Below are 230,686 nucleotides of genomic sequence, written 5' to 3'. Positions count from 1 at the left end.
CGGATTTCGTACCTGTTTAATTTGCAGGGGCCGAGCATGCCGGTGGATACGATGTGTTCTTCCTCGTTGACTGCGATTCATGAAGCGTGTGAGCATCTGTACCGCGGAGAATGCGAGCTGGCTATGGCAGGAGGAGTGAACCTGTATCTGCATCCGCTGAGTTATGTCGGACTATGTGCGAATCAGATGCTGTCCGTAGACGGACAGTGCAAGAGCTTCGGAAAGGGAGGCAACGGCTTTGTCCCAGGAGAAGGTGTGGGGGTCGTGCTATTGAAGCCGTTGTCGAAGGCGATAGCAGATGGGGACCCGATCCATGCGGTCATCCGGGGAACGAGCATCAACCATGGAGGCAAGACCAACGGGTATACCGTGCCTAACCCGATTGCTCAAGGGGAGCTGATCCGGTCGGCTCTGGAACGAGCCGGGGCACATGCCCGGACCATCAGCTATATCGAAGCTCACGGAACCGGCACAGAATTGGGAGATCCCATTGAAGTGACCGGTTTGACCCAGGCCTTCAGAAAGGACACGGCAGACAAGGGATTTTGCGCCGTGGGCTCTGTGAAGTCCAACATCGGACATTTGGAGGCGGCAGCGGGCATCGCAGGGATTGGGAAAATTGTCCTGCAGATGAAAAACCGGACGCTGGTTCCCAGTCTGCATGCCCAGGAACTGAATCCGAACATTCCTTTTGAGCAGACGCCGTTTGTTGTCCAGCAGGAGCTGGAGGAATGGAAGCGGCCGGTGGTTGAGCTCGATGGAGAGACACGGGAATACCCGAGAATGGCGGGGATTTCATCGTTTGGAGCAGGAGGCGCCAATGCCCATGTCATCATTGAAGAGTACGTTTCAGAAGAGAAGGCGCCCATCCGTGTGACAGCTCACCATCCCGTGATCATCGTATTGTCGGCCAAAAATGAGGATCGGCTGAAACAGCAGGTCGAGAGATTGCTGTCCGTGATCGGGAAAGGAGAGGTCACAGAAAGCAATCTGGCTGATGCAGCCTACACGCTCCAGGTAGGACGTGAAGCGATGGAAGAACGCCTGGCGGTAATTGCCGAGTCGATGCCAGCACTGGTGGAGAAGCTGGAAGGATTCCTGGAAGGTCACGACGGGATATCCGAGCTGTACCGAGGACAGGTCAAGCGAAACAAAGAGGCACTGTCCGCACTGCTAGAAGATGAAGATATGGAAAAAATGATCGCTGCTTGGATAGGAAAACGGAAATACGCGAAGATAGTAGATCTTTGGGTAAAGGGACTGGCGATGGATTGGAGCATGCTTTATGGAGATGTCAAGCCGCAGAGAATGAGTCTGCCAGCCTATCCTTTTGCAAAGGAGCGGTATTGGATCACGGATATTAAAACCAAGCAGGCTTCCTTTGAATCTACCAAATCTGTACAGCCAACGAATATATTTATCGATCAAAAAGCATCTACGGTAGCGGCAAATATTTCGCAAATGAATGGAAAAGAAAGCGACGATCCAAATTCCGAAGCTATTCCTTCGTATATCCAGAATATTCAGAGCCACATTTCCACCAGTGTCAAAATGAAGAAGATGCCAGATATTTCTTATCTAGCGGCTGAATACGAAAGAATTCCTTCGACTATGGTCGACAACCAAGCTTACTCGGAACAGGATGGGGCGACGCGAGGGACTAATCGGATGAGGAGGCTTACAGATGAAGGAAATGAATGATGTCTTATGCAAATTGCTATGGGGGTATTTGCAGTTGATGGGATTATGCCCTTATGCACATATGAATAAGAAAGCTATGATTGATGATTTTAAAACTAAAACAGCATTGCTGAGTTTATACGATCGCTGGCTTGAAGAAAGCATAGAGGTATTGGCACGGAATCATTATTTTTATCGTAAAGGAGACTCTTATAGCGTAACGGATACCGCTTCGGTTGATGTGCAGGCTGTATGGAAGGAATGGGAATTGAAGAAAAGTGAATGGCTGAAAAATCCGGATCTCTCGGCCTGGGTTGTACTCGTAGAATCAACATTGCGTAAGTTGCCGGAAATTTTGACCGGAAACATACCTGCCACCGACATTGTTTTTCCTCAGTCCTCCATGAAGCTGGTGGAAGGCATATATAAAAATAGTCCTGCAGCAGATTACTTTAATGAAGTGCTGGGGGATATTGTGGTTTCCTACTTGAATGAACGGCTTAAGCATGACCCGACAGGGTCGATTCGAATCATTGAAATTGGTGCAGGCACCGGAGGAACCAGTGCTATGCTCTTCCATAAGCTTCGACCTTATCAGGAACATATTCATGAATACTGCTATACCGATAAATCCAGAGCATTTTTATTGCATGCACAAAAAGAGTATGGCCCGCAAAATCCTTACCTGACTTATAAAATTTTTAATGTGGAAGAGTCGGCTGTGGGACAAGATATCGAAACGGGCGGTTATGATATTGCGATTGCCACCAATGTCCTGCACGCCACGAGGAACATTCGGCATACGTTATGCAATGTCAAAGCAGCGCTGCGAAAAAACGGCCTGATTCTTATCAATGAAATCAGTGGCAACTCGCTGTTAAACCACTTAACCTTTGGCTTGTTGGAGGGATGGTGGCTTTATAATGACCCTGAACTGCGTATTCCGGGCTCTCCCGGTTTATACCCTGAACGTTGGCAGGAGGTATTGGAAAACGAGGGATTCCGGTCCGTCTTTTTCCCTGCTCAGGAAGCGCATGAAGTAGGCCAACAAATTATTGTGGCTGAAAGTGATGGTATGCTTCGGCATCAACAGGAGCTTGAACATGACAAGCTTCCATTGAAACAGCGTGACACAGGGATTCAACCAGCTACTGATGTAACCGATGAAATGGCTGAAGAGCATGTCAGGGAGCTTATTGTAGAGAAGTTGGCAGAGGCCTTGAATGTGGACTTTTCAATGATTGATGTCCATGAGTCATTCGCAGATTATGGCTTGGACTCTATTCTTGGCGTCAACTTTGTACAGGATGTCAATCAGGGACTGGGCATTCATTTGCAGACTACAGACATCTTTGATTACAGTTCGGTAAAACAACTGACGGTATACATTTTAAGCCAATTTGGCGATACCGTTTTACAGGCTTTGGGACACAATGCTGATTCAATAGAGGATAGAAAAGATGCAAGCCGTGAAATCCAAGCGACTGAGGATAAGGATAAAGATTATATGTTTAATCCGGTTCAAACGGCACGTGCATCCATTGAGCCAGAGAGACCTAAACAGGAGAATAAAGGGAAGGATTTAGCGCAAAGAGAGCCGATTGCGATTATTGGAATGAGCGGGCGATTTGCCGGGTCTGACAATGTAGATGAGCTTTGGAATCACCTTAAGAATGGCGACGATTTAGTAAAAGAGGTGACTCGGTGGGATCTTTCAAAATATCAGGAAAAAAATGCGAGCTACTGCAATTATGGAAGCTTTTTGGAGGATATTGATAAGTTCGATCCGCTTTTTTTCAATATTTCGGGGCTGGAAGCGACTTACATGGACCCACAACAGAGGTTGTTTCTGGAGGAAGCATGGCATGCTCTAGAGGATGCGGGCTATGCGGGCACAGGAATGGAGGGATGCCGATGCGGAGTTTATGTAGGCTGTGCCGAAGGAGACTACCAGCGATTGCTGGGTGAAGACCTGCCTCCGCAAGCACTATGGGGCCATATGGGTTCCGTGATTCCCGCCAGAATCTCCTACTACTTGAATCTTCACGGACCAGCTATAGCTGTAGATACAGCTTGTTCCAGTTCGTTAGTTGCTGCCCATCTTGCTTGCCAAAGCTTATGGTCCGGGGAAACGGATATGGCTTTAGCTGGTGGGGTGTATATTCATACTACCCCTCGCTGCTATTTATATGGTGATAGGGCAGGAATGCTGTCTCACACAGGGCACTGTTATACCTTTGATGACAGGGCAGACGGTATGGTTCCGGGAGAGGCTGTTGGCGCGGTTGTGCTCAAACGGCTTGACGAAGCAGTTGCCGATGGTGACCACATCTATGGGGTGATTTTAGGTTCAGCGATCAATCAGGACGGCACCACGAATGGACTTACTGCACCAAGCCAGAAGTCTCAGGAGCGACTGGAGCAATATGTGTACGATACTTTTCATATTCATCCAGAGCAAATCCAATTGGTGGAAGCACATGGGACAGGTACCAAATTGGGAGACCCAATTGAATATCAGGCATTGACGCGAACATTTAGAAAGTATACGGACAAGAAGGAATATTGCGCGATCGGGTCCATTAAAACGAATATCGGCCATACGCAAATTGCGGCAGGAATTACAGGAGTAATTAAGCTGTTATTGTCATTAAAACATGAGCAGATTCCGCCTTCACTTCATTTCCAATCAGGCAATTCCAATATTCAGTTTGCGGATAGCCCTTTTTATGTCAATACGCAACTGCAGAATTGGTTGATTGAGCCTGAAGCCAGACGTTGTGCTGCGGTTAGCTCCTTTGGTGCCAGTGGAACTAATGCCCACATGGTCATCGAAGAGGCTCCACATACAAAACGAAGACATTCCGAAAAGCCGGCTTATTTCATTCCGCTGTCCGCCCGGACTTCACAACAATTACGCCGCCAGGTGGAGCAACTGATTGCATATTGCGAACAGGAGCCTGAGGCAGACTGCGGTAACATGAGCTATACATTATTGCTTGGGAGAAAGCACTGCAATCATCGGTTTGCATGTGTTGCCCGCAATCAAGGTGAGCTTGTCATGTCCCTTAAAAGGTGGCTGGAAAAAGGCAGTTCTTCTCAAGTTTATTATTCTGAACTACACGAAAAAGACCAACGCATTCAATCGTCCTTGAAAAGATATGGAAATGAATGTATCCAAAACTGTAAAAATGCAGGTGATGCCCGCGAGTATTTGGAGTTTTTAACTACGATTGCGGATTTATATGTTCAGGGATATCCGTTAGACTTTGAGCGTTTGTTTTCAAATGAACAGTACTCCAGAATTCCGCTACCAACTTATCCTTTTGCAAAAGAGCGGTATTGGGCGCCTGGGAATGAAGCTCAAATGGCTAAGAGAATAGGTATAGAAAGTGAAATCGAATTAACGGTTTCTAGAGCAGAGGAAAAGCCAGTGGCTACAGCTAGCCATACCCTGATGTTTGAGCCAGCCTGGAAGGAGCAGAACGTACCGCCGGAGGTCAAAGCCCCTGCTTATGACCGCCGTATCATCTTGCTGTGCGAGCCGGACGAGACTTTGCCTGAACAGCTTGAAGCGAGAGTGAACGGAGCGGCGCAGGTCTTGGCCTTCTCATCCGGGAAAAGCCGGGTGGATGAGCGGTTTCAGGCCTATGCAGTTCAGACCTTTGAGAGCATCCAAAGCATTCTTAAAGACAAGCCTGCTGGAAGGGTGCTGGTTCAGCTTGTCGTGGCGGCGGCTGGAGAAGGGCAGCTCTTTTCGGGACTTTCGGGTCTGCTGAAGACCGCCCGGCTGGAAAATCCGAAACTCATCGGCCAATTGATCGAAGTGGAACAGGGAGAATCTGAGGAAAGCCTGCGGGCGAAGCTGGAGGAAAACAGCCGCAGTCCGGTGGATGGATGGATTCGCTATGAAGGTGGTCAACGGAAAACCGCTTGCTGGAGCAGGTTCGAGCCATCTCGGCCGGATGAGAAGTTGCCATGGAAAGACGGTGGCGTTTATCTTATTACCGGCGGCTTTGGCGGCCTGGGGCTGCTTGTTGCAGAAGAGCTGGTTCAGCATACCCGAGCAGCGACTGTGATCCTGACAGGCCGGTCGTCGCTGGATGGAAACAAACAGACGCGGCTAAAGGAGCTGGAGTCCTTAGGGGCCAAAGTGGTGTATAAGCAGGGGGATATCACCGACAGGAACACGGTGACTGGCTTGCTGGAAAGCATCCAGGAGGAATTTGGGCGTGTCCACGGTATTATTCACTGTGCAGGGGTGATTCACGATAACTTCATTCTCAAGAAAAGCAGGGAAGAATTTATCGAGGTGCTGGGACCGAAGGTCCAAGGGCTGGCCCATCTGGATGAGGCAAGCAGCGGTCAGGATCTGGACTTCTTCGTGCTCTTTTCCTCCATCTCGGGCAGCCTGGGCAATCCAGGACAGGCCGATTATGCCACCGCCAACGCCTTTATGGACGCGTATGCGGCATACCGAAATACCCTGGTGGAGACCCAGCAACGGCAGGGACGGACGCTATCCATCCGCTGGCCGCTATGGAAAGAGGGCGGGATGCGGATCGATGCGGACACGGAAAAGCTCATGAGACAAAATATGGGCATTACGGCTCTACAGACCGAGTCGGGCATTCAGGCGTTGTACCAATGCCTGTCCTCAAGCAAAGAGCAGGTGATGGTCCTAGAAGGAGAGCCTGAAAAAATCGAGGCCTATCTGACGAAATCCGTTCCGCATATCAGTATCCGTGCGATACAGGCATCTGCGCCAAAGCTGGATGCGGCCTTACTTTACGATAAAACTTTGTTTCATCTCAAGGCGCTGTTGGGAGAGGTGACCCGGCTGAGCGTTGGTAGCATTGAAGCTCATGAACCGCTAGAGCGCTATGGCATTGATTCCATCATGATTACCCAACTGAATGCCAAGCTGGCAGGATCTTTTGGCGAGCTGTCCAAGACGCTGTTTTATGAGTACCAGACCTTGCGTGCCTTGGCAGAACATTTAGTGGCGGAATACGCACCGGAGTGCATGCAGTGGGTCGGAATGAGTCCAGACATGCAGCTGGTGGAGGAAACGACTGCGGCAACCCAGTGTGCCGAAGAAGAAAGCGCGCCAGTTGCGGAACAAACGATTGCGGAAGAGGCGACAGCGAAGCTTACCCGAAGCTACGTGAAGCCAGTTCGAAGCTATGTGCAGTCTGGCGCAGAGGAAACACGTGAACCGATCGCCATCATTGGTATGGCAGGCAAGTATCCAGGTTCGAAGGACATGAACGAATATTGGGAAAATCTCAAAGCAGGGAAGGATTGTATCGGCGAAATCCCGCAGGAACGCTGGTCGCTGGAAGGATTCTTCCAGCCTGACAAAGAAGAAGCGGCTGCGCATGGCAAAAGTTACAGCAAGTGGGGCGGTTTTATCGAAGGCTTTGCGGAATTCGATCCACTGTTTTTTAATATTGCACCGCGGGAAGCACTTAGTATGGACCCTCAGGAAAGGCTGTTCATTGAAGCCTGCTGGGAAGCGATGGAGGATGCAGGCTACACCAGAGAACAGCTTGCAGTAAGACATAACAGCCGGGTAGGTGTATTTGCGGGAATTACCAAAACAGGATTTGATCTGTACGGTCTTGATCTATGGAGAAAGGGAGCGCAAATATTCCCTCATACTTCTTTTAGCTCGGTAGCCAACCGAATTTCGTACCTGTTCAATTTGCAGGGCCCGAGCATGCCGGTGGATACGATGTGTTCGTCTTCGTTGACTGCGATTCATGAAGCGTGTGAGCATCTGTACCGCGGAGAATGCGAGCTGGCTATGGCAGGAGGAGTGAACCTGTATCTGCATCCGCTGAGCTATGTCGGACTTTGCGCCAACCAGATGCTGTCCATAGACGGGCAGTGCAAGAGCTTCGGAAAGGGAGGCAACGGGTTTGTCCCAGGAGAAGGCGTGGGGGTCGTCTTATTGAAGCCGCTGTCCAAGGCGATAGCAGATGGAGACCCGATCCATGCGCTCATCCGCGGAACGAGTATCAACCATGGAGGCAAGACTAACGGGTATACCGTGCCTAACCCGACTGCTCAAGGGGAGCTGATCCGGTCAGCACTAGAGCGAGCCGGGGTACATGCCCGGACCATCAGCTATATTGAAGCTCACGGAACCGGTACAGAACTGGGAGATCCTATTGAAGTAACCGGTCTGACCCAGGCCTTCAAGATGGATACGGCGGATAAGGGATTTTGCGCCGTGGGCTCTGTAAAATCCAACATCGGACATTTGGAGGCGGCAGCGGGCATCGCAGGGATTGGGAAAATTGTCCTGCAGATGAAAAACCGGACGCTGGTTCCCAGCCTGCACGCCCAGGAATTGAATCCGAACATTCCTTTTGAGCAGACGCCGTTTATCGTCCAGCAGGAGCTGGAGGAATGGAAGCGGCCGGTGGTTGAGCTCAATGGAGAGACACGGGAATACCCAAGGATGGCGGGGATTTCATCGTTTGGAGCAGGAGGCGCCAATGCTCACGTCATCATCGAAGAGTACATTCCGGAAGAGAAGGTGCCCATCCGTGTGACAGCTCACAACCCCGTTATTATTGTGTTGTCGGCCAAAAATGAGGAACGGCTGAAACAGCAGGTCGAGAGATTGCTGTCCGTGATCGGGAAAGGAGAGGTCACAGAAAGCAATCTGGCTGATGCAGCCTACACACTCCAGGTAGGACGTGAAGCGATGGAAGAACGCCTGGCGGTAATTGCCGAATCGATGCCAGCACTGGTGGAAAAACTGGAAGGATTTCTAGAAGGCCACGATGGGATATCCGAACTGTACCGAGGACAGGTCAAGCGAAATAAAGAGGCACTGTCCGCACTGATAGAAGATGAAGATATGGAAAAAACGATCACTGCCTGGATCGGGAAACGGAAATATGCGAAGATTGTGGATCTTTGGGTGAAGGGACTGGCGATGGACTGGAGCATGCTTTATGGAGATGCCAAGCCGCAGAGAATAAGCTTGCCAGCCTATCCTTTTGCAAAGGAGCGATATTGGATCACGGATATTACGATCCCATCTGTAGAAAGAATCCCTATGGAATCTCAGGAAAAAGCAGTTCTTGTTCAGTCTCAAGTAATGCAGTCTGCTCCTCCTGAAGCTTTAATGCGATCCAGTTTTTCCAGTAGTTCTGAAAAACCAAGCGGGATTTCCTTACGGAATTTGTCGGACAGTCAGCCGCAGCTTAGTAAGTCTGCCAACCAGCAGGGGTCTCCGATTATTTTAACTTCTCCGGAAGGGGTAATGCCTACATCAGAAAAGGACAAAAAGACGGAAGAACAGACGCCTGTGGCTCCTGCCCTATCCATTTCGTCAGAAATATTGCAGGAGGAGCTGACAACAAGTCTGGCGCAAGCTTTATATATAGATCGGGACGAGATCGATGAGGATAAAAACTTTGTTGATCTTGGATTGGACTCCATTATAGGCGTAGAGTGGATTCGAAACATTAATAAACACTACCACACATCCATAACAGCGACAAAAGTCTACGATTATCCGACCATACGGGAGTTCAGTAAATTTTTAGAAAAGGAATTGGGCGATCGTGTGGCCGAATTAATCATGCCGTCTTCTGCTGCGTCTATTCCAGATCAGGCACCTGCGAAGCATTTACCGCCGCTCGTATCATTGGAAATGGATAAGCAGGCAGAGACTTCACTTCAGATCCATTTGATGCCGATATCGCCTGAAAAGCAGCCGCAATTCGGCACAACTCCGTCTGGTGTCTCTACAGAGCAATTACAGGAAGAACTGACGGCAAGCCTAGCTGAAGCCTTATACATGGAACAGAGCGAGATTGAGGCAGATAGAAACTTTATAGACATCGGATTGGATTCCATTATAGGCGTAGAATGGATTCGAAATATGAATAAGCGTTACGGCACATCCATTGCAGCTACCAAGGTCTACGACTATCCGACTATTCTGCAATTTACCGAGTTTTTGGCACAAGAAATCAATAAGCATGGGGGTAAGAAAAGCTTCGTTCAGCAGCCCTTGGACACAGTCACAGGCACGGACAAACCTATAGCAGAAGTCCATTTGCCGCGAACAGACACGATCCAATGCTCTCCAGCGCAGTTGCCTAAAGCGGAAACGGTGCCATTGCGTCGGGTAAAAGCAGAAGAGGAATCAGTGTCAGCAACTTCGGAAAATCAAGATGCAATTGCAATTGTCGGGATTTCCGGAAGATATCCTGGTGCCGAAGATGTACAGCAATATTGGAAAAATCTCGCTCAAGGCCAAAACTCCATTGTTGAAATCCCGAAGAACCGCTGGGACGTAGACCCGTTGTATGATCCGCGTCCGGCACAAGAGGGGAAAGTAAATTGCAAGTGGCTGGGTGCCCTGGAGGATATAGAATATTTTGACCCGTTATTTTTTAATATATCTCCTACCGAGGCGGAAGGGATGGACCCGCAGCAGCGCATCTTTTTGCAAGAAGCCTATAAAGCCTTTGAGGATGCAGGTTATAGCGGCTCGCAGTTGGGAAATAAAAAATGCGGCGTTTATCTTGGCATTTTAAATAATGAGTATAGTATGATGCGCTACAAGAATGAAGCACAGTTCAGCAATACTACCGGGAATAGCAACGCTATTGCAGCGGCTCGTATTTCCTATTTTCTTAATCTGAAAGGACCTGCCATATCTGTGGATACGGCATGCTCCTCATCGCTGGTGGCTACTCACCTTGCTTGCCAGGCTTTATCAAATAAAGAGATTGAAATGGCGCTGGTCGGCGGTGTGTCCTTATACCTGACCCCGGAATCCTATATAGGTATGTCTGCATCGGGAATGTTATCACCAGATGGTCAGTGTAAGACATTTGACAACAGTGCCAACGGCTTTGTTCCAGGCGAAGGAGCAGGGGTGCTGGTTCTGAAGCGGCTAAAGGATGCGGAAGCTGACCGGGATCACATCTATGGGGTTATTATCGGAACTGGGATCAATCAGGATGGAAAAACCAACGGAATTACCGCGCCAAGCGCAAACAGCCAAATAGAGCTTGAGCAGGAGATATACAATAAGTATCAGATTGAACCCGAAAGTATTAGCTATGTTGAAATGCATGGGACAGGCACTAAGCTGGGCGATCCTATTGAATTGGAGGCTTTATCCACAGCTTTCAAAGAAAAAACAGATCAGAAGAAGTTCTGTGCTATAGGCTCGGTAAAGAGTAATATCGGGCATACTTCGGCAGCAGCAGGCGTAGCAAGTATACAAAAAGTGCTATTATGCATGAAGCATAAGAAACTGGTACCGACACTGAATTTCAAAAACCCGAATGAACATTTTGATTTTGATGGTTCTCCATTTTATGTAAACACACAATTAAAGGACTGGGAACCTTCTCGCGGGAACAAAAGACGTGCCGCTGTGAGCTCTTTTGGTTTTAGCGGTACCAATGCCCATCTTATTATTGAAGAATATCGTCCTGAGGTTGGAAAATTACCAGCAGACGACGAACCGCATAGTCCCGTTCTTTTCGTATTGTCTGCCAAAAATGAGAAGCAATTAGTAACCTATGCCGAAAACATGAGAAACTTTATTGCATCTCAGCCAAATCTTAATTTGGCAGATATGGGGTATACGCTACAGGTGAGCCGTGAGCCGCTGAACCATCGTCTGGCTTTTGTGGCAGATTCAAAAGAGAATCTGCTAAAAGCGCTGGATGGATTGATTCATCATCATCTGCCAGCTGGAGTCCTGACGGCTCAGGTGAAAAAGGGCAAAGACGGGATCGGGCTCTTTGAGGCAGATGAAGATGCCAAATCCTTGCTTGAAACCTGGATCAAGAAGAAAAAATTAGAAAAAATTGCGGAGCTGTGGGTACAGGGTCTAACGATGGATTGGAACAAGCTGTATGGGGACATCAAGCCTCGCCGGATTAGTCTACCCACCTATCCTTTTGCAAAAGAACGGTGCTGGGCGCCCGAGCTAGACAATAAGGCAGGCAAAGGCACGACTTCTGTCATTGCGGCTGCACTTCATCCTTTGCTGCACCAAAACACTTCCGATTTTTCGGAACAGCGGTTCAGCTCGACTTTTACAGGTCAGGAGTTTTTCCTGAAGGATCATGTGGTAAATGGTCGCAAGGTGCTATCTGGGGCCGCATCCCTTGAAATGGCGCGGGCGGCAGTGGAGCAGTCACTAGGGACAGATGAGGGCGACCTGGTCGGAATGTGCCTTAAAAACGTGGTTTGGGCACGGCCTATTACCCTAGAGGATGGCCCAATACAGTTGCATATCGGGCTTTTCCAGAATGAAGATCAAGAGATTTCATATGAGATTTATGGAAATAACGGAGCTGATGATACAGAGCTTATGATATATAGCTACGGCAGTGCAGTACGGAGATCAGCGGTGGAGGTTCCTGCATTGAATATTAAAGATTTGCAGGATACATGCAGCAGAAGCTTCCATCCGGCAGCATTGTATAACCTTTTCAGAGAGCTGGGGATTGATTATGGTCCTGGGCATCAGGGGATTGAGATGGTATATGCCGGAGATGGCCAAGTGCTGGCGAAGCTATCCTTGCCCTCCTCAGTCTCTGACAATCAAGGCCAATTTGTCCTGCATCCAAGCATGATTGATTCAGCTTTCCAGGCATCCATAGGCTTGACGCTGGGCTCTCGCGAGATTAAGCCCGCTCTGCCGTATGCCATTCAGGAAGTTGAAATTATAAAACATTGCAGTTCCACCATGTGGGCGCTGATTCGATACAGTGCAGATGGTACAGCAGGAGATAAGGCACAGAAACTAGATATTGACCTGAGCGACGAAACCGGAGAGATCTGCGTGAGGATAAAGGGTTATTCATCAAGAATTCTGGATATAGACTCTATTCCCACAGACGCGCAGTCCAATTCTGGTACCTTGATGCTTGAACCCGTGTGGAAAGAGCAGGGAGTTAGCATAGAGGGTGATTTACCTGTATATGATCGCCATGTCGTGATCCTTTGCCAGCCGTCCGGGATTTCCTGTGAACAAGTAGAAGCTCAAATAAGCGGCGCACAATGTATATTATTGCAACCTGATCAAAACAGAATCGGGGAACAGTTCCAGCGTTACGCCGTTCAGGTACTTGAGCTGATGCAAAGAATTTTTAGCGAAAAAAACCATGGCAAGGTGTTAATCCAAATTGTCACTAACGACCAAGAGGAGCAGCAGCTTGTATCAGGGCTCTCGGGTCTTTTAAAAACCTCCAGAATAGAACATCCAAAACTGGTGGGGCAGTTGATAGAACTTGAACAGGATGAGGCCCCGAGTACAATCATAGATATTTTAAAAGAAAACAGCTGGAGTCCTGAAGACATCCAGATCCGGTATGGGAAAGGCAAACGGTGGATTTACGGTTGGAACGAGGTTCCGTTTTCTCCGGAAATGGCAGACATCCCGTGGAAGGAGAACGGAGTATACCTCATTACCGGTGGTGCTGGTGGCTTGGGACTTATTTTTGCCAAAGAGATTGTAAATAAAGTTCATAATGTTGCGTTGATTTTAACGGGGCGTTCCGTGCTGGATGAGGGCAAGCGGGCAGAGATAAAGAAATTGGAGTCATTAGGAGCACGAATAGCATATAAGCAGGCCGATGTGTCCCGGGAGCAGGCGGTGGCTGATTTAATTCGGGAAATTGAGGCAGAATTCGGAAGCTTGAATGGCATCATTCACAGCGCAGGAGTAATTCGTGACAACCGTATACTCAAAAAAAATAGCGGGGAAATGCTGGAGGTTCTCGCTCCCAAAGTATTAGGGGTAGTGAACTTGGATCAGGCGAGCAAGAACCTGCCTCTTGACTTCTTCATTCTGTTTTCGTCGGTAGCCGGAGGACTGGGCAATCAGGGACAGGCGGACTATTCTACCGCTAATGCCTTTATGGATGCTTACGCCAGATACCGGAACGCTTTGACAGGATCGCAGCAGCGCCAGGGCCAAACGATATCTATCAATTGGCCACTATGGAAAGAAGGCGGGATGCATATTGATGAGGAGACGGAGAAGCTGGTAAAACAGCACACAGGCATGGGAAGTATTTCAACTTCTTCCGGCATTCAGGCCTTGTACCGTGCCATGCTTACGGGTGCTGATCAGGTTATGGTGATGGAAGGCAATCTCGAAAAAATGAAAAGAGCAGTAGGTTTAATAGCAATTCGGGAAACCAGACAGCTTGAAAAGGTGGCGGATACTTCAGCAACTATTTCAGCAATTTCTACTGAAAGTAATGCCGCACCGGACCTGCTGGACAAGGTGCAGACCGCCATGATGCAGGCGGTATCGAAATTGCTGAAAGTCAAACTTGAAGATATTGATGCCTATGTCGAACTGAGTGAGTATGGCTTTGATTCCATCTTGCTCACGCAATTTGCCAACAACATCAATCACTTGTACCGACTTGAGCTGACACCTGCCGTATTCTTTGAATACACTACACTTCATGACTTCTGCAGGTATTTAGTGGACGAATATGCCACCTTGCTTGGTGAGCAGTTTGTCGTCCAGACCCGGACTGAGCCTTCTGTGCAGAATGAAGAGGAGGATAGGGAAGACTGCATCCGCAGTAGACGCCAGCGTTTTCGATTTGCAAACAAGAATGTGCTAGCTATGCCGCAACAGACCCAGGCGGGTTCTGAACCTATTGCAATTGTAGGCATAAGCGGTGTCTTTCCCATGGCCCGGGATGTAGATGAGTTTTGGAAAAATCTTGAGGAAGGCAGGGATTGTATCACTGAAATACCTGAGGATCGCTGGGATTGGAAGGCATATTACGGTGACCCTGCGGATGAGAGCAATAAAACAAACATCAAGTGGGGCGGGTTTATTGACGGGATATATGAGTTTGACCCTTTATTTTTTGGAATTTCACCGAGGGAAGCCGCACTCATGGACCCGCAGCAGCGCCTGTTGATGACTTATATTTGGAAGGCGATTGAAGATGCTGGGATTCAAGCAGCAGGGCTATCTGGAACCCGTACAGGCATCTTTACAGGAACCGCAAATAGCGGCTATAGCGGAATGATCTATCAGGGAAATGTGGGTGTCGAGGCATACTCCTCCAGTGGAATGGCGCCGTCGGTGGGACCCAATCGTATGAGCTATTTCCTTAATATTCATGGTCCGAGCGAGCCTGTCGAAACAGCTTGCTCCAGTTCACTGGTGGCCATTCACCGGGCAGTAAAGGCTATAGAAGATGGAAGCTGCGAAATGGCAATTGCAGGTGGTGTCAATGTAATTATCACACCTGAGCTTCATATCAGCTTCAATAAAGCAGGGATGCTGTGTGAGGATGGCCGATGCAAAACCTTCTCTGATCAAGCCAACGGTTACGTGCGCGGTGAAGGGGCGGGCATGCTTTTCCTGAAAAAGCTGAAGGATGCAGAAAAGGCCGGAGACCATATTTACGGCATAATTCGGGGCACAGCCGTTAATCACGGAGGCCGGGCGAATTCTCTGACAGCCCCCAATCCGAGGGCACAGGCGAATTTACTGGTAAATGCATATACAAAAGCTGGTATCGACCCAAGGACAGTCTCTTACATTGAGGCCCATGGAACAGGCACCGAATTAGGCGATCCAATTGAAATTAACGGACTGAAAGCAGCCTTTAAAGAGCTTTATGAGACTATAAAGGGACCTAGGATCAAAGATCCTCATTGTGGTCTAGGTTCGGTGAAGACCAATATCGGACATCTGGAATTGGCTGCTGGGATCGCCGGTGTCATCAAAGTGCTGCTTCAGTTGAAGCATAAAAAGCTTGTTAAAAGCCTTCATTGCCATGCCATTAATCCCTATATCAAACTTGAAGACAGTCCTTTCTATATCGTCCAGGAGACGAGTGAATGGAAGCAGCAGCAAGATGCTTCTGGGCACAATATTCCTCGGAGAGCAGGTGTCAGCTCTTTTGGATTCGGCGGCGTCAATGCTCATTTGATCATCGAGGAATATGTTCCGGAAAATCAGGAGAAAGATCCAGTTACCTTCAGTGCCCAAAAGCCGGCTATTGTTGTACTGTCAGCCAAGACTGAAGGACAGCTGCAAGATCAGGCACGGCAATTGTTGTCTGCAATCCGGGAGCGCCAGTTCACAGACGGCAGTCTGGGAGATATAGCATATACCCTGCAGATGGGGCGCGAAGCGATGGAAGAACGTTTGGCCTTCACTGCAGTTTCGCTCTTCGAGCTTGAAGAGAAGCTAAAGGGATTTGTGGAAGGCCGGAATGGTATTCATAGTTTATATGTGGGGCAGGCAAAACGCTATAGAGAAGAAAATAGAGACCGGGGAACACGAGAGGAAGTAGGCACGACGATTGAGGCGTTGGTTAGTGAAAACGACTACGCCCAAATCGCACATCTTTGGGTAAAAGGCGCGGTTTTTGACTGGGAAGTGCTATACGGAAAGAATAAGCCGAACCGTATTAGCCTGCCTACCTATCCTTTTGCCAAAGAACGATATTGCGTAACCGATACCAATAACCTGAGTGGAGCAAACGATGTTGGGCTAAAGCAGGAGAAGTCAGCCATCATTCATCCTTTGCTTCAGCGCAATACGTCCGATATTTATGGACTTCAGTTCAGCTCCACATTTACGGGAAGAGAATTTTTCCTCGCTGACCATGTGATCAAGGGACAGAAGCTTTTGCCTGGAGTGGCCTTCCTTGAAATGGCGCGAGCGGCAGTAGAGCAAGTCGCTACATCTTTGGAAGAAAGTCGGATTTGTGTTCGTTTAAAGGATGTATTATGGCTCCGGCCTGTGGTAGCTGGGGAGCGGCCGATTGCTATAAATATCGGGCTCTACCCGCAAGACGGAGAAATTGCCTATGAAATCTACAGCAAGTCTGAATCAGTGGATACAGAGTTAGTTGTGCATAGCGAAGGCAGCGCAGCAATTGCTCCGTTGGCTGAGATTCCTGCCATAGATATTGAAGCACTGCTGGAGCAGTGCAATCTGGGTACCTATTCATCCCAGCAGTGTTATGAGGCGTTTGCAGCCATGCAGGTTTCCTATGGGCCAGGGCATCAAGCAATTGAAAAGATCTACACTGGCGTGGACCAGGTACTTGCCAAATTGTCCTTGCCTACCTCTGTTTACCAGACCATGGGACAGTTTGTGATGCATCCTAGCTTGATGGATTCCGCTTTGCAGGCGTCCATAGGCCTGATGATGGACACATACGGCGCTGCCATGTCTGACGGTAAAGCTTCTATAAAGTCAAAGCCGGCTTTACCGTTTGCTGTGGAAGAGCTTGAGGTGTTTAGTGGCTGCACATCAGAGATGTGGGCTTGGGTCCGTAATCGTGAAGGCAGCAGACAGGATGGTCCAGTGCAAAAGCTGGATATTGATTTGTGCGACATGCAGGGGAATGTTTGTGTAAGCATGAAGGGCTTCTCATCACGAATTGCAGAAGGAGGAACAGGGGAATCAGATGAATGGACGATACCTGAGACTTTGATGCTTGAGCCTGTATGGGAGGAACAAGCCCTTGTCCCGGGAGGAACAGCACCTGAATATCGGCAGCATTTGGTCATTTTATGTGAACCAGCTCATATTTCCGGGGAAATGATTGAATCACAGATGAACGGGGTGCATTGTCTTATCCTGCAATCCGACGAGGAAAGCATGGATGCACGCTTTAGAACTTATGCAGCACAAGTGTTTGAGCAAATTCAACAGGTGCTTAAAACCCAATCCAAACACAAAACATTGATTCAACTTGTCATTCCGGTACAGGATCACAGACAGGTATTCTCTGGACTTTACGGACTCTTACAAACAGCACAGCTTGAGAATCCCACACTAGTGGGCCAACTGATCGAAGTGGATATGGAGGAAGATGCAGCAGGTATTATAAATATCCTGCAAGAAAATAGCCGCAACTTCATGAGTTCACATATCCGCTACCAGTGGGGCAGACGATATGCTGCCGCATGGACGGAAATCAAATCCTCGCAGGAAGTGAACCGTATTCCTTGGAAGGACAAAGGGGTTTATTTGATTACTGGCGGAACCGGCAGCCTTGGTTTGATTCTGGCTGAAGAAATGGCACGACAGGCTAAAGATGTCGCGTTAATTCTCGTCGGACGATCTATGCTCCGTGGTCACACCAAAGCAAGGGTTGAGGAAATAGAGGCTCTAGGAGCAAGAGTCGTATTTCGACAGGCCGATGTCGCCGATAAAAGAGCGGTTGAGGATTTGATCCGGGATATTCAGGAAGAGTTTGGGAAGCTGGACGGAATTGTTCACGGCGCTGGGGTGACCAGCGATAATTTCATTATAAAAAAAACAGGGGAGGAATTGCAGAAAGTATTGGCGCCAAAAGTTACAGGATTGATGAATCTGGATCAGGCCTGCAAGGATCTTCCGCTAGACTTTTTTGTCCTGTATTCATCTGTTGCCGGCAGCCTTGGGAATATAGGACAGGCTGACTATGCTGCTGCCAATGCCTTTATGGATGCCTATGCCAGATATCGCAATACGCTTGTAGAACAGAAGCAACGTCAGGGGCAGACGCTTTCTATCAACTGGCCGCTGTGGAAAGAAGGCGGAATGCGTATTGATAGAGAAACGGAACAAATCATGGAGGAAATGGGGATGTTTGCTATGGAGACCGATACAGGAATGAGGGCTTTGTACCAAAGTCTGGCTTCCGGAAAAGATCAAGTCATGGTATTGGAAGGGCGTGCCAATCAGCTCAGAGAAACGCTCTTGCAGCAGCCATCCCTGAATCAGGCTGAAGATGCCTCCTCTATGATTATGGAGAGCAGAAAGGAGTCAGGAATCGGACAAGATCTTCTTGCCGAAAAAGCGGCAAATTATTTAAAGCAACTGCTTGCTGCATCGATCAGACTGCCGGCAAGGCAAATTGAAGTCGATGCCCCTATGGAGAAGTATGGAATTGACTCTATTATGATCAGACAGCTGACACGTGAACTGGAGAAAACATTCGGAACACTACCCAAAACGTTGTTTTTTGAATACCAAAGTATTCGGGAGCTGACCCAATATTTTCTTGAAGTTCACCAGAAGCAGCTGATTCAACTGCTTGGAATGGAGGAAGAGGTTAACGCCGTCCAAGCGTTTACGTCTTCTACTGTGAAGGATAGCCCAGGAAGGCCACTTTCCAGTAGCCGAAGAGAAGCTCGTGAAATGCCGGCTCAGACACAATTACTGGATCAGAAAAAATTCCAACCGCAGCCGGAAACAGTAGGCGGTACGGGGGATATTGCCATTATCGGCTTGTCGGGCATGTATCCTGAGGCGGAGAATGTTGGGGAATTCTGGAACAATCTGCGCAATGGAAAGGACTGCATTACGGAAATTCCCAAAGAGCGTTGGGATCACAGCATACACTTTGACGAGGAAGCGGACAAATCCGGAAAAGCTTACAGCAAGTGGGGTGGCTTTATCAAAGGCGTGGATCAATTTGATCCGAAGTTTTTCAACATCTCTCCTAGAGAAGCAGAAATCATCGATCCACAGGAGCGCTTGTTCCTAAAATGCGTCTATGAAACGATCGAGGATGCAGGTTATACACGAGAAGGGCTTGGTTTGGAAAGGAATGTAGGCGTTTTTGTCGGAGTTATGTATGAAGAATACCAGCTTTATGGGGCGCAGGAGCAGGCTAGAGGCAAAATGATTGCCGTACCAGGGAATCCGGCCTCCATTGCAAACCGAGTTTCTTATTTCTGTAATTTCCACGGGCCAAGCATGGCCGTGGATACGATGTGCTCATCCTCATTGACGACCATTCATCTAGCCTGCCAGAGCTTACAGCAAGATGAGTGTGAGCTTGCCATTGCTGGCGGTGTCAATGTCTCCATTCATCCGAACAAATACCTGATGCTTGGGCAGGGAAGATTCGTATCAAGCAAGGGTCGGTGCGAAAGCTTCGGAGAAGGTGGAGATGGGTATGTGCCGGGTGAAGGCGTAGGGGCCGTATTGCTCAAACCGCTGACCAAAGCAATTGCAGACGGCGATCACATATACGGGGTCATCAAGGGAACCGCTGTGAATCACGGCGGGAAGACCAATGGCTTTTCGGTTCCGAACCCCAAGGCGCAGGCCAGTGTGATTGGGAGGGTATTTAAGAAAGCCGGAATAAACCCCAGAACAATCAGTTACATTGAAGCACACGGCACGGGGACATCTTTAGGTGATCCTATTGAAATCGCTGGATTGCAAAAGGTTTTCCGGGAATATACGGAAGACACGCAGTTCTGCGCCATTGGATCGGCAAAATCTAATATAGGGCATTGTGAGAGTGCGGCAGGGATTGCTGGAGTGACTAAGGTGCTCCTTCAGCTCAAATACGGACAAATCGCACCTTCGCTGCATTCAAACATACTCAACCCGAACATCGACTTTAGCAATAGCCCTTTTATAGTTCAGCAGGAGCTTGAAGAGTGGAAAAGACCGATCGTCACTATAAATGGAAAGACCGTTGAATACCCGAGAATTGCAGGTATTTCTTCTTTCGGCGCCGGAGGCTCCAACGCACATGTGCTTATTGAGGAATACATCCCTAAGATGCAGGAGACTAGACAAGCTGCCGTGATATTGCAAAACCCGGCCATGGTCGTGCTGTCGGCCAAAAATCAAGAGCGTTTGTACGAGCAGGTACAAAGATTGCTTTCTGCACTCAGAGCACCGGAATACGCAGAAGCCAGTTTGGAGGATATAGCATTTACCCTTCAGGTAGGACGGGAAGCTATGGAAGAACGGTTAGTAGTCTTAGCTAAGTCTACGAGGGAGCTTGAAGGAAAGCTGGAGAGCTTCCTGGCGGGGAATGAGGATATCGACGGACTCTATTCGGGTCAGGTAAAGAAAAATAAAGATATTCTGACTGTTCTTGAAGCAGACGAGGACATGGAACAGTTGGTGGATGTCTGGATAAGCAAGGGCAAGTATACAAAGCTGGCAGAGCTTTGGGTTCAGGGCTTGTTGTTCGATTGGAACAGGCTTTACGGAAAGGTCAGACCTCGTCGGATGAGTCTGCCAACCTATCCATTTGCTCAGGAGAGCTATTGGATCTCTACGTTCGGAAGCCAGTCCAAGGAGACCAAGATGGAACCTCTTGAAGTTGATATCCCGGCACAAAAGCCTGTTTTCAGTCCTCCTGCTGTCGATGATAATGTGCAGGTACAGACATTGGCGAAAGTACCTGAAAAACCGCAGGGTATTTTGCTGCGCTCAGTTTCTGACATCGAGAAGGTAGCCGATACACCGAAAAAGGCAGCCAAGCCCGCAGAAGTGAAGCCGGCTCCGCCGCAACCTAAACCTATCATTTCCTCACCGCAACTGGCTGTCAAGGATGAGGTCAAGCGATCTGCTAATGGGCCTGCGGCTGTACGGGTTGATGCCTTGGAGAAGGAACTAATTGAAAGTCTTGCAAAATCCTTGAGTATGGACGAAAAGGACATCGGCCGGGACGATAAATTTATCGACATGGGACTGGATTCTATTATAGGCGTAGAGTGGGTACAGGACGTGAACAAACGGTTTGGAACTTCTATTTCAGCAACCAGAGTGTATGACTATCCTAACATTAAAGAATTTTCCAGATATTTAGCAAAGGAATTAAGCAAATCGGCGGAAGCCTCAAATCAAGTGCCTGTAGAGTCAACTTCTACGCAGCCCATGCAAGCGTTGATCCAGAAGGTGCTGCAAGGTGAATTAAATGTTGAGCAGGCCGATCAGTTGTTCAAGCAATTACACTCGTAAATTGCCGACACGATATTCGTCCTATTTCATACAGCTAGGAGGGCATTTTTATGGATCCAAAAGATATTTTTCGTGCGGTACAAACAGGGGAAATAAATTCTGAAGATGCCGAAAAACAATTGCTCCAATTTATGGGCGGGCTCTCGGATGAATCTTTGGAAGAATCATTGGCAGCTCGATCAGAGGAATCATCATTAGAGGAATTGTCTCTTTCGCTACAGCCATTGGACAGTTTTCACGGACCGGAAAAGGAGAGCAATGGCGAAACGGAAGTGCCGCCTGTGGTTCAACTGCAGGAATTTGAGCATGGCATTGTCCTGTTAACAATGAAGGATACAGTGCACAAAAATACATTTTCCAATGAACTGATTATAGGCCTGAATCAGGCGTTCGAAACGGTGCAGGCTAACGAAAATTATAAAGTTGTGATTCTGACGGGGTACGACACCTACTTTGCCACAGGAGGTACACAGGAGGGACTGCTAGCAATTCATGAGGGAAAGGCGAAATATAGCGATACCAATGTTTACAAGATTGCACTGGATTGCAAGCTACCGGTCATTGCCGCTATGCAGGGACATGGGATTGGCGCAGGCTGGTGCATGGGGATGTTTTGCGATTTTATCGTGATGAGTAGAGAAAGCATCTACACCACTAATTTTATGAAATACGGCTTTACTCCTGGTGCGGGCTCAACTCTCATTTTTCCTGAAAAATTCGGAGTTAGCATGGCGCAGGAAATTTTATTCACAGGTACTAGATATAGCGGTTCAGAACTGGAGTCCAAAGGGACTCCTTTTCCTGTTCTGCCGAGAAACGAAGTGGTACCGTACGCTATGCAGCTGGCAAGAAAATTGTCCGAATCGCCAAGAGAATCATTGATTGAGCTGAAAAACCATATGGCTCAGCCGATAAGAGAAAAGCTGGCGGCTACGATTGAAAAAGAAATAAAAATGCAGGACAAAACGTTTGTGAATCAGCAAGAGGTCAAGGAACGGATTCAAACGGCCTACGGACAGCTGCCGAATAGCGATGATACGCACAAACCGCTCAAGCAGGCTGATCTGAAAAAAAACGTGTCCCGTATACCGCATGGTCAGGAGAAGGATTCGATCGCAATTATTGGCATGGCGGGGCAGTTCCCCAAATCCAAAACATTGACTGAATTCTGGGATAACTTGGCTCAGGGCAGGGATTGTATATCGGAAATTCCTTCAACACGCTGGTCCATTGATGATTATTATGATACTGATCCCAAGGTTGAGGGGAAAACCTATAGCAAGTGGATGGGTGTGCTAGAGGATATAGATCGATTTGACCCGTTGTTCTTTAATATATCTCCTGCGGAAGCAGAGATGATGGACCCTCAACAGCGTCTATTTCTGGAAAGTAGCTGGAAATGCATTGAAGATGCAGGTTTAAATCCTGCCTCACTGTCGGGGAGCCGTTGCGGTGTTTTTGTAGGTTGTGCAGCTAGTGATTATGGAAGGTCCATGAGCGGACAGGGGTTGAACGCGCAGGTTCTTATGGGAGGAGCGCCTTCCATTTTATCGGCCCGGATTTCGTATTTACTGAATTTGAAGGGCCCTTCTCTGGCGATTGATACCGCATGCTCTTCCTCTCTGGTAGCTATTGCTGAAGCTTGCAACAGCCTTGTTTTAGAAACAAGCGATCTTGCTTTAGCGGGCGGAGTAATGGTTATGGCAGGACCGGGGATGCATGTTATGACCAGCAAAGCAGGAATGTTGTCCAAGGATGGACGATGCTTTACTTTTGATGCCCGTGCAAACGGGTTTGTCCCCGGAGAAGGGGTTGGCGTTGTTTTATTAAAACGGCTCTCTGATGCAATCAGGGACAAGGACTCCATCCATGGGGTTATCCGGGGCTGGGGAATGAATCAGGATGGGAAAACCAACGGCATTACCGCTCCAAGTGTAAATTCACAGATTTCGCTCGAAAGAGAGGTTTACCAGCGGTTTAATATTAATCCTGAAACTATCTCTCTGGTAGAGGCCCATGGGACAGGCACCAAGCTGGGCGATCCTATCGAAGTGGAAGGACTTACCGAATCTTTCCGATCCTATACGAGCAAAAAGGGCTATTGCGCGCTGGGATCGCTGAAAAGCAATATGGGACATATGCTGACTGCGGCCGGAGTGGCCGGGGTAATGAAAGTACTCCTGGCTATGAAACACCAGCAATTGCCGCCAACGATCAATTTTGAAGCCTTAAATGAACATATTTCTTTGGAGGAAAGCCCGTTTTACATTAACACCGGGCTACAAAAGTGGGAGTCCAAACCGGGGACACCCCGGCGTGCAAGCGTAAGTGCTTTTGGGTTTAGCGGCACTAACGCACATATGGTTATTGAAGAATATGTGCCTGTAGCCTCTGAGATGAAGCTGGACCCAGTCGATCAAGACAACCCAGTGCTATTTGTACTGTCTGCCAAAAGCGAACAAGCCTTGAAAGCCTATGCAGCTGACATGATGGACTTTGTTAAATTGCACGAAAATGCTAATTTGTCGGACCTGACTTATACCCTTCAAGTGGGCAGAGATGCCATGAACTGGCGTCTCGCGTTTTTGACAGATTCAAGAGGAAATCTGATCGATGAGCTGGAGCATTTTGTGAATGGAAACTCATCGGATAAGGTGTTAACTGGACAGGTAGACGATGCTAGAGACGGAATTGAACTTTTTGATTCTGACGAAGACACCGGGACCCTCGTTCGGGCCTGGCTTCAGAATAGAAGACTTGATAAGGTGGCCAAATTATGGGCCAATGGCGCAAGTATTGAATGGGATGCACTTTATGGAGAAATTAAGCCTCAGCGAATCAGTCTACCGACCTATCCTTTCGAGAGGGAACGCTATTGGTTGTCTGAGACAGACATGGGGCAGGAGAATATAAACCCGGCTATGGCCGCCCAAATTCACCCTTTGCTGCATCAAAATACTTCCGATCTCTCTGGGCAGCGCTACGACTCCACCTTTACAGGCCGGGAATTTTTCCTAGCGGATCACCGAATCCTAGGCCAACCGACATTACCCGGGGTGGCTTACCTTGAAATGGTGCGAGCGGCCGTAGAAGAAGCAGCGGGGGATGTTATGGAGGGTGGGACCCGTATTCGACTGAAAAATGTAGTATGGGCTCAGCCCATCGTTGTAGCTAACAAACCAGTCAGGGTGCACACCAGCCTATATCCTCAGGAAGATGGAGCGATTGCGTTTGAAATATACAGCAGAGTGGAAGAAGACGCCGAAGGTATTATACACAGCCAGGGGATAGCTGTGTTGGAGAGAAGCGGTGAGTCGCAGTATCTGGACCTGAATGTCTTACAGGCAGAATGTATCCGCAGTTCACTAGCTTCAAGCCAATGCTATGAAGCTTTCAGAGCTATGGGAATAGACTATGGCCCGGGACAGAGAGGAATAGAGACCATCTTTCAGGGAAAGGATTACGTGCTGGCAAAGCTGTCCCTTCCATCCAATGTATCTCATACCCAAAGTGAATTTGTATTGCATCCGGCTTTGATGGATTCAGCCTTGCAGGCCACAATCGGCTTGGTGATGGATCGGGAAGAACATGTGCCTGAGGGCAAGCTCTCAGTACCCTTTGCCTTGCAGGAACTGAAAATATTCGAAAAATGCACTTCTGTGATGTGGGCCCGGATTTCCAGACAAGCGAATGAGGAGACACTAAATGGATTGAGCATGGTACATATCGATCTCTGTGACGAGACCGGAAAGATTTGTGTGCAGCTCAAAGGGCTCTCATCCAGAGAGCTGGAAGAAGGAGTAGGGCAAGCAGACTTCGTTGAGCATGTGGGCACACTCATGCTGGAGCCGGTCTGGGAGGAGAAGGAAGTCCCCGCAGGAGAGAACGCGTTCGACGATATACGGCACATTGTGATCCTGTGCGAATTTGAAGGTATCGCCGGGGAGGATATTGCAGCTCGCATGGACGGTACTCGCTGCATTGTTTTACAGTCCTCAAGTACTGACTTGGATGCGCGGTTTGAAGACTACACTATTCAGATATTTGAAGAATTGCAAACTATGATGCTGGACATACACAAACCAAAAACTTTGCTGCAAATTGCAGTCCCTGCCCGAAATGATCAACAGGTCTATTCCGGGTTCTTTGCCATGCTGCAAACCGCCCAAAAAGAAAACCCGAGTATCATGGGTCAACTGCTAGAGCTTGATGCCAAAGATGGCCCTAAGGGGATTATTGCAAAATTACAAGAGAACCGATACAGCCAGTACAGCGAACGGATACGATATCATGGCGACAAGCGACAGGCTTTAAAGTGGCAAGAAATTGAAACCTTGTGTGAAGATCCAGTCCGGCCATGGAAAGATGGAGGGATCTATCTCATCACTGGCGGTCTAGGCGGTCTGGGACTGATTTTTGCCAGAGACATCGTGTGCAATGTGAAAAACTCCACCGTCGTACTGGCAGGACGATCACCTCTGTCAGCGGATAAACAGTCCTTGTTAAGTGAATTGGAAGCGCGGGAAGGTCATATAGAGTACAGACAGGTGGACGTGGGTCAAAAGGAAGCGGTCACCGAGTTAATTCATGGCATCGTCGAGCAATTTGGCGGTCTTAACGGTATTTTACACACAGCAGGAGTGATACGGGACAACTTCATCATCAAAAAGACGATAGAAGAAGTTAGAGAAGTGCTGACTCCCAAAGTCTCAGGGTTGATCCATCTGGATCAGGCCAGCAGAGCCCTGCCTCTCGATTTCTTTATCCTGTTTTCTTCCGGCGCCGGAAGTCTTGGTAATGTAGGACAGATTGATTACTCTGCTGCCAATGGTTTTATGGATGCTTATGCTTCTTATCGAAATGCCTTGGTGGCAGGCAAGCAGCGCCATGGGCACACGCTGTCGATCAACTGGCCGTTGTGGAAAGACGGGGGCATGCATGTCGATGGGGAAACGGAAAAGGCGATGCAAGGTCTGGGCATGATCGCCATGGAAACAGAGAATGGAATAAAGGCTTTGTATCAAGGCTTATCTTCCGGTAAAAGCCAGGTCATGGTTATCGAAGGGTATCCTCAAACGATTAAGGCGGCCATGCTGGGACAGTCTTCAGGAACAGAAATTTCAGACCGTTCCGGATTGGAAGACGGGGAAGCCGCTGTTATCGGCGAAGAATGGCTAAAAGAAAAAGCTGAAGACTATTTGAAAACATTGCTTTCGGCTGTAATCAAGCTGCCAGCTGAAAGTATAAATGTAAACGCGCCTATGGACAGGTATGGGATTGATTCCATATTGGTCATGCAGCTCACGAATGAATTGGAAAAAACGTTTGGCTCACTGCCGAAGACATTATTTTTTGAATACCATAATCTCCGCTCATTAACTGGCTATTTCCTGGAATCGCATCGCGGCCGGCTGGTAGACGTTTTAAAAGCGCAGGAGAAAAATACGGCTCCTCACAAAGTAGCGAACGAACCTGCAAAAGCAGCAATAGAGCCTTTGGTTTCGTTAGCTGCGGGTCGCAAACGTACATGGCCTCTCCCGACAGGTACGCAGCCCCGTCAGGAAAAGAAGGGCTTGGACATTGCCATTATCGGGGTATCGGGAAGATATCCGGGGGCAGCAGGTATCGACGAGTTCTGGAAAAATCTAAGGGATGGGAAGGATTCCATCACTGAGATTCCCAAGGAGCGTTGGGACCACAGCCTGTACTTTAATGAAACTAAAGGTAAGCCCGGGAAAACCTACAGCAAGTGGGGAGGGTTTATCGACGGAGTGGACTGGTTTGACCCGTTGTTTTTCAACATTTCGCCAAGAGAAGCGGAAACGATGGACCCTCAGGAGCGCCTATTCCTAGAATGCGTATATGAAACCATAGAGGATGCGGGCTATACGCGCGAAACTCTTGGTGCAGACCGGGGACTTGGCGGCATGGAAGGCAATGTTGGCGTTTATGTCGGAGTGATGTATCACGAATATCAGCTTTATGGAGCCCAGGAACAAGCCAAAGGGAATATGCTCGGGCTTCTCGGGAATGCTTCGGCGGTTGCCAACCGTGTATCGTATTTTTGTAATTTTCATGGACCAAGTATCGCTGTGGATACCATGTGCTCTTCGTCACTGACAGCAATCCATATGGCTTGTCACGGGTTGCAGCATGGAGAATGTGAACTGGCGGTTGCAGGGGGAGTTAACGTTTCTGTACATCCCAACAAATATCTACTACTCGGACAGGGAAGCTTTGCATCAAGCAATGGGCGGTGTGAAAGCTTCGGACAGGGTGACGGATATGTGCCAGGAGAAGGGGTCGGGGCTTTGCTGCTCAAGCCGCTGGCCAAAGCTATAGCAGATGGAGACCGGGTATATGGCATCATAAAAGGTACTGCAGTGAATCACGGAGGTAAGACCAATGGATATACCGTACCCAACCCCAACGCACAGGCTAGCGTGATTGGGCAGGCCATTCAGGAGGCTGGAATCAACCCTAGAACCATTAGCTATATAGAGGCGCATGGGACAGGAACTCCTCTGGGTGATCCGATTGAAATTGCGGGCTTACAAAAGGTGTTCCGGGAATATACCAGAGACAAGCAGTTCTGTTCAATCGGGTCTGCCAAGTCTAATATCGGACATTGTGAGAGCGCAGCTGGTATTGCCGCGGTGACAAAGGTACTGTTGCAGTTGAAAAATAAACAATTGGTGCCTTCGCTGCATTCAAGCAAGTTAAATCCCAATATCGATTTTAGTGATAGCCCTTTTAAAGTTCAGCAGGAATTAGAGGAATGGAAAAGACCTGTCGTATCCATCGATGGCGAAATCAGGGAATACCCAAGGCTGGCAGGAGTCTCGGCCTTCGGGGCAGGCGGATCTAACGCGCATGTGGTAATCGAAGAATACATTCCAGCAGAGACTGCTCAGCTGCAAGCTACTCCTGCGTCGCTTAATCCTGCCATGATTGTGCTATCGGCCAAGAACAAGGAAAGACTGAACGAGCAGGCCCAAAGATTGCTATCTGCCATCAGAGAGCTGAATGACCCGCGTATAGGTCTCGCAGATATCGCCTACACGTTGCAGATCGGACGAGAAGCGATGGAAGAACGGCTTGCGATCATTGCCACTTCCATCCAAGAGCTGGATTGGAAATTGGAAAGCTTCCTGCTGGAAAAGGAAGGTATAGAAGAGCTGTATAGAGGACAGGTAAAGCGCAACAAAGGAGTATTGGTCACTCAGGAAATCGATGAGGATATGGCTAAAATGGTGGGTGCATGGGTGAGCAAAGGTAAATATGGAAAACTCGCCGAGCTTTGGGTGACGGGATTGCTGTTGGACTGGAACAGGCTTTATGGGGAAGTGAAGCCTCGCAGGATTAGTTTGCCAACCTATCCTTTTGCCAGAGAAAGCTATTGGGTGCCCGTAAACCAGGTAAAGATCGATGGCATGACAGCCGCTCTCGGTCAGTCTACATTTTTGTCACCTTTACTGCATCACAACACTTCAAACTTCTTGAAGCAGCGGTTCAGCTCAACGTTTACAGGCGAGGAGTTTTTCCTCAGGGATCATACGGTAAAAGGCCAACGGGTTCTACCAGGGGTCGCTTATCTTGAGATGGTACGGGCGGCTGTGGAACGCTCTATAGGAGATGAGGACAACTGCGCAACAGGAGTCCGGTTGAAAAATGTAAACTGGATTCGGCCAATTGTGGTGGAAGATCGGCCATTCTCAGTACACACCGGACTATTCTTGGAAGACGCCGGAAAAATCAGCTTTGAAGTGTATAGTGAGCAAGAAGGAAGCAATATCGGACATACCGTGCACAGCCAGGGCAATGCGGTGCAGTTTAAGGTGGAACAAAAGCTAGTGCTTAACCTTGAGGCATTACAGGCAGAATTTGATCCACACGGATTTGAGGGGGCGCGCTGCTACGATTTCTTCCAAAAAATCGGGATGGATTACGGCCCAGCCTTCAAATGTGTGGAGAAAGTGTACACACGTCCGGGCAAGGTACTGGTCAAGCTGGCACTGCCCTCCATGCTCTCTGATTCGGCTGACAGCTTTGTTCTTCACCCTAGCTTAATGGATGCGGCTTTGCATGCATCGATCGGATTAATCATGGGGCAAGATGGAGGGCTGCCGGACAGCACGGTACCCAATACCCCTTCTATGCCATTCGCTCTTCAAGAGGTCGAAATCCATGGGGGATGCACCCAGAATATGTGGTCGTTGATTCAATACAGCGAGGGCAGCAAGAGAGAGGACAAGGTACAGAAGCTCAATATCGACTTATGTGATGAGGAAGGGAACGTTTGTGTCAGAATAACGGGACTATCCACCCGGGCGCTGGACGGAGATATCCGCACTGAGCATGCACAAGGTGTAGTCGCAGGAGATCATGCCGCCGATCTGCTTGTAGGAGCCGTTATGCTCATCCCCAAATGGGACCCGGTTGCGCTTAAAAAAGATACAGCTTTCCCATCGTCGATAGACCGAATGGTCATTGCAGGTGGTACAGACAAAGATAGACAGGCTATCCGGGAATACTATCCGAAGGCGCATTTTTTGGAGCTACAGGCGCAGGATTCCATAGAAACGGTTGCCTCAAAGGTCGAAGAATATGGAGCAGTTGACCACATTTTGTGGATCGCACCTTGTAGTTCCGTCGAATCGGTCACTGCTGAATCCTTGATTGAGGAACAGAAGCCAGGAGTCTTACTCTTCTTTAGATTGGTCAAGGCGCTACTCCTACTGGGGTATGGAACGAAAAAGCTAGGCTGGACAACTATAACCACCCAGGCTCAGTCGATCGATCAGGACGATACAGTCCACCCGGCCCACGCAAGTTTCCATGGGTTGGTAGGCACGATGGCCAAAGAATATCCGAACTGGAAGGTTCGTATTATAGACCTGCAATCCGACTATGACTGGCCGTTATCCGAACTATTTACGCTGCCTTCAGACCGTCAGGGACGGATGTGGGTTTTCAGAGGCGGACAGTGGTACCGACAGCAGCTAATTCCGTTCAAGCAGACTCCAGGCGCAAAAGGACAGACACTGTACAAAACCGGAGGCGTCTATGTGGTTATCGGTGGTGCAGGCAACATCGGAGTGGCCTGGAGCAAGTATATGGCCTCGACTTATCAGGCCCAGATGGTGTGGATAGGCAGAAGGCCAAAGGATGCATCCATCCAGGCTAAATTGGACGAATTTAAAGGCCACGGGCCTGTTCCATGCTATATTACGGCAGATGCAGCAGATGAAAGGTCGCTGCAGGGAGCATATGAGGAGATAAAGCAGCGTTACTCCAAGATCAACGGCGTAGTTCACTCTGCCATTGCCTTTTTGGAGAAGGGATTGGAAGACTTGACGGAGGAAGGGCTCCGGTCCGGGCTTTCGGCAAAGGTCGATGTCAGTGTACGCATGGCTCAGGTCTTCCAAAATGAACCGCTGGATTTCGTGTTGTTTTTCTCTTCCATTATTGCCTATGTAAAAAATCCAGGACAAAGCAGCTATGCTGCTGGATGTACCTTTAAGGATTCATTTGCGCAGCGGCTCTCACAGGAATGGCGTTGTCCGGTGAAAGTCATGAACTGGGGATACTGGGGGAACGACGAGAACAATGCTTCCCAAGACAGGCAGCAAGAGGTGGAAAATTACTCAAGACTAGCGCAGATCGGTGTTGGACTTATTGAGCCTCAAGAGGGGATGGAGGCACTTGAGACGTTGCTTGCTTCCCCGCTGAATCAAGTAGGGCTGATGAAAACAACAAAACATCTAGATTTGGAAGGGACTAATCCGGCGGAAGCCATTGACCTGTACCCGCACAACACGGATCCCGATCTTCGGGATATACAAGAAAGTATTGCTGCAGTGATCAAATCAAAAGTCCAGTTTGCCGAGGACTATGCGGCAGAGGATGCTGGCAGCCTGCAGGAAAGGGAATTGGAACACCTATTGTGCAAACTAATGCAGGAGCAACTTTTGTCTATGGGGCTGACAGGGACAGATCGTCAGTCTGTCGACGAGTTTAAACATAAGCATGGGTTGCCTGAGTTATATGGAAAATGGCTAGGTGAGAGCGTGAAGATTTTGGCACGACTGAATGAAGCCCTTACAGATGGAAATGCTTCCAGCCCGGCTTATGAAGAGGATGTCTGGCGGGAATGGGAAGAGCACAAGCATACATGGCTGAAATATCCGCAGATGCGAGCAAGGGTACATTTGGCTGAGACAACGCTGCGGGCTTTGCCTGAAATTATCACCGGTCAATGTCCTGCCACGGAAATCATGTTCCCTAATTCCTCGATGGAATTAGTGGAAGGGGTTTATAAGAATAGCTTGGTAGCTGACTATTTTAATGAAGTTCTTTCCGATACGATCGCCGCCTATGTTCAGCAGAGAATTATGAACAACTCCGCTGCAGAAATCAGAATTCTCGAAATCGGAGCAGGCACCGGAGGAACCAGCAGCACCGTATTTCTCAAATTACGGCCATATTGCAAACACATTCAGGAATATTGTTATACCGATATTTCAAAGGCCTTTTTGATGCACGCAGAAAAAGAGTATGGGCCAGACAATCCGTATCTTAGTTATCGAATATTTAATGTGGAAGAACCTATTGCTGGACAAGGTATTGATGCGGGTAAATATGATATTGTCATTGCTGCCAATGTACTTCATACGGCAAAAGATATTCGCCAGGCATTGCGCAATGCGAAAGCGGTTTTGAAAAGCAACGGCCTGCTTCTGTTAAATGAACTCATGGGCAGCAGCGTGTTTACCCATCTTACCTTCGGATTGCTGGATGGCTGGTGGGCTTATGAGGATTCGGAATTGCGTATTCCCGGCTGCCCTGGGCTGTATCCTCACGTATGGAAAAGCGTATTGGCCAAAGAAGGCTTTCACACAGCGTTCTTCCCAGCGCAGGAGGCGCATGATTGGGGCCAGCAGATCGTTGCAGCCCAAAGCGATGGCTTGGTTCGGCAAAAGCGACAGCCAAAGCAGAAAACCATATCGATAGAGAATAGGACTGTTGAAGCAGGATCAATGAAACAATCAGCTCAGCCCAAAAGAGAGGCAGTACAGGCAGAATCAGAAAATGTGCTGCGCAGCAAAAGTACGGCCTACTTTAAAAATTTACTTGGCGAAACACTAAAAATGGAACCGGGAAGCATCGACTCTACGGTTGCCCTGGAAGAGTACGGGATCGACTCGATATTGGTTGTGCAAATCACCAATGTTTTGCGTGAGGTCATCGAGGATTTTGCCAGCACCCTGTTTTTTGAGTACAACACCATAGATGATCTGGTAGCGTACCTGCTTCAAACGCAAATGGATTCGTTGAAGAAGCTGGTAGGTATGAAGGAGACAGAGATGAGCGAAGAAACTTCCAGAGTGGAAGAGGTACCTGCTCCACAGGTAATCGATATGGCCCCAATGAGCTTTGTACGGGAAGGACGCTTCCTTAAGCCGTCTGTCAGCAAAGGTGAGAAGCCAAAGGAGCACTCCTCTAATATCAGAGATATTGCGATTGTGGGCTTGTCAGGGCGCTATCCAGGAGCTCGTAATGTAGAGGAATATTGGAACAACCTAAAAGAGGGTAAAAACTGCATCACTGAAATTCCGAAAGACCGTTGGGATTGGAAGACCTACTTTGACGAAGAAAAAGGAAAACGAGGCACCATCTATACGAAATCAGGCGGTTTTATCGATGGAATCGATTTATTTGATCCGCTATTTTTCAAGATTTCTCCTGCAGAAGCTGAAACTATGGACCCGCAGGAACGGCTCTTTCTGGAAGCCGCATACGCAAGTATTGAGGATGCCGGATATACCCCTGCCAATCTTTGTGAGAGTCGAAAAGTGGGCGTATTTGCGGGCGTAATGAATGGGAATTACGGTTTGGGACCTCAATACAATTCCATTTCCAATCGGATATCCTATCATTTGGATTTCCAAGGTCCAAGTATGACCATCGATACCGCTTGTTCTTCCTCATTGACGGCGATCCATCTAGCTTTGGAAAGTCTGTATAGCGGTATCAGCGAGTGCGCTATTGTCGGGGGGGTCAATTTGATCGTAGACCCAATCCACTATATTAAGCTGTCAGCAATGACGATGCTTTCCAAAAATGGCGAATGTAAGTCGTTTGGAGACCAAGCGGATGGATTCGTTGATGGGGAGGGCGTTGGCGCTATCGTGTTAAAGCCGCTGGAGAAAGCTATTGCAGACGGTGACCATATTTATGGTGTCATCAAAGGGAGCATGCTCAATGCTTCAGGTAAAACCAGTGGTTATACAGTACCTAGCCCTCAAGCTCAATCTCAGCTGATCGAGGCGGCGCTCCAGCGTTCGAATGTTGATGCAAGAACCATCAGTTATATTGAAGCCCATGGAACCGGCACGGCTTTGGGAGATCCTATTGAAATTGCAGGATTGACCAGGGCTTTTGAGAAATTCACACAAGACAAGCAGTTCTGCGCCATAGGGTCGGTCAAATCCAATATTGGTCACACTGAGAGCGCAGCAGGCATTGCAGGAGTAACTAAAATATTGTTGCAGCTTAAGCATCGCCAGTTAGTACCATCTTTACATTCTAGGAAGTTGAATCCTGAAATTCATTTCACCAATACTCCTTTTGTCGTTCAGCAGAGCCTAGAAGAATGGAAGAGACCGGTAATTACAACGGATGGAATCACTGAAGAGTATCCGAGACGGGCTGGAATATCGTCTTTCGGTGCAGGAGGGGCCAACGCTCATATCGTGATTGAAGAGTATATTCCCGAGGCCCAGGAGCCATCAGGAATAGAATCTGCTTCTCAGGGACCTGCCATGATCGTGCTATCAGCCAAGAGTGAGGAGCAGCTTAAGGAAAAAGGACGACAGCTGCTTGAGGCTCTTCAAGGTCAGTTATCCTCTGTTAGCATATTGGATATTGCCTATACGCTCCAGGTGGGACGCGAACCGATGGAGGAGCGTCTAGCCATGCTTGTGGATTCGATCACAGATCTTGAGGAGAAATTAAAGGAATTTGTGGCCGGACGCCACCACATGCTCAACCTGTATAGAGGCCAGGTGAAGCGCAACAAAGAAGCGTTGTCCATTTTTACGGGGGACGAAGACCTGCAGCAACTGATTGAACATTGGATTTCCAAAAGGAAATATACAAAGCTTCTGGAGCTGTGGGCCAAAGGGCTAAATTTGGATTGGAACAAACTTTATACTGGCAAGGTACCTCGCCGTATCAGCTTGCCAACCTATCCATTTGCAAAAGAGCATTACTGGACTTCTGAAAGCAAGGATCAATTAAAAGCCCATGCATTACTGCCGCAAAATGAAAGCAATGTAGATTTTGATGATCAATTGTGCGGCAGACTCTTGGATGAAATGATGAACGACGCCATGTCTGTTGATGAGGCCGCCAATGAAATCTTCAATATATTCATACGTAAATGAGAAGTTTCTACATGCTGGGAGGCAATCGAAGATGAAGGACTTTTTTCAAACTATTCTGGGCGAGGTAAAAAGCGGACGGATGCAGAAAGAGGAGGCTCTCCTCAGAATACGCCAAATTCAAGCTCAAATGGCTTCATACGGACCCCTGCAAAGCAAAGCAGGGACCGAGGCGGGAACCCTGGCGGATACAGGAGTGCTTATGCTTGAGCCTTCATGGAAAGAGCAAGCTGCACTCCAAAAAGCGGCTCTTCATGAATGTAGCCAGCATCTGGTGGTGCTTTGTGAACTTGATCATATCTCGGAGCGAAGTATTGAAGCGCTCATGAAAGGAACCCGATGCATCAAGCTCCATGCCGGTCAAACCGGCATGGATGAACGCTTTCAGGGCTATGCCCTTCAACTGCTTGCGGAAGTGCAAATGCTCCTCAAAGAGAACTTGAGGGGCAGCGTACTGATACAGATTGCTGCTTCCTCACAAAGCGGACAGCAGCTCTTTGCTGGGCTTTTTGGATTGCTGCAAACAGCCGAAAAGGAAAACCCAAAAATCGTAGGGCAATTCGTTGAATTGGAAGCTACAGGTTTGGAAGAGATCGTTGAGAAATTAAAAGAGAACAGCCAATACCCCAAAGACAAAAGGATACAGTATGAGAACGGTAAACGGCTGGTTCTCAGCTGGAATGAAATGAAGACCCCTGAAACTCCGGGAAGAGTCCCCTGGAAGGATCGGGGGATTTATTTGATTACGGGCGGTGCAGGAGGTTTAGGGCTTGTTTTTGCGAGAGATATCGCCCGGCGAGTCCAAGAAGCTACGCTAGTCCTGGTAGGGCGTTCAATATTTGACGAAGGCAAGCAGGCCATATTGGAGGGATTGAAAGCACTGGGAGCCCGCGTAGAGTACAAACGAGCGGACGTATCCCGAAAGAAAGAGGTCTCGCAACTGGTCCTAAAGATCCGAGAGGAGCATGGGGGGCTTGATGGAATCCTCCATAGTGCAGGGGTGATACAGGATCGTTTTATTATTCATAAGACGCAGGAAGAGTTCAAGGAAGTAATGGCGCCCAAAGTAGCCGGATTGGTCAACCTGGATCAGGCGACGAAGGAGCTAGACCTTGATTTCTTCATTTTCTTCTCATCCATCGCAGGGATTATGGGTAACCCTGGTCAGGCCGATTATGCCGCAGCAAATGCGTTTATGGATGCCTATGCCTTATATCGAAACAGCCTCGTCTCTTCTAAGGAGCGCAAAGGGCAGACGCTGTCTGTCAATTGGCCTCTCTGGAAGGATGGAGGAATGCATGCGGATGCTGAAACAGAAAGGGTTTGGCAAAGTATTGGCATGGTGGCCATGCAAACTTCAAACGGCGTTAAGGCTTTATATGATAGTCTGGCCTCTGGCCAGAAGCAGGTGCTGGTGATAGAGGGGGATTTGTCCAGATTGCGGAAGCATCTATTGGAGCCTCAGCCACAGGAAAACGTGTACGTTGAAGAGACAGCTTCCTCACCGATAAATCCTGAGCTGCTTCTGGAAAAAACCTTGCACCAGCTTAAAGTGTTGTTTGGAGAAGTGACTAAGCTGAGCGTTGAAAAGATTGATGTCAGTGAGCCTTTGGAGAGCTACGGCATAGACTCCATCATGATTACAAGGCTCAATCAAAAGCTTCAGGGAGTTTTTGGTGAAATCTCGATGACCCTGTTTTTTGAATATCAGACGTTGGAAGCAGTAGCGGAATATTTTATTGCTGACTACTATGAGGAATGCGTACGGTGGACAGGACTTGGAAGACGGCTGGAGCCGGAAGAAAACTTCATCCCCGCATCTTTGCATACTGATAGCGAATTATCATTGCCGACTCTACCAAAGGAAGAAAACCATCATGCCAGTAGGACAGTTATAGACACAGGCAGTGTAAAACACGAACAAATAGCCATTATTGGCATGAGCGGACGATTTCCACAAGCAAAAAATATGGAGGAATACTGGAGCAATTTACAACAGGGCAAAGATTGTATTACAGAAATCCCCGCAGATCGCTGGAAGAGGGAAGGATTTTACTCTCCTAACATAAAGGAAGCTGTGGAGAAGGGCAAAAGCTATAGCAAATCTGGGGGATTTGTGGAGGATTTTGCAGATTTTGATCCTCTTTTCTTCAATATATCTCCTCGGGAAGCTATGAGTATGGACCCTCAAGAGCGGATATTCCTGGAAGAATGTTGGAAGACCTTCGAGGATGCTGGATACAGCAGAGATCAGCTTGCAGCGCAATATAATGGGCGAATTGGCGTCTTTGCAGGCATTACCGCAACAGGCTTCAATTTATACGGACCCAAGCTGTGGGAGCAAGGCAAACCAATCTTTCCTCGCACATCTTTCAGTTCGGTAGCAAATCGAATATCGTATCTCTTGAATCTGAAGGGACCTAGCTTTTCGGTCGATACCATGTGCTCATCGTCATTAACTGCAATCCATGAGGCCTGTGAGCATATCCATAACGGAGAATGCGAGATTGCTATTGCAGGGGGAGTTAACTTATATCTTCATCCTTCCAACTATGTTTTTCTAAGCACAATGCGAATGCTATCGCCAGAGGGACGGTGCAAGAGCTTTGGTGAAGGAGGAAATGGATTTGTCCCTGGTGAAGGTGCGGGTGTTGTGCTGCTCAAACCTTTATCTCGTGCCATTGCCGATAAGGACCATATTTATGCGGTTATTCGGGCAACTAGTATCAATCATGGCGGAAAAACAAACGGGTATACCGTGCCTAATCCGGTAGCACAGGCAGAATTGATCCGAGAAACCTTGGATAAAGCAGGCGTCAATGCTCGAACAGTCAGTTATATTGAAGCTCACGGTACAGGGACAGAACTCGGTGATCCTATTGAAATTACCGGACTTACCCAGGCTTTCAAGAAGGATACACAGGATACAGGGTTCTGTGCGATTGGCTCGGTAAAATCAAACATAGGCCATTTAGAGGCGGCCGCAGGGATTGCAGGAATCGCTAAAATTATTCTGCAAATGAAAAACCGAAAAATTGTCCCAAGCCTGCATGCCAAAGAATTGAACCCCAATATAAACTTTGCAAAAACGCCATTTACAGTTCAGCAGGGACTTGCTGAATGGAAACGTCCGATTTTTGAGAAAAACGGCGAGCAACGGGAATACCCTAGAATTGCAGGCATATCTTCCTTCGGAGCCGGAGGGTCTAATGCCCATATCGTTCTAGAAGAATACATTCCGGCAGAACAGGCTGTCTCTACTCCGCAAAAGCCGGTTGTCATTATATTGTCGGCCAAAAGTGATGAAGCATTGAAAGAGCAGGCTGTTCAGTTGACTGCTGCAATTGATAAAAATGTCTTCACAGATAACGACCTGGTGAATGCGGCTTACACCTTGCAAATGGGGCGTGAGGCGATGGATGAGCGTCTTGCCGTGGTCGTTCAGTCAGTAGAGGAACTTAGGAACAAACTGCGGGAATTCAATGGGGGAAGACGGGATATTGCACAGCTTTATCGGGGACAGGCCAAGCGGGACAAAGAGAACTTGGATGTAGTTAAGCAGGAAGAAGCGCTGGATGAATCCTTTGATGTCTGGAATCTAGCAGAGAAATACGGCAGACTTTCGGAATTGTGGGTCAAGGGTGTGCACGTTGACTGGAACAGACTCTACAGTGATATCCAACCTTTCCGCATCAGTTTGCCCACATATCCCTTTGCTAGGGAACGCTACTGGATATCAGTAGATGAAGAAAAGCCCGCTGGTGTCGCTCCAGCATATCTGCACCCCTTGCTGCATCACAACACCTCCGTTCTTTCTGAGCAAAGATTTAGCTCAACCTTTAACGGTCAGGAGTTTTATCTGAATAGCTCCGGCGTTGACGGAAGACTCGTCCTGTCAGATGGAGCATGTCTTGAAATGGCACGGGCAGCGGTTGAACAGTCGTTAACAGTACAGGAGAAGGGTCAGGCAGGCATCACACTCACAGACATGGTATGGACACATGCTCCTGTCATAGGAGATCGGCCGGAAATACATATAGGACTCTTTCCGGGAGATCAAGGTAGAATTGATTTCAAGATTTACAGCACACGAGCCGAAGCAGGCGATCCTGTCATATACAGCGAGGGAAGTGCCGAGCTGGGGGCTTTAAGTAGAACGGAAACATTAGATATTCAGGCTTTGCAGATGGAGTGCATTGATCATATTTCACATGGGGGAGACGATGAAGCACTGCGGACGATTGAAGTTAACTACGGTTCGGAATTCCAGTCCGCTGAGCAAGTTTATATAGGTCAGGACTTGGTACTGGCCAAGCTATCACTGCCTTCCGGTATGGCGAATACTGGGGGCCTATTTGTTGTGCACCCCTTCATAACAAGTGCTGCCCTGCAAATGCCCTTATACCTGCTTTCAAATAATGAAAATATTATGCGGTTCACCGGCATTGACTCTCGGAAAAAAATACTGCCGACTGCGATAGATAGGCTTCAAATATTTCGGGAGTGTCCGAGCGACTTGTGGGCGTTGGTACGGCATGAAAGAGGAAACCAGATTGATCATAGGGCGCACAAGTATGACATTGATTTGTGCGACGAGGCAGGCAGAATCTGTGTGCGCATGAAAGGGGTCTCCTACAAGGAAGCGGAGACTTGTGAGCAACCGCTCGGTGCAATGATGCTGCAGCCATTCTGGAAAGAACAGGCGGTTGGGGAGGAAACCATAACAACCGACTACGAACGACATGTGGTCATACTTTGTGAGACAGATGCCATAGCTGCGTTACATGTCGAGGCTTCCTTGACAGGCGTGGAATGTATCACCCTACAAGCCCGCATGGAGGAGGTCGACCGACGCTTTGAAACATATGCCGTTCAGGTCTTTGAGAAAATACAAGGTATCCTGATTAACAAGCCTAAAGGCAAAGTGTTGGTACAAATTGTAACGATGTCTGGAAATGAAAAGCTACTTTTCTCCGGGCTGTGCGGCTTACTCAAAACAGCTCATAAGGAGAATCCAAAGTTCTATGGGCAACTGATTGAAGTAGGGGAAATAGAGAAAAATGAAAGACTCATTGAAATATTAAGATCGAGCAGTCGGCGTCCAGAGGACAGCCGCATCCGGTTTGTAGAAGGCAAACGTTGGATTCCTGCCTGGAACAAGGTCGAAATGCCGTCGATACCACAAATTCCATGGAAAGATCATGGAGTTTATCTGGTTACTGGAGGTGCCAAAGGCCTGGGTCTTATTTTTGCCAAAGAAATTGCGCGTCAGACCAGGGAAGCAACCCTGATTCTGACTGGGCGGTCCCTGCTGACCGAGGACAAGCTGGCGCCATTGGAAGAATTGAAGCGTTTGGGCGCCAAGGTGGAATATAGACAGGTGGATGTTACGCAGAAGGAAGCGGTGGTTGGCCTGATTGAGGACATCCAAACGGCATACGGCGGAATTAACGGCATTCTGCACAGTGCTGGAATTATCAAAGATAACTATATCATCAAAAAGACGAGCGCAGAATTTAGGGAAGTACTGGCGCCAAAGGTGGCCGGCCTAGCCCATTTGGATCAGGCCAGTAAGGACATGCCCCTAGATTTCTTTATCCTTTTTTCATCAGCTGCGGGAGTGGGCGGAAATGCGGGTCAGTCTGACTATGCTACCGCGAATGCGTTCATGGATGCATATGCTTGGTATCGTAATACCTTGGTATCCTCCTGGGAGCGTATGGGCAAAACGCTGTCGATCAATTGGCCGCTATGGAAAGAAGGCGGAATGCGGCCTGACCAGGAGACGGAGAAGGCCTTGCAGAATGTAGGTATGTTTGCGATGAGGACAGAGACTGGTATTAGTGCATTGTATCAAAGCATAGCCTGCATATCGAATCAAGCGATGGTGGTAGAAGGAGACATTGAGCTGATCAGCAGAATGATGATTATGGAAGGACAGCTTGAAGAAAGCGGAGAAGCAGCCCGAGATCAGAGACTCGGATCAGAGGACGACAACGTTCTCTTCTCAGCAAATAAGGTAGTGTCCGTCCAAGATGAACATCTGCTGCGTGAAAAGACGACCCATTACTTGAAGACTTTGCTGTCTTCGTCAATCGAACTGCCTGCATATCGAATTGAAGAGGATACGCCGTTGGAAAATTACGGGGTGGATTCTATTAAGTCTATGGAACTGACTGACCAGTTGGAGAAGACGTTCGATCAGGTGTCGAAGACGATATTTTTTGAATATCCGAATATTCGGAGCTTAACCGAGTATTTTTTGGAATCTCATCGAGACGAATTAATCGCTCTGTTTGGTCTGGAGCAGGCAGTAACTGTAGGTGTAAAAGCCGCCACCGCCACGGCAGCAATGGGTACAGAACTTCGACCAGGAGAAGAACAGCTGCGTGATCAGGTGACAAGTTATCTAAAAGGCTTGCTTTCTTCATCTACCGGACTGCCGGAACAACGCATTGAAGAGGATAAAAACCTAAAAAACTATGGGGTTGACTCCATAAAGTCTATGGAAATAACCGATCAGCTGGAAGAAACGTTTGGATCACTGTCCAGAACCTTACTGTTTGAATATCCGAATATCCGAAGCTTAACCGAATATTTTCTGGAATCTCACCGAGACGAATTAAGCACTTTGTTTGGTCTGGATCAGGTAGCGACTGTAAGTGCAATAGCTGACACGGTTTCTATAGCCAATGAGACAAAATCCCTGTCTAGAGAAGGGCGGCTGCGTGATCAGACGACAGGGTATCTAAAGGGCTTACTTTCCTCGTCCATCGGACTGCCGGAACAACGCATTGAAGAGGATAAAAACCTAGAGAACTATGGAGTTGACTCCATAAAGTCTATGGAAATAACCGATCAACTGGAAGAAACGTTTGGATCACTGTCCAGAACCTTACTGTTTGAATATCCAAATATCCAGAGTTTAACGGATTACTTCCTGGAATCACACTGGGATGAATTGAACGCTTTGTTTGGTGCTGAACAAGAGCTAGTTGCGGGAGCCAGCACGAAATCCATTGGCATCGTAGAACATGCAAAAGCTCCCTCTCCAATATTTCGGCACTCACCCATTTCGTCAGTGCGAGTAGAGCCTAAGGAGGCGGTCACAGGAAAAGGAGCGATGGACATTGCTGTCATCGGGGTGTCCGGAAAATATCCTGGAGCGGAAAATATTCAAGAATTCTGGAGAAATCTCCAAGAGGGTAAGGACTGCATTACCGAAGTTCCCACAGATCGCTGGGATCACGATCTTTACTTTGATAAAGAAAGAAATAAACCGGGAAAAACCTACTGCAAATGGGGGGGCTTCCTAAACCGAATAAATCCGTTGGATTCTTCTTTCTTTCACCTGACCCCTCATGAGGTGAGTTTGATGGACCCAATGGAACAGCTTTTCCTGGAAATGATATGGAGCCTGCTGGAAAGTGCGGGATATACGCGAGAGGTGCTACAGAAAAAACACCAGTCCAAGGTGGGGGTCTACGTCGGTGCTACGTATCATAAATACTGCGACTGTGATACAAATACGGATGCCCCTCGGATCACATCCTTTGGTTCTGTTGCTGTCGCCAACCCCATGTCGCATTATTTCAATTTCCAGGGTCCGAGCATATCCATTGATACGATGAGCTCTTCCTCTGCTGTGGCTGTCCATATGGCATGTGAAAGCCTGATCAGAGGAGAGTGCCAAATCGCAGTAGCTGGCGGGGGGAATCTGTTGACAAGCCCAAAAAAATATATCGAATCCAGCCAGAACAATTTGATCGGAAGCCATGAAGATAGTCGAAGCTTTGCGGATGGAGACGGATATCTTCCGGCGGAGGGAGTTGGGGCAGTTCTCTTAAAGCCGCTTCATAAGGCAGAACAGGATGGAGACTGTATTTTAGCAGTCATCAAATCTACGGCAACTAATCATGGAGGACACAGCAATGGGTATACGATCCCTAATCCCAATGCACAGGCACAACTTGTTGAAGAGAACTTTTTGAAAGCCGGCATTCACCCCCGGACAGTCAGCTATGTAGAGGCAGCAGCCAATGGATCTACATTGGGAGACCCAATTGAGCTAGTCGCCTTGAAAAAATCATTCCAGAAATTTACGGACGAGCAGCACTTTTGTGCCATAGGATCGGTTAAATCCAATATAGGCCATGCAGAAGCAGCCTCGGGGATATCGCAGCTAACCAAGACCATATTGCAATTGTGGCATCGAAAACTGGTTCCCACCATTAAAGCGGAGAAGCTGAATCCCAATCTTACTTTCAGCAATACTCCATTTTATCTGCAGCGGGAGCTTCAGGAATGGAAGCGGCCTGTAATAGAGCTGGAAGGAGAAGCGCGGGAATTTCCGTTGCGGGCAACAGTAAGCTCCTTCGGTGCTGGGGGATCTAACGTCCATTTTATTCTGGAAGAATACATTCCTTCGCCAAAAGAAGCTGTTCAGTTGAAAGGGGCAGATCAGACAGAAGTAGTGGTTCTCTCGGACGTAAACTGGGAGCGATTGAAGGCTCTTGCGAGTCAATTGCTTGAATATGTGGAGCAGCAGAACGAGCTTTGCTTACATGATGTGGCTTTCACACTTCAGACAGGCCGCGAAGCGATGAAGTGCCGAACGGCAATCGTAGCGAGCTCGCGAGAGGAACTGCTCACTGGTCTGAGAGAGCTTATCGAATCCGTCGGCAAAGGCAACGAGCCAGAGGGAGCGTCTATTCCGATATTTATTGGGGAAGGCGGAGAAGATTCGAATACAAGTGCACTCCTTTTAGGAAAAGTAGGCGAGAAAGTTTCCCAAATTCTTTTAGAGGAGAGGAACCTGGAAAATATTGCAATGTATTGGACCCAGGGAGGCAGAATTACGTGGGAGGCGCTCCATGAGGGACAAGCTGTTCGCAGAATTCCCTTACCGACCTCTCCGTTCTGAGCACAAATTGGGGAACTGGGCACTGTCTGACGAAAAATACGAATAATCCGGAGGTACAAATGAGGGAGTTCAAAGATAAGGTAGCTGTGATTACGGGAGCTGCCAGCGGAATTGGCCGAGCTATTGCAGACCGATGTGTCAAAGAAGGAATGAAGGTCGTTTTGGCGGATATTGAAGAGGGGGCTCTTCTAAGGACTGAACGAGAATTGAAAGCAATGGGTGCAGCTACCCTCTCCGTTGTGACCGATATTTCCAAAGAAGCTGATATTCGTTTATTAGCACAAAAAACAGTTCAGACCTTTGGCGCTGTGCATCTTTTGTTCAATAATGCAGGCGTGGATGCTGGCACAGGCCGCTTATTATGGGAGAATACTGTGGCAGATTGGCAGTGGGTAATCAACGTAAACATTTGGGGAATTCTGTTTGCCACCGAAATTTTTGTTCCTATTATGGTGAAACAAAAAACTCCATGCCATATTGTAAATACAGCATCTATTGCCGGTCTGCTGTCCGGTCCTGGAAATGGAATATACAGCGCGTCAAAGCATGCCGTTTTAAGCCTGTCTGAAACGTTATATCAGGAGCTCAGATTGATCGGTTCTAATGTGGGAGTGTCGGTTGTATGTCCGGGATTCGTTCGTACTCAAATCATGGATGCAGAGCGGAACCGCCCGACAGAGCTGCGTAAGCCAGATGGGAGCGGCAATCTTCCACCTGAAAGACAAGTTATTACCGAATTGGCTCGCAAGGCTGTCCAAAATGGAATACTTCCGGAGGATGTGGCCAATCAGATTTTTGAGGGCATCCGAAAAGGGCAGCTATATATCATCACAGAACCGAAATTCAAACCTGCAATCAGGCAGCATATGGAGAATGTTCTTAACGAAAGCAATCCTACGGCATCCCAAATGCAATTAGTGCGCAATTTGTTGTGAACTTTGAATGATAGAGGAACTGCTTAGGAGAGTCTGATCAATACGTTGTGGGGGTTACTCGGATGGACAGATCAGTGGTTTTTATGTTTTCAGGCCAGGGTTCGCAATACTACGGCATGGGAAAGGAATTATATATGTCCAACCCGGTTTTCCGAACATGGATGACCAGGTTGGATGAGATTCATACGGATATTACAGGCAGCTCTGTATTAAAAACGCTGTACGATGATACGCGTCGCAGGGGAGAAGAATTTGATACCTTGCTATATACTCACCCTGCAATTTTCATGGTTGAATATGCGCTCACACAGGTGTTATTGGAAAAGGGAATTTATCCTGATTATGTTTTAGGCTCTAGTCTGGGTGAGTCTGTTTCTGTTGCTGTGGCTGACTGCATGAGCTATGAGGATACGCTTCAATGTATTATCAAGCAAGCACAGTTGGTGAAGGCCTATTGTCCGAAAGGGGGCATGCTGGCCGTCATTGGCAATCCCGGTCTGTACGACGAAGCACCCATATTGAATACCAACTCAGAACTGGCATCCATCAACTTTGACTCACATTTTGTCATTTCAGGCAGCTGCGAGGGTCTGACAGAGATTGAACATTATTTGAAAGCAAATGAAATGATCTATCAAAGGTTGCCAGTACATTATGCTTTTCATGCTTCCTTAATGGACCCTATTGCATTGGAATATACGGCGTTCTTAAAGCTCAAGACCCTAAGAAGTCCTAAAATAAATATGGTTTCATCTATGTACGGCGGGAAGACGACATGGCTTGACAACCGTTTTCTTTGGGACGTCACTAGGAAGCCTATCCAATTTCAGAGCGCTCTAAAGTGTCTGGGAGATAGTGACGGGGTTGTTTATATTGATCTCGGTCCCTCGGGCACGCTTGCTAATTTTGTAAAGTATAATTTTGGTCCCAAGAAAAAGGCAAGTGTTTGTTCCATTCTCTCCCCTTTTCAACAGGATATAAAAAATTTGGATCGTCTGTTCGAAATATTTGACTAATATGCATCCATTACTAACAAGGAGGAAATCAATGATCGCATATCTGTTCCCTGGACAAGGAGCTCAAGTGAAAGGTATGGGCGAAGGACTGTTTGATGAATTTCCAGAATTGGTTGCCCAAGCGGATGCAGTTCTTGGTTATTCTATTCAGAAGCTGTGCCTTGAGGACCCTGCCAACCAGCTCGGACAAACGGATTTTACCCAGCCAGCACTATTTGTCGTAAACGCTTTAAGCTACCTAAAAAAAATACGAGAGACCGGAATAAAACCCGACTATGTTGCAGGACATAGCTTGGGTGAATATAATGCTTTATTTGCCGCGGAAGCGTTTGACTTTGAAACCGGTTTGAAGCTGGTCCAAAAAAGAGGAGAGCTGATGGCTCGGGCTACTGGTGGCGGAATGGCGGCAGTTTTAGGCTTGAAAGAAGAAGTGTTTCGGGAAGTAATGGAAAAAAATAAATTAGTAGAGCTCGATGTTGCCAACTATAATTCGCCCAGCCAGATTGTCATTTCAGGGCCAAAGGAACTGATTGAGCAGGCGAAACCGATTTTTGAGGATGCTGGAGCCAGAAATTATGTGGTTTTGAATGTAAGTGGAGCATTTCACTCCAGATATATGGAAAATGCCAAACAGAAATTTGAGGCCTATGCGGCGCCATTCGAATTCTCGAACATCAAAATACCCGTTATTTCAAATGTCCATGCCAGACCCTACAAGCAGCAGGACTTAAGAAGCACGCTGATCAACCAGATTGTAAGCCCGGTCAAATGGTCGGAAAGTATACGCTATCTGATGGGTAAAAGTGTAACCCAGTTTATCCAGATCGGGCCTGGAAATGTCGTGGCAGGATTGGTTAATGCCATACAACGAGAAGCAGAGCCATTGATCGTGACGGAGGTTGAAGACCGGAGCGAGCAGGTACAGGAGGGGATGTCGAAGGATACGTTGAGAAATGATGAAGCGATATCCGAAAAGCGACAGGCTCCCAGAACAAAATCCGGTCATGACGTACTGGAATCCAGCAAACGATTTACGGCGGAGTCTCTTGGGCATAGCGAATTTAAACAAGATTACGGCATTAAGTATGCGTATCTTATAGGCTCTATGTACAAGGGCATCTCTTCAAAAGAGATGGTCGTAAAAGCAGGAAAGGCAGGAATGATGGGATTTTTTGGAGCTGGGGGAGTGAAGATGGATGCTCTGGAGGAAACCATAAAGTATATTCAAAAGGAATTGAACCATGGCGAAGCCTATGGAATGAATCTTATTCATGTGCCAGACCACCCAGACATAGAAAATAACATCGTTGATTTGTACATAAAATACGGTGTTAGAAATATTGAAGCCTCTGCGTTTATGAGTATCACGCCTTCTTTGGTTAGGTACAGGCTGAAGGGACTGAGACGGAATGCAAAGGGAAACGTAACGCTACAGAACAGAATTATAGCGAAAGTATCCAGACCCGAGGTTGTTGAAGCCTTCCTGAGTCCTGCGCCTCAGAATATTATAAATAAGCTGCTGGCGGAAAATAGGATCAGCCGGGAAGAGGCGATGATGGGAATGGAAATTCCCATGGTTGATGATTTATGCGTCGAGGCTGATTCAGGCGGGCATACCGACCATGCAGTTGCATATGTATTGGTTCCGCTAATGCTTCAGATGAGGGATGAAGCGATTCGAAAGTATAAATACAATAAAAGCATAAGGGTAGGGGCAGCGGGGGGAATAGGGACTCCACAAGCTGCAGCGGCAGCGTTTATATTAGGTGCTGATTTTATCATGACGGGTTCTATCAATCAGTGTACGGTTGAAGCAGGGACGAGTGATGAAGTAAAAGATTTGCTCCAGCAATTAAACATTCAGGATACGGACTACGCTCCAGCAGGGGATATGTTTGAAATGGGGGCAAAAGTTCAGGTTATGAAAAAAGGAGTGTTTTTCCCGGCCAGGGCGAATAAATTATATGATCTTTACCGGAATTATAATTCCATAGATGAAATTGATAGAGAAACCAAACATTATATTGAAGAAAAATATTTTAAGAAGAGTATCGAACAAATCTATGAAGATATTAAAGCTTATTACCCGGCTGAAATCATTGAAAAAGCTGAAAGAATCCCAAAACGTAAGATGGCCTTGATATTTAGATGGTACTTTACTTATTCTACCCGACTTGCCATTAATGGGGACAAAAACAACAGGGTCGATTATCAAGTACACTGCGGACCAGCCCTTGGTGCTTTTAATCAATGGGTTAAGGGGACAGCCCTTGAGGATTGGAAGAATAGACATGTTGACGATATAGGACAAAAAATAATGGTTGAGACTGCAGAACACCTGAATGAAAGATTTAAAGCTTTAACTGCTAGTCTACTTACAATCTAGTTGGATTCAAGCAATGGCGAGAAGCTACGAGAAGCTAATAGTGAAGTGCAGTACGTTCTAGCTGAATAATCCCATGGCCGGATACATGCAGGATAGAGTGACAATCTCTGCAATCAGACCATGGGTTACATCATTAAAACCATTTAGATACTAGGGTAAAAGAAAGAGGGTGTTTTCGTGCATAGGTATAGAACTCATAACTGTGGAGAACTGGATCAAACGCATGTCGGGGAAATCGTGAGAATTGCAGGTTGGATTAAAAATATTCGTAACCTTGGCGGGATTGTTTTTATTGACCTTAGGGACCATTATGGGGTTACGCAAATCGTTGTCTCTGATTCTAATGAATTAAAGGATTTTGTATCCAAGATCAGCAGGGAATCAACCATCTCTGTCATAGGAGCTGTATGTCACAGATCCGAAAGTACGATCAGTCCCCATATGAAAACTGGATATATTGAGGTCGTTGCCAAGGAGATAGAAGTGTTAGGAAAGGTCATGAATCCATTGCCTTTTGAAGTATCTTCAGCACATGAAGCTCGGGAAGATATAAGATTAAAGTATCGTTTTCTGGATCTGCGCAATGAAAAACTGCATGATAATATTGTACTTCGTTCTAGAGTAATTCAAAGTATCCGAAAAAAGATGATTGATTTGGATTTTTTAGAGATTCAGACACCGATTCTGACAAGTTCATCTCCAGAGGGCGCCAGAGACTATTTAGTTCCTAGTAGAGTGCATCCAGGCCAATTTTATGCCTTGCCTCAGGCACCTCAGCAATTTAAACAACTATTAATGGTCTCCGGCTTTGATAAATATTTTCAAATTGCACCGTGCTTTAGAGATGAAGATGCAAGGGCAGACAGATCGCCTGGCGAGTTTTATCAGCTGGATTTGGAAATGGCATTTGCTACACAGGAAGATGTTTTTAATGTAGTTGAAAATATGCTGTATGAAGTTTTTTCCGAATTTACAAATTATAAAATTTCAAAGCCTTTTAGTAGAATTCCCTATCAAGAAGCCATGCTCAAATATGGGAGCGATAAACCTGACTTAAGAAATCCATTAATTATCCATGATGTTACAGAGCTTTTTACAGAGACTGATTTTAAAGTGTTTAAAAATAAAACGATAAGAGTTATTGCAACTCCTGGTTGTGGAGGGCGGCCAAGAAGCTTTTACGATGATATAGTGAACTTTGCTATGGAGGCTGGAGCGAAGGGCCTTTCATGGATTAAGTTCAATGATGATATGTCTCTCAGCGGCTCAATTGCAAAATTTATTCCGGAGAAGGTAAAAAACGAATTAATGAATGTAACGCAAGCTGGTCCGGGATATGCACTGTTTTTTGCTGCCGATGAGCTTAAAAATGTCGAAAAAATAGCTGGTGCTGTCCGAAATCAATTAGGCAAACGGCTGGATTTATTGGAAAAGGATACGTTTAAGTTTTGCTGGATTGTTGATTTCCCCATGTTTGAATTGGATCCTGATACCCATAAAATAGAGTTCAGTCATAACCCGTTTTCGATGCCGCAAGGTGGTATGGATGCGCTGCTGAATATGAATCCTCTGGATATCCTGGCGTACCAATATGATATTGTATGTAATGGGATTGAGCTGTCCTCGGGTGCTGTCCGTAACCACGATACAGAGATTATGGTAAAAGCCTTTGAGATCGCGGGTTATACATATGAAGAGATCAAGAGTAGATTTCCTGCACTCTTTAATGCTTTTCAATTTGGGCCACCTCCTCACGCAGGTATAGCACCTGGAATTGATAGGATTGTGATGATCCTTGCAAATGAATCGAATATTCGAGAGGTTATTGCTTTTCCGATGAATAGCAAAGCACAGGACGTATTAATGGGAGCTCCTTCGGAGGTTACTGACAAACAATTGAGAGATGTTCATATCAAATTGGCAAATGCTCAGCCACAAACAGAATAAACGGATTTAACAAGATACTGCAAGCAAAGCTGAATCCAGCACGCAATTAAATCCGATGGAGTGAGCTATAAACTCTCCCTGCTAGAAGCAGAGGAGAGTTTTTTTATTTAGCTTAGATCGTTCACTTTAGGTTAGTAGCGTCTGCTGCAACCTTTCTAGCTTGAACCACGTCAAGAAGTTGTTAATGGCCAAGCGGCCTAATTCAACTACAAGGTGGAACTTAACATGCGCATGAGAAAAAATGCAATCGCAGCCCTTGCGACTGTAGCTCTGCTGTCCTTCTCGATTGGAGGTCATTTGTCTGCGGCAGATAGTCAATTCAGGGATTTGGACCATGTAAACGGCAAAGAAAAAATCATCTCCCTTAAAGAGCGGGGATTGCTTAAAGGTGCCTCAGACATGCAGTTTCTCCCCTCATCTAAAGTGACCGTTGCCCAAGGCATTCAGTTGATCTCGGGTGGACTTCAGCTCAGTTTGGCTGCCATTGATTTGAACCAGGCGCCACAGGCGAGTGGATTGTTTACCCAGGTTAAAGATACCGCATGGTACGCTGAAGCTTTTATTAACGCGTATTATAATGGCGTAGACATTCCAAAAGATATCAATCCTGCCAAAGCTCTGACCAAGGAAGAGTTCACCCACATGTTGATTCAGGGCATGGAAAAAGCAGGTGCTCTTCCCTTGATTAAAATCGCACCTGCAAATATTGCGGATGACAGCGAACTGGAGCCTTCTTACCAAGGTAGCATTCAACGCTCACTAGTGTACAAGGTCAATGTCCTGGATGGGAAGGGAAATTTTCATCCCAAAAGTGCGATTACACGTGCCGAGGCTGCTGTTATGTTATACAATGCATTGGAATACCTGAATGCACATCCAAAGTCGTAACCAATACAGCAACAAAGCGCTTTTCTTCTGAGGAATTTAAGCTTTCAGTTACTTGACATCAATACCGTGAATGCTATAATAAGGAAATCGAATTTAGACCCCGCGGTAGTTGACTATCGTAAGAATACTTTTCTGGTCCTTCGGCATAGAACACAAGTAACGAATAAATAAGCTGGCTCCGGATGAGGGGTCAGCTTTATTTGTTTGGACAAAAGTTTACAGCTTTCACAGATTTACATATTGAGAGGAGACAGCGGTATGTTTGGGAATGACTGGGATGATGTACTACGAGAAGAGGTCGAAAAGCCTTACTTTAATGAATTAAGGTATACGTTAGCTCGAGAGTACAAGTTACATAAGGTATATCCTCCAAAAGAAGACTTGTTTTCAGCACTCAAATTAACGCCATATCATCTGACCAAAGCGGTTATATTGGGACAGGACCCATATCATGGAGAGGGACAAGCTCACGGCTTGAGCTTTTCTGTTAGACCTGGTGTGCGTACACCGCCGTCTCTACAAAATATATATAAGGAGTTACGCGATGATGTCGGCACTCCCATTCCGAATCAGGGATACCTCGTTCCTTGGGCTGAGCAAGGTGTGCTGCTGCTGAACAACGTGTTGACCGTGCGTGAAGGACAACCGCAATCTCATCAGGGAATAGGTTGGGAACGTTTCACGGATGCTGTCATTGAAGCGATTAATGAACGTGAACAGCCGGTAGTGTTCATTTTGTGGGGGAGTCATGCTCAGAAAAAGGCCAGTTTTGTGAATACCAGCAAGCATTTGGTGCTGAAATCTGTCCATCCGAGTCCATTGGCGGCTCACAGAGGTTTTTTTGGCAGCAAGCCTTTTTCACGTACCAATGCATTTTTGCAGGAGCATGGAATGGAACCGATTCAGTGGGAGATTCCTAACCGCTAGCACGGGAGGTGAGGACATGCGTCAATGGAAGGGACGTCAGGTCATTTTATATCACGGCAACAACGGTCATACCCAGAAGGTGCGCGGCACACTTGAAAAATGGGATGATATACGAAAATGCGTTATTTTGGGCCCGAAAATGCTGGCTATTCCTTTTGAAAATATTACGCATATTACCATGCTTCCTCCGGGACGTGAGCGTAAAAGCCGCCATCCAGCTAGGCTGAACACTTTCGGTTATGTAATGAACGTTCCGTTACAGTTTGATAATGCCATTCATTTTCAGTCGGCGGTGACGATTTGGAGAGATGATCAACTGATTGCTTACAATGTAAAGCTGGTTAGTCACTCGGCAGACCATGTGACTCTTGAGGATGGACAAACCTTATCCAAGGAAGAGCATTTATTTGTAGTGAGGTCACTGCGTGGAGAACTTTAACTGTAATAATTCACCTTTTTTTGATGAAGGGTTCAATTTAGTTAGCTGCTTACCGATAAAAGATATTGGGATTGTTAATAATATCCTGTTTTATAGAATGAAACCAAGGGAGAGAAACGAATGGAGCGTATGAAACGTATGAGCAAACGGAGTACCTTCTTACTTGCTTTGCTGATGTTTGTATTCGCAGCATGGCCAGCAGGTTTGATCCGGGCTGAGGAGAAAACGACCTCCACAGTACAGTGGGACAATCAAAATCCAACCACAGTTAATCTGGGTGGAAGCCCCGCTCAATTAAAAGTGTGGTCTGTGACGCAGACTGGTAAAACGGATGTAACCGAAAGAGCTGAATGGATCTCCGGAGATTCAAGTATTTTAAAGGTAGAAAAGGGACTCATTACTCCAGTGTCCAAAGGGCAGATTAAGATTGTTGCCACATATGATCAGAAAACAGTAAGTACGACGATTACGGTAAAATCGCCTTACAGCAAGCTGCAATTCAATCCGACGGGTCCTCTGAATCTGACCATTGGCGGAGAATCGAAGCAACTGACTGCTCAAGGTGTGCTTAGCGGAGGCGGCACGGAAAATGTGTCTGGCGTGGAATGGACATCTACGAATGAAGCTGTTGCTACCGTAGAAAATGGACTTGTACGTCCTCTTGCCAAAGGCGTGACTTACATTAAAGCCACCAAAGATGGACTTAATGCACAATTGATCGTGTATGTGCGTTCTTCATCCCAGGCATTGGTACTGAGTGCATCTGGCTCCAAATCGGTCTATCTGGGTAGCTCCCCGTTTCAGGTTACTGCAACCGATGTGAATCTGACTGGCGGTAAAACAGATGTGACCAACACAGCAGAATGGACTTCCTCTAATTCATTGGTTGCTACGGTGGAGCAAGGTAAAATCACATCGATGGATGTAGGGAATTCGACGATTACAGCCTCCTATCATGGTTTGAGTAAGACTCTGAAGATTAATGTACTTCCAACTGTTGAAAAACTGGTCTCAAGCAAAGCCAGTCTGACTCTCGAAACTGGAAGCAAAACTTCTCTTCCAAGTATATCTGCTTATTTGGTCAATGGAGCCAAAAAAGCAGTTCAATCCGATGTAAAATGGAGCTTAAGCAGTGAGAGTGCAGTCAAGATTGCAAATGGTAAGCTGGTTGCAGTAAACCCAGGTAGTGCGACATTGACAGCGACAGTAGGTGCGCTCAAGCTGGACATTCCAGTGACCGTACAATATAAAGTTCTCAAGCTGACGGCTTCTGAGAAAAAGTATGTATTGGTTGCAGGCCAAGAAACAAGTATTCCGACCGTAAAAGCACATATGGCTGGTGGTGGAGTACTGGATGTTACCAACCAGGTAAGCTGGGTAGCTACAACAGCCGCAGTGACTGTAGGAAATGGAAAAGTAAAAGCGGTGAGTGGTGGCAACTCGGGAATCAAGGCAATGTATATGAATAAATACGTGAAAGTGCCTGTCATTGTGGAGGGAGCCATTTCTACATTGACACCAAGCTTTTCGAATGCTGAGATGAATTTGAAGGGAAGTAAGTCCATCAAAGTCGTCGGCAATTATACAGATGGTAAAAAAGTTACCCTGAGCAGTAAAGTGAAATGGACAACATCAAATGCTTCTGTAGTGGTCGTAAAAGGGTCTTCCATTAAAGCTGTTGGAATTGGAACAGCAACCATTACGGGTACGTACCAGGATAAGTCGTTTAACGTGGAGATAAAGGTTACACCTAAGTTGCTTAAGCTGGTATTGAGCAATAAAAACCTGAAGCTGCCTAAAGGCTCGTCTCAAGTGCTTAGCGTAAGTGCTGTTTATGATTCAGGCGCGACTGCAAATGTGACCAATTCAGCGGTATGGACATCCTCCAAACCGTCGATCGTACAGGTTACAGCTGGTCAGGTGAAGGCATTGGATAGCGGAAGCTCCAGTATTAAAGTAGTCTATGGTGGTAAGAAGGTAACGACATCTGCCAAAGTTTTAAAATAGTCAACGCACATTACCACACCTGGCGTATGTCAAATAAACCCCCGGTCCAAAGACCGGGGGTTTATTTTTAGCTTATTCTACGCCGTCCTGATAATGATTTTTCCAGTGCTTATCGCCTTTATGTGCGAAATCTTCAACTGTTTTCTCCAGCGTAGCTACCAGTTGGGCTTTAATCTCAGCAATTGTGTCGCGAAATAATCTTTCTTCCGTACCATTGATTTTTTCACCATATAAAGCTTGAGCGGCTACAAATTGACGATGTTGTTCTACAAAACTGTCAATCGAATGCAGTGCATGCTCCACGTATTGTGAAATGCTATGATGCTCGTTAGGCAGTTGTAATTTTAATTCCTTAACTCTGTTTAATAATGCCATGATGATCACCTCGTGCGTTTTCTTATGTCAATAATTATACATCATTTTCGGAAAATTTTCATTAAATTTCGATTAAATTGTGACTTTTATTATGTCATGATTGCATTTTCATTGGTGATCAGGCATAATTTCGGAATTTTGCGCTTTTCCCTTGGTATCGTGATTTCAAAATTTGAAATATATGATACAAAGACAATGTAAGAGCGAGCTGCGACAGCTGTCTTTCTGACATGTTATAATGGGGAAAAAGCCCAGTCGGAAAGGTTGTCAGTATGGTATGAAGCTTTTTAAAGGTTTATTTTGGGGAATTCTGATCAGTCTTCTCCTGTGGTGCGCCTTGTTTGGGCTTGTCCGCTGGATGACTCATTAAGTGCTTCCTGTATCTTATACAATAACTCTTGCGACTGTATCCACGTCATTAACGGAAATCGTATATACGTGTTCGTCATCGTAGAGCTTGAATTGCTGAGTTTCTTGGTCAGATAGGAGCTTAGGCCAGCCAATTACGGTATTTCCATTCAGTAACCGGATTACAACAGCTTGCATTTGGCTCACGGCCAGTTGGATCTCATCGTTCATTCGTACAACCTCCTCTCTATACTATTTGTCGTCGGATATTTAATCTTTTTTTATAGTCGGTAAGGGGTTACAAAAAATAAAATCTGGGGATTGCCTTAGCTGAAGGTCATTTACTGGAATAGCTTGAAAGGAAGAGGGAAATTGAAGAAAAAGTTACTAAGTTTTATAGCCTTAGTGCTGCTAGCTGTGGGCGCTTACTGGGTTGAAGGAGACAATCTTTTTACAAAAATAACAGGAGAGAACCCGCCTTCATCAGCTCAGGTAACGCTGCAATTTCCGTCAGGTCGTTATCCTGAAACGGCGCAGCATATTAAGGAAGCCATTCAAGCGGGAAAATCACCAGTATGCACAATTGACCGGGAAGGAGCCGAGCAAAATCGTAAGCATTCGCTTGCGGGTGTTCCTACTCGTAAAGGGTTTGATCGTGATGAATGGCCGATGGCTATGTGCTCAGAAGGGGGCAAGGGTGCAAATGTCAAATACATAGCTCCTAAGGATAACCGTGGGGCAGGATCATGGGTCAGTCACCAGTTAGATCAGTATGAGGATGGAACTCGTGTAAAATTCGTTATTAAATAGTTTTTGATTTCGTGTTTTTACCTTTTAGCTCCTTAGATGTTTCCTGTTTGGCTTTAATCAGCGCCAGAAAATCAAAAAAATCACCTAGTGTATTGAAGCCGGCAGCTAAAATGGCCAGGTCTTCAGCAGATAGTTGGTCTAACCATTCCATTTGCTTAGCGTCAAACATATTATCACCGCCAACCCTTAATAATGTATAGTATGTAGTGGCGGCAACGAAGGTCAGGGCTCTGGCATACCTTTTAAGTATGCCTGTTTTTTGTGCAGAGGATGTGTGAAACTCATGTTTAAATTTAATTTTTATACTAAAATCGTGTCCATCGTTATCGTATTGCTGATACCTGTGCTGCTTCTGTATGTCTACTCTAATCAGACAACGACAGGTGTATTACGTGAGGAACTGAATCAATCCAATTATAATCAGCTGACTTTTTTTCAAAACCAGGTGAATACGAATATTGAAATGATTTCCTCCTGGCCGCATCTGCTGATTCATGATCCTGATGTAGCCAGTTTTCAAGCGATTTTTTTAAAGGACAAGACTCTCAATCTGGATGGAATTAACCTGGTCAAGCGGATTCAAACCAAGCTTGGGCTTCAGGAAAGCTCTTCTAACTGGAGAACAGGGCTGAGTATATATTCCCCTTCACTTGGACGAGTTGTATCGGAGAATGGAGCCAGTTATTATGATCAGAAGGTATTAAATCAATCGATTACAAACGGCTGGCAGGTATCTAAGAAAAGAGTGTACGGTAAGGATCAATTTATATTTTCATTGTATACCTTATCCCCGTTTTCCTCTCTAGCTAAACCGGAAACCGCTAACACGATTATTAAAGTGGAATTCGATAGCAGCAATATTCAGGACATGCTTGACCGCTTTAAAGGCGATGGACGAAAGGAGCCTTTTTATTATAAAAAAGGCGTAGGAGTGATTTATAATCGCTCTGCAAATGAAGAATTGTCAAGCCAGCTGATTGCGAAACTGGAGAAATTGGGATTACATGAAGTTGATAATTTGACCGTGAAAATTGGAGAAGAGAGTTACCTTGTTCACGCCGTTCTTTCGCAAACGACAGGCTGGTATTTGATTGACTACATGCCTTTGTCCGATATGATGTCTCCGATTTACTCATCTAACCGACTATTTTATATAACCGTTGTTGGCTCACTACTGGTAGGCATCATTGGTGCTTATCTCCTTCATTCACAGGTACAAGTCCCGATTCTCCAGCTTGTGCGGGCATTTCGGAGATTAAAGGATGGAGACTACGCTGTTCGTTTGAGTCCTAAGGGCAGTCACGAGTTTGCATTTCTGTCACGTCAATTCAACCTGATGGTCGAACAGATTCAGGAGCTGTTTGAGAAAGTTTACGTTGAGAAGCTGCATGTGAAGGAAGCACGTCTAAAGCAGCTCCAGTCTCAAATCAATCCCCATTTTTTTTATAATTGTTTTTCCTTTATCACGAGTATGGCAAAGCTACGCAATCATGAGGCAGTCGTGGCCATGGCTCATAATTTATCCAAATATTATCGCTATACGACAAGACAGGAAAGAGATTTGGTTCCTTTATCAGATGAAGTCGAGTTTGTGCAATATTATTTGAAAATTCAGCAGATGCGTATGCCACGGTTAACGTTCACTATTGATATTTCTTCACAGGCCAATCATCTGCTGGTTCCACCGCTTGTATTGCAACCCCTGGTGGAAAATGCGGTGTTGCACGGAATAGAACCTCAGGCGGAGGAGGGTATAATCCGTATTATGACTGAGTGTGTCGGCTCATCCATGTACTTGATTGTAGATGATAACGGGCTCGGTTTGAATGATGAAGGTATAACGTCCCTTACATTAGCACTAGAGAAACCTGTAGAAGAAAAAAGTGGTTATGGTTTATGGAATGTGCATCAACGAATGCGATTACATTTTGGTGAAAACGCCGGGCTGGAATTCTCGTTGTCTCCGTTGGGAGGGTTGAGAGTGATATTAAAATGGCCACTGTCAATTGAAGAAGGGCAGGAAGACGGTTTGATCCATTCTTCGTCAAATTCAAGAAATAGTAAATTGGAGGATACTGATGGTTCAGATATTACTAGTGGATGATGAAAGCTATGTTACTGAAAGCCTGGCGACTACTATACCGTGGGAGACGTTGGGAATCGAGAAGGTTCATCAAGCAGCTTCTGCCTTGGCAGCAATAGATGTGCTGGAAGCATACGACATTGATATTCTGGTTACGGATATTCGTATGCCCGGCATGACGGGATTGGAGTTGATTGTTGAAGTAAACGAGCGTTGGCCGCATATCCGTAGTTTATTACTGACAGGCTATGCTGATTTTGAATACGCTAAAAAAGCGCTCCAGCTTAAGGCTTTTGATTACATTTTAAAGCCGGTGGATGATGAAGAGTTTATCAAATGTGTGTCAGCTGCCATGGATTCGCTAAAGGAAGAATGGGAAGCATTCGACAAGGTTCATCAATTACAATACAGTCGTAGGAACGATTACGGTGTGCTGCGCACTCATTTGATGCACGATTTGTTACTCGGGCGTGATTTAACTTTACAAAAAATAAAGGACAAAATGTCCGAGTATGAAATCAAGCTACGCACAGAACATCCTGCCAGTATGCTGCTTATTCAGCTGGGCAAGCAATTTTCTGACATGGATTATCACTCAGTGTCCTTAATTGAGTATGCGATTGGGAATATTGCAGAAGAAGTGTTTGCTCCTGATTTTCATGTTTGGCATTGCAAAGCGCCACATGATTGCCTAATCGTATTAATAGAAGGGAATTGGCATTTGTTTCCTGAACGGACTGTGGATGAGCAGAATCATTTTTTGCGAGCAGCGATTGAAACCTTTCGGAGAAATGTGAGCAATTACTTGAAAGGGGAAATTTACGTCACATTAACCAATTGGTTTAATTTCCCAGATGAGCTGCCTAAGCTATATCAGACAGCGATTAGATCCGTATATTGGAACCAACAGGAGGAGACGAATCCACTCCTATTCATAGAAGAGCAGACAGAACAGTCACACAACTCAGTGAAGTCGCTGGAGGGGCTTTATACGCACCCTACGCTTACTCATCTGCTAGAGTCCAGGCAATGGGAAGAGGCCGAAGCAAAAGTAAGCCGTGTATTTGGCAAAATGGAAGAGGCGGGATATACACGCGAGCATTTATATGAACTGTTTATTTCGGTAACGAGCGCCTTTATGTATACAGCTCACAAACAAGGACGTTTCATTACACAGATGGACCAAGTAGGCTTTGATCCGTTACATGCGCAGAAATTGGTTCATTCGTTCCCACACCTCAAAGAGTGGATATTTTCCATGATGAACAAGCTTAAAGCCGAGTGGTCTGCAAGCGAGCAAAGCGCCAAAAGCTATGTGGTCAAGCAGGTCCAGGAGCTGATCACCCAGGATAAAGGACAGGAGCTGTCTGTTAAGACGATTGCCGACCAAGTTTATCTTCATCCCGTCTATTTGTCTAAAATCTATAAAGCTGAAACTGGAGAAGGTCTGGGAGATTATATTATCCGAATGAGAATGGAACGGGCTCTTTATTTGCTCAAATATTCCAACAAAAAAATATATGAAATAACCACTGAACTCGGCTATCAGAATCCCCAATATTTCAGCAAGATGTTCAAAAAGCATTATGGAATGACTCCGCATGAATTTCGGGACCAGTAAAGACAAATGAGTAAAGATCAGTTGGGAAAGGTGCAGAAATATTTATTTTGTGACATAGGCTGCTAAGAAAAGCCCTCTTATAATAAAAGAGTAGAAAATGATTTTTAGAGGGGGAACAAGATGCGAGTTCATTCGAAAAAAAAGCTATTGTCGTTGCTCGCCGCAACTATGGTATTAGGGGTTGGCCTTGTGGGCTGCTCAGGTGCAGGAAATGATGGGAATGCGGACAGCACAGCTAAAACTGAAAACGTATACAAAGAAAAATACAACCCAGAAGTTACAATATCCACGGTATGGGGTGTAGATCCCGCCTTAAAATTTAAAAATGGCGAATCTATCGAAAATAACGTTGCGACAAAATGGGCCAAAGAGAAATTTGGTATTAATGTAAAATCACTCTGGTCTGTCACGGATACAAATGGTGCTTTTGCGACCAAGCTGCGGTTGGCGATGTCCTCCGGTCAGGAGATGCCTGATGTCGTTGTACTGGGGACAGAGAATGAGCAGCTGGCCCAGGATATGATCGATTCCGGTATGTTCGCTGAAGTTGGCCCATTATTTGATAAGTATGCTTCGGACTCTTGGAAGCAGGCCATGAGTCAGGATACGAACGTATGGAATCAGTATAGCCGAGATGGTAAAAAAATGGGTATCCCTGTGCTTGATTTCGCTTATAACCATGATTATGTATTGTGGGTACGACAAGATTGGTTGGATAAGCTGGGGATGAAGGCTCCGGAGACGATAGATGATCTGGAAAAAGTGATGGATGCCTTTAAAAACAAAAATCCAGACGGACTGGCTCCGGACAAAGTGACCTCGCTCAGCATCGGTTTCAAAACATCCATGAACACATGGATGGGTGATCCGTCCTGGATTTTCGGAGCTTTTGGCACACTACCCCAACAGTGGAACAAAGGTGCAAACGGTAGCTTGGAATATGGCTCTGTTCAGCCTGGCATGAAACCGGGTCTGCAAAAGCTGAGCGAGTGGCTCAAAAAAGGATATATTCCTCAGGAAGCAGCATTGTGGGATGAAAATAAAACGGCAGAACCTACAGTTGCAGGGACAGCCGGGATGATTCCAGGACCATATTGGATGAGCGGTTGGCCGCTCCAGGATACGGTTAAAAATGCGCCGAGTGCTGTATGGAAGCCGATCAAGATTCCAGCGGGACCTGACAACAAAGCTATGCGCCATGGAACGCAGTACACCAATGGTGTCGTACTCATCAACAAACAAATGCAGCATCCTGAAGCTTTCTTCACGTATCAAAATTACTTGTTTGACCATTATGCAAATGCCAAACCGGACGGTGACTTGTCGAATGGGCTGTTTAAGGGCTACGATTATGATTTAGATGCCAATGGAAAGCTGATGTCTATTGATAAAATACCAGGCGGTTATGTAAACTCTATTCGTTATTTGCTGGTTCGTGATGGTGCACGTATCCCTGATGCCCAAATGAAGGCTTTGTTAAGCTTGGCTGACGGTGCAGAACCGAAAACCAGACTGGAGAAAGATGTAATGGTGAATTACGGGAAAGACACTCCCGCAGCGGCCAAAGTGCTTATGGAACAAAAGGATATCTCTATGAAAGATCAGTTCACAGGACCAACTACACCAACCATGAAGGCTAAAAAGGATTACCTGGATAAGATTGAAAGCCAGACCTTCAATGAAATTATTTATGGCAAACAGCCGATTTCTGCTTTTGATACCTTTGTACAGACGTGGAAAGCCGCTGGTGGCGAACAAATTACAAATGAAGTAAACGAATGGTATAAGAGCGTAGAAAAGTAAAAGTTGTCGATGTTGTAAAACAAATTAGGAGGGCTGTCCCAAGGTGGACAGCCTTTTTACTTAAGCTTCACACGGATTAATTAAAATGATTGCTTTTGTGCCATGTATGTTGGTTTTTTGAACTGTTGAGACTGCGAAAACGCTTTTATAATTGAGGTATACCATGAGAGTTACAGGAGGAACTGCAATGAGAAGTCTGCAACGTACGTGGCCATTTCATATCATGCTGCTGCCAGCCATCATTTTCTTAATTGTATTCAGCTACATTCCGATGGGCGGCATCGTGATGGCCTTTCAAAATTACAAGCCTTGGCTAGGCATAACTGGTTCCGAATGGGTTGGACTGGATAATTTCCGCTTTTTGTTTCAACGGGAGGACAGTCTTCAGGTCGTATGGAACACGCTGATTATTGCTGTGTTAAAGATGTTTTTCAATCTGTTGGTTCCGTTTGTTTTTGCTATACTGCTGAATGAAATTCGCAAGGTCGGACTTCAGCGCTCCATTCAGACATTGGTGTATCTGCCACATTTTTTGTCATGGGTTATCTTGGGCGGAATTCTGATTGATCTGTTGGCTACTGATGGATTTATGAATCGGATTCTTGGAAGTATAGGAATCCAGCCTATCTTCTTTCTGGGAGATAACAACTGGTTTCGTTTTACCGTCATTGTATCGGACATATGGAAAGAGTTTGGCTACAATACCATCGTATTCCTCGCTGCACTGGCGGGTATCAATCCTTCGTTGTATGAGGCTTCTGAAATGGATGGAGCGAGCCGATGGAGACAGACACTGCACATTACTGTACCTTCATTGATTCCGATGGTGGTCGTTGTTGGAACGCTCGCCCTTGGTAATGTTCTGAATGCCGGTTTTGACCAGATTTTCAACCTTTATAATCCGTTGGTATACCAAAAAGGCGATATTATTGACACATTCGTCTATCGGACAGCATTGATCAATGGGGAGATGGGCTTTGCTACCGCCATTGGGTTGTTCAAATCCGTTATCAGTATGATTCTCATTCTGATATCTTATCGGCTTGCTTACAAATGGGCAGGTTACCGCATATTCTGATTCCACGAGGCTGAAAGAGGGAGAGTCATGTATCATAAAACAACGCCATACCGCATTTTCAATGTGTTCAATATTTGCTTACTAGTGATTTTGTCTATCATGTGTATCGTTCCATTGATTCATGTGTTGGCAGTATCATTTAGTGCTAAATCAGCAGCAGATGCCAATCTGGTTGGCCTGTGGCCAGTGCAGTTTTCATTAGAAGCCTATAAGAAGACGATGAATAACCCGATTTTTCTCCACTCCATCTGGATTTCTGTCTGTCGGACTGTATTGGGAACCGGCTTGACGCTACTTATTACCTTTTTAGCTGCTTATCCGCTTTCGAAGGAAACAACGGTGTTCCGCAGTCGCAACATTTATTCATGGCTGTTTGTATTTAGTATGATTTTTAACGGTGGTCTGGTTCCATTCTATATGGTTATTCAAAAGATCCATCTTATGGACAGCTTCTGGGTACTTGTTTTGCCAGGAGCGGTCAATACATTTCTGGTCATTCTTATGCTGAACTTTTTTAGAGGAATTCCCAAAGAGATGGAAGAGGCCGCATTGATCGACGGAGCAGGGCATTTTCGGACATTGTTTAGTATTTTCTTACCAATATCCATGCCTTCCATTGCAACGATTGCGCTGTTCAGTATGGTATTTCATTGGAACTCATGGTTTGACGGTCTGCTCTATTTGAGCAATGCAAAGGATTATCCGCTGGCGACGTTCCTGCAAACTGTAATTATACAGAAGGACATGAGTTCCATGAGCATGAGTCCCAAAGAGATGGAATTACTGTCACAAACGACGGTTAATGCAGCACAAATTTTCATTGGTGCAGCGCCTATTCTTGTTGTATATCCTTTTTTACAAAAGTATTTTGTTAAAGGTATGACACTAGGTTCCGTCAAAGAGTAATAGAACTAATACAAGGAGATGATTTGTAATGACCTATTCAAACATAACCAAGTACCCACCCATTAGTGAGCGAGTTCCACGTATGCTGCATGGAGCGGACTATAACCCGGAGCAATGGCAGCAATATCCCGAGGTATTAGCGGAGGATATCCGCTTGATGAAACTAGCCAAATGTAACGTGATGTCTGTCGGCATTTTCTCATGGGTTTCATTAGAGCCTGAGGAGGGCGTATTTACGTTTGAATGGCTGGATCGTATTCTGGATTCGTTTGCTGAAAACGGAATTTATGCGTTTTTGGCTACTCCTAGCGGAGCAAGACCAGCCTGGATGTCGCAAAAATATCCCGAGGTGCTGCGAGTGGGGGCTAACCGTGTCCGTAACTTACATGGGTTTAGACACAACCACTGTTATACGTTGCCTGTTTACCGGGAAAAAGTACGTATCATGAATACGAAGCTGGCTGAGCGTTACGCTAATCATCCTGCTGTTATTGGCTGGCACATTTCCAATGAATTTGGTGGAGACTGCCACTGTGATCACTGTCAGGAGGCATTTCGCGCTTGGGTGCAGGATAAATATGGTACGTTAGATAAACTTAATCATGCATGGTGGACGACATTTTGGAGTCATACAGTTACGGACTGGAGCCAAGTTGAATCTCCGGCACCTCATGGTGAAACGCAGGTTCATGCCATGAATTTGGACTGGAGACGATTTGTAACCGAACAGACCGCAGATTTTATCAAACATGAGATTGTGCCGCTCAAGGCTGCGAATCCGGACATTCCAGTCACAACCAATTTAATGGAGTTTTTTGAAGGATTGAATTACTGGAAGTTTGCTGATCTGCTCGATGTTATATCCTGGGACAGTTATCCGACGTGGCATGACCGTGAAGGGGATGACAGCCGTCAGGCTGCGAGAGTGGCTATGATGCACGATATTATTCGCTCCATTAAAGGTGGGAAACCCTGGATGCTCATGGAAAGTACGCCAAGCTTAACGAACTGGCAAGACGTTAGCAAGCTGAAGCGACCAGGTATGCATCTGCTATCGTCTTTACAGGCTGTGGCGCACGGTTCAGACACCGTTCAATATTTTCAGTGGCGGAAAAGCCGCGGTTCAAGTGAAAAGCTGCATGGTGCAGTCGTCGATCATGTCGGACACGAGCATACTCGGGTATTCGGGGATGTGACAGATGTCGGCCATGCACTGGAAAAACTGGAAGAGGTTATCGGTACATCCGTACCGGCTGAGGCCGCAGTCATTTTTGACTGGGAGAACCGTTGGGGAATCAACGATTCACAGGGACCGCGGAACAAAGGCGTGAAATATGAGGAGACAGCTGAAGCACATTATTTGGCATTGTGGGAGCAGGGAGTGCCAGTAGATGTCATTCATATGGATGCAGATTTCTCCAAATATAAGCTTTTGGTAGCTCCGATGTTGTATATGGTTCGCAGCGGTGTAGGAGAGCGCATACAGAAGTTTGTTGAAAACGGGGGCATATTCGTAGCAACCTATTGGTCCGGCATCGTGGATGAACATGATTTATGCTTTCTTGGAGGCTTTCCAGGACCGCTTCGTAAGACGCTGGGGATCTGGTCGGAAGAGATTGATGGATTGCATGATCATGATCGTAATTACATTATACCGGTTGAAGGCAATGAGCTGGATCTACAAGGGGAATATGAAGCTGTAGAATTGTGTGATCTCATTCATACGGAGGATGCAGAGGTACTGGCTGAGTACGGAGCAGACTTTTATGCAGGCCGTCCGGCTTTGACGGTGAACCGTTTGGGACAGGGAAAAGCTTATTACATTGCTTCACGCAACACTGGACTATTCCATAGTCATTTTTACAAAAGTTTAATTGACGATGCAGGTCTCAGTAAAGCACTCGATGTGCAGTTGCCACATGGGGTGAATACAGCGATTCGTACTGATGGAGTTCATGACTATATTTTTGTAATGAATTTTACGCATGAGCCGCAAAAGCTTACACTGGATGGACGAACTTATTCGGATATGCTTGAAAATCATGTGATAGCAGATAGCAGCGTTCAACTGGGTGCCTATGCTGTTAAGGTTTTAAAGGCAGAGCGCAATAATTAGAACACGTTATACATGTGATCGCCGCCGTTTCCCGAGTGAGGGAGCAAGTGGATTGGCCAGAGGCAATGTGAGTATATAATTTAGATAGGGGATGACTTATGAAAACAGGTAAACGTACTATGGTATTTGCGATGTTGATCTTGTTATCCAGCTTTTTGTACCCATTGGGCTCTGTGGGAGTGAGTGCGGCTTCGGCCGCCCCTGCTTTCGCCAAAGGAGCAGATATAAGCTGGGTTGCAGGGATGGAAGCCCAAGGTATGACCTGGAAGGATAAAAAAGGGGTTCGCCGGGACGTGCTGCAAATTTTACGGGACGATTATCAGATCAATTCGGTTCGTATTCGCGTCTGGGTAAATCCTGACATGAAGGATTATGCAAGCGGATACATGAATGCTGAGAAGGCGGCAGAACTTGCGCAGCGAGCCCAAAAGTTAGGCATGAGCGTTATGCTGACCCTGCATTATAGCGATTCCTGGGCTGATCCAGGCCAGCAGAATAAGCCTTACGCATGGCGCAATTTTACATTTACGCAACTTATGGATGCGGTCTGGTCCCATACTGTCTATGTAATGAACACGATGAAGAGCAAGGGTGTGACACCGGATTGGGTGCAAATCGGCAATGAGACGAACAATGGAATGCTCTGGGATGATGGCAAAGCCTCGGTGAATATGAAAAACTATGCGTGGCTCATCAATACAGGGAATAACGCTGTTAAATCCGTAAGCAGCAGTACCAAGACGATCGTGCATTTAGCTAATGGGGATAACAGTTCCGTTTTAAACTGGAACATTGGTGGACTGATTGAAAACGGAGCTCAGTTCGACCTTATTGGCCTGTCTTTATATCCGTCTTCCTCTGACTGGCAGGGTAAGGTGGATCAGACGATTACCAATGCCAATAGTCTCATTGCAAAATATGGTAAAGGCATTGTCATCAGTGAAATCGGAATGGAGTATAATGAACCTGCTGCTTCCAAGGCATTTATTTCTGCAATCAAAACGAAGGTTCGGAGTATCGGAGGGGGCAAAGGCGTGGGCGTATTTTATTGGGAGCCGGCTGCAACCCCAGGTTATAATCAAGGTTATAACAAAGGTGCTTGGCAGGCTGACGGCAAGCCAACCTCAGCGTTGGAAGGCTTTTTAAACTAAAGAAGTATGTAAGAACATATCAAAGAACCTCTAATGCGCATTTTATGCAGATTAGAGGTTCTTTGTTGTTATGAGGATTGGATAGTTATAGTTTTAGACTTCACGGTTTACCTTGAAGAATGAAATAAGCTCTTCCAGCTCCCCGGACATCAATGTAAGCTTGTCCGAAGCTTGGACAATTGAAGCCATAGACTCGGTTTGTTCCCCAATGGTTTGTTCAATTTGTTTGCTGCTGTTGACTGTTTTGCTGACTGTGGAAGACAACTCGTCCGAGGTAGCTGACATTTCCTGCGTGCTGGCCGAGATTTGCTCAGTTGCACTGGATACCTCCTGGATTTGTGACGACACTTTATTGGACGCTTCTAAAATTTCAGAGAACATTTCGCCTGTCTGCTTCGTAACTTCCAGTCCGACGTGAACTTCTTTTGTACCCAGGCTAATGCCTTTTACAGTTTGTTCAATCTCTTTTTGAATTTCTTCAATAAGCTCTGCAATTTGTTTGGCGGACTCTTGAGATTGCTCAGCCAAATTACGCACTTCTCCCGCTACGACTGCAAAACCCTTGCCTTCTTCACCCACTCTGGCAGCTTCGATCGAAGCGTTGAGAGCAAGCAGATTCGTTTGGCTGGCAATGCCGGTAATGATGCTTACAATATTACTGATTTCGTTAGAACGGTTCTGCAGTGCATTAACCGAATCAACTGTACTGCCCATTGTAGTGGAGATAGAGTCCATTTGAGTGGATAGCTTTTGTGCTACCTGATTGCCTTCAACGGAGCGTTTTTCCATGGAATAAGCTTGATCCGCTACAGAAGAGGAGCTTTCAGCAATGGTTTGGATTACTGTAGACATTTCATTCATAGCCCTGGAGCTTTCAAGTGCTGCGTGATCCTGAGCTTCAAGTCCCTGAGTTATTTCCCGAATATTGCTGTTAATGATGTTTGTATTCGTACTATTTTTCTCGCTAATGCTTAACAATTCCTGAGCTGATCCTGTTACTTCTTGCGTCGTATCCTGTACTTTCACCATCGTATCGTTAAGGCGCTTGAGCATTGAATTAAATTTTTGATTGATAATACCAAGATCGTCTAGGCCTGTCTTGATTTTTACATTCAGATTACCCTCGCTGACTTCTTCAATCCCCTTCATCAAGGAACGAATCGGGGAGAGCGTGCGTTTTACCAGCAAGTATTGAATTGTCAAGAAGATAGCAAGAAACAGAATGAGCAGTGAAACACCATATACAAGCAACTTATGAAGACCCGTAGGTACAGAGCTCGCATCTACGTCAAAGTAAATTGCACTTGTGACTTTACCGCTTGCATCTGTAATCGGATAAACAATAGTAGTCCATGTGCCATATTCGTCCGTATAAAAGCTGCTCAATGCTGATTCATTGGATTGAAGCATTTTATTTACGGCGTCTGCATTTTCGTCAGGCAACGTGTACATATCCCCAATATTCATCTTCGAGTTTTGGAAAGCTTGAACCAAATTAGTGGGAACGCCAATAATGGAGGTTTGATTTCCTTCTTTTAGTTCTGTCCCAAATATGTAAGCTTGGGCGACATTAGGATAAAATGTGTGAATGGAATCTAGAAATTTGCGTATTTCTTGTTGAGCAGAACCGTTATAATCTTTTTCGCTTAATGCTTGTTGTACTTTTGTTTTGTCAACATCTTCTGCCCATTTTTTGGTCAGCACTTTTACCTGATCTTGCAGTTGCGTGGTGAGAATGTTCTTTTGAAGTATATAGCTAGATGTGATAAGAATAGCACCTATTAATACGATGTTAAGAAAAGATATTAATAGATTTTTACCAAAAAAGGACATAGTGCTCCACTTCAAGTTTTTCACAAGTTTCTTCTCCTTTAAATTTTAATTTAATGCTACAGTACAGCTATCCCTTATATATTTCGTCAATTTCCTTTATAAATGTTAGCGAATTATTACAATTGGGATATACTTACTGATGGATAGTGAAAAAATAATGATAAGAACCAACAAAAGGTATGGAAGCTTACCAAAAATAAAAAGCGGCAACCCACATGGAATAAATGTAGGTTGCCGCTTGCTAGCAAAACGGGATATCATACTGGTTTTCAGCTCAAATATGACTAAGTCACTTTATTGTTTGGACAATATTTAAAAAATAAGATAAATGAGAGCGAACGAATGCCCTTAACCATTATATATAACAGTCTTTCGCTGAACGTTGAAAGCTTTCTGTCATTATACAAGTAGTGAAATGAGCAGAGGGAGCGAAATGAGCGATAATACTGAGCTTATAACAAATGCAGATGCCGCTTCTGTTTCCAGTGATTCATAGCGGGTCGCGATCATAGCGGCTACAGCAGATCCGGGAAATGCGACAAGCAGTACGGCTTTAGTTACATCCTCTGGGGACAGTCCGATCAGAACAGCAATACCGAGCATAACCATAGGCATCACGATCGCTTTCAGTACAGCGATACTAAGTGCTTTTGGACTGAACGTAATCTTTTTAATTCCAATAGTTACCCCGATGGCAAATAGAGCCGTACCAGCAGTAATATTGCCGATTTGATCAAACATAGATTGCAAAAGCTTCGGAGCTTGGAATCCGCATAAAGTCAATACAACACCAATCAAGGGTACGCAAGCCAGCGGCTCGCTGAGTCCATGAAGGACAGATTTTATAGTGACTGTAAATAAATTGCCTTTAGTGTCGTCAGATTCTGTTGATTTACGCTGGCCGACCGTTCCCAAAATACTTGCAAGCGGATCAAGAATCGCATTAACGACGATGCCGGTAATCGCAATAGGAATGGCGACCGCCGCACTTCCGAACAAGCTTCCCAAAACCGGAATCCCCATGAATGCGAAAGAAGGCTGTGTTGAATTCAATGCGAACATGGAGGATTCTGTCAGACCTTTTTTTGCAATTAAGCGATATAAGATGAGCAATACAATGTAAAAGCCGATCACTCCAAGCAGCAATGCAACAAGAAAGGGCCACTTTTGGATTAACGTCTCTCTTGGTGTCGTCGTAATACCAATAAACAAGTGTGCAGGTAAAGCGAATTTGGTTACCAGTGTATTTAATCCCTTAGATGAAGCTGGGTTAAAAGCCTTAAAAAAACCTGCAAAATAACCAATTAAAATGACAAAGAAAATAGGAATTAAGATAATAAAGATATGACCTGTAGCCATGATGTCGCCTCCAATAAAGATGTCCGCCAAAAATGGCGGACATCAGTTAAATAATCACTTTGCTTACAGCAAGTATAAATTTTGATGTTGTTCGCTATTTTTAAACCAGAACGGCTTCCTGTCCATACTGTTTGATGGGTTTATATTTGCATTCCCACATGGATTCCCGAACCGCTTGTACGATATCATCCGGCTGATGACGCGCAACTCCATCTTGAACGGCTGCCTTGGCGACTGCCACTGCTACAGCTTCAGATACTTCTCGCAGTTCGTTGATTTTTGGCAGCAGGGAAGCACCAGGCTGTGACAAATCAACCATTTGAGCTACTGCATGGGCAGCTGCTGCAAACATGCTATCTGTTATAATTTTGGATTTTACTACGATTGCTCCAAGACCAAGGCCTGGGAATACGAAAGCATTATTGGATTGTCCAATTTCAAACTTAATATTGTTGTAGATTACTGGTTCAAAAGGACTTCCTGTTGCAATAAGGGCTTTTCCTTCCGTCCAGTGGATCAGGTCTTCAGGAGTTGCCTCTGCCAGAGGAGTCGGATTGGACATTGGCATAATAATAGGGCGTTCTGTATGCTTGGCCATCTCTTTCACGATTTCCTCACTAAATGCTCCAGCAACACCGGAAGTTCCGATCATAATCGTCGGTTTCACACGGCGAATGACTTCAAGCAGAGGGATTTTGCCATCTTCAGCATGCTCCCAGTCACGGCATTCGGCAGCATCACGCACATAAGGTACCTGGAATGGCAAAAGTCCTTCCGTTTCATTGGTAAGCAGACCACGGTAATCATATGCCCAGAAGTTACGTCTTGCTTCAGTTTCTGACAATCCTTCCAGCATCATAGCCGCACTAATTTGGTCTGCATTGCCGATTCCGGCAGCTCCTGGACCAAACACTAGAACCCGATGCTTGCTCAGTGGGATTCCGGACAATTGGACACCAGACATCACACCTGCGAGTGTAACCGCGCCAGTACCTTGAATGTCATCATTAAACGTTAAAATATTATTTCCGTACTTATTAATAATATTCCGAGCATTGACGTTACCTAGATCTTCCCAGTGCAGCAGTGCGTTCGGGAAAGAAGAAAGTGCAGCTTGAACATAAGTATCAATAAATTGATCATATTGTTCTCCACGTACACGCTTATGACGATTCCCCATGTATAAAGGATCTTCTAACAGCTTTTCGTTGTTTGTACCTGCATCAAGCACAACGGCCAGCACCCGGCTAGGATCAATTCCAGCAGCAGCTGTATATACAGCAAGCTTACCGATAGAGATGTTAATACCGCCAACTCCCCAGTCCCCGATTCCCAAAATACTTTCGGAATCTGTGGCTACAATCAGGTCGATATCATCAGGGCCCAAGTTCAAATTTTTAAAAGCTTCTTTGATGCCAGCAAGGTTATCAATAGATAGATACATACCACCTGGTTTATGATATTCATGACTGTATTCCTGAATAGCCTGACCGACTGTTGGTGTATAAACAATCGGAAGCATCTCGCTCAGGTGCTCGGAAAGCAAACGATAATAAAGGACGGTATTCCGATTAAAAAGATCATTTAATGCAACGTTTTTACGCAAATTATCTGGTTGGCTTTGAAATTGCTCGTATACCCGTTGAACCTGTTCCTCAATAGTTAATATGGTAGGAGGAAGGAGGCCGTCAAGTCCAAGTTGCTGACGCTCTTCCAGCGTAAAAGCCACTCCTTTGTTCAGCAGTGGGTTGGCAAGAAGATCCTTTCCGGTTAATTTGGTTTCGATAGTTCCATCTTCCGTAACATGAAAAGCACGCATTTCCAATTCCCTCTTTCCTGAAAAATACATTTGGTTAACCCTTGAACAATTCGTGAACAAGTATACGCCTTATTTTAAACCAAGTGAACAAGTATGTTGTGTGAAAAATGGTTATATAAGTGTTTACATAAGAAAAAATATGAAAATGAAAGCGATTTTCAATGATTTTCAACTGAAAAATTCATTAAATTTTCATAATGTTTTCGGTAAATATTCATTAAATGTGACTTTTTTCATGGAATTTATAATTTGATTAAATATGTATGAGGAAATAGCTTAACTTCATTTTCTATAAACGAAGTTAAGCTATTTTTGATTATAAGGGATAATTGAGGCTTAAAATCTAACGGCTTCATTAGCAACTGGAGCAGAACGTCGCATCCAGCTGTTGCGCCATTTCAATTGCATGATGATCACGAGGACAAGAGCACAGAATGTGATCAGGCTTAGGCAGATGAAGCCTGGCATGTAAGAACCCGTTAATTTGTACAGATGTCCCAGAATCAGGGGAAGAAAGTACCCGCCTATGCCGCCAGCAGCACCGACGATGCCGGTCATGAGCCCGATTTCGTTGCCGAATCGCTGCGGCACGAGCTGGAATACGGAGCCGTTGCCAGCACCAAGGCACATCATACCTACGAACAGCAGGACTACGACCACGGCAAGGGGTGGTAAAAATGCAATACTGGCGAGCATAATCCCGGCCCCGGCATACAAGTACATTAACATGCGTGAACCACCAATCCGGTCAGACAAAAAACCGCCTACAGGACGAAAGAAACTTCCGGCAATGACACAAACGGTTGCAAAATCAGCAGCATGGACCGCGGAGAGACCGTATTGGGTATTGAAGAAAATGGTCAAATAATTAGAAAGGCCAACGAACCCGCCGAACGTCACGCAATAAAAGGCACAGAACACCCAGGCATCCCTCTGTTTGAGCACCGAAGCATATTGCGAGAGACTTTTTGGTGCTGGGCGATGAGGGCTGTTGCGGGCAAAAATACTAAACAGAACAAAAACGATGAAAATCGGGATGATGGCTAAGCCAAAAACGACCTCCCAACTGCCAAAATGTTGGGCAATGCGGTTGGCAAACAAAGTTGCGAGGACGGTCCCACTGTTGCCGGCACCGGCAATTCCCATGGCCAGCCCTTGATGCTCTTTGGGGTACCATTGGCCAGCCAACGGCAGTGCAGCTGCAAATGAGGCTCCGGCCACACCCAGAAGCAGGGCGACAGCGTATAACTGCTCCAGCGAATCAACCCACAGCCAGCCAAGCAGGAGAGGGATGATTGTGACAAGCATACCGATCTGTCCCGTGAGCTTCGGACCGAAATAATCTGACATGAATCCAAGCACGAGTCGCAGCAGGGAACCACTAAGTATTGGGAGAGCGACAAGGTTGGCTTTTTGTACAGGGTCCATTGGATAGTCATTAGCAATGACAACGACCAACGGTCCGATCATTCCCCATATCATAAAGCTAATATCAAAATACAGAAAGGAGCCCAATAGGGTGGGCTTGTGCCCGCTGTGCCAGAAACTTTTTTTCTTCATTCTCGATCTCTCCTCTTCTTATTGTGGTTTGTAGAGCTCAGTCCTCAATCTTCTGTTGAACATAAAAAAACCGCAAATCGTCCCGACATCGTATCTGGGAAACGCTTTGCGGCTTCATTGCCGTGTTTGACACACCTCATTGTGCATCGCTTTGATATGATCACATCGTAGTGATTTTAATTCAAATTATAAAAAGACATTCTATCTATGTCAATATACATAACATTAAAATTATAATAAATTTAAAATAAGGTTTAAATACAGGTTTCATGTATTAAATATTGACATGACGCTCACAATTCAGTAATCTTAAGTACATATCGGTACAACGATGTGCCGACATTTACGGCAACGGTGCCCTTTTCCATCGAATGGAGAAGGGCTTTTTCTGTCTTATTTTAGTACGGAGAATGGGGCTGGATTTATTATGATAAAAAGACTGGTCGTCATCGGTAATGGTATGGCAGGCATCAAATGTGTGGAGGAAATTATCAGTCTGGAGCCGGAGCGGTTCCAAATCACAATATTTGGTGCTGAACCGCGGCCCGGATACAACCGTGTGCTCCTGTCCAAAATGCTTCAGGAGGAGAGTACGTTCCAACATATCGTTACCCATAGCTGGGACTGGTACGAAGAAAATGGGGTAAAGTTGCAAGCTGGTGAACGTGTGTGTCGTATTGATGTGGCAACTGGTATGGTGGAAACGGAATCCGGTATTCAAGAGCCCTATGACATTCTCGTACTGGCAACTGGCTCATTGCCTTTCATGCCACCCATTCCCGGAGTTAGAAAAGAGGGAGTAATTGCTTTTCGTGATGTAAATGACTGTGAAACCATGGCGAGATATGCTAAGACGTACCGCAAGGCCACTGTCATCGGAGGAGGGTTATTGGGGCTTGAGGCTGCTCAAGGCTTGCTGAATCTGGGGATGGAAACTGACGTTGTTCATAATGCGCAGTATCTGATGAATCGTCAGCTTGACCGTACTGCGGCTGTACTTTTACAACGACGGTTGGAGCAACAGGGCATGCGGTTTCATTTGGCGAAAGATACAGTCAACATTATAGGTCGCAACCGGGCACGAGGATTGGTGTTTGCAGACGGGAACAGATTGGAAACGGACTTGGTTGTGCTGGCGGTTGGTATCCGGCCGAATATCGCTTTGGCTCAGGACAGTGGTCTGACAGTAAACCGTGCTATTGTCGTGGACGATTATATGCGCACGAGTATTCCTGGTATTTACGCAGTTGGCGAATGTGCTGAGCACCGCGGGATTTCATATGGGCTGGTAGCGCCGCTATATGAGCAGGCCAAAGTGCTGGCAAAGGTGATTTGTGGTCGTGAAACGGCTCCCTATGAAGGGACGGTCCCGTATGCACAGCTCAAGGTGGCGGGAATTCATGTGTTTTCGGCAGGAAACATTCGTGAAGAGGGCAGCGAGATCGCGATCATGGAATATAACGGTATGCAGGAGATTTACAAAAAAGTGATGATGCGCGCCGGCAATATCACTGGAGCAATTTTGTTTGGGGATACGGCGGAAAGCACCTCGCTGCTTGGAATGGTACGGCGCGGCGCGCCAACTACAGAGCTTACATCCCAGAATAATAGCAAAAGCAAAGCGGAGGATGCTGCGGAAGCATTGCCCGAAGGAGAGACGGTATGCGCATGCAATGGTGTGAGCAAGGGGGATATTTTGCGAGCGATTGCCACGGATAAGTTGAAAACAGTTGAAGAGGTGAAGAGCCGTACCAAAGCGTCCGGTTCCTGCGGAGGCTGCCGGCCGCTAGTGGCTGCACTGGTCAAAAATGGTTTGTCCCGAGCGACAGCTTCTGGACCTGTGGTAACTCCGACTGCTCAAGAAGTTGTTTCTGTGTGTGGTTGTACGCATTATGATCATGATTCGCTTAAGACAGCGATGGTGGACGCAGTTTGTCGAACTCCAGAGGAAGTAGTATCCCGTCTTGGTTGGACCAGACAGCAGGGGTGTGAATTATGTCGTCCAGCTGTACTTTATTATCTGGAATCTCTAGGTTTGCGGAACGGATCTGCAACAAATCAACTGGGAATAGACGTTGCGGTTCAGTCCACCGTACCGTACGAAGGGGAAGTGGGTTCTGTGGGCCTGAGTTTTACAAATTTGAATGCTGGACGTCGGGATTGTGTTGATCCTGCCCCGATCGATCAGGCTTGTGGTGGAGTGATCTGGCTAAGAGAGCGGCTGGCGGCAGTATGGGGCAGTCTTTCATTACCGTCACCAGTTGCGGTTGCTGTCAGTCCGGGTTCAGAGTATCCCGGTGGCGTGCTTGTCCATGACATTGGAATATCCCGATCACCAGCAGGTTGGGAGGTTTATGCCGGTGGGCATGCAGGGCACCCGGTTCGTCAGGGGTTGCTGCTTGGATTGGAGGAGAATCCAGAAGAAGTAGTGCTGATGGCTGTAACCTGCTTGCAAATATACAGGCATAGTGCTAGGTATGGGGAGAAAATGTGGGAATGGATTGAACGGACTGGCGTTCTGGCGCTGCGGGAAAGTGTGCTCGACGCTACTCTGCGAAGTGAACTGACCGGTAGCCTGCGGTCCACCATGCTGACAGGTTAACGAATTGTGGGAGTTGTAGTGATAGATTCGTGTGCGAGGACAGTAACATTGCAGCGAATGGAGAGAGAAGGTGACTTTTATGTGTCAGTCAGGAGAAAACAAACTGGAAGCCGGTCAATTCGTCCTCCCTGTGGTGGAGACACAATGCCCATTTTGCAGCGTGCAATGTAAGATGACCGTTAGTACGGAAACGGAGACACTCGCGGGTATCATTCGAACGGTGTATAAAGCGGAAGGCAAACCTAACGCAGCCTCACAAGGCAGGTTATGCATCAAGGGTATGAATGCGCATCAGCATGCAACTCATGCAGAAAGGCTGACACAGCCCTTACTGCGCAAAGAGGGCAAGCTTGTTCCCGTTCAATGGGGGGAAGCAATGGATGCTGTAGGTAGCAGTTTCTCTTCGCTGCTGTCCACGCAGGGCCCTGACGGAATCGGCATTTACGGCGGAGGCTCGCTATCGAATGAAACGGCTTATTTACTCGGGAAATTTGCGCGGGTGGCTATTGGTACGCGCTATATCGATTATAACGGGCGCTTTTGCATGTCGGCAGCAGCATCTGCTGGCAGCAAAGTGTTTGGTATTGACCGCGGACTGACCTGCAGGCTGGCTGATATTCCGTTGGCTCGTTGTATTGTGCTTGCAGGTACGAATATCGCTGAATGTCAGCCGACGTTAATGCCTTATTTTCACCAAGCGAAGGAAAATGGTGCGTTTGTCATCGTAATTGACCCGCGCGCGACACCCACAGCGGCAATAGCCGATCTGCACCTGCAAATCAGACCGGGTACGGATGCTGTACTGGCCAATGCCATGCTAAAGGTCATCGTGGATGAGGGATTGGTAAATGAAGAATTTATCCGCAAGCGGACCAACGGGTATGAACAGTTGTTGACTCATTTGAATGGGGTGGATCTGAACGAATCGGCTGCGCTGTGCGGAGTTGAGGCAGAGATGATCCGGCAGGCAGCGCGTGCCTTTGGCAGTGTGGAAACGGGTATCGTTTTTACTGCCAGGGGTGTCGAACAGCAGACGGATGGGCACATGGCAGTGCGTGCATTTCTTAATCTTGTGCTGGCCACCGGAAAGATTGGAAGAGAAGGGTGTGGGTATGGGGCCATCACAGGTCAGGGAAACGGGCAAGGGGGACGAGAGCACGGTCAAAAGGCTGACCAGCTTCCTGGCTACAGATCGATTGAGAATGAAGAAGATCGAGCCTATGTTGCGTCCATGTGGGGAGTTGAACCAAGCAGTTTACCGGGAAAAGGAGTGTCGGCCTATGAAATGATGGAACTGGTTCATCGGAGAGAAATCCAAGCTCTGTTCGTGATGGGCTCTAATCCTGTTGTATCTAACCCGAATGCCCGGTTGGTCGAGGAGGCGCTGAAAAAGCTGGATTTGTTGATTGTGGCGGATATGTTTCTCACTGAAACGGCGCGAATGGCCGACGTTGTTTTGCCTGTGACGTCTTATTTGGAGAATACGGGGACGATGACTAATCTAGAAGGCCGCGTTTTGCTGCGGGAAGCGGTGCGGATTGCACCGGGCGAAGCTAGAGATGACTGGAGCATTTTATGCCAGATAGCTTCAAGACTGAACAAGGGTGGATATTTCGCGTACAAGGATACAGAGGATATCTTTGAAGAACTGCGCCTCGCTAGCCGGGGAGGGGTTGCTGATTATTACGGGATCACTTATGACAGGCTGCGTCGCGAGGAAGGAGTATATTGGCCATGCCCATCTACGGATGAAGCTGGTATGGATACGATGTTTCGGGAAAGCTTTGCTCTTTCCGACCGAAGGGCTGTTTTTACAGTGGTTGAAAGCTGTGTAGCAGGAGAGGAAATATCCGAGGAATACCCGCTTACTTTGACGAATGGCCGCGTGCTGGCTCACTATTTGACCGGCGCACAAACACGCAGAAGTCCTTCGCTGGCCGCGCGTGAGATTGAGAATTATGTAGAAATTCATCCGCGTACAGCACAGCGCTGGTATATCAAGGACGGGGAGTGGGTAGAAATAGTATCCCAGCGCGGTAGCTTTTCTGTCCGCAGCCGGATCAGGCCACATATTCGCGAAGATACGCTTTTCGTACCTATGCATTGGGGCGGGGCGCAAAATGTAAATCGGGTGACCCGCCCCGACCTTGATCCGTTCTGCCGGATGCCTGGCTTTAAAACGGCTGCTGTACGCATCCGTCCCCTTCGTCTAGCTGTATCTGCGACCAGTGGACATAATGGGGAGTGGTCTCAATTCTAGAGCACGACTGTATGAGACTGATATTATAAATACGAACGGGTTTCGGATGTGCCGACTCCCGTTTTTATTTCTTTTCTCAACATAACTTCACGCCAACGGCAGTACAAATCCCAGGCTTCCCCGTTTTCAAGCAGTGGTTTGCAGGTATATAAGCCTTCCTCAATGGAGTCTACTCGCCCTGCAACGAACAGTCGGACCGCGCCGTTGAGCAACACTTGGTTCGAGAAGGCAGTAGGAGCTGTACCTTGCAGCACTTCCTCTGATATGCGCAGTTGTTCAGCGGGGGTCCAGTTGTGTTCTGGTACTACCGAATCCAGCCCGTACATTTCGGGATCTATAACCTGGAGTGACACTTCACCGTTAGCAAACAGGTAAGTCCGGGTCGGTCGATCAATGAACAGGTCCTCCGATCCTTCGCTCCCCTGAATGATCAAAGCCCTGCGATAATTCAGATTCTGCATAACTTTCGCCGTCTTGTCGAATACGGTGTTGTGGAAAACGCCGAATACAATGTACGGGGAAGAACCGTAATCAACTAGTTTCTCGGCTGTGTTCAGTACTGTGCGAAGCCCCAACTCTTCGCGAATAGGCCGCAGATCTCGCAGGGGCGTGCACCATTGTTCGGAAACGACGAAAAGCACGCCTGTCTGCTTCGCAGCATGAATGGCGGTTTCGTGTGTTATGTCCGCAGTTGCTACCCCCATCTCCTGCAACAAAAGTGGGAGTGTAACCCCCCATTTGGGAGGGAGAGGTGCACTGCCATGCATCGTTACAGGTATTCCGTAGGAGGAAAGCAGAAAGGCAGTTGCGAAGGTGGCAATAAATGATGACTTTCTACCGTCGTACGGACCAGCGAAATCAATACCTTCCTCCATGGGAAAGTGGTGGGAATATTTACGACAGACATTAACGAATGCTTCTAGCTCGTCAACACTCTCCATTTTGATGCGTTCCGCGGCAAAGAAGGCTCCGATTTGAGCAGGGGTTGCCGACCGGGTCATAATCAGTTCGGCGGCAGCTTCGGCTTCGGCGTAGTTCAGATCACGGGCGCCTCTTTTGCCGCGCCCAACTTCTTTTAATATTTCAATGATATTCATGTTCAGGCCCCTTTCAGATTTATGCTTTTAGCATTTGCTGTGCTTTCACAATGGAGATGGCCACATCAACGATTCGTTTGCGTTCATTCATCGCTTTTTTACGCAGTAGATCATATGCCTCCGCTTCCGGGATGCCGTTTACTTCGCCAAGTATCCCCTTCGCCATATCAATCCATTTGCGTTCTTCCAGCCGAGCGGTCAGTTGTTTGCGTTCACTTTGCCAATGCTGGCGTTCAAAAAAGTGTTTGGCGCTAAAATGAAGAGCCCAATTCAGCTCATGAGCTGCCATGGAAGGGGTTAGAATACCGTCGACAATCACATCTGCTTCGCAAGCCTCCGTCGATGACAGCGCTGATATCGGGCTGCACCACCAGAGCAACGGAATTGCTTTGGTTTGCTCTAACCTGCTGCTCCACATGCTGATTGTACCGACAGGTATGTTAAGTACTGCCGCATCTGCATTATGGATGAGCTGTTTGATTTCAGATTCATTGCGGCAGGGCAAAGGTAGGTATCCGTTGGATTCTAAAAGGTGCTCAGGTCCTGCCTGCCATGAGGGAATGGCGTTTGCCTGCTCGGGTGCAGGGTCAGGGTGTAAGTGGATTACCAACAAGGAACGCAAGCGGGCTCCTCCTCTCTTTAACTCAAGGGTAAATAAGCATGAGGATTGTATGTCTTGATAAGAAATGTGACATAGAACTTTGCGAGATGGTTTTACTTTTCCATCATAATGAAGTGGAAACAGACTTTTAAACCATTTTGGCGTGTTTTGGACTGAAAATCAATCCTAATTTTGCAGAAGAGTGATATTTTATACGTCATGGATATGTTACTTAGTGATAAAATATAATTTTTTATAAGATAATGCGTAAGGAATATTGACATGTGATTTGAATCGTTATATATTGGCTACAGTACTTTAAATTCATACTCTGATGGATACAACGGCGTATTCGATGAAACGGCAATGGAGCCTGTTTTTACATGTGGAGGGATGTTTTTCATCCCCGTATGTGAAGCAGGCTTTTTATGTTTTAAGGATAGAAATGGAGAGGGAGTGACCTAATGAACTACATCCAAAAATTAGTGCTGGTCGGCAACGGAATGGCGGGGATACGCACTCTCGAACATTTGCTGAAGATCGCACCAGGTGCTTATGAGATTACGGTATTTGGGGCCGAGCCCCATCCCAACTATAATCGGATCATGCTGTCCTCTGTTCTGGCTGGAGGAGCAGGTTTGCAGGATATTATCATCAACGATTGGAGTTGGTATGAAAAGAATAATATCCGATTGTATACCGATGATCCTGTCACAGCTATCGATACGGAAAATCGGCAGGTGACTTCACGATCCGGTGTATGCGTCTCTTATGATTTACTGTTGTTGGCAACAGGTTCTAAAGCCTTCATTCTGCCGCTTCCAGGAGCCGACAAGGATGGTGTGATTGGTTTCCGGGATATCCGTGACTGCGAGACGATGATAGAGACGGCGAAGACGCACAAAAAAGCAGCCGTTATCGGCGGCGGATTGCTTGGGCTAGAGGCAGCCAGGGGGCTGCTTAATTTGGGGATGGACGTTACAGTTATTCATATCAATGGATATATTATGGACCGACAGCTGGATGAGGCAGCTTCCTTTATGTTACGGCGCGAGCTGGAGGAACAGGGAATGACTTTTCTGGTCAATAAGCGGACGGCGGCTATCACCGGGCGTCGTCGCGTGGAAGGGCTGAAATTTGCTGATGGCAGCGAACTGGAAGCGGATTTGATCGTTATGGCGGTAGGTATCAAACCAGATATTGAACTGGCGGTTTCGGCGGGAATTCCCGTAAACCGCGGCATCATCGTAAATGATAACATGGAAACGAACATTCCTGGCATATACGCCGTTGGAGAATGTGCAGAACACCGGGGAATCACTTACGGTCTGGTTGCCCCATTATATGAGCAGGGGGGTATCCTGGCTCAGCGACTCGCGGGAATGGAGACTCCCGGCTACAGTGGTTCCGTTACTTCGACAAGGTTGAAGGTATCGGGCGTCGATGTGTTTTCAGCAGGCAATTACAAGGATGAGCCAGAAACGCGATCTCTGCGGTATCAGGATGATATTGGTGGCGTCTACAAAAAAATCGTCATCAAGGAAGAAAAACTGCTCGGAGCCGTTCTGTTTGGGGATACATCTGATGGAGCCATGTTGTTTTCTCTGATCAAAAGTGGTGATTCGGTGGTTGGTCGAGAGAAAGAGTTGTTACTTGGTTTTAACCCTGGCCAACCAGAAGGTAGTGGCACCATGATGCTGGAGCAGATGCCTGAGGATGAAATTGTATGCGGATGTAATGGTGTATCCAAGGGTGACATTGGAGAGGCGGTTGCGGCAGGCTACAGGAGTCTTGGGGAGATTAAGGCCTGTACGAAGGCATCGGCATCATGCGGCGGCTGTAAGCCAATAGTGGAGGGGCTCTTACAGCTGTACGCAGGTGCAGAAACCGGAGAACCGATTAAAGAAGGGATATGTGGTTGTACAACGCTTGATCGGGAAGCGATTATTGATGGTATCCGGGAAATGGGGCTGAAGAGCGTCAAAGAAGTGATGAACGTGCTGGGCTGGAACGAACCTGAAGGATGTACCAAATGCCGGCCAGCCCTCAACTATTATCTAGGTATGCTGTGGCCACTGGATTATGAGGATGAGAAGGAATCCAGATTCACGAATGAAAGGTACCATGCCAATATCCAGAAGGATGGTACCTACTCTGTGGTGCCCCGCATTTATGGAGGAGTTACTTCACCTGCCGACCTGAAGAAGATTGCCGCTGTCGCGGAGAAATACAACGTGCCTTTGGTTAAATTTACGGGTGGCCAACGTCTCGACTTGCTTGGTGTGAAAAAGGAAGATCTACCGGGAATCTGGTCTGAATTGGATATGCCGTCAGGGTATGCATATGGAAAGACATTGCGAACGGTCAAGACGTGCGTTGGTAACACCTTTTGTCGCTTCGGCACACAGGATGCTATGGGTATGGGCATCCGGTTGGAAAAGGCATTCGAGCGTCTGAATGCACCATCCAAAGTCAAACTGGCTGTGTCGGGCTGTCCGCGTAACTGCGCAGAAGCGACGATTAAGGATTTGGGCGTTGTCGCTATTGATGGTGGCTGGGGGATCTACATTGGAGGTAATGGCGGTATTAAGGTGCGGGCAGCAGAACTGCTGTGTACTGTAAAAACCGAGGATGAAGTGATGGAATGGACTGGTGCCTATTTACAGTATTACCGTGAGCAGGCGAATTGGAACGAGCGAACAGCTCATTGGGTAGAACGGGTAGGCGTAGACTCGATCAAACAGGTACTAGCAAATGCGGAGATGAGGCAGCGACTGGTAAGCAGAATTGAGGAGACGTTAAGTACAACGACGGATCCGTGGCACGAAATCATTCATAACGAAGAGCTGCGCAAAAATTTTGTGCAGCTGCCAGAGCTTAAGGCAGTAATGGAATAGGGGGATGACCAAATGGAGAGCAATACGATAACCAGCAGAATCAGGATTGCAGATCTGAACGAAATTGACCAACGTGGAGCAAGAACAGTTCGCATTCAAAACACAGAGATAGCCGTATTCCGCCTTAGTGACGGCAGCGTGCGTGCGCTTGAGAACCGTTGTCCGCACAAAGGGGGACGGTTATCTGAAGGAATGATCTGTGGATCGGTAGTCCATTGTCCGCTCCATGACTGGAAAGTCGACCTATCCACCGGCCAGGTGCGAGATCCGGATACTGGATGTGTGACCACTTACCCGACGGAGATTGATAGTGAGAGTGGAGCTGTTTTTATTATAATCTAGAGGCTTTGAGTTTATTGTGCTTGGGGTGCTGGGCTTAGTTGTTCTTCTATATAATAGAAGAGATATGTATTGCCCAACGATTCTCTAGAATTCAATCTTACTGAATAAAGAGATATTACAGCTTAAGTGTAGTGGTAAAGTATATAAAAAAGTCAACCTTATTTCAGGTTGGCTTTTTTATGCTCAAATCTTGAACAATGGACAGTTTCTCTTTTTAGCAAAATTCGCTGTATCTCCAAATAAAAAAAGCCTTGAATATCAAGGCTTTAGACGAATAGGACGGATGGGGATCGAACCCATGACCCTTACCCTGTCAAGATAATGCTCTCCCGCTGAGCTACCGTCCTGTAGTTACTAGATAATATCATGTATTAACCATATATGTAAAGTGAAAAAATACAAATCAGCCTGTACTTCATAACCATTTATATATATAATTCAAATTTAGCGAGTTTACATTTGAAATTAGAGATGGAGGAACAGATGATGGCCGCAGAAATTATAACTGTAACCACAGAAGAGCAACTGCAGAAGGCAATATTAATCCGGACCAAAGTGTTTGTCGAAGAGCAAAAGGTTCCTCTAGATCTTGAAATTGATCATTATGACAAGCTGGGAGATACCGCCCATCATTTACTAATTTGTGAACATGGGGAAATGGTGGCTACTGGTCGGTTGACATATTATGATGAGGATACAGCTAAAATGCAACGTATTGCCGTTCTCAAGGAGCATCGTGCAGCAGGTTATGGACGCGTATTACTGCTAGCACTGGAGGAACGTGCACGTGAACTGGGGCTGAGATACTCGTTGCTAGATGCTCAATGTCAAGTTGAGAAGTTTTACGAAAAGCTAGGCTATGAAACGATCTCTGATGAACCTTTTGACGATGCGGGAATACCGCACGTACGTATGCGTAAAAAGTTGTAATTGAGGCACGGGGTGTATACAAAGCTGTACAATGCGCATGCTAGTAAAAGTTCCTCCACTATACTATGGATAAGGAGCGATGCAGCATGGCGAATACAGAACGAGAACAAATTACGGCAGTACGTAAAAACGGGGATGGCGATCTTACGTCATTTCAGACATCTACTGGACGGATTTTGGATTATAGCCAAGCGTTGAACGAGATTGAAGCAGGCTCCATTGCAGGCGTCAACGTGTTCAAGGCCAAGGATGGAAGCAAACGAATTCGAGGGGATGCCGATGGAGATCCTTCTAATAACCTGGATCAACTGCCGTTGTTCTGACCTTGACTCGCAACATTAACGTCCAAGCTTATCATTGTATACAAAAAATATGCAGCAAGCCGCCCGGCTATCCTTTGTAGGAAAGCCGGGCGGCTTTTTGTTAATTGTTTAAGCTCTCATTAGCTCGGCTACTCTGCACGTTCCAAATCTGCTAGCGGATAAACTCGCTGCTGCTCCAGAAAGGACATAATCCCTGCCTTATCTCTAAATTGTTCCATATCATCACTATAGTGCATCAGATGAATTTGCTCTTGCAGAGGTGTTGGCAAGCTTAGCAGCTCATCTAACGTTGTATGTACTTCTCCAGCGCCTTGTAACTGAACCTCATGTAAAATGCTCCGGCATCCTCGTTCATGCACCAGATGATGAAGTAAATCGGGATCAAAAACCATGTCCGCACTATAAAAAAGACGATCATTTATGAACAAAGAGTAACTGTGTTTACCAGGAATATGCTGTGTAGGGATCAGCTCTACCTGGATACCGGGTACTAATGTGGTGGATACGCCAGGCGTTATGACATTTACCTCAAATACATCCTCAAGCTTGTCAATCATACCTTGCTGGGACATGCCGCCCTTGAGCGTATGCTCCCATAAAGGGTGGATTAATGGTTCGGCGATATAAAGTAGAGGTTTGCGACGATGGAGGATATTCATTTGAAAACCAAATTCCTCTAAGCCTCCGACATGATCTGCGTGAATATGTGTGATTAAAATAGCGTCAATATCAGGCAAAGGGACACCCATCTGGTGTAATGCCAGCGATGCGGTTGTACCGCAATCGATCAGCAGCTTGCCTTCCCCGCTATCCAGCAGCGCGTTGTTGTTGTAATAATGCTTGGCAAAGGCGCTGCCTGTACCAAGCATCTGTATCGTTAGGCCCATTATGGATTCACCCTCCAGACGATGTGTTATAAGACATTCTACAATCGTATTTTAACATCTAGGCTGCGAGAACTAAAGATTTGGCTCCTCATGTAAAAACTTTGGACAATTTGTGAAACACAGCGCAACTTGTGCGGCTGAGCTAGGTATAAATGTACGACAGATGGTTTTTAACAGATAACGATGGAGGGATATGTAGTATGAAATGGAGAAAAGTGATGGCCCTAGTGATGGCCTTTTCAATAATGGGAGGGACCGTCATTTCGGCGGAGTCCGCCAAGGACCAAGTGCAGTTGATTATTAACGGAGAAGTGTCAAAAGATGGCGCAGTTGTCATTGATGGGAAAACTTATGTGCCTATCCGTGATTTTAATGGGCTTGTAAATTTTGATCCCTCTGGTGGAAAAGTTGTTTTCGACCAGCCAAACGTGCATATGTTCCTGTTCAAGGGGGATACTGTGTTTGGTAACGTGAATAAAGGTAACAAAGTGAAGTTTAATGTTTTCAGTCAAATTGATACCCTGAAAACAGATATTTCCGGAGTGAAAGTAGCAATTACCGACCCTTCGGGCAATGTAAAGGATATTCAGTCCCAAGATATCAAAGGAGCGCAAAAGGATAACTTCTGGTTCCGTACAAACGACTTTACGTATGATTTCAAAACAGCAGGAAACTATCGGGTCGGTTTCTACATTAAAGAAAGTAAAGATGGCAGTTATACCCTCGTGTCCGAAAAAGTCATTACAGCGATAAATTAGGCATACCACAAATTGACCTGCACTCTTGATCATGTTACGATACGAGGGAAAATAAAACAATTTGAAGGTAGGTATTTCCATGAGTGATCACAAACATGAACACGGTGAAGCCTGCAACCACGATCATGACCACGAACATGAAGAAATGGTTCTTACGCTAACTGATGAAAATGGCAAAGATGTAGAAATGGTGCTGGTAGAGACCTTTGACGTAGAAGATCACGTGTATGCTCTTTTGCTTGAGCGAGGCAATCCCGAAGCGGATGGTATCATTCTTCGTATGGAAGAAGAAAACGAAGAAATGGTGCTTTACAATATTGAGGACGAAGATGAGTGGAAGCGTGTAGAAGCTGCATATAGCGAGCTTGTTGCCCAATACGAATAGGATTGGATACAGTAGCTGTTCTTGCTCATCACACAATAGAAAAGCCCCCAAATGGGGGCTTTTTTTGTTGACTATCAACATTTTTTGCAAGCAGGTGTTAACAGATCATGTTTAAGAAATAGCGTCAGTTTCAACGATAACCTTCACCTGATGTACCGTTCGATCCTCAGGTCCTTTAACAGGCAGGCCTACTTCCACATGATCTACAATATAATCAATATTGTCCTGTGAAATAACTTCTCCCGGCAATAGGATCGGGATGCCCGGTGGGTATACATAAATGAATTCTGCAATGATACGGCCAGCAGATTCCTTGAAGGGCACGATTTCTGTATCTCCGTAAAAAGCGTCTCTCGGAATGAGGGAGAGCTGCGGTATATCCGGTATCTTTACAACCAGCTCATGCTGCTGACCTGTGGAATAGTGCAGTGCAGCCAGCTCTCGCAAAGCTTTTAATAAAATGTCAATTTCCTCTTTGGTATCACCAGGGGTCACCAAACAGAGAATATTATACATATCGCTAAGCTCAACCTCGATATTGTAGTGATCTCTCAGCCAATTTTCCACATCATAACCGGTAAGGCCTAAATGGCGAATATGAACTGTAACTTTGGTCGGATCATAATCATAGGTAGCTTCTGTGCCAAGAATTTCGCTGCCAAAGCAATATAGCCCTTCGATTTTGTTGACCTCTGCGCGGCAATATTCAGCTAATTCCAGAGCACGTTGTGCTATTTCATGGCCGTTAAGGGCCAGGTTGCGTCGGGATGTGTCCAACGAAGCCAGCAGGATATACGAAGTGGACGTCGTTGTCAGCATGCTGAAAATAGTTTGTACACGCTGCGGATTAACGAATCCGTTTTTTGTATTGACATTCAGTATCGAGCTTTGAGTCAAGGAACCACCCAGTTTGTGGACGCTTGTAGCTGACATGTCTGCCCCCGCCTCCATAGCGGACATCGGCAAATCAGCGTGAAAATGAATCAGTACTCCGTGAGCCTCATCGACCAGGACCGGCACATTATAGCTGTGAGCGAGATCTACAATTTCCTTCAAATCGGCGCACACACCGTAATATGTCGGGTTGATGACAAGGACGCCCTTGGCGTCAGGGTGACGTTCCAATGCCCGGCGTACGGACTTAGTTGTAACCCCGTGGTGAATACCGAGATTTTCATCACTGACCGGAGAAATGAATACCGGCTTCGCACCAGCGAAGATAATGGCAGACATTATGGATTTGTGTATATTTCGGGGTACAATAATTTTATCACCTGGCATGCAAATGGACATAATCATGGTGATAATAGCTCCACTTGTTCCCTGTACACTGTAATAAGTATAATCAGCTCCGAAGGCTTCTGCTGCAAGCTTTTGAGCTTCTTCAATTACGCCTGATGGCTGATGCAGATCGTCCAATGGAGCGATGTTAATCATATCTATGGAAAAAGCATTATCCCCCATAAATTCGCGAAATTCCCGATCTGCGCCCACTCCCTTTTTATGACCTGGGATGTGAAATTGAACCGGGTTGCTCTGAGCATGCTTTTTCAAAGCAGTAAAAAGCGGGGTGTTGCTTTGATTCATTAGTGTTGTCACAACCTTTCATGCAGGATTTCGACAATCCTGTGCAATTGATAATAGAACAAAATTGAGTATAGCAGTTTGAAGTAGGAATGCAAGCGATTGAGGGCGCATTTATTTGCGAAAGAGCGGAGTAGGCGGAGAACCCCGAATGTACAGACAATAAACGAAGGCGGAGGATGTGGGATAAATGAAGCAAATAAGACGAAAAAAAGCTTCGCAGCGGCTGTGGACTCCTTTTTTCGCTAAATTATGGATACTGGTGTTTCTGGTCGAATTCATGAAGGGATCTCTTCTGGTATCCATCCTGCCGGTATATATGGGAGAAACGTTAGGGCTGTCGGCCGGAATTATCGGTTTAGCCTTTTCGCTTCAGTATTTTGGAGACAATGCATTCCGGGCACCGGCGGGCTGGATGGCTGAACGGCTCGGTTATCGTGGAACGATGTCAACCGCGTTGTTGTTTACCCTTGTAGCGATCATTATGCTAAGCACCCTGACAGAACCTGTCTGGCTCGTCATCGCGTGTCTGCTGCTAGGACTGGGGACATCTCCGCTCTGGCCTTGTGTGATGACTGGAACGACCGAAATGTCTGGTCCTAATAACAATAACGGTGCAGCGATGGGGACACTGGAAATTGCGTCCATGGGCGGAACGGGCTTCGGTCCACTCATTATGAATTTCGCCATATCCCATTACGGACACTCTTACGGTATGGTGTTCATGATTTTGATAGGATGCAGTATTGTATTACTGCTGGTTGCTCTTATGCTGCCTGGAACGAACAGGTCTGCTGGCAAAGACGACCTCGAACAGAGCGCTCTCATATCTTCTGGTGGGAACTCCAAGCAGAAGCGGCAAGTGTTGAGAGGTATCAAGGAGACGATCAACACGCTCAAAACAAAGCTTAATGTAAATCCGTTAATTTATCCTGCGCTGTTTTTGCAGTCCTTTGTCATCGGCTTGATCAGCCCTGTGCTAACGCTGTACGCGCGCACGGATCTCGGAATTTCACCGAACCTGTATAGCGTGCTTCTGATTGCCGGTGGTGGGGTGACTGTGCTGGCATTGATCCCTTGTGGCAAGCTGGTGGATCGCCTTGGAACCAAGTACTTTTTGCACATCGGTTTTTTGCTTGCCGGGACCACGCTATTTTTCTTTTCAACAGTACAGACCATTCCACTTGTGTTTGTATCTGTAGCCATTATTGGCTTGGGATATGCGCTCATTTTGCCTGCATGGAACACGTTTCTTGCCCAACTGATTCCGGAAAGCGAGCGTGCAACAGTATGGGGCTTTTTTTTAACACTCCAAGGATCTGGCATGGTTATTGGCCCGCTCGTTTCAGGAGTGCTATGGGACCGTGCTGGACACACAGCTCCCTTTATCATCAGTGGGATCGTGATGCTGCTCATGTTTGGCTGCCATCTGGCTTTGGCGCGCAATCCACGGAGAAAAACCGTTGTTAAGACTTGAACGGTACTCTTAGTAGCGGATCAGGGACGCATTTATCTGAAACTAGTCCTTTGGAAAAGACATCCGGTACAGTGGCAGTAAATGCTCAAAGGTAGAACGCACCGTCTGCAGTAACGCAGCTCCGTCACTGGCAAGAGGGTCATTACGATCAATACGGAGCCCACACATGACCTCGGCTTTTTTCACCTGCTGTAGCTTGTTAATAATGGTTTGAAACTCTTCCGTGTCCATTTGCTGCTGTTCTGTACCTTTTGGATCCATATGATCCATGGACCAGTAGAAATGACCTGGTATGTTAGAGCGCACATCGCTCAGGTTGGCTTCAAGCGCCTGGGCAAACGTGATTTTATTCGGACTTTCATAAATGACTGCGAATATGACGAATATATGGGAAGCGAACATACCTACCTCAAAATGCGGCAACGCCTTATACCCGCGTTTATTTGCCGCCCAAGCTACCCATGTATCGATCGGGGGATTGACCTTGCGTCGTGCATGCTTGGCCACGTGAACGTGCATAGGCTCCCCGCATAAGTCCGTCAGGAAGGGGGCTAACTCCTCGCCAATCGCCTCCAACTTGGGCCGAACCTGCTGAATCAGCACCTCCATGCGAGGCTCCAATCCTGGTATTTCAAAGACATCAAAGTCCTTTGCAGTAAATCCACTGAATGTCATTCCTATTCCTCCTGTATCTAGGCTAAGCCATATCGTGTGACGTAATATGTCCGATTATAGCATAATGTCAGCGGGCTTGGCCGACTTTAGGCCGGGCTCGGTACAAGCATATAAGGCAAAAGTAGGATTGTGCGTTGTTACTCATAAAAATAGGTCAAATAACCAAGTACCCTTACATAAAATGAAGTATAAAATAGAGCAAGGGAAGATCAAGCGGGAAAGCCGCAGGCTTGCTGTAGCCGGACTTCTTGAATCGGACTTGAAAAAGGAGGGAATGCCGTGAACAAGGGCTGTGAGGTAGAATATTGCAATCTAGAGCTCCGGTTTAGCCGTCGGCATATCCATAATCTGATCAAGGATTTGATATCGGAAGGGTATTCGCTGTACTGGAGCGAGGATGAGTCGTATCTGGTTTTGTCGGTGAGAACCGGGCGCAAGCTGGTGAAGCTCCGTTTTCAACTATTGCGCACAGGACACTACAAGCTGGCTGGAGATTATGTAATCCGCGATGCCAAGCTGGCTGAGTGGTTGGAGAAGCTGATTGGAAGCACCCGAGGTCATGCCATTGTCAAAAGAGTCAAGGATCATCATATTTTGGTGGAAAATATTTTGTTCGGCGAGGTCATTCGTCTGGTCGAGGTTACTGGCTTTAAGCAGCGTGTTATTTATCAGAAGGGACCGGTGCTGTCCGCTCAGGAAATGGAAGATATGTACGCTTCCAATGAAGGGGAAACCCGGCTGCTGCTGCTTAAGGTGGAAGTAGACGATGAATTGGAGAAGCTGTTCAAGGCGATGACGGAGAAAGATACGATCAAAATCGAGAATAGCCATAAACGCCTGCAAACGCTATCTCACCAACTGCTGATGATGGAAGCGTAGTACATCGGAACACCTCATGCAAAATGAGGTGTTTTGATCTGCGATCAGACAGGGGTTCACTTCTGACACTAAAAACGTTAAAATAGAAGTGCACGTGTTCCGATTCACATAAAGTGTAATGCGGTAAAGCGGCGATATAGAATACAAAATATGTTGCAAAGGATGAGGAACCAGATGGCAAAACAGCAAATTGGTGTGATCGGCCTGGCGGTAATGGGTAAAAACTTGGCCCTTAATATTGAGAGCAGAGGCTTCACCGTTTCGGTTTTTAACCGCTCTCCAGAAAAAACGCACGATCTTATCAAAGAAGCAGAAGGTAAAAAACTGACGGGTACTTTCTCCATTGAAGAATTTGTGAACTCACTGGAATCACCCCGTAAAATCCTGATCATGGTTCAAGCTGGTAAAGCTACAGATGCCACGATTGAACAGCTTGTGCCTCATCTGGACAAGGGCGACATTATTATAGACGGAGGCAATGCCTACTTCCCTGATACACAGCGCCGCAGCAAGGAGCTGGAGGAAAAAGGACTTCGCTTTATTGGTACAGGCGTATCCGGTGGTGAAGAAGGTGCCTTGAATGGTCCTGCCATTATGCCAGGTGGACAAGAAAGTGCCTACAAACTGGTAGAGCCGATTCTGACTGCAATCTCTGCTAAAGTGGACGGCGACCCATGCTGTACATATATCGGTCCCGATGGTGCTGGTCACTATGTAAAAATGGTGCATAACGGTATCGAGTACGGCGACATGCAATTGATTGGTGAAGCATATCACTTGCTGAAATCAGTTCTGAATGTGAGTGCAGAAGAGCTTCATGAAATCTTTACAGAATGGAATAAAGGTGAATTGGACAGCTACCTGATCGAAATTACAGCTGACATCTTCTCCCAATATGATGCTGAAACAGGCAAGCCTATGGTAGATGTGATCTTGGACGCTGCAGGTCAAAAAGGGACTGGTAAATGGACAAGCCAAAGCGCGCTGGATCTGGGTGTGCCATTGTCCATGATTACTGAGTCCGTATTCTCCCGTTTCTTGTCTGCTATGAAAGACGAGCGTATTGCGGCAAGCAAAGTGCTGAGCGGTCCTAAAGCTGAATCCTTCAGCGGCGACAAAAAAGAATTTATCGAAAGCGTACGTAAAGCACTGTTCGCAAGTAAAATTGTGTCTTATGCTCAAGGTTTTGCTCAAATGCGTGCAGCTTCCGATGAATATGATTGGGATTTGAAATACGGAAAAATTGCAATGATCTTCCGCGGTGGTTGCATTATCCGTTCGCAATTCCTGCAAAACATCAAGGATGCGTATGACCGTGATCCTGCTCTGAAAAACCTGTTGCTGGACTCTTATTTCAAAAATGTAGTAGAATCGTATCAAGATGCATGGCGTCAAGTGATTTCCGTGGCTGTATCTCAAGGTATTCCAGTGCCTGGCTTCTCCAGCGCGCTTGCTTACTATGACAGCTATCGCACTGAGCGTTTGCCAGCAAATCTGTTGCAAGCGCAACGTGACTACTTTGGTGCACATACGTTCAAGCGTGTGGACAAAGAAGGCGTATTCCATCATCAATGGTTCTAATGAACTGACGAATATGTAAGGATGTAGTATGTAACACAACGGAAGCTTTTTTGCCCTTGGGGTAGAAGAAGCTTCCGTTTTTTTATTTGGTATTTTAGATACGAATTTGGATGTGCTAAAGGATTGTGTAATCTTTTGACGCTATGGTATGATAGAAGCATAATAGTTTAATGCTTTACCGCGTCTAAGCCTGAGCCTAAATAAAAGAGACGGAAAGTTTCCGTCTCTTTTATAGACTAGCTGTTTTACTGCTCCTGTGACCATTGCAGCATGCCACCAGTCATGTTGGTGCATCCCTCGTAACCTAGCTGCTGCAAATATTCGCAGGCACGTTCACTGCGATAACCGCTCCGGCAAATAAAGATAATTTCACCGGTGCGTTCAATTTCCTCAAGGCGGCCCGGAATCTGTCCGAGCGGAATGTGTTTGGCACCTTCAATCATACCTTCCGCTACTTCTTCCGCCTCACGGACGTCGATCAATTGCAATTGCTCTCCTGCTTGCAGGCGTGCGCGAAGCTCAGAAGGTTCAATCAGAGCGATTTGCGTCATGGCTGGACCTCTTTTCTAATGTAAATGGGTACTACTTGTATTGTTGGCGTGTGAGAAACGTCACACTCTCTATGTATGATAGCGAAGCGATCTCTAAGCTGTCAATTAGCCTAAATCTAAAAATTAAATAAAGATTAGTCAACCAGGTTGCTAAACCTCGACAGACCTAGATGAATATTCCTTATTTTTTAGGTGGAGAAATGAACGTTACAACTTGTATAATTAACGTAAACTAGGATGGTTTGAATCGAAAAGGAGCATGTATAATATGGATGTTATCGTTAGACCTACCCCTTCCTTGCAAGGAGAGATTGGGGCTTTGTCCTCCAAAAACTACACGACTCGTTATCTGCTTACGGCTGCACTAGCCGATGGACAAAGTACTATTTATTATCCAGCTCATAGTGAGGACAGTGACGCTATGCGTCGTTGTATCACCGATCTGGGAGCAGTGCTGGAAGAGGATGATGAAAAAATAGTGATTACAGGTTTTGGTAGCCATCCTCAAGCTGTGAAGGAACTGAACGTAGGCAATGCAGGAGCGGTGCTCCGTTTTTTGATGGGAATTGCGTCCCTATGTCCGGATGTTACATTTGTGAATACATATCCCGACTCATTAGGGAAAAGGCCCCATGACGATCTAATTGATGCATTGGGCCAACTAGGTGTTAAAGTAGATCATCGTGAAGGCAAGTTGCCAATACGTATTCAGGGTGGTCAGGCGAAGGGCGGTAAAATTCAGGTGTCCGGCTCGGTTAGCTCACAGTATTTAAGCGCTCTGTTGTTCCTTACACCTTTACTGGAGGAAGATAGTGAAATTGAAGTACTGCATGATTTGAAATCCAAAGTGGTCATTGGGCAGACTCTAGAGGTATTGCAAGAGGCTGGTATTACCATTCATGCAAGTGATGACTACATGTCTTTCCGCGTCCCGGGTCGGCAATCCTATCAGCCACGTACGTATACTGTACAGGGGGATTATCCAGGGAGTGCTGCGGTGCTGGCGGCGGCTGCAGTAACGAATTCCGATGTTACCATCCATCGTCTTAAAGAGCAGAGCAAACAGGGAGAACGCGCTATTGTAGATGTACTGCGTATGATGGAAGTACCACTGACACATGAGAACGATACCGTTGTTGTAAAGGGGAACGGCCGATTGAAGGCCATCGAGTTTGATGGTGATGCCGCGACAGATGCTGTACTTGCCATGGTAGCTGCGGCTGTATTTGCCGAAGGTACATCTCGTTTTTATAACGTGGAAAATTTACGGTATAAGGAATGTGACCGAATTACGGATTATTTGAATGAGTTGAGCAAGGCTGGGGCTCGGGTAGAAGAACGTCAAGCGGAAATCATTGTGCATGGTAGACCGGAGGGTGTCGAAGGTGGAGTGGAAATTAACGCGCATTATGATCACCGTGTCATTATGGCATTGACGGTTGTAGGTTTGCGCGCGCAGAAGCCGCTAGTGATCAAGGATGCGCATCATGTCGCCAAATCGTATCCACAGTATTTCGACCATCTGACGACGCTTGGTGCTTCCGTAGAATGGGTAAAATAAAGGTAAGTTAAGATACAGACAGGAGGAGATAGAATGGCTTTTGAAAATCCGTCCAGAGAAGAGATTAAGAATATTTTGGAACAAGTAGGCAATATTGCGGTTGTAGGTTTGTCTGATAAATCAGACCGCACCTCATACATGGTTTCTTATGCTATGCAGAAGCGGGGATACCGGATTATTCCGGTTAATCCTACGGCCGCAGGGCAAACAATTCTTGGAGAGACTTGCTATGCCAGTCTTGCTGAAGTACCAGAGCCCGTTGAATTGGTTAATGTATTCCGTCGTAGCGAATACTGCGCAGAGGTTGCGCGTGAAGCCGCTGCTATTGGAGCTAAGATATTGTGGCTGCAACAGGGAATTATAAGCCAGGAAGCCGCTGACATTGCGCAGGAACATGGAATGACGGTTATTATGGATCGTTGCATTAAGGTGGAGGATTCAGTGACCCAAGCTGTTCGTAAAGGATAACCACACCTTTGACCCATGCTATATGCACATGAAGAAAACCTTCTTCCCTTGTTTCATAGGGTTGAAGGTTTTTGGTGTGAAATCAGAATCATGATACAGTATATTATACTTTCAGGAATCCATATAATGTATATATGCTTGGAATATGATAATGGTCTAGTTAAATTCATAGGGTTATCGTTGAGTAATAAGTTATATGACCTGTAAAAGCGTAAATAAATATTTTTGGCTGACGGAACCATGGCTTTGACAAAAGTATTTATTCGGCTTACCATCAGGGATAGAAGGGAGAGGAATGCCATGAATTGGCTCGGATCCTTACAACAGCTTGGTCGTGCTGTCATGCTCCCGACGATGGTGCTACCGGCAGCTGCAATATTGCTAAGTCTCGGCAGCCTTCCTTGGGCCACGTGGGGATTTCCTATGGTGTCCGATATGGCAAATGCGGCGGGACACGGGATTTTTTATTTTTTGCCGTATTTGTTTGCGGTTGGTGTTGCACTGGGTATGTCGAATCAAGCAGGTCAGGCGGGACTGGCTGCATTGGCTGGTATGGCTATATATGATCAGGTCACATTGAGATTTGGAAACGGACTCATTCAGCCAGCGACGCTTATTGGTATCATTTTGGGGATCATTTCAGGGTTGGCCTATAATCGCTTCAAAAGCATTAAGTTGCCTGAAGTGCTTCAGTTTTTTGGGGGAACCCGATTTGTTCTGCTGCTTATTGGTCTGTTCTCTGCTGTATTTGCAGGGCTCATGTTGATTATTGCTCCGCTGATTCAACGAGGACTGGAATTTATTGTTGGCCTGGAATCGAGCTTGGGCGGTTTTGGACTGCTTATTTACGGCATTCTATACCGGCTGTTGGCAGCTTTTGGTCTTCACCATCTGCTTAACAATATATTTTGGTTTCAACTGGGTACATACAAAACTCCGTCTGGCAACGTTGTGCAGGGGGATCTACCCCGGTTTTTTGCTGGCGATCCGACAGCGGGCTATTTCATGTCTGGGTTGTTTCCCATTATGATGTTTGCGATCCCTGCGATTGCGTTAGCGATCATTCAGGAAGCTCGTGAAGATTTGAAGCCAAAGGTGCAAAAAACGTTTCTGACGGCCGCATTGGTCTGTTTTTTTACCGGAGTGTCGGAACAGATTGAGTTTGCCTTTTTGTTTGCTGCTCCTTATTTGTTCCTCGTTCATGCGGTTATGTCCGGTCTGGCCATGTGGATTACCTTTGAGCTGGACATTCATCATGGCTTTTCATATTCTGCGGGTTTTATAGATTATGTCCTTAATTTCCATCTATCACATAACGCCTGGTTGTTAATTCCAGTCGGAGTGGCATACGGGCTTGTGTATTATGTACTGTTTCGATGGGCAATCCGTCGCTTCCGGATTCCAACTCCTGGACGTGAGGAAGGCTCGGTTCTGGAGGATTGGGCCGGTAATATTCCTTACAGTGCTCCACTTATTTTGGAAGCACTCGGTGGGAAAGAGAATATTGTGCAGGTAGAGGCCTGCATCACCCGTTTACGGCTGACTGTCCATAATGACAGGCTGATTGATACCGGAGCGATGAAGGCATTGGGATCGGCCGGGCTTATTAATCTGGGCGGAGGTAATTTACAAGTCGTATTTGGAACCTATTCAGAACTGATTCGTGAGGAAATTGCAAAGCTGATGGAGCGTGATCTCCCTCAAATTTTGTTCAATGCTCCTGTACATGGAAAAATGCTACCGATTCATGAAGTGCCTGACAAAATTTTTGCAACGAAGCTGGTTGGGGACGGTGTTGCTTTTGTTCCTGAACGCGGTGAACTTGTGTCTCCGGTGTATGGTACTGTGATGCACTTGTATCCGACCATGCACGCTTTAGGCATCTCCACACGAGAAGGACTTGAGGTTCTGCTTCACATCGGGATTGATACTTCACAGCTAAAAGGGAATTTTACTGCTATGGTAGAAGCAGGCGATACGGTGGAACCGGGGCAATTGCTGATCAAATTTGATTTGCAGGCGCTACGAGAGCAAGCTCCATCGCTGGTGACTCCTATGGTCATCACGAATCCGGATCGCGTCAAGTCGTGGAGCTTTGCTCCGTTTAAAACAGTGAAAAAAGGTCAGGCCTCGGTAATGTCCGTTGTGCTGCATGACAGGAATGTTGGAGGGGTAGAAACATGATAGAAGGCATCGGCGCCGCAGCAGGTGTGGCCATCGGGAAGGCATTTGTCCTGCCGAGCTGGGAATGGGATTTACCTGATCAAAAAATGGATACGGTAGATCTAGCGAAGGAATTTGAACGTTTGTATGAAGGGATACGTACATCTAAAAGTGAAATCCAGTTTATTAAGGATGAGTTCCGAGAGATGGTGGGAGCGGAGGAATCCAGCATTTTTGATGCTCATCTAGCGATATTGGAAGATCCGGAGTTCATGAATGAAATTAGCGGCATTATTCAGCGTCAGTATAAGGCGGCCGAGGTGGCTGTGAAAGAAGCTATTGATCATTTTGTGACAATGTTTGATTTGCTGGATGATGAATATATGAAGGAGCGGGCAATCGACATCAAGGATGTGGGGAACCGACTGCTCAAGCATTTGCTGGGTGCACCGGAAGTGACTCTTCCCAAGGACACTCAGCCCTATATCCTGGTAGCCAAAGAGCTCTCACCATCCCAATCGGCACACTTGAATCCCAGCTATGTGTTAGGGATTGTGACTATGAATGGTGGTAAAACATCGCATTCCGCGATTATGGCCCGTGCGCTTGGCATTCCACTCGTTTCTGGATTGGAGAGCAATATGAATTTGCCCGTTCAAACTGGAGATATGATGGTTGTGGACGGAGACCTGGGTAGAGTGTATGTGAATCCGGAAAAATCCGTAACAGACCACTATATCATTTTGCGTGACGAGCAGCGACGTAGAAAAGAGCAGCTTCAGGTACTCGCTTCGGTAGAAGCTGTGACCAAGGATGGAACCACGCTGAGACTGGCGGCCAATATTAGCTCCGTTAAAGAACTGGAGGCTGCTTTGAAGCATGGAGCTCAAGGTGTGGGGCTGTTCCGCACGGAATTTTTATATATGGATCGTAAATCTGCTCCTAATGAAGAGGAGCAGTATCAAGTATATCGACTAATAGCGGAAAAGGCAGGCGATCACTCCGTAGTCATCCGTACATTGGATATCGGCGGCGATAAGCCGTTGGATTATCTTGAGCTCCCAGAGGAAGAAAATCCTTTTCTAGGTTATCGTGCTATACGGATTAGTCTGGATTGGAAGGAAATGTTTAAAACTCAGTTGACTGCAATTTTGCGAGCCAGTGCAACGGGGAATATCAAGGTCATGTATCCGATGATCTCATCCGTGGAGGAAGTCCGTCAGGCAGATGCTCTTTTGAAAGAAGCTATGGCGGATTTGGATGCAAGAGGGCTTGCCTATAATCCTAAAATTCAGCGAGGGATTATGATTGAGGTTCCAGCTGCAGCGATGATCGCGGATCTATTAGCAGCTGAAACCGACTTTTTTAGTATCGGAACGAATGATCTAGTTCAGTATGTGCTGGCTGTAGACCGTATGAATGAGCAGATTGCGCATATGTACCATCCATACCACCCGGCTGTACTTCGAATGCTGCGCATGACTGCACAAGCGGCACTTCAAGCCGGAATTGATGTGAGTGTCTGCGGTGAGATGGCTGGAGATGAACGATCCGTTCCACTTTGGCTAGAACTGGGAATACATCAGCTCAGTATGTCCCCCCAATCTTTGTTGCGGGTCAAGCATCGTGTGCTGAATACGACTGCATCTGAAGCAATGGCAATCGCTCGTGCTTGCTTTGGCATGTCCACTGGTGTAGCGATCGAAGACAAGCTGACTGCAGCTAATATCAGCTGTACCCCGGCCGGACCCGGGCGGCCGTAATATTTAATATCCGCAATGCTTAGATAGCTCGGACGAAAAAGCACCTTCAAAACCATGAATAAAGTGGTTTTGAAGGTGCTTTTTCGATATAGCCATAGATAAGGTTACTCAAGTCCTGAATGTGCGGACTACATATCTTATTTCCGAGCGCTATTAGCTAATACATCGCAGAACGCTTTTCCGTAAGGTGGAAGATCGGGCGGTCGACGAGCGGATACAATGTGTCCGTCTGTCACAACAGCTTCATCCTTCCAGATTGCTCCTGCATTTTCCATATCATCACGGATACCTGGCGTGGAGGTGACTGTGACACCATCCAATATTTTAGCAGAAATCAGTACCCAGCCTGCATGACAGATTTGTCCGATGGGTTTATGTGCGGCATGAAACTCCTGTACAAGTTGAATAACCTTGGGGTAGCGGCGCAGTTTATCGGGCGCCCAACCACCTGGGACAAGAATACCGTCATAATCGCTACTATTGAGTTCTTCAAAGGCATATTCTGCTTCAGCAGGTACGCCGTATTTTCCAATATATTTTTTCCCCTTTTCAGCACCGGCTAAATGTACCTCTGCGCCTTCTTCACGAACACGATACACCGGGTACCATAATTCCAGATCCTCGAATTCCTCATCTACGAGGGCAATGACCTTTTTTCCGGTAAGTCTTGACATCTAACCATCCTTTCATGGGTCACATATGACACCTTTGTTTTGTAATCTGTACTTTTACATCTTAAGAAAAAGTAAGCCCGAAGTCCATTCCTTCGCAGATTCTCAGGTTAGGAGTCGCTCTTTTACAACAATCGCCGTCATTTTTTGACCCTCTAATGCCTTGGTAATTTGTTCATTGCTGCAATCTGTGGAAGGATTTGAGACCCCAAAGTCGAAATAAAAAAAGGTATGATAGATTTTATAGAGTTAACAAATATTTTATAGACTAGTAGATAGATATATCTGGATGCTGAAGAGATCCTTATATAGTTTGATCCTATGTAATGAGGTGGTAAAAGTGCAAAAGCAATGCCAATGCGGTGAACCGATGGGACTGGAATTGCGAAAGGTAATATATGCGAGTAAGGTTGAAATTTTGCATGTTCCTGTATTTTCATGCCCGTCATGCTTTTCCAGTGAGGTTCTGCAACATGTGACGAAGGACATTAAGGAACTTTTACAAAGTCTAGGGAGCAAACCTGCGCCCCGGCGAATATCTTTTGCTCGCAACAATGAACTGGCAGAAATTATTCGCAAGCTTGTACTGGAGGAAGCGGACAATCCCAATGTCGATTGGCAATCTGCTTTGGAGGAGCGAATGGAGCTTCGAATTAATCTCTTGCTGGATCTTTATCGCTATGCGAGAAGCCTAGGAGATGAAGACTGGATGAATGATGTAGAGAAAAGATTGGTTCAATTATCCGGTTTTACCAGTAAATCGGTGTTCACGAATACAAAAAACTAAAAAATATGAAAATTTTCATGGTCACCATTGGATTTTACATGTTCTTTTTGTTACGATGAGAATAGGCCATACGACAAGACACAGAAAGGAATGTATATCCAATGGCGACGATGACGAAAATGACTACTATTCAACAATTAAATACGGCTCTGGAAGCGTCATCAGACAAACCGTTACTCCTCTTTAAGCACAGCACACGTTGTCCGATAAGTGCAGGCGCATACCAGGAAGTGGAGTCTTATTTGGAAGGTGTTCCCGACGAAAATATTGAATACGGTATCATTTACGTAGTAGAAGATCGGCCGGTGTCCAATGCGGCTTCGGACAAGCTTCAGGTGAAACATGAATCGCCGCAAGCCATTTTAGTCAAGGACGGGGAGGCTGTCTGGCATACATCCCATTCGAATATTACAGTCCGTGCGCTCCACGATCATCTCACATAGATAGAATGAGTGCTGTCGTTGCATAAAGTAGTATTTTGTCGTATCATGGTTCTAATTAGTTGATCTAGGATTCGGTTGAAAATTTATTGGCAATGGAGAGAAGGAATGTGACGGTAACGATCTATGATGTAGCTCGCGAAGCTGGGGTCTCAATGGCGACGGTGTCCCGCGTAGTTAACAATAATCCTAATGTAAAACCTCAAACTCGCAAGAAGGTGTACGAAGCGATTGAACAATTGGGATATCGCCCAAATGCGGTAGCTAGAGGTCTGGCCAGCAAGAAGACAACGACTGTTGGCGTTGTTATTCCGGATATATCGAACTCAATTTTTGCAGAAATTGCGCGCGGTATTGAGGATATTGCAAATATGTATCACTATAACATCATTTTATGTAATGCCGACAAACGGAAAGAAAAAGAGATCCGTGTTATCAATACGTTACTTGAAAAGCAAGTCGACGGGCTTCTGTTCATGGGCGGCACAGTAACGGACGAGCATATTCAAGCGTTCCACACAGCTGCTGTCCCTATTGTTCTATGTGCAACGAGTGATGAAAAAGGTAGCTATCCTTCGGTCGATATTGACCATGAAGCCGCTGCTTTCGATGCGGTTAACACATTGATCCGCCATGGACACCGTCAAATCGCAATGATCAGTGGTACGCTTCAAGACCCTGCAAATGGTTATGCACGTTTCCAAGGTTACAAGAGAGCATTGGAAACAGCCGGAATTGATTATCAGGAAGATCTCGTGCGAATCGGGAATTACCGCTATGAATCCGGTGTTGAAGCCATGAAATACTTCCTCGGTCTGAAGAAGAAACCAAGTGCTATTTTTGCCGCTACAGATGAAATGGCAATTGGTGCGATTCATAGCATTCAGGATGAGGGATTGAAAGTACCTGATGATTTTTCGGTCATCAGTGTTGACAATATTCGCATGGCCTCCATGGTTCGTCCTCAGCTGACAACCGTCGCACAACCGATGTACGATTTGGGTGCGGTGGCAATGCGTTTGCTAACCAAGCTGATGAAGAAGGAAAACGTGGAGAACTCTCGCGTTATTTTGCCGCACGAAACTATTTTACGGTTATCAGTTAATTATTTAGACTAGCGGCAGTGCTGAATTAGGATATACCTTCGATGAAAGCTCCTTTGACGGAGCTTTTTTCGTAGATACATATTCTCTTGTGAAATCATCATCAAACTAAGAAACGAGGGATGCGTAATGAGCCGACTTTATGGATTAATGGGTGCTATGGATGAAGAAATTGAATTGCTGCTCTCGGCGATGACGGAAGCAAGTAAGACGACCAAGGCGGGAATCACATACACTACAGGAATGATTCACGGACAAAGGGTGGTTGTCTGCAAGTCCGGTGTGGGCAAAGTCAATGCTGCGGTAACAACACAAATCCTGATTGATCATTTTGGCGTAGAACAAATTATATTCACGGGAGTGGCAGGGGCGGTACACCCGGATTTAAACATTGGGGATATTGTCATTTCATCAACATGTATGCAGCATGACATGGATGTAACGCCTTTGGGTTATGCCAGAGGGGTCATTCCTTATCAGGACACCTCAGAGTTCGCGGCCGATCCCGAACTTGTCCGTCTGGCTGAACAAGCCTGCAAATCGTTTGGAGATCGATATATTGTCGGAAAAGTACTTTCCGGCGATCAATTTGTCGCAAGCCGTGAGATAGTAACAGCATTGCATCAAGAAATGGACGGTGCTTGTACCGAGATGGAAGGCGCCGCAGTGGCTCAGACAGCTCATATGAATGCTGTGCCTTATGTTGTCCTACGATCTATGTCAGATAAGGCTGATGGATCGGCTCACGTGAATTATGCTGAGTTTACAGTGGAAGCTTCACATCGTTCACACCGTATTGTGGAGTTCATGCTCAAGCATTTGGATTAAGGGTGTAATTTTTTTAATACATGAATCTTCGGACAAACCGGATGCGGTCAAACTGTTCTCGTGATTCGAGGGGTACATCATCTCCCATTCGTACCATCAGACAGTTCGCAGGATGTGAGCATATTTCAGGATCATCCGTGGCGTACCATACCATATTTACGGTTTTCATTAGGCGTTCCATCATGCGGCGGTATTCCCATACGGAAAGACCGCTGCCTTTTAAATCCCAGTGCCAGTAATATTCGGTTGTAAAAATAATATAGGATTCGAGCTGTCCGTCTTCAAAGGCAATCCGAATCATTCGGCTACCTAGGCCCAATCCGCGATAGTCATCGGCTACCTCGACAGCTCCGAGTTCCAGTAAATTCTTCATGCCAGCTTCCGACCAGCGTTCCATCTCATCTGGATAGTGAAAAGTAACGTATCCCAGAAGGGTTTCTCCGTCATGGGCAATGATAATTCTGCCTTCTGGCAGTTCTGAAATTTCCACCAGCGCCTCGAATTGCTCCTTTGGTTTACGAAAGGCGTCCAATTGCGTATGCATTTGAAATGAACGCAATCGATCAGCGGATACCGGTCCTTCTACATGGATGGTTTGTCCGTTGTGATCCAGCGTGTCCAAGTGGTACAATTTTAAATGCTGCATGGGTGCGACCTCCTTGTTTGCCATCAGTAGCTCTTCATATCCCCTACTTATAACAAAAAAACAAATAAATGAAAAGGATGGTCGTCACATCCTTACCTATGATATACTGATTTAGACACGAATTGTTCACAATTAAGGCTTTAAATCAAACCACAAATCAAAAGAAATAATTTGCACCATTAATTTTGTAAGCGTTATTTTGTTCTGTGTAATTCTCATTATTCCATTGTGAGGAGGCTGAACGCATGAAGATTGAAGAACTCCAGGCTGTAGTTCCCACATCCAACATGGGCTCTTATGAACAAGCTTACAACAACTTTCAGTGGGAAGATGTAGAACGTCATTTTACGTGGTATGAAACAGGCAAAGTGAATATGGCACATGAAGCGATTGATCGACATGTAGAGGAAGGTCGGGGGGATAAAGCAGCACTTTTGTATTGTGATGCAAACCGTCATGAAACCTACACCTTTTCTCAGCTCCGTGCCAGCTCGAACAGGTTCGGAAATGTGCTGCGCAAATACGGTATTGGTAAAGGGGAACGGGTGTTTATATTCATGCCGCGTTCACCTGAACTGGTCATTAGTATGCTTGGGGTTTTAAAGGTAGGCGCTGTTGTCGGTCCACTGTTTGAGGCGTTTATGGAAACGGCGGTTAAAGATCGCTTGGAGGATAGCGGGGCGGTGGCATTAGTAACCACACCTGCGCTTCTTTCACGGGTAAAACGTGAGGAGCTTCCTGCATTGCGTCATATTTTTGTGGTCGGTGATATGGACGAACGGGAGCAGGGAATTATTGATTTCGAAACGGAAATGCTCACATCCTCAGAAGAGCTTGAGCCCGAATGGCTGAGTCGTGAAGATGGATTAATTATTCACTATACATCAGGCTCAACGGGCAAGCCCAAAGGCGTGTATCATGTACAAAATGCAATGATTCAGCATTACTATACGGGTAAAACGGTGCTGGATCTGCGGGAAGATGATGTATATTGGTGTACTGCGGACCCTGGCTGGGTTACGGGAACGTCATATGGCATTTTTGCTCCTTGGCTAAATGGAGCAACAAATGTCATCCGTGGAGGCCGTTTCAGCCCAGAGGACTGGTACCGTACGATTGAACGTCACGAAGTGACTATTTGGTATAGTGCTCCTACGGCGTTTCGGATGTTGATGAGCGCAGGGGAGCAGGTAGTTTCCAACTATGATCTCAGCAGCTTGCGGCATGTATTATCCGTTGGGGAGCCACTGAATCCCGAGGTAGTGAGATGGGGGTGGCAAGTATACACACAGCGTATTCATGATACTTGGTGGATGACGGAAACAGGAGGACAGTTGATCTGTAATTACCCAGAGCTGCCGATTAAGCCAGGTTCGATGGGAAAGCCACTTCCAGGTATTCAAGCTGCTATTTTGGACGACAGAGGCCAGGTGTTGCCTCCTAATAGGATGGGACATTTGGCGATTCGTACACCATGGCCATCCATGATGAACCGTATATGGAACAACCCAAATAAGTTTCAGGAATATTTCCGCTTTCCCGGTTGGTATGTATCCGGTGATTCAGCTTACATGGATGAGGACGGATATTTCTGGTTTCAGGGAAGAATTGATGATGTTATTAACTCCTCCGGAGAGCGCATCGGACCTTTTGAGGTGGAGAGCAAGCTTCTGGAGCATCCTGCTGTAGCGGAAGCTGGAGTCATTGGGAAACCAGATACTGTTCGAGGAGAGATCATTAAAGCATTTGTCGCCCTGCGTGATGGCTATACCGCGTCGGAAGCGTTACAACAGGACATTTACCGCTTCGTCAAGGAAGGGCTGTCTGCTCATGCTGCTCCGCGTGAAATTGAATTTAAGGAAAAGTTACCCAAAACCCGTTCCGGCAAAATTATGAGACGTGTGCTGAAAGCCTGGGAGCTTAACCTTCCTACAGGTGACCTGTCTACCATTGAGGATTGAATTGATGCATGTTTGCACTAAAAAGGGAGTCTCCATAGCCATTATAGCTATGAAGACTCCCTTTTTTATTAGGGTGAACTCATTCATCTCACCCAAACTATTGCTTCTTGTTTTTGTCTTGAACTATGGACGAACGGCTCCAGAAGGAGCCGATTCCCCCATGGTATTCATGGAAGTAACACGGAACCAGCCTTTGGGCTTGCGGCCTGGTTTATACTCAAAGTTGGTGTTTGCGGTAGAGCCTATGTTTTTAAAAGGCTCCGCACCGCTTTCACTGTAATATACGTTATAGCCTGTTATAGCGTCCGCAGGCTTTCCTGCACTCCATTGGAGCACTACGGACGTGCCTGCCGCTTTAGCTTGGGGCTGTCCAGGAGCAGTAGGAACTTCTGTAGGCTGCGCACCTGTTCCATCTCCCTCGCCCGGAATATCTGGTGACTCAGAATCTGCAGGTGGCACTACAGGCACTGTACTTGCTTTGGTACTTGGCCCAGATTCATGTCCTCCCACATCAACGGCAGTCACATAGTAACTTGCACTGCCTCCATCAGGGCTGTCAGAGAATACCTTGGAGCCATCAGCCATGACAACCTTGCCAAGCCGTTGGAAGCTGCCTCCATCTGTAGAACGATATAGACGGTAACCTACAACATCACTGTTTCCGCTTGGGCTAAAGCTAATTATGGCCTTGCCGTCACTATAGCTTACGCTGACGCTAGTTGGAGCGTTAGGAGCTGCCCCATCGTCCCTGCGTGGATCAATCTGAGTAGGAGCTTCTTTATCTGCATCTTGAGGCAGATAGTAGGACAACGAATTGTGCCGTCTCATCACTGTAAAGGCTTGCTGAAGCTCTTTAATCAATTCTGAGATTGGCTTTTCCCGTTTTCTAACGGTCCGTTCATACAACATATCATCTGGCGTACCATCACGTGGAATGTAATTTACACCCTGATAGGTAATATATTTCGCACGGGTAACGCCATTTTCACTGTTTTTGGGTAAATATTTACTGTTATAAATGTCTGAACCATAAGCGGATGCTGTCCGGCTTACAATACCGTCAGGTCTCTCGAAACTATCCGTTTGGAATAACTGAGAATCTTTAGCCGTTACTTCATTCATGATTAGAGCCCATAGACGACGAGCCCGCTCTTTTTGTGCTTTCGTTTCAAGCTTATTGACAGGTTGCTTGTAACCAACCCACACTCCCAGCGTGACGTCAGGTGTAAAGCCCTCGAACCACACATCGGTGTAGGATTGCGTAGTGCCTGTCTTACCGGCAATCGGAATCTTGCCGGATTGATTAAAGTTACGTTTCACCAGTTTGCCTGTGCCTTCCGATACGGCTGTACGTAACATATCCGTCATCAGGTAGGCGGTTTGTGGTGTGAAGGCTTGCACAGGATTAGGCTGATGCTTGTATACAATATTGCCTTGCGAATCCACGATCTTTTCGATCATGTAGGCATCATTAAACACACCGCCATTTGGGATGGCTCCATATGCATTGGTGAGCTCCTCAACGGTTACCCCGTGGGCCAAGCCACCGAGTACACCGGTTTGGGCGTTGTTATCGCTTGGTTCCAAGGTGGTGATACCCAGTTTTTTAGCAAAAGCCCAAGCTTTATTGATCCCTACCTTTTCGTTAAACAGCTTGAGTGCTATCGTATTTAGCGATTGATTCAGTGCATAACGCGCTGTGACCAATCCTTGGTAGCGGTTGTTGGAATTTTTCGGGATGTGATATCCATTACTGCCATCCTTCAAAATAATAGGAGCATCATCCACAATCGTGCCAGGCTGTACGAGACCGCTATCCAAAGCAGGCAGGTAAGCAGCAATCGGTTTCATGGCTGAACCCGGCTGGCGTACCATCTGGGTAGCATAGTTCATTTGCTCTTTTTGGAAGTCCCGACCTTCCATCATGCCGAGAATGGCACCGGTTTTATGCTGAATCAGAATGGCTGCCGCTTGCTCGTCACCTTTGGTTTTGCTAGTAGCAGAAAAGTTGTCCTTATTTTCTGCAATTTGACGCATAGATTTGTACACGCTCTTATCAATGGTGGTATATACCATATAGCCGCCTGTGCGAAGCTGCTGTTCGGCTTCTTTGAGCAAGTCGTTATCATCCTTGGTTTTGGTATCTGCACTGGCATTAGCCGCTTGACTCGGATTGGTGACAGACATGAGTGCCTGCGCAGCTTGCCGCTCTGTTTCCATCATAAGATATGGATAGGTGTTATAAGCCTTAACAGTGCGTGGTGCGAGAGATTTTTTAATATCAAAAGCCATCGCTTCATCATATTGTGCTTTATTGATTTTGTTCTCCTCCAGCATTCGGCTGAGCACCAGGTGCTGGCGGTTGATCGCTCTTTTAAAACCAGCTTCATTAAATTCGCCTTTACCGTTGTAAGCAGAATAAGAAGAAGGGAGTTGTGGCAAACCTGCCAGATAGGCAGCTTGGGCTACATTAAGCTTGCCCAAATCATTCTCATTAAAAATACCTTTGGCCGCTGCTTTAATACCAAAGACGTTGTAACCGCTTGATCCGTTACCGAAAGGTACCTTATTGAGATAGGCTGTAATTATTTGCTGCTTGCTCAGGAAGCGCTCAAGGCGCAGAGATAGCAAAATTTCTTTGACCTTGCGGTCATCCGTACGATCAAGATTTAAAAAGACACGACGTGCAAGCTGCTGGGTAAGAGTACTCCCTCCAGTTTGTACGGATTCATGTAGTGCCTTTTGCTTCACAGCACGCAGCGTTCCCGACAAATCGACACCTTTATGCTCGTAAAAATGGTTATCTTCAATGGCAATGACTGCGTCAATGACGAGCTGAGGAATCTCCTTAAATGTAACAGGTCTTCGATCTTCCTCGGTCCGAAGCTGCCCGATGGGAGAGCCATCATTGAAATAAGCGAAGCCTGTAATTGCATTTTTATCTACTTCCTGTAGAATCGTAGATCTGGAACGCACGGGCTCGTTTTTTACAATAGAAGCAATATAGCCGGCGGCGGTTCCTCCTGCGAATAGTGCTCCCATAAAACCGATGATGACGACCCACTTTATGACACGGCCGAGCCTTCGCATGGTTCTCCGTAAGCGGGAAGGCTTTGGCTCTGATACATTGTTTTTTTCTTCAACCATTAAGTCTTCCTCCTTTATAACAGCCATTATTATAGCATAAAATTACAAAATGAACCCATATGCTAAAAAGCCTGTCTTTTGGTGTCGTTGACTACATAAAAACAGTGTGTTATAAATAGGTCAAAGTAAATATCGTGAAAAGCAGAGAAAGACTTCAGTAGAAGGCGGAATCACGTTGTGCAGAGAGCCGATGGGTGGTGTGAATCGGTAGCGTCCCTCCTTTGAATTACCGTCTGGAGCTGTCTGGATGAATGGAAGGCTTTTGCAGGTTTGCGAAGCTCCCATAGTAATCCGGTACCGGGTGTAGACCCGTTATAGGAATGAAGTGAAAGAAACGTTTGTTTTTGCATACGTTTCTTTAATTAGGGTGGTAACGCGAGCAGCTCCTTCTCGTCCCTTGGGATGAAAGGGGCTTTTTGGTTTGTTTAAATAGTAATTTTTGGATGAAAAATAGGAGGGATTCAGGATGAAGTGGGAAGAATTGAAGCCTGAGCAACAGGCAGAGGTAGAACGACAACTAGAAGTGATACGTCGTGGAGTAGCGGAAATTGTACCTGAAGATGAGCTGAGGCGTAAGGTTATTAAATCGGTTGTTAGCGGCGAGCCACTCAAAATTAAGCTGGGCTTGGATCCGTCTGCGCCCGACATTCACATCGGACATACGGTTGTTATGCACAAACTGCGCCAGTTTCAGGAATTAGGGCACCAAGTGCAACTGATTATCGGAGATTTTACAGGCAGAATTGGTGATCCGACAGGTAAATCGGAGACCCGCAAGCAACTGACTGAGGAAGATGTACAGCGCAATGCACAAACATACAAGGAACAAATCTTTAAGATTCTCGATCCTGAAAAGACAAAGGTATACTACAATTCCGAATGGTTAGGACCGATGTCTTTTGCGGATGTGGTAACCCTGTCTGCCAAAGTAACGGTTGCCCGTATGTTGGAGCGGGATGATTTTACAAAAAGATACCAAAACGGCTTGCCGATCAGCATCCATGAGTTCTTTTACCCGCTGATGCAGGGCATGGACTCCGTGGCTCTCCAAAGCGATATAGAATTGGGAGGGACAGATCAAAAGTTTAATCTGCTGATGGGCAGAACCCTGCAAAAGGAATACGGAGTAGAGCCGCAGGCAACTATTACATTGCCACTGCTTGAGGGGCTTGATGGCGTTCAGAAGATGAGCAAAAGTTTGGGGAACTATATTGGTGTGGATGAGGAGCCAAACGAAATTTACGGTAAATCGATGTCCGTTCCTGACGAGTTGATGCTGAAATATTTTGAGCTTGCAACGGATATTACCAATGAGGAGCTGGCAGAGCTGGCGAAAGGTGTTAAAGAGGGTTCTGTGCATCCACGTGATGCCAAAATGAAACTGGCAGGAACATTAGTCCGCATGTACCACGGTGAAGAAGCGGCGGAAGCAGCCAAGCAGCATTTTGTGACCGTATTCCAACAACGTGCGCTTCCTGATGATATTGAAGAATTCACCTTGACAGCAGATCAGCTAGAAGGAGGCGGCATTCGTGTGATACAGTTGCTGACTCATCTAGGCTTTGCAGCATCTAACGGTGAGGCCAAGCGTAGTATTCAGCAGGGTTCGGTTAAAATTAATGAAGAGAAGTGGACCGATGTGAACGAAGCATACAAGCCGCAAGAAGGCGACATTGTACAGGTGGGTAAACGGAAATTTGCTAAAATCAAGCTTGGATAATTAAAATACATTCACTAGCAGCGTTGAGATTAATTTTACATCTCAGTGCTGCTTTTTTTATTTCTGCCAAGTGAAAAGCCGTGGTAAACTTAGCACAAATAATCAAACAAGTAGGTAAAGAGTTATACATAATGAATATGTGGGTTACCCAATGTGGATGTAGGCTAGATAAATTACAAGTGCGGGGAAGGATTATATGGACTACTTTAAACGAATTCAGTGTGCGATTGAGTTTATTGAATTGAATCTCCGGGAGGATTTAAAAATTGCCGAGGTTGCTTCACAGGCATACTTTTCAGCTTTTCATTTCCAGCGGGTTTTTCAGGCCATTTCGGGTTTTACAGTGCAACAATATATAAGAAGGAGAAGATTGTCCGAGGCGGCTAAACGGCTAAAGCAATCCAATCAAAAGGTATTGGACATTGCTATTGAGTATCAGTACAACTCGCAAGAAGCTTTTACTCGTGCTTTTGAAAAAAGTTTTGGGATCACCCCTGGGAAATATCGTAACTGTGACATTGAGCTTTCTGGTCAAAGCAAAATCAATTTTTTGGATTACCAAAAAAACGCAACGGAGGAATTAGAGATGAACAAGCCTGTAATATTGCAACTCGAAACGACCAAAATTGTAGGATATGAATATAAAACAAATCTGAATAATGAGCAGCACTATAAAGAAATCCCAGGATTTTATGAACACTTTGGCGCACATGAATATTTTATGTGTATTCCGAATAAAATCGCTCCGGGAATGTCATATGGGATTGCCTGTCGATTTGAAGATAACGGTGCATTTTCATTTGTGGTCGGTGAGGAAGTTGAAAAAGAGTCAAAAGAACTGGCAGAGGGTTTCATATATATGGAGATTCCAGCAGGCAAGTATGCTGAGTTTGACGCTTCAGGTTCAAAAGGACGAGTTCAGAATATACGAGATTTTATCTATGGCACATGGCTTCCTAATTCTAATTTTGAACGGAGGGAGGGGCCTGATTTTGAAATTACAGACGTGATGAATTCCTATCCTGATCATTTGAATATGAAAGTGTACATCCCCATTGAATAAAAATCTCAGGCTTAATATGTGGGGAATATAAAAAGCACCCGAATGAATTCGGGTGCTTTTTGGTGCTAATGCAAGGATTAGCGGTTGTAGAACTCGACGATTTGTTTTTCATCGATATCTTGGGACAATTCAGCACGCTCAGGCAAACGAATGTATTTACCTTCCAGAGCTGCGTCATTGTACTCCAGGTAAGCTACCAAGTGGTTACGGTTTTCCAAAGCTTCTTTGATGGAAGACAGGGAACGACTTCTTTCACGAAGACCGATCACGTCGCCAGGGCTTACTTGGTAAGAAGCGATGTCAACTTTTTTGCCGTTCACAGTAACGTGACCATGAGCTACCAATTGACGTGCGCCTGCACGGGAATTAGCAAAGCCAAGACGGAATACAAGGTTGTCCAGGCGGCTTTCCAGCAAGAACATAAAGTTTTCACCAGCGATACCGTGCATGTGTTGAGCTTTGTTGAACAGGGTACGGAATTGTTTTTCACCCAAACCGTACATGTGGCGCAGCTTTTGTTTTTCTTGAAGCTGCATACCGTAGTTACTGATTTTTCTCCGTTGGTTTGCACCATGTTGTCCCGGAGGGAAAGGGCGTTTCAATTCTTTACCTGTGCCGCTCAGGGAAATACCGAGACGACGGCTCAATTTAAATTTAGGACCAGTGTAACGTGCCATTATAGAGTTAACTCCTTCATAATTAAAATTTGAGTTGGGGCTCTCTTTGCGCTCCAATTTGTTCGGCGCTACCTAGAAGGTGAGACGCACTACTGACAGAAAAGTTCAGCCGCTGTCCTGTCAGCAACAAATAAGATGAGGGTGACACAAACTGTTACGCCCAAAATTTAAGATCCGCACAGTAGATAGTTCTGCCGTACAGTCTTTTTCAATAATATATATTATATGGTATAGTGGGTCAATGTCAAGTAGAGAAAAAGAATGAAAACGTCAAAATTTGTCGATAGGGCTTAAGAACTAAAAAGGTGGGACGAATTTCTGGAAAATGGATGCAAATTTCTAAAGTTGAGAGTAAAATAGATCATATTATGAGCTATAGTGGTGTATAGCCGCTGTCTTGGTACAGCTAATTTTGCTGTGAAGGAGCGCCTTAATATGTCGGAATTTTCAACAACGGATCAGCAAACGCTTGACAGTAAAACAGTGCAGGCTAGCGGTGCTCCGCTGTTTGATGATAAAGGATATACGTCTTTTGCCTGGCTCCAGAACATGGATATGACACCCTATGATTACCCCTATATTAATCAGCTTCTCGTCCAAGGATATCGGAATTGGTTACAGCAGAGCAATGGTATATCCTGGATCAGTGAAGAGTATACTGCTGTCTTTAATTTTACAGGTGTTCGGGTTGCTGGTAGGGAAGAGGATGATGACGAGGATTTAGAGTTGGTCGAGCGTTGTTGCATATCTAGAGAGATGGAAGTGAGCCAGCGTAAACTTCGAGATGGGAGCCTTGCATTTGTATACATGGTTCCCATACTATGCCGCAATTACAAGAGAGAGCCTTTCGCCGCTCTTCGTTTTACACGGCCTGCTCAACATTTTGTCTCGAATCAGGACGCATTGTTAGTGGCTTCTTTGCATTTTAGATCCTGCTTTTACTCGAAGTTTGAGTATATATTTATGGAAGATATCCTAGGGATGCAGAATCGGAGTGAACGTGAAGGCAGACGCCGCTCTATTTTATTTCAGATTGTAAAACGGATGCATGACAAGATTGATGTAGAAGGCGTGCTGGATGAAGTATTTGGAAGTATCGCCTATTTGTTTCCCCATGTGGATATCACGTTGTATATGAGTCAGGATCGGCACAGTCGAAATCATCAGGTCAAGCCTTTGTTGCTACATGAACGGGACGAGGATGTATGTGTCCGTGCATTTATGAAAGGGCAAATGGCTGTGAATGAGCCTGCCAGTCCACAAGATGAAATAACTGAAATCGGTATCCCGTTACGTGGCAAACAGGGCGTATATGGTGTTTTCCATATGATTCTTCCGGCAGGTGCGGATAGTATGGAAAAAGTGGACGTAGAGCTGATTGCGATGATGGCAGATACAGCTGGCACCGCATTTGAAAATGCGAAGCTGCTGGAGCAATCGAATGTACTTATCCATGAATTACGGCTCATTAATGAGTTGGTTCAGCGTTTGAATCAGAGCCTGAAATTAAATGAAATATTTGAGTTTGCCGTGCAGGAATTATTAAAAATGTTCATTGCCGACTTTTGTTGTATTGTGCAGCTGGATCAGGATGGAAGTTGTTTTAGGGTGATGTCAAGCAATGTGGATAGTTTAAAGCTGGAGAGTTACCCTCGTGAAGGTGGATTTGCTGGACTGATATGCAAAACAGGAGAACCCGTGATTGTGTCTGACTATAGAAAGGATGGGAAGATATCCTCTCGGTTTATGGATACGACGGACTCTCAGTCTTTGATGGCTGTGCCTATGAAGAACAGGGGGACTCCTAGAGGGGTTATATTATTGTCGAGCAAGCTTCCACATTTTTTTTCTTACGATAATTACAAGATGCTGCAAATGCTAGCTCCTCATATCGGACTGGCCGTAACCAATGCTATGCTACATGCCGAGGTGCGGCGTCTGGCTAATATGGACATGTTAACAGGTTTATATGTACGTCATTATGTAGACCGAATTATTCAGGAACATCAGGAAAAGGATTTCTGTGGCTCTCTTATTTTGGTTGATATTGATCAATTCAAGCAGGTGAATGATACGTATGGCCATCAGACGGGTGACGAAATTCTGAAAAGCGTCAGCAATATTGTTCGCTCGGCGACCCGTGATGAGGATGTATGTGCCAGATGGGGCGGAGAGGAGCTTGCCATTTATTTGCCGCAGTTGGGGGTTCAACAGGCACTGGGATATGCAGAAAAAATACGTAGCCGTGTACAGCATGAAACTAATCCTCAGGTGACTGTTTCTTGCGGGATTGCCGAATGGAACTGGCTGGACGAGCAAATCAGCATCGAATCTTTATTTTATAGGGCTGATATGGCCTTGTATGAAGCGAAAAATGAAGGACGTAATCGTATAGTTATTGATCATGTAGGCGATATGTAGAGAATATTCCTTAGGGAATGTTCTCTTTTTGTTTTGCATAACCGATTGTAGACAGGTAATCCTAAGCATAGCTATAACCTGGATGTTCTGAAACAGAATTTTTATCATGATTTATAGTCATGTTTAGGATAGGACGGATGATGGTATGCAGTGGAGAAAGCAATGGGTAATGCGGGGCTGTATGTTTCTGATTATATGTGTGTTAAGCGGTTGTGCACTGGATCGGCAATATACTCCTGAGCAGATTTTTAGAAGAGCTGTTGCAGGAATGGCTGGCAGAGAGAGGATAACGTTTATCGGACAGACTAGAATCAGAACTGACGGCCTGCCTACGACTAAACAGTTTGAATATCGCGGGAAGCTAAAAAATCACGATGAACTGATTATGCACTGGGGATCTGCAGAGGCTTTGCGTAAGCAAGGCGACTATGTAGCACTGAAAGAAGATAAGTCCGAGCCTGGTGTTACACATGAACGGTTTCTTCGTCAAAATGGAAAATGGATTGCGCTGGCATCTGGGGATACTTCTATGGTTCAAAATGGCATGTTAAATCGCTTCAATCCGATTCAGGAGCTTGAGGAATTAAACACACTGAATAAGAGCATTCGTATGGAAAAGGGAGCTGCCCGGGGAACTTGGGTGGTGAGGATTGAACCAGAACCTGCCTCGGCAAAGCGTTGGTTGAAAGAACGTTTAATGGAAGAAATGAATACGTTAAATCCTCAAATCAGGATTTTAAAAACGCAGCAAACAGAAACGAACCAAGAGCTGCAACAAAAGCTAAGCCAAGTATGGAAGGAAAGTTGTGAGGATATGAACAACCAGCTGGAGCACTCCGATGTGCGGACTGTGTACCATTTAACTATAGATCGCCAAACGGGTTTGCCCTTAAAGCTGTCATCGGAATGCCGAATTTCCCGACAGGTTGCGAATGAAGAGCTGCACCAAGAGGCTCTGATAACCAGAGTTGCTTTTGAGGACTACAAGTAACGGAGCGGGCATGATACAATGGAATTTGAATTAACCGTTGTTCAAAAAGAGCGAAATAAAGAAGGAGAGACACTACATGAAAGATCCTAGAATACTTAAGCTGGCGGAAAATCTGGTAGGTTACTCTGTTGAAGTGCAGCCTGGAGAAAATGTATTGATTGAAATGATTGGTACAGAGCGTGACTTGCTTAACGCCATCATTCATGAAGTTGGTAAAAAAGGCGGAAATGTTTTTGTTCAGCTTACAGATCGTAAGGTGCAGAGCGCTATGCTTCGTAATGCGACAAAGGAAATGCTGGAAACTTGGGCTGAAATTGACCTCAACCGGATGAAACAAATGCACTGTTACATCGGAATTCGTGCAGGCGAAAATGTAAATGATCTGTCAGATGTACCGGAAGATAAAATGAAAATGTATAATTCCATTTATCAGCATGCGGTACATAGCGAACAACGAGTGAAACACACAAAATGGGTAGTGCTGCGTTATCCGAATGACAGCATGGCTCAACTGGCCAATATTAGCACTGAAGCATTCGAAGATTTTTATTTCGATGTATGTAACCTGGATTACGCGAAAATGGACAAGGCTCAAGATGCATTGGCAGACCTGATGAACCGGACAGACAAAGTACGGATCAGCGGTCCAGGTACTGATCTGAGCTTCTCTATCAAGCAAATTGGAGCCATTAAGTGTTCGGGTCAATGCAATATTCCGGATGGCGAAGTATATAGCGCGCCTGTACGTGATTCAGTTAACGGAACCATTAGCTATAATGCACAAACCCTATATAATGGAATTACCTTTGAGAATGTTAAATTCCGTTTTGAAAATGGTAAAATCGTGGAAGCGACAAGCAACGATACCAAGCGGTTAAATGATATTCTCGATTCCGATGAGGGAGCACGCTATATTGGCGAGTTTGCCATCGGGTTTAACCCACACATTTTACACCCAATGAAGGATATTCTGTTTGACGAGAAGATTGCAGGTAGCTTGCACTTTACACCAGGTCAAGCTTATGAAACGGCGGATAACGGTAACCGTTCTTCGATTCATTGGGATTTGGTATTGATTCAGCGTCCGGAATATGGTGGCGGTGAAATTTATTTTGATGATGTTTTAATCCGTAAGGACGGTATTTTTGTGCTGCCTGAGCTGGAGCCGTTAAATCCTGAAAACTTGAAATAACGATATCTGTTCTTGCTGAGAAAGCGATTTCAATGTATCATAATGAATGAGCATTGATATATGAAAATCCAGTAAAGCGAGGGATCTCACTATGTCCAACAATAATGCGGCGGTTGTTGAAATTGCACAGACGGCGAGCAAATTCACTTCTTCCATCGTCCTTCATTCCGAAAATAAGTATATTGATGTGAAAAGTATACTGGGCTTGTTTACGACCTTGGTCAGCAGTCACAGTTATGAGCTGCATGTTCACGGGCCTGATGCCGAGGAAGCCAAAAAAGCGATTATTGAGGTGTTCCAGAAGCACGGGCTGCACATTTCAGTAGCCACCTAACTTATTGAGGAAGCAAAAGCATCCCTACCTGTAACTGTAGGGATGCTTTTTTTGTCAGGTTCTTGTATTAGCCTGCAATTTGGTCTAATATTAAGGTTAGGACGTCTTGTGCGACATTGAGACATAGGGGGGAAGAATCCATGACTTCATCTGATTTGCAGGAACAATTGAATATCAAGGCCATTAATCTGCTTCAGGAAGATGCAGATAAAATAAAGAAGCTTATTGAAGTACAGATGGAGAATCTGGCAACCCGTTATTGCCCTCTCTATGAGGAAGTGCTGGATACTCAGATGTACGGATTTTCCAAGGAAGTGGATTTTGCGGTTCGCGCCGGACTTCTTCCGGAAATGGTAGGTAAACAGCTGGTCAGTGAGCTGGAACGCAATCTGGCTATTCTATATGAGGCCATGAATAATAAGGCTAATTAGGAAGACGGTTGAATTGATGAGAGCATGCGAAGTTTGAGAGCATGCTTTTTTTGATGCCGTTTTTTAAAAAGAGGATGAGAGGTTGCTTTTTAGCGTTCACCTTTGCCCTTGAATTTTAACAGCTTACAGGATTATATCGTCTTAAAAATTCAAGGGCAATAGTGATCAGGAGATTAAATAAAACGCGAAGCAATCACTACAATTTAATCTACATTTTAAAACTTTGGAAGCTACACAAGGAAGAAGGATACACCTAACAATACATACACTACCAGCAGCATAAGTCCCTCATACCAGTTGGTTGATCCGTCCTGGGTGATGGATTTGGCGATAAATACAGCGACGGCAATGGCTACCAATTCAATGGTTGTGAAAACAATATTCATCGTGTTTCCCATAAAGTAACTGACAAAAATCAGCACAGGGGCAACGAATAGGGCAATTTGCAAACTGCTGCCGACAGCAATTTCAACAGATGCACCGATTTTGTTCTTCATAGCCAGTAAAATGGCAGCGCTATGTTCGGCCGCATTACCAATAATAGCGACAAGAAATGCACCCACGAACAATTCGCTGAGTCCAAATTGAGTCGTAAATACTTCCAGTGTACCTACCAGCCATTCGCTGACAAAAGCGACCATAACGGTAGCGAGTACCAAATAGGCAATGGATTTATTTCTAGACCATACAGGGGCATGCTCATGCGGCAATTCTTCATCTTTTTGTTCGGTCACGTCAGCTAAATAGTCCTTATGCGTAATCATAGAAAAAATAAGCCAAGCAATATACGCGACAATAAGCGTGCCTGCAACGATAAGACTGAGTGTATCTGACTCGCTATCCGTGATCACATGCGTGTTCAGAAAGACAGCTGGAACGAACAAGGCAATAACAGCCACAATCATCAGGGAGCCACTTAATCCAGCTAGCGATATATTGAAATTTTGTACTTTATATTTCAAACCGCCAGCGAACAGACTCGCTCCGAGCACCAGCAGCAGATTGCCGATGATCGAACCGGTAAGACTGGCCTTTACCATATCGTAAAGACCTTCTTTGACGAGGAAAATGGCGATGATCAGTTCGGCTGCGTTACCAAAGGTGGCATTTAAGAATCCACCTAAACGTTGACCAGCATAATGAGCAACACTTTCAGTCGCTCTACCGAGAAAACCGGCTACGAATACAACAGAAATCGCACAAATAACAAATTGGGCTATGGCATTCCAATGTGTGTAATGAGCGACTGTACTAAGAGCAAATGTCGCTATAAGCAAAGCGGGAGATAACCATTTTTTCAATGAAGAGCACCTCGATATCAATAGTTGTGTACAAGTTTGGTGAATACTGTCACTTGTATGGATTTTCTAAATTAATATACCCAAAATGATATAGGTTGTAAACGAACGATGTTTTTATACGTAAGGTTTGCATTTGGAGTGGCTGAGGCTTTACAATACAAATAAAGGATGGATGAAGGGGGACATAGGTCATGGCAGAGCAAATTCAACAACTGGAAGCAGGAAACATCAAGATTTCCAACGATGTCGTAGGAAAAATTGCCGGGATGGCCGCATTAGAGACACCAGGCATTGCTGCAATGTCAGGCGGCTTATCGGAAGGCTGGGCCAAAAGGCTGAGCGGTAAAAATGTACAAAAGGGCGTATCAGTGGAGGTTGGACAACTGGAAGCTGCCATTGATCTACGTATTATCGTGCTCTACGAAACACCTATTCATGAGGTGTCCCGAATTCTTCAGCAAAATGTGCGAGAAGCCGTCGAAAGTATGACGGGATTGCGGGTCGTGGAAGTGAACGTAAAAGTGGAAGGTGTCGCCTTCAAGGACGATGCAGTGTAATAGACTCATCACATGCTAAATGGACATTTTTCACCAATGGTATAGATGCCGGGAATTCCCTGCGACAATCCGAATAAGAACACGAAAACTGGTGGTTATAAAACGCCAGTTTTCGTTTTGTGAATCTGCTGGATAACATTTTGCAGACGGACCTGTAGTTATATACATATACAAAAAAAGAACTTCCAATGCCACCGTGGTTAGTGGCCATATGGAAGTTCTTTTTTTAGCGGTAACGGTTGGTTCTACGAGTTTGAAAGCGAGTAGGGACTTCATTACGGACAGTTACCCCTGTAGTGCGTTCTTGCACTGCTTGTTTGGTGTTCTCACGAGAAATACTGAGCATGATGCCCATGGAGAACATCATAACAAGCAGGGAGGAACCACCAAAGCTAATAAACGGAAGGGTTACGCCAGTGATTGGAATGGTTTGGGTTACTCCGCCGATATTAATGAAGGCCTGAATGGCGATCAAACCCATGATGCCAGTGCCCACCAACGTTCCGAACGGGTCATGGCAACGCAGAGCAATGAGCATGCCTCGCCAAATGAAATACAAATATAGCATTAGGAAAATGGCTGTTCCGATAAATCCAAACTCTTCACCAATGACAGAAAAGATAAAATCATTAAATGAATTGGGCAAATAATGAAGCTTGATAATGCCTTTACCAAATCCTGATCCGTTTAAGCCGCCTTCGCCAATAGCTTGCAAAGACTGCACCAGATTGTATCCCGTTCCTTGTCTATACTTCTCAGGATCAAGAAAGGCTTGAAAGCGTCCGATTTTATAATCTTGCTTGGCAGCAGTAGCTTGTCCATTTGCGCTTTCGGAATCTCCTCCAAACAATGACCCAATACCAAATACGATGGAAGCGCCTAGCACGAGCAGGATGATTGATGCGGTAATGTGTTTGACGCTGGCTCCCCCGGCATAAATAATCAGGCCACTGGTGGCTACCAAAATAAAGCAGGAGCCTAAATCTGGTTGAAGCATGATGAGTCCTGCGACAGAGCCTACAATGACAGTTACAGGTATGTAGCCAGTCCGCAAATCTCTAAATCGATCTCCTTTTTTGACAATCAGCGCGGATAAGTAAAGAATGATGGAGATTTTTGCAAGTTCCGTTGGCTGGAAGCCAATACTACCAAATCTGAGCCAGCTTTTTGCACCATTCAGAGAGCCTGTAAAAAGAACGATGATTAGCAGTAATATGGTTATGAAAAATAAAGGCACAAAAAGCTTTTTATATTTTTCCATCTTAATATTCATAGCTACCAACATAATGAAGAGTCCAAGTACAGCAAATGCGGCTTGGCGCTTCACAAAATATAAAGAGTCAAAATTGTATTCTTTATTCAGCAGAGCTACGCTGGAGCTGGAGCTAAATACCATGATTACACCGAATCCAACCAGCAATAAAGTGAGGATCAGCAATTGGAAATCCGGTGTCCCTCTTCTTCGAGTCTCCGGCTTCGTATTTCTCATATCAGCTTCCCCCGGTATTCGCCGCAAGGTACATTCCTCGCAGACGTTTATCATTTTATCGTTTATCCATTTTATCATAGTATGTTTGATAGGCTTCTGCAACCATCTGGAGCAACAGATATCACAACAATTCCATATCTGCTACAATAGGATAAAAATAAAGACTTGAGAGAAACGGCGCATACGTGGTAAAGCTGTATGATTTATCGGAAACTTGCCCGATGTTTTAAAAGGAGAGGTGGAACATAATGACACAACAGGCGATGGACCAAACCTGGTTCGATCAATTACAAGAAAACATGGTAGAGTGGCGTAGACATTTACATAAGAATCCCGAAATTTCTTTTCAGGAAAGTAAAACTGCCGCTTTTGTAGCGGATAAGCTAGAAAGCTGGGGATTAGATGTTCGTCGACAGGTAGGGGGACACGGTGTTGTAGGTACCATTCGTGGTGCCAAACCTGGACCTGTTGTTATGTTGCGCGCCGATATGGACGCTCTTCCTATTCAGGATGAAAAGGAGTGTGAATATCGCTCCAGCGTGGATGGGGCCATGCATGCTTGCGGACATGACGGGCATACGTCCGTATTGCTTGGGACAGCTTACTATTACAGTCTGAACCGCGATGAGCTGGAAGGAGAAATCCGATTTTTGTTCCAACCTGCGGAGGAATTGTTGCCTGGAGGTGCAGTCAATGTAATCAAAGATGGTGTACTGGAAGGTGTGGATGTTATTTATGGCATCCATTTATGGACACCATTCTCGGTCGGGACCGCTGCGAGTTGTGCAGGGCCGTTGATGGCGGCGGCCGACGATTTTTATATTGAAATTGCAGGTAAGGGTGGGCATGGTGGTATGCCCCAATCTACAAATGATAGTGTGGTGGCAGGCTCAGCTCTTGTTATGCAACTGCAGAGTATCGTAAGCCGTTCAGTCGACCCGTTAAGGCCTGCTGTGTTGACGGTGGGAACCATCGAAGGGGGCTCTGCGCAAAATATAATTGCGGAAACCTGTCGCTTGAGTGGAACCATTCGTACGTTTGATGAGCAGACCCGGACGGTCATGAAGGAGCGACTGCATGAGGTAACTGAGCTTACAGCAGCAACATATGGGACATCAGCAAAGATTCGTTACATTATGGGATACCCGCCAGTTGTTAATGATGCCCGAGAAGCAGCTCGCTTTTTTAAGGAAGCCAAGCCTGTGTTCGGCGAGGGGAATGTACAGGAAGCGCCGAAGTTGATGCCAGCAGAAGATTTTGCGTATTATTTGGAACGTGTACCAGGTTGTTTTATGTTCATAGGGGCGGGTAATCCGGCCAAAGGAGCAATTTATCCGCACCACCATCCAAAATTTGATTTTGATGAGGATGCCATGATCAACGCAGTTCGTCTGTTTATTTCCATGTCTACCGGGTATGCTGCTGAATGCAAAGAAGGGGCAATTAACGGCTAATACGAGCTAAATTGGGAACGGTCCAATCTGGAGTATGAGCTGAATGAAATGGGGTACCCTACTCTTGAAAAGGAGGGAGTACCCATGAAAAAGGTTCAGGAAGTTATGACTAAAAAATGTGTAACGGTTACCCCGCAGGACAATATTTACGAAATAGCGGTCAAAATGAAAGACAATGATACTGGCTTTATCCCAGTTGTGGAAAGCGAAGGCAGTGATAAGTTGATCGGTGTAGTAACAGACCGTGACCTTGTAATTCGCGGTTACGCAGCTAAAAATTCTGGTTCTGGTTCGGTGGATACGGTAATGACAACAGGTATTCGTACAGCCAGTGCTGACATGTCAGTGGACCAAGCAGCTGAACTGATGGCAGAGCAGCAAATCCGTCGTTTGCCCGTGACGGAAGGAGATCGTCTGATCGGGATTGTTTCGATCGGGGATTTGGCTGTTCGAAATATTTTTGCAGACAATGCTGGAGAGGCGCTTAGCCAAATTTCCGAGCAGGTTCACTAGAAGGATAATAAAGTAGGCACCAGTTTGGGACGGTTTTAATCCCGAGCTTCTGATCAGGAGTTCAACCCGAGTGTGGGTTGGACTCCTTGCTATTCCGGTTGATCTGCGAATAAACGGATAAGCTATTATTATAGAACTTTTGAGTGTCAGGAGGTAGTCATGAATCCAGATCATCCTTGTATTGTACAACGTGATTTTACCGTTTTGCTGGAAATGGGTTTGCCTGATTCGGAATGGGCTCGTTCACAGTTGCAGATTTATGCGGAGCTGGTGAAAAGTCCGTCCGCTTTTCATACATATCACATCACTCCATTGTCGCTCTGGAACGCAGCCGCTCTCGGGTGGAGTGCTGAGGACATTCAAAATAGTTTGCACTCTATGTCCCGTTGGGATATTCCGCGTGATTTGTTGAAGGATATTGAACAGCTTGTTTCTCGTTATGGGACGTTGACGCTGTCACGGGCGAGTGCAAAAGAAGAACAAACTTACGACACAGATACGATTGACGCGCATCGTGATGAGCAAGAGTCAGACAGAGATACAAAGGCGAGGAAAGCCAACACATACACAATAGGTGATCACTTGATCTTGGCAGTAGAGACTCCAACTTTACTGGATGAGCTATTGAACAAGAAAGAGCTAAAACAGCTTGGTTTGCTTCGCACCAATGAGACAAGCGCATCCGTACCGCCCAAAAATCGTGGCTTGCTCAAGCAGGAATTAACTCGCTTGGGATATCCCGTTGTGGATACGGCAGGTTATCTTGAGGGGAATCTGCTTCGTTTTACCTTGGGGAAGGGACAAACGGAGTTGCAGCTTCGTGATTACCAGCTGAAAGCTGCTGATGCATTTGAAGGCACAGACGGCTTAGGGGGGAGTGGTGTACTAGTGCTCCCATGCGGAGCCGGAAAAACAGTGATCGGTATGGCAGTGATGAATCGACTTCAGTGCGAGGTGCTTATTTTAACTTCTAATACTATTTCTGTGCGGCAATGGATCGAGGAACTGAAGCAAAAGACAAATATTCCTGTCGATTCTATTGGGGAATATAGTGGTCAGAAAAAGGAGGTGCGACCGATAACGGTGGCAACCTACCAGATTTTGACGCATCGGCGCACCAAAGACGGAGAGTTTGAACATATGAAACTGCTGAGTGAGCGGAAGTGGGGACTCATTATATATGATGAGGTACATTTGCTGCCTGCGCCAGTATTTCGAGCCACGGCCGATATTCAGGCTACCCGTCGTTTGGGATTAACAGCTACGTTAGTTCGAGAGGATGGGTGTGAGCGGGACGTGTTCTCTTTAATTGGACCCAAACGGTACGATATGCCGTGGAAGGAACTGGAGCGACAGGGTTGGATTGCACAGGTCGATTGTGTAGAACTGCGTTTACCCATGACCGCTGACCTTTTGGAGCAAAGTATGCGTGCTGAAGGCAGACAGCAATACCGAATTGCAGCCGAAAATCCGGCTAAGCTGGAGGCAGTACGCAGTCTGGTGGAGAAACACAAGGGGATACCAACACTTATTATTGGTCAATATTTAGACCAGTTACGTAAATTGGCTCAGGAGCTGGACGTCCCACTGATTACGGGTTCCATGACTCAGAGCGAGCGGGTGCGTTGGTTCGATGCGTTTCGCAAGGGTAATATTCAAACCTTATTAGTATCCAAGGTAGCAAACTTTGCAGTCGATTTGCCGGATGCAGCAGTAGCGATAGAGGTATCGGGTAGCTTTGGCTCCCGTCAGGAAGAGGCGCAGCGACTTGGCCGCATTTTACGACCAAAGCCAGGCGACAATAAAGCTTATTTTTATGCATTAGTGACGGAGAACAGTAAAGAGATGGATTTTGCAGCACGTCGTCAGCTGTTTCTGATTGAACAGGGCTATGAATATGCGATTCGTAGGTTTGATGGGACGATGGCTGGCAGAAGCCAGGAGGATGAGATTGAAGATGGCGGAAAGAAAAAGGAGGCCTAACCAAGGATGGACGTAACGAGTACGCAAGGCAACTGGAATGAGCTTTCAGCGGATGAGCTGCTGGTGCTTAGACGATGCTTTGTCCGGTATGCGGCACAGCCTATGAAGGAAGAGGAGCTTATGCAGCTTACCCAAGGTGCCTTAAGCGGAGTCGAAACAAAACTGGCACTGCATGGGCTTCGCTCTCGGGGGTGGCTGGAGGCAGTCACCAAATCGTGGGGCGAACGGATTTTATATATTCCGGTTGATCGGCTACCCGCTCTGTACGATATGTTGTTAGAGCAAACTCCAATGAATGGGATACATACAGATCATCCGATAACGGTACATGAAGCAATGACAGGACTGGAGTCAGAGTTACTGCATGTGTTGTCACGTATTGCGATACAGGGAGTTCCTTTGACGGCCAAAGGAACCATACATAAACGGTCATTGCAAAAATTGAATGAACTGACCCCCTTTCGTCCGGAGGACCTGGAGGGACTTGGGTTGCATTATGCGCATGCCGAGCTATATCCAGTACAAACGGTGGTAATGATCGATTTACTACTCAGTTTGGGGCTGTTAGTGAAAGAAACAGTGTCTTTTCGCATTCAGGAGGCGGAACTGGCGACATGGATTCGTTTGTCTGTTGGGCAAATGCGGAAGCATATTTTTGACACCCTCATGGAGAGGTACGGCAAGACTAAAGCGCCTATGCAGCATTTTCGCTATATGCTGTGTGCCGTCTCGCAGTATGGAGGAACAGATGGATGGATATCTATTCAGTATCTGCTGCAATGGATGCTTCAGGTAGGATTAATACCGCAGAATAGTTTAAGTGGAGATGATTCTACGAACAGTGCCTTTATAGATATTGTTCCTACAATCGCAAATCTCAAAGGGCTTGCGGACGAGACGGTATCTGATTTTAATTTCAATGGATCTTTTATGGAAGATATAATGGGTTGGTTGAAGGCCCTGACGGCTTTTGGAATGGGGGATTGGGGTCAGACTACATCAGGCGAAATCTGTTTTCGCTGGAATGTCTCTGTGACAGATCTGCTTCGTCCCTATAATGACGAGGATACACATCAAGAACAAGGTGCCTTTTATGTGCAGCCTGATTTTGAAATACTGGTGCCGCCAGATGTCGCATATGATGTGCGCTGGCGATTGGAATGCTGCTGTGAACGTGTGACAGGAGACCGGATGGTAGTGTATCGGATTACCAGAGAGAGTATTACAGAGGCAATCGAGCTGGGCATGGAGGCCAAGGAGATTCCTGCTCTTTTGGACAAGTACAGTCGGACAGGGGTGCCAGAACATGTACGGCTGGCAGTAGAGCAGTGGGCAGGCAATGTCGGACGAACGGCTTTTGCGACGGTAACACTTTTGCGATGCGGTACTCAGGAGGATGCGGACATGGTTGCGCGTCATCCTGCACTTGAAGGATTACTGGAGCGACTCGGCGACAAAGATTTTATGATCCCGGTACACTCTGCTGACAGAATACGAAAAGCGCTTGCTGCAATTGGATTAAGTCCGCGTCTTGAACCGAAAAGTGCGGATGAGCCAGCTCACCATTATCCACTTTTGACGGAGATAGAGAACCTAGATGCAGGCCGTTCCCTATTTTCACAAGAGGGAAGGGCTGGTCTGGTTTACACAGGGCGCACGTTGCATTTTTATGAACAAGAGCACACCCTGCCTGACCCGTCTGGCTATTTTCCAGAAAGGTCTACAGTACCCTCTTCATGGACAAAAGAATGGAGGAGTTACCATACGTCCACTTCCAGGCAGTTGATGGAGCAAGCGATCCGTTGGCAGGCGGCGGTGGGATTGCGAATCAGTGGGAAAGAGGTTAAATGGATACCGGAATCGGTGGTTTCCGGCGATCCCTGGAGTGTCACAGGCTGGTACGCCTCAGGAATGGATGATGAAACGCCTTCTCGTGCGACCTTGCAGCCAAGTGATTGGTCTGATATGAGGCTGTTGGTTCCTTTTACATAGTCGTGTCAGGAAGTGCATGAAACTCCTTCTTCTCAAAAGAAGGATGTGGTATGATAAATGAGTCTACTTTTATTGGGTAGAACTTTATATAAAGTGAGATGACATTCATGAGCGTAGCCGAATTGAACACGGTCAATATGGCAGAAGTGCTTATTAACGCCTATGAATTGGGCGATATGGTCAACCGGTCCTTTGAGGTATCGGATTATTTATATTGGAAGCAGCGTGTGGAATTGAACCCGTCTATTCAGGCGTGTGTACGCAAGCTGGATGCCAAAAAGGAGCTTTTCGCTGAAACGGAGCGTTTTGGGCATTTTCATCCCAACTATCATGAAGCGAAGGACGCAGTGCAGGCCGTTGAACTGGAGCTGGAACAATTTGAGGCTGTTAAGGAGTTCAAGCGGGCCGAAAAGGCGTTGGATGATATGCTTCATGCCATGTCTGAAACGATTGCATATTCCGTGTCCGAGACCATTAAGGTGCCGAGCAACGACCCAAATGTGAAAAAGGGCGGATGCGGCAGCGGAGGGAAATGCTCCTGCGGATAGGCCATAGGAATGATACGGAGGGGAGATGAAGCGAATGTTTGCCGAGCGGACAGGGTACATCATTTGGGTAAGCGATATCAAGGCTGCCCGCAATCTGGAGAAATACGGAAATGTCCACTATATTTCAAAGCGTATGCATTATGTAGTTATATATATGAATGCGGATCGGGCAGAGGACACCGTTAAAAATATTCGCAGACTTTCCTATGTACGTAAGGTTGAGCGCTCTTTCCGAAATGAGATTAGGACGGAGTACAACGACGATAAGGAAAAGATGAAAGAATATGAAATATAAGCTTTGATTGTCTGTACATTCAAATTTCTTGAAAAAGGTCAGCCTACGGGCTGGCTTTTTTTTGTGAAGCCAGGACTTTTGCATACTAATCTTAATGCTGTTAGACCTAAAAATTCTTTAAAAAACACCCATAAACTTCAATTTTGTAACTTGTAGTCCCGGGTCTGTTGAGGTAACATATGAATATATTGGTAGATATAAAGACCTATCTGGTGGGGAGAGTGATCCCGTGCGTGACAAGGCAATGCAGCGATGGAGTACATACGAACCGTTCTACGTGGAGATGGGCGATAAGAAAGTCGCCGATATCGTGATTACAAATCATGCGAAAACACGTTATTTAGATCGGGTAGAGCAGAAACAGTCCGAGACGAATCATATCGCCGCCTGGCTTTGGGAGTGCCTGAAGCAAAACAGGATGGAGTCCTACTATCATAATGAAGAGGATGTATATTTAATTGATGGTGATCTGGTCGTTGTCGCCGAATTTGGTGAGTTGCCAGGTGAGATGGACATTGCGGGGAATCCGCTTCATAAGATGATTATTATTACCTTTTTGGGTCGGATGTCAGAGACTATCGAATTAAGGGACTTGAAGTCCTACTATTCATGGCTACGCCATTCACGGCGCATGACACTGATGAAAAGCACTCGTAAGCAAAAATAGACGGTGATTTGACGGACGGTTCCATTAGAAAGCGTGCTCATTGACACCGTCGAGTTTGAGTAGAAGTATGCAGTTATCAGCTGCATGCTTTTTTATTTTGCAAGCATATAACTCCCCATTTCGGTAAGTTTACTCGGTAATTGTTCGCCAGACGTTTTTCTTATGTTAAAATAAGAAGATCAGAGGGAGAGGGCTGGTCAGTATGAACTTTCATCAGCTGCACATTTTTTATACCGTAGCGGAGCGCGGAAGCTTCTCGGCGGCGGCGCAAGCGCTGCATATGACGCAACCTGCGGTGACGATGCAAATTCAGTCTTTGGAAGATTATTTTGGTACGAAGCTGTTGCACCGATCGACTAAAAAAATTGAGCTTTCGGAGGCAGGAGCGACATTACTGCCTTTTGCAAAAAGAAGTATGCAACTGATCAGGGAAGCTGACGAAGCGATGTCTGCTTTTACTCACATGCTGGAGGGAAGATTGCATATTGGTGCCAGCCTAACGATTGGTGAATACATTGTGCCAAGAATGTTGGGACCGTTTGGTCAGGAGTACCCTCACATACGTATGGCAATGAATGTAATGAATACGACTCAAATTATGGATGATATACTAAAGCACCAGTTGAATTTAGGGCTGATTGAGGCCCCGGTTCAACACCCGGATATTGTGGTAGAATCTGTGATGCAGGACGAACTGAAGCTGATTGTTCCTTCGAGGCATGTGCTGGCCAAGGCCAAAAAAGTAGTTTTAGAAGATGTATTCAAGCATCCCTTTGTAGCCAGAGAAAAAGGTTCTGGTACACGCCAAGTCATAGAAGACGGGCTGAAAAATCGTGGTGCGGATGCCTCTCGACTTGATATTGTAATGGAGATGGGCAGCACTGGAGCGGTCAAATCAGCGGTAGAGGCAGGACTGGGGATTACTATGCTGTCACCTTCTTCAGTCAAACATGAGGTTGCGCTCGGGTTATTGAAAATTGTAAATATTTCAGATATTACCTTCAAACGAGAATTTTATGCAATTCATTTGAAATCAGCGTTGTTGCCGATCCCGGTAGTAACTTTTCTGTCTTACTTGCGTCGTCATGATCAGGGAATGGACGTATTCGAGGACTCGTAGGACAAGCTTTAGAGATGAAGAGGAGGAGAATCTGCATGATGAAGGAACAGAATAATTTGCAACGATATGATCTACATACACACACCCAAGCATCTGACGGTATGCAATCACCTGCTGATAATGTGCGCTGGGCGAAGGAAAAAGGGCTGGCCGGTGTGGCTATTACAGATCATGATACGGTGGCCGGTTTGGAGGAAGCCTTGGAGGAGGGAAGACGCATTGGGATGACCGTGGTGCCGGGTGTGGAAATCAGTACACGTGCTGGCGGCAAAGATATTCATATATTAGGTTATTTTATGGATTACCGTAATAAAATGTTTTTGGAACGGTTGGAAAAGCTGAGACAGGCGCGGGATACCCGTAATGATTTGATTTTGAGTCAATTGCGTAGCTTGGGCGTGGAAATCACGCTAGATGAGGTGGTGGCTACAATGGGCAGACCACTAGCGCCGGATGAAAGCATTGGACGTCCGCATATGGCAGATACCCTGGTTCAAAAAGGTTACGCGAAGGACATGCGGGATGCGTTTGATCGTTACTTGGCAGAAGGTGCGCCCGGATACGTGTCTGTACCCCGTATAGAGCCTGCGGAGGCTATAAACTGGATTCGTGAAGCAGGAGGAGTGCCTGTAGTGGCCCACCCTGGCTTGTATGGAAATGACGAACTGGTGTGCTCCATTATAGAGGCAGCGAAGCCTGTAGGGTTGGAGGTGCGCCATTCGGATCATGATGCTGAGGCCGAGAGACGATATACTGCAATGGCGCTGCATTATGGGCTTATCGCAACGGGCGGCTCGGATTTTCACGGTGCACGCCAAGGTGTGATTTTCCACGGCGATCTGGGTAGCCGTAGTGTGGACGGTCAGGTCGTCGAGGAGTTGAGAAAGGCTGCTGTTGGACAAAAGTAATGAAAAAGCCCCTTGCCTACCGCATGAAAACACAGAAGTGTACCGTGCAAAGGACAAAGGGCTTTTTATGTGGATTCCATATGCTAGTGGAACCTAGCCGTTTTTGATGCGATTCGGCAGCTTTTTGACCAGTTCCTCATCAGGTGTGATAAAGAGCGTACGCTGATGATCGTAGATGACAAAGCCGGGCTTCGCTCCGCTGGGCTTGCGTACATGTCGAATCAAGGTGGCGTCTACAGGTACGCTGCTGGACTGCTTGGCTTGGCTGAAATAGGCAGCCAGCTGAGCTGCTTCCTCCAACGTCGCGTCTCCGAATTTCTCGGCACGAATAACGACGTGTGACCCTGGGATATCCTTTGTATGCAACCACGTGTCATTGGGTCCGGCCAGTCGGTTGGTCACATATTCATTCTGCAAGTTATTTTTGCCAACCAGTAGCTCGATGCCTTCGGATGATGTATATACATGCAAGGTCGGACGGTCATTTTTCTTCTTTTTCTTTCCTTTTTTAACCCGATCTCTAAGATAGCCCTGCTGAACCAGTTCTTCACGTATTTCCTCAATGTCGTTGATAGAGGCATGGGCTAGCTGCTGAAGAAGATTGTCCATATAACGAATTTCATCGTGCGTCTTCTCTAGTTGCTCGTCAATAACAGCCAGGCTGTTTTTATATTTGTTGTACTTTTTAAAATAACGCTGTGCATTATCTGAAGGGTTGAGCAGCGGGTCCAATGGAATGGTGATCGCACTTTGTTCCTCGTCATAAAAGTTAGTGAGTGTTACTTCCTTGTCACCCTTTTTTACCTCATGAAGTGAAGCGAACAGCAGCTCTCCGTAAATCCGAAATTGATCGGCATCTTCTGCTTCGGCCAAATCTTGATGGAGATGATCGAGTTTTTTTACGTTTTTGCTCCGCTCGTTTTGCAGAAACCGCAGTAGGTCGCTAACCTTTTGCTTAACCGTGTCCCTTTCTGCCTTTTCACCGAAAAAGTCCTCCATACACTCACTGATGGAAGCGTATTCCTTACGTTCTCCTTGGATCAACGTCAGTGGGATGGCTGAAAATATTACTTTATCTTGTGCGTTCAGTCCAGATACCGGCTGAAAATGATGATTCCGCACGTCATCCATGATGTCACTGAATGCCCTCCACAGTCGACGATCCTTGTCACCAGAAGCTTCTTCACTAGATGCTCGGATTAGTATCTCTTCAGCAATGAGGGGACTAAGTCCGGTAAAAGTGTTCACGATCCAGCGTTTGGGAGCTTCTTCCGCCTCAATGGCTGCTTGATACGAGGAAAAGAAGGCTGCTTCTTCGACTTCTAGTGGATCTAGCTTGTTTTGTTCAGGAGGCTCTGTGTATTGAAAGCCTGGCATAACGACCCGATAGCTGCTGATAGAGGGTGTGACATGATGAATGCCATCCAGCATCACACCTGTTTCCGGGTCAAGCAAAATAATGTTGCTATGTCTACCCATTACTTCAATAATAATGCGCTTAAATGAAATATCCCCCAGTTCATCACGCTGACGTATATCCATATGAATTATGCGCTCCATGCCCACCTGCGTGATGTTCTCAATAATGCCTCCTTCGCAATGTTTGCGAAGAAGCATACAAAACATGGGAGCTTCTGTCGGATTGAGAAAGCTTTGTTCTGTAAAATGTACACGCGGAAATGTCGGATTAGCCGACAGCAACAGTTTTACACTCCCACCTTGTACCCGCAGGTTCAGCACGATATCGCGTTCGTTTGGCTGATGTATTTTATTAATGCGCCCGCCCCGGATGGCTTGCAGTTCGTGTACGATAGCGCGGGTTACGATTCCGTCCAATGCCATAATGTATGTTCTCCTTTGAAGCAAATGTATTTTCGCCTTCCTTCTATGATACATAACTTTGGGACAAAACTTAAGCGGCTTTGTGATATTTCGAGTCCTGTCCGAATAGATTGAATCAAGAAAGTCTGTCCAGCATATCAGCAATCGTGGCACAAAAATATAATAACGGGCAGCCATCCTACGCACAACCGACGGAAACGGACTATCTGACCGGGAGGGAATTGGGGAGAATGGAACAAGCACACTGGCACCAATTAAGCAATGAACAGCTTTCAACTAGTCTGGAAGTCGACCCGAAGCAGGGTCTTTCGGAGGAGCAGATTGCGGAACGAAGAGAAAGGACGGGATGGAATGAGCTGAGCGAGGGCAAGCGTGTTTCGGCAATTTTGCTGCTGCTCAACCAGTTCAAGGATTTTATGATGCTTGTATTGATGGGAGCGACCCTGATATCTGGCCTACTCGGTGAGTATTTGGACGCGATTACCATTATTGCTATCGTTGTGCTAAATGGAATTCTCGGCTTTGTGCAGGAATTCAGAGCTGAACGTTCATTGCGAGCTTTAAGACAGCTTTCTGCTCCAACCGCCAAAGTGTTGCGAGGCGGTAAACGAGTACATGTTCAGGCCAGAGAGCTGGTTGTGGGCGATATCGTGCTGCTGGAAAGTGGTGATCGTATCCCTGCAGATGTAAGGTGGTTGAGTACAAATGGCTGTGATGTCGAGGAGTCTGCCCTGACAGGTGAATCGGTTCCGGTGAGTAAGCATTGCCGCCCTATTCATGCGGCTGAAGTACCTCTTGGGGACCAAAAGAACATCGGTTTTATGGGTACCATGATGACCAGAGGCACCGCACAAGGCGTGGTCATTCGCACAGGCATGACTACCGAAATGGGGAAGATCGCAGACTTGATCGAAAATACGGAGTCGCAAGAGACACCGTTGCAGCACAGACTGGAGCAATTGGGAAAAATCTTGATTATCGTGGCGTTAGCGCTAACCGTGCTCGTGGTGGTAGCGGGCATTTTGCATGGTCAGCCAGCTATGAATATGTTTTTGGCCGGCGTGAGCTTGGCTGTGGCAGCTATACCAGAAGGATTGCCAGCGATTGTAACCATTGCCCTCGCTTTGGGTGTACAGCGTATGATCAAACGCAAGGCCATTGTGCGCAAGCTGCCTTCCGTTGAGACGCTCGGCTGTGCGTCTGTCATTTGCTCTGACAAAACGGGCACACTGACCCAAAATAAAATGACAGTCACCAAGCTTTGGCTGGATGGTCGTTTCTGGGGAGTTACAGGGGAAGGTTATGATCCACACGGTCATATTATGGACAGGGATCTTCCGGCCGACCTAAAAAACGGACAATCCTTGCGTAGATTGCTGCAAGCCAGTGTACTTTGTAACAATGCGGAAATTGTTCAAGCTGACATAGATGAGCTGCGTTCGAAAAAGAAAACCAAAGAGCCGACGCCTTCCGCTGTGTGGGAGCTAAAAGGTGATCCGACAGAAGGAGCGCTGGTCACGTTAGCTGCCAAGGGCGGAGTCACGCGACAAGGCCTATATGAACTGTATACACGGGAGCGAGAATTCCCTTTTGACTCGGATCGGAAGCGGATGTCGGTACTCGTACGCCACCAGGGAGGACATATTGTATTTGCCAAAGGAGCGCCGGACGTGCTACTGGGTCAGTGCTCTTACATTTTATGGGAAGGGAATGTCGTTCCGCTAACGGGTACGCTGCGCCAAAAGGTATTGGCAGCCAACGAAGGTATGGCATCAGAGGCGCTGCGTGTACTTGGTGTCGCTTACCGTGACATCCGCTCGCATGAACGTGTCTCTACGGCTGAGGAGGCTGAAGAACAGCTGGTTTTTATCGGCCTGACCGGCATGATTGATCCGCCACGCCGCGAGGTTCGCGAGGCCATCGGCAAGTGCCGTCGTGCTGGCATTCGCACCGTGATGATTACGGGTGATCATGGCACAACTGCGGAGGCCATTGCACAGCAGCTGGGCATTCTCCAACGCGGCTCACATGTGTTGACGGGACAGCAATTGACTCTCATGGATGATGCGGCGTTGGATAACGTTGTGGATACCGTCTCCGTGTATGCGCGGGTGTCGCCGGAACACAAGCTGAGAATCGTCAAGTCGCTGCAAAGACGCGGACATGTCGTAGCTATGACCGGAGATGGCGTCAATGACGCACCAGCGATTAAGGCATCGGATATCGGTATTGCCATGGGCATTACAGGAACAGACGTGACCAAAGAAGCAGCTGCACTTGTACTGAGTGACGATAATTTCTCAACGATTGTAGCGGCAATTGAGGAAGGCCGAAATATTTACGAGAATATCCGTAAATTCATCCGTTATTTACTCGCCTCCAATGTTGGTGAAATTTTGACGATGTTCTTTGCCATGATGGCTGGGCTGCCGCTGCCTTTGCTGCCTATTCAGATTTTATGGGTAAATCTGGTGACTGACGGTTTGCCGGCGATGGCTCTGGGTGTGGATCAGCCGGAAAAGGATCTTATGGAGCATAAGCCTCGTGGCGCAAAGGAAAATATTTTTGCTCGTCGACTGGGCTGGAAAATCATTAGTCGCGGTCTGTTGATCGGCTTATGTACACTTGCGGCCTTTTGGCTGACATTACGGATTGCTCCGAATGATGCAGGGCAATTGATCAAAGCACAGTCGGTTGCATTTGCTACGTTAGTGCTGGCGCAGTTAATTCATGTATTTGATTGCCGCAGCTCCCGTTCCGTTTTCCACCGTAATCCGTTTCAAAATAGTTATCTCGTGCTTGCCGTACTGTCCTCCGTCGTACTGATGCTGGTTGTAATGTATGTGCCTGTGCTGCAGCCTATTTTCAAAACGGTACCCCTTGGTTTACGTGAATGGGCACTATCTATTGTCGCAGCTGGAATTCCAACGTTCCTGATGGGAGCGGGAAGTGTATGGGGCGGTCGACGTAACCGTCGGCACGGCGGAAATACACACTTTTCAGCGGGACGTACAAAGTTTTCAGCCTAGAATTTGAGTCATGTATATCACATCGCTTTCCCGCTTTTGCCCTGTATGATATTATGGGATCAAAGCTTCAAGAGGAGCATGAGATCAGCAGCAACGGCGGGGGGAAGCTATGGAATTCACTAAAATGAATGGTCTGGGTAATGATTTTATCGTTTGGTACGGGCATCAGGAATTGCCGTCTGACGCCTCGGAATTAGCTGTTCGGCTATGTGATCGACATTTTGGTATTGGCGCCGATGGATTGGTATATATATTGCCGTCTGACAAGGCAGATTTTCGCATGCGTATCATTAACTCGGACGGCTCGGAGGCCGAGCAATGCGGTAACGCTATTCGTTGTGCTGCCAAATACGTGTATGACCGTAAGCATATCAACCGTGAACAGATTACGATCGAGACGCTGGGTGCAGGTGTGCAGCAGGTTGAACTGACTGTTGAAAACGGAACTGTACGAATGGTGAAGGTAGATATGGGAGAGCCAATTCTGGAAGGGTTGAAAATTCCAACTACACTCGATCTGACTAACGTAATTGATGAGCCCATTGAAGCTGGAGGAAGTGGTTTTCGCTTTACGGCTGTATCTATGGGAAATCCGCACTGTGTCATTTATGTTGAGGATGCGCCTAGCTTTGATCTGGAGGCCTGGGGGCCGAAGCTGGAGTGTCATCCATTGTTCCCTAAAAAAACAAATGTTGAATTCGCCACGGTACGAAGTCGGAAGCATATAGATATGAGGGTATGGGAGAGGGGAGCTGGACCTACGCTAGCCTGTGGAACCGGAGCCTGTGCTACGCTTGTTGCTTCTGTACTAAATGGATACAGCGACCGCCGCGCCATGGTAAGCCTAAAGGGCGGCGATCTGGATATCGAATGGAGCGAGGATGATAATCACATTTATATGACAGGGCCGGCTGAGATTGTGTTCGAAGGTCGTATATAGAAGTGAGGGTGAAGAAGACCTTAGCAGGTCTTCTTTTTTTGCCCTTTTATGCCGCTGTTTACTGGGAAAATGGTGAACAGAGCGATATTCTGTCTTTTTTTGACGCCTGAACGATGTATAATATAGAAAATGAGAAAACGATAAGGAGGCCGTTCATAGTGCGGAAATTTCGTTGGGTATCAGCAATTGCAATCCTCATTCTTATAGCCACCGCGCTTCCGGTTCAAGCGGCGGCTATTCCTGCTGCCACAGAAACGACGGACAAGCAGGTTGGTTCGCTAACTCCGACAGTCGTAAGCCGTTTAGAAAAAGCAGTGCAAGAACTTATCGGTTCAAAAACTGCATTTCAATTTGACGATGTAACGGATATGGGGAAAACCTGGATTGTCGAGGGTGAATTGGAAGATGGAACAGCTACGTTACAGACAGAATATAATAAAGAGAAAAACAGAGTAGATTCTACAACCATACGATATAAAATAAGTAGTTTGGGAAAGGCGATGAACGCGCCACTCAAGGCAAAAGTATTAAACAGTGCCAAAGCGTTTGACAGCAAGCGTCCCTTGCAATTTGAAGCATTCTGGCGGGTCAAATCCCCTTATCAGACCAACAAGCCTTCAAATTACTGGGTATTCTGGGGTGCAGGAGAAAAAGCCTCCTCATTGTATGTAGATGTGGATCAAGGTAATGCTATTACTGTCAATGCGGACTATGCACTGAAGCAGGTGGATCCTGTGTTACTGAACCGTGCAATGAACACATTTAAGCGAGTGAGTGGACAGCGAATCACAGTGCAGCATGTCTCACGGTACAAGGATGAGAAAAAGGGGCTTTCTTATTGGTCGTTCGAGGATGCAAGCGAGGCGAATGAGGTCAAAATTGGTGCGGTAACGGGCAAAGTACTGACTGTGTCCACCCCTGGGATGGACTGGGATGATGACGCAGATTTCAAAAAATCTTTTGCAAGTCCAAAATATACTGCCGCCGAAGCATTGAAGTTGGTCAAGCCTAAGGTTCAGTTGTTGTTTAATATCAATGTGTCCGGCTATAAAGTGAAAGTTCAAGGAAATCAATATACGTTCTCCAAGCAGCAAAAGGGGACGGATTCTATTGTGGCTAAAGTAAATAAAAAAGGGACTTTTTACGAGTTTTCTCTCCATTCTTCTGATGGGAAAATGCAATGAAAATGTAGTGGGAAATAGAAAATGATCAATCAAGTTGCTTCACTCCTGATATCATATTGTCGGGACGTGAGGCGGCTTTTTTTGTTTTTGGCTTATGTTTGTAGTCTCTTTATGTTACATTAGTATGAAAATAAAGAGCGGGGTGGAGCAGAGGACATGAAACCGGATTTGCGTACTGTGCTGAATCGTGAAATTATTGTCGGAGACGGCGCTATGGGGACTTTTTTGTCCCAGCTAGGATTTCCAGTAAATACGTCTTACGAAGAACTGAACATTACTTCGCCTGGCGTCATATCAGACGTGCATGGTCAGTATTTAAATGCAGGAGCACGATTGCTGGAGACGAATACATTCTCTGCAAATGATTATAAATTAGCCCGCTTTGGATTGGAATCTAAGGTAGAAGAAATCAATCGTGCTGGTGTGAGGATTGCCAGGGCTGCGGCTGGACCCGAACATTATGTAGTAGGTGCGGTCGGTTCCATATGCGGAGGCAAACGCCTCAGCATATCCAAGCTAGAGCTGTCAAGAAACTACGAACAGCAGATTGATGCTCTTCTGTCCGAAGGGGTTGACGGCATTTTATGCGAAACGTTTTATTCACTAGACGAAATGCGCATTGCGCTTCACAGTGTACGTAAATACAGTGACATTCCGGTAATTTGTCAATTTGCGGTTGACCAAGTTGGTCGTACCCAAGATGGGTTTTTAGTGGCACAAGCCTTTTCAACACTGCGTAGTGAAGGAGCTGACATCCTCGGGTTTAACTGTCACTCCGGTCCGCAGGGAATTATGAGTGTAATGGAGCAACTGGACGGTCCCTTGTCTGTACCACTGTCTGTATATCCGAATGCGGGATTGGCAGATTATGTGGACGGTCACTATGTATACGGTGCATCACCTGAATATTTCGGAGAATGTGCCACGTCCTTTGTAGATCTCGGTACGAGGTTGATTGGTGGTTGCTGCGGAACGACACCAGACCATATTGCTGCTATTTCCAAAGCTTTAAACAATTTGAAACCACCCCCGTTGGCTCCAAAAGAAACCTTTTCGACGGAAGTCATTCATGTGGTGGAGCAGACAGCAGATGAAGGGGGACGAGGAAATGGCAGACATACCAGCGAACCCAACATTGTGGATCTGGTTAAGGAACGGCATACGGTCATTGTAGAGCTGGACCCTCCGCGAGATCTCGACATTACCCGGTTTATGCAAGGTGCGCATGCCTTGAAGAAAGCCGGAGCCGATGCACTTACACTTGCTGACAATTCGCTTGCAGTCACTCGTATGAGCAATATGGCGCTTGGGCATCTGGTTAGTATTGAAACAGGCTTGCGTCCATTAATTCATATCGCATGTCGTGACCGTAATCTGATTGGTACGCAATCCCACATGATGGGTTTTGACGCACTGGGTATTGACCATGTACTGGCGGTTACTGGAGATCCAGCGCGGTTCGGTGATTTACCAGGCGCCAGTTCGGTGTATGATATGACATCGTTTGAAATCATACGCATGATCAAGCAACTAAATGATGGTGTCGCATTTTCTGGTAAGCCACTCAAGCAGAAAGCTAATTTTGTGGTGGGAGCTGCTTTTAATCCAAATGTTAAGCATTTGGGGAAAGCCGTACAGCGGTTGGAAAAGAAAATTGCCTCCGGGGCCGATTATATTATGACCCAGCCTGTTTACGATCCCGAGCTGATTACAGCCATCGCAGAACAGACACGGCATTTGGAGATACCGATTTTTATCGGTATTATGCCGCTGGCTAGTGGCCGCAATGCAGAATACTTGCACAATGAAGTCCCAGGCATTCAGCTATCCGATGAGGTGCGTGCACGCATGTCGGGGCTGGAAGGCCCGGAAGGACGAGCTATGGGCGTGTCTATTGCCAAGGAGCTGCTTGATACGGCCATGGAACATTTTAATGGGATCTATTTCATGACTCCTTTCATGTTCTATGAAATGACAGCTGAGCTGACTTCATATGTGTGGCAAAAATCAGGCCGAGCACAGGCCCCCTTGTTTCGACTATAATAATCAATTACAATAGTATAATGGATGTGATGCCGATGTCATTGAGTATGACCGGATACGGTCAAGCCATCCTTCATCATGAGGGGTATAAAGTGCGCTTGGAATTGAAATCGGTCAATCACCGCTATTGCGAAGTGATGATGAGAATTCCACGTGAATGGACTCGATATGAAGATGGCTTGAGAAGAACGGTTCAACAGCAAATTAAACGCGGTCGTATCGATGTTTTCATCCACAGGGAACGTGATGAAGAACAGATACCCGCCGCACGGTTGAATGACACTGTCGTGCAGGCTTACCTGCGTGCAGCGGAGCAGCTGGCGGATCGTTATGGCGTGAAAGGAACGTTAGGTATAAGTGATATCCTTGCTTTGCCTGATGTTCTGGGTGAGCCTGGAGAGGCTTGCAATGGAGACGAAGAGGACTGGGAAGAGCATTTACAGCGAGCTTTGAACGAAGCTTTGCAAGGATTGCTGGAGATGAGAAGGCGAGAAGGCGGGCATTTGGCACAAGATGTGGAATCTCGTATCTTACGTCTGGAATCCTTTCATCATGAAATGACGGTGTTGGCTCCTCATGTTGTGAGCGACTACCGTAACAGGCTGAAGCACAGGCTTAAAGAGCTTCAGGACGGTTCATTTACGCTTGATGAACATAAGTTCGGAATGGAGATTGCGTTATTCGCGGATCGCAGCAATATTGATGAGGAGCTTACCCGGCTTCAAAGTCATTTTGGACAGTGCAAAAGGTTGCTGCTGTCGGACGAGCCGGCCGGTCGCAAATTAGATTTTTTAATCCAGGAAATGAACAGGGAAGTCAACACGATCGGCTCTAAGGCTAATCATCTCACATTAGTTAATTTGGTCGTTGAGATGAAAGCAGAGCTCGAAAAAATTCGTGAGCAGGCTGCAAATATTGAGTAGCTACCTGGTAGCGGCACGGCTGCAATAGTCACATGTATAGGGGGAAAGACCTGAATATGGCAATCAAATTGATCAATATTGGCTTTGGCAATATCGTGTCGGCCAACCGAATAATCTCCATCGTCAGTCCGGAGTCTGCTCCGATCAAGCGGATTATACAGGAAGCCAGGGACCGTCATATGTTAATTGATGCTACCTATGGCCGCCGGACACGGGCTGTTATTATTACAGACAGTGATCATGTAATCCTGTCTGCGGTGCAGCCGGAGACGGTCGCTCATCGCCTATCCACTAAAGATGATGACAATGACGAATAAAAATGGAGTGTACTATGGCTAAGGGATTATTATTTGTAATATCCGGACCTTCGGGGGTCGGTAAAGGGACGGTAGGCAATGCATTGCGCGAAAAGCTACCTGAGATAACGTATTCCGTTTCTGCTACAACTCGAACACCTCGTTCGGGCGAGCAGGATGGAGTGACCTATTTTTTCAAAACGCGTGAAGAATTTTTAGGCATGATTGAACGAGATGAATTGCTGGAGTACGCAGAGTATGTAGGTAACTACTATGGCACTCCACGTGATTTTGTAGACCAGACGCTTGCGCAGGGTAAAGATATCTTTCTGGAAATTGAAGTTCAGGGCGCGCTAAAGGTTAAAGAAAAATTCCCGGAAGGCATATTCATTTTCTTGCTTCCGCCTTCACTGGATGAATTGAAGGATAGAATTCGGGGACGTGGCACAGAAACTCAAGCAACCATTGATCACCGTATGTCGGTAGCTGTGGACGAGATGAACCTGTTACGTCACTATGATTATGCGGTTGTCAATGATGAGATTGATTTCGCTTGTAAACGAATAGAATCCATTATTATCGCCGAACATTGTAAGGTTCGACCTTAATCGAGGCTTTACATATGCCAAGCGTACCAAAAGAGAAATAATACTGTATAAGCTGAGCTTGAAGGTGTACACTGGAGTTCAGCTTATACAGCTTAAAACTACATGAAGAGGTGTCTATTCGTGCTGTATCCTTCCATTGATGAAATGATGAAAAAGGTAGATAGTAAATATTCGCTGGTTGTAGCGGCATCACGCCGTGCTAGACAGTTGCGTGAGGGTGAGAAGACGAGCTTGAAGAGTCCTAAATCTCACAAACAGGTTGGAGTAGCTCTGGAAGAGATCTATGCAGATCATCTTTTGCTTGAAAGCGGCGAAGAAGAATAAGAATTATAGACAATCATTATAACCAGGCGCAATGCCAATTCCTTTGACAACCGCAAGGTTGTTATTTTTTTCGGTCAGGGGGAGTTAACGATGTTGAAGGGGAAAGTTATTATTCTTGGTATAACCGGTGGAATTGCTGCTTATAAAGGGGCTGCGCTCTGCAGTAAGTTGACGCAAAAGGGAGCCGATGTTCATGTGATTATGACGGCTTCTGCCAAGGAGTTTATTACCGAACTTACACTGCAGTCACTCTCTCGCAATCCGGTGTACAGTGATACATTTGATGAAAGAGAGCCGTCCATCGTATCTCATATTCATCTGGCGGATGCGGCTGATTTGGTGCTAGTTGCTCCTGCAACGGCGAATATCATCGGAAAAATGGCGCATGGTCTTGCTGATGATATGTTATCGACAACGTTACTGGCTACGACAGCACCTATTATGGTGGCCCCTGCGATGAACGTACATATGTACACTCATCCGGCAGTCATGCAAAATATGGAGACACTGGTAACACGTGGTGTGAAGATGATTGAGCCTGGGGAAGGATTACTGGCTTGCGGTTACGTTGGCAAAGGACGTTTGGAAGAGCCAGAAACTATTGTGCAAACGATTGAGCGCTTTTTTGATCAGCAGGCTCTGGAACCTGAAGCCGCAATCAAATCTGAATCACGGTGGTTTGGAGAAGAATCTACAGAGAATCAAGTAACTGAGCCACTTGTAAATAAGAATGAACTAGCGCTTTCAGGAAAAAAAGTCATTGTCACGGCTGGAGGCACGATTGAGCGAATTGATCCTGTCCGTTATATTACGAATGATTCATCCGGTAAAATGGGCTTTGCTATTGCGAAAGTGGCTCAAGAGATGGGGGCGGAGGTACATTTGATTGCTGCCAATACCAGCGCGGAGCCGCCTTCAGGTATTTCGCTTGAAAGAGTCCAGTCAGCTGAAGATATGTACCAGGCTGTGCTAAAACAATGGGAAACGAGTGACATGGTCGTTATGGCTGCTGCTGTGGCAGATTATCGACCACGTGAGGTGGCACAGACTAAGATCAAGAAAAAAGATAGTGTATTTACATTAGAGTTAGTGAAGAACGTTGATATTTTGGAATCACTCGGACGCAGCAAGAAACATCAATTTTTAATTGGCTTTGCAGCAGAAACGGGAAATTTGGAGACGTATGCAATAGATAAATTAGAACGTAAAAACTGTGATTTGCTTGCGGCAAACGATGTAACTGTGGATGGTGCAGGTTTTGGTGTTGATACAAATGCTGTTCAAATATATGACCGAAGCGGGATGGTAGAGCAGATCCCTGTACAGTCAAAGGAAGAAGTTGCGCGTAAATTGCTTACTCTAGCCGCGGGACGCATGGGTGGGGTGTTGCATTAATGGAAACAGGCAATTTAGTTGCCAAGGTTATTGTCGATGTACCTGCCAAGGATACAAATCGTACCTTTGATTACCTGATACCGGATTCCATGAAACCTTGGATTGAGCCAGGTAGTCGGGTAGCTGTGCCTTTTGGCAAACGGACGGTGCAGGCTTTTGTTATCTCGGTAGTTCCAGCTGAGGAGTCGCCGAAATACAGGATGAGGGCGATTCAGGAGTTGTTAGATCTGGTACCGCCCTTATCTCCCGATTTGGTTGAATTGGGCAAATGGATGAGCGAACGTTATGCTTGTAATCAGATTATGGCACTGCAAGTGATGATTCCTACCGCGCTTAAGGGCAAGGCGGAACGTTATATCTCAATTGCCAAACAGCATGAGTCTACGAATCCACAGCGGTCTATGCTGTCTAATCAGGAGGATGAGATCGAATGGGCCCTTCTGGCTGACGACGGTATGAGTGATCCGGCGGAGCGTCAGATTGTCAGCTTCATTCAGAATAAGGAGCAAGTCCCGTTGCAGCAACTCAGTAGACGCTTCCCCGAGGAGGCGGAGGTTATTAAATCGCTGTTACGCCGCGGAGTGCTTCAGGAAAGTCAGGTTATTAAAGACAAGCTTGGCAAAAAGACGATGAAAGCTGTTGATTTGGCTATCAGCATAGATGAGGCATCCATGGCACTGGAGCAATTTTCTGCCAAGGCGCAGCGTCAGCGGGAGGTACTTGCTTTCTTGCTGGAACGTAGCGAGTTTCTGCCTCTGCCGCTGAAGGAAGTAATGACCTCGCTAGGTGTATCGGCTGCCACGGTTAAGGCACTGGAAGATAAGGGCTATGTGTTACAGGAAGACGTTGAAGTCTTTCGCGATCCCTATCGGGGCAGACACTTCAAGCCTACAGATCCTCTCCCGCTTACGGGAGAGCAGCAGTTAGTGTATGAACGGATTGTTCGTCAGCTGGACATGCGTGAGCAAGGAGCTTATTTGCTGCATGGAGTTACAGGGAGCGGTAAGACGGAAATCTATCTGCAGACTATTCAGCGCTGTATCGAGCAGAATCGCCAGGCCATTGTGCTCGTACCTGAAATATCATTAACCCCACAAATGGTCGAACGTTTCAAAGGTCGTTTTGGCGACCAGGTCGCAGTGATGCACAGTAGGTTGTCGGGGGGAGAACGGTACGATGAGTGGCGCAAAATACGCGAAGGCCGTGTGAAAGTGGCGATTGGTGCTCGCTCGGCAGTATTTGCGCCTTTTCGTGAGTTAGGTCTTATTATTATGGATGAGGAGCACGAAACGTCCTATAAGCAGGAAGAGACACCTAAATACCATGCGCGTGATGTCGCCATTCGCAGAGCCCATCAGCATGGGGCTGTCGTTATTCTCGGTTCAGCTACACCATCATTGGAAAGCTATTATGCTGCCCGCTCCCAAAGCAACGACGAATTCGCGCCGTTGCTGCTTGAAATGCCGACCCGCGCATTAGGGAACACGTTACCCGAAGTCCATATCATGGACATGCGTGAGGAGCTACGGGCCGGCAACCGCTCCATGTTCAGCCGTGCGTTGCATAATGGAATCGCAGAGCGATTAGAGCGTAAGGAGCAGACGGTATTGCTGTTGAACCGGCGTGGTCACTCCACGTTCGTCATGTGCCGGAGCTGCGGCTATGTGGCAGGATGTCCGGATTGTGATATTTCGCTTACCTATCATCAGCGGTCGAACAATTTACGTTGTCATTATTGCGGCTATTCTGAGCCTGTACCTCAGACTTGCCCGGAGTGCGGTAGTGAGCATATTCGTTACTTCGGTACAGGTACGCAGCGAGTGGAAGAAGAGTTGGCTAAGCTATTCCCCGGCATACGTGTTGTCCGAATGGATGTCGATACCACAACTGAAAAAAACGCTCATGAAAAGCTGCTCAAGCAATTTCGTGATAAAAAAGCAGACGTACTGCTGGGTACTCAAATGGTAGCCAAAGGGCTGGACTTTCCCGATGTAACGCTGGTAGGTGTCATTACTGCGGATTCCGCTCTTAATTTACCGGATTTTCGGGCTGCGGAAAAGACATTTCAGCTGTTAACACAAGTAGCCGGGCGTGCTGGAAGGCATCAATTGCCGGGGGAAGTATTCGTACAATCCTACACTCCAGAGCATTATTCGGTGGTTCACGCAAGTCGTCATGATTATGCATCTTTTGTGAGAGAAGAGTTGAAACATCGTCGCAATCTGCACTACCCGCCATATTGCCGACTAATCTTAGTGACCTTTTCTCATGAACAGCTCCCGGTGCTGGTCCGACTGGCTGAAAATTATTCAGCGACACTACAAGGACGAGCCAGACAACGGGGCTGGTTCGGGAATATGGACCGGCTTACATCGGATGTGCTGGATATTTTGGGGCCAGTAGCTTCACCCATTTCGAGAATCAAGAATAGATACCGATTTCAATGTATGATAAAATGGCGTGGAAATATCGACGCGATTGGTTTGGCTCAGCAAGTGGCTGATGAAATGGCTGAATCTGCACAGGCACAAAAGTTGCTGATTAGTTTGGATGTTGATCCGCAAATGCTTATGTAGAGTGTTAACACTAAAGTTATTAGTACAATTAATGCGGACAAGCCGTCCGTACATAGGATAATGTAGCAGTCGCTTTTGTGATGAATACAGTAAAGCCTAAATGAAGGAAAGAGGAAGGTGTTCTGTTGTCATGTCAATTAGAATTATAGTGTTGGAGCCGGATGACGTATTGCATAAAGTAGCAAAGGAAGTTACAAAAATTACGCCTAATGTGCAAAAGCTGCTGGACGATATGGCTGATACGATGTATGAAGCAGAAGGAGTAGGTCTTGCTGCTCCACAAGTAGGTATTTTGAAGCGACTCATCGTTGTAGATGCTGGAGACGAGCATGGCTTGATTAAAATGATCAATCCAGAAATTGTGGCCGAAGAAGGAGAACAATTGGGACCTGAAGGCTGCCTGAGTATTCCAGGATTGAACGGAGATGTACGTCGTGCCGAGAAGGTTACAGTCAAGGGACTGGATCGCGAGGGCAAGGCTATTACCGTTACAGCGACAGGATTGCTTTCTCGTGCTTTTCAGCACGAAATTGATCATCTAAATGGAGTATTGTTCACGGATATTGCAGAAAAAGTATATGAGGTTGCTCTGGAACAGCCAGGACCGAACCGTCAGGCAGGGGAGTGAGGTTCGATGAGTCAAGACATTCGTATTATCTTTATGGGTACACCTGAATTTGCAGTCCCATCGCTGAATATGTTGCTGGACAACGGATATAACGTGGTCGGCGTAATTACTCAGCCAGATAAACCACAGGGACGGAAAAAAATATTGACGCCTACACCAGTCAAGGAAGCGGCTGAAAAGCGCGGATTACCTGTGCTGCAACCGACCCGCCTGCGGCAGCCGGAAGCAGTGGCTCAGGTGGCAGAGTTGCGTCCCGACCTGATCGTCACCGCAGCTTACGGTCAAATTTTGCCTAAGTCCGTATTAGACTTGCCTCGTTTCGGCTGTCTGAATGTGCATGGTTCGTTACTTCCCCGATATCGGGGAGGTGCACCGATCCAGCGTGCGATTATTAACGGTGAAACAGTGACGGGTGTAACGCTAATGTATATGGCGGAAGGGCTGGACACCGGCGATATGATATCGCGGGTTGAGGTGGCTATAGAGCCGGAGGATACGTCGGGCACAATTTTTGAGAAGCTAAGCGTAGCCGGAGCGAGACTTTTGCAGGACGAGCTGCCCAAGTTGCTGGCAGGGCAATCAGACCGTATACCGCAAAATGAGGACGAGGCGACCTATGCCCCTAACCTGAACCGTGATGATGAGCGCGTTACATGGAGTGATAATGCGCAGCAAATATACAACCGGATTCGCGGTCTGGTTCCTTTTTCTGGCGCGTTTACACTTTGGGAGAACAATGTTTTTAAAATATGGGCTGCGGAGCAGCCTTCCATAAATAATGAAGCGAGTGGCTCAAATGCTCCAGCACCCGGCACGGTTCTTCAATTAACCGCTCGTGGCATTGAGGTGCAGACAGGTAAAGGAACCCTCTGGCTGACCCAGGTTCAACCGGCAGGCAAGAAGGTTATGGAAGCCGGAACCTTTGCGCGCGGTGGACAGATGAAGCCCGGCACGGTGCTCGGATGAGCGGGGGACACTCCCGTCAGGGAGACCAACGCAAGGGAGTGGGGACCAGATCAGGCAAGACTCGCAAACAGACGGCGCGGGAAGTTGCACTTGATGTGCTGACCGGTGTGGAGCAAGAGGGCGCGTATAGCAATCTTGAGCTCAATCGCCGGCTTCAGCAGGCAGGTTTATCTGCAAGTGACGTTGGTTTGACGACGGAACTTGTATACGGTACAGTGGCACGCCGAAATACACTGGATTATTTTTTGAATAAATTTGTTCAAAAAGGAACGGCCAAGCTTCAGCCTTGGGTACGTTCATTGCTGCGGATGAGCGTGTATCAGCTGGTGTATCTGGATCGAGTTCCGGATCATGCAGTTGTTAGTGAAGCAGTGACCATTGCCAAACGGCGCGGGCATCAGGGAATTTCCGGTATGGTCAATGGCGTACTTCGCAGCATGCTGCGTGAGCCGGACAAGCTGCGCATTCCTGACGATTTGTCAGCAGAGGAACGGATTTCTCTAGAACATTCCCATCCACAGTGGCTAGTTAAGCGCTGGATCAAGCAATACGGTGCCGATACAGCTGAGGCTATCTGCAAGGCTAATAACGAGCCCCCTGCGGTCAGTGTACGAGTGAATACGACGATGACCAGTCGTGATCAGCTGCTGGACGAGATGGTTGCAAAAGGGATTGATGCCGTTCCTTCGCCCGTTAGCCCCTATGGGATTGTTGTTCGTAGCGGCGGAAATATGGCGCTTACCTCGTGGTATACGGACGGATTGTTGTCTGTACAGGATGAAAGCTCCATGCTTGTTGCCGAAGCGGTCGCTCCTGAGCCTGGCATGACAGTGCTGGATTGCTGCGCAGCTCCAGGCGGCAAAACAGCTCATATGGCTGAGCTGATGAAGGATCGCGGCCGGATCGTTGCGAATGATCTGCATGCCCATAAGCATCAATTAATCCGTGAGCAAGCGAATCGGCTTGGTCTGGATGCTGTTGAGACGGTTACCGGTGATGCGTTGGACTTAAAGGAACGATATGCTCCGGCTTCTTTTGACCGTATTTTGCTGGATGCACCATGCTCCGGTTTTGGGGTAATTCGCCGTAAACCTGATCTGCGTTGGAGCAAAACTGCGGAGGATGTTCGCGATATTACTCAACTGCAGCACGAGTTGCTGGATAGTGTGGCCGGACTGTTGAAGCCGGGTGGTATTCTGGTATACAGCACTTGCACGATTGAGCCTGATGAAAATGAAGGACAATTGGCTCGGTTTTTAAGCGAACATCCAGAGTATGAGTTGGCAAAGGATCATTCTTTTCCAGACGTGAATCACGAAATGGATGGTATACAGAAAGGCTCAGTACAGCTGTTACCGCAGCATTTTCACAGTGACGGATTTTATATCGCGCGTCTGCGCCGGGTAAAGTAGATCGGAAGAGAATTCCAGGTAGCTGCCCACCAGTATTTCCACAATCCGCCGGACACTTCCGGCGGTTTTTTGCATGAAGATGAAAAATTTTTACCCCCTCAGGGATTTGTGCTAAAATAGGAAGAATGAAAAACACTGTCTGCGATTAAACAGAACTTAATGAAGAAGGAACGGGTGCAAATATTGATGAAACCTTTTATATATGATTTAACACTGGAAGAGCTTCAGGACTGGGCCAAAAATAATGGTGAGCCTGCCTTTCGGGGAGGACAAATTTTTGACTGGCTGTATGTAAAGCGGGTCAATAATTTCAGCGAGATGACCAATTTGTCCAAGGCGCTGAGAGAAAAGCTGGAGGAGCAATTCAGTTTTGTGACGCTTCACGAAATTACAAAGTTGGAATCGAAAGATGGTACTGTTAAATTTCTGTTTGGTTTACATGATGACCATGCTATTGAGACGGTTATCATGAGACACAATTACGGAAACAGTATTTGTGTAACGACTCAAGTAGGTTGCCGGATTGGCTGTACTTTTTGTGCTTCGACGCTTGGGGGTCTCAAAAGAAACCTGACGGCTGGCGAAATTACTGCACAGGTGGTGCAGGCTCAGAAAATTCTGGATAAAACGAATGAACGAGTGAGCAGTATCGTAATTATGGGCTCGGGTGAGCCTTTTGAGAACTATGAAGCGACAATGACGTTTTTACGTACAATGATTCATGAAAAAGGCCTGAATATTGGTCAACGTCATATTACGGTCTCAACCAGCGGCATTGTGCCCAATATTTATAAATTTGCTGACGAGGATACACAAATTAATCTGGCAATATCCATTCATGCGCCTAATGATGCGCTGCGTTCGAAGCTAATGCCTGTAAATCGGCGGTATCCTTTTAAGGATGTTATGGATTCTCTTCGTTATTATCTTGCTAAGACGGGGCGGAGAATTTCATTCGAATATGCCTTGATCGGTGGAGTGAACGACCAGGCAGAACATGCTGAAGAGCTTGCGGATGTGTTGAAGGACATGCTGTGTCACGTCAATTTGATTCCAGTCAACCATGTGCCTGAGCGCAAGTATGTGCGCACATCGCGCAGTGATATTTTTAATTTTCAACGTATTCTTGCCGAAAAAGGCGTCAATGTGACGATCCGGCGTGAACAGGGTCACGATATTGCCGCTGCTTGCGGTCAGTTGCGTGCAAAGCATATGGAGTTGGGGTGAAACCATTTGATCAAAACAGTTCATGTCAGCCATGTCGGACGTGTGCGTTCGGTAAATGAGGATTCTGCCTGGATCAGGCACTTGGAACAAGGCTATATTCTTGGAATTGTTGCCGATGGTATGGGGGGGCATCTGGCCGGTGATACGGCCAGCCGCCTTGCGGTAGAGACACTTGCCGCTGATTTGGCGACGCTGGAGAGCGGGTTATCCGCACATTCTTTGACGGCGGCGCTCAGCGACGCTATTTTGCATGCCAATGAAGTCATCTTCCAAACGGCTGCGCGCGATGACCAGTATCATAATATGGGAACGACGGTTGTTGCCGTTTTGCTCAACGATGCATCTGGAATTATCGGACATATCGGTGACAGTCGCGCCTATGTCATATCCAAAGGAACGGTACGTCAGCTTACAGAAGACCATACTTTGGTTAATGAGTTGTTCAAAAACGGTCAGATCAGTAAGGAAGAGCGGGAGAACCATCCCCGTCGCAATGTGCTGACACGGGCATTGGGAACTGATTCCGAGGTGAAGGTGGACATTGACACCATTACGCTAGAAAAAGGCGATGTGCTATTACTATGCAGTGACGGATTAAGCAATTTGGTAACAGAAGAACAGATCCGTAAGGTAGTAGGTGCCGCAGAAAATCCTTTGGAGGAACGTGCGGATCGTCTGCTACACCTGGCGTTGCTTGCCGGTGGAGACGATAACATTACTGTAGCTTTGTTTGAATTGCCCGACAACACGGTTTCATTGAGTGAAAAGGGGTGTGAAGCATGATCGGGCACCTGCTTGGGGGAAGATACGAAATTATTGAGCGCATCGGTGGCGGCGGTATGGCGCTGGTGTATAAGGCTCAAGACATTTTGCTGAATCGCAATGTCGCGGTTAAAGTGTTGCGTCAGCAATTTGTTCATGATGAGGAATTTATTCGCCGGTTTCGGCGCGAGGCACAGTCAGCAGCCTCACTTTCTCATTCGAACGTGGTCAGTATTTATGATGTCGGCCAAGAGGATGAAATCCATTATATTGTAATGGAATGCGTTGAAGGCAAAAATTTGAATGAGATTATTAAAGAACGTGCGCCATTACAAGTGGATGAAGCAGTGCGGATTGCTTCCCAGATTTGTGATGCGCTGGAACATGCCCACCAAAATCAGATTATTCACCGAGACATTAAGCCTCATAATATTTTAATTGGACGTAATGGACGGGTTAAGGTAACCGATTTTGGGATTGCTCGAGCTGTTACGTCAACGACAATTACCCAGACAGGTTCTGTTGTGGGTTCTGTTCATTATTTTTCACCTGAGCATGCAAAGGGTGTCATTACCGGCGAAAAATCGGACTTATATTCTTTAGGTATTGTCTTATATCAAATGCTAACGGCACAGCTTCCTTTTCTGGGAGAAAGCCCAATTAGTGTGGCACTCAAGCATTTGCAAGAGGAATTTGAGGAACCGCGTAAAATTAACCCGTTGATTCCGCAAAGTGTAGAAAATGTCATTTTAAAATCGATGCGCAAAAATCCGGAGGAACGTTATCAATCGGCAGACGAAATGCTAAGAGATTTGGAAACCTGTCTGCTACCGGGGCGGCGCAATGAATCTAAGCTGGAGTTTACACATTTGGATGATGAGGACCAAACGCGGGTTATCCCAGCTATTAAGCCTCAACAACTAGGTGTGTCTTCCAGTGGTGACGATGTGCCTGTCCAACCTCGTGAGTCTGAACAGCTTCCGAGTAAGCAATCGTCCAAGAAAAATAGAAAAAAAACGATCTTCTGGGTAACACTAGTGTTGGTGCTGCTTTTGTGCATGGGCGGCGTGGTGTACTATGTGCAAAGTGTGCTTGTCGTGCCTGAGGTGAAAGTACCAAGTGTACTGACACAAACAGAAGACCAAGCGAAGGTCACTCTAAGTAAAGCAGGACTAGTCATTGACGATCCAATCCAGCATGAATATAAAGAGGGGATTGCACCAGGAGTTGTTTTTTATCAAAGCTACCCTGAAGGCTCTTTAGTCAAGGAAGGAACGGAGATTAGTCTGAAAGTCGGAATTGCCAAGCCGCTCACCCCGATGCCAGATGTCAAAGGGCAAAGCTACGAGAATGCTGTCAAGCTACTGACCGCCCAGCAAATTAAGGAAACGCAGATTCAGCAAAATGAGCAGTTCAGTGATCAGGCTGAAGGAACCGTCCTTAGTCAGACACCCGCTGCAAATGAGCCATTTGATAAGGATTCGGTTCAGGTAGTGCTCACAGTCAGCAAAGGCGCTGCCACTGTTAAAATGCCGAATCTGGTAGGAATGACGCAGAACCAGGCGGAAAATGAGGTCAAAAAGGCGGGGCTGAAGGTAGGCTCTATTAAAGAGGAATTTAGCTATGAGCAGGATAAAGGAAAAGTAACCAAACAATGGCCGTCTGAGGCGGGCAGTGATTTGCCTCCAAATACGGAAATTACGTTTTATGTAAGTACGGGTTATCCGCCAGAAGCAATTACATTACCGTTTAATGTACCTGTGGTGCCGAAAGAAGAGGGCAAGAACAGCAAAATTCGTATCACTTATACAGATGCACGTGGAGAAAATCAGGAGTGGGGCAGCCGTACGATTAATACGACACAGACGTTTACGATCAACCTGCTGATGGCCCCTAACAAAGACAGTGTCGTCTCCGTATTTAGAGATGGTGCTTTTGTTGACACGTATCCTGTTTCTTATATTGATGCAAAAAATGGAACGGTGACGATGCCTCAAATTGCTCCACCTGCAGGAACATCACCGACTGATTCATCTGGTGGTACTTCCTCGCAGAATGGAAATGGAAACGGTGAGGAAGGAAACAGCGGGGAATCTTCTAATGATAACGGTAATGGTGGAGGCGACTCTAACAACCAGGAGGGAACAGAAGGTGATGGTGACCCTTCTGCTTTTGCCCCAGGAACCGATTCCGCAGGAGTTACGCGCAGTGAGTTAGCGGTTAGCAAAAAGAACAACCCTGGTCACGGTTCCTACAAAAAGAAGGACAAAGTGATCGAGGCTGTGCAGCATCAGTAAACTTACTAGAGAAAGAAGCTTAACCTGTTCCACACAATGAAACTTGAACATTATGAAGGAGGACATCTTACACATGCCTGAAGGTCTGATCGTCAAGGCGCTTAGCGGATATTATTATGTCTCCAGCCTGGATCAGGATGGGCGTCCGGTATCCGGCGAAGCTACGGTACAATGCAGAGCACGTGGCCTTTTCAAGAAAAAAGAGATTACGCCCCTTGTCGGTGATCGGGTCGTTTACGAACTGACTGAAAACGGGGAAGGTATGGTCAAGGAGATTAGAAAGCGTACGACGGAGCTAATTCGCCCTCCTGTGGCTAATACCACGCTGGCTGTGTTGCTGTTTTCCCTGCGTGAGCCGGATTTAAACCTGCCTTTACTGGACAAATTTTTAGTCCATATTGAGCACGCCGGGCTGGATACGATTATCTGTCTGACCAAGCGCGATTTGTATGAAGGCAGCCCTTCAGAGGATGATACGGTGCTGAAGGTTCAGGAAATGTACCGGAAGATCGGTTACGAGGTGCTGGTAACCAGCGCCCGTACCGGAGAGGGGACGGCTGAGCTCAAGAAGCTGTTGGCCGGCCAAATCAGCGTGTTTTCCGGTCAGTCAGGTGTAGGAAAGTCCTCCATGCTAAATGCTTTGGAGCCCGGGTTAACGCTGGAGACGAGCGCCATCAGCAATAAGCTGGGACGAGGAAGACATACGACTCGTCATGTGGAGCTGATTCCATTAGACAACGGTGGGTTTGTAGCAGATACACCAGGGTTTAGCCAACTGGATTTTTTGGAGCTGGGTGTGGATGAGTTATCGCCTTGTTTTCGAGAATTCCAACAATATGCAGAGGGATGCAAATTTCGAGGTTGTACGCATATTCACGAACCTGGCTGTAAAGTAAGAGAGGCTTTGGAAGAGGGGCATATTTCACAGGGACGATATGATAGCTATCTGCAATTTTATCAGGAATTAAAAGAAAAAAAGCGGAGGTATTGAGCATATGTTAAAAATAGCACCGTCGATTTTATCCGCTGATTTTGCTCGTTTGGGCAGTGAAGTCGCGGAAGTCCAAGCAGCGGGGGCAGACTGGATTCATGTTGATGTTATGGATGGTCATTTTGTATCCAATATTACACTGGGCCCCCCTATCGTTCAGGCTATTCGGCCGCATACAACTCTCCCACTGGACGTTCATCTGATGATTGAGCAGCCTGAACGTTATATCGGTGATTTCGTAAAGGCAGGAGCCAATATCATCACGGTTCATGCGGAGGCCTGTGTTCATTTGCATGGTGTCATTCACTTGATCAAGCAGCAAGGCGCTCTGGCGGGAGTGGCTCTCAATCCGGGGACATCACCATACGCGATCAAGGAAGTGCTGCCCAATGTGGATATGATTCTTGTAATGACGGTTAACCCTGGTTTTGGAGGCCAGTCCTTCATTCCAGAGACGTTGAATAAAATCAGACAAATCCGTGCTTGGTTGAACGAATTGGGTCGTCCAGACGTACATATCGAGGTGGATGGAGGTATTGCGGAAGAGACGGCACCAGCCGTATTTGAAGCAGGTGCTGACGTATTAGTGGCAGGTAGTGCAGTATACGGCAGAGCGGACCGTGCAGCGGCTATTACTGCTATTCGGGATAGTGTCGCTCATTTGTCCAAGTGAAGCTAACTGAAGCACTGTGGATGACCTTAGCGAGTATGATGACCGGTTTGACCCTCAGTTGTTTCTCGCTAGTGAAGACACCTTGGAATGCCATTCTTTCACTTTTGGCTGTTCTTATTGTCCTGTTTTATTTTCGTAAAAATGAACGGCGTGGTTTGCGCATCGGTTTTGTGGTATGTAGTGTGCTTTATTATATCTTGTTTATTTTTATACTCTCAGCATATCTCTATGTTCATGGACTTGTCTGATGGTATAGCCTGGGATGGTTGTGCATAAATATGGTTACATGAGCGGGATTCTCATGTAGCCTTTTTTTGTGGGGCAACAACCCTTGACAGGTTGCATAAACTACAGAGAACGGATGCAGGAGGATGATGGGGAGGGTGAGGCATGAAGTTTTACACAATCAAGCTGCCAAAATTTCTGGGTGGATTCGTCAAAGCCATTTTGAATACATTCCAGAAGAACTGAAATCAAAGTAACGTTAACACAGGATGTAGGATGAAGGCTAAAGGTACACAGGAGGCACGCTTCCCGGGCACAACAGATTGATAGCTCGGCAGTAAACGACAGAAACGCGCGGGAAGGTGCCTGACATTTTGTCCTCTTGAATCAGTGGGATATTATTCGAATAATCAAAAAAGCACCCGTTTAAAACGAGGTGCCTTTTGTTTATAACGATATTTTTTTACGACTACACGCGAGTCACTTTACCGGCTTTCAATGCACGAGTGCTGACATAAACGCGTTTCGGTTTACCGTTAACGAGAATGCGAACTTTTTGTACGTTGACGCCCCAAGTACGGCGATTACGGTTGTTAGCGTGAGATACGTGGTTACCGCTGCCAGGCTTTTTGCCTGTTACAGAACATTTACGAGACATGATTCCACCTCCTATTCTGAAAATAACCAAACTCCATATGGAATGGGTCGCTCTTCAGGCCGACTGGGTCAGCCGGACTTTATAAGTCACTAACCTGAACAAAACAATACTTAAATATAATATCATAGTCAAAAAAGCTCCGTCAACTGATTCAAAAACTTTATTTATTTCTCTTTCGCATTATAGTACAATATGGGATAGCTATTGCTGCGACTATTTTGTTTTTTAATGGAATGTGAATTCTTATTCCAGTCATGCCGGGCAGTTCAGAGGCGGGACCATAATCATTATTCCGGCCAATGATTTTTTGTTGGGTAGTTGACTGGTTTTTCATATTATATGAGCTGTGGAAAGAAACCAGAGGATGGTTACGGAAGCTTACGAAAGGGTGACATTCGTATTCGTCGTCTGGCTTTAGTATAATTCAATTAAACCTTGAACAAGTGTTGTGAAGATGGATTGTAAAACAATTGTATTAAGCTAGGAAGGGGAATTCTCTTGAGTAATCGTTCTTTGAATGGAACAGACTTTACCGCGATGGTTTTAGCCGGGGCGGAACAATTACAGCAGCATGCGGAGCATGTCAATTCACTAAATGTATTCCCGGTGCCAGATGGTGATACGGGAACCAATATGAATCTGACGATGAGCGCGGGCGTAACGGAATTGAAGAGGGGAGATTCTTCCTCCATCGGTGTCATGTCCGGCATCTTATCCAAAGGCTTGCTGATGGGGGCCCGCGGCAATTCAGGGGTTATCCTGTCTCAGTTGTTCCGTGGCTTCAGCCGTTACGCTGCCCCATACGAGGAATTGAATACCCTTCAGTTCGCATCGGCATTGCAGAGCGGGGTGGATGCGGCCTACAAGGCGGTGGTTAAGCCGGTGGAGGGTACAATTCTTACCGTGGCGAAGGAAGCGGCCAGACATGCTGTGTTTTTCTCGCGCCGGACGAACGACATCACAGAACTGATGGAAGAAGTGCTTGCCAAAGCAAAGGAAACGCTTGCCATGACGCAGGACATGCTCCCTGTACTGAAGCAAGTAGGGGTTGTAGACTCGGGTGGACAAGGGCTTGTGTATATTTATGAAGGGTTTATGCAGCATCTTGGAAGCGGATTGGTGACATCTCCAACTTCAAAAGGCGATAATGTACGTCCGGTTTTTGCTCCTTATGTATCGGAGAGACCTACTTCTGCGCCTGTTGCTCCGTCCCCAGATGCGCCGATTTCTGCGCAGGCGAAGCTCGAAACGGAGAATATTGAATTTTTGTATGATATGGAGTTTTTTATTAATCGACAATTGGGCGAAGCGCAAGGTACAAATTTTGATGAGGAAGCTTTCCGGAAAGCGTTGTCAGTAGATGGTGATTCGATTATCGTTATTTCGGACGATGATGTTATCAAGGTTCATGTGCATTCTAAGGCTCCAGGTGAAGTCTTGAATCTTGCGCTGCGTTATGGGGAAATTACACAGATTCGAATTTTGAATATGCGCGAGCAGCATCGTGATTTGCTGTCTGCAGGTATGGATGGTGCTCCTGAGCCTGAGTGGTTTGCTGAAATACCAACAGAGCCTGCACGTGAGGAGGAGCCATCTGAGCCTCCAGCTCATGAGCTGGCACCCTTTGGCTTTATAGCTGTGGCTTCTGGTGAAGGGATTGCTGATATTTTTAGAAGCTTGGGTGTTGATGTTGTCCTTTCGGGTGGTCAGACAATGAATCCGAGCACAGAGGACTTCGTTAATGCGGCTCGCTCGATTGCGGCTCAACATATTTTTATTCTGCCGAATAATTCCAATATAATCTTGGCGGCTGAACAAGCGTGTGAATTGCTAGAGGTGGAACGGTTGGTGTCGGTTATTCCGAGCAAAACAATTCCTCAGGGCATTGCAGCAGCATTTGCTTACCAAGAGGAAGAAGCCTTTGAGGTAAATCAAGATAATATGCGGGACGCAGTTACCCGTGTGAAGTCTGGACAAGTGACCTATGCGGTACGGGATACGACACTTGATGATCTGCATATTACAGCGGGCCACTACATTGGTATTCAGGATTCTAAAATTGTGGCGACTGAGGAGCAATTAATGGCAACATCCCGTCTTTTGCTGGCGAAAATGCTGGTGAATGGCGATGAAATAGTTACGATTCTTACAGGTTCGGATGCAAAACAAGAAGAGACAGATCAGCTTGTTGCGTGGCTTGAAGAAAATTATTCGGATGTTGAAGTGGAAGTTCATGAAGGTGGTCAGCCGATTTATCCTTATCTGTTCTCAGTGGAAACCTGATGTGCTTTAGCACGCCCATGGTAGTCCACTACAAAGGAGGTCTGACTGATGAAAACTATCATTTTGACGGATAGCACGGCTGATATTCCACAGGAAATAGCAGATCGTCTCGGCATAGTCATTGTACCATTGACAGTGATGTTCGGTAGCACAGCTTACCTGGATGGTATTGAGATGTCAGCTGCACAGTTTTACAGCGAACTGGTACGGGCTGATGAACTGCCTACAACGTCACAGCCATCACCAGCCCGTTTTTTGGAGACGTATACGGAGTTGTTGGAGCAATATCCCGAGAGCCAGATTATCTCCATCCATTTATCCTCCGGTGTGAGCGGAACGTACCAGTCCGCTCTGCTGGGCAAATCCATGTTGGAGAAGCATGAAGATAGAGTGACCGTTATGGATTCCAAGTCGGCCTCGTACGGATACGGTATGCTCGTGGTTTATGCTGCAGAGCTGGCGGCTGCCGGGCAATCCCCGACTGAAATTATTCAGGGTGTGGAACGTCTTGGGGAACGCCGTTGTTTGTATTTCCTGGTGGATACACTGGAATACTTGCAAAAAGGCGGACGTATTGGCAAGGCAGCGGCTATGGTTGGTACGTTGCTTAACATTAAGCCAATTCTTTCGATTGACAAAGAAGGTATTATTTATTCGGCTGATAAGGCGAGAGGGAATAAAAAAGCGACAGCACGAATTATTGAACTGCTGGAGCGGGATTTAAAAGGCCAAAAAATCAATATTGCTGTGGGTCATACGGCAGATCGCTCGGCGGCAGAAGCGTTCGTGGCTCAGCTGGCAGAGCATTTTGAGCTGGGCGATCAAATATATACTGAACTTGGCGCTGTGATCGGAACTCATGTGGGACCAGGAACGATTGGTATTTTTGCATGGCCGGCCGGAGATGAGAGGTAATATGCTGCAATTGGATCAAATACCATTAAAACAAATACATGGCGTGAGTGCTCTCAAAGAGGGAGAGCTTCACGCTTTTGGCATTTCTAACGTGCAAGATATGCTGGAATATTATCCGTTTCGGTATGAAGATTACCGGCTGCGCTCGCTAAGCGAAGTGAAGGACGGAGATAAGATTACAGTACAGGCGAAAATTATGGGCATTCCGGTCCTTCAGCGTTACGGGCGCAAATCAAGGTTGACTTGTAAATTGATGGCTGAGGATTGGATGTTTACTGCAACATGGTTTAATCGGCATTTTTTGAAGGATCAGCTAACATCAGGTCGTGAAATTGTGGTGACTGGTAAATGGGATCTTAAGCGAATGCAGATGACTGTTGCAGACTCTGAGTTCCCTGATAAAGGAGTGGCCCGTTCAGGGACACTTCAACCGGTGTACTCTATAGGTGGCAAGATTACGCAGAGCTGGATGCGAAAAACAATGAATCAGACGCTCCAGCAGTTTGGTGAAATGATTCCCGAGATATTGCCAGATCTGCTGGTACGCAAGTATAGTATGATGCCACGCAAGCAGGCCATTGCAGGTATTCACCAACCTCAGGACAATCGAGAGGGACAAGAGGCTCGGCGACGAATGGTGTATGAGGAGCTATTTTTATTCCAGCTGAAAATGCAGGCATTCCGGGCGTTAAATCGTGGTCGAGCGGACGGGGTGGTGCATACGGTGGATAACGCCACGATCCGTGAATTTGTGAGGGCTTTGCCTTTTGAATTAACGGATGCACAGAAGAAGGTTGAGCTTGAAATACTGCATGATCTACGCTCACCTTATTGTATGAACCGTCTGCTTCAAGGGGATGTTGGGTCGGGGAAAACAGTGGTTGCTGCCATCGGTTTATTTGCAACAGTACGTTCTGGTTTTCAGGGAGCACTGATGGTGCCAACCGAAATATTGGCCGAGCAGCATATGCGGTCGCTTCACAAGCTGTTTGAACCCTTTGGAATCAGCGTGGGATTACTGACAGGAAGTACAACTGGGAAGAAGCGTAAGGAGTTGCTTGCCGCTCTTCAAATGGGTCTGCTGGATATTGTGGTGGGCACGCATGCCCTTATTCAGGAGGATGTGTATTTCCGCCAGCTTGGACTAGTTGTGACGGATGAGCAGCACAGGTTCGGAGTCAACCAGCGTAGTGTACTGCGCCGCAAGGGCTACAATCCCGATGTGCTGACCATGACGGCCACACCGATCCCGCGTACGCTGGCGATTACTGCTTTTGGTGATATGGATGTTTCTACGATATCAGAGCGGCCCAAGGGACGTATTCCAATTTCTACGTATTGGGTGAAGCACGAACTGATGGATCGAGTGCTCGGTTTTATTTCTCGTGAGGTAGATCAGGGGCGGCAGGCTTATCTGATTTGCCCGTTGATTGAAGAGTCAGAGAAGCTGGACGTACAGAATGCCATCGATCTGCATATCCAAATGCAGCAGGCTTTTCCACATTATCGCGTTGGGCTGTTGCACGGACGAATGACTCCTGCAGAAAAGGAAGAAGTTATGCGTTCCTTCTATGCAAATGAGGTTCAGCTACTCGTTTCAACCACAGTTGTAGAGGTGGGGGTAGATGTGCCCAATGCGACGCTAATGATCATTATGGATGCAGATCGCTTTGGATTGTCCCAGTTGCATCAGTTACGTGGACGTGTTGGAAGAGGCGCACATGCCTCATACTGTGTACTGATCGCTGATCCTAAGTCGGAGGTTGGTCAGGAACGGATGAAGGTTATGACTGATACGGACGATGGTTTTGAGGTTGCTAGACGCGATCTGGATTTGAGAGGGCCGGGGGACTTTTTTGGCACCAAGCAGAGCGGGTTGCCCGAGTTTCGGTTAGCAGATATGGTAGCGGACTTTGAGGTGCTGGAAAAGGCACGTGAGGATGCAACGAATCTGATCAAAGACTCCTCTTTTTGGACATCTCCGCAGTATGAAGCACTTCGCGGTTATTTGCAAAAAGAGCAGATTTTCCAAGGGGATCTTATCGACTGACCCATGATGAATGATGAGGATGCTCTAAACGTTTTTAACAGATAGGCACAATGGACAGGCTGGCCGTCATATATTTGGGAATGACCGAATGATATGGGAGGTGTGGCAACATTGAGCTATCAGCAATATGGAATTAGTCCGCAACTGGTGGAGCGGATTAAGTTGAAAATGAAAAATCGTGTGCTCAAGGAGCGGGTTAAGCAGCAGATTGAGGGCGTGACCAAAGCAGATCTGCAAAACAAAGCTAAGGTGCGCCATCTTGTGAAGACCACTTCTGCTATTTTAAACGAGCGATTGACGGCTACACAGGAGGAGCAACTGACCGCCTTCGTATTGGCACAAAAAATTGATCCGTCCAATACGTTCCATCTGATCAAGCTATGGGGAATGTTCCGTTGATTGCTGTTCGAAGGGGTGCTTCAAAGCACTTTCTATGTTTTATGTGAAGCATAGAAAAAAAGGATTGCCTGATGTTAGGCGATCCTTTTTGGCTTTATTTTAGGCTTTTGTATTTCATTCCCCGGGCAATAGGCAGTGGTCTTAGTGTGAAATTCTATTTGTAATGACCGCCAATTTTGATAGACTGTTGCATGGCCTGTACATCTGGACGTACCGTTGTTCGGTGTTGAAAGTGCTCCCTGCCCCAGACGCCTGATCATTGAATTCGCCGCACGGGGCGGTAGCTGCGTTCGATAAAACGGTCAAATTGGTCTAGGTATGCAGTTCAGCTTCTGTTTAGACTTGGATAAGTTCATATGGAAGACTCCTTTAATGATGTGTTTATGAAAAGGTTTGTTCGACCCTCAACCTTACCTGAAGGATCAGAATCCGGTTACTGTACGGATGGTTCACCTTGTTCCCGTCTTGCCCGAACCTCCTGGACAATTTTTCTGTTCATTGTTTCCGTCAGCTCATAATTTTTCATTGGAAATACGGAGAGAAATGTCAGAACCCCCGGAATAATCGTAAATAGTAGTGTGAGCCAAATAAGAGTTGTATTTGTTTGGACTATATTGGGCTGGTAACCCGCCAACGCTAGCGCATAACCACCCACGGCGCTGCCGATTGCGGCCGCCAATTTGGCCCGAAAAACGTTAGCTGAGAAAACCATCCCCTCTGATCTGTTTCCTGTTTTCCACTCTCCATAATCGACGCAATCTGCTAGCATTGTGGACATGACAACATAGTTCAGCCCCACGCCAAAAGAAATGATACAGCTGAGAATAAAGACAAGTACAATAGAGTTGCCGCAGAAGAAAAGGGCTATCATGGATATGGAGGTGATTAGCACCCCTGCTATGCTAGTGCCTTTTTTGCCGATCCACTTGGCAATGAACGGAACTGCGACGTTGCCTGCGATTTGAAAGCCCACGGTTAGTCCCATAAACAGTGGAATGAATGCTTCGGCACCTAGGTTGTATTTGAAATAATACAGAGTAAACGCATTACGGATGTTGGCAGTCATTTCGATAATAAAAAACGAGATGATCAACAGCCGCAAAGGTCGGTTTTCAATGAAGAAAAGGCGGAGTACTCCTTTTAACGTTTGTTTTTCATGTCGAGGCACTACGTGTTTTTCTTTTACGCCAAACACCGTAAACATCATGCAGACGAAAAACAGACCACAAAGTACAGCAACGGCTCCAGCCCATCCGTTGAAGAAATGGACGAGGGGAAGCGCTACGACATTGACCGTCCATAAGCCGGCACTTGCAACCGTACGAGGGACAGTCACGACTTTGGTTCGTTCTGCAGCATCTTTGGTTATGGCGGCGGACAGTGACCAATACGGAATGTCCAATATGGAATAGCTAATGCTCCAAGCGATATAGGTAACATAGGCATAAACCAGCTTCCCGGCGGAAGAAAGGTCCGGACTGAGGAAAAGCGCCAAGGTGGTGAGTGTTACCAAGAAAGCCCCGATGAACATGTAAGGTCTAAATTTCCCCCAACGCGTATTCGTGTTGTCGACTGCAATGCCAATAAAGATGTCAACGACCGCGTCAATCACCCGTGCCACCATCAGCAATGTTCCGACTGCAAGCGCATTTAATCCGAAGCTGTCAGTATAGAAGAACATGAGATAAACGGCGGTTAAATTGTAAATAACATTCATCCCATAACTACTCAGTGAGTAAGAGATAAGTGTTTTTAAACTGACTTTGTCGTTATTTTTTGCAGCTGCAGAAGTAAGCATGTTTTAACCCCTTTCAAAAATTGACGATCATAACAGGCTGTTATGATGTGTTGTTATGAAAACTTGTAAGCGTTATCTTGAAATACAGAATAACAAAAGCTGTGGCAGTAGTACATGATTTTTCTAAAGTAGAAGATAGTAAAAACAAAGATTATTGCATACATTTACGGATTAAGGTTTCATTTTAGGTCTTAGGATATGCTTCTTAATTTATGCTATATTTGTTACGGGACACCGCCCTTGGTTAACTATAAAATTTTGAAGCATGGAGGTTAGGGATGGGTGACAATATGATTCAATTTGTAGACACACGTACCAGTTCAAAACATAAAAATATTACAGATTTAATTCTGTATAATTGTGGCTCGGAGCCTTGTTCTCCCAACCAGGATTTCGGACCTATCGCCAGGGATTTCAATCTTATTCACTTTGTATTAAAGGGTAGAGGCAAGCTGGTATTAGATAAGGAAACATATAACATAGAGAAGGGACAGGCTTTTTTAATCCCTGCTAATAAGGCCGCTTATTATCAAGCTGATGAGTACGAGCCATGGGAGTACAGCTGGGTAGGGTTTATGGGGATCAAGTCCGAAATGTACTTGCAGAATATCTCTCTTGTTCAGGATAATCCGTATGTGGTAAGTATCGGAGACATCACTTTTTTTCATTCGACTATTCTTGAAATGCTTCGTATAGGGAATAATACACTTTCTTCATCCTTGGCTATTCAGGGCTATTTATGCCATATTCTCGCCAAGTTGGTGCATGAATCAGGTGAAACGATGCCTGTGAAAGAAGAGCTTCCCTATTCAGTTCAAGCTATCAACTATATGGAGAAAAACTACAACGGTGGCATTCAAATCAGTGAGGTGGCAGAGTATCTCGGACTTCACCCCAATTACTTGACCTCTGTTTTTAAGCAGGAAATAGGTGAAACACCGAAGCAGTATTTAATGAACATTCGGATTAAAAAGGCATGCGAGCTGTTACAGGATACCAGTTACTCTATTCAAGTAATCTCCAATTCTGTCGGTTACTCGGATCAACTGACCTTTTCGCGGGCATTTAAAAATATGATGGGCATTTCCCCCAGCGCTTATCGCGAGAAAATTCTTTGATTTTACTATATATATCTTCTAAAAATACTGGTGCTTGAGGTAGGGTTGTTTTGATATCGTAAAGCTGTTGGTTTTTCCTGCATGGTATTTTAAAGGATTGCACGGAAGAACTCACTTTACGAGAGGGGAACTGCATGTGGATACACTCATTGCCTTTATTCCAGCCATAGGCTGGGGATTCATGCCAATACTGGCGCAACTGACAAAAGCCAGTCCTCGCGAGCAACTGACGGGGACGGTCATCGGTGCCGTATTGTTCGCACTGTGCCTGTATTCGTACTCACCTGTTAACTTTCAAGTCACACCATTTATTGTGAGCTTTGTCTCTGGTGTGTTTTGGTCCGTAGGACAGTTGCTTCAATTTCAAGCTTTCCAGAAAGTAAGCGTTTCAACGGCCATTCCTATTATTTGCGGGCTGCAACTCATGGGAACGACGCTTTTTGCAGCACTAATCCTGGGCGAATGGACGACCGGGTACCAAATTGGTATTGGATCAGCAGCGCTTATATTTATTTTGTCTGGCATCTTGCTGACGAGCTATCAGGGGAGATCAAGTGGTTTGTCCAAGCCCTTGCCCCTTCAAATTCTTGTCATGTTGGTTTGTTCAGGTATAGCCTTAACCTTGTATGTTATTATTAATCAAATCTTTCATGTCTCCGGTCTGTCAGTCATCTTACCGCAATCACTTGGCATGTTGTGTTCAGCGCTTTTAATGAACTGTAAGGGAGGGCAGAAGCTCCATTTGGTTCAGGTGCTGCGCAATTTGTCTACGGGTTTGTCGTGGAGCGTAGCGAATTTGGCGCTATTTATTTCGAATGGGCTTATTGGGGTCGCTACCAGTTTTCCCATCTCTCAGGCGAGTATCGCCATCTCCTGCGTTGGCAGTATTCTGATTTTCAGGGAAAAGAAGAGCCCAGGGGAATGGCTTCGTCTATTGGCTGGCATTATGGTAATCATGGTCGGAGTGGGATTGATTAGCCTGGTCAAGCTCTGAGAATATTCAGAATTAAGAACTGTACATGCAGTACGGCTACAGATGGTTAGGGTATATGAGTCGATGATTAAATAGATTTGTGTGATCCAGAATCCTTTCAGGTTGTACAGTAAATCTATTTAATGTCTTACTTATAATGCCCCCCAATCTTCCTGGATCTTTCCAGGGCCTGGCCGACATGAGTGAGGGAGGAGGCTCTTACGATCGCCGTATTGCCGTAGCGCTCCTTAATGCTGTCGGTGGCTTTCTCTAGGGAGCGTGCCCGTTTCTCATCATCAAAAAAGGAAACCTGGTACGTTTCCGCATCCATTAGACTGCTTAGGCTAACGCCCAATCGCCTTACCGGCATGCGATCCCAAAATTTATAGAAAATTTCCTTGGCGGCTTTGTAAATTTTATTCGTGTTGTTAGTCGGATCGGGCAGCTTCATCTGGCGCGAAAACCCGGTCGGCGACTCAAACGGGCTGCACATGCAACTGACAGTAACGACATACCCCATATACCCTTTGCGCCGGCTGTCCTGACATACTTCCTCGGTGAGCTCGAGCAGAACGGTTTCCACTTCCGCAGGCTGGAGATAGTCTCGGGGAAGAGTCATCATATGACCGATGGATTTAGGAGGTGTCTCAAATGTTTCCGGCTTAACCGGGCTATGATCGATCCCGTTAGCAGTTCGCCATATCACCTCTGCCTGTATGTTGGACTGTTTGCCGAAATGAGAGCGGAATCTGTCCTGAAGCCGGGGTAAGGGAGTACGGGCGATGTCCCCAATGGTGTACAGTCCAAGCCTCTCCAAATGCCGTTCCATACGCGAACCGATACCGAACATAAGACGTACTGGTTGGGGCCACAGCAAAGTTGCAATGTCAGATGCAGGCAACAAGAAAATGCCGCTGTCATTTTTTTTAGCCCATATATCTGTTGCGGTTTTAGCCAGCATTTTATTGGGACCGATACCAATTCGAATCCATACTCCTGTTTGTGCGAGCACTTTCTGCTGAATTTCACTTGCAATGCTCATCGGATCTCCGAACAGGGAGAGACTTCCGCTCATATCTAGAAATTGTTCATCAATGCTGAAAACCTCAACCAAATCCGTATACTCATTATAAATTTCTGTTATTTTTAATGAGACATCGATATAATGCTGCATGCGCGGGCGTACAATGATAAGGTCAGGACATTTTTTTACAGCTTCCCCCAGACGTTCTGCAGTGGATATACCAAGTTTTTTTGCCAGCGGACACGCAGCTAAAATAATGCCTGAACGAAGTGCAGGGTCACCGGCCACAACGAGCGGCTTATGTTGGTAGGTGGGATTATCCGCTTTTTCGACGCTGGTATAAAAGCTTTGACAGTCCGCTAGAAATATGGTTCTACTTCTACGCTCCTTCAAAATGTTGACCTCCTCCCCTGATATGTAATTGATCATATTCCAAAATATTCTTGAACGTATACTCTTATAGTAGTATTATATACAGAACAAGTGTTCCTAATACAAATGTATTTTTTGGAACATTACAGTTTACGGGAAACCTAGCATGGCGTATCATATTATCTTGAACAAAAACAAGTGGAAATGAATGAATATTGAGGGGAGAAAACCATTTTTATGAACCCAAAACGTCGACCATCATCTCAAAAACGCAGTAGGTGGCGCATTTTTGGCAGAGTTTTGCTGATTAATATCAAGTGGTTCTCGCTTGCGGGTGTACTTGGAGTGCTGTTTGCCGGAGGTCTTATATCCGGTTATGTGGCGGCACTGGTTCATGATGAACCTGTACGATCACGTCAATTGATATATGAAAAGGTAAATGAGAATGCTCTGACCAGCTTTGTATTTTTTAATGATCAGGTAACTCCGGTTGGAAGAATGCGCATGGAGGAGGACCGACAGCTCGTTGACCTGAAGGATGTTCCTCAGTCCATTGTGGATGCCCTCATTTCAACGGAAGACAGCCAATTTTATGAGCACCATGGTGTAGATTTAAAGGGGACGGCTCGTGCTGTCAAGCAGAAGCTTTTGAATGAAAACCGCCAAACTGGCGGCAGCACACTGACACAGCAGGTAGCCCGAAGAGTTTTCCTGAGTCTGGATAAAACGGACAGCCGAAAGGTGAAGGAAATGCTGCTGGCACTACGTATGGAGCGTTTTATGGGCAAAGACAAAATATTAACGGCTTACTTAAATAAAATGCCTTTTGGTAATGGTTCCGCTGGTTACAATTTGTATGGAATCAAGTCTGCTTCGTTAGGGATTTTCAATGTAAGTGACCTACATAAGCTTCATATTGCTCAAGCGGCTTATTTGGCAGGTCTTCCACAGCTGCCATCTGTTTATTCCGCTTTTGATGGTAAAGGGAATTTTGATGAAGAAGGTTTCAATAAAGCGATGGAGCGCCAACGCGTTGTGTTGGGAAGAATGCTGGCAACAGGCAAACTCACGCTGTCCGAATATAACGAGGCGCTTCAATTTGATGTGAGAGCGACTCTTGCACCGCATCGCGAAAAAAGCTATAACACATTCCCTTATTTGATGCTGGAAACAGAGCGGGAGGCCGCACAGTTGTTAGCACTCCAGCAAAATCCGAATCTCACGGCAGCCGAGATTTCTAAGCCTGAGCATGCTGAACTTCTTCAAAATACGCGAGAAGAGTTGCAACGATCCGGCTATCGAATTTATACAACGATAAATAAAAAAATTTATAGCAATATGCGGCAGATTGCAGCCAATCCACAAAATTTTTCTCCATACAGTAAGAAGAAGGGGCTAGAACAGATTGCAGCAATCATGATTGATCATAAAACAGGGGCTATCCTCGGTATGATCGAGGGCCGGGATTTTAATACCGAGCAAATGAACTATGCAACTCAAATGACACGTCAGCCGGGTTCTGCCATGAAGCCTATTGCTGCTTACTTACCTGCTTTGGAGAAGGGCTACACTCAGCCCGCCGGTCTTATTGATGATTCACAAATCATATTGAAAGACGGACGTAAGGGTTATCATATTCCTAAAAATTATAACAGAAGGTATGAGGGGCTTATGACAGCCCGTGAAGCACTCAATCGGTCAATCAACATCCCTGCACTGAGGCTGTTTTTATATGAAGTTAAAATTCCAAACGCTTGGAATTTTGTGCGTTCTCTTGGAATTACAACGATTCAACCACAGGATGAACATGCTCAAACAGGAGTTCTAGGTGGACTTAGTAAGGGGGTATCCGTCGAAGAACTGACCGCAGCATATGGGACAATTCCCAATATGGGCGTGTATAATGCCCCTCACTTGATCAGTAAAATTACAGATGCCAACGGTAAGATTGTATATGAATTTAAACCACAGACAAAGCGTGTATATTCGCAGCAAACCGCATTTTTGATGACGGATATGCTTAGAACCGTTATATCAGACCCGAGAGGAACTGGCAAACGTCTGCAAAAAGCTTTTAAAAGCTACGGTACCATTGATATCGCGGGTAAAACGGGTACGACACAGAACTTTGGTGATGTGTGGTTTATGGGATACACACCTGACGTTACGCTAGGCGTCTGGGCTGGTTATCGCCAACAGGTTAATACATTATCTCAAGAAGGTCACACCAGAGCACAGTCTGTGTGGGCACTGATCATGAATGAGGCGGTCAAGGACCAGCCTGAGCTTTTTAAGAATAAGCATTTTATACAGCCGGAAGGCGTTGTGAAAGTTACAGTATCTAGTCTTACAGGTAAGCTGCCAGGGCGTTATTCTCGCCAATCGGGTCACCTCGTGACTGACTGGTTTAACCAAAAGTACGTGCCGACCGAAGTCGGAAGAGAACAGCTTCCACGTTCTGCTAGACCAGTAGTTCCGTCCAAACCAGAGGTCAAGAAAGAAGATGTCCCTGAGGTTAAGGTGCCTGCAACAGATCAAGAGGAGGTTCCACCAGAGGAAACAGCTCCTGCTGTTCCTGACACAGATGCAGAGATCGAACCGCTTGATGAGAATAACGATGTGCCATCAACAGATACATCGCAACCTTCTATTGAAAACGAACCGGAGACACCTTCTGAATCAGAGAACCAGAGTGGTGCTCCAAAAACTCAGCCTGACGAGGTTATCTATCCTGAACCAACGGCTGATCAATCCAACAACTAAGCAACACGGGCGATCAGCCTGTTGTAATTATGAGTAGAGCCAGCATTTTGTGCGGCTCTGCTCTTTTTTTCATATTTTAGATTTCTCCTTTTTGAAAATACGAGCCAAATTATTTGCTATGTAACCAATGGGCTTTAAAATCTTCTCTTTGTTTAGGCAAGTAGGCAAGGCGAGATTATAAGGGGGCATAGTCTTGGGTCAGATCAATTCCCAGGTAGTATCCGAGTTTACGCCGAACCTCACTGCGGGCAAAGGATGAAAGCATGAAAAATCGCCTTTGGTAACCGCGGCATACATACAAAACCTCTACGCCTTCATGATTTCGGATTTCGCTGTATATTTTCACTCCCTGTCTTTTCATTCGCGCTTTTGTTTCTGCTAATTGAACAGTTACGCGCTGTTGTACTCCAGTCAGGCTACGAATATACAAATCGGGCATTTTTAGAGGAGAGATATTCATAATACGAATGTCTCGTTCCAACACATCCAGCACAAGAGTTAGAAGTACACACATCTTGATCAGCCCTGCGTCTTCTTCAGAAGGCAAAGGAGCTTTATGCTTGTTATCAAGTACCTTTTTGTTTGTCATTAATATCCCCTTTACGCGGAGTGAAATTACAATATATAATAAGTATATAGAACATATGTTCTAAATATACCTTATCATAGGGATTTTTCTGTTGCCAAAGCAATCATCAATTATTGGAAAAGTGGCAGGGAGCCCTACTTCCATGTGCCATTGTCTAAAGGTTCTATCGTATATGACCGATGACAGTCAAACAGAGTTTGTGTTAAGCTGATGGATAAAAAACCTTACATAGAAGGGGATAGTGTTCTGCTAGCGGTCATTTTTTACTATTTAACTTAAGAAAGTAGAGAAAGAAGGTTTACATATTGTCACGTTCGTTATATGTAGCTTTATTATTGTTGAGCCTTATTTGGGGCGGTTCCTTTATGTTTATTAAGGTGTTATTGCTACATCAAGTAGGACCGTGGACCATTGTATTTCTGCGCTCCAGCTTTGGTCTTATTTTTATCGTCTTATTAATGCTTCTTATGCGCAAGCCGTTTAAAATCAAAAGCATTCCGTGGAAATCGGTTATTCTGGTAGCATGTGTCAACATGGTTTTACCATGGACATTGATTGGTTTTAGTGAGACCAGAATAGCTAGCAGCATGGCTTCTGTATTGAATGCGACCACGCCAATATGGACTATGTTGGTGGGCCTTGTCTTCTTCGGAGCTATATTTCATCGCCTGCAGTGGTTAGGAATGGGGCTCGCTTTTATAGGAATTATTATTTTATTGGGTATTAATCCTGCCTCTATTATTTCTGTTGATCCTGTAGGTTTTGGATGTATGCTGTTTGCGACTCTCTGCTACGGATTTGGAACACAGCTCTCCAAACGTTTTCTCTCCAATCTTTCCATGTATCAGGCTACCTTTGCGACACTGTTTGGTGCGGCAGCAGGGGGTGGTATTATGATGGCAATTGTAGAGAGACCGGATTTGTCGATCGTTTCTGTTCCAGGAGTATTGGGTTCCCTCATAGGGCTAGGAGTTTTGGGATCAGGGGTAGCATATATCTTGTTCAACTATATGATTTTGCGCGGGAGTGCGGAATTTGCTTCTTCGGTAACGTATTTTGTACCCGTGAGCGCCATCGTATGGGGCTTTTTACTTCTGAATGAGCATATCGGCTGGAACGTGCTGACCGGGCTGCTTCTTATACTCGGGGGCGTATTTATGGCCAATCAGCGCAGAACAGCCAAACTAAGGGTAATAGCTCCAAGTGAAAATAAAACACACTCAGGTCATTAAGTGTGTATTCGCCAAACCTTTGGTATAATGCGTCAACTCGCACATACAATAAAGCATGCTCACACATAAAATAAAATATGGTGCAGCAAAAAAGCAAGCTGTTTAGCAGGTGACAAGGTGTGGTATAATAAATTATAGAATTATATGTACCACAGAAATGTCGGAGTTTTATTCCACAAAAGAAAGGATCAGGATACCATGTGTCCCCGAAGGATACTTCCCCAAAGGACGATTTGGAAACGATTTGATCTGTCTTATACTTAGCTTTTCCGCGGAGTAACGTCAAGTTGCGAAAGCCAACTCTGCGGAAGAGGGGATTGTACATGCGAAGGACCAAGTCCTCCAGGCACATCTTACCAGGTTGCTTCCGTAAGAGTGGGTTCATCCACATCAAACTTACGAGAAACCGAGGGAGCCTGTATGAGGAAAACTTACGAATCTATCGTGAACAATGGAGCACTGAGACAGATTGCTGTCATGTTGCTCGGAACATGCATTTTAGCTTTTACGTACTATCACATTAATGCCCAGAATCATTTATCAGAGGGCGGATTTGCAGGCTTAGCTTTGCTGGGTCATTATGCGTTTGGCATATCTCCAGCATGGAGTATGCTGATGCTTGATGTTCCCGTCATATTGCTAGCATGGGTACTGAAGGGCAAAAGATTTATGATGCTAGCATTAATCGGAGCCGTCGCCTTTTCACTGTTTTATGCAGGATTTGAGAAATATTCGACTCTGGTTATAGACCTGCATGGAAATCTGCTAATAGCAGCTCTACTTTGTGGGGTGCTCACAGGTTTAGGAGCCGGAATCGTACTGCGATTCGGTGGAGCAACCGGGGGCGATGATATTTTGTCTCTGCTAATCAGCGAGTGGCGCGGATGGAAAATCGGCAACGTGTTTATCGTCAGTGACATCATCGTACTGGGATTATCGCTGTTGTATCTGCCTGTGAAGGAAACAATGTTTACAATACTGGCTGTGTGGCTTGCCGGAAAAATAATTACATGGACGACCACGTTCCAATTGCACCGACCTGTGAAAAAGGTACTGCCAGCGGCTATTCCAGCTAAAAAGGTAGTTGCCAAAACAGTGCCGGTCGTCCACAGCCTTCGTCAATAAGGAAAGGGTGTTACGTCAGGAGAGAAATCTTCTTACGTAACACCCTTTCGCTGTATTTAGCTTCATCAGAAAGGCTTTAAAGTAGAATGGATACGCCCGTTTTGTTCATGAATATTTGCAGAAATCTATTGCTATTCTACAAATCTTTGAGCTTCGTCCACCGATTCATTTTTGTATTTAAAGGTTGAAATGGGCTGTTCGTCTCTCTCTTCATTGATTGCTCGGCGATTCTCGTGCGGCTGGATGATTATCGTTCCATTCCTCAGCTTGAGCAGTGGCAATCGCAATCGCACGCCCTTCTTCATAGCCTTCGCGGAGTAGAGCGTTAGCGATATCAACGGCTTTTTCTCGCACACGGGGTTCTAGATTTTTCATGGATGGCGGGTAATCATGTTTGTTCCAAGGCATCGCTGCACACTCCTTTTTAGCAGATGATGTATTATGTATTACCCGTTGCCGGCTTAGACAAACAAAAATTAAAGTAATGAATATATTGTAAAATTTATCTTAAGAAAAAGCGTATAATGGTGTGCAGAATACCAGAAAAAGGAGTGAAACATTTGCTTGCCTGGGGTTTCGTTTTTTTACTAACCATCATCATTCATACTACCGATAGCTTGTCCTATGCTCTTCGGCTTGGTGGTTTGCGAGCACGTCGGATTGGATTGGCATTAACCGTGGTCGGAATGCTGCTGTTGGTTTCACGTACCTCCAATATGGCACAGGGACCTTTACTTGGAGGGATGGTCGATCAGGCTAAAGAGGCAGCACAATTGGGCGGAACGGATATGAGACTGGAACTGTATATGCACGGGGTACTGCTGGCCGCCACCGTTGGAACTATGCTTGCTATATTACTGTATCCAACAGTGGTACGCATGTCAGCCAGATGGATTGTACATTTGGAGAATACTGGATCCATTCCGGCTTTAATACGTCATTTAATGAGGCGAAATCGCTGGAAGCATGCAGGCTACTACATAAAGCGCCCTAGCTGGTCCATGTTTACCTCCCTAATCAGTGGAGTGATCCCCAAGCGTCTAATTATTTTAAATATTGCCGTTACCGCAATTTATACAACCGGAGTGGTATCTGCCTTGTATGCGTCATTCCTATGGCCCGCTCAAGGTACGGCAATGTCAATGTCGTCAGGCTTAATCAATGGTGTCGCGACGGTATTGTTGACCTTGTTAATTGATCCAAGATTGGCGGTGTTGTCAGAAAAAACGTTACGAGGGGAGCTACCCCTAATCCGAATGAACAGCGTGTACGGATGGATGATCATCTCGCGTTTGGCAGGAACTTTATTAGCTCAGCTATTGCTGGTACCGCTAGCCATTTGGCTTGGGTGGGTGATGAGCTAGATCAGTAGATGCGCTACCATATCAAAAAAAAAGGCTGACCCGTGATCATCGAATACAGATAGATTCGGGGTCAGCCTCGTTATTTTTACGGCTACTTACTTTTCAAATAATGACTTATAGGCTCCATATCCTTCACGCTCCAAGTCTTCCTGAGGCACAAAGCGGAGCGCGGCAGAATTGATGCAATAACGCAAACCCTCTGGACCTGGACCATCATCGAATACGTGCCCTAAATGGGAATCTGCTTCGCGACTTCGGACCTCGGTACGAATCATGAAATGGCTAAGATCGGTCTTTTCTTTGACATTGTAACTGCGCAACGGACGGGTAAAGCTAGGCCAGCCGCAACCCGCATCATATTTGTCCAGTGAACTAAACAAAGGTTCTCCTGATACGATATCCACGTAAATGCCTTCAGCTTCATGATCCCAAAACTCATTTTGAAATGGGCGCTCGGTTGCGTTTTTTTGTGTTACTTCGTATTGAATAGGCGTCAGCCGATCTTTAAGATCGGATTTATCAATCTTGGCAGACCAATTTTGCTCAATAAAATCTTCACGTCCTGAGCCTTTGCGGTAGCGTTTGTAGTGAGCGGGGTTCTTCTTATGATAGTCCTGATGATATTCTTCTGCTTCATAAAAAGTTGCCGCAGGCAGGATAGATGTAGCAATGGGCTTGTCAAAACGGCCACTTTGAGCGAGAGCTTCTTTGGAAGCCTCTGCCTTGATGCGTTGTTCATCATTATGATAGAAAATAGCCGTTTGGTAGGATGAACCTCTATCGTGGAACTGTCCACCTTCATCCGTTGGATCAATCTGTTGCCAAAATAGCTCCAACAGTTTTTCATATGGGAACACTTGAGGGTCGAATGTAATTTGTACGGCTTCCACATGTCCCGTTGTTTCAGAGCATACCTCTTCATAGGTTGGATTTTCGGTATGTCCCCCTGTATATCCAGATCTAACCTTCAAAATACCGGGCATTTCCTCAAAAGGGGAGACCATGCACCAGAAGCAGCCACCCGCAAAAGTTGCCTTTTCTACCGTATTTGGATTGTTGGTGCTCATATTTTATCACTCCAATCTGAGAATGTTTAATTAGTTGTTATTTAAATAGCTTACAATTAAATTATATACGGGATTTTTGCAAAATCCAACGAAACATCAGAAAGTACTCAGTTGCGTAGCTGTAGTGTGTCCCAAAAACTGCAATGAAACATTCTACAGAAGCGGCACAAACTCATTGGTGTTATGTTTTTTTGGCGCGCCTAACTCTTTTTCTGTAAAGTACAAACCCTCCACCTACCAGTGCAGTATATAGCAGCAAAATAAGCAAACCCGTGATTGGATGTTCCGCAAAGGTACCGCCTGCATAAGCATACACTGCAATCGCGGGAAGCTTGCCGATCGCTGTGCCTAGCATAAAGCTCCAAAACGGGAACCCTGCTACTCCGGCATATACATTTACAGCTGCCTGAGGAATGACTGGAATCAAGCGAGCCAGTAGCACAGCAGTAAAAGGCTCTTTCTCCATGACCTGGTTGAAGCGCTCCAGTGCGGGAACACGCTCCAAATATGTACGTCCTTTGTCACGGAACAGGGTACGTACAGCACTGTAAACGACCAACGCAGCCAAAGTAGTGCCAAGCCAGCAAATCAAAGCACCTTGCCAGGCGCCTGCTGCATAAGCAATGGAAGCGATAATCAGCTTGTAAGGGATAAACGGAATTAATGCGAATAAAAATGCGAGCAGTAGCAGAACCGGAAAGGAGGTTTGCTTGTTTGCCCATGCGAGCCAATCATATCTGTAGATAAACGCGATGCAGAGCAGCGAAACATAAGCCGCGGGGAGTAACCATTTTTTCATTTATATACCTCTTTCAATATCCCTGTTCGGCTTATTGCTTATACAGAAAAAAAATAGGGTTCACATTCCCAAAAATGTATGCTATACTGCCACTAACAGAATAGTTCCCAAAGGGGAGTAGCTCAGCGAGTAAAGTCGTCATTACGGGATTCTTAATCCCCGGCTTTATTGGCAACGTAATGTTGTAAGCGAGACCTTTGCCAGGATTTTAGGAATCCGGGTAAATGGTCTTTTTTTGATGCCAAAATTGGGTCAAGCGCCATTTCCGGATTCCGCGAAATGGCGCTTTTTTAGTATAAAGCGCTGAACTATGTACAGTATAACAAATAAACAAAGAAGGTGGGAGAAACGTATGGATTTTTTGTCAATTGAGTTTTTAACCGCATTGTTGTCCATTATTATCATTGATCTGGTGCTAGCTGGTGACAATGCGATCGTAATTGGCTTGGCGGCGCGGAATGTTGATAAGGCCAATCAAAAGAAGGTCATTATCTGGGGGACGGTCGGAGCAGTCATCATTCGTGTGATTGCTACAGTGCTGGTCACATACTTACTGCAAATATATGGATTGCGTTTGGTTGGGGGTCTGGCCCTTATCTATATCGCCTATAAGTTGTTGGTCGAAGAGAAAAAACATGAAATTTCAGCTACAAATCAGATGTGGGCAGCGATTCGCACCATTATTATTGCGGATACAATGATGGGACTCGATAATGTGCTTGCTGTTGCGGGAGCCGCTCATGGAAATATGCTACTGGTTATTCTAGGTCTGGCAATCTCCGTTCCGATCATGGTGTGGGGAAGCACGATTATTCTGAAACTGACAGAACGTTACCCAGTAGTGATCACGATTGGAGCCGCAGTATTAGCGTATACCGCTGCTAAAATGGTGGTGGCCGAGCCATTAATTGCACACTGGTTCGCAAATGGAGTCGTTAAATACGGTTTTGAAGCCTTGATTGTGGTTCTGGTTGTAGCCATCGGGATGCGTGTTAAAAAAGTAAAAAGTGAGAAAACAAAAAAAGAAGCGTTGCACGCATAAGCTAACTTATATTGAAGTAATCGGCTGAAGCTGGATACTCAAGTCTTAGAGGCTGTTCCTCAGATCCATCTGGATCAGGAGCAGTCTCTTTTCTTTGCTTGTCAGCGGACTTCCATGTAAACTAGACAACAGATGAAATGAGTGATTAGAGGTGGAACGATATGGACAAGCAAATCAAGACAAGAGTAGCTATTGCAGGATTAGGTGGAATCGCTCGTAAAGTGTATCTGCCGTTACTGGCTGCACACCAAGGCGTAGACATTGTAGGAGTGATGAACCGTTCACAGGAGCCGGTCAGTTCTACTATGGAGCAGTATAGACTACCAAGAGGAACGACGGATGTGAAGGAAATGCTGGCATGGGAGCCGGAAGCAATATTTATACATGCGGCCACCGAAGCTCATTTTGACCTAGTTATGGCGTGTATTGAAAAAGGGATAGCGGTGTACGTAGATAAACCATTGTCCTATGATGTTCGTCAGAATCTGGAAATGACTGCTTTCGCGGAGGCACAGGCTGTACTGCTGGCGGTAGGTTTTAATCGACGTTTTGCTCCGCACTATGTGGCTGCAAAAGCTTGGCTAGAGGAAGTGGGCGGTTTCAGTCAATGTGCGGCGATTAAACACCGAACTGGATATGATCGTAGACCGGCGGCACAGACGGTTTATGATGATTTAATTCATATGCTTGATTTGCTACTGTGGCTGAGTAGCGATAATTATGAGCTACTACATAGTAGTCTGGATACAACAAGTGAAGGGTATATGGACGCTGCGTTCGGGACTTTGCGTTTGGGGAATGCCGCCGGTACATACAGTATGAGCAGACAGGCAGGAGCTGACATAGAGAAGCTGGAGCTTCACGGGGCAGGACGGTCTGTTGAAGTCACGAATATGGAACAGGCTGTTTTCATACAAAAAAATCATTTATCACGAACGCAAACTTTTGGAAGCTGGGACACAATATTGGAAAGACGGGGATTCACCGGGGTGGTGAATCATTTTCTGGAGCATATTCATCGTCCGGAGGAGTGTGCTATACAAGCTGGAAAAGTGTTGGAAAGCCATATGCTAGCAGAAGAACTGATTAGTGGTTTGAGTGATTAATATCGAACCATGATGATCCAGACATCAAGAATTAGGTTGAAGGAGAAATGTATCAATGGAAGAAGACAACCGCGGTAAACAGGTAGAAGAAGCCATCATTGAAAATTATAAGCAAGAAGAAGATATGATGATCCTTGTGTTTGCTCAATGGTGCATCAATAACGGCTTGCAGCCAGAGGAATTATATCGTGCAGCATATCCGCAGCAGGATAGCAACGAGCGTCTGCTGCGAATACGCAAGCTGACTGTATCGCGTGAAGAAGCAGGTGATATTCCGCTGGATACGGTATTAGGGGTGCTGTCCATGTTCGGAAATGAGGACTTGGCGATGGTCGTATCCGAGGCGGCCGCCCAGCTCCCGTCGGAACGAAAATAAGTTCCAGCTATAATAAAGCATCTGGCAAAGTCATTCGTGGCATCGTGGAAATAAACTGTTTTTACTGAGGATATTGTTGATCGGGGAGGGTAAGCTGACGATGGAAGATATACCTGTGCCAAGTACTTGTAAAGGCTGTGAAAGAGATATCGCTTTATCGGAAGAGCAAATTACCAGAATTCTTAACAATATGAGACCCAAAATGGATTGTGTAAACGATGAAGTATACAAAGCCAGACTGTTGGCCTGTGCACAATGCGATGAGTTAAAGTCCGGTCACACATGTGGCATTAGTGGAAGTATTGTTCGTATACGTGCCTTGGCAGTAACTCAAAATTGTCCCAGTTACCACGGTTCACGTTGGCAAGGATCAGCTTGAAAAATGCAAAGCCCAGACTCGGTTAAATCTGAGATTACAGGCTAAAGTAGTCATCCCCTGGTCTGCCTTAATGGCAGACCTTTTTGGTTTGCTTGGACTTTGTTGTTAGCAATTGACAAATTGTAGACAATAAAATATATTAAACACGTAAAATGCTTTTATTTAATTATTAATATTTATATTAATAAAAGGATTGTTAGGTGTGACAATGTGTAACATTAGAGTTCAAAAAGAGAACGGTAGTGTGAGTGTAATTTATACGGTTGTGAAAGCGTAATCATTTTCTTGATGCTCCAACAATTTTAATGTTTTGGGAGGTTTTGTTGTGAAGGGTTCTGTTATAGTAAATACCGATTGGGAACAGGGAGTTATTAATAAAAATATTTATGGGCAATTTGCCGAGCATCTTGGACGATGCATTTATGAAGGCTTATGGGTGGGACAGGACTCTCCAATCCCTAACACTGACGGAATACGAAATGATGTGGTGGAAGCGCTGAAGCAGCTGAACATTCCTGTGCTGCGCTGGCCTGGAGGCTGTTTTGCCGATGAATATCATTGGAAAGATGGGATCGGACCGAAAGAAAACCGCAAAAGAATGGTAAATACGCACTGGGGCGGTGTGGTTGAAAATAACCATTTTGGTACACATGAGTTTTTCCAATTGTGTGAGCTATTGAATGCAGAGCCGTATATCTGTGGGAATGTAGGCAGTGGTACAGTGCAGGAAATGTCGGAGTGGGTAGAGTACATGACCTTTGACGGGGAGTCCCCTATGGCTGCATGGCGTCAGGAAAACGGTCGTGAGAAACCATGGAAGCTCAAATATTTTGGAGTTGGTAACGAAAACTGGGGTTGTGGTGGTAACATGCGCCCGGAATATTATGCTGACCTGTATCGCCGCTATCAGACATATGTCCGTAACTATGGAGAGAATCGCATTTATCGAATAGCTGGTGGGGCAAATGTGGATGATTATCGTTGGACCGAAGTACTGATGCGCGAAGCCGGGCACCTTATGGACGGTTTGAGTCTGCACAACTACACAATACCGGGGAGTTGGGAAGGGAAACGACACGCAGTCGGTTTTGATGAAGCAGAATGGTTTGAGACGATGAAAAAATCATTGCACATGGATGAATTGATTACTCGCCACTCTGCTATTATGGACCAATATGATCCTGACAAACGGGTTGGGCTGATCGTCGATGAATGGGGAACTTGGTTCCTGACCGAACCGGGTACCAATCCTGGCTTCCTGTATCAGCAAAATACGATGCGGGATGCGCTGGTAGCCGGACTACACCTGCACATATTCCATAATCATCATCATCGTGTGCAGATGACGAATATTGCTCAAATGGTCAACGTTTTGCAAGCGATGGTTCTAACTGAAGGCCCTGCTATGCTGTTGACCCCGACATACCATGTATTTGAAATGTTCAAAGTGCATCAGGATGCACAAGCACTGGCTATTCATGCCAAGGTAGGCAATTATGAGTATGATGGAGACTCCATCCCACAAGTAAGTGTGTCCGCCTCTAAGGCACAAGATGGCTTTATTCATATAAGCTTATGCAATGTCCATCCGGGCGAATCGGCAAATTTGAGCCTTGAGCTAAGAGGGATCGAAGAGGTTAAGAAGATCAATGGTGTTGTCTTAGCCAGTGACGATATGCAGGCACATAATACATTTGATCAGCCAGAGCGTGTGAAAAAGGAAGCTTTTACATCTTATCAGCTGCAAGGTCAGCATTTGGATGTTACACTGCCCCCGATGTCGGTTGTGATGCTGACAATCGCTCCTTAAAAAATTAGATTGTGGTATGTAAGCAGCACCCGTTAAATGATTTGTTAGAAAAAAGAGAGCGTTCAGGGGAACGCTCTCTTTTCCTACAATTGCTCGCGGTGTATCATTCTGAATTCCTTGGGCGACATACCAAAGCGGGAACGAAATACACGGTGAAAGTATGTGTAGTTTGCAAATCCTGACGATTCGGCGGCTTGTTCCAGTGACATGGGACTGAAAATGATACGTTCCCTTGCCATGTTGAGCCTGACGTCCAGTGTGTACTGCATAATGCTCGTATCGAACGTTTCTTTAAACAGGTGTACCGCTCGGGATACGCTGATCCCGACGTGTGAAGACACGTCATCCAGCTTAAAATTAGATGATGCATTTTCTTCAATATAATTTTTTATCTGATAAGCAAGATAGTTATGATGAGTAGCAGTGGGCTGCTCGGATAGTATACGGTCAAACTCCAAACATAAAATGCGTATGTAATAGCTTGATATTTCCGGGTAAGGATTAGAAATACGTCGCTGCTCCAACACGAGCTGACGAAATAGGCCAAGCAGGGCTTCTGTGAGCTGAACCTTAATTCGGTTGGGACGTTTGTGATGATTCCACCACTCATCTACCCAGGGGCCACCGAAAAAAATGTGATAATCCCCACTTTCTACAACCTGCTCTCCCATGGGGTTCAACTCACTATGAATATCCAGTTCATAAGGCTCGGTCGGATTGAACAGCAGCAGATCACCTGCCTCAATCCGTGTCATTTTCCCGTCAATGCGTGCTTGACAGCGTCCATCTGTTTGCAGACGGAATAAATAATTTTTGATTCCATCAGGCTGGTTCGAATAAAAGGGCTTACGGTGGAAGGAATAGCCTGCGGTAAGAACCTGGCAAGGCTCAATGATAGACATGATGATGACTCCTTTTGGGCATATGGCTGTTTCAAATATTGACCAGATTGTTCATGTTTTAATCATATTATTCATTTTAAACGAAAGCAAAATAGAATACCATGTGAACTGTAAAGCTTACATGTTAGATGAGAAAGTACATGTTAGAGGCCAAGGAGTGTGAAGACGGAAAACGAATCAAGGCCGGGATTATCAGCTGTGGTAACACTAGCTCGGTATATCTTAAAATTCTCCAAACCAACCCGCCCTTTGAAGTAGTGACCTTTGGTGATCTATTGAATGGAAGGGCCAAGGAGAGGGCCGATAAATTGAGTGTTGAAAACGTATACAAAGAGGATGAATCGATGCTTCGTCCTGAGATTGAGTTTGCATTTTATCTGCCGGTACCTGGCTGCCAGGCACTGCAGATGTGCGATACCAGAGGCGGGCAAGCAGGTGTAATGGAACAGATATAACGGAAATTCATCCTAACGAAGAGGTGAAGGGGATTGACTAAAGTAGGATTGCAATTATACACAGTTAGGGAAGAGCTTGAACAGGATTTTGAAGGCACATTGCACAAGGTAGCTGAGCTGGGCTATAAAGGGGTTGAGTTTCATAGCTTCTTCGGGCGTAGTGCCAAGGATGTCAGGGCGCTTTTGGATGAACTAAATCTGGAAGTTGTCGGAACTCATATACAATACAGCCGCTTGCTGCATCATTTGGATGAGGAAATTGCGTATCACAAAGAATTGGGCAACAAGTACCTCATTGTTCCTTATTTAACCGAAGAAGAGCGGGAGTGGGATGACCTTTTTGTTAATCTGAATCGTATTGGTAAAAAAGTAAAGGAGCATGGGTTGATACTGGCTTATCACAATCATGATTTTGAACTAACAGAGAAAATCAATGATCGCCCGGTATTCGATGCTTTATATGATGCGGTTCCCGATGATTTGTTACAGGTCGAAATGGATACTTGTTGGGTATACTATGGGGGCTATGATCCAGTGGAATACATCGGACGATATCGTGGACGCCTGCCTATCATTCACTTAAAGGATATGGCACGCGACGAGCAGCAAAAAGCAATCACTGTAGAGTTAGGCCAAGGAGAAGTGCAGCTTCAGGCCATTACAGATGCCGCTATTGAAGCAGGTGTGGATTGGGTTGTTGTGGAACAGGATTTCAGCTCAAATCCTCCAATCGAAAGCATTGAAACCAGTATGAAGTGGCTCCAACAATACGCAGCTCAGGGAGGAAATATTCATGTCTAAAACACTTAAGATCGGGATTATCGGTTGTGGGGGCATTGCTAACGGTAAACACTTACCGAGTCTTGCCAAGCAAAAGAGAGCAGAAATCATAGCTTTCTGTGACATTATACAGGAACGTGCTGAAGAGGCTGCTGAAAAGTATGGTGCTGAAGGATCACAAGTTTACAGTGATTACCGTCAGCTGCTAAAAAATAAAGACATTGAAGTTGTACATGTATGTACCCCAAACGACTCGCACTCGGAAATTACGGTAGCAGCGCTTGAGGCAGGTAAGCATGTGCTATGTGAAAAGCCGATGGCTAAAACTGCTGAGCAGGCACGGGAAATGCTTGATGCGGCCAACCGTACAGGCAAAAAGCTATCCATTGCTTATCAAAATCGTTATCGTGATGACAGTCTGTATCTGAAGCAATTGGTCGAGCAAGGAGAGCTTGGTGAGATTTATCTTGGTAAAGCCATTGCTCTACGCCGCCGTGCGGTTCCCACCTGGGGAGTGTTCTTGGATGAAGAGAAACAGGGTGGTGGCCCGCTGATTGATATCGGCACACACGCACTTGATTTGACACTCTGGCTGATGGATAATTACAAGCCTAAAAGTGTATTAGGTTCAACCTTCCATAAGCTGGGAGATCGAAAAAATGCAGCCAATGCTTTTGGACCGTGGAATCCTGATGAATTTAAAGTAGAGGACTCAGCTTTTGGATTCATCACCATGCAAAATGGAGCCACAATTGTATTGGAATCCAGCTGGGCATTAAATGTTGTAGAGTTTGGTGAAGCCAAGACGTTGTTATGCGGTACCGAGGGTGGAGCAGATATGCAGGATGGGTTGCGTATTAACGGAGAAAAGAACAGCCGCTTGTTTGACACGAAAATAGATCTGGATGCAGGAGGAGTGGCCTTTTACTCCGGTGAGACGGAAAATGAGGCAGACCGTGAAGCCCGTCTGTGGATTGAATCTATTCTGGACGACAAAGAACTCCTTGTGAAGCCGGAGCAGGCACTGGTGGTTACTGAAATTTTGGAAGCCATCTATGAATCGGCCCGTACAGGAAAAGCAGTTTATTTTGACTAAGCCTTGTAATGATCCCGAATAGACAATCACTATAATGAAAGCAGCTTTTTTCACATATGATACAGGGAGGGATTTCTTTTGAAACTTGGAGTATTTATGGTGTTGTTCGGTGGACGTTCATTGGAGGAGGCGCTGGATTATGTGGCTTCTCAGGGACTGGATGCTGTAGAAATCGGAACAGGTGGCAACCCGGGAGATAAGCATTGCAAGCCTGATGAGTTGCTAGAGAACGATACGGCGCTCAAAAATTTTAAAAAGGCAGTAGAATCCCGGGGATTAACGATTAGCGCGCTTAGCTGTCATGGTAATCCGCTTCATCCACAAAAGCATTTGGCACAGGCAGATCATGACACATTTCTTAAAACCGTCCGATTGGCAGAAAAGCTGGAAGTTCCTGTTGTGAACACTTTCTCAGGCTGTCCAGGTGATCACGAGGATGCGAAGTATCCAAACTGGCCTGTGGCTCCGTGGCCTAATGATTTCCAGGAAGTGCTGAAGTGGCAATGGGAGAATAAAATTATTCCTTACTGGACTGAAACGGGTAAATTTGCAGCAGATCACCATGTTAAAATAGGGCTGGAGTTACATGGGGGCTTCTCCGTTCATACACCAGCAACCTTGCTTCGTTTGCGTGAAGCGGCAGGAGAGGTCATTGGTGCTAATCTGGATCCGAGCCATATGTGGTGGCAGGGAATTGATCCCGTACAGGCGGTTCAAATTTTAGGCCGAGAGGGAGCCATTCACCATTTCCATGCCAAGGATACGACGATTGATCCGATCAATGTTAATAAATACGGACTTACCGATATGCAGGAGTATACAAATATGTTAGATCGAGCATGGCAGTTCCGTACTGTGGGCTATGGTCATGATGTAAAAACCTGGGCAGATATTATCAGTGCTCTGCGTCTGGTGGGATACGATTATGTAGTAAGTATTGAGCATGAAGACGGTCTGATGTCCGTGGAAGAAGGCTTTACTAAAGCTGTCCATAATCTTCGCCAGGTCCTGATTGAAGAACCGCTGAGCGAGATGTGGTGGGTCTAACCTAATAGGGGGAACTGTGATGATTAACGTCACCATTTGGAATGAATTTTTGAACGAAAAGTTAAATGAAGAAGCCAAACGGATTTATCCTAACGGCATACACCAAGCATTGGCTGACGGCTTGGCAGATGAAGGTTTTGCCATTAGAACAGCTACTTTGCGTGAGAATGCCGAACATGGTTTGGAAGATGAAATCCTCAATTCCACAGATGTGCTGCTGTGGTGGGGACATAAAGCCCACGATCAGGTGAGCGATGAAGTTACAGCGCGTGTCGTCAAGCGTGTGCAGGAAGGAATGGGCCTCATCGTATTGCACTCAGGCCATTTCGCCAAGCCATTTAAAGCTCTGATGGGCACTAGTTGTGATTTAAAATGGAGAGTTGCAGGCGAGCAGGAGATTATTTGGTCAGTAAATCCGTCACATCCTATTGCGGAAGGAATAGACGGCAAAATTCTCTTAGAGCAGGAAGAGATGTATGGCGAGTTCTTTGATATTCCTGCGCCGGATGAACTGGTCTTTATCAGTAACTTTGAAGGCGGCGAAGTATTTAGAACTGGATGCACCTTCCATCGAGGCAGTGGTAAAATATTTTATTTCCGACCAGGGCATGAGACCTATCCGACTTATTACCAGCCTGATATTTTGAAGGTCATTGCTAACAGCATCCGTTGGGCTTCACCGACAAGCAATAAAAAACCAGTATATGGTAGAAGTGAACCGGTAAGGCCGCTTGGTGGAGTGTTGGTATAGTTACAATTATCACATATTGATGAATTATATAAATAACAGGTTTACAGGCGGAACCTCTGGGGATTCCGCCTTTTTGTATTTAACGAATTAGACATATACCTGCCGCATTGGTTTGTTGTATAATCAGTTTTGGTCATGGCAACTTTATCAGCACAGGTATTAAATTTAAGAAAGTGTTTTCTTTCGGGATAAAGTATGCTAAAATGATATATACTAACAAAAGGAAAGCTTTATCAAACCGAAATGCAAAAGAAGGTGAAAAATTTGGAGAGTCAACCGCAATTTACAAAAATGTGTCCGCGTTTTGAAACCGCCTTTTCATGTCTGGGTAAGCGCTGGAATGGATTGATTATTCAATCCATGATGAGCGGTCCCAAGCGGTTTAAGGATATTTCCAATCTGATTCCCACAATGAGTGACAAAATGTTATCAGAGCGGATGAAGGATCTGGAAAATGAAGGGATTCTTACACGCCATGTATATCCGGAAACTCCTGTCCGCATTGAATATGAGCTAACCACCAAAGGTCGTGCACTTCAGCCGGTTATGGAGCAGATTCAATTTTGGGCTGAGGAATGGATTAGATGATCACCAAACTCATTAAGTGTTTCTCATAGCAAAACAGCCTCTTCCTAGGAAAAGGCTGTTTTTTTATTTTGTGGTAGGCAGTACGGCTTAATAGCTTTTAGCGCGCCCTGCTACTGAGAATACTCCGGCTTTTGTACGGCGAGGGACACGGGATTGAATATCCAGGGCGGCTGAACGAAATGTGCCTAAACACGAGTGGCAAAGTCTTCCTGCATAAATGGGAGAACGGCAGGACTCGCAAGGATAATCAAGCTGACTGTATGTGGAGGGAAATTTACCTGCTCTTACCCAATCTGTAAGCAAATCCATAGGTGTGCCAGTCACATCACTGAGTTGGCGGGTATGAGTAGAAGGATGCTTCCATAGATAGTTAGAACAGCGGTCAAAGAATATATTTTCTTCTTGAATACAAGTATTACACAGGTTTCTAAGATTTTGACGGAAAACGGAACCGCATTTTGGGCAATTCGAAGTATGTATCTCCATAGAAACCAGTCCTTTGTATCGGGATATAATAATATTTTTAAATTTATTAGTTACATATTACTATGACTTTATACCTATATCAATCTTTATTTAAAGAATTGCTGATCTTTAAGTATATGCTGGCATCTATATTGACATTACTATATTACTTATGTATTATTGCTTACATAAAGTTACTAAGTGAATAAAATAAATTGTTTGCGATAAGGGGATTTTTTAATGGTACCATCTTTATTTTTAGCCCACGGATCACCTATGCTTGCTATTGAACAGACGGACTACACTGCATTTCTAGAGCAGTTGGGGAAAAGCGTTCACCCTAAGGCGATTGTTATCTTTACAGCTCACTGGGAGACGCAAGTGTTAACGATTAGTTCAATGGATGACATATACGATACAATTTATGATTTTGGAGGCTTCCCACCCGAACTGTACGAAGTGAAGTATCCAGCACATGGTTCTGTTGAACTAGCTAATAAGTTGAAAAAGTTATATGAACAAAAGGGCATCGATGTACAAACTGATCGGGTGAGGGGACTGGATCATGGTTCCTGGACATTGTTGCATCGTATGTATCCTGAGGCAGACATTCCGGTAGTTCAGATTTCCGTAAATCCGTACCTCTCGCCCAAAGCACAATTTGCCATTGGTGACGTGTTGCGTGAGTTGGGAGAACAAGATATTCTGGTCATTGGCAGTGGCGTGACTGTCCATAATCTGCGTATTGTCAAATGGGGAGAAACGAAAACGGAGCCTTGGGTAATTGATTTTGATGACTGGATTATCGAAAAAGTGCAAAGCGGAGATATAGAAGCTTTGGATCACTATGAAAGCGAAGCGCCATATGCTCGTCAGGCCGTACCTAGAGCAGAACACTTTGTACCATTGTTTATTGCAATGGGTAGTGGCAATCCTGCAAACAAAGCTAAGGTCATCCATAGAAGCTATGAGATGGGAAATTTAGGTTATCTATGCTTTCAGTTTTAAAGCGTGTAGGGCAGAAGAAGGTCGAGTTATGTGCTTTGTTACTGTCCCGTCCGTTCTCTAAAAAATGGGGAGTGGAATAAAATTAGGGAGTGTTATAAGCTAATAATGGCTTACAGCACTCCCTTTTACATTAAAAAACAATTTATTATATCCGGCAAATCTCACGTGGGCACAATTCACAATGACATACACCTTGCAGCATTTCCAAATCCTTGACAACAATCATACCATTATCGTATTCTACTGCATTTTTCTTACGCAGATCACTGAGCATCCGATTTACGCTTTCCCGGGTAGCACCGATCATATTTGATAAGTCAGTATGAGTAATCTTTTTATGAATCAAGATATAGTCGCCGTGAGGCTCACCATAGGTGTTGCATAGTCGGATGAGTGTGGAACATAGAGCGCCAGGCTTGCCGTACATCATCAAATCGCGGAACTTGGTCTGAGTAATGCGATGATGCGATCCCATCCATTTCATAAAGTCAATCGCAAAATCACAATGCTGGCAAATAAGCAGCTCCAAATCTGTATGATCGATTACGCCAATATCACTGTCCTCCAGAACCTCAGCAGAAAAGGAATGCTTGGTGCCGAAGAAAGGATCAGCTTGACCAACAAGATCGCCGCTTTGATACATATATAGAATAAGTTCCTTACCCTCATCCGTTGTTTTGGTTACCTTTACGCGTCCGCGCTTAATATAAAACAGCTTATCCGCTGTATCTCCTTCCCAGAACAAATGCGAGCTTTCTGGCATAACTCGATCTTTCATCATCACTTGCAACCGGTTGAAGCTGGCCTCCGAGAAGCAACAGGTGTTGCCGCGGGCTTCCATTACATTTGTAGGGTTTCTCATCGTCCATTTCCCCTTTGTATCCTATGTTTTTTATCTGCAACTTGATCAATTCAAATTCATTATATACCTGTGCAATGAGTTTTTGGGGCAAGAAGAGGGGGTAAAAGTGGCAGAATTCCAAACTTTGTGATTTAATTCACTTCATAAAATAAAATTTTAAATAGATTGTGAAAAAAATCACAAAATATCTTGAAAAGCTGTGTTACGATCAGTGCGTGAACAAGAGATAGTACACGAGATAACAGGAGGATGAGGGAAATGGCTGTTAAAAACGAGGTTATCCAAAAAGAGCAAAGCGCAGAGCAGTATATTCAAACGCTGATTGACCGGGCGAACCGGGCACAGCAAGCTTTCATGAGTATGAATCAGGAGCAGATTGATGAAATCGTACAAGCTATGGCACTCGCAGGGATGGATAAGCACATGCACCTAGCGAAGTTGGCTGTTGAAGAAACAGGACGCGGTGTGTACGAGGACAAAATCACCAAAAACATGTTTGCAACAGAATATATCTATCACAGCATCAAAAATGAGAAGACCGTTGGTGTCATTGAAGATAATGATTTCGATAGCTTCCAAAAGATTGCAGAGCCAGTCGGTATCATCATGGGGATTACTCCAGTAACAAACCCGACTTCGACTACGATGTTCAAAGCGTTAATTGCCATTAAAACACGTAACCCAATCATTTTCGGCTTCCATCCATCTGCTCAATCGTGTAGTGCGGAAGCAGCCCGCGTCTTGCTTGAAGCAGCTGTTAAACATGGTGCTCCAGCGGATTGCATCCAATGGATTGAAGCACCTTCGATGGATAAAACAAATGTACTGATGAACCACCCTGATGTGGCATTGATTTTGGCAACTGGTGGATCAGGCATGGTTAAGGCAGCTTATAGCTGTGGTAAACCTGCACTTGGCGTAGGTCCTGGTAACGTACCTTGCTTTATTGAAAAAACAGCCGATATTAAACAGGCCGTGAACGACCTTATCCTTTCTAAATCTTTTGATAACGGTATGATTTGTGCTTCGGAACAAGCCGTAATTATCGAAGAGCCTATCTTCGAGCAAGTGAAGAAATTGATGATTGCTAATGGTTGCTACTTTGTAAATAAAGAAGAAGCAGCTAAGCTCACTCAAGGGGCTATGAATGTAGAAAAATGTGCAGTGAACCCGGCCATCGTCGGCCAGTCTGCTGTAAAAATAGCTGAAATGAGCGGCATTACAGTACCGGCAGGAACAAAAATTTTGGTCGCTGAAATTGAAGGAGTAGGAACCAAATTCCCATTATCTGCGGAAAAATTGAGTCCGGTATTGGCTTGCTACAAAGTGAAAAATGCAGAGCAAGGTATCCAACGTGCTGCTGAAGTTGTAGAGTTCGGCGGTATGGGTCACTCGTCAGCTATCCATTCGCAAGATGAGGACGTTATCGCTCGCTTTGCAAACCGTTTGCAAACAGGTCGTATCATTGTAAATGCACCTTCCACACATGGTGCAATCGGTGATATTTACAACACCAACCTTCCTTCGTTGACACTTGGTTGCGGTTCGTACGGTCGTAACTCGACTTCGTCGAACGTATCTGCAGTTAACTTGATTAATGTGAAAAGGGTGGCGAAACGGACGGTGAATATGCAATGGTTCAAAGTACCTTCCAAAATTTATTTTGAGAAAAATTCGACACAGTATCTTGCTAAAATGCCTGATATCACACGTGTAGCCATTATCACTGACCCTATGATGGTGAAACTCGGATATGTGGACCGCGTCATTCATTATTTGCACCAGCGCCAAACACCAGTTGCGATTGAAGTGTTCTCTGAAGTTGAGCCAGATCCATCGACAGTTACGGTAGAGCGTGGTACTGAAATGATGAGACGTTTCCAACCGGATTGCATCATCGCACTCGGCGGCGGTTCGCCAATGGATGCTGCTAAAGGCATGTGGATGTTCTATGAATATCCGGATACTGATTTCAATAACTTGAAGCAAAAATTCATGGATATTCGTAAACGGATTTACAAGTACCCACGTCTGGGTCAAAAAGCACAATTTGTAGCTATCCCTACAACCTCGGGTACAGGTTCGGAAGTCACATCGTTTGCAGTAATTACAGACAAAAACCTGGGCAACACGAAGTATCCGCTGGCTGACTATGAGTTGACTCCTGATGTGGCAATTATTGACCCTGTGTTTGTATATTCGCTGCCTAAAACAGCTGTAGCCGATACAGGTATGGACGTTCTGACACATGCTATCGAGGCTTACGTGTCTGTAATGGCCAATGATTACACAGATGGTCTGGCAATTAAAGCCATTCAACTGGTATTCCAATACCTGGAGCAATCGGCTCTGATCGGCGACAAGTTGGCTCGCGAAAAAATGCATAATGCTTCTACACTTGCAGGTATGGCGTTTGCTAATGCATTCTTGGGTATTAACCACAGTCTTGCACATAAATGGGGCGGACAATACCATACGGCGCATGGCCGCACGAATGCTATCTTGCTGCCGCACGTTATTCGCTACAATGCGAAAAAGCCGACAAAATTTGCTTCGTTCCCTAAATATTCGCACTTTGTTGCAGATGAGCGCTATGCAGAAATTGCACGCATACTGGGACTGCCTGCACGTACCACTGAAGAAGGGGTTAACAGCTTAATTGACGCGATCCGTAAGTTGAACAAAACACTCGGTATCGAGGAATCGTTCCAACAACTCGGATTCGATCCAAAAGACTTTGAATCACGTGTAGATTATCTGGCTGACCGCGCTTTTGAGGATCAATGTACAACTGCAAATCCAAAGCTGCCGCTGGTTACTGAATTGGCTGATGTATACCGCAATGCCTTCTACGGACGCTTTGATCAATAATATAATAGTATGAAGAGGCTTGTAACAAAGCATTTTCCTATACAATACCAATGCAGGCTCTCTATATAGAGGGCCTCTTGGTTTGGGAAGGGAGGTGAGCGGCGAGGCTGAAGGTATAGGCGTGAAGCTAGGGAAAATAAAGTGACATAAATCACTCATATTGTGATTTATGTCACATACTACACTCTATCATTATTCTACAATAAGAGTGTAAGAAAGGTCCCGACACTGAGCGTAAGGCATCGGTGAAAAGGCCGGGCTTAAGAAATAGTTTAAACGTGAAAAAAATCACAAGTCCGGAAGACCAAACAATTTGGAGGGATTTACATGTCGGTGATTGAGAGAGAATTACAAGAGCAACAATCTGGCTGGAGAGGTTTTAAAAAAGGAAAATGGACTAGAGAAGTTAACGTCAACGATTTTATTGAAACCAATATCTCACCTTATGTTGGTAATGAAAAATTTTTGGTTGGTCCTACTGCTAACACAACTGCACTGTGGGAAATTGTATCTGATCTTACTAAAAAAGAGTTGGCAAACGGCGGTGTGCTTGATGTAGACGTGAATACGCCATCCACCATTATTTCACATAAACCAGGCTATTTGGACAAGGACAAAGAACAAGTTGTCGGTGTACAAACAGATGCTCCATTCAAACGTTCTTTGCAACCGTTCGGTGGAATTCGGATGATGATCGACGCTTGCAAAGCCTATGGTTTTGAAGTGCCACAAAGCATTGTTGACATTTTCACTCATATTCGTAAAACGCACAACCAAGGTGTATTTGACGCTTATACAGATGAAATGAGAGCAGCTCGTAAAGCTGGTATCATTACTGGTTTGCCAGATGCATACGGTCGTGGTCGTATAATCGGTGACTATCGTCGCGTAGCTCTGTATGGTGCAGACTTCTTGATCCAAGATAAAAAACTTCAATTGAAAAGCCTTGAAGTTGATTCCATGGAAGAAGACGTAATCCGTCTACGTGAAGAAATTTCTGAACAAATTCGTGCCTTGAATGAATTGAAACAAATGGCTGCTGAGCACGGCTTTGATATTTCTAAACCAGCTAACAATGCAAAAGAAGCTTTCCAATGGGTATATTTTGGATATCTCGCAGCGATTAAAGAACAAAATGGTGCAGCAATGTCCTTGGGACGTGTATCTTCATTCCTTGATATCTATACTCAACGTGATCTTGAGGAAGGTACGATGAACGAAGAACAAGCTCAGGAACTGGTCGATCATTTTGTTATGAAACTGCGTATTGTTAAGTTCCTGCGTACACCTGACTACAACGAACTGTTCAGTGGTGACCCAACTTGGGTAACAGAATCCATTGGTGGTATGTCTGTCACTGGAGAAACTCGTGTTACCAAAAACAGCTTCCGCTTCTTGCACACACTGTACAACTTAGGACCTGCTCCAGAGCCTAACTTGACTGTACTGTGGTCAGAAAAACTGCCTGAGGGCTTTAAAAAATATTGTGCAAAAGTTTCTATTGAAACTAGCTCCATTCAATATGAAAATGACGATTTGATGCGTCCAATCTACGGCGATGATTATGGTATTGCTTGTTGTGTATCCGCCATGAGAATTGGTAAACAAATGCAATTCTTTGGCGCTCGTGCCAACTTAGCAAAAGCTCTGCTGTATGCCATTAACGGTGGTAAGGATGAAAAATCCGGCGTTCAAGTAGGACCTGAGTTCCCAGCCATTACAAGTGAAGTGCTGGATTACGAAGAAGTGTTGAGCCGTTTCAAACCTATGATGGAATGGCTCGCAAAACTGTACATGAACACTTTGAATGTTATTCACTATATGCATGATAAATATAGCTACGAACGCATTGAAATGGCGTTGCATGACCGTGATATTCTTCGTACCATGGCTTGCGGTATTGCAGGCCTGTCAGTTGCTACCGACTCCTTGAGCGCCATTAAATATGCAAAAGTTAAACCAATTCGCAACGAAAAAGGAATTGCTGTTGACTTTGAAATTGAAGGCGAATATCCTTGCTATGGTAACAATGATGACCGCGTAGATACTATTGCTGTAGAACTGGTAGAAAGCTTCATGAGCATGATCCGCAAACATAAAGCTTATCGTAATGCGGTTCCTACTCAATCCGTACTGACCATTACTTCCAACGTGGTATACGGTAAGAAAACAGGTACAACACCTGATGGACGTAAAGCAGGCGAACCGTTCGCACCAGGTGCAAACCCAATGCATGGTCGTGATAAAAAAGGTGCTCTGGCATCTCTGAGTTCCGTAGCCAAATTGCCTTATGAACACAGCTTAGATGGTATTTCGAATACCTTCTCCATCGTGCCTAAAGCACTGGGTAAAGAAGAAGAAACACGCAAAACAAACCTTGTTTCGATGATGGATGGCTACTTTGGAAGTCACGCACATCATCTGAATGTCAATGTGTTTGCTCGTGAACAACTGTTGGATGCAATGGAACACCCAGAAAACTATCCACAACTTACGATTCGTGTTTCCGGCTATGCCGTTAACTTTATCAAGCTGACTCGTGAGCAACAATTGGATGTTATTAACCGTACTTTCCACGGTACAATGTAAATAAGTTTTACGTATCAAATAATACACTGACGCACGCATAGCGGATGCGGGAAGGATGATGCAACATGTTGAAAGGTCACATACACTCATTGGAAACCTTCGGGACCGTCGATGGTCCCGGCATCCGCTTCGTGCTCTTTATGCAAGGATGCTTGTTGAAATGTCAATATTGCCATAATCCGGACACTTGGGCCTTGAATGAAGGTAATCCGATGACGTTAGAAGAAGTATTGGCTGAGATTGAACCATACTTAGCCTATTACCGTTCTTCGGGAGGCGGATTAACTGTATCCGGTGGAGAACCGACATTGCAAGCTCATTTTGTAGCAGAGCTGTTCAAAGAAGTGAAACGTCGCTGGAATTTGCACACGACATTGGACAGCAACGGCTTTAATGATGCAGGTCGTATCCATGATCTGCTGGACGTAACGGATTTGGTACTACTAGATATTAAGCACATCGATAACGACAAGCATATTAAGCTTACAGGCAAGTCCAACGACCGTATGTTAAGTACGGCCCGATGGTTGTCTGAGCAAGGGCGCAAGATGTGGATTAGACACGTATTTGTACCGGGGATTCATGATGACGAGCAAGATCTACTAAATTTGGGACGGTTCATTGGAACGTTGAACGGAGTCGAAAAATTCGAAATTTTACCTTACCATCAAATGGGTGTTTACAAATGGGAAATGCTCGGTAAGGCGTATCCGCTGGAGGGAGTTCCGTCTCCTACAGATGAAGAAGTTCAACGTGCTTACCGACTCATTGAAGAGGGTCGTCTGGAGACTGCAGGAACGAATACTGCCTGTCGTCCATCATAATGTAAATGGATCAGAACTACTTTCAGGTTATGAAGCCGCCGCCACATCAGATCAGATGGACGGCGGTTTTTTGTTGTTGAATTTTTGCATTCACAGGAGAATGTTCCCTTTTTTTCATGATCGTCAAAATTTCCAGAAACTTTTTAGCAACTGTCGCGTCTAATAGTATGACTTTTCACGGGAATGATAATAATTTGGGGATAGAAGGAGACAGACAATGAATTTCAAGAAATGGACCATGCTCACCGCCTTGGCGGTAGCTCAGGTGGCTGCAGTAGCCCCTGTAGGAGCAGAAGCAGCATCAACAACTGTTCAATCCACCGATTCGGTTAGCGCACAGCAGGCTCAGACCAATGTTGCTGATTCCGGCGTTCAGAATAGTATCGGAGATCAAGATGGAACAAGCACACAAAATAATACGGTAACACCTAATAACACAGGTGTATCCAATGATCCATTGACTGGTCTGCCTACAGATACTACTAACGGATCGAACGTAACCAATGATGTATACGGTGGAGACGGAACGATTACCAATCCTGGTGGAGCTCCAACATCCATGAATGCGAATCAACTGATTTTGTATTTGAACAGTGCTAAAATGGAACAAAACGGACAGGTATATACAGCAACTCAGCCGATGACAGTCAAAGACGGAGTTTCCTATGTAGCTATCCGTTCTCTTGTCAGCCGTGTCGGATTGCAGTTTAGTTATGACACTGCCACTAAAGAAACCGTAATCACTCAGGGAACAAATGTTCTGCGCTTCAAAACAGACAGCAAGGTTTATACGGTTAACGGTGAAGCTAGACAAATGAAGGGACCGGCTTTCCAACAAAAGAACGTATTTATGGTACCGTTGACCTCGATTACACAGGCCTTAAATATTCCTTATACTGTGAATAATACGACTAAACAAGTTATCATGGATTTGAATCAAAAACCGAAAGCTTCTTTTACGGTTCAGCAAAAAGATATCTATGCGGGCGAAACTCAAGTTACGTATTTGACTAAGGAATCTTCTCCTACAGGTCTTCCGATTGTGAACCAACGTTGGGAAGGTAAGCAGGACGTATTTCAGGAGCCGGGTACATATGTAGTTACCTATTCCGTTCTTGACTCTGCTGGGAACTGGAGTGATCCTTACTCAGTAACAATTACAGTAAGACCACCAAACCAGCCGCCAGTGGCTCTGTTTACAACGGATAAAAAAGAGTATAAGATGGGTGAAAAAATTACCATTACCGACCTGAGTACTGACGACGAGAATGCTATCACTAAGCGTGATTGGGTGAATAAAAAACTTGCCTTCTTCCAACCAGGAGATGTAACAATTACCCTGACCGTGACTGATAAGCACGGCGCAACAAATAGCATAAATCAAACAATTAAAATTACGAACGAATTGCTATACAACGAGGATGATTTCAACAAAATTTTCACGCCATATGGCGATAAATACAGTGTAGATGGCAGCCAGGTGCCTACTATGGCCACTATTCCAGTGACAAGCACTTCTTCACCACGTCTTCTGATTCGTGCTAACAGCCCAGAGCGTGTGTTCCAGGATGGTATCGTGTATCAGGAAACAGGCTCAGGCAGTACGCGTATTCTTGTCCATCATGTCAATGAAACGGGTCGAGATGTGAAGATGTACGTGATTGCGACCAACAACAATATCACGCCTACCAATATAAATGTCGAAAATTCCGGTTTTGCTGGACCATCTGAGTTTGCAACAGCTGCGGGTAAAGTTTCGATTCAAAGGTACTTTCAATCTATGTTGGATGGAAGCAAGCATTCCAGCACAGTTCTAAATCCGGGTGAGAGCCGTGTTATTTTACAAGATTTGAACGCGCAAAAAATCAAGCAAAAACAAGTTATTTCTTTGTTATCCGATCTGTACACGGATCAACCTATTCAATACACGGTAGTTGTGCTAGATGCTAATGCAGATCCAATGACTGTACTGCCTACACTGGCAAAACTGCCTAAGGACGGTATTCATAACCGTGGAACGTACGCAAATTCGGATATCTCGCTCAATTATACCGAAGAGGTTGGTAAAACAGCCCAACGTATCGTTCTTGGTGATAATAAGGTAGACCCGAACCTGATTGGTACCGACGGTCTGGACGGTTCTTCTGCTTCCAATGCCGGTAACTTTGGTGTTGTATATAAGGTTAAGTTGGACCATGTAGCGCCATATTCACTGATTACGTTTAACCCGCGGGGAGGCGAATATTCCGGCTATGCGATGGTTAACAATCAGGTTGTGGGTATACCGACAAATGGTTCTGTATGGGCTCCGAATGAAATGAGTGTACTGTATCGTACAGGTCATATTGAGGAAAGTGTAGAGATGTATTTCACTGCAGCTGCTGGTAGTAATCTGCCGGTTTCCGTAGTAGTTATGCCTTTACCAGCTATTAAAAATTAATTTGAATTAACCGGTGCTGTTTACCGGCTTAGACCACTTGAGTCTCATCATTCACCGTTTTAAAAGTCGATGTCACTTACAGGATATAGGCGTTCTCCCGTTGCAAACTTGGTTGCAGCACTGGAGAACGTCTTTTTCTTATGAGTAGCACGAATATCTCTTATAATATTGACTTTAATCGTGGTATAATGAATAGATGCAAGCCTAAGCCTGCATCAGAAAACCTGAAACTATAGACAGGGGAGGGTGAAACGCATGCTGACAAAGGATGAGATTATCGCAACGATGTCCGCTCAAGGGCTGCGTATTACAGATCAGCGCAAGACGTTGGCCACGTTATTTTCCGAGAATGAAGGGTATCTGTCCCCCAAAGACGTTTATGAATATATGGGTAAGAAGTACAGCGGACTTAGCTTTGATACAGTTTATCGCAATCTGCGTGTAATGCAGGAATTGGGTGTACTGGAGCAGGTATCTTTTGAGGATGGAATGAAGTTCAAGGTGAGCTGTAATGAACATCATCACCACCACCATATGATTTGCTTGAGTTGTCAGAAAACATTGCCGATTTCTTTTTGTCCAATGCAAATGACAGATACGACAGATCAATTCCAAATCGTCGAGCATAAGTTTGAAATTTTTGGTTATTGCAAAGACTGCCAGCAGAAGAATGGGCATACTGAGAGTAATTCGGACGGGGGTTTCAAACAGACGAGCAGTCACACTCACAGCCACGGGGGCTACTGAAATGAAAATCACCACACGCAGAGTGGTACAGGCTCCGATTCAGTTTTATCGTGCTTACATTTCCCCATTAAAGCCGGCTACCTGCAGGTTCTATCCGACGTGTTCGGCGTATGCGCTGGAGGCGGTAGAAGTGCATGGTGCGCTCAGAGGCTCATGGCTGGCTGCAAAGCGTATAGCTAAATGCCATCCATTTCATCCCGGCGGCGTAGATTTGGTCCCTCCTGCAAAAAAAGGGGTAGATAAGTCTGACAAAGATCGTTTGGCTACCCATACCGAGAAGGGTCTGACTTGACAGCGCTATGCCGATTTGGTTATATTTTGGTTAATATTGTTTTCCTGTGAAAGGATGAGTAAGGTAAGTCGTCCAGTACAGAGAGCCGGAGTTAGCTGAAAACCGGTCTGGAGTGAAGCCTGAATATGGTCCTGGAGGAACCTTTTTCGAGCGTATTTGCCACAGTGAAGCTATGTTCAGGAGGCAATCGTAAGGAGGAGGCGTGATCCAGCGTTAATGGGCGGTCAGATGTGACCGGTGAAGCCTGTATTCTGCGAGGATACAGGGAATTTGGGTGGTAACGCGTGAGGTGACTCTCGTCCCATAGGGACGGGGGTCTTTTTTTGTGCCCAATTTGTGTCGAATTCATGAATTGGAGTACCTATCATGGTAGCAAATCTTTTGCTGTCGTGAACAAAACAGGAGGAACATACATGTCTAGTGAGAACACATTTTACATTACAACACCGATCTATTATCCCAGTGACAAGCTCCATATAGGCCATGCCTACACGACGGTAGCGGGTGATGCGATGGCTCGCTACAAGAGGCTACGGGGTTATGAGGTTCGTTATTTGACAGGAACGGATGAGCATGGCCAGAAGATTGAGCAAAAGGCAAGTGCAGCTGGCAAAACGCCTCAACGTTTCGTAGATGACATTGTGGCAGGTATTCAAGACCTGTGGCGGAAGCTCGACATTTCCAATGACGATTTTATCCGTACTACGGAGGAACGTCATAAGGCTGTCGTACAGGAAATCTTTGATCGTTTATTAAAACAAGGCGATATTTACAAGGGAGAATATGAAGGTTGGTACAGCATTCCTGACGAGACTTACTACACAGAAACTCAGCTCGTTGACGTAGTGAAGGACGCTGAAGGCAATGTCACTGGAGGTAAGAGCCCAGATAGTGGACACCCTGTAGAACTAGTCAAGGAAGAGAGCTACTTTTTCCGCATGAGCAAGTATGCTGATCGGTTGCTGCAATTTTATGAAGAGAACCCGCAGTTTATCCAACCGGAATCCCGGAAAAAAGAAATGATTAACAACTTCATCAAGCCGGGGCTAGAGGATCTGGCTGTTTCCCGTACAACGTTTGATTGGGGAGTTAAGGTTAAGGGGGACCCGAAGCATGTCGTATACGTGTGGATTGACGCACTTTCCAACTACATCACAGCCTTGGGGTATGGCTCTTCTAATACTGAGCTGTACGATAAATTTTGGCCAGCAAATGTGCATATCGTAGGTAAAGAGATTGTACGGTTCCACACGATATATTGGCCAATCATGCTGATGGCACTGGATCTTCCGTTGCCTAAAAAAGTATTTGCACATGGTTGGTTACTCATGAAAGATGGTAAAATGTCGAAATCTAAAGGCAATGTGGTAGACCCGGTAACGTTGATTGACCGTTATGGTCTGGATCAACTTCGGTACTACTTGCTGCGCGAGGTGCCATTTGGAGCGGATGGAACATTCACACCTGAAAGTTTTGTAGATCGTGTAAATTCAGATTTGGCCAATGATCTGGGCAACTTGTTGAATCGTACTGTAGCGATGGTAGACAAATATTTTGACGGTAAAGTTCCCGCTTATGAAGCCAATGTTACCTCATTCGACGCAACTTTGGTAGATATGGCAACATCGACTTATAGTAAAGTTGAAGAAGCTATGGAAAATATGGAATTTTCCGTGGCTTTAACGGCGATTAGCCAATTTATTAGCCGCAGCAACAAGTATATTGACGAGACTCAACCGTGGAGTCTGGCTAAGGATGAGGCAAAACGTAGCGAATTGGCATCTGTTATGGTGCATTTGGTAGAAAGCTTGCGTATTGCTTCCATTTTACTTCAGCCTTTCTTGACACGTGCGCCTCACCAAATTTGGGAACAACTCGGTATTCGTCAAGGAGAGCTGACTACATGGGATAGCGGTAAGCAATTTGGGCGTATTCCAGAAGGAACGCAGTTGGTTAAAGGGAATCCGATCTTCCCTCGTCTGGACTCTGAGCAAGAGGTTGCTTTTATTGTAGAAGCAATGACTGGAGGTAAGAAACCGGAGGAAGCTGCGACACAAGCTCAACCGCTGAATGCATCTGAGGCGAGCCAGGAAGCACCAGAAGCGAAAGAAGAGATTGGCATTGAGGATTTTGCCAAGGTAGAGCTGCGCGTTGCTCAGGTTGTCGCCTGTGAGCCTGTGAAGAAGGCCGATAAACTGTTGAAGCTCCAGCTCGATCTCGGTTATGAGCAGCGGCAAGTGGTATCAGGAATTGCGAAGTTTTATACACCTGAGGATATCATTGGGCGTAAGGTAATCTGTGTGACCAATCTTAAGCCAGTAAAACTCCGGGGTGAGCTGTCGCAGGGTATGATTTTGGCAGCATCACATGGGGATCAGCTTACATTGGCCACTGTACCGGAAGGTATGCCGAATGGTGCGATTGTAAAATAAGAGTCTATATAAAATAAAAGAACGTAAAAAGCGTATGCTTGGGTATTCTTCTCCCCAGGCATACGCTTTTTGGCTTCATCATATTTTCCTTTGTCTATACGTATGTTTTAGTAGGTAGGGCTTGTATTTGCTCTGCGTGTTCACTAAGACAGGTGGGAGGAAATAATGATGTCAGATGTCAACGCGGGGTTGGCCATCGTTGCCGGGCTGGTTTCTTTTTTTTCACCGTGCTGCTTGCCACTATATCCATCCTATTTATCGTATATAACAGGAATGTCGGCACGTGAACTTGCTGAAGGACGGCACAGGGCAGAGGTTCGCTATCGTACGATGGGACACACGCTTGCTTTTGTATTAGGCTTTTCGGTTGTTTTCTATTCACTGGGGGCAAGTGTCGGGTTGCTTGGAGAATGGTTTGCCAATTATGGGGATACGCTAAGAATCGTAGCAGGGTTGCTTATTATACTCATGGGTCTGGTATCTCTTGGTTTCGTCCGTCCATTGTTTCTAATGAGAGAGCATAAGCTGCGCTGGACATGGAAGCCTGCCGGATACGCCGGTTCCTTTGTAATCGGAATTGGGTTCGCGGCAGGCTGGTCCCCCTGTATCGGTCCTATGCTAACAGCTATTATCGCTTTGGCAGCGGTAGAGCATCACATGTGGTTCAAGTTGATTACTGGCTACGCGCTTGGTTTTGCGATTCCGTTTTTTGTATTGGCTTTGCTGGCAGGCTCTGTTAAGTTATCGTCCCGTTATACTTCCATACTTCTTCAAATAGGTGGCATGTTACTTGTGATCACCGGCGTTTTGTTGGTAACGGATCATATGACAGATGTAACGCTTTTTTTACAACGGATTACCCCGTATTGGATGCTAGTTATGTGAAATATTCAATACGACTTAAAGGAAAATGTTCAAAAATGCGTTCAGTGATAAATTCCCGCAGTGCATTTTGCTGTTCATCAGGATAAACATATTTATTCTGTCCCCAGCGGCCCCATTTTTTCTTACGTTTCTCTATGTCCATTTCCAGTTTGGTTTTCGGGTAACGCTTCTCGATAACCGCTTTCGATGTTTTGGTAAAGCGATGCTGTATTAATTCGAATGTCAGATCCTTTGTAGCATGCTGGGGCAAGGTTTCTCCCAATCTACGCAGCAGGTCTCCGTAACCTGCTTCCCAGCCGTCATACCAAATGATGGGTGCAATGATGAATCCCAGCGGATAACCGGCCCGTGCGATTTTGCCCGCTGCTTCAATACGTTCCTCGAAGCGCGAAGTTGCAGGTTCAAACTGTTTAATAACATAATCGGAATTAATGCTAAACCGGATGCGAGTATGACCATTATGTTTAATATCCAGCAATGGATCCACATGATGATATTTAGTAACAAAACGAAGTCGGCCAAATTCCTCATCTGCCATGAAACGAATCAAGTCTCCAAGCGATCCGGTGATATGCTCCAAACCAACCGGATCAGAGGTACAAGCTGCTTCAAAACGAGTAATTTCAGGCACTCGCTCCTCGATATAGCCTTTAGCTGCTGATATGATATCGTCAGTGTTGACATAGATGCGAATATACGGTTTCGCTCCCAAGGTTGTTTGTAAATAACAGTAGTGACAGTGCCCCATGCAGCCGGTCGAAATAGGGATGGCATATTCGGCAGAGGGTTTGGATTGGTCAAAAGTTAATGTTTTACGGATTCCGACAACCAGTGTCTTTTTTGCCATTCGGTACTTTTCAACTTCAGTTTCACCTGGTAAATTGGTAATTCGGTTGTGAGAGGTCGTCATACGATACGGAATATCCTTAGCTTTGACCCAATCCATAATACGCTGGCCTTTGGGATAATTTAGTGCGTCTGGCTCAAAAAACACCAGATCAGGCATGAATGGCTTGGTTCCTCTGGTTTGGACAGGAGTACGCTCAAGCGTAGACATGGCTAACGCTCCTTTCGAAATAAATCCTCTGTGCTCTGGTGTCCAAATCTAACGCGCAGAAAGAGACAGGGGCGACAACCTTAGTGTACCCTGCTTAAATTGAACAAATCGTGGCAATAGATGTGAGTGGAGGGACGAGACTTGCCAATGGGCGATGATAACATGTATCATTACATAGTAGGTTTAATGCAGGAAATGAAGGCGGTAAGCGCCCGTTCAATAACAGAAAAGAGGGAAACAAGTGCCAACGCCAAGCATGGAAGATTATTTGGAGCGCATTTACCAACTGATCGATGAGAAGGGATATGCTCGTGTCTCGGATATCGCAGAAGGTTTGGAAGTGCATCCTTCGTCCGTCACCAAGATGATTCAGAAGTTGGATAAGGACGATTATCTTGTATATGAGAAGTATCGTGGACTGATTTTGACACCAAAAGGGAAAAAGGTTGGCAAACGGTTGGTTGACCGCCACCAGCTACTAGAGCAATTTCTGGATATGATTGGGGTTGACAAGGACCTGATATATAAAGACGTGGAAGGTATTGAACACCATTTGAGCTGGGATTCCATCACCCGTATCGAGACATTGGTTGAATATTTCCGCCGGGATGAAGATCGCTTGCGCCAGCTTCATGACATACACAAGGAATTAAGTGGAGATTCCTAAAAGTATCTGTCCTTACGGACGATGCTTTTTTTATTTGTCCTGACCGCAACAAATATCCGGTTAATAGCGTCTATCCATTATATAGCAGGACAAGATAGGGGTTAAAATTAACAGGGGTAGCGGAGGATTATAAAGATATGAATCGGAAGAAAATAGGGCTCATGGCTGCGGGTCTACTCTTAGCAGTACAGACTGCCATCGTGCCTGGAGTTCAAGCGGCACCAACTGGTGAGATTGAGATTATATTGGACGGACAGTCCCTGCAAAGTGATGCGTCACCGTACATTGTACAGGGAGCGAATGTCACGATGGTTCCTTTGCGAGTGATTAGTGAGGGATTAGGCGCTCAGGTTAACTGGTCGGCATCGTCTGGTACGGTAACGATTACAGCACAGAACAAAAATATATCTATGGATAATGGTGCACAAAGCGCTACTGTGAATGGTAAGTCGGTTCGCTTGGACGCATCTGCGCGTATGTCAAGTGGGAGAGTCATGGTACCGTTGCGTTTTGTTGGGGAAGAGTTGGGCTTAAAGGTAGACTGGCAAGCCTCAGAACGGGTCATTACGTTAAGCAGTGGTAAAGAAGGTGCCTCTACTAGTGGGAACACTTCTGCTGTGGGAAGCAGTAGCTCATCATCAGATACATCAGCGTCTGGCAATCAGGAAAGTGTAAGCACGGATCAGGGAGTTAAAGATGATGGACAGGACGTAGCCAACTCATCTTCCACATCTACTAATGAGGACAGCTCAGGTTCCTCCCAGGGAAATGTGGCTCAGGTAAAGGCTACAACCTCTATGCGAGGAGCATGGATTTCCACCATTAATGGAGATTGGCCTTCTTCGGCTGCCCGAAGCAGCTCCGAGAAGCAAAAGCAAGAGTTTACAAAAATGCTCGATGATCTGCAGGGCATGGGAATTAATGCAGTATTCGTTCAGGTTCGTGCCAGCGGTGATGCGCTCTATCCGTCTGATCTTGTGCCATGGAGCAAGTATTTAACAAATACCCAGGGTAAAAATCCAGGCTATGATCCGTTGAAATTTATGATTAGCGAGTCACATAAGCGAGGGATGGAATTCCATGCCTGGTTTAATCCGTTCCGTGCTAATTCAACAGGAACAACTAGCGGTTTGGCAGCAAACCATGTGGCTAACCAACATCCGGTTTGGATTGTTAAGAATGGCAGCCAGTTGTACATCAATCCAGGAATTCCGGCTGCACGTCAGCATGTCATTGCTGCAATAATGGAAGTCGTAAACGGTTATGATATTGACGGTGTTCATTTGGACGATTATTTTTATCCTTACAGCGGGACTTTTGATGATGATGCGACCTTCAAAGCATATAACGCCAACAAAATCTCTAACAAAGGTGACTGGCGTAGAGATAATGTGAATAGTTTTGTTCGCGATTTGGGCAAAAGCATTCATGCCAGCAAGTCAAAAGTTCAATTCGGGATTAGTCCTTTTGGGGTGTGGCGCAACAAGTCTCAGGACATAACGGGTTCAGACACCAAGGCAGGCGTTACTGCATATGACACGACATTTGCGGATGTAAGAACCTGGATTAATAAAGAATGGATTGATTATGTAGCTCCACAAATTTACTGGAGTATCGGCTTCCCAGCGGCTGGATATGACAAGCTTGTCGCATGGTGGTCCAATGAGGTTAAAAATTCAGATGTTAAGCTGTATATCGGTCATTCACCTTATAAAATCGGCACCCCTGAAAAAGGGTGGCAATCAGCTCAAGAGTTAATTAAGCAGCTTGAACTGAACGAGAATTATAAACAGGTTAAAGGGGATATTTATTTTAGTGCACAGCATTTGCGCAAAAATCCATACGGACTCATTCAACTTCTTCAAAATTATTATCAATTATGATATAAATTGGATCATTTAGGTTCTATATGGACCTCCGTTCTCATAGATAAGCAGTAGAACTGCTTACTCCCAAGAGAACGGAGGTTTTTTGATCTATGCTGATCAATGCTGTGTTCCAGGGTGGAGGGGTTAAGGGAATATCGCTGGCGGGTGCAGTTAAGGCTGCCGAGGATCATGATATTGTATTCAATCGTTTGGCAGGTACATCATCAGGTGCTATTGTAGCTGCTTTATTGGCTGCGGGATATACGGCGGATGAAATGAAAGCCGTAATTGAGAAAACCCCCTTGGTCAAGTTGTTACGACGTTCTCCAGTATTCAACATTAAGTGGGTTGGGCCAGCAGCACGTATCTTTCTTAAAAAAGGGCTCTACTCAGGGGAGGCACTGGAGCATTGGATACGCGAGCTGTTACGAGCTAAAGGAGTGCGTACGTTCGCGGATCTACCTCCTGGCAAGCTACGCATTATTGCATCAGACATTACGAATGGACGCATTTTGGTGCTTCCTGAGGACATCAAACGTTTTGGTATAAACCCCTCTTCACTGGAGGTAGCCAAGGCCATTCGGATGAGCACCAGTATCCCTTATTTTTTTGATCCTGTTATGTTAAGACTTGATTCTGCACTTGCCAAGGGAAAAACCTTTTCCCAGCAATTTGTATTTGTAGTTGACGGGGCCTTGCTCAGTAATTTGCCTTTGTGGCTTTTTGATGAGCCAGTAAATGAACGTGAGGCCAAAACGATTCCAACGGTAGGGTTTCAAATGGTGGGCAAAACAGGGACGGAGACCAAAGTTTCTTATATACGAGGCCCATTGACCATGCTGCAGGCTATTTTTGATACAATGCTATCGGCACATGATGAACGGTATATTGAGCAGGAGAATCGGTATCGGACCATTAAAATTCCAACTTTGGGTATCCGCACAGCACAATTCAGCATTTCACCAGAGCAAAGTGATTTGTTATATGCTTCCGGTGTGCAGGCAGGAGAAGCTTTTTTCCACAAATGGAGTATCACTTCTTACCAGCAGCAGTATAGTAAGTATCAATTGATGAAAGATACCATGTACGCCATGAAATAAGCACCACTTACTGGCAGGTGAAGTAATTTAATGAAAGTAAAAAAGGAGCCTCTTCCCGGTCATATTTCAAAACACGGGTAATGGCTCCTTTGTGCTACATTTTAAAGGTTGATGATTATTAATGATATTTGGGTTGTTCCTCTTCATTTTTACCCTTGGAACCCTCAATAACATGAAAAGGATAAGTTTTGCGTTTGCTTGTAGTTTGCTGCTTACGTGTGCTGGCTGTTTTGGCCATGGTGCGCACAGAGGGCTTAATTTTGGGAGTTCGCTTGCGTTGTCTAGGCTGGTATTTGTACAGCAGAAATATAACTGCAAAAATAAAAACAGGGATTAGTAAACTAATGAGAAAGCCCCAGCTACCTTTCCATAGCATATCTATAATTCCATATGCGGCCAAAGCAAGGGTAAGCCAGAAAATAACGGCATGTCTGTACATCATTCACTCATCCTTTCACAGGATCAAGGACCGGACTGTTGAGGGTCTCCTTTACAGGTACATTTTCCAACTCAGCATCCAATTCAAGCATACGCTTAAATGAGGCAATCGATACCTCGACTTGATCATCGGTCGGTTCTTTGGTGGTAAGCAACTGCAGCCATAGGCCGGGGTAACCTAGATAACGAAGCACTGGAATTTCCCGAAGTGCATTGGTCAGCTTGAGGAATTCAAAAGAAAGACCCAATACGATCGGAAGCAATAAAAGACGTTGCCCCATGCGCTCCCACAGATTATCGTAGGTAAACAGGGAATAGACAAGTACCCCGATAATCACGGTGAGCATAATAAAGCTGCTGCCGCAGCGGTAATGCAGTCGACTATATTTTTGTACGTTGGCTGGAGTTAGTTCTTCCCCTGCTTCAAATGCAGTAATCACTTTATGCTCCGCGCCGTGATATTGAAACAGTCGCTTGATTAACGGAGTCTGGGAAATACCCCATAAATAAGCCAGCAGCAAAATCAGCTTAATAGCTCCTTCAGCGAGATTATGCAAAATCTGGTTGTGAAACAAACCGTCAAACAGGAAACTCTCCACAACAACTGGAACGAGGGTTAATACAATTTTGCCAAAGAGGAAGGACAATATACCGACCGCAGCCACGCCGATCATCATGCTCAGGCTCCAACGGGATTCCTCTTTTTTCTTTTGTTCAGCGCGTTCTTCTGGATCTACTTCATCATCAGCATACGCATCGGCTGAATAGTTCAAATGCTTGGTACCCTTGGCACTGGAATCGATAATGCTGACAATCCCCCGCAATAACGGAATTCTGCGGAATTTGGACACCCAGGATTGCTCCTTGCGTGGAACTTCCAAATATGTGATTTCGCCAGATTTGCGGCGAACTGCCGTGACATTGACACGCTTGCCGCCGAACATGACACCTTCAATGACTGCCTGACCGCCGTAGCTCACAGGCTTGGATGCTTGTGACAACCGTCTCACCTCTCTTAATACATGCTTTTTTGTATATTGTATCGAATTTGGAAGGGAATATCTAGTTAGACGAAAATGGGATGTGGTGACCTGCTAATTTTATCATTTGAAAAGGCTAATTAGTCATAACGGAGAAGATGGAAATCCTTGTAGTGTGTGGGGGAGACTCATACCATAGGTTTAAAAAAGCATTTATGAGAGCGGTCAAACTGCCCCCATAAATGCTTATTATCGTCAGTTATAAATCCAGACGGAATCGTCAACATGAAATTTATTGCGTGATTGCCCCTACAACTCCATCAACCAGTCCCTTTGACGAGACCGGGCCGCCAAACGTCCATGTTGTACTGGCCAACGGATAAGTACGTTTTTCTTTGACGAATTTCAAACCGTTCCAAACAGAATTGTTTTTCATAGATGAGCCGAAAACATTATCGTCCGGCTGCACAATATAGATAAAGTTACTCTCCTGAACGGCTGACAGAGCTTCAATGCCTACAGTTGAAAAGCCATATGATTCAACCTTGCTCGGTTTCCAATCGTTGACCAAACCGATCTTCGCCAATGTTCCCACGACGACTGAATTATCTGAAAACATACGCAGGCTGGCTGCATTTTGGGAAGTGAAAGCCTGTGTCAGTATAAAATGAAAATCCGACTTGTCTGCAGCGGCGAGCTTTTGTTTGGCTTCGGCATAATGCTGATCCAGATCGGCAAGCACCTGCTTAGCTTTATCCTCTTTTCCAAGAGCGACTGCGATACTATTAAAAATCTCTACCATCTTATCATAGTCGTAGCCGTTACCATCGTTCAGATTATATTCAATCGTCGGTGCGATAGCCTTGAGTTGCTCATAGATTGCTTCATTCCCATCAAAGTTAGAGATGATGAGATCCGGCTTTAATGCAGCAATCGCCTCCAAATTAGGCTCGTTGCGTGTACCCACATCGACCACGTTACTGTCCAGAGCTGCCTCTGGAGTCACATACACCTTATAGTTGGCATTGTCCGCATTACCAACCGGCTGCACGCCCAATGCAATCAAATCCTCCGTGAATGTCCATTCCAGTACTACGACACGCTGAGCGGGCTTGTCAAGCGTGAGCTCACCACGGTTATGCTTTACTGTCACAGGACCGGTCGCTGCTTCAGTAGGTTTGCTACCCGACGTAGCTGTCTGGCCTTTATTCGCTGCATTGTCAGTTGCTCCACAACCTGCCAGTGTGAGCATAAAAGTCAGTAATAATAAGAATCCGATAAATCCCTTTTTCATAGATTGCGCTCTCCTGTATAAACGTATTATAAAATGATAATGATTATCATTTTCATCAATATATTATGAAACAGGATTGAAATTTTGTCAATGCAAAGATTATTAAATCTACTCTTCAACTTCATTGTTAAACTGCCCCCCATTGGAGCATACTACCTCTCAAAATGGATAGGCACGAATTTGGTGGAAGTACACATGCTTTTCCTTATAACAATGAGTCCTTACCATGAGAAAATTTATTCATTTTGAAAGGAGATCCAACCACATGAGTGAAACTTACTCTATACCGAAAATAGGTCATGATCAGGAACAGTCCCGTGAATCTCAAGATCAACGTAATCATAATGACAACAGTAGCAGAGGCAGACAACAGTCAGGCAAAGTACATACACCGCTCATTCCCTTTGCACTTGAGCTGGGTTTTTTTGCGGGTTTGCTCTGGGGATTGCTGCGCTGGCTGTTTTATACGCTGCACTTTACAGTAGTGGCGCCTGGCTTTCTGGCAGAGCCGTTTTTCAAGCATTCGTTCATGAACACCATGGCAGGGCATTTGGTGGGGTTGCTGTTTTTTATTGCATTGTCCGTGGTAGCGTCATTGGTGTACACCCTGATTTTGCGTAGGTTTAATGGCCCTATACCCGGTATTATATACGGTCTGATTTGGTGGGTTATTTTATTTGTGTTAACAGGTCCTAAGTTAGGGATGATGAACCCTCCTTATCGATTAACATGGAATTCCATATATACGGAAGTTTGTGTATTTATACTGTGGGGACTATTTATCGGATATACCGTTGCAGTCGAGTATACGGATGAAAGAATGCGCGAGCCTGAGAAGGCTGGGGGCAGAACGTAACAAAAACTTCTCAAGCGCCTATCCCCTGTGTTAAAATAGCATTTGGTTATTTGACAGAGGGGAGCGGAATGAAGATGAAGAATGACCGGGTGCTAAAGTTGCGGCAGGCGCTGGGCGAGCATAATCTAAGGGCTATGCTGATTACTAGCCCTGTCAATCGTCGATATTTGACAGGCTTCACAGGTTCAGCGGGTTATGTGCTGATTACAGAATCCCATAGCTATTTGCTGACTGACTTTCGTTATATGACACAAGCGACCGAACAAGCTCAAGGCTTTACGGTAGTGCAGCACGCTGCGCAGGTCATGGAAACAGTAAAAGAATTGCTGTCTTCCCATCAGATTAGCGAAACAGGCTTTGAGCAGGATGATGTAACTGTTGCGACACATAAAGCTTACAGCGAAGATTTGTCACCTATTAAGCTGGTTCCGGTATCGGGCATTGTGGAAAAGCTGCGGGTGTACAAGGATGCGGAAGAGCTGGAAGTGATGCAACGGGCAGCGGATTTGGCAGATGCTACATTTGCACACATTTTACCTTACATCAAACCAGGAGTCAGCGAGCGTGAGCTGGATCTGGAAATGGAATTCTTCATGCGCAAGCAGGGAGCTACTTCTTCTTCATTTGACACGATTGTGGCATCCGGAGTTCGTTCGGCATTGCCTCATGGAGTAGCCAGTGCAAAGTTAGTACAAGCAGGTGAGCTGATTACGTTTGATTTTGGTGCGTTGCTGGATGGCTATTGCTCCGATTTGACCCGTACAGTGGCTACACAAGGGGATTTGGCGCCTCAGTTGCGCGAGATCTATGATATTGTACTTAAGGCGCAGCTTCACGCACTCGAACATATTAAGCCGGGCATGACAGGCCGTGAAGCGGATGCGTTGACCCGGGATATTATTGCGAGCCATGGCTATGGAGACAATTTCGGACACAGTACAGGTCATGGTCTGGGTCTTGAAGTACATGAATCTACACGTCTGTCGAAGGCAAGTGATGATATTCTGGAGCCGGGCATGGTTGTAACGGTCGAACCAGGTATCTATGTGCCTGGATTGGGCGGTGTACGGATCGAGGATGATATCGTTATTACAGATAGCGGCATCAAAGTATTAACTCATTCGAGCAAAGAATTTACAGTCGTTTAATAACGATAACAGTCCTGTAGGAGGGGTATTTTAGTGATTAACGTTAATGATTTTAAAACAGGTTTGACCGTTGAGGTAGACGGAGATATTTTTACAGTTCTGGATTTTCAACACGTAAAACCAGGTAAAGGCGCAGCATTCGTACGCTCCAAGTTGAAAAACCTGCGTAACGGTAATACGGTTGAACGTACATTCCGTGCGGGTGAAACAATTGGCCGAGCGCAAATCGAAAATCGTGGTGTATCTTATCTGTATGCTAGTGCAGACGATCACACATTCATGGACAACGAAACATATGATCAATTTACATTGTCCAGCGATCAACTGAAATGGGAGCTTAACTTCCTGAAAGAAAACATGAATGTAAACATCATAAGCTACAACGGAGAAATCCTGGGTATCAACTTGCCTACCAGCGTGGAGCTCAAAGTAATTGAAACAGAACCAGGTATTAAAGGGAATACAGCTACAGGTGCAACCAAAAATGCCAAACTGGAAACAGGCTTGAATGTTCAAGTTCCTCTGTTTATTAACCAAGATGATGTATTGCTAATTGATACTCGTGATGGCAAATACATGTCTCGTGCATAGAATTTACAGTTTCTGGTATCCTCTGTCCTTGTTAAGGGCAGGGGATATTTTTATATATAGGAATATTAAAAAACATTGGCTCCACACAGCACTTTCGTATTATACTGTACTAAAGTTATGCCGCAGGATGTCACGTTCAAATCGTTTGGTGCCATCTCAAGGTTACATACTGTGAGTCTGAGGGAGTGAATATCGTTGTCTTTGTATGTCATGAAATTCGGAGGCAGTTCCGTCGGTGACACGGAGCGCATGAAACGCGTGGCAAAACGCGTCGTTGAGAAACAGAGTGAAGGGCATCAATGTGTAGTGGTCGTTTCCGCAATGGGAGACACGACAGACGAATTGATTGACCAGGCTAAATTATTAAATGAGCAGTTGCCTGCACGTGAGCTGGATATGTTGATGACGACAGGCGAGCAAATTTCAATCGCATTGTTGTCGATGGCTATTCAGCAGCTGGGTCATGAAGCGGTATCGTTTACAGGATGGCAGGCTGGCTTCCGTACTGAATCTGACTTTGGTCGGGCACGGATTACGGATATTCAACCTCAGCGTGTGCTGGATGCACTGAGCAGCAACAAGATTGTTGTTGTAGCTGGTTTCCAGGGGATGTCTGCAGATGGAGATATTACTACGCTGGGACGTGGTGGTTCTGATACGACGGCCGTTGCGCTGGCGGCGGCGATTCAAGCGGATGCCTGTGAAATTTACACGGATGTGGACGGCATATATTCAACAGATCCACGAATCGTGAAGGTGGCACGTAAGCTAAAAGAAATTTCTTATGATGAGATGCTGGAATTAGCCAATTTAGGTGCGGCTGTTTTACATCCCCGTGCGGTAGAGTATGCCAAACATAACCGGGTACCGTTGATTGTGCGGTCCAGTTTTAACCATAATGAAGGAACAGTCGTAAAGGAGGATGCAGTAATGGAGCAAGGCGTTGTAGTCAGTGGAATTGCATATGATAAAAATGTAGCAAGAATCAGTATTTTGGGCGTTGCAGATATCCCTGGTGTACTGGCAAAAGTTTTCGGAACACTGGCAGCAGCCAAAATTGATGTAGACATTATTGTGCAGAGCGGGGTTGAAGCTGGAAAAGCAGATTTCTCCTTTACAGTAGCTCTGACGGATCGTGAAGCTGCACTTAAGACACTGGAAGGTATTCGCGGAGAGCTTCCATACCGTGAAGTAACGTCTGAGGAAAATCTGGTGAAGGTATCCATTGTAGGTGCGGGAATGGTTAGCCACCCGGGTGTTGCAGCGCAAATGTTTGCCGTGCTGGCCGAGCAAGGCGTTAGCATTAAAATGGTAAGCACATCCGAAATCAAGGTATCGTGTGTAATTGAAGCTGGAAAGCTTCATGAGGTTATTCAAGCGTTGCATACAGCTTATAATCTGGATACCGAGGAGCAAGCGTTTGTGGGCGGACCTAAAGACCGTCGTTAATAACATCAAATGATTTAGAGAAACGCTATAACGGGGAATATATTATACGCTCCCTAGTTATAGATGGATAAATCATAGAATACAGCAGTAGGTTAAGAGGTTGTTCCATCAGTGAGAGTCAGACTGTGGAGCAGCCTCTTTTTGCTCTAAATCTAGCTTTTTTATTTAAGGGTATCCCTTAGCCGCCAAGGCTTAGAGGGAGCCTTTTTTTATTATATAAAGCAGGGAAAGGGGCTTGAATGAGCGGGGGAAAGGTCCGCTGAGCGTGGATAGGAGTGAGCAAATGTTCGACTGAATTTTCAATATATTTTCGGCATAAAAAGCGAGAGTCAGCCATAGACTTGTCTTAAAGAAAAAGGACAACTGTGAGGGGGCGGCACTGGTATGGAATGGCTGGAGTTATTTCCGGAACCGTTGCACGGTATACTCGGAAGGCTTCCAGAAACCGTATTTAAGCAACTGGAAGAAATCCGGATCCGGGAAGGAAGGCCGCTGGAAGTTAATGCGAATGGTGATCATCATTTTGTAACGACTGCTGGTCGGCTGACTTTGAATCCTGTTGAAGCCTATAAGCCTAACCGCGAGGATGCTCACCGATTGCTGGATTTTATCAGTAATCATTCCCTGTACACCATGGAAGAGGAGCTTCGCAAAGGGTTTATTACGATCCCTGGCGGTCATCGTATTGGCTTGGCAGGGAGAACCGTGCTCAACCGAGGGCGAGTAGAGCATTTGCGAGATATAAGCAGCTTTAATGTACGAATTGCTCGGGCCATTCCTGGCATAGCTGATCGGATATTGCCTTATGTAGCGGATCGAAAATCCCGAATGATACGGCATACGCTCATCTTGTCACCGCCGCAGCATGGCAAGACGACGTTGCTTAGGGACTTGGCTCGGCAACTGAGTTACGGAGGGATGGAAAGCAACGGAGGACGACGAAATGGACTTAAGGTGGGTATTATAGATGAACGCTCTGAGATTGCTGGCAGTCACAAGGGCATCCCCGGTTTTGATGTCGGACCTCGCACCGATGTATTGGACGGATGCCCGAAAGCAGAGGGCATGATGATGATGATTCGCTCGATGTCACCGGATGTCCTGATTGTTGATGAAATCGGGCGGCCAGAAGATGCAGAGGCGGTGCGTGAAGCACTTCACGCAGGCATCGCAGTCATTGCTTCCGCACATGGTCGCGATGTGGCTGAAATGGCGAGCCGATCTGCCTTTGCCGGATTAGCTACAGGACAGGAGCTGTTCCAGCTCTACGTCATGCTAGAGCGGACGAGCCGGGGTCTCTCTTTTCGTCTGGCAGATGCCAAGCAGCGCAGGCTAACACTGCCTGGGGAAGGGCAGAACGGGGGCATCTCCTATGCTTAAGCTGCTGGGAGCTGTCTTGGTTATACTAGCCACCACACTGGCAGGCTGGCAGCGGGCAAGGCAATTTGCCATGAGGCCGCGGCAAATCAGAGAGTTAATTCTCGCACTGCAAAGACTGACCACCGAGGTTTCTTACGGGGTGTCTCCGTTACCAGATGCTTTCGCCAAGACAGGAGAGCCCTTGCGAGAGCCGCTGCGCTCTCTGTTTCAGCAAGCCTCACGCTGGATGCACCCCTCTTTTGGCCTGACCGCCAGAGAAAGCTTGCATAAAGCGATTGAAGTTTCGTGGAGCCGTTCCTCTATGAAGCAGGCCGAGAAGGAAGCGATGCGTCAGCTTGCTTACAGCCTTGGAACCAGCGACCGTGAGGACCAGATCAAGCACATTGCGCTGACCATCCAGCAGTTATCCCATGAAGAAGCGCAGGCGCAGGCAGATCAGGTGAGATACGAGCGTATGAGCAGAAGCCTGGGACTGCTGATCGGAGCATTGATCGTCATTTTGATCTATTAGCGGGGTGCTCGAATGAATTTAGAAGTGAACGCAATTTTCCAGATTGCCGGAATTGGCATTATTATCGCTATGATTCATACCGTACTAAAGCAAATGGGCAAGGAAGACATGGCCCATTGGGTGACGGTCATCGGTTTCGTTGTAGTGCTGTTCATGGTGGTGCGAATGCTGGATAACCTTCTGCAAGAGATCAAATCTATTTTTCTTTTTCAGTAGGTGAACACATGGAAATCATTCAAGTGGTGGGCTTCGCCCTCGTTGCCACAGTCCTCATCTTAGTTATCAAGGAACAGAAGCCGATGTTTGCCTTTTTGATTGCAACAGCTGCGGGAATCGTCATTTTTTTGCTGCTGATTGGCAAGATCGGATCTGTGGTTGCCGTGCTGGAGCGACTGGCCAGGTCTTCAGGCATGGACATGATTTATTTTAAAACCGTATTAAAAATAATCGGTATCGCTTATATTGCTGAATTTGGAGCACAGATCGTACGGGATGCGGGACAAGACGGTATTGCTTCCAAGATAGAGCTTACTGGAAAGGTACTCATCATGGTACTCGCAATCCCGATTATCAGCATTATTATTGATACCATTCTGAAGCTGATGCCCGCCTGAGGGGGTGATGCCATGAAAAGGCTGGGGGGCATGCCGAATCTCAAAGTTATTGTGATTTTGCTGCTATGTCTCTGGTGCGCCTCGGCTGCGGTCCTCTTCGCAGATACACCTACAAACGAATGGATCAGACAACAGGCGGAGCAAATGCCCAAAGATGATGTTGAACATTATTGGGACGGACTCATGAAGCAATACGGCGGATTTTTCCCTGACCAGAAAACGCCTTCTTTCATGGACATGCTGCTTCCGGGTGGTGAAGGATTCAGCATAAAAGGTGTGTTGATTGCCATAGCTGATTTTTTCATCCATGAAATTCGGGTGAATGCCAAGCTGCTCGTCACCATCGTCATGCTCAGCATTATGAGTATGGTGCTGGAAACGCTGCAAAGCGCTTTTGAAAGCAAGCAGGTCAGCAAAGTTGCTTACGCTATCGTGTACATGGTCATTATCATTTTGGCGATTAATAGCTTTAGTGTAGCGATTGGTTATGCCAAAGAAGCAATTGACAGTATGATTCACTTCATGATGGCGATGTTGCCCTTGCTGTTTACCATGTTGGCCTCGATGGGTAACGTTGTCACGGTTTCGGTGACCCACCCGCTGATTGTATTTATGATCAACACGGTCGGAACAGTCATTCATACGCTTGTATTCCCGCTGCTGTTCTTCTCGGCTGTGCTGTATTTGGTTAACTCGCTTACGGGCAAATATAAGCTGACCCAGTTAGCTGATCTACTGCGGAACGCTGGTGTTGCCGTGCTGGGAGTGCTTCTGACTATTTTTCTAGGAGTTATTTCGGTGCAGGGGTTAACCTCTTCGGTTACTGACGGATTAACGATCCGCACAGCTAAATATATTACAGGTAGCTTTGTTCCGGTGGTAGGCAAGGCGCTGGCAGATGCGACGGATACGGTCATTTCGGCATCACTGCTCGTTAAAAACGCCATCGGCCTTGTGGGAGTCATCATTATTTTGTTCCTGTGCGCTTTTCCTGCTCTCAAGATTCTGACACTAGCTCTCATTTATAAAGTGACCGCAGCAATCATGCAGCCTTTGGGAGATACGCCTATTGTGGAATGTCTGGATGCCATCGGCAAGAGTATGATTTATGTTTTCGCGGCACTGGCGGCCGTGGGATTAATGTCCTTTCTTGCGATTACCGTCATGCTCGCAGCAGGCAACATGACGGTCATGATGAGGTGAATACATGCACACAATCCAACGAGAGGGAGGCGAGTGACGTGACCTGGCTGGGAGGCTGGCTCAAGGAACTGGTGCTAATCGTGCTGCTGGCTTCTTTTGTCGATATGATCTTACCGAGCCGATCTATGGAAAGGTATGTCAAACTCGTACTCAGCCTGCTTGTATTGCTGACATTGCTGTCTCCGATTGTGCGCTTGCTGAGCAGCAGTCCCTCAGAGATTTTGGGGCGAGCATTGGATCTGCAACGCCAGGCAGAGACAGGTAACAGGGAACCGACATTGGAGGAGATCTTAGCCAAAGGCTACAAGCTAAAGCAACAGCAGGAACAAAGCTCCATGCAATGGGCAGGCAAAGAGGTAGCTAAGGAAATGAAAGGGCAATTGGAGCAGTACACCGGGTTAGCAATTCAGTCGGTCCAGGTGACCCTTGCGCAGATTCAGCAGAAAGAATCGGGGCTAGAGGCAGGAACGGGTGTTCAGTCAGTAGTGGTCAAACTGGCGGAGCAGAAGGCAGCAAAAGAAGAAAACACAAGCGTCCCGCCGGGTACAGATGTCAAGCCGATTATGGTGGAGCCTGTAGCTGAAAAGACAGTGAATATTCGTGTGGAGCCGACACCGTCAAAAACCTCTAATCATAATGAAGAAACGCGAGAAGATGCTCGTAGTTCTGACGAAACCACAGAGGATGGCAAACCTGCGGATCAGAAAGCTTTTGGCTTAATCACAGGAATTCTACGTGAAAAATGGGGGATCGACAGCACACATGTTCAGGTGATTAATTCGCAGGATGGAACACATGAATGGTAACAGGAGGTGAACCGAAATGGACAAATGGAGGAAAAAGCTGGAGCAATGGATGGGTGGAGGGGGGGACGGAGCGAAAAGGTTCAATTCATTTCGTTGGCTACTTATTCTTGGCCTTATCGGTGTAGCGATTATGCTCTTTAATTCATTCGTTAATGTGAAAAAAGTCGACCCGGAAAACGTAGGGAGAGAACCGCCAGGCGTAATGAAAAATGAGCCTGCGTTAGAAACAACGGTAGGTGAGGACAGTTCCTTTGCCGGAATCGAGAAGGCTTTCGAGGACAATATGAAACAGATGCTGGAGCAGATTGTTGGCGTAGGAACCGTCGATGTCATGGTGACGGTAGATTCTACCGAAGAAGTGATCGTGCAACGGAATGTGAAGGACATGCAGGAAGAAAATAACGAGTCGGACGCCAATGGTGGACAAAGGCACACTACTCAATATACACGCGATGGTGAGATTGTCACCTATGAATCATCGGGCGGTCAGCACACCCCGATTGTTACCAAAAAAGTAAAACCACAGGTAAGGGGAGTGCTTGTTGTGGCTATGGGGGCAGAAAACCCTACGGTGAAGCAGCTCATTGTGGATGCAGTGCAGAAGGGACTAAACGTACCTTCATACAAAATATCAGTCGTTCCGCGTAAGCAGGGATAATATGGAATTGGGGAACAAAGAAGTTAATATTGCAAACCACTTATGAATATGGAGGACAGAACATGAATAATAAAAGACAAACCGTTTGGCTGGTGTCCATGCTGAGTTTAATGGTGGTACTGTCTGCATATTATTTGTTTACGGAGGACTCAAGCCCGGCAAATCCGCCTGTGGCAGACAGCGAGCAGGTGAGTAAGGTTAAACAGGATGCTGCCCAGGAAGCAACGACAAAGGCTGAAGAACAAATGAATGAACTGAAAGTAAATGAAGTGGTAACCAATGGTGAAGTAACTGACGGAACAGCAGATACTTCCACAAAGGACACAGCTTCTACAACTGATCCAGCAACTGAACCATCCAAAGGTGATAAAGACACAGCCGCCGCCCCTGCTACTGAATCGACTGCATCCGATCAAAACACAACTGCAACTAAGACAGACACGACAGCTAAAAGTGATGACAAAGCAGCTTCTAGCGCTAAAACCGACAAGCAGGTACTTGATCAAGTGGCAAGCGAACAAGCAGCCCAACCAACAGCGGCAGCTGTGATTGACAACTATTTGCTGGAGCGGGATGTGGAAAATCAAAAGAAAAATGACGAGCTGACTACGGCAATGAATGATAGTACACCTCAGAAAGCCGCAGAGGCGCAAAAAGAATTACATGTACTTGAAGACAAACAGGCCAAAATTACGGGCATCGAGGAAGAGCTCCAGCAGCAGTTCGCCAATGCGGTAGTCCGCGAGGAAGATGCTGATAAATACAAAGTAGTGGTTCTGAGTGAAAAATTGGATGCTAAGCAAGCGGTAACGATTGTCGATAAAGTCATGAAGGAATTAAACGTTACGCAGGACAAGATCAGTGTCCAGTATGTTACACAATAAGACAAAAAACGCGAAAAAGCCCGGATTTCTGCATAATCCCGGGCTCTTTCTATTTTTAATGATTGTGATATAATACATAAAGCTGTTTCAAAAATGTTATCAGCAACCGGCAAAATGCTGAAGGAGTGATTAATAGAGATGTTTAAATTAAGCGAGATTAAGGAATTGATCAAGCTGGTGGATGAAACGTCTGTGCATGAGCTTGAAATTGAAAATGAAGGAACTCGCCTCATGATCCGTAAACCGGGCAAAAGCGAGATCGTTACGGTACAGGCTCCTGTAACAGCACCTGCTTATACAGTGGCGCCACAAGCTGCAATTCCGAATCCACAAGTACATTCCGATGTTGGACATGCAACTGCTGGGGAACCGAAGGAATATGCAAGCAATCTACATAAAATCGTATCTCCGATGGTAGGCACTTTCTATAGTTCTTCATCCCCGGATACGGCCCCGTATGTGAGTGTCGGCAGTAAAGTAGGCGATAAAACAACGGTATGTATCATTGAAGCGATGAAGTTGATGAACGAGTTGGAAGCTGAAGTGAAGGGCGAAATTGTGGAAATTTTGGCCGAAAACGGACAGTTGGTTGAGTATGGCCAGCCATTGTTCCTTGTGAAACCGGAGTAAGAAGCTTGTTTGTCCCCTTTTTTGAGGGTTCGGCAAGACTGCTCCCAGGGAGGATAAAGTCATGACATTTCAAAAAGTATTAATCGCGAACCGTGGAGAAATTGCAGTTCGTATCATTCGCGCTTGCCGCGAAATGAATATTTCGACAGTTGCCGTTTATTCGGAAGCTGACAAGGATTCGTTACATGTGCGTCTCGCAGATGAGGCTTACTGTATCGGACCGACGTTGTCTAAGGACAGCTACCTTAATTTTACGAACCTGATGAGTGTTGCTACATTAACTGAATGTGATGCCATTCATCCAGGTTACGGGTTTTTGGCGGAAAATGCAGACTTCGCTGAAATTTGCGAATCGTGCAATATTACGTTTATCGGACCTTCTCCTGAAGCAATTAACAAAATGGGAGACAAGGCTGTAGCCAAGCAGACCATGAAGGATGCCGGGGTTCCGGTTATTCCAGGTTCAGACGGACTGGTTGAGGATGTGCAGGATGCAATCAGCATCGCACGTGATATCGGATATCCGGTCATTATCAAGGCCACAGCAGGTGGTGGTGGTAAAGGTATTCGTATCGCCGAAGATGAGGATAACCTTATTCAACAAATCACTACTGCTCAGCAGGAAGCGCAAAAGGCCTTTGGCAATGCGGGTGTGTATCTGGAAAAATATTTGACCGGTATGAAACACGTGGAAATACAGATCATAGCGGACAAGCATGGTAATGTTGCCTATTTGGGCGAACGGGACTGCTCTGTACAGCGTCGTCGTCAGAAGTTGTTGGAGGAAGCACCATGTCCAGTACTTTCGCAGGATGTTCGTGAAGAAATGGGACAGGCAGCTGTTCGTGCAGCTTTGGCCGTTCAATACTCTGGCGCAGGAACGCTCGAATTTTTGCTTGGCCCGGACAATAAATTCTATTTCATGGAAATGAACACACGTATTCAGGTGGAACATCCAGTAACAGAAATGATTACTGGTGTAGACCTGATTAAAGAAATGATTTCGGTCGCTGAAGGACATCCGCTTTCCTTTACGCAGGAAGAAGTCACGATTAATGGCTGGGCAATAGAATGCCGTATTAACGCTGAGGACCCGGATCGTAATTTTATGCCTGCACCGGGTAAAATCGGATTTTATCTGCCTCCAGGCGGTCCTGGAGTACGGGTAGACAGCGCTGCTTATCCAGGTTATAGCATTCCTCCTTATTATGACTCTATGATTGCCAAGCTGATTGTATGGGCGCCTACACGGCAGGAGGCGATTGCCAAAATGAAGCGGGCTTTAGCTGAGTTTGCTATTGAGGGCATACCCACAACGATTTCTTTTCACCAGCGCTTGCTAGAGCATCCGACCTTTATTGAAGGCGATTTTGATATTAAATTTTTGGAGGAAAACGAAGTTTAATCGGTATATTTCCTCAGTTTGTCATAATGAACGCCAAATGATATAGTATGGATAATAAGTGAGCATGTCTGCTTTGATATCCAAAGCTGGAATGAAACTTATTTTGACCGAAAGGTGTTGAAGGTATGAGCACAGTGCCAACCGAATTCGAACGTACAGAAATTGGGGAAATTCAAATTGCCCCGGAAGTTATTGAAGTCATTGCCGGACTGGCTACCGTTGAAGTACCAGGTGTAGCGGGAATGAGTGGCGGATTTGCTGGCGGATTTGCCGAACTGCTAGGCCGCAAAAATTTATCTAAAGGTGTAAAAGTGGAAGTCGGACAGCGTGAAGCTGCTGTAGACGTCTCCGTCATTATTGAGTATGGTAACCGTCTGCCTGAGGTGGCTGCTGCTATTCAGCATAATGTTAAGCGTTCCATTGAAAACATGACAGGTCTTAACGTGGTAGAAGTGAACGTGCAAATTCATGATGTTCAATTCAAAAATGCTGAAAAAGTAGAAGAGCCGGAAGTGCTGGGCGCCGGACGGGTTAAATAGAGCGATACTTTGTACAAACCCCCGACCCTTATGGGTCGAGGGTTTACTCTAATTTAAGGAGGCTGTGCGTTTCGTGGCTAAAGTTATGGACAGACTTCTGCTGTTTTTGTACAGCTTAAGTATCGGAATTATTTCCATTCTCGCCATCCTCCTCCTGAGCGGGGCCATTCCGTATGTTTTAAGCATTGAGGATGAGCGAGTGGTGTGGTTTACCAGCTTGATTATTGCAGGAGTTCTGTTGTTATTGAGTCTTCGGTTTTTTTATATCTCTATTCGACGGAACCAAACCGTACAGCATTCTATTGATCAGCGAACCGAATATGGTGACATTCAGATTTCGGTGGATACCATCGAAAACCTGTGCCTCAAAGCGGCTTCCCGATTTCGCGGGATGCAGGATCTGAAAGCACGCGTTCGTGTGTTGGAATCGGGACTTGATATTACGATTCGGGCGATTGTTGACGGGGAAAGCTCCATTCCGGTGTTAACCTCCGAGGTACAAAAGGGGGTACACGACCATGTGGAAGAAATTACAGGAATTCCAGTATCCAATGTGTCGGTGTACATCGCTAATGTTTCTCAGTCACCAAGCTTTAAGAGTCGTGTGGAATAGAGGTGATTTTCCCTGATGCCCTGGAAAGAAATATGGGGAAGTTACAAGGGCCGGATCATGGGGATCACGGCCGGTATTTTTTTCGGTTTTATTTATTTGTGGGCAGGCTTTTGGAATATGTTGTTCTTTGCATTGATGGTGTTCATCGGATATACGCTAGGAAGACGTAGCGATTCAGCGCTTGGTTCATTCCTCCCTTGGAAAGAATGGAGCGAATGGTTGTCGCAACGTTGGCGTCCTTTTAAATGAACCCTGTGATACGTGTTCTCCAAAATACAGCTGTAGCTTATTTGCGCCCAACGGTTTTGGAGGATGCGTTCACAGGTTTTTTTGTGGAAATTGGTTAGAATGAAAAATAGATATAGGCAAGCGTAGGAGGCAGGGCATGAAAAGACGTCTGGCGAGGGAATTAGCGGTACAGAGTATGTACCATATGGAAATGAATGAAGTGGATGCGGCGGCAGCTGTAGACATGCTGCTTCAGGAAGCGGCTGAGGAAAACGAAGCCGAAGTTGTGATTAAAAACGCGGAAGTGTTAAGAGCATATGTTTTGGAGCATGTGCGTGGCACATGGGAGCACAAGGAAGCTATTGACGGGCTGTTGGCGGATTACCTGAAAGGCTGGCAGATCAGCCGACTTTCACGTGTGGATCGTCAAATTTTGAGGCTTGCGGTATATGAAATGATTTTCCGCGAGGATGTTCCAGCCAAGGTAGCAGTCAATGAAGCCATTGAATTGTCGAAGCACTTTGGTACCGAGGAATCGGGTAAATTTGTTAATGGTGTGCTGGGACGAGTTATACAAGAGCTGGAGCAATTGAAAGCACGTTTTTAATTAGAGACTACTGAATCAGGTTGGGGAGTGGTTAAACATGTCAGCACCGATCATTGATGGTAAACAAATCTCTCAGGATATCCGGGCAAGCATTCAGCAAGAGGTCATTCGTTTGAAAGAACACAGCTTTCAACCCGGACTGGCTGTTGTACTGGTAGGCGAAGATCCTGCTTCTCAGGTGTATGTTAAAAATAAGGAAAAGGCGTGTTATGATCTCGGCTATTACTCTGAGGTTCATCGACTGGCGGCAGATACTTCGCAAGAAGCATTACTGAAACTGGTGGATAAGCTGAATCATCAAAGCAATATTCATGGGATATTGGTGCAACTGCCATTGCCAAAGCATATTCAGGAAAAAGCTGTCATTGACGCGATTGCAGTGGAGAAAGATGTTGACGGATTTCATCCGGTAAACGTAGGAAACCTGGTCATCGGCGATGATAGCCTATTGCCTTGTACTCCCGCTGGAGTCATTGAGTTAATCAAGCGTGCTGGAGTAGAGATAGCCGGTAAACATGCAGTTGTTATTGGTCGCAGTAATATCGTGGGCAAGCCAGTCTCTTTATTGCTGCAGCGTGAAAATGCTACGGTTACGATGTGTCACTCTCGTACAGCGAATATGGCCGAGCTCAGCAGACAAGCGGATATTTTGGTCGTTGCCATCGGTAAAGCCAATTTTATTGATGCTTCGTTCGTAAAACCAGGTGCAGTAGTTATCGATGTGGGAATGAATCGTCTGGAGAACGGAAAGCTGGCGGGTGACGTTGATTTTGAGAGCGTAAAGCAAGTGTCCGGTCCGATTACGCCTGTTCCCGGCGGTGTAGGCCCAATGACGATTACAATGCTGATGCAAAATACGCTCGTAGCGGCCAAGCGGTCGTACGGTTTGGCATAAAGGCAGCTGCCTGTGGCTGAACAACAACGTATTTATTCTATAAAGGACCTGAATCGTTATATCCGGATGAAACTGGAATCCGATCAGGTGCTGTCTGATGTATGGATACGCGGGGAGATTTCTAACTTTACGCATCATTCGAGTGGTCACATGTACTTTACGCTCAAGGATGAGGGGAGCCGGATACGTTCGATTATGTTTGCGACCCATAATAGACGGCTCCCTTTCGTACCAAAAGAAGGTACGCGTGTTATCGCCCGGGGAAACGTATCCGTGTATGAACGGGATGGACAATATCAATTTTATGCGACGCAAATGCAGCCTGACGGTATAGGCAGCCTTTATTTGGCTTATGAACAACTCAAACAAAAGCTTGATGCAGAAGGGCTGTTTGATACCGCTCGCAAACGGAATCTGCCCGCTCACCCGGCAACCATCGGCGTAATTACGTCACCGACCGGAGCGGCTGTGCGTGATATTATCACCACACTTCAACGCCGATACCCACAGGCTGGGATCGTGTTGTATCCTGTTCTTGTGCAAGGAAAGGGTGCTGCCCCCTCGATTGTTAAGGCAATTGAAGCCATGAATCGTATGCAGGAGGTTCAGGTGATGATCGTCGGACGGGGCGGTGGCTCCTTAGAAGAACTGTGGGCATTTAATGAGGAAGCGGTTGCGCGTGCCATTTACGCATCGGTCATTCCTGTCATTTCGGCTGTTGGACACGAAACGGATTTTACCATTGCCGATTTTGTGGCTGACTTACGCGCAGCGACGCCGACCGCAGCAGCTGAGCTGGCTGTGCCTCACCAGGGAGAGCTTCGGGATCAGCTGCTCCAGCGGGAGCAACGGTTGCGCAACGCCCTTAGGCAGCGGCTGGAAGCCAGTCGTGAACGCTTGATGAGGCTTCGGCGTTCGCCAGTGCTGCTGCATCCACGCCGCTACATGCTCCAGCATGCAGAGCGGATGGATATGCTGCATCAGCGTCTGATCCGCGCAGCGGCTAACCGTTCACGCCTAAACGCAGAGAAAAACGCGCGTATGCGTCAGGTACTAGAGCGGTTTAATCCGCGCGAACAAATTCGTTCGGCGCGCAAGCAGACGGATATGGCACAACGTCAGCTGGAGTCTGCGATGCGTGCGATCACAAAAACGGGACGGCAGCAGCTGCATACCGGAATTCGTCAGCTGGATGCGCTGAGTCCGCTCAAAGTCATGGCCCGAGGCTACAGCTTGGTATACGATGAGCAGGAGAAACGGCTGATCAAGTCGCTCAAAGATGTACAACCGGGAGATTCCATCAAGATAAAAGTGAGTGACGGGCAGTTAGACTGTCAAGTATGGGGAATGAAGGAGGACGCGAAGCACGGTGGCGAATGAAGCGGAATTGAATTTTGAAGCGGCCATGGCCGCTCTTGAAGAAATTGTCGGACAACTGGAGCATGGAGACGTTCCTCTGGAGCAAGCCATTGATTTGTTCCAGCGGGGGATGAAGCTGTCTCAGCTTTGCAGCCAGAAGCTGGAACAGGTCGAACGTAAAATTGAAATGATTGTGGAAGAGGATGGAGATTTGCGCAAGAAGCCTTTCGGTGGCGGATTGGATGAAAACGGCGGTGAAGGGCTTGAATAGACTGTCGTTCAAGGAATATTTGGCTGTGACGGCGGATGCAGTTTCGTCTGCATTGACCGAGCAGTTTCCGGCGCATTGGGACATTCCAGATGTCCTTCGAGAATCTATGAACTATTCACTGACCGCAGGCGGAAAACGGCTGCGGCCTCTGCTTTTGATCGCCGCTGCGGAAGCATTTGGTGGAAGCAGGGAAGCGGCGTTGCCAGTAGCATGTGCGGTAGAAATGGTACATACGTATTCCCTCATTCACGACGATTTGCCGGCGATGGATGATGATGATTATCGGCGAGGAAAGCTGACGAATCATAAGGTATACGGCGAGGCGGTTGCTGTTCTTGCGGGCGATGCTTTGCTGACCCATGCGTTTTATTGCATCGTGCAGGCAGGTCGTCTTCACGGTGTTTCTTCCGATGCGCTATTGTCCATAGTTGAGGATTTATCCGAAATGAGCGGCGCCAGAGGTATGGTAGGTGGACAGGTCGCAGATATGTCAGGCGAGCAGGGAATGACGGGGATCGAGGAACTGGAATATATCCACCTTCATAAAACGGCTGATTTGATCATTTTCTCACTCTTGGCAGGTGGACGGATTGCTGGGGCAGACAAGAGTCAACTAGAGGCGCTTCGCTGTTTTGGACGAGATCTGGGCCTGGCCTTTCAAATTCAGGACGATATATTGGATCTCGTAGGCGATGAAAGCAAAATGGGAAAAAAAACGCAGAGTGATGTTGAACAAGAGAAGGTTACCTATCCGTATTTCATCGGTATGGACGCATCTCTGCGACAAGTGGAGGAACTCACAGTGTCTGCCAAAAAAGTGATTGCAGAAGGTGGCATTCCCGATTCTTCGCGTTTGCTGGAGATAGCGGATTACCTGATGAAGCGTGATCATTAGTAGCATTAGAACTGGTTTGACTTGTCTGCGTTTAAGCACAGTCCAAAAGTGTGATATAATACTTGTTAACTTTACACACAAACTTGAAGGAAAGCGGGGAGATATGCGTGCTGCTTCCACACATAAAGCAACCAGGCGATCTGAAATCACTGTCGGTTGAGGAGTTGGCTTCTCTAGCCGAGGAAATCAGGAGCTTTTTGATTGAGAAGCTGTCCGTGACTGGGGGGCATCTGGCATCGAATCTGGGAGTGGTTGAGCTCACGATCGCCCTGCATTATTGCTATAACAGTCCAAAGGACAAGATGATTTATGACGTTGGGCACCAAGCCTACGTGCACAAAATATTGACAGGGCGAATGGATCGTTTTGATACACTTCGTCAGCGTGATGGACTTTGTGGTTTTGTAAAAAGAAGCGAGAGCGAGCATGATGTTTGGGAAGCTGGACATAGCAGCACTTCCCTTTCGGCTGCAATGGGGATGGCCTTGGCACGAGATTTAAAGGGCGAGGACAATAAAGTTATTGCAATGATCGGGGACGGAGCATTGACTGGGGGCATGGCCTTCGAAGCATTAAACCATATTGGTCATGAACGTAAAAATTTAATGGTCATTCTGAATGATAATGAAATGTCCATCGCCCCGAATGTAGGGGCCATGCATAATTATTTGAGCAAAATTCGCTCGGACCGTCACTATTTGCGGGCAAAGGATGAGCTGGAAGTTTTGCTGAAAAAAATACCCGCTATTGGCGGTAAACTTGCCAAATCGGCTGGCCGTGTCAAGGACAGTCTTAAATATATGATGGTGCCAGGTGTGCTGTTTGAGGAGCTGGGATTTACGTATCTTGGTCCGGTTGATGGGCATGATTTGTCCAAGCTAATTGAGACTTTTCAGCAGGCTGATAACGTTACTGGCCCCGTATTAGTGCATGTCGTAACCACCAAGGGTAAAGGCTATAAACCTGCGGAGGCCGATTCGCACAAGTGGCACGGCATCAGTCCATACAAAATTGAATCAGGTCAGGTACTCAAAGCCGTGGGCAATCCGATGTATACAGAAATTTTCGGTAGAACGCTGATTGAGCTGGCTGAACAGGATGAGCGGATCATTGCGGTCACCCCTGCAATGCCTGGTGGATCAGGGCTAGTGCCGTTTAGTAAAGAGTTTCCTACACGTATGATTGACGTCGGTATCGCTGAGCAGCATGCTGCAACCATGTGTGCAGCGTTAGCAATGGAAGGGATGAAGCCGGTATTTGCGGTGTATTCCACTTTTATGCAGCGTGCATATGACCAAATTGTGCACGATATTTGTCGTCATAATGCCAACGTGATGTTCGCGATTGATCGTGCTGGTTTTGTTGGTGCTGACGGTGAAACTCACCATGGCGTGTTTGATGTAGCATTCCTGCGTCATATCCCGAATCTGGTGCTTATGATGCCAAAGGATGAAAATGAGCTGCGCCATATGATGAAAACAGCACTTGACTACGAAGACGGTCCAATTGCTTATCGTTACCCACGTGTTAACGTGGTTGGTGTGCCATTGGATAATGAATTGCGGGCTATTCCCATCGGCAGTTGGGAGTTTCTGCGTAAAGGTGAGGGCTTCGCTGTAATCGCTTCAGGACCAATGCTCCAAGTGGCGACAGAGGCTGCGGAGGCGATGAAACGTGAGGGTATGCAAGTGGGCGTTGTGAATGCACGCTTCCTCAAGCCTTTGGATGAGGAGATGTTGCGTGAACTGGCCCGCCAGCATACGAAGCTGATCGTATTGGAAGAAGCTTCTGAAGCGGGAAGTTTGGGTAGCGCTGTACTGGAATTTTACGCTAAAGAAGAAATACAAGATGCACAGGTGCGCTTAATGGGGATTCCTGATCTGTTTGTGGAGCACGGCTCCATCAAAGAGCAGCGCGATGAAGTGGGACTTACCGTTGAAGCTGTGTGCTTAAAGCTGCGTAAGTGGTCTGCTGAGCCAGCATATGGCATGGGGCAATCTGTATAGGGTAACTTAAAGTAAACAACATGATATTATAAAAAGTATGACAAGAGCAGCCTGGCTGCCTAAAGGGAGATTAACATGTCTGTTCCGAAGGAACGCATTGATGTATTGCTTGTAGAACAAGGTTTTTTTGAAAGCCGTGAAAAAGCTAAAGCCGCAATCATGGCAGGTCTAGTGTTGGCGGACAGCGAACGGATCGAGAAAGCGGGAATGAAGGTACCACGTTCCAGCGAGCTTAAAGTTAAAGGGTCGGTGCATCCGTATGTAAGCCGTGGAGGGTTGAAGCTCGAAAAGGCCATCCGTCAATTCGAGCTGGACATGAAGGGCAGGACGATGCTGGATATCGGTTCATCAACCGGAGGCTTTACGGATTGTGCGCTTCAGCATGGAGTTGAGTACGTGTATGCCATTGATGTGGGGTATAATCAGCTGGATTGGTCACTTCGTAATGATGAACGTGTATGCGTTATGGAGAAAACAAATTTCAGATATATGACACCTGCAGATTTGGGCGGTCCTGTGCCTAATTTCGCAAGTATTGATGTTTCTTTTATTTCGTTACGAATTATTTTGCCACCGTTGCTTGCATTGCTGCATCAACCTGCTGATATTGTAGCTCTAATTAAGCCTCAATTCGAAGCTGGACGCGAAAAGGTTGGGAAATCTGGCGTGGTTCGAGATCCTGCTACGCATAAAGAAGTGCTGCAGACCATCTTGATGTTTGCACATGAGCTTGGACTTTCATTGCAAGGCTTGGCCTATTCCCCCATAACAGGTGGCGAAGGAAATATTGAATTTTTAGCGCATTGGCGTTTGAATGGGCTTCCGGCGGCAGAATCGCAGCTGGAGAAAATGGATTTCAGTCCACTGATTGAACAAACTGTTCAGGAAGCAGGTCAGACATTTAATAATGGCCCATTGCGTAAGTGACATTCAGGGGTTCTCCATGAGTTCTGTGAACTTAAGAGAACCTCTTTTTGGTGTGAGGGATTGATTGTAGAACTCACGTTCGCCTATAATGAGATGTATAATTGCAGATATTCATTTTCATTCACACAGATGTGATGAACCCAATTGAATATCCGGTCGCAGGTACAGCGTACCTGTATGAGGAAAAGGGATTTTATATCTTGTCCTAGAATATGTCCATGAGGTGATCGGTTCATGGACACTCGATACGATACGGTTATCATCACTGTGATCGGGGTGATATTAGGGATATGGGCTTTATATAGCCTGCGTGCCTGGTTAAAAGAGCCGGGACCGCTTGTGCTAAAAACGATACCAATTAACGAGGAATTGAACGAAGGACCTGCTGTGGACCAACTAGAAGAAGCAGGGTATGAAGTGGTGGGCGGGAAAATGAAAATACCGCTTGCTTTTAAAGTGAATGGACATACCGTGTATAGCCGTTTGTTTATTGATTACGTAGCTGTACGTAACGGTTCGACATATATGGTCAAAACGTCACGCCGCAAGAAACCGATGGAGTGGAACGGTCCTGATTTACGAGACAGGCTTATGCCTTATTTGCTGCTCTATCCGGGCTGTGCGGGGGTATTGTACGTTGATACGGACGAGAAAAGTATTCGCCTTATTACATTAGTGGAAGACCTCGAAGAAGAGGAATATGAAGGTTAATCCATAGGAGGATTATATGAAGGGTCAACGACATATTAAAATCAGGGAAATTATTTCACAACATGAGATTGAAACGCAGGATGATTTAGTTGAAGCATTGCGTGAGGCTGGTTTCCAGGTCACGCAGGCAACTGTATCCCGGGATATCAAAGAACTGCTGCTCATAAAGGTTCCAATGGACGACGGCAGATATAAATATTCGATGCCTTCAGACCAGCGCTACAATCCGACGCAGAAACTGAAACGTACATTGGTTGACAACTTTTTGCATATTGACTACACAACCAATCTGATTGTGATGAAGTGCCTGCCAGGAACAGCTAACTCGATTGCTGCTTTATTAGATAATATTGAATGGTCTGAGGTCATGGGTACGATCAGCGGGGATGACACCATTTTGATTATCTGCCGATCGGAAGAAAATAGTGAAACTATCGTGAATCGTCTTATGGGCTACATTTCCTAATTATAAAGTACGCATATTAGGCGTTTTAATTTGTACATCATAGAGGTGAAAGAACGATGCTGGTCACTTTGTCTATACGGAATTTGGCAGTCGTAGAAGCTGTCGATGTTCATTTTTATAAAGGATTTCATGTATTGAGCGGAGAAACTGGTGCTGGTAAATCCATTATTATCGACGCACTTGGGCTGATTGCGGGCGGCAGGGGATCTGCTGACCTAGTGCGTTACGGATGTGATAAAGCTGAAATGGAAGCCTTGTTTGAATTGCCGGTCAAACATCCCGTTTGGAATACGTTGGAGGAACAAGGGATTAAGGCTAATCCAGAAGAGCATTTGCTGATTCGTCGAGAACTTACAGTTCAGGGGAAAAGCTCATCTCGAATTAACGGTCAGATGGTTAATTTAACGATGCTGCGTGAGGTAGGTGAGCAACTCGTTAATATCCACGGGCAGCATGAGCATCAAAGCTTGCTGCGTGCGGATCGCCATCTTGCGCTGCTGGATACGTTCGGTGACTCGGTCATTGGTCCAGTCAAAGCGCTTTACCGGGAGCGCTACAATGCTTTTGTCAAAGCGGAAAAAGAAGTAAGAGAATTGCAAAGCTCCAGTCAAAAGGCTTATCAGCTATTGGACATGTATCGCTTCCAATTGGAAGAGATCGCTGCGGCGGAGTTAAAATTGGGTGAAGATGAATTATTGGCAGAGGAACGGGTCAAGCTATCCCATAGTGAGAAAATGATGGATGGAGTATCAGGAGCATACGAGCTGTTAAGTGGGAGA

At 46.1% G+C, this 230,686-nt stretch carries 169 protein-coding genes, 1 tRNA gene and 1 other annotated feature (2 of these 171 running past the window's edge); of the genes, 136 read left to right on the top strand and 34 right to left on the bottom strand.

The window, feature by feature from the left end:
- The 12 genes from OIU26_RS02860 to OIU26_RS02805 all read left to right on the top strand — a co-directional run.
- Positions 1-1,701: the 3' portion of a non-ribosomal peptide synthetase gene (locus OIU26_RS02860; protein ID WP_264215883.1), read on the top strand. The gene continues 9,432 nt to the left of window position 1, outside the view; only the last 1,701 of its 11,133 coding nucleotides appear in the window; its start codon lies beyond the left edge, outside the window; its stop codon occupies positions 1,699-1,701.
- A complete protein-coding gene (locus OIU26_RS02855; RefSeq protein WP_264215882.1) occupies positions 1,685-21,436 on the top strand; it encodes an SDR family NAD(P)-dependent oxidoreductase in 19,752 nt (6,583 codons plus the stop codon). Before OIU26_RS02860 ends, OIU26_RS02855 begins: the two co-directional genes overlap by 17 nt.
- A 50-nt stretch (positions 21,437-21,486) precedes the next feature.
- Positions 21,487-34,884 carry an SDR family NAD(P)-dependent oxidoreductase gene (locus tag OIU26_RS02850; protein ID WP_264215881.1) on the top strand — a complete coding sequence of 4,466 codons (13,398 nt, stop codon included), beginning with the start codon at positions 21,487-21,489 and terminating at the stop codon, positions 34,882-34,884.
- 31 nt (positions 34,885-34,915) lie between these two features.
- Positions 34,916-43,804 (top strand): hybrid non-ribosomal peptide synthetase/type I polyketide synthase, encoded by an 8,889-nt coding sequence (locus tag OIU26_RS02845; RefSeq protein WP_264215880.1) that lies wholly within the window; start codon positions 34,916-34,918, stop codon positions 43,802-43,804.
- A 59-nt stretch (positions 43,805-43,863) separates the two neighbouring features.
- Positions 43,864-44,739 carry an SDR family NAD(P)-dependent oxidoreductase gene (locus OIU26_RS02840; protein WP_013371931.1) on the top strand — a complete coding sequence of 292 codons (876 nt, stop codon included), beginning with the start codon at positions 43,864-43,866 and terminating at the stop codon, positions 44,737-44,739.
- Between the two features lie 62 nt (positions 44,740-44,801).
- The gene (locus tag OIU26_RS02835) at positions 44,802-45,755 is read left to right on the top strand and encodes an acyltransferase domain-containing protein (protein ID WP_264215879.1); all 954 of its coding nucleotides are present in this window, start codon (positions 44,802-44,804) and stop codon (positions 45,753-45,755) included.
- 31 nt (positions 45,756-45,786) lie between these two features.
- Positions 45,787-48,141 carry an ACP S-malonyltransferase gene (gene fabD / locus OIU26_RS02830; RefSeq protein WP_264215878.1) on the top strand — a complete coding sequence of 785 codons (2,355 nt, stop codon included), beginning with the start codon at positions 45,787-45,789 and terminating at the stop codon, positions 48,139-48,141.
- Positions 48,142-48,318: 177 nt separating this feature from the next.
- Positions 48,319-50,088: an aspartate--tRNA ligase gene (gene aspS / locus OIU26_RS02825; protein WP_264215877.1), complete on the top strand. Its 1,770-nt coding sequence runs from the start codon at positions 48,319-48,321 to the stop codon at positions 50,086-50,088.
- Between the two features lie 225 nt (positions 50,089-50,313).
- The gene (locus OIU26_RS02820) at positions 50,314-50,976 is read left to right on the top strand and encodes an S-layer homology domain-containing protein (protein ID WP_264215876.1); all 663 of its coding nucleotides are present in this window, start codon (positions 50,314-50,316) and stop codon (positions 50,974-50,976) included.
- Positions 50,977-51,234: 258 nt separating this feature from the next.
- Positions 51,235-51,903 (top strand): uracil-DNA glycosylase, encoded by a 669-nt coding sequence (locus OIU26_RS02815; protein WP_013371926.1) that lies wholly within the window; start codon positions 51,235-51,237, stop codon positions 51,901-51,903.
- Between the two features lie 16 nt (positions 51,904-51,919).
- On the top strand, positions 51,920-52,342 hold the full coding sequence (locus OIU26_RS02810) for a hypothetical protein (protein WP_013371925.1): 423 nt from the start codon (positions 51,920-51,922) through the stop codon (positions 52,340-52,342).
- Positions 52,343-52,462: 120 nt separating this feature from the next.
- Complete coding sequence (locus tag OIU26_RS02805; protein ID WP_264215875.1) at positions 52,463-54,349, top strand: Ig-like domain-containing protein; 1,887 nt, start codon at positions 52,463-52,465, stop codon at positions 54,347-54,349.
- 72 nt (positions 54,350-54,421) lie between these two features.
- On the opposite strand, the gene OIU26_RS02800 is transcribed toward OIU26_RS02805, so the two are convergent.
- Positions 54,422-54,724 (bottom strand): hypothetical protein, encoded by a 303-nt coding sequence (locus tag OIU26_RS02800; RefSeq protein WP_013371923.1) that lies wholly within the window; start codon positions 54,722-54,724, stop codon positions 54,422-54,424.
- Between the two features lie 384 nt (positions 54,725-55,108).
- A complete protein-coding gene (locus tag OIU26_RS02795; RefSeq protein ID WP_013371921.1) occupies positions 55,109-55,303 on the bottom strand; it encodes a hypothetical protein in 195 nt (64 codons plus the stop codon).
- A gap of 141 nt (positions 55,304-55,444) precedes the next feature.
- Between OIU26_RS02795 and OIU26_RS02790 the strand changes: the two genes are divergently transcribed.
- Positions 55,445-55,882, top strand: coding sequence for a NucA/NucB deoxyribonuclease domain-containing protein (locus tag OIU26_RS02790; RefSeq protein WP_013371920.1), 438 nt, complete (start codon positions 55,445-55,447; stop codon positions 55,880-55,882).
- Here OIU26_RS02790 and OIU26_RS02785 read toward each other — a convergent pair.
- On the bottom strand, positions 55,875-56,033 hold the full coding sequence (locus OIU26_RS02785; RefSeq protein ID WP_264215874.1) for a hypothetical protein: 159 nt from the start codon (positions 56,031-56,033) through the stop codon (positions 55,875-55,877). The genes OIU26_RS02790 and OIU26_RS02785 overlap by 8 nt on opposite strands.
- Before the next feature lie 132 nt (positions 56,034-56,165).
- On the opposite strand from OIU26_RS02785, the gene OIU26_RS02780 reads away from it, so the two are divergent.
- From OIU26_RS02780 to OIU26_RS02750, 7 genes are all read left to right on the top strand, one after another.
- Positions 56,166-57,986, top strand: a complete 1,821-nt coding sequence (locus OIU26_RS02780; protein ID WP_264215873.1) for a sensor histidine kinase — start codon at positions 56,166-56,168, stop codon at positions 57,984-57,986.
- Complete coding sequence (locus tag OIU26_RS02775; protein ID WP_264215872.1) at positions 57,961-59,586, top strand: response regulator; 1,626 nt, start codon at positions 57,961-57,963, stop codon at positions 59,584-59,586. The genes OIU26_RS02780 and OIU26_RS02775 overlap by 26 nt, the downstream gene beginning before the upstream one ends.
- A gap of 120 nt (positions 59,587-59,706) precedes the next feature.
- Positions 59,707-61,389: an extracellular solute-binding protein gene (locus tag OIU26_RS02770; RefSeq protein WP_264215871.1), complete on the top strand. Its 1,683-nt coding sequence runs from the start codon at positions 59,707-59,709 to the stop codon at positions 61,387-61,389.
- Between the two features lie 187 nt (positions 61,390-61,576).
- Positions 61,577-62,467, top strand: coding sequence for an ABC transporter permease (locus OIU26_RS02765; protein WP_016822416.1), 891 nt, complete (start codon positions 61,577-61,579; stop codon positions 62,465-62,467).
- A gap of 27 nt (positions 62,468-62,494) precedes the next feature.
- Positions 62,495-63,373, top strand: a complete 879-nt coding sequence (locus OIU26_RS02760) for a carbohydrate ABC transporter permease (protein ID WP_013371914.1) — start codon at positions 62,495-62,497, stop codon at positions 63,371-63,373.
- 28 nt (positions 63,374-63,401) lie between these two features.
- Complete coding sequence (locus OIU26_RS02755) at positions 63,402-65,489, top strand: beta-galactosidase (RefSeq protein WP_264215870.1); 2,088 nt, start codon at positions 63,402-63,404, stop codon at positions 65,487-65,489.
- A gap of 98 nt (positions 65,490-65,587) precedes the next feature.
- Complete coding sequence (locus OIU26_RS02750; RefSeq protein ID WP_264215869.1) at positions 65,588-66,640, top strand: arabinogalactan endo-1,4-beta-galactosidase; 1,053 nt, start codon at positions 65,588-65,590, stop codon at positions 66,638-66,640.
- Between the two features lie 93 nt (positions 66,641-66,733).
- On the opposite strand, the gene OIU26_RS02745 is transcribed toward OIU26_RS02750, so the two are convergent.
- The 4 genes from OIU26_RS02745 to OIU26_RS02730 all read right to left on the bottom strand — a co-directional run bounded on the left by OIU26_RS02745 (position 66,734) and on the right by OIU26_RS02730 (position 73,211).
- A complete protein-coding gene (locus OIU26_RS02745; protein ID WP_264215868.1) occupies positions 66,734-68,497 on the bottom strand; it encodes a methyl-accepting chemotaxis protein in 1,764 nt (587 codons plus the stop codon).
- A 375-nt stretch (positions 68,498-68,872) separates the two neighbouring features.
- Entirely contained in the window at positions 68,873-69,832 is a 960-nt protein-coding gene (locus OIU26_RS02740) for an AEC family transporter (protein WP_013371910.1), read from the bottom strand.
- Positions 69,833-69,932: 100 nt separating this feature from the next.
- Positions 69,933-71,651 (bottom strand): NAD-dependent malic enzyme, encoded by a 1,719-nt coding sequence (locus tag OIU26_RS02735; protein WP_264215867.1) that lies wholly within the window; start codon positions 71,649-71,651, stop codon positions 69,933-69,935.
- 336 nt (positions 71,652-71,987) lie between these two features.
- Positions 71,988-73,211 carry an MFS transporter gene (locus tag OIU26_RS02730; protein ID WP_264215866.1) on the bottom strand — a complete coding sequence of 408 codons (1,224 nt, stop codon included), beginning with the start codon at positions 73,209-73,211 and terminating at the stop codon, positions 71,988-71,990.
- A 427-nt stretch (positions 73,212-73,638) separates the two neighbouring features.
- On the opposite strand from OIU26_RS02730, the gene nirB (OIU26_RS02725) reads away from it, so the two are divergent.
- The gene (nirB, locus tag OIU26_RS02725; protein WP_264215865.1) at positions 73,639-75,813 is read left to right on the top strand and encodes a nitrite reductase large subunit NirB; all 2,175 of its coding nucleotides are present in this window, start codon (positions 73,639-73,641) and stop codon (positions 75,811-75,813) included.
- A gap of 79 nt (positions 75,814-75,892) precedes the next feature.
- Complete coding sequence (gene nasC / locus OIU26_RS02720) at positions 75,893-78,073, top strand: assimilatory nitrate reductase catalytic subunit NasC (protein WP_264215864.1); 2,181 nt, start codon at positions 75,893-75,895, stop codon at positions 78,071-78,073.
- Between the two features lie 23 nt (positions 78,074-78,096).
- Here nasC and OIU26_RS02715 read toward each other — a convergent pair whose 3' ends face one another.
- Positions 78,097-79,170 carry an anthranilate phosphoribosyltransferase gene (locus OIU26_RS02715; RefSeq protein ID WP_264215863.1) on the bottom strand — a complete coding sequence of 358 codons (1,074 nt, stop codon included), beginning with the start codon at positions 79,168-79,170 and terminating at the stop codon, positions 78,097-78,099.
- A 19-nt stretch (positions 79,171-79,189) separates the two neighbouring features.
- Positions 79,190-79,792 carry an ANTAR domain-containing protein gene (locus OIU26_RS02710; protein WP_264215862.1) on the bottom strand — a complete coding sequence of 201 codons (603 nt, stop codon included), beginning with the start codon at positions 79,790-79,792 and terminating at the stop codon, positions 79,190-79,192.
- Positions 79,793-80,235: 443 nt separating this feature from the next.
- Here OIU26_RS02710 and nirB (OIU26_RS02705) point away from each other — a divergent pair, with 443 nt between their 5' ends.
- Together nirB (OIU26_RS02705) and nirD are read left to right on the top strand one after the other, a co-directional pair.
- Complete coding sequence (gene nirB / locus OIU26_RS02705; protein ID WP_264215861.1) at positions 80,236-82,668, top strand: nitrite reductase large subunit NirB; 2,433 nt, start codon at positions 80,236-80,238, stop codon at positions 82,666-82,668.
- A 12-nt stretch (positions 82,669-82,680) separates the two neighbouring features.
- Positions 82,681-83,010 carry a nitrite reductase small subunit NirD gene (nirD, locus tag OIU26_RS02700; protein WP_064962258.1) on the top strand — a complete coding sequence of 110 codons (330 nt, stop codon included), beginning with the start codon at positions 82,681-82,683 and terminating at the stop codon, positions 83,008-83,010.
- Positions 83,011-83,285: 275 nt separating this feature from the next.
- Here the strand turns inward: nirD and OIU26_RS02695 are convergent.
- Positions 83,286-83,357: transfer RNA gene (locus OIU26_RS02695), tRNA-Val, on the bottom strand.
- A 139-nt stretch (positions 83,358-83,496) separates the two neighbouring features.
- Here OIU26_RS02695 and OIU26_RS02690 point away from each other — a divergent pair.
- Positions 83,497-83,940, top strand: a complete 444-nt coding sequence (locus OIU26_RS02690; RefSeq protein WP_264216257.1) for a GNAT family N-acetyltransferase — start codon at positions 83,497-83,499, stop codon at positions 83,938-83,940.
- 86 nt (positions 83,941-84,026) lie between these two features.
- On the top strand, positions 84,027-84,263 hold the full coding sequence (locus OIU26_RS02685; RefSeq protein WP_013371899.1) for a DUF3892 domain-containing protein: 237 nt from the start codon (positions 84,027-84,029) through the stop codon (positions 84,261-84,263).
- A gap of 128 nt (positions 84,264-84,391) precedes the next feature.
- On the opposite strand, the gene OIU26_RS02680 is transcribed toward OIU26_RS02685, so the two are convergent.
- Complete coding sequence (locus OIU26_RS02680; RefSeq protein WP_013371898.1) at positions 84,392-85,150, bottom strand: MBL fold metallo-hydrolase; 759 nt, start codon at positions 85,148-85,150, stop codon at positions 84,392-84,394.
- A gap of 200 nt (positions 85,151-85,350) precedes the next feature.
- Between OIU26_RS02680 and OIU26_RS02675 the strand changes: the two genes are divergently transcribed.
- Together OIU26_RS02675 and OIU26_RS02670 are read left to right on the top strand one after the other, a co-directional pair.
- Entirely contained in the window at positions 85,351-85,908 is a 558-nt protein-coding gene (locus OIU26_RS02675) for a hypothetical protein (protein WP_013371897.1), read from the top strand.
- A gap of 79 nt (positions 85,909-85,987) precedes the next feature.
- Entirely contained in the window at positions 85,988-86,293 is a 306-nt protein-coding gene (locus OIU26_RS02670) for a DUF1292 domain-containing protein (RefSeq protein ID WP_007431055.1), read from the top strand.
- A gap of 111 nt (positions 86,294-86,404) precedes the next feature.
- Here OIU26_RS02670 and OIU26_RS02665 read toward each other — a convergent pair whose 3' ends face one another.
- A complete protein-coding gene (locus OIU26_RS02665; RefSeq protein ID WP_013371896.1) occupies positions 86,405-87,880 on the bottom strand; it encodes an aminotransferase class I/II-fold pyridoxal phosphate-dependent enzyme in 1,476 nt (491 codons plus the stop codon).
- 187 nt (positions 87,881-88,067) lie between these two features.
- On the opposite strand from OIU26_RS02665, the gene OIU26_RS02660 reads away from it, so the two are divergent.
- The gene (locus OIU26_RS02660) at positions 88,068-89,354 is read left to right on the top strand and encodes an MFS transporter (protein ID WP_264215860.1); all 1,287 of its coding nucleotides are present in this window, start codon (positions 88,068-88,070) and stop codon (positions 89,352-89,354) included.
- Positions 89,355-89,396: 42 nt separating this feature from the next.
- Here the strand turns inward: OIU26_RS02660 and OIU26_RS02655 are convergent, their stop codons facing one another.
- On the bottom strand, positions 89,397-90,029 hold the full coding sequence (locus OIU26_RS02655) for a YktB family protein (protein ID WP_058829832.1): 633 nt from the start codon (positions 90,027-90,029) through the stop codon (positions 89,397-89,399).
- Positions 90,030-90,308: 279 nt separating this feature from the next.
- Between OIU26_RS02655 and OIU26_RS02650 the strand changes: the two genes are divergently transcribed.
- Together OIU26_RS02650 and gndA are read left to right on the top strand one after the other, a co-directional pair.
- Positions 90,309-90,908 (top strand): hypothetical protein, encoded by a 600-nt coding sequence (locus OIU26_RS02650; RefSeq protein WP_264215859.1) that lies wholly within the window; start codon positions 90,309-90,311, stop codon positions 90,906-90,908.
- Positions 90,909-91,082: 174 nt separating this feature from the next.
- Complete coding sequence (gene gndA / locus OIU26_RS02645) at positions 91,083-92,489, top strand: NADP-dependent phosphogluconate dehydrogenase (protein ID WP_025675816.1); 1,407 nt, start codon at positions 91,083-91,085, stop codon at positions 92,487-92,489.
- A gap of 245 nt (positions 92,490-92,734) precedes the next feature.
- On the opposite strand, the gene OIU26_RS02640 is transcribed toward gndA, so the two are convergent.
- Entirely contained in the window at positions 92,735-93,040 is a 306-nt protein-coding gene (locus OIU26_RS02640) for a rhodanese-like domain-containing protein (RefSeq protein ID WP_013371889.1), read from the bottom strand.
- A gap of 268 nt (positions 93,041-93,308) precedes the next feature.
- On the opposite strand from OIU26_RS02640, the gene aroA reads away from it, so the two are divergent.
- From aroA to ptsP, 4 genes are all read left to right on the top strand, one after another.
- Entirely contained in the window at positions 93,309-94,601 is a 1,293-nt protein-coding gene (gene aroA, locus OIU26_RS02635; protein WP_040103395.1) for a 3-phosphoshikimate 1-carboxyvinyltransferase, read from the top strand.
- Positions 94,602-94,634: 33 nt separating this feature from the next.
- Entirely contained in the window at positions 94,635-95,069 is a 435-nt protein-coding gene (locus OIU26_RS02630) for a CoA-binding protein (RefSeq protein ID WP_264215858.1), read from the top strand.
- A 300-nt stretch (positions 95,070-95,369) separates the two neighbouring features.
- The gene (locus OIU26_RS02625; protein ID WP_264215857.1) at positions 95,370-97,253 is read left to right on the top strand and encodes a glucose PTS transporter subunit IIA; all 1,884 of its coding nucleotides are present in this window, start codon (positions 95,370-95,372) and stop codon (positions 97,251-97,253) included.
- The gene (gene ptsP, locus OIU26_RS02620) at positions 97,250-98,995 is read left to right on the top strand and encodes a phosphoenolpyruvate--protein phosphotransferase (RefSeq protein ID WP_264215856.1); all 1,746 of its coding nucleotides are present in this window, start codon (positions 97,250-97,252) and stop codon (positions 98,993-98,995) included. Before OIU26_RS02625 ends, ptsP begins: the two co-directional genes overlap by 4 nt.
- A 137-nt stretch (positions 98,996-99,132) precedes the next feature.
- Here ptsP and OIU26_RS02615 read toward each other — a convergent pair whose 3' ends face one another.
- The gene (locus OIU26_RS02615; protein WP_013371884.1) at positions 99,133-99,669 is read right to left on the bottom strand and encodes a type 1 glutamine amidotransferase domain-containing protein; all 537 of its coding nucleotides are present in this window, start codon (positions 99,667-99,669) and stop codon (positions 99,133-99,135) included.
- Positions 99,670-100,006: 337 nt separating this feature from the next.
- Between OIU26_RS02615 and OIU26_RS02610 the strand changes: the two genes are divergently transcribed.
- From OIU26_RS02610 to OIU26_RS02595, 4 genes are all read left to right on the top strand, one after another.
- Entirely contained in the window at positions 100,007-100,453 is a 447-nt protein-coding gene (locus tag OIU26_RS02610; RefSeq protein ID WP_013371883.1) for a hypothetical protein, read from the top strand.
- Between the two features lie 101 nt (positions 100,454-100,554).
- Entirely contained in the window at positions 100,555-100,896 is a 342-nt protein-coding gene (gene ytxJ / locus OIU26_RS02605) for a bacillithiol system redox-active protein YtxJ (RefSeq protein WP_264215855.1), read from the top strand.
- 107 nt (positions 100,897-101,003) lie between these two features.
- A complete protein-coding gene (ccpA, locus tag OIU26_RS02600; protein WP_013371881.1) occupies positions 101,004-102,011 on the top strand; it encodes a catabolite control protein A in 1,008 nt (335 codons plus the stop codon).
- A gap of 114 nt (positions 102,012-102,125) precedes the next feature.
- Positions 102,126-102,824, top strand: a complete 699-nt coding sequence (locus OIU26_RS02595; protein ID WP_013371880.1) for a 5'-methylthioadenosine/adenosylhomocysteine nucleosidase — start codon at positions 102,126-102,128, stop codon at positions 102,822-102,824.
- Positions 102,825-102,837: 13 nt separating this feature from the next.
- Here OIU26_RS02595 and OIU26_RS02590 read toward each other — a convergent pair whose 3' ends face one another.
- Positions 102,838-103,470, bottom strand: a complete 633-nt coding sequence (locus tag OIU26_RS02590; protein WP_040103396.1) for a GNAT family N-acetyltransferase — start codon at positions 103,468-103,470, stop codon at positions 102,838-102,840.
- Between the two features lie 245 nt (positions 103,471-103,715).
- Here OIU26_RS02590 and acsA point away from each other — a divergent pair, with 245 nt between their 5' ends.
- Positions 103,716-105,431: an acetate--CoA ligase gene (gene acsA, locus OIU26_RS02585; RefSeq protein ID WP_264215854.1), complete on the top strand. Its 1,716-nt coding sequence runs from the start codon at positions 103,716-103,718 to the stop codon at positions 105,429-105,431.
- A 123-nt stretch (positions 105,432-105,554) separates the two neighbouring features.
- Here the strand turns inward: acsA and OIU26_RS02580 are convergent, their stop codons facing one another.
- Positions 105,555-108,578 (bottom strand): transglycosylase domain-containing protein, encoded by a 3,024-nt coding sequence (locus tag OIU26_RS02580; RefSeq protein ID WP_264215853.1) that lies wholly within the window; start codon positions 108,576-108,578, stop codon positions 105,555-105,557.
- A gap of 135 nt (positions 108,579-108,713) precedes the next feature.
- Positions 108,714-108,979, top strand: a binding site (T-box leader).
- Positions 108,980-109,044: 65 nt separating this feature from the next.
- On the opposite strand from OIU26_RS02580, the gene tyrS reads away from it, so the two are divergent.
- Entirely contained in the window at positions 109,045-110,298 is a 1,254-nt protein-coding gene (tyrS, locus tag OIU26_RS02575; RefSeq protein ID WP_264215852.1) for a tyrosine--tRNA ligase, read from the top strand.
- Positions 110,299-110,494: 196 nt separating this feature from the next.
- Positions 110,495-111,361: an AraC family transcriptional regulator gene (locus tag OIU26_RS02570; protein WP_264215851.1), complete on the top strand. Its 867-nt coding sequence runs from the start codon at positions 110,495-110,497 to the stop codon at positions 111,359-111,361.
- A gap of 77 nt (positions 111,362-111,438) precedes the next feature.
- Here the strand turns inward: OIU26_RS02570 and rpsD are convergent, their stop codons facing one another.
- Positions 111,439-112,038, bottom strand: a complete 600-nt coding sequence (gene rpsD, locus OIU26_RS02565; protein ID WP_013371873.1) for a 30S ribosomal protein S4 — start codon at positions 112,036-112,038, stop codon at positions 111,439-111,441.
- A 435-nt stretch (positions 112,039-112,473) separates the two neighbouring features.
- Here rpsD and OIU26_RS02560 point away from each other — a divergent pair, with 435 nt between their 5' ends.
- From OIU26_RS02560 to OIU26_RS02540, 5 genes are all read left to right on the top strand, one after another.
- Positions 112,474-114,459 carry a sensor domain-containing diguanylate cyclase gene (locus OIU26_RS02560; RefSeq protein ID WP_264215850.1) on the top strand — a complete coding sequence of 662 codons (1,986 nt, stop codon included), beginning with the start codon at positions 112,474-112,476 and terminating at the stop codon, positions 114,457-114,459.
- A 169-nt stretch (positions 114,460-114,628) separates the two neighbouring features.
- On the top strand, positions 114,629-115,450 hold the full coding sequence (locus OIU26_RS02555) for a hypothetical protein (protein ID WP_264216256.1): 822 nt from the start codon (positions 114,629-114,631) through the stop codon (positions 115,448-115,450).
- 76 nt (positions 115,451-115,526) lie between these two features.
- Positions 115,527-116,642: an aminopeptidase gene (locus tag OIU26_RS02550; protein WP_013371870.1), complete on the top strand. Its 1,116-nt coding sequence runs from the start codon at positions 115,527-115,529 to the stop codon at positions 116,640-116,642.
- Between the two features lie 91 nt (positions 116,643-116,733).
- Positions 116,734-116,976 (top strand): HPr family phosphocarrier protein, encoded by a 243-nt coding sequence (locus tag OIU26_RS02545; RefSeq protein ID WP_013371869.1) that lies wholly within the window; start codon positions 116,734-116,736, stop codon positions 116,974-116,976.
- A gap of 140 nt (positions 116,977-117,116) precedes the next feature.
- The gene (locus OIU26_RS02540; protein ID WP_007431028.1) at positions 117,117-117,407 is read left to right on the top strand and encodes a YlaN family protein; all 291 of its coding nucleotides are present in this window, start codon (positions 117,117-117,119) and stop codon (positions 117,405-117,407) included.
- Positions 117,408-117,637: 230 nt separating this feature from the next.
- On the opposite strand, the gene cax is transcribed toward OIU26_RS02540, so the two are convergent.
- Positions 117,638-118,708, bottom strand: coding sequence for a calcium/proton exchanger (gene cax / locus OIU26_RS02535; protein ID WP_264215849.1), 1,071 nt, complete (start codon positions 118,706-118,708; stop codon positions 117,638-117,640).
- A 191-nt stretch (positions 118,709-118,899) separates the two neighbouring features.
- Here cax and OIU26_RS02530 point away from each other — a divergent pair, with 191 nt between their 5' ends.
- A complete protein-coding gene (locus OIU26_RS02530; protein ID WP_013310912.1) occupies positions 118,900-119,265 on the top strand; it encodes an Asp23/Gls24 family envelope stress response protein in 366 nt (121 codons plus the stop codon).
- Positions 119,266-119,491: 226 nt separating this feature from the next.
- On the opposite strand, the gene ftsW is transcribed toward OIU26_RS02530, so the two are convergent.
- A complete protein-coding gene (gene ftsW, locus OIU26_RS02525; protein ID WP_040103401.1) occupies positions 119,492-120,754 on the bottom strand; it encodes a putative lipid II flippase FtsW in 1,263 nt (420 codons plus the stop codon).
- Between the two features lie 248 nt (positions 120,755-121,002).
- Here ftsW and OIU26_RS02520 point away from each other — a divergent pair, with 248 nt between their 5' ends.
- From OIU26_RS02520 to OIU26_RS02480, 9 genes are all read left to right on the top strand, one after another.
- Positions 121,003-122,208 carry a M20 family metallopeptidase gene (locus OIU26_RS02520; protein ID WP_264215848.1) on the top strand — a complete coding sequence of 402 codons (1,206 nt, stop codon included), beginning with the start codon at positions 121,003-121,005 and terminating at the stop codon, positions 122,206-122,208.
- Between the two features lie 84 nt (positions 122,209-122,292).
- Positions 122,293-122,721 (top strand): CBS domain-containing protein, encoded by a 429-nt coding sequence (locus tag OIU26_RS02515; protein WP_013371865.1) that lies wholly within the window; start codon positions 122,293-122,295, stop codon positions 122,719-122,721.
- A gap of 159 nt (positions 122,722-122,880) precedes the next feature.
- Entirely contained in the window at positions 122,881-124,704 is a 1,824-nt protein-coding gene (locus OIU26_RS02510; protein ID WP_264215847.1) for a DNA repair helicase XPB, read from the top strand.
- A gap of 6 nt (positions 124,705-124,710) precedes the next feature.
- Positions 124,711-126,696 carry a helicase-associated domain-containing protein gene (locus tag OIU26_RS02505; protein ID WP_264215846.1) on the top strand — a complete coding sequence of 662 codons (1,986 nt, stop codon included), beginning with the start codon at positions 124,711-124,713 and terminating at the stop codon, positions 126,694-126,696.
- Positions 126,697-126,803: 107 nt separating this feature from the next.
- Complete coding sequence (locus tag OIU26_RS02500; RefSeq protein ID WP_013371862.1) at positions 126,804-127,244, top strand: YlbF family regulator; 441 nt, start codon at positions 126,804-126,806, stop codon at positions 127,242-127,244.
- A gap of 34 nt (positions 127,245-127,278) precedes the next feature.
- Positions 127,279-127,539, top strand: a complete 261-nt coding sequence (locus tag OIU26_RS02495; RefSeq protein ID WP_017427798.1) for a YlbG family protein — start codon at positions 127,279-127,281, stop codon at positions 127,537-127,539.
- A gap of 229 nt (positions 127,540-127,768) precedes the next feature.
- A complete protein-coding gene (locus tag OIU26_RS02490) occupies positions 127,769-128,206 on the top strand; it encodes a hypothetical protein (protein ID WP_013371860.1) in 438 nt (145 codons plus the stop codon).
- A gap of 202 nt (positions 128,207-128,408) precedes the next feature.
- Positions 128,409-129,326: a selenium metabolism-associated LysR family transcriptional regulator gene (locus tag OIU26_RS02485; protein ID WP_264215845.1), complete on the top strand. Its 918-nt coding sequence runs from the start codon at positions 128,409-128,411 to the stop codon at positions 129,324-129,326.
- 38 nt (positions 129,327-129,364) lie between these two features.
- Positions 129,365-130,234 (top strand): PHP domain-containing protein, encoded by an 870-nt coding sequence (locus tag OIU26_RS02480; protein WP_264216255.1) that lies wholly within the window; start codon positions 129,365-129,367, stop codon positions 130,232-130,234.
- 93 nt (positions 130,235-130,327) lie between these two features.
- On the opposite strand, the gene OIU26_RS02475 is transcribed toward OIU26_RS02480, so the two are convergent.
- On the bottom strand, positions 130,328-132,076 hold the full coding sequence (locus OIU26_RS02475) for an NFACT family protein (RefSeq protein ID WP_264215844.1): 1,749 nt from the start codon (positions 132,074-132,076) through the stop codon (positions 130,328-130,330).
- Positions 132,077-132,306: 230 nt separating this feature from the next.
- Between OIU26_RS02475 and OIU26_RS02470 the strand changes: the two genes are divergently transcribed.
- The 19 genes from OIU26_RS02470 (at position 132,307) to spoVM (ending at position 154,821) form a co-directional block, all read left to right on the top strand.
- A complete protein-coding gene (locus tag OIU26_RS02470; protein WP_264216254.1) occupies positions 132,307-135,105 on the top strand; it encodes a calcium-translocating P-type ATPase, SERCA-type in 2,799 nt (932 codons plus the stop codon).
- Positions 135,106-135,214: 109 nt separating this feature from the next.
- Positions 135,215-136,045, top strand: coding sequence for a diaminopimelate epimerase (dapF, locus tag OIU26_RS02465; protein ID WP_264215843.1), 831 nt, complete (start codon positions 135,215-135,217; stop codon positions 136,043-136,045).
- Positions 136,046-136,203: 158 nt separating this feature from the next.
- The gene (locus OIU26_RS02460; RefSeq protein ID WP_264215842.1) at positions 136,204-137,229 is read left to right on the top strand and encodes a hypothetical protein; all 1,026 of its coding nucleotides are present in this window, start codon (positions 136,204-136,206) and stop codon (positions 137,227-137,229) included.
- Between the two features lie 156 nt (positions 137,230-137,385).
- Complete coding sequence (locus OIU26_RS02455) at positions 137,386-139,272, top strand: bifunctional homocysteine S-methyltransferase/methylenetetrahydrofolate reductase (RefSeq protein WP_137078830.1); 1,887 nt, start codon at positions 137,386-137,388, stop codon at positions 139,270-139,272.
- A 35-nt stretch (positions 139,273-139,307) separates the two neighbouring features.
- Positions 139,308-140,195, top strand: a complete 888-nt coding sequence (locus OIU26_RS02450; protein ID WP_058710377.1) for a YicC/YloC family endoribonuclease — start codon at positions 139,308-139,310, stop codon at positions 140,193-140,195.
- A gap of 56 nt (positions 140,196-140,251) precedes the next feature.
- Positions 140,252-140,512, top strand: coding sequence for an extracellular matrix/biofilm regulator RemA (gene remA, locus OIU26_RS02445; RefSeq protein ID WP_005548256.1), 261 nt, complete (start codon positions 140,252-140,254; stop codon positions 140,510-140,512).
- 14 nt (positions 140,513-140,526) lie between these two features.
- Complete coding sequence (gmk, locus tag OIU26_RS02440; RefSeq protein ID WP_013371851.1) at positions 140,527-141,099, top strand: guanylate kinase; 573 nt, start codon at positions 140,527-140,529, stop codon at positions 141,097-141,099.
- Between the two features lie 120 nt (positions 141,100-141,219).
- On the top strand, positions 141,220-141,423 hold the full coding sequence (rpoZ, locus tag OIU26_RS02435; protein WP_013371850.1) for a DNA-directed RNA polymerase subunit omega: 204 nt from the start codon (positions 141,220-141,222) through the stop codon (positions 141,421-141,423).
- A 90-nt stretch (positions 141,424-141,513) separates the two neighbouring features.
- Positions 141,514-142,818 carry a bifunctional phosphopantothenoylcysteine decarboxylase/phosphopantothenate--cysteine ligase CoaBC gene (gene coaBC / locus OIU26_RS02430; RefSeq protein WP_264215841.1) on the top strand — a complete coding sequence of 435 codons (1,305 nt, stop codon included), beginning with the start codon at positions 141,514-141,516 and terminating at the stop codon, positions 142,816-142,818.
- On the top strand, positions 142,818-145,394 hold the full coding sequence (gene priA / locus OIU26_RS02425) for a primosomal protein N' (protein WP_264215840.1): 2,577 nt from the start codon (positions 142,818-142,820) through the stop codon (positions 145,392-145,394). Before coaBC ends, priA begins: the two co-directional genes overlap by 1 nt.
- 130 nt (positions 145,395-145,524) lie before the next feature.
- The gene (def, locus tag OIU26_RS02420) at positions 145,525-146,022 is read left to right on the top strand and encodes a peptide deformylase (protein WP_058710374.1); all 498 of its coding nucleotides are present in this window, start codon (positions 145,525-145,527) and stop codon (positions 146,020-146,022) included.
- A gap of 6 nt (positions 146,023-146,028) precedes the next feature.
- Positions 146,029-146,988, top strand: a complete 960-nt coding sequence (gene fmt, locus OIU26_RS02415) for a methionyl-tRNA formyltransferase (RefSeq protein ID WP_264215839.1) — start codon at positions 146,029-146,031, stop codon at positions 146,986-146,988.
- A complete protein-coding gene (rsmB, locus tag OIU26_RS02410) occupies positions 146,985-148,400 on the top strand; it encodes a 16S rRNA (cytosine(967)-C(5))-methyltransferase RsmB (RefSeq protein WP_165079660.1) in 1,416 nt (471 codons plus the stop codon). The genes fmt and rsmB overlap by 4 nt, the downstream gene beginning before the upstream one ends.
- A gap of 186 nt (positions 148,401-148,586) precedes the next feature.
- Positions 148,587-149,627, top strand: coding sequence for a 23S rRNA (adenine(2503)-C(2))-methyltransferase RlmN (rlmN, locus tag OIU26_RS02405; RefSeq protein ID WP_025675760.1), 1,041 nt, complete (start codon positions 148,587-148,589; stop codon positions 149,625-149,627).
- A 6-nt stretch (positions 149,628-149,633) separates the two neighbouring features.
- Positions 149,634-150,410 (top strand): Stp1/IreP family PP2C-type Ser/Thr phosphatase, encoded by a 777-nt coding sequence (locus tag OIU26_RS02400; protein WP_013371843.1) that lies wholly within the window; start codon positions 149,634-149,636, stop codon positions 150,408-150,410.
- Complete coding sequence (gene pknB, locus OIU26_RS02395) at positions 150,407-152,686, top strand: Stk1 family PASTA domain-containing Ser/Thr kinase (protein WP_264215838.1); 2,280 nt, start codon at positions 150,407-150,409, stop codon at positions 152,684-152,686. The genes OIU26_RS02400 and pknB overlap by 4 nt, the downstream gene beginning before the upstream one ends.
- Positions 152,687-152,759: 73 nt before the next feature.
- Positions 152,760-153,677, top strand: a complete 918-nt coding sequence (gene rsgA / locus OIU26_RS02390) for a ribosome small subunit-dependent GTPase A (RefSeq protein ID WP_025674955.1) — start codon at positions 152,760-152,762, stop codon at positions 153,675-153,677.
- A 4-nt stretch (positions 153,678-153,681) separates the two neighbouring features.
- Positions 153,682-154,350 carry a ribulose-phosphate 3-epimerase gene (gene rpe, locus OIU26_RS02385; protein WP_013371840.1) on the top strand — a complete coding sequence of 223 codons (669 nt, stop codon included), beginning with the start codon at positions 153,682-153,684 and terminating at the stop codon, positions 154,348-154,350.
- A 390-nt stretch (positions 154,351-154,740) separates the two neighbouring features.
- Complete coding sequence (spoVM, locus tag OIU26_RS02380) at positions 154,741-154,821, top strand: stage V sporulation protein SpoVM (protein WP_010345573.1); 81 nt, start codon at positions 154,741-154,743, stop codon at positions 154,819-154,821.
- A gap of 223 nt (positions 154,822-155,044) precedes the next feature.
- Here spoVM and rpmB read toward each other — a convergent pair whose 3' ends face one another.
- Entirely contained in the window at positions 155,045-155,233 is a 189-nt protein-coding gene (gene rpmB, locus OIU26_RS02375; RefSeq protein WP_013310881.1) for a 50S ribosomal protein L28, read from the bottom strand.
- A gap of 498 nt (positions 155,234-155,731) precedes the next feature.
- Between rpmB and OIU26_RS02370 the strand changes: the two genes are divergently transcribed.
- From OIU26_RS02370 to OIU26_RS02355, 4 genes are all read left to right on the top strand, one after another.
- Positions 155,732-157,516 (top strand): DAK2 domain-containing protein, encoded by a 1,785-nt coding sequence (locus tag OIU26_RS02370; RefSeq protein ID WP_264215837.1) that lies wholly within the window; start codon positions 155,732-155,734, stop codon positions 157,514-157,516.
- Positions 157,517-157,564: 48 nt separating this feature from the next.
- A complete protein-coding gene (locus OIU26_RS02365) occupies positions 157,565-158,431 on the top strand; it encodes a DegV family protein (protein ID WP_264215836.1) in 867 nt (288 codons plus the stop codon).
- Between the two features lies 1 nt (position 158,432).
- A complete protein-coding gene (recG, locus tag OIU26_RS02360; RefSeq protein ID WP_264215835.1) occupies positions 158,433-160,481 on the top strand; it encodes an ATP-dependent DNA helicase RecG in 2,049 nt (682 codons plus the stop codon).
- A 111-nt stretch (positions 160,482-160,592) separates the two neighbouring features.
- Positions 160,593-160,880, top strand: coding sequence for a stage VI sporulation protein F (locus OIU26_RS02355; protein ID WP_013371835.1), 288 nt, complete (start codon positions 160,593-160,595; stop codon positions 160,878-160,880).
- A 433-nt stretch (positions 160,881-161,313) separates the two neighbouring features.
- On the opposite strand, the gene OIU26_RS02350 is transcribed toward OIU26_RS02355, so the two are convergent.
- Entirely contained in the window at positions 161,314-162,678 is a 1,365-nt protein-coding gene (locus OIU26_RS02350; RefSeq protein WP_264215834.1) for a glycoside-pentoside-hexuronide (GPH):cation symporter, read from the bottom strand.
- A gap of 278 nt (positions 162,679-162,956) precedes the next feature.
- Here OIU26_RS02350 and OIU26_RS02345 point away from each other — a divergent pair, with 278 nt between their 5' ends.
- Positions 162,957-163,796, top strand: coding sequence for an AraC family transcriptional regulator (locus OIU26_RS02345; protein ID WP_013371832.1), 840 nt, complete (start codon positions 162,957-162,959; stop codon positions 163,794-163,796).
- A gap of 136 nt (positions 163,797-163,932) precedes the next feature.
- Positions 163,933-164,790: a GRP family sugar transporter gene (locus OIU26_RS02340; protein WP_264215833.1), complete on the top strand. Its 858-nt coding sequence runs from the start codon at positions 163,933-163,935 to the stop codon at positions 164,788-164,790.
- 127 nt (positions 164,791-164,917) lie between these two features.
- Here OIU26_RS02340 and OIU26_RS02335 read toward each other — a convergent pair whose 3' ends face one another.
- A complete protein-coding gene (locus tag OIU26_RS02335; RefSeq protein WP_436449012.1) occupies positions 164,918-166,186 on the bottom strand; it encodes a DNA polymerase IV in 1,269 nt (422 codons plus the stop codon).
- Positions 166,187-166,402: 216 nt separating this feature from the next.
- Between OIU26_RS02335 and OIU26_RS02330 the strand changes: the two genes are divergently transcribed.
- The gene (locus tag OIU26_RS02330; protein WP_040103419.1) at positions 166,403-168,928 is read left to right on the top strand and encodes a transglycosylase domain-containing protein; all 2,526 of its coding nucleotides are present in this window, start codon (positions 166,403-166,405) and stop codon (positions 168,926-168,928) included.
- Between the two features lie 175 nt (positions 168,929-169,103).
- Here OIU26_RS02330 and OIU26_RS02325 read toward each other — a convergent pair whose 3' ends face one another.
- Positions 169,104-169,517 carry a hypothetical protein gene (locus tag OIU26_RS02325; RefSeq protein ID WP_040103420.1) on the bottom strand — a complete coding sequence of 138 codons (414 nt, stop codon included), beginning with the start codon at positions 169,515-169,517 and terminating at the stop codon, positions 169,104-169,106.
- A 305-nt stretch (positions 169,518-169,822) separates the two neighbouring features.
- Between OIU26_RS02325 and OIU26_RS02320 the strand changes: the two genes are divergently transcribed.
- Together OIU26_RS02320 and OIU26_RS02315 are read left to right on the top strand one after the other, a co-directional pair.
- Positions 169,823-170,749: a DMT family transporter gene (locus tag OIU26_RS02320; RefSeq protein WP_264215831.1), complete on the top strand. Its 927-nt coding sequence runs from the start codon at positions 169,823-169,825 to the stop codon at positions 170,747-170,749.
- Between the two features lie 420 nt (positions 170,750-171,169).
- Positions 171,170-171,874, top strand: a complete 705-nt coding sequence (locus OIU26_RS02315) for a YitT family protein (protein ID WP_013371826.1) — start codon at positions 171,170-171,172, stop codon at positions 171,872-171,874.
- Between the two features lie 210 nt (positions 171,875-172,084).
- Here OIU26_RS02315 and OIU26_RS02310 read toward each other — a convergent pair whose 3' ends face one another.
- Positions 172,085-172,282, bottom strand: a complete 198-nt coding sequence (locus OIU26_RS02310; RefSeq protein WP_013371825.1) for a hypothetical protein — start codon at positions 172,280-172,282, stop codon at positions 172,085-172,087.
- Positions 172,283-172,434: 152 nt separating this feature from the next.
- Between OIU26_RS02310 and OIU26_RS02305 the strand changes: the two genes are divergently transcribed.
- Positions 172,435-173,238, top strand: coding sequence for a lipid II flippase Amj family protein (locus tag OIU26_RS02305; RefSeq protein ID WP_436449025.1), 804 nt, complete (start codon positions 172,435-172,437; stop codon positions 173,236-173,238).
- A 95-nt stretch (positions 173,239-173,333) separates the two neighbouring features.
- On the opposite strand, the gene msrA is transcribed toward OIU26_RS02305, so the two are convergent.
- Both msrA and OIU26_RS02295 read right to left on the bottom strand, forming a co-directional pair.
- A complete protein-coding gene (gene msrA, locus OIU26_RS02300; RefSeq protein WP_013371823.1) occupies positions 173,334-174,305 on the bottom strand; it encodes a peptide-methionine (S)-S-oxide reductase MsrA in 972 nt (323 codons plus the stop codon).
- A gap of 181 nt (positions 174,306-174,486) precedes the next feature.
- On the bottom strand, positions 174,487-175,104 hold the full coding sequence (locus OIU26_RS02295; RefSeq protein ID WP_264215829.1) for a TVP38/TMEM64 family protein: 618 nt from the start codon (positions 175,102-175,104) through the stop codon (positions 174,487-174,489).
- Positions 175,105-175,456: 352 nt separating this feature from the next.
- Here OIU26_RS02295 and OIU26_RS02290 point away from each other — a divergent pair, with 352 nt between their 5' ends.
- The 5 genes from OIU26_RS02290 (at position 175,457) to OIU26_RS02270 (ending at position 179,817) form a co-directional block, all read left to right on the top strand.
- The gene (locus tag OIU26_RS02290) at positions 175,457-176,146 is read left to right on the top strand and encodes a TerC family protein (protein WP_013371821.1); all 690 of its coding nucleotides are present in this window, start codon (positions 175,457-175,459) and stop codon (positions 176,144-176,146) included.
- A 161-nt stretch (positions 176,147-176,307) separates the two neighbouring features.
- Positions 176,308-177,252: a Gfo/Idh/MocA family protein gene (locus tag OIU26_RS02285; protein WP_264215828.1), complete on the top strand. Its 945-nt coding sequence runs from the start codon at positions 176,308-176,310 to the stop codon at positions 177,250-177,252.
- A 55-nt stretch (positions 177,253-177,307) separates the two neighbouring features.
- Entirely contained in the window at positions 177,308-177,628 is a 321-nt protein-coding gene (locus tag OIU26_RS02280; protein WP_264215827.1) for a hypothetical protein, read from the top strand.
- A gap of 100 nt (positions 177,629-177,728) precedes the next feature.
- A complete protein-coding gene (locus OIU26_RS02275; protein ID WP_436449024.1) occupies positions 177,729-178,007 on the top strand; it encodes a hypothetical protein in 279 nt (92 codons plus the stop codon).
- 325 nt (positions 178,008-178,332) lie between these two features.
- Positions 178,333-179,817 (top strand): alpha-N-arabinofuranosidase, encoded by a 1,485-nt coding sequence (locus tag OIU26_RS02270; RefSeq protein ID WP_264215826.1) that lies wholly within the window; start codon positions 178,333-178,335, stop codon positions 179,815-179,817.
- 83 nt (positions 179,818-179,900) lie between these two features.
- On the opposite strand, the gene OIU26_RS02265 is transcribed toward OIU26_RS02270, so the two are convergent.
- On the bottom strand, positions 179,901-180,719 hold the full coding sequence (locus OIU26_RS02265; protein ID WP_016822319.1) for an AraC family transcriptional regulator: 819 nt from the start codon (positions 180,717-180,719) through the stop codon (positions 179,901-179,903).
- A gap of 128 nt (positions 180,720-180,847) precedes the next feature.
- Here OIU26_RS02265 and OIU26_RS02260 point away from each other — a divergent pair, with 128 nt between their 5' ends.
- From OIU26_RS02260 to OIU26_RS02230, 7 genes are all read left to right on the top strand, one after another.
- A complete protein-coding gene (locus OIU26_RS02260) occupies positions 180,848-181,174 on the top strand; it encodes a hypothetical protein (RefSeq protein ID WP_264215825.1) in 327 nt (108 codons plus the stop codon).
- A gap of 33 nt (positions 181,175-181,207) precedes the next feature.
- Positions 181,208-181,975: a sugar phosphate isomerase/epimerase family protein gene (locus OIU26_RS02255; protein ID WP_264215824.1), complete on the top strand. Its 768-nt coding sequence runs from the start codon at positions 181,208-181,210 to the stop codon at positions 181,973-181,975.
- A complete protein-coding gene (locus OIU26_RS02250; protein ID WP_264215823.1) occupies positions 181,968-183,050 on the top strand; it encodes a Gfo/Idh/MocA family protein in 1,083 nt (360 codons plus the stop codon). The genes OIU26_RS02255 and OIU26_RS02250 overlap by 8 nt, the downstream gene beginning before the upstream one ends.
- Positions 183,051-183,128: 78 nt before the next feature.
- Positions 183,129-184,097 (top strand): sugar phosphate isomerase/epimerase family protein, encoded by a 969-nt coding sequence (locus OIU26_RS02245; RefSeq protein ID WP_013371812.1) that lies wholly within the window; start codon positions 183,129-183,131, stop codon positions 184,095-184,097.
- A 19-nt stretch (positions 184,098-184,116) separates the two neighbouring features.
- Positions 184,117-184,848 carry a ThuA domain-containing protein gene (locus OIU26_RS02240; protein WP_264215822.1) on the top strand — a complete coding sequence of 244 codons (732 nt, stop codon included), beginning with the start codon at positions 184,117-184,119 and terminating at the stop codon, positions 184,846-184,848.
- Positions 184,849-185,091: 243 nt separating this feature from the next.
- Positions 185,092-185,436 carry a winged helix-turn-helix transcriptional regulator gene (locus OIU26_RS02235; RefSeq protein WP_013371810.1) on the top strand — a complete coding sequence of 115 codons (345 nt, stop codon included), beginning with the start codon at positions 185,092-185,094 and terminating at the stop codon, positions 185,434-185,436.
- A gap of 705 nt (positions 185,437-186,141) precedes the next feature.
- Positions 186,142-186,909 carry a DODA-type extradiol aromatic ring-opening family dioxygenase gene (locus tag OIU26_RS02230; protein ID WP_264215821.1) on the top strand — a complete coding sequence of 256 codons (768 nt, stop codon included), beginning with the start codon at positions 186,142-186,144 and terminating at the stop codon, positions 186,907-186,909.
- Positions 186,910-187,054: 145 nt separating this feature from the next.
- Here OIU26_RS02230 and OIU26_RS02225 read toward each other — a convergent pair whose 3' ends face one another.
- The gene (locus tag OIU26_RS02225) at positions 187,055-187,771 is read right to left on the bottom strand and encodes a Crp/Fnr family transcriptional regulator (RefSeq protein ID WP_014599995.1); all 717 of its coding nucleotides are present in this window, start codon (positions 187,769-187,771) and stop codon (positions 187,055-187,057) included.
- A gap of 258 nt (positions 187,772-188,029) precedes the next feature.
- Between OIU26_RS02225 and adhE the strand changes: the two genes are divergently transcribed.
- From adhE to OIU26_RS02185, 8 genes are all read left to right on the top strand, one after another.
- Complete coding sequence (gene adhE, locus OIU26_RS02220) at positions 188,030-190,642, top strand: bifunctional acetaldehyde-CoA/alcohol dehydrogenase (RefSeq protein WP_025674995.1); 2,613 nt, start codon at positions 188,030-188,032, stop codon at positions 190,640-190,642.
- A gap of 327 nt (positions 190,643-190,969) precedes the next feature.
- Positions 190,970-193,231: a formate C-acetyltransferase gene (pflB, locus tag OIU26_RS02215; protein ID WP_165079676.1), complete on the top strand. Its 2,262-nt coding sequence runs from the start codon at positions 190,970-190,972 to the stop codon at positions 193,229-193,231.
- Positions 193,232-193,296: 65 nt separating this feature from the next.
- Positions 193,297-194,055: a pyruvate formate-lyase-activating protein gene (gene pflA / locus OIU26_RS02210; protein WP_013371803.1), complete on the top strand. Its 759-nt coding sequence runs from the start codon at positions 193,297-193,299 to the stop codon at positions 194,053-194,055.
- A 217-nt stretch (positions 194,056-194,272) separates the two neighbouring features.
- The gene (locus OIU26_RS02205) at positions 194,273-196,495 is read left to right on the top strand and encodes a copper amine oxidase N-terminal domain-containing protein (protein WP_165079677.1); all 2,223 of its coding nucleotides are present in this window, start codon (positions 194,273-194,275) and stop codon (positions 196,493-196,495) included.
- Positions 196,496-196,750: 255 nt separating this feature from the next.
- The gene (locus tag OIU26_RS02200) at positions 196,751-197,242 is read left to right on the top strand and encodes a Fur family transcriptional regulator (protein WP_016822309.1); all 492 of its coding nucleotides are present in this window, start codon (positions 196,751-196,753) and stop codon (positions 197,240-197,242) included.
- A 1-nt stretch (position 197,243) separates the two neighbouring features.
- Positions 197,244-197,534: a membrane protein insertion efficiency factor YidD gene (gene yidD, locus OIU26_RS02195; protein WP_165079679.1), complete on the top strand. Its 291-nt coding sequence runs from the start codon at positions 197,244-197,246 to the stop codon at positions 197,532-197,534.
- A 413-nt stretch (positions 197,535-197,947) separates the two neighbouring features.
- Positions 197,948-199,966: a methionine--tRNA ligase gene (metG, locus tag OIU26_RS02190; protein ID WP_264215820.1), complete on the top strand. Its 2,019-nt coding sequence runs from the start codon at positions 197,948-197,950 to the stop codon at positions 199,964-199,966.
- Positions 199,967-200,134: 168 nt separating this feature from the next.
- Complete coding sequence (locus tag OIU26_RS02185) at positions 200,135-200,851, top strand: cytochrome c biogenesis protein CcdA (RefSeq protein WP_264216253.1); 717 nt, start codon at positions 200,135-200,137, stop codon at positions 200,849-200,851.
- On the opposite strand, the gene splB is transcribed toward OIU26_RS02185, so the two are convergent.
- Positions 200,844-201,908, bottom strand: a complete 1,065-nt coding sequence (gene splB, locus OIU26_RS02180) for a spore photoproduct lyase (protein WP_264215819.1) — start codon at positions 201,906-201,908, stop codon at positions 200,844-200,846. The two genes, OIU26_RS02185 and splB, sit on opposite strands and share 8 nt — an antisense overlap.
- Positions 201,909-202,149: 241 nt before the next feature.
- On the opposite strand from splB, the gene mntR reads away from it, so the two are divergent.
- The 3 genes from mntR (at position 202,150) to OIU26_RS02165 (ending at position 205,543) form a co-directional block, all read left to right on the top strand.
- Positions 202,150-202,575 (top strand): transcriptional regulator MntR, encoded by a 426-nt coding sequence (gene mntR / locus OIU26_RS02175; RefSeq protein ID WP_007430946.1) that lies wholly within the window; start codon positions 202,150-202,152, stop codon positions 202,573-202,575.
- Between the two features lie 137 nt (positions 202,576-202,712).
- Positions 202,713-204,458 carry a family 10 glycosylhydrolase gene (locus OIU26_RS02170; protein ID WP_264215818.1) on the top strand — a complete coding sequence of 582 codons (1,746 nt, stop codon included), beginning with the start codon at positions 202,713-202,715 and terminating at the stop codon, positions 204,456-204,458.
- Between the two features lie 95 nt (positions 204,459-204,553).
- On the top strand, positions 204,554-205,543 hold the full coding sequence (locus OIU26_RS02165; protein ID WP_165079682.1) for a patatin-like phospholipase family protein: 990 nt from the start codon (positions 204,554-204,556) through the stop codon (positions 205,541-205,543).
- Positions 205,544-205,661: 118 nt separating this feature from the next.
- Here the strand turns inward: OIU26_RS02165 and OIU26_RS02160 are convergent, their stop codons facing one another.
- The 3 genes from OIU26_RS02160 to OIU26_RS02150 all read right to left on the bottom strand — a co-directional run bounded on the left by OIU26_RS02160 (position 205,662) and on the right by OIU26_RS02150 (position 208,255).
- Positions 205,662-205,982: a hypothetical protein gene (locus OIU26_RS02160; protein WP_264216252.1), complete on the bottom strand. Its 321-nt coding sequence runs from the start codon at positions 205,980-205,982 to the stop codon at positions 205,662-205,664.
- Between the two features lie 7 nt (positions 205,983-205,989).
- Positions 205,990-206,982, bottom strand: a complete 993-nt coding sequence (locus tag OIU26_RS02155; RefSeq protein ID WP_013371793.1) for a DUF1385 domain-containing protein — start codon at positions 206,980-206,982, stop codon at positions 205,990-205,992.
- Between the two features lie 271 nt (positions 206,983-207,253).
- On the bottom strand, positions 207,254-208,255 hold the full coding sequence (locus OIU26_RS02150; RefSeq protein WP_264215817.1) for an iron-siderophore ABC transporter substrate-binding protein: 1,002 nt from the start codon (positions 208,253-208,255) through the stop codon (positions 207,254-207,256).
- A gap of 265 nt (positions 208,256-208,520) precedes the next feature.
- On the opposite strand from OIU26_RS02150, the gene OIU26_RS02145 reads away from it, so the two are divergent.
- The 27 genes from OIU26_RS02145 to recN form a co-directional block, all read left to right on the top strand.
- On the top strand, positions 208,521-209,111 hold the full coding sequence (locus OIU26_RS02145) for a YqhR family membrane protein (protein ID WP_165079685.1): 591 nt from the start codon (positions 208,521-208,523) through the stop codon (positions 209,109-209,111).
- A 74-nt stretch (positions 209,112-209,185) separates the two neighbouring features.
- Positions 209,186-210,259 (top strand): M24 family metallopeptidase, encoded by a 1,074-nt coding sequence (locus OIU26_RS02140; protein WP_040103444.1) that lies wholly within the window; start codon positions 209,186-209,188, stop codon positions 210,257-210,259.
- 33 nt (positions 210,260-210,292) lie between these two features.
- Positions 210,293-210,850: an elongation factor P gene (gene efp, locus OIU26_RS02135; protein WP_013371789.1), complete on the top strand. Its 558-nt coding sequence runs from the start codon at positions 210,293-210,295 to the stop codon at positions 210,848-210,850.
- A 195-nt stretch (positions 210,851-211,045) separates the two neighbouring features.
- Entirely contained in the window at positions 211,046-212,299 is a 1,254-nt protein-coding gene (locus OIU26_RS02130; RefSeq protein ID WP_013371788.1) for an aspartate kinase, read from the top strand.
- 384 nt (positions 212,300-212,683) lie between these two features.
- Positions 212,684-213,679: a stage III sporulation protein AA gene (spoIIIAA, locus tag OIU26_RS02125; protein ID WP_165079686.1), complete on the top strand. Its 996-nt coding sequence runs from the start codon at positions 212,684-212,686 to the stop codon at positions 213,677-213,679.
- Positions 213,672-214,190, top strand: a complete 519-nt coding sequence (spoIIIAB, locus tag OIU26_RS02120) for a stage III sporulation protein SpoIIIAB (protein WP_013371786.1) — start codon at positions 213,672-213,674, stop codon at positions 214,188-214,190. The genes spoIIIAA and spoIIIAB overlap by 8 nt, the downstream gene beginning before the upstream one ends.
- A 12-nt stretch (positions 214,191-214,202) precedes the next feature.
- Positions 214,203-214,406, top strand: a complete 204-nt coding sequence (gene spoIIIAC, locus OIU26_RS02115) for a stage III sporulation protein AC (RefSeq protein WP_010345636.1) — start codon at positions 214,203-214,205, stop codon at positions 214,404-214,406.
- A gap of 8 nt (positions 214,407-214,414) precedes the next feature.
- Positions 214,415-214,804: a stage III sporulation protein AD gene (spoIIIAD, locus tag OIU26_RS02110; RefSeq protein WP_013371785.1), complete on the top strand. Its 390-nt coding sequence runs from the start codon at positions 214,415-214,417 to the stop codon at positions 214,802-214,804.
- Positions 214,805-214,816: 12 nt separating this feature from the next.
- Positions 214,817-216,007, top strand: coding sequence for a stage III sporulation protein AE (spoIIIAE, locus tag OIU26_RS02105; protein ID WP_025675014.1), 1,191 nt, complete (start codon positions 214,817-214,819; stop codon positions 216,005-216,007).
- Positions 216,008-216,045: 38 nt separating this feature from the next.
- Positions 216,046-216,813 (top strand): stage III sporulation protein AF, encoded by a 768-nt coding sequence (locus tag OIU26_RS02100; protein ID WP_264215816.1) that lies wholly within the window; start codon positions 216,046-216,048, stop codon positions 216,811-216,813.
- A gap of 16 nt (positions 216,814-216,829) precedes the next feature.
- The gene (spoIIIAG, locus tag OIU26_RS02095; RefSeq protein ID WP_264215815.1) at positions 216,830-217,471 is read left to right on the top strand and encodes a stage III sporulation protein AG; all 642 of its coding nucleotides are present in this window, start codon (positions 216,830-216,832) and stop codon (positions 217,469-217,471) included.
- A 62-nt stretch (positions 217,472-217,533) separates the two neighbouring features.
- On the top strand, positions 217,534-218,355 hold the full coding sequence (locus OIU26_RS02090) for a SpoIIIAH-like family protein (RefSeq protein ID WP_264215814.1): 822 nt from the start codon (positions 217,534-217,536) through the stop codon (positions 218,353-218,355).
- Positions 218,356-218,493: 138 nt separating this feature from the next.
- Positions 218,494-218,985, top strand: coding sequence for an acetyl-CoA carboxylase biotin carboxyl carrier protein (accB, locus tag OIU26_RS02085; RefSeq protein ID WP_264215813.1), 492 nt, complete (start codon positions 218,494-218,496; stop codon positions 218,983-218,985).
- A gap of 61 nt (positions 218,986-219,046) precedes the next feature.
- Complete coding sequence (gene accC / locus OIU26_RS02080) at positions 219,047-220,390, top strand: acetyl-CoA carboxylase biotin carboxylase subunit (RefSeq protein ID WP_013371779.1); 1,344 nt, start codon at positions 219,047-219,049, stop codon at positions 220,388-220,390.
- A gap of 125 nt (positions 220,391-220,515) precedes the next feature.
- The gene (locus tag OIU26_RS02075; protein WP_013310820.1) at positions 220,516-220,929 is read left to right on the top strand and encodes an Asp23/Gls24 family envelope stress response protein; all 414 of its coding nucleotides are present in this window, start codon (positions 220,516-220,518) and stop codon (positions 220,927-220,929) included.
- Positions 220,930-221,002: 73 nt separating this feature from the next.
- Complete coding sequence (amaP, locus tag OIU26_RS02070; RefSeq protein ID WP_040103448.1) at positions 221,003-221,542, top strand: alkaline shock response membrane anchor protein AmaP; 540 nt, start codon at positions 221,003-221,005, stop codon at positions 221,540-221,542.
- 15 nt (positions 221,543-221,557) lie between these two features.
- Entirely contained in the window at positions 221,558-221,791 is a 234-nt protein-coding gene (locus tag OIU26_RS02065; RefSeq protein WP_013371777.1) for a DUF2273 domain-containing protein, read from the top strand.
- A gap of 136 nt (positions 221,792-221,927) precedes the next feature.
- The gene (nusB, locus tag OIU26_RS02060; protein WP_013371776.1) at positions 221,928-222,377 is read left to right on the top strand and encodes a transcription antitermination factor NusB; all 450 of its coding nucleotides are present in this window, start codon (positions 221,928-221,930) and stop codon (positions 222,375-222,377) included.
- A gap of 37 nt (positions 222,378-222,414) precedes the next feature.
- Positions 222,415-223,272 (top strand): bifunctional methylenetetrahydrofolate dehydrogenase/methenyltetrahydrofolate cyclohydrolase FolD, encoded by an 858-nt coding sequence (folD, locus tag OIU26_RS02055; RefSeq protein ID WP_264215812.1) that lies wholly within the window; start codon positions 222,415-222,417, stop codon positions 223,270-223,272.
- Positions 223,273-223,338: 66 nt separating this feature from the next.
- The gene (xseA, locus tag OIU26_RS02050) at positions 223,339-224,652 is read left to right on the top strand and encodes an exodeoxyribonuclease VII large subunit (protein ID WP_436449023.1); all 1,314 of its coding nucleotides are present in this window, start codon (positions 223,339-223,341) and stop codon (positions 224,650-224,652) included.
- Complete coding sequence (xseB, locus tag OIU26_RS02045; protein WP_013371773.1) at positions 224,642-224,902, top strand: exodeoxyribonuclease VII small subunit; 261 nt, start codon at positions 224,642-224,644, stop codon at positions 224,900-224,902. Before xseA ends, xseB begins: the two co-directional genes overlap by 11 nt.
- The gene (locus OIU26_RS02040; RefSeq protein WP_064962911.1) at positions 224,874-225,797 is read left to right on the top strand and encodes a polyprenyl synthetase family protein; all 924 of its coding nucleotides are present in this window, start codon (positions 224,874-224,876) and stop codon (positions 225,795-225,797) included. Before xseB ends, OIU26_RS02040 begins: the two co-directional genes overlap by 29 nt.
- Before the next feature lie 107 nt (positions 225,798-225,904).
- Complete coding sequence (dxs, locus tag OIU26_RS02035) at positions 225,905-227,803, top strand: 1-deoxy-D-xylulose-5-phosphate synthase (RefSeq protein ID WP_264215810.1); 1,899 nt, start codon at positions 225,905-225,907, stop codon at positions 227,801-227,803.
- 75 nt (positions 227,804-227,878) lie between these two features.
- Positions 227,879-228,730, top strand: a complete 852-nt coding sequence (locus tag OIU26_RS02030) for a TlyA family RNA methyltransferase (protein ID WP_264215809.1) — start codon at positions 227,879-227,881, stop codon at positions 228,728-228,730.
- 234 nt (positions 228,731-228,964) lie between these two features.
- Positions 228,965-229,441 carry a hypothetical protein gene (locus OIU26_RS02025; protein WP_058711534.1) on the top strand — a complete coding sequence of 159 codons (477 nt, stop codon included), beginning with the start codon at positions 228,965-228,967 and terminating at the stop codon, positions 229,439-229,441.
- Between the two features lie 16 nt (positions 229,442-229,457).
- Complete coding sequence (ahrC, locus tag OIU26_RS02020; protein WP_013371768.1) at positions 229,458-229,907, top strand: transcriptional regulator AhrC/ArgR; 450 nt, start codon at positions 229,458-229,460, stop codon at positions 229,905-229,907.
- Positions 229,908-229,963: 56 nt separating this feature from the next.
- Positions 229,964-230,686, top strand: the beginning of a protein-coding gene (recN, locus tag OIU26_RS02015) for a DNA repair protein RecN (RefSeq protein WP_264215808.1). 996 nt of this gene lie beyond the right edge of the window; the window shows 723 of its 1,719 coding nt (coding positions 1-723); the start codon lies at positions 229,964-229,966; the stop codon falls past the right edge of the window.

It is taken from the genome of Paenibacillus sp. BT-177 (genome assembly GCF_025846815.2).
In the GTDB taxonomy this organism is placed as follows: Bacteria; Bacillota; Bacilli; order Paenibacillales; family Paenibacillaceae; genus Paenibacillus; species Paenibacillus polymyxa_C.
The sequence above is the reverse complement of the archived record's forward strand: the minus strand, read 5'-3'. Positions and strand labels throughout refer to the sequence as shown.

Bases quoted from the DNA above. Each gene is read 5' to 3' on its own strand.
- recG (WP_264215835.1), top strand. From the start codon at position 158,433: ATGCTGCAATTGGATCAAATACCATTAAAACAAATACATGGCGTGAGT.
- OIU26_RS02510 (WP_264215847.1), top strand. From the start codon at position 122,881: ATGAATCCAGATCATCCTTGTATTGTACAACGTGATTTTACCGTTTTG.
- ytxJ (WP_264215855.1), top strand. From the start codon at position 100,555: ATGGCGACGATGACGAAAATGACTACTATTCAACAATTAAATACGGCT.
- OIU26_RS02835 (WP_264215879.1), top strand. From the start codon at position 44,802: ATGGACAGATCAGTGGTTTTTATGTTTTCAGGCCAGGGTTCGCAATAC.
- OIU26_RS02345 (WP_013371832.1), top strand. From the start codon at position 162,957: ATGGGTGACAATATGATTCAATTTGTAGACACACGTACCAGTTCAAAA.
- OIU26_RS02780 (WP_264215873.1), top strand. From the start codon at position 56,166: ATGTTTAAATTTAATTTTTATACTAAAATCGTGTCCATCGTTATCGTA.
- OIU26_RS02615 (WP_013371884.1), bottom strand. From the start codon at position 99,669: ATGTCAAGACTTACCGGAAAAAAGGTCATTGCCCTCGTAGATGAGGAA.
- spoIIIAG (WP_264215815.1), top strand. From the start codon at position 216,830: ATGGACAAATGGAGGAAAAAGCTGGAGCAATGGATGGGTGGAGGGGGG.
- fmt (WP_264215839.1), top strand. From the start codon at position 146,029: ATGAGTCAAGACATTCGTATTATCTTTATGGGTACACCTGAATTTGCA.
- OIU26_RS02540 (WP_007431028.1), top strand. From the start codon at position 117,117: ATGACTTCATCTGATTTGCAGGAACAATTGAATATCAAGGCCATTAAT.
- rpsD (WP_013371873.1), bottom strand. From the start codon at position 112,038: ATGGCACGTTACACTGGTCCTAAATTTAAATTGAGCCGTCGTCTCGGT.
- OIU26_RS02515 (WP_013371865.1), top strand. From the start codon at position 122,293: ATGAAAAAGGTTCAGGAAGTTATGACTAAAAAATGTGTAACGGTTACC.
- xseA (WP_436449023.1), top strand. From the start codon at position 223,339: ATGAAACTGGAATCCGATCAGGTGCTGTCTGATGTATGGATACGCGGG.
- ftsW (WP_040103401.1), bottom strand. From the start codon at position 120,754: ATGAGAAATACGAAGCCGGAGACTCGAAGAAGAGGGACACCGGATTTC.
- OIU26_RS02285 (WP_264215828.1), top strand. From the start codon at position 176,308: ATGGACAAGCAAATCAAGACAAGAGTAGCTATTGCAGGATTAGGTGGA.
- fabD (WP_264215878.1), top strand. From the start codon at position 45,787: ATGATCGCATATCTGTTCCCTGGACAAGGAGCTCAAGTGAAAGGTATG.
- OIU26_RS02290 (WP_013371821.1), top strand. From the start codon at position 175,457: ATGGATTTTTTGTCAATTGAGTTTTTAACCGCATTGTTGTCCATTATT.
- OIU26_RS02030 (WP_264215809.1), top strand. From the start codon at position 227,879: ATGTCTGTTCCGAAGGAACGCATTGATGTATTGCTTGTAGAACAAGGT.
- OIU26_RS02675 (WP_013371897.1), top strand. From the start codon at position 85,351: ATGAAATGGAGAAAAGTGATGGCCCTAGTGATGGCCTTTTCAATAATG.
- OIU26_RS02170 (WP_264215818.1), top strand. From the start codon at position 202,713: ATGAATCGGAAGAAAATAGGGCTCATGGCTGCGGGTCTACTCTTAGCA.
- OIU26_RS02495 (WP_017427798.1), top strand. From the start codon at position 127,279: ATGTTTGCCGAGCGGACAGGGTACATCATTTGGGTAAGCGATATCAAG.
- OIU26_RS02205 (WP_165079677.1), top strand. From the start codon at position 194,273: ATGAATTTCAAGAAATGGACCATGCTCACCGCCTTGGCGGTAGCTCAG.
- OIU26_RS02785 (WP_264215874.1), bottom strand. From the start codon at position 56,033: ATGGAATGGTTAGACCAACTATCTGCTGAAGACCTGGCCATTTTAGCT.
- OIU26_RS02185 (WP_264216253.1), top strand. From the start codon at position 200,135: ATGTCAGATGTCAACGCGGGGTTGGCCATCGTTGCCGGGCTGGTTTCT.
- OIU26_RS02530 (WP_013310912.1), top strand. From the start codon at position 118,900: ATGGCAGAGCAAATTCAACAACTGGAAGCAGGAAACATCAAGATTTCC.
- OIU26_RS02500 (WP_013371862.1), top strand. From the start codon at position 126,804: ATGAGCGTAGCCGAATTGAACACGGTCAATATGGCAGAAGTGCTTATT.
- acsA (WP_264215854.1), top strand. From the start codon at position 103,716: ATGAAGATTGAAGAACTCCAGGCTGTAGTTCCCACATCCAACATGGGC.
- OIU26_RS02670 (WP_007431055.1), top strand. From the start codon at position 85,988: ATGAGTGATCACAAACATGAACACGGTGAAGCCTGCAACCACGATCAT.
- OIU26_RS02160 (WP_264216252.1), bottom strand. From the start codon at position 205,982: ATGTACAGACATGCCGTTATTTTCTGGCTTACCCTTGCTTTGGCCGCA.
- spoIIIAB (WP_013371786.1), top strand. From the start codon at position 213,672: ATGCTTAAGCTGCTGGGAGCTGTCTTGGTTATACTAGCCACCACACTG.
- OIU26_RS02765 (WP_016822416.1), top strand. From the start codon at position 61,577: ATGAGAAGTCTGCAACGTACGTGGCCATTTCATATCATGCTGCTGCCA.
- OIU26_RS02165 (WP_165079682.1), top strand. From the start codon at position 204,554: ATGCTGATCAATGCTGTGTTCCAGGGTGGAGGGGTTAAGGGAATATCG.
- OIU26_RS02665 (WP_013371896.1), bottom strand. From the start codon at position 87,880: ATGAATCAAAGCAACACCCCGCTTTTTACTGCTTTGAAAAAGCATGCT.
- rpe (WP_013371840.1), top strand. From the start codon at position 153,682: ATGTTAAAAATAGCACCGTCGATTTTATCCGCTGATTTTGCTCGTTTG.
- coaBC (WP_264215841.1), top strand. From the start codon at position 141,514: ATGTTGAAGGGGAAAGTTATTATTCTTGGTATAACCGGTGGAATTGCT.
- OIU26_RS02330 (WP_040103419.1), top strand. From the start codon at position 166,403: ATGAACCCAAAACGTCGACCATCATCTCAAAAACGCAGTAGGTGGCGC.
- OIU26_RS02630 (WP_264215858.1), top strand. From the start codon at position 94,635: ATGGCTTTTGAAAATCCGTCCAGAGAAGAGATTAAGAATATTTTGGAA.
- OIU26_RS02350 (WP_264215834.1), bottom strand. From the start codon at position 162,678: ATGCTTACTTCTGCAGCTGCAAAAAATAACGACAAAGTCAGTTTAAAA.
- OIU26_RS02260 (WP_264215825.1), top strand. From the start codon at position 180,848: ATGAGAAAGTACATGTTAGAGGCCAAGGAGTGTGAAGACGGAAAACGA.
- nirB (WP_264215861.1), top strand. From the start codon at position 80,236: ATGAACTACATCCAAAAATTAGTGCTGGTCGGCAACGGAATGGCGGGG.
- ptsP (WP_264215856.1), top strand. From the start codon at position 97,250: ATGATAGAAGGCATCGGCGCCGCAGCAGGTGTGGCCATCGGGAAGGCA.
- splB (WP_264215819.1), bottom strand. From the start codon at position 201,908: ATGTCTACGCTTGAGCGTACTCCTGTCCAAACCAGAGGAACCAAGCCA.
- ahrC (WP_013371768.1), top strand. From the start codon at position 229,458: ATGAAGGGTCAACGACATATTAAAATCAGGGAAATTATTTCACAACAT.
- OIU26_RS02770 (WP_264215871.1), top strand. From the start codon at position 59,707: ATGCGAGTTCATTCGAAAAAAAAGCTATTGTCGTTGCTCGCCGCAACT.
- accC (WP_013371779.1), top strand. From the start codon at position 219,047: ATGACATTTCAAAAAGTATTAATCGCGAACCGTGGAGAAATTGCAGTT.
- OIU26_RS02795 (WP_013371921.1), bottom strand. From the start codon at position 55,303: ATGAACGATGAGATCCAACTGGCCGTGAGCCAAATGCAAGCTGTTGTA.
- msrA (WP_013371823.1), bottom strand. From the start codon at position 174,305: ATGAGCACCAACAATCCAAATACGGTAGAAAAGGCAACTTTTGCGGGT.
- OIU26_RS02225 (WP_014599995.1), bottom strand. From the start codon at position 187,771: ATGAGAAACCCTACAAATGTAATGGAAGCCCGCGGCAACACCTGTTGC.
- OIU26_RS02750 (WP_264215869.1), top strand. From the start codon at position 65,588: ATGAAAACAGGTAAACGTACTATGGTATTTGCGATGTTGATCTTGTTA.
- OIU26_RS02485 (WP_264215845.1), top strand. From the start codon at position 128,409: ATGAACTTTCATCAGCTGCACATTTTTTATACCGTAGCGGAGCGCGGA.
- OIU26_RS02740 (WP_013371910.1), bottom strand. From the start codon at position 69,832: ATGGCTACAGGTCATATCTTTATTATCTTAATTCCTATTTTCTTTGTC.
- OIU26_RS02845 (WP_264215880.1), top strand. From the start codon at position 34,916: ATGAAGGACTTTTTTCAAACTATTCTGGGCGAGGTAAAAAGCGGACGG.
- dapF (WP_264215843.1), top strand. From the start codon at position 135,215: ATGGAATTCACTAAAATGAATGGTCTGGGTAATGATTTTATCGTTTGG.
- OIU26_RS02230 (WP_264215821.1), top strand. From the start codon at position 186,142: ATGGTACCATCTTTATTTTTAGCCCACGGATCACCTATGCTTGCTATT.
- OIU26_RS02450 (WP_058710377.1), top strand. From the start codon at position 139,308: ATGTCATTGAGTATGACCGGATACGGTCAAGCCATCCTTCATCATGAG.
- OIU26_RS02760 (WP_013371914.1), top strand. From the start codon at position 62,495: ATGTATCATAAAACAACGCCATACCGCATTTTCAATGTGTTCAATATT.
- OIU26_RS02655 (WP_058829832.1), bottom strand. From the start codon at position 90,029: ATGACATTCAGTGGATTTACTGCAAAGGACTTTGATGTCTTTGAAATA.
- gndA (WP_025675816.1), top strand. From the start codon at position 91,083: ATGGCAAAACAGCAAATTGGTGTGATCGGCCTGGCGGTAATGGGTAAA.
- def (WP_058710374.1), top strand. From the start codon at position 145,525: ATGTCAATTAGAATTATAGTGTTGGAGCCGGATGACGTATTGCATAAA.
- OIU26_RS02365 (WP_264215836.1), top strand. From the start codon at position 157,565: ATGAAAACTATCATTTTGACGGATAGCACGGCTGATATTCCACAGGAA.
- OIU26_RS02660 (WP_264215860.1), top strand. From the start codon at position 88,068: ATGAAGCAAATAAGACGAAAAAAAGCTTCGCAGCGGCTGTGGACTCCT.
- yidD (WP_165079679.1), top strand. From the start codon at position 197,244: ATGAAAATCACCACACGCAGAGTGGTACAGGCTCCGATTCAGTTTTAT.
- OIU26_RS02755 (WP_264215870.1), top strand. From the start codon at position 63,402: ATGACCTATTCAAACATAACCAAGTACCCACCCATTAGTGAGCGAGTT.
- rsgA (WP_025674955.1), top strand. From the start codon at position 152,760: ATGCCTGAAGGTCTGATCGTCAAGGCGCTTAGCGGATATTATTATGTC.
- nusB (WP_013371776.1), top strand. From the start codon at position 221,928: ATGAAAAGACGTCTGGCGAGGGAATTAGCGGTACAGAGTATGTACCAT.
- OIU26_RS02800 (WP_013371923.1), bottom strand. From the start codon at position 54,724: ATGGCATTATTAAACAGAGTTAAGGAATTAAAATTACAACTGCCTAAC.
- OIU26_RS02685 (WP_013371899.1), top strand. From the start codon at position 84,027: ATGGCGAATACAGAACGAGAACAAATTACGGCAGTACGTAAAAACGGG.
- OIU26_RS02560 (WP_264215850.1), top strand. From the start codon at position 112,474: ATGTCGGAATTTTCAACAACGGATCAGCAAACGCTTGACAGTAAAACA.
- spoIIIAA (WP_165079686.1), top strand. From the start codon at position 212,684: ATGGAATGGCTGGAGTTATTTCCGGAACCGTTGCACGGTATACTCGGA.
- rlmN (WP_025675760.1), top strand. From the start codon at position 148,587: ATGAAACCTTTTATATATGATTTAACACTGGAAGAGCTTCAGGACTGG.
- OIU26_RS02280 (WP_264215827.1), top strand. From the start codon at position 177,308: ATGGAAGAAGACAACCGCGGTAAACAGGTAGAAGAAGCCATCATTGAA.
- OIU26_RS02625 (WP_264215857.1), top strand. From the start codon at position 95,370: ATGAATTGGCTCGGATCCTTACAACAGCTTGGTCGTGCTGTCATGCTC.
- OIU26_RS02810 (WP_013371925.1), top strand. From the start codon at position 51,920: ATGCGTCAATGGAAGGGACGTCAGGTCATTTTATATCACGGCAACAAC.
- rsmB (WP_165079660.1), top strand. From the start codon at position 146,985: ATGAGCGGGGGACACTCCCGTCAGGGAGACCAACGCAAGGGAGTGGGG.
- OIU26_RS02850 (WP_264215881.1), top strand. From the start codon at position 21,487: ATGGATCCAAAAGATATTTTTCGTGCGGTACAAACAGGGGAAATAAAT.
- rpmB (WP_013310881.1), bottom strand. From the start codon at position 155,233: ATGTCTCGTAAATGTTCTGTAACAGGCAAAAAGCCTGGCAGCGGTAAC.
- spoIIIAC (WP_010345636.1), top strand. From the start codon at position 214,203: ATGAATTTAGAAGTGAACGCAATTTTCCAGATTGCCGGAATTGGCATT.
- OIU26_RS02820 (WP_264215876.1), top strand. From the start codon at position 50,314: ATGCGCATGAGAAAAAATGCAATCGCAGCCCTTGCGACTGTAGCTCTG.
- gmk (WP_013371851.1), top strand. From the start codon at position 140,527: ATGGCTAAGGGATTATTATTTGTAATATCCGGACCTTCGGGGGTCGGT.
- OIU26_RS02730 (WP_264215866.1), bottom strand. From the start codon at position 73,211: ATGAAGAAAAAAAGTTTCTGGCACAGCGGGCACAAGCCCACCCTATTG.
- OIU26_RS02200 (WP_016822309.1), top strand. From the start codon at position 196,751: ATGCTGACAAAGGATGAGATTATCGCAACGATGTCCGCTCAAGGGCTG.
- OIU26_RS02265 (WP_016822319.1), bottom strand. From the start codon at position 180,719: ATGTCTATCATTGAGCCTTGCCAGGTTCTTACCGCAGGCTATTCCTTC.
- adhE (WP_025674995.1), top strand. From the start codon at position 188,030: ATGGCTGTTAAAAACGAGGTTATCCAAAAAGAGCAAAGCGCAGAGCAG.
- OIU26_RS02475 (WP_264215844.1), bottom strand. From the start codon at position 132,076: ATGGCATTGGACGGAATCGTAACCCGCGCTATCGTACACGAACTGCAA.
- OIU26_RS02250 (WP_264215823.1), top strand. From the start codon at position 181,968: ATGTCTAAAACACTTAAGATCGGGATTATCGGTTGTGGGGGCATTGCT.
- OIU26_RS02805 (WP_264215875.1), top strand. From the start codon at position 52,463: ATGGAGCGTATGAAACGTATGAGCAAACGGAGTACCTTCTTACTTGCT.
- OIU26_RS02455 (WP_137078830.1), top strand. From the start codon at position 137,386: ATGAAACCGGATTTGCGTACTGTGCTGAATCGTGAAATTATTGTCGGA.
- spoIIIAE (WP_025675014.1), top strand. From the start codon at position 214,817: ATGAAAAGGCTGGGGGGCATGCCGAATCTCAAAGTTATTGTGATTTTG.
- OIU26_RS02570 (WP_264215851.1), top strand. From the start codon at position 110,495: ATGGACTACTTTAAACGAATTCAGTGTGCGATTGAGTTTATTGAATTG.
- OIU26_RS02145 (WP_165079685.1), top strand. From the start codon at position 208,521: ATGAGTGAAACTTACTCTATACCGAAAATAGGTCATGATCAGGAACAG.
- pknB (WP_264215838.1), top strand. From the start codon at position 150,407: ATGATCGGGCACCTGCTTGGGGGAAGATACGAAATTATTGAGCGCATC.
- OIU26_RS02775 (WP_264215872.1), top strand. From the start codon at position 57,961: ATGGTTCAGATATTACTAGTGGATGATGAAAGCTATGTTACTGAAAGC.
- OIU26_RS02580 (WP_264215853.1), bottom strand. From the start codon at position 108,578: ATGGTTGAAGAAAAAAACAATGTATCAGAGCCAAAGCCTTCCCGCTTA.
- OIU26_RS02090 (WP_264215814.1), top strand. From the start codon at position 217,534: ATGAATAATAAAAGACAAACCGTTTGGCTGGTGTCCATGCTGAGTTTA.
- OIU26_RS02470 (WP_264216254.1), top strand. From the start codon at position 132,307: ATGGAACAAGCACACTGGCACCAATTAAGCAATGAACAGCTTTCAACT.
- OIU26_RS02275 (WP_436449024.1), top strand. From the start codon at position 177,729: ATGGAAGATATACCTGTGCCAAGTACTTGTAAAGGCTGTGAAAGAGAT.
- OIU26_RS02555 (WP_264216256.1), top strand. From the start codon at position 114,629: ATGCGGGGCTGTATGTTTCTGATTATATGTGTGTTAAGCGGTTGTGCA.
- OIU26_RS02715 (WP_264215863.1), bottom strand. From the start codon at position 79,170: ATGAATATCATTGAAATATTAAAAGAAGTTGGGCGCGGCAAAAGAGGC.
- OIU26_RS02690 (WP_264216257.1), top strand. From the start codon at position 83,497: ATGGCCGCAGAAATTATAACTGTAACCACAGAAGAGCAACTGCAGAAG.
- OIU26_RS02310 (WP_013371825.1), bottom strand. From the start codon at position 172,282: ATGCCTTGGAACAAACATGATTACCCGCCATCCATGAAAAATCTAGAA.
- remA (WP_005548256.1), top strand. From the start codon at position 140,252: ATGGCAATCAAATTGATCAATATTGGCTTTGGCAATATCGTGTCGGCC.
- OIU26_RS02545 (WP_013371869.1), top strand. From the start codon at position 116,734: ATGTCCAACAATAATGCGGCGGTTGTTGAAATTGCACAGACGGCGAGC.
- pflB (WP_165079676.1), top strand. From the start codon at position 190,970: ATGTCGGTGATTGAGAGAGAATTACAAGAGCAACAATCTGGCTGGAGA.
- pflA (WP_013371803.1), top strand. From the start codon at position 193,297: ATGTTGAAAGGTCACATACACTCATTGGAAACCTTCGGGACCGTCGAT.
- OIU26_RS02315 (WP_013371826.1), top strand. From the start codon at position 171,170: ATGAGGAAAACTTACGAATCTATCGTGAACAATGGAGCACTGAGACAG.
- OIU26_RS02840 (WP_013371931.1), top strand. From the start codon at position 43,864: ATGAGGGAGTTCAAAGATAAGGTAGCTGTGATTACGGGAGCTGCCAGC.
- OIU26_RS02065 (WP_013371777.1), top strand. From the start codon at position 221,558: ATGCCCTGGAAAGAAATATGGGGAAGTTACAAGGGCCGGATCATGGGG.
- OIU26_RS02235 (WP_013371810.1), top strand. From the start codon at position 185,092: ATGCAAAAGAAGGTGAAAAATTTGGAGAGTCAACCGCAATTTACAAAA.
- OIU26_RS02855 (WP_264215882.1), top strand. From the start codon at position 1,685: ATGAAGGAAATGAATGATGTCTTATGCAAATTGCTATGGGGGTATTTG.
- aroA (WP_040103395.1), top strand. From the start codon at position 93,309: ATGGATGTTATCGTTAGACCTACCCCTTCCTTGCAAGGAGAGATTGGG.
- OIU26_RS02640 (WP_013371889.1), bottom strand. From the start codon at position 93,040: ATGACGCAAATCGCTCTGATTGAACCTTCTGAGCTTCGCGCACGCCTG.
- priA (WP_264215840.1), top strand. From the start codon at position 142,818: ATGGAAACAGGCAATTTAGTTGCCAAGGTTATTGTCGATGTACCTGCC.
- nirB (WP_264215865.1), top strand. From the start codon at position 73,639: ATGATAAAAAGACTGGTCGTCATCGGTAATGGTATGGCAGGCATCAAA.
- metG (WP_264215820.1), top strand. From the start codon at position 197,948: ATGTCTAGTGAGAACACATTTTACATTACAACACCGATCTATTATCCC.
- OIU26_RS02520 (WP_264215848.1), top strand. From the start codon at position 121,003: ATGACACAACAGGCGATGGACCAAACCTGGTTCGATCAATTACAAGAA.
- nasC (WP_264215864.1), top strand. From the start codon at position 75,893: ATGTGTCAGTCAGGAGAAAACAAACTGGAAGCCGGTCAATTCGTCCTC.
- OIU26_RS02240 (WP_264215822.1), top strand. From the start codon at position 184,117: ATGATTAACGTCACCATTTGGAATGAATTTTTGAACGAAAAGTTAAAT.
- nirD (WP_064962258.1), top strand. From the start codon at position 82,681: ATGGAGAGCAATACGATAACCAGCAGAATCAGGATTGCAGATCTGAAC.
- OIU26_RS02505 (WP_264215846.1), top strand. From the start codon at position 124,711: ATGGACGTAACGAGTACGCAAGGCAACTGGAATGAGCTTTCAGCGGAT.
- OIU26_RS02075 (WP_013310820.1), top strand. From the start codon at position 220,516: ATGAGCACAGTGCCAACCGAATTCGAACGTACAGAAATTGGGGAAATT.
- accB (WP_264215813.1), top strand. From the start codon at position 218,494: ATGTTTAAATTAAGCGAGATTAAGGAATTGATCAAGCTGGTGGATGAA.
- OIU26_RS02140 (WP_040103444.1), top strand. From the start codon at position 209,186: ATGAAGAATGACCGGGTGCTAAAGTTGCGGCAGGCGCTGGGCGAGCAT.
- folD (WP_264215812.1), top strand. From the start codon at position 222,415: ATGTCAGCACCGATCATTGATGGTAAACAAATCTCTCAGGATATCCGG.
- OIU26_RS02595 (WP_013371880.1), top strand. From the start codon at position 102,126: ATGAGCCGACTTTATGGATTAATGGGTGCTATGGATGAAGAAATTGAA.
- OIU26_RS02025 (WP_058711534.1), top strand. From the start codon at position 228,965: ATGGACACTCGATACGATACGGTTATCATCACTGTGATCGGGGTGATA.
- OIU26_RS02325 (WP_040103420.1), bottom strand. From the start codon at position 169,517: ATGACAAACAAAAAGGTACTTGATAACAAGCATAAAGCTCCTTTGCCT.
- OIU26_RS02150 (WP_264215817.1), bottom strand. From the start codon at position 208,255: ATGAAAAAGGGATTTATCGGATTCTTATTATTACTGACTTTTATGCTC.
- OIU26_RS02590 (WP_040103396.1), bottom strand. From the start codon at position 103,470: ATGCAGCATTTAAAATTGTACCACTTGGACACGCTGGATCACAACGGA.
- OIU26_RS02295 (WP_264215829.1), bottom strand. From the start codon at position 175,104: ATGAAAAAATGGTTACTCCCCGCGGCTTATGTTTCGCTGCTCTGCATC.
- tyrS (WP_264215852.1), top strand. From the start codon at position 109,045: ATGAAGTGGGAAGAATTGAAGCCTGAGCAACAGGCAGAGGTAGAACGA.
- OIU26_RS02815 (WP_013371926.1), top strand. From the start codon at position 51,235: ATGTTTGGGAATGACTGGGATGATGTACTACGAGAAGAGGTCGAAAAG.
- OIU26_RS02040 (WP_064962911.1), top strand. From the start codon at position 224,874: ATGAAAACGGCGGTGAAGGGCTTGAATAGACTGTCGTTCAAGGAATAT.
- OIU26_RS02550 (WP_013371870.1), top strand. From the start codon at position 115,527: ATGAAAGATCCTAGAATACTTAAGCTGGCGGAAAATCTGGTAGGTTAC.
- spoVM (WP_010345573.1), top strand. From the start codon at position 154,741: ATGAAGTTTTACACAATCAAGCTGCCAAAATTTCTGGGTGGATTCGTC.
- OIU26_RS02735 (WP_264215867.1), bottom strand. From the start codon at position 71,651: ATGCGTGCTTTTCATGTTACGGAAGATGGAACTATCGAAACCAAATTA.
- OIU26_RS02680 (WP_013371898.1), bottom strand. From the start codon at position 85,150: ATGGGCCTAACGATACAGATGCTTGGTACAGGCAGCGCCTTTGCCAAG.
- OIU26_RS02480 (WP_264216255.1), top strand. From the start codon at position 129,365: ATGAAGGAACAGAATAATTTGCAACGATATGATCTACATACACACACC.
- spoIIIAD (WP_013371785.1), top strand. From the start codon at position 214,415: ATGGAAATCATTCAAGTGGTGGGCTTCGCCCTCGTTGCCACAGTCCTC.